The 227,176-nt window shown below is 71.1% G+C and carries 196 protein-coding genes and 2 pseudogenes (2 of these 198 running past the window's edge); 97 read left to right on the forward strand and 101 right to left on the reverse strand.

What is annotated here, in order from left to right; genetic code table 11:
• From ADL29_RS39035 to ADL29_RS39055, 5 genes are all read right to left on the reverse strand, one after another.
• A protein-coding gene (locus ADL29_RS39035; RefSeq protein ID WP_053928215.1) for a proline racemase family protein crosses the window boundary here: on the reverse strand, nucleotides 1-175 show its start. 830 nt of this gene lie to the left of the window's left edge; only the first 175 of its 1,005 coding nucleotides appear in the window; its start codon is at nucleotides 173-175; its stop codon lies beyond the left edge, outside the window.
• A gap of 42 nt (nucleotides 176-217) precedes the next feature.
• Nucleotides 218-1,126, reverse strand: a complete 909-nt coding sequence (locus tag ADL29_RS39040; RefSeq protein WP_053928216.1) for a dihydrodipicolinate synthase family protein — start codon at nucleotides 1,124-1,126, stop codon at nucleotides 218-220.
• A 72-nt stretch (nucleotides 1,127-1,198) separates the two neighbouring features.
• A complete protein-coding gene (locus tag ADL29_RS39045) occupies nucleotides 1,199-2,728 on the reverse strand; it encodes an FAD/NAD(P)-dependent oxidoreductase (RefSeq protein WP_053928217.1) in 1,530 nt (509 codons plus the stop codon).
• The gene (locus ADL29_RS39050) at nucleotides 2,709-3,023 is read right to left on the reverse strand and encodes a (2Fe-2S)-binding protein (protein WP_053928218.1); all 315 of its coding nucleotides are present in this window, start codon (nucleotides 3,021-3,023) and stop codon (nucleotides 2,709-2,711) included. The genes ADL29_RS39045 and ADL29_RS39050 overlap by 20 nt, the downstream gene beginning before the upstream one ends.
• A 48-nt stretch (nucleotides 3,024-3,071) precedes the next feature.
• Nucleotides 3,072-4,226, reverse strand: a complete 1,155-nt coding sequence (locus ADL29_RS39055) for an NAD(P)/FAD-dependent oxidoreductase (RefSeq protein WP_053928219.1) — start codon at nucleotides 4,224-4,226, stop codon at nucleotides 3,072-3,074.
• A 199-nt stretch (nucleotides 4,227-4,425) separates the two neighbouring features.
• Here ADL29_RS39055 and ADL29_RS39060 point away from each other — a divergent pair, with 199 nt between their 5' ends.
• From ADL29_RS39060 to ADL29_RS39080, 5 genes are read left to right on the forward strand one after another with little or no spacing between them, the layout of a single operon-like run.
• Nucleotides 4,426-6,165 carry an ABC transporter substrate-binding protein gene (locus tag ADL29_RS39060; RefSeq protein WP_053928220.1) on the forward strand — a complete coding sequence of 580 codons (1,740 nt, stop codon included), beginning with the start codon at nucleotides 4,426-4,428 and terminating at the stop codon, nucleotides 6,163-6,165.
• Between the two features lie 28 nt (nucleotides 6,166-6,193).
• Nucleotides 6,194-7,129, forward strand: a complete 936-nt coding sequence (locus ADL29_RS39065; RefSeq protein ID WP_053928221.1) for an ABC transporter permease — start codon at nucleotides 6,194-6,196, stop codon at nucleotides 7,127-7,129.
• Nucleotides 7,126-8,115, forward strand: coding sequence for an ABC transporter permease (locus ADL29_RS39070; RefSeq protein WP_053928222.1), 990 nt, complete (start codon nucleotides 7,126-7,128; stop codon nucleotides 8,113-8,115). Before ADL29_RS39065 ends, ADL29_RS39070 begins: the two co-directional genes overlap by 4 nt.
• A gap of 17 nt (nucleotides 8,116-8,132) precedes the next feature.
• The gene (locus ADL29_RS39075) at nucleotides 8,133-9,185 is read left to right on the forward strand and encodes an ABC transporter ATP-binding protein (RefSeq protein WP_053928223.1); all 1,053 of its coding nucleotides are present in this window, start codon (nucleotides 8,133-8,135) and stop codon (nucleotides 9,183-9,185) included.
• On the forward strand, nucleotides 9,182-10,201 hold the full coding sequence (locus ADL29_RS39080) for an ABC transporter ATP-binding protein (protein WP_053928224.1): 1,020 nt from the start codon (nucleotides 9,182-9,184) through the stop codon (nucleotides 10,199-10,201). Before ADL29_RS39075 ends, ADL29_RS39080 begins: the two co-directional genes overlap by 4 nt.
• 60 nt (nucleotides 10,202-10,261) lie before the next feature.
• Here ADL29_RS39080 and ADL29_RS39085 read toward each other — a convergent pair whose 3' ends face one another.
• A complete protein-coding gene (locus tag ADL29_RS39085; RefSeq protein WP_245689816.1) occupies nucleotides 10,262-11,473 on the reverse strand; it encodes a M6 family metalloprotease domain-containing protein in 1,212 nt (403 codons plus the stop codon).
• A gap of 125 nt (nucleotides 11,474-11,598) precedes the next feature.
• Between ADL29_RS39085 and ADL29_RS39090 the strand changes: the two genes are divergently transcribed.
• Complete coding sequence (locus ADL29_RS39090) at nucleotides 11,599-12,609, forward strand: LysR family transcriptional regulator (RefSeq protein WP_053928226.1); 1,011 nt, start codon at nucleotides 11,599-11,601, stop codon at nucleotides 12,607-12,609.
• Here the strand turns inward: ADL29_RS39090 and trpS are convergent.
• The 9 genes from trpS to ADL29_RS39130 form a co-directional block, all read right to left on the reverse strand.
• On the reverse strand, nucleotides 12,603-13,715 hold the full coding sequence (gene trpS / locus ADL29_RS39095) for a tryptophan--tRNA ligase (protein WP_053928227.1): 1,113 nt from the start codon (nucleotides 13,713-13,715) through the stop codon (nucleotides 12,603-12,605). The two genes, ADL29_RS39090 and trpS, sit on opposite strands and share 7 nt — an antisense overlap.
• A gap of 171 nt (nucleotides 13,716-13,886) precedes the next feature.
• The gene (locus ADL29_RS39100; protein WP_053928383.1) at nucleotides 13,887-14,744 is read right to left on the reverse strand and encodes a dienelactone hydrolase family protein; all 858 of its coding nucleotides are present in this window, start codon (nucleotides 14,742-14,744) and stop codon (nucleotides 13,887-13,889) included.
• A gap of 66 nt (nucleotides 14,745-14,810) precedes the next feature.
• Nucleotides 14,811-15,266, reverse strand: a complete 456-nt coding sequence (locus ADL29_RS39105; RefSeq protein ID WP_053928384.1) for a GNAT family N-acetyltransferase — start codon at nucleotides 15,264-15,266, stop codon at nucleotides 14,811-14,813.
• A 144-nt stretch (nucleotides 15,267-15,410) separates the two neighbouring features.
• The gene (locus ADL29_RS39110) at nucleotides 15,411-16,814 is read right to left on the reverse strand and encodes an MATE family efflux transporter (RefSeq protein ID WP_053928228.1); all 1,404 of its coding nucleotides are present in this window, start codon (nucleotides 16,812-16,814) and stop codon (nucleotides 15,411-15,413) included.
• On the reverse strand, nucleotides 16,811-17,845 hold the full coding sequence (locus ADL29_RS39115) for a cysteine synthase family protein (protein ID WP_053928229.1): 1,035 nt from the start codon (nucleotides 17,843-17,845) through the stop codon (nucleotides 16,811-16,813). The genes ADL29_RS39110 and ADL29_RS39115 overlap by 4 nt, the downstream gene beginning before the upstream one ends.
• A gap of 64 nt (nucleotides 17,846-17,909) precedes the next feature.
• Nucleotides 17,910-19,283 carry a type III PLP-dependent enzyme domain-containing protein gene (locus ADL29_RS39120; protein ID WP_053928230.1) on the reverse strand — a complete coding sequence of 458 codons (1,374 nt, stop codon included), beginning with the start codon at nucleotides 19,281-19,283 and terminating at the stop codon, nucleotides 17,910-17,912.
• On the reverse strand, nucleotides 19,274-20,302 hold the full coding sequence (locus ADL29_RS39125) for an ornithine cyclodeaminase (RefSeq protein ID WP_053928231.1): 1,029 nt from the start codon (nucleotides 20,300-20,302) through the stop codon (nucleotides 19,274-19,276). Before ADL29_RS39125 ends, ADL29_RS39120 begins: the two co-directional genes overlap by 10 nt.
• Nucleotides 20,303-20,333: 31 nt before the next feature.
• A complete protein-coding gene (locus ADL29_RS45875) occupies nucleotides 20,334-20,645 on the reverse strand; it encodes a TauD/TfdA family dioxygenase (RefSeq protein ID WP_342671195.1) in 312 nt (103 codons plus the stop codon).
• The gene (locus tag ADL29_RS39130; protein WP_245689817.1) at nucleotides 20,642-21,328 is read right to left on the reverse strand and encodes a Fe(II)-2OG oxygenase family protein; all 687 of its coding nucleotides are present in this window, start codon (nucleotides 21,326-21,328) and stop codon (nucleotides 20,642-20,644) included. Before ADL29_RS39130 ends, ADL29_RS45875 begins: the two co-directional genes overlap by 4 nt.
• A gap of 288 nt (nucleotides 21,329-21,616) precedes the next feature.
• Between ADL29_RS39130 and ADL29_RS39135 the strand changes: the two are divergent.
• From ADL29_RS39135 to ADL29_RS39155, 5 genes and pseudogenes are all read left to right on the forward strand, one after another.
• A pseudogene (locus ADL29_RS39135) lies at nucleotides 21,617-21,689 on the forward strand.
• Nucleotides 21,690-21,799: 110 nt separating this feature from the next.
• On the forward strand, nucleotides 21,800-22,933 hold the full coding sequence (locus ADL29_RS39140; RefSeq protein WP_053928232.1) for a leucine-rich repeat domain-containing protein: 1,134 nt from the start codon (nucleotides 21,800-21,802) through the stop codon (nucleotides 22,931-22,933).
• 83 nt (nucleotides 22,934-23,016) lie between these two features.
• Nucleotides 23,017-24,717: an ankyrin repeat domain-containing protein gene (locus ADL29_RS39145; protein ID WP_245689818.1), complete on the forward strand. Its 1,701-nt coding sequence runs from the start codon at nucleotides 23,017-23,019 to the stop codon at nucleotides 24,715-24,717.
• On the forward strand, nucleotides 24,714-25,925 hold the full coding sequence (locus ADL29_RS39150; RefSeq protein WP_053928234.1) for an AAA family ATPase: 1,212 nt from the start codon (nucleotides 24,714-24,716) through the stop codon (nucleotides 25,923-25,925). The genes ADL29_RS39145 and ADL29_RS39150 overlap by 4 nt, the downstream gene beginning before the upstream one ends.
• A 34-nt stretch (nucleotides 25,926-25,959) precedes the next feature.
• Entirely contained in the window at nucleotides 25,960-27,132 is a 1,173-nt protein-coding gene (locus tag ADL29_RS39155; protein ID WP_053928385.1) for a vWA domain-containing protein, read from the forward strand.
• Between the two features lie 50 nt (nucleotides 27,133-27,182).
• On the opposite strand, the gene ADL29_RS44365 is transcribed toward ADL29_RS39155, so the two are convergent.
• Nucleotides 27,183-27,353, reverse strand: a complete 171-nt coding sequence (locus ADL29_RS44365; RefSeq protein ID WP_169795297.1) for a hypothetical protein — start codon at nucleotides 27,351-27,353, stop codon at nucleotides 27,183-27,185.
• Between the two features lie 517 nt (nucleotides 27,354-27,870).
• Here ADL29_RS44365 and ADL29_RS39160 point away from each other — a divergent pair.
• Together ADL29_RS39160 and ADL29_RS39165 are read left to right on the forward strand one after the other, a co-directional pair.
• Nucleotides 27,871-29,796 carry a M20/M25/M40 family metallo-hydrolase gene (locus ADL29_RS39160; RefSeq protein ID WP_053928235.1) on the forward strand — a complete coding sequence of 642 codons (1,926 nt, stop codon included), beginning with the start codon at nucleotides 27,871-27,873 and terminating at the stop codon, nucleotides 29,794-29,796.
• 45 nt (nucleotides 29,797-29,841) lie between these two features.
• Complete coding sequence (locus ADL29_RS39165) at nucleotides 29,842-31,899, forward strand: M36 family metallopeptidase (protein WP_053928236.1); 2,058 nt, start codon at nucleotides 29,842-29,844, stop codon at nucleotides 31,897-31,899.
• Nucleotides 31,900-32,709: 810 nt separating this feature from the next.
• Here ADL29_RS39165 and ADL29_RS39170 read toward each other — a convergent pair.
• A complete protein-coding gene (locus tag ADL29_RS39170; protein WP_053928237.1) occupies nucleotides 32,710-35,196 on the reverse strand; it encodes a SpoIIE family protein phosphatase in 2,487 nt (828 codons plus the stop codon).
• A gap of 201 nt (nucleotides 35,197-35,397) precedes the next feature.
• Between ADL29_RS39170 and ADL29_RS39175 the strand changes: the two genes are divergently transcribed.
• The 3 genes from ADL29_RS39175 to ADL29_RS39185 all read left to right on the forward strand — a co-directional run bounded on the left by ADL29_RS39175 (nucleotide 35,398) and on the right by ADL29_RS39185 (nucleotide 37,522).
• Nucleotides 35,398-35,700 carry a hypothetical protein gene (locus ADL29_RS39175; protein WP_063788621.1) on the forward strand — a complete coding sequence of 101 codons (303 nt, stop codon included), beginning with the start codon at nucleotides 35,398-35,400 and terminating at the stop codon, nucleotides 35,698-35,700.
• Nucleotides 35,701-35,768: 68 nt separating this feature from the next.
• On the forward strand, nucleotides 35,769-36,359 hold the full coding sequence (locus tag ADL29_RS39180; RefSeq protein ID WP_053928238.1) for a GNAT family N-acetyltransferase: 591 nt from the start codon (nucleotides 35,769-35,771) through the stop codon (nucleotides 36,357-36,359).
• The gene (locus tag ADL29_RS39185; RefSeq protein ID WP_053928239.1) at nucleotides 36,356-37,522 is read left to right on the forward strand and encodes a GDSL-type esterase/lipase family protein; all 1,167 of its coding nucleotides are present in this window, start codon (nucleotides 36,356-36,358) and stop codon (nucleotides 37,520-37,522) included. Before ADL29_RS39180 ends, ADL29_RS39185 begins: the two co-directional genes overlap by 4 nt.
• 11 nt (nucleotides 37,523-37,533) lie before the next feature.
• Here ADL29_RS39185 and ADL29_RS39190 read toward each other — a convergent pair whose 3' ends face one another.
• Entirely contained in the window at nucleotides 37,534-38,001 is a 468-nt protein-coding gene (locus ADL29_RS39190; protein ID WP_053928240.1) for a MarR family winged helix-turn-helix transcriptional regulator, read from the reverse strand.
• Nucleotides 38,002-38,268: 267 nt separating this feature from the next.
• On the opposite strand from ADL29_RS39190, the gene ADL29_RS39195 reads away from it, so the two are divergent.
• Nucleotides 38,269-39,873, forward strand: a complete 1,605-nt coding sequence (locus ADL29_RS39195; RefSeq protein WP_053928241.1) for an amino acid adenylation domain-containing protein — start codon at nucleotides 38,269-38,271, stop codon at nucleotides 39,871-39,873.
• 43 nt (nucleotides 39,874-39,916) lie between these two features.
• Nucleotides 39,917-40,759 carry a nucleotidyltransferase domain-containing protein gene (locus ADL29_RS39200; protein WP_053928242.1) on the forward strand — a complete coding sequence of 281 codons (843 nt, stop codon included), beginning with the start codon at nucleotides 39,917-39,919 and terminating at the stop codon, nucleotides 40,757-40,759.
• 47 nt (nucleotides 40,760-40,806) lie between these two features.
• Here the strand turns inward: ADL29_RS39200 and ADL29_RS39205 are convergent, their stop codons facing one another.
• Nucleotides 40,807-41,262 (reverse strand): hypothetical protein, encoded by a 456-nt coding sequence (locus ADL29_RS39205; protein WP_245689819.1) that lies wholly within the window; start codon nucleotides 41,260-41,262, stop codon nucleotides 40,807-40,809.
• Nucleotides 41,263-41,409: 147 nt separating this feature from the next.
• Here ADL29_RS39205 and ADL29_RS39210 point away from each other — a divergent pair, with 147 nt between their 5' ends.
• The 3 genes from ADL29_RS39210 to ADL29_RS39220 are packed head-to-tail and all read left to right on the forward strand — an operon-like array spanning nucleotide 41,410 to nucleotide 45,304.
• The gene (locus tag ADL29_RS39210; protein WP_053928243.1) at nucleotides 41,410-43,428 is read left to right on the forward strand and encodes a LodA/GoxA family CTQ-dependent oxidase; all 2,019 of its coding nucleotides are present in this window, start codon (nucleotides 41,410-41,412) and stop codon (nucleotides 43,426-43,428) included.
• Complete coding sequence (locus ADL29_RS39215; protein WP_053928244.1) at nucleotides 43,425-44,585, forward strand: NAD(P)/FAD-dependent oxidoreductase; 1,161 nt, start codon at nucleotides 43,425-43,427, stop codon at nucleotides 44,583-44,585. Before ADL29_RS39210 ends, ADL29_RS39215 begins: the two co-directional genes overlap by 4 nt.
• Entirely contained in the window at nucleotides 44,582-45,304 is a 723-nt protein-coding gene (locus tag ADL29_RS39220; protein WP_053928245.1) for a hypothetical protein, read from the forward strand. Before ADL29_RS39215 ends, ADL29_RS39220 begins: the two co-directional genes overlap by 4 nt.
• Before the next feature lie 59 nt (nucleotides 45,305-45,363).
• Here the strand turns inward: ADL29_RS39220 and xylB are convergent, their stop codons facing one another.
• The 3 genes from xylB to ADL29_RS39235 all read right to left on the reverse strand — a co-directional run bounded on the left by xylB (nucleotide 45,364) and on the right by ADL29_RS39235 (nucleotide 48,723).
• A complete protein-coding gene (xylB, locus tag ADL29_RS39225) occupies nucleotides 45,364-46,767 on the reverse strand; it encodes a xylulokinase (protein WP_053928246.1) in 1,404 nt (467 codons plus the stop codon).
• A gap of 97 nt (nucleotides 46,768-46,864) precedes the next feature.
• Nucleotides 46,865-47,863: a zinc-dependent alcohol dehydrogenase family protein gene (locus ADL29_RS39230; protein ID WP_053928247.1), complete on the reverse strand. Its 999-nt coding sequence runs from the start codon at nucleotides 47,861-47,863 to the stop codon at nucleotides 46,865-46,867.
• 68 nt (nucleotides 47,864-47,931) lie between these two features.
• Nucleotides 47,932-48,723, reverse strand: coding sequence for a DeoR/GlpR family DNA-binding transcription regulator (locus tag ADL29_RS39235; RefSeq protein ID WP_053928387.1), 792 nt, complete (start codon nucleotides 48,721-48,723; stop codon nucleotides 47,932-47,934).
• 157 nt (nucleotides 48,724-48,880) lie between these two features.
• Between ADL29_RS39235 and ADL29_RS39240 the strand changes: the two genes are divergently transcribed.
• From ADL29_RS39240 to ADL29_RS39270, 7 genes are all read left to right on the forward strand, one after another.
• Nucleotides 48,881-50,251: an MFS transporter gene (locus ADL29_RS39240; RefSeq protein WP_053928248.1), complete on the forward strand. Its 1,371-nt coding sequence runs from the start codon at nucleotides 48,881-48,883 to the stop codon at nucleotides 50,249-50,251.
• A 76-nt stretch (nucleotides 50,252-50,327) separates the two neighbouring features.
• Nucleotides 50,328-51,278, forward strand: a complete 951-nt coding sequence (locus ADL29_RS39245; RefSeq protein ID WP_046929594.1) for a sugar-binding transcriptional regulator — start codon at nucleotides 50,328-50,330, stop codon at nucleotides 51,276-51,278.
• 76 nt (nucleotides 51,279-51,354) lie between these two features.
• The gene (locus ADL29_RS39250; RefSeq protein ID WP_425424316.1) at nucleotides 51,355-52,743 is read left to right on the forward strand and encodes an ABC transporter substrate-binding protein; all 1,389 of its coding nucleotides are present in this window, start codon (nucleotides 51,355-51,357) and stop codon (nucleotides 52,741-52,743) included.
• Nucleotides 52,724-53,695 (forward strand): carbohydrate ABC transporter permease, encoded by a 972-nt coding sequence (locus ADL29_RS39255; protein WP_425424317.1) that lies wholly within the window; start codon nucleotides 52,724-52,726, stop codon nucleotides 53,693-53,695. Before ADL29_RS39250 ends, ADL29_RS39255 begins: the two co-directional genes overlap by 20 nt.
• A complete protein-coding gene (locus ADL29_RS39260; protein ID WP_245689821.1) occupies nucleotides 53,692-54,297 on the forward strand; it encodes a carbohydrate ABC transporter permease in 606 nt (201 codons plus the stop codon). The genes ADL29_RS39255 and ADL29_RS39260 overlap by 4 nt, the downstream gene beginning before the upstream one ends.
• A gap of 210 nt (nucleotides 54,298-54,507) precedes the next feature.
• On the forward strand, nucleotides 54,508-54,993 hold the full coding sequence (locus ADL29_RS39265) for an ATP-binding protein (protein WP_078971620.1): 486 nt from the start codon (nucleotides 54,508-54,510) through the stop codon (nucleotides 54,991-54,993).
• 132 nt (nucleotides 54,994-55,125) lie between these two features.
• Nucleotides 55,126-56,127: a DUF1259 domain-containing protein gene (locus ADL29_RS39270; RefSeq protein ID WP_053928251.1), complete on the forward strand. Its 1,002-nt coding sequence runs from the start codon at nucleotides 55,126-55,128 to the stop codon at nucleotides 56,125-56,127.
• A 29-nt stretch (nucleotides 56,128-56,156) separates the two neighbouring features.
• Here the strand turns inward: ADL29_RS39270 and ADL29_RS39275 are convergent, their stop codons facing one another.
• Together ADL29_RS39275 and ADL29_RS39280 are read right to left on the reverse strand one after the other, a co-directional pair.
• The gene (locus ADL29_RS39275) at nucleotides 56,157-57,329 is read right to left on the reverse strand and encodes a macrolide family glycosyltransferase (protein WP_053928252.1); all 1,173 of its coding nucleotides are present in this window, start codon (nucleotides 57,327-57,329) and stop codon (nucleotides 56,157-56,159) included.
• Nucleotides 57,330-57,423: 94 nt separating this feature from the next.
• Entirely contained in the window at nucleotides 57,424-58,500 is a 1,077-nt protein-coding gene (locus tag ADL29_RS39280) for a mechanosensitive ion channel family protein (RefSeq protein ID WP_053928253.1), read from the reverse strand.
• Nucleotides 58,501-58,768: 268 nt separating this feature from the next.
• On the opposite strand from ADL29_RS39280, the gene ADL29_RS39285 reads away from it, so the two are divergent.
• Complete coding sequence (locus ADL29_RS39285) at nucleotides 58,769-58,999, forward strand: hypothetical protein (RefSeq protein WP_053928254.1); 231 nt, start codon at nucleotides 58,769-58,771, stop codon at nucleotides 58,997-58,999.
• A gap of 19 nt (nucleotides 59,000-59,018) precedes the next feature.
• Here the strand turns inward: ADL29_RS39285 and ADL29_RS39290 are convergent, their stop codons facing one another.
• Complete coding sequence (locus ADL29_RS39290; protein ID WP_053928255.1) at nucleotides 59,019-60,422, reverse strand: short-chain fatty acyl-CoA regulator family protein; 1,404 nt, start codon at nucleotides 60,420-60,422, stop codon at nucleotides 59,019-59,021.
• Between the two features lie 339 nt (nucleotides 60,423-60,761).
• Between ADL29_RS39290 and aceA the strand changes: the two genes are divergently transcribed.
• Nucleotides 60,762-62,066 (forward strand): isocitrate lyase, encoded by a 1,305-nt coding sequence (gene aceA / locus ADL29_RS39295; protein WP_053928256.1) that lies wholly within the window; start codon nucleotides 60,762-60,764, stop codon nucleotides 62,064-62,066.
• 135 nt (nucleotides 62,067-62,201) lie between these two features.
• Here the strand turns inward: aceA and ADL29_RS39300 are convergent, their stop codons facing one another.
• The 10 genes from ADL29_RS39300 to ADL29_RS39345 all read right to left on the reverse strand — a co-directional run bounded on the left by ADL29_RS39300 (nucleotide 62,202) and on the right by ADL29_RS39345 (nucleotide 73,619).
• Nucleotides 62,202-63,755: an ABC transporter ATP-binding protein gene (locus tag ADL29_RS39300; protein ID WP_053928257.1), complete on the reverse strand. Its 1,554-nt coding sequence runs from the start codon at nucleotides 63,753-63,755 to the stop codon at nucleotides 62,202-62,204.
• Nucleotides 63,752-64,621 (reverse strand): ABC transporter permease, encoded by an 870-nt coding sequence (locus tag ADL29_RS39305; protein ID WP_053928258.1) that lies wholly within the window; start codon nucleotides 64,619-64,621, stop codon nucleotides 63,752-63,754. The genes ADL29_RS39300 and ADL29_RS39305 overlap by 4 nt, the downstream gene beginning before the upstream one ends.
• The gene (locus ADL29_RS39310; RefSeq protein WP_053928259.1) at nucleotides 64,618-65,571 is read right to left on the reverse strand and encodes an ABC transporter permease; all 954 of its coding nucleotides are present in this window, start codon (nucleotides 65,569-65,571) and stop codon (nucleotides 64,618-64,620) included. Before ADL29_RS39310 ends, ADL29_RS39305 begins: the two co-directional genes overlap by 4 nt.
• On the reverse strand, nucleotides 65,568-67,169 hold the full coding sequence (locus ADL29_RS39315) for an ABC transporter substrate-binding protein (protein WP_053928260.1): 1,602 nt from the start codon (nucleotides 67,167-67,169) through the stop codon (nucleotides 65,568-65,570). Before ADL29_RS39315 ends, ADL29_RS39310 begins: the two co-directional genes overlap by 4 nt.
• Before the next feature lie 62 nt (nucleotides 67,170-67,231).
• Nucleotides 67,232-68,017: a class I SAM-dependent DNA methyltransferase gene (locus ADL29_RS39320; RefSeq protein ID WP_053928261.1), complete on the reverse strand. Its 786-nt coding sequence runs from the start codon at nucleotides 68,015-68,017 to the stop codon at nucleotides 67,232-67,234.
• A complete protein-coding gene (locus tag ADL29_RS39325; protein ID WP_053928262.1) occupies nucleotides 68,014-69,291 on the reverse strand; it encodes an MFS transporter in 1,278 nt (425 codons plus the stop codon). Before ADL29_RS39325 ends, ADL29_RS39320 begins: the two co-directional genes overlap by 4 nt.
• Complete coding sequence (locus tag ADL29_RS39330) at nucleotides 69,288-70,376, reverse strand: mandelate racemase/muconate lactonizing enzyme family protein (RefSeq protein ID WP_053928263.1); 1,089 nt, start codon at nucleotides 70,374-70,376, stop codon at nucleotides 69,288-69,290. The genes ADL29_RS39325 and ADL29_RS39330 overlap by 4 nt, the downstream gene beginning before the upstream one ends.
• Complete coding sequence (locus tag ADL29_RS39335) at nucleotides 70,373-71,497, reverse strand: PLP-dependent cysteine synthase family protein (RefSeq protein WP_053928264.1); 1,125 nt, start codon at nucleotides 71,495-71,497, stop codon at nucleotides 70,373-70,375. Before ADL29_RS39335 ends, ADL29_RS39330 begins: the two co-directional genes overlap by 4 nt.
• The gene (locus ADL29_RS39340; RefSeq protein ID WP_053928265.1) at nucleotides 71,494-72,366 is read right to left on the reverse strand and encodes a Rossmann-like domain-containing protein; all 873 of its coding nucleotides are present in this window, start codon (nucleotides 72,364-72,366) and stop codon (nucleotides 71,494-71,496) included. Before ADL29_RS39340 ends, ADL29_RS39335 begins: the two co-directional genes overlap by 4 nt.
• Nucleotides 72,363-73,619: an ATP-grasp domain-containing protein gene (locus tag ADL29_RS39345; protein WP_053928266.1), complete on the reverse strand. Its 1,257-nt coding sequence runs from the start codon at nucleotides 73,617-73,619 to the stop codon at nucleotides 72,363-72,365. The genes ADL29_RS39340 and ADL29_RS39345 overlap by 4 nt, the downstream gene beginning before the upstream one ends.
• 97 nt (nucleotides 73,620-73,716) lie before the next feature.
• Here ADL29_RS39345 and ADL29_RS39350 point away from each other — a divergent pair, with 97 nt between their 5' ends.
• Nucleotides 73,717-75,249: an alpha/beta hydrolase gene (locus tag ADL29_RS39350; protein WP_245689822.1), complete on the forward strand. Its 1,533-nt coding sequence runs from the start codon at nucleotides 73,717-73,719 to the stop codon at nucleotides 75,247-75,249.
• Nucleotides 75,250-75,347: 98 nt separating this feature from the next.
• Complete coding sequence (locus ADL29_RS39355) at nucleotides 75,348-75,926, forward strand: GNAT family N-acetyltransferase (RefSeq protein WP_053928267.1); 579 nt, start codon at nucleotides 75,348-75,350, stop codon at nucleotides 75,924-75,926.
• Between the two features lie 27 nt (nucleotides 75,927-75,953).
• Here ADL29_RS39355 and ADL29_RS39360 read toward each other — a convergent pair whose 3' ends face one another.
• The 3 genes from ADL29_RS39360 to ADL29_RS39370 all read right to left on the reverse strand — a co-directional run bounded on the left by ADL29_RS39360 (nucleotide 75,954) and on the right by ADL29_RS39370 (nucleotide 81,032).
• Nucleotides 75,954-76,730, reverse strand: a complete 777-nt coding sequence (locus ADL29_RS39360; protein WP_053928268.1) for an SMP-30/gluconolactonase/LRE family protein — start codon at nucleotides 76,728-76,730, stop codon at nucleotides 75,954-75,956.
• 662 nt (nucleotides 76,731-77,392) lie between these two features.
• Nucleotides 77,393-79,033 carry an APC family permease gene (locus ADL29_RS39365; protein ID WP_053928269.1) on the reverse strand — a complete coding sequence of 547 codons (1,641 nt, stop codon included), beginning with the start codon at nucleotides 79,031-79,033 and terminating at the stop codon, nucleotides 77,393-77,395.
• A gap of 553 nt (nucleotides 79,034-79,586) precedes the next feature.
• The gene (locus ADL29_RS39370) at nucleotides 79,587-81,032 is read right to left on the reverse strand and encodes a glyceraldehyde-3-phosphate dehydrogenase (RefSeq protein ID WP_053928270.1); all 1,446 of its coding nucleotides are present in this window, start codon (nucleotides 81,030-81,032) and stop codon (nucleotides 79,587-79,589) included.
• 433 nt (nucleotides 81,033-81,465) lie between these two features.
• On the opposite strand from ADL29_RS39370, the gene ADL29_RS39375 reads away from it, so the two are divergent.
• Both ADL29_RS39375 and ADL29_RS39380 read left to right on the forward strand, forming a co-directional pair.
• Entirely contained in the window at nucleotides 81,466-82,368 is a 903-nt protein-coding gene (locus ADL29_RS39375) for a leucine-rich repeat domain-containing protein (RefSeq protein WP_157878689.1), read from the forward strand.
• Complete coding sequence (locus tag ADL29_RS39380) at nucleotides 82,365-84,368, forward strand: hypothetical protein (RefSeq protein WP_053928272.1); 2,004 nt, start codon at nucleotides 82,365-82,367, stop codon at nucleotides 84,366-84,368. Before ADL29_RS39375 ends, ADL29_RS39380 begins: the two co-directional genes overlap by 4 nt.
• Before the next feature lie 118 nt (nucleotides 84,369-84,486).
• Here the strand turns inward: ADL29_RS39380 and ADL29_RS39385 are convergent, their stop codons facing one another.
• Nucleotides 84,487-85,188 carry a formylglycine-generating enzyme family protein gene (locus tag ADL29_RS39385; protein WP_053928273.1) on the reverse strand — a complete coding sequence of 234 codons (702 nt, stop codon included), beginning with the start codon at nucleotides 85,186-85,188 and terminating at the stop codon, nucleotides 84,487-84,489.
• Between the two features lie 380 nt (nucleotides 85,189-85,568).
• Here ADL29_RS39385 and ADL29_RS39390 point away from each other — a divergent pair, with 380 nt between their 5' ends.
• The 4 genes from ADL29_RS39390 to ADL29_RS39405 all read left to right on the forward strand — a co-directional run bounded on the left by ADL29_RS39390 (nucleotide 85,569) and on the right by ADL29_RS39405 (nucleotide 91,693).
• The gene (locus ADL29_RS39390; RefSeq protein ID WP_046929570.1) at nucleotides 85,569-86,549 is read left to right on the forward strand and encodes an ABC transporter permease; all 981 of its coding nucleotides are present in this window, start codon (nucleotides 85,569-85,571) and stop codon (nucleotides 86,547-86,549) included.
• 51 nt (nucleotides 86,550-86,600) lie between these two features.
• On the forward strand, nucleotides 86,601-87,647 hold the full coding sequence (locus tag ADL29_RS39395; RefSeq protein WP_053928274.1) for an ABC transporter permease: 1,047 nt from the start codon (nucleotides 86,601-86,603) through the stop codon (nucleotides 87,645-87,647).
• Nucleotides 87,648-87,735: 88 nt separating this feature from the next.
• On the forward strand, nucleotides 87,736-89,913 hold the full coding sequence (locus tag ADL29_RS39400; protein ID WP_169795295.1) for a dipeptide ABC transporter ATP-binding protein: 2,178 nt from the start codon (nucleotides 87,736-87,738) through the stop codon (nucleotides 89,911-89,913).
• Nucleotides 89,914-89,998: 85 nt separating this feature from the next.
• Nucleotides 89,999-91,693 carry an ABC transporter family substrate-binding protein gene (locus ADL29_RS39405; protein ID WP_053928275.1) on the forward strand — a complete coding sequence of 565 codons (1,695 nt, stop codon included), beginning with the start codon at nucleotides 89,999-90,001 and terminating at the stop codon, nucleotides 91,691-91,693.
• Nucleotides 91,694-91,766: 73 nt separating this feature from the next.
• On the opposite strand, the gene ADL29_RS39410 is transcribed toward ADL29_RS39405, so the two are convergent.
• Nucleotides 91,767-92,387: an L-threonylcarbamoyladenylate synthase gene (locus tag ADL29_RS39410; protein ID WP_053928276.1), complete on the reverse strand. Its 621-nt coding sequence runs from the start codon at nucleotides 92,385-92,387 to the stop codon at nucleotides 91,767-91,769.
• Between the two features lie 111 nt (nucleotides 92,388-92,498).
• A complete protein-coding gene (locus tag ADL29_RS39415) occupies nucleotides 92,499-92,876 on the reverse strand; it encodes a hypothetical protein (RefSeq protein WP_053928277.1) in 378 nt (125 codons plus the stop codon).
• 297 nt (nucleotides 92,877-93,173) lie between these two features.
• Here ADL29_RS39415 and ADL29_RS39420 point away from each other — a divergent pair, with 297 nt between their 5' ends.
• The 6 genes from ADL29_RS39420 (at nucleotide 93,174) to ADL29_RS39445 (ending at nucleotide 102,157) form a co-directional block, all read left to right on the forward strand.
• The gene (locus tag ADL29_RS39420) at nucleotides 93,174-94,112 is read left to right on the forward strand and encodes an AraC-like ligand-binding domain-containing protein (protein WP_245689823.1); all 939 of its coding nucleotides are present in this window, start codon (nucleotides 93,174-93,176) and stop codon (nucleotides 94,110-94,112) included.
• 28 nt (nucleotides 94,113-94,140) lie between these two features.
• Nucleotides 94,141-95,109, forward strand: coding sequence for a cyclase family protein (locus ADL29_RS39425; RefSeq protein WP_053928279.1), 969 nt, complete (start codon nucleotides 94,141-94,143; stop codon nucleotides 95,107-95,109).
• A gap of 268 nt (nucleotides 95,110-95,377) precedes the next feature.
• Nucleotides 95,378-98,275: a SpoIIE family protein phosphatase gene (locus ADL29_RS39430; protein ID WP_053928280.1), complete on the forward strand. Its 2,898-nt coding sequence runs from the start codon at nucleotides 95,378-95,380 to the stop codon at nucleotides 98,273-98,275.
• Nucleotides 98,276-98,370: 95 nt separating this feature from the next.
• Nucleotides 98,371-99,906, forward strand: coding sequence for a sugar ABC transporter ATP-binding protein (locus ADL29_RS39435; RefSeq protein WP_053928281.1), 1,536 nt, complete (start codon nucleotides 98,371-98,373; stop codon nucleotides 99,904-99,906).
• Nucleotides 99,903-100,946, forward strand: coding sequence for an ABC transporter permease (locus tag ADL29_RS39440; protein ID WP_053928282.1), 1,044 nt, complete (start codon nucleotides 99,903-99,905; stop codon nucleotides 100,944-100,946). The genes ADL29_RS39435 and ADL29_RS39440 overlap by 4 nt, the downstream gene beginning before the upstream one ends.
• Complete coding sequence (locus ADL29_RS39445; protein ID WP_053928283.1) at nucleotides 100,943-102,157, forward strand: substrate-binding domain-containing protein; 1,215 nt, start codon at nucleotides 100,943-100,945, stop codon at nucleotides 102,155-102,157. Before ADL29_RS39440 ends, ADL29_RS39445 begins: the two co-directional genes overlap by 4 nt.
• Here ADL29_RS39445 and ADL29_RS39450 read toward each other — a convergent pair.
• Nucleotides 102,102-103,658, reverse strand: a complete 1,557-nt coding sequence (locus ADL29_RS39450; RefSeq protein ID WP_053928284.1) for a GMC family oxidoreductase — start codon at nucleotides 103,656-103,658, stop codon at nucleotides 102,102-102,104. The genes ADL29_RS39445 and ADL29_RS39450 overlap by 56 nt on opposite strands.
• 96 nt (nucleotides 103,659-103,754) lie before the next feature.
• A complete protein-coding gene (locus ADL29_RS39455; protein ID WP_053928285.1) occupies nucleotides 103,755-105,257 on the reverse strand; it encodes an alpha/beta hydrolase in 1,503 nt (500 codons plus the stop codon).
• A 99-nt stretch (nucleotides 105,258-105,356) separates the two neighbouring features.
• Between ADL29_RS39455 and ADL29_RS39460 the strand changes: the two genes are divergently transcribed.
• Entirely contained in the window at nucleotides 105,357-106,274 is a 918-nt protein-coding gene (locus tag ADL29_RS39460; RefSeq protein ID WP_425424318.1) for a helix-turn-helix domain-containing protein, read from the forward strand.
• 33 nt (nucleotides 106,275-106,307) lie between these two features.
• On the opposite strand, the gene ADL29_RS39465 is transcribed toward ADL29_RS39460, so the two are convergent.
• A complete protein-coding gene (locus ADL29_RS39465) occupies nucleotides 106,308-107,510 on the reverse strand; it encodes a DUF1266 domain-containing protein (RefSeq protein ID WP_078971621.1) in 1,203 nt (400 codons plus the stop codon).
• 125 nt (nucleotides 107,511-107,635) lie between these two features.
• Here ADL29_RS39465 and ADL29_RS39470 point away from each other — a divergent pair, with 125 nt between their 5' ends.
• A complete protein-coding gene (locus ADL29_RS39470; protein WP_053928288.1) occupies nucleotides 107,636-108,283 on the forward strand; it encodes a hypothetical protein in 648 nt (215 codons plus the stop codon).
• Here ADL29_RS39470 and ADL29_RS39475 read toward each other — a convergent pair.
• The 8 genes from ADL29_RS39475 to ADL29_RS39510 form a co-directional block, all read right to left on the reverse strand.
• Complete coding sequence (locus ADL29_RS39475) at nucleotides 108,267-109,061, reverse strand: hypothetical protein (protein ID WP_157878690.1); 795 nt, start codon at nucleotides 109,059-109,061, stop codon at nucleotides 108,267-108,269. The two genes, ADL29_RS39470 and ADL29_RS39475, sit on opposite strands and share 17 nt — an antisense overlap.
• Before the next feature lie 9 nt (nucleotides 109,062-109,070).
• Nucleotides 109,071-109,340 (reverse strand): hypothetical protein, encoded by a 270-nt coding sequence (locus ADL29_RS39480; RefSeq protein WP_053928290.1) that lies wholly within the window; start codon nucleotides 109,338-109,340, stop codon nucleotides 109,071-109,073.
• Nucleotides 109,341-109,450: 110 nt separating this feature from the next.
• Complete coding sequence (locus ADL29_RS39485; RefSeq protein WP_053928291.1) at nucleotides 109,451-110,212, reverse strand: DUF72 domain-containing protein; 762 nt, start codon at nucleotides 110,210-110,212, stop codon at nucleotides 109,451-109,453.
• Nucleotides 110,213-110,311: 99 nt separating this feature from the next.
• Nucleotides 110,312-110,917 (reverse strand): GTP-binding protein, encoded by a 606-nt coding sequence (locus tag ADL29_RS39490; RefSeq protein ID WP_053928292.1) that lies wholly within the window; start codon nucleotides 110,915-110,917, stop codon nucleotides 110,312-110,314.
• Complete coding sequence (locus tag ADL29_RS39495) at nucleotides 110,904-111,269, reverse strand: DUF742 domain-containing protein (RefSeq protein ID WP_046929552.1); 366 nt, start codon at nucleotides 111,267-111,269, stop codon at nucleotides 110,904-110,906. Before ADL29_RS39495 ends, ADL29_RS39490 begins: the two co-directional genes overlap by 14 nt.
• Nucleotides 111,266-111,667: a roadblock/LC7 domain-containing protein gene (locus tag ADL29_RS39500; RefSeq protein WP_046929551.1), complete on the reverse strand. Its 402-nt coding sequence runs from the start codon at nucleotides 111,665-111,667 to the stop codon at nucleotides 111,266-111,268. Before ADL29_RS39500 ends, ADL29_RS39495 begins: the two co-directional genes overlap by 4 nt.
• A complete protein-coding gene (locus ADL29_RS39505) occupies nucleotides 111,664-113,961 on the reverse strand; it encodes a sensor histidine kinase (RefSeq protein ID WP_245689824.1) in 2,298 nt (765 codons plus the stop codon). The genes ADL29_RS39500 and ADL29_RS39505 overlap by 4 nt, the downstream gene beginning before the upstream one ends.
• A gap of 348 nt (nucleotides 113,962-114,309) precedes the next feature.
• Entirely contained in the window at nucleotides 114,310-115,416 is a 1,107-nt protein-coding gene (locus ADL29_RS39510; RefSeq protein ID WP_053928294.1) for a PP2C family protein-serine/threonine phosphatase, read from the reverse strand.
• A gap of 129 nt (nucleotides 115,417-115,545) precedes the next feature.
• Between ADL29_RS39510 and ADL29_RS39515 the strand changes: the two genes are divergently transcribed.
• Entirely contained in the window at nucleotides 115,546-117,636 is a 2,091-nt protein-coding gene (locus ADL29_RS39515) for a SpoIIE family protein phosphatase (RefSeq protein ID WP_053928295.1), read from the forward strand.
• A 92-nt stretch (nucleotides 117,637-117,728) separates the two neighbouring features.
• Nucleotides 117,729-117,899: a 50S ribosomal protein L32 gene (gene rpmF / locus ADL29_RS39520; protein WP_053928296.1), complete on the forward strand. Its 171-nt coding sequence runs from the start codon at nucleotides 117,729-117,731 to the stop codon at nucleotides 117,897-117,899.
• 21 nt (nucleotides 117,900-117,920) lie between these two features.
• Here rpmF and ADL29_RS39525 read toward each other — a convergent pair whose 3' ends face one another.
• Entirely contained in the window at nucleotides 117,921-119,642 is a 1,722-nt protein-coding gene (locus tag ADL29_RS39525) for a purine-cytosine permease family protein (protein WP_053928297.1), read from the reverse strand.
• A gap of 560 nt (nucleotides 119,643-120,202) precedes the next feature.
• The gene (locus tag ADL29_RS39530; protein ID WP_046929545.1) at nucleotides 120,203-120,934 is read right to left on the reverse strand and encodes a DUF7873 family protein; all 732 of its coding nucleotides are present in this window, start codon (nucleotides 120,932-120,934) and stop codon (nucleotides 120,203-120,205) included.
• Between the two features lie 138 nt (nucleotides 120,935-121,072).
• Between ADL29_RS39530 and ADL29_RS39535 the strand changes: the two genes are divergently transcribed.
• The 4 genes from ADL29_RS39535 to ADL29_RS39550 all read left to right on the forward strand — a co-directional run bounded on the left by ADL29_RS39535 (nucleotide 121,073) and on the right by ADL29_RS39550 (nucleotide 124,729).
• Nucleotides 121,073-121,699 (forward strand): Type-2Aa cytolytic delta-endotoxin, encoded by a 627-nt coding sequence (locus ADL29_RS39535; protein ID WP_053928298.1) that lies wholly within the window; start codon nucleotides 121,073-121,075, stop codon nucleotides 121,697-121,699.
• A gap of 118 nt (nucleotides 121,700-121,817) precedes the next feature.
• Nucleotides 121,818-123,092: an APC family permease gene (locus ADL29_RS39540; RefSeq protein ID WP_053928299.1), complete on the forward strand. Its 1,275-nt coding sequence runs from the start codon at nucleotides 121,818-121,820 to the stop codon at nucleotides 123,090-123,092.
• A gap of 95 nt (nucleotides 123,093-123,187) precedes the next feature.
• Complete coding sequence (ppk2, locus tag ADL29_RS39545) at nucleotides 123,188-124,009, forward strand: polyphosphate kinase 2 (protein ID WP_053928300.1); 822 nt, start codon at nucleotides 123,188-123,190, stop codon at nucleotides 124,007-124,009.
• A 48-nt stretch (nucleotides 124,010-124,057) separates the two neighbouring features.
• Nucleotides 124,058-124,729, forward strand: a complete 672-nt coding sequence (locus ADL29_RS39550) for a GNAT family N-acetyltransferase (RefSeq protein ID WP_211274476.1) — start codon at nucleotides 124,058-124,060, stop codon at nucleotides 124,727-124,729.
• Between the two features lie 16 nt (nucleotides 124,730-124,745).
• On the opposite strand, the gene ADL29_RS39555 is transcribed toward ADL29_RS39550, so the two are convergent.
• The gene (locus ADL29_RS39555) at nucleotides 124,746-125,915 is read right to left on the reverse strand and encodes a PP2C family protein-serine/threonine phosphatase (protein ID WP_053928301.1); all 1,170 of its coding nucleotides are present in this window, start codon (nucleotides 125,913-125,915) and stop codon (nucleotides 124,746-124,748) included.
• Between the two features lie 369 nt (nucleotides 125,916-126,284).
• On the opposite strand from ADL29_RS39555, the gene kdpB reads away from it, so the two are divergent.
• Nucleotides 126,285-128,471, forward strand: a complete 2,187-nt coding sequence (kdpB, locus tag ADL29_RS39560) for a potassium-transporting ATPase subunit KdpB (protein WP_053928302.1) — start codon at nucleotides 126,285-126,287, stop codon at nucleotides 128,469-128,471.
• A 42-nt stretch (nucleotides 128,472-128,513) separates the two neighbouring features.
• Here kdpB and ADL29_RS39565 read toward each other — a convergent pair whose 3' ends face one another.
• Nucleotides 128,514-129,563, reverse strand: a complete 1,050-nt coding sequence (locus ADL29_RS39565; RefSeq protein ID WP_078971623.1) for a TauD/TfdA dioxygenase family protein — start codon at nucleotides 129,561-129,563, stop codon at nucleotides 128,514-128,516.
• 328 nt (nucleotides 129,564-129,891) lie between these two features.
• Here ADL29_RS39565 and ADL29_RS39570 point away from each other — a divergent pair, with 328 nt between their 5' ends.
• On the forward strand, nucleotides 129,892-131,106 hold the full coding sequence (locus ADL29_RS39570; RefSeq protein WP_053928303.1) for an ROK family protein: 1,215 nt from the start codon (nucleotides 129,892-129,894) through the stop codon (nucleotides 131,104-131,106).
• Between the two features lie 89 nt (nucleotides 131,107-131,195).
• Here the strand turns inward: ADL29_RS39570 and ADL29_RS39575 are convergent, their stop codons facing one another.
• Nucleotides 131,196-132,176, reverse strand: a complete 981-nt coding sequence (locus ADL29_RS39575; protein ID WP_053928392.1) for an SDR family NAD(P)-dependent oxidoreductase — start codon at nucleotides 132,174-132,176, stop codon at nucleotides 131,196-131,198.
• Between the two features lie 55 nt (nucleotides 132,177-132,231).
• Here ADL29_RS39575 and ADL29_RS39580 point away from each other — a divergent pair, with 55 nt between their 5' ends.
• Both ADL29_RS39580 and ADL29_RS39585 read left to right on the forward strand, forming a co-directional pair.
• A complete protein-coding gene (locus ADL29_RS39580; RefSeq protein ID WP_053928304.1) occupies nucleotides 132,232-132,684 on the forward strand; it encodes a MerR family transcriptional regulator in 453 nt (150 codons plus the stop codon).
• 5 nt (nucleotides 132,685-132,689) lie between these two features.
• The gene (locus ADL29_RS39585) at nucleotides 132,690-133,202 is read left to right on the forward strand and encodes a DinB family protein (protein ID WP_245689825.1); all 513 of its coding nucleotides are present in this window, start codon (nucleotides 132,690-132,692) and stop codon (nucleotides 133,200-133,202) included.
• Here ADL29_RS39585 and ADL29_RS39590 read toward each other — a convergent pair.
• The 3 genes from ADL29_RS39590 to ADL29_RS39600 form a co-directional block, all read right to left on the reverse strand.
• On the reverse strand, nucleotides 133,199-134,140 hold the full coding sequence (locus ADL29_RS39590; protein WP_053928305.1) for a trypsin-like serine peptidase: 942 nt from the start codon (nucleotides 134,138-134,140) through the stop codon (nucleotides 133,199-133,201). The genes ADL29_RS39585 and ADL29_RS39590 overlap by 4 nt on opposite strands.
• A 184-nt stretch (nucleotides 134,141-134,324) precedes the next feature.
• Nucleotides 134,325-135,611 (reverse strand): ATP-binding protein, encoded by a 1,287-nt coding sequence (locus tag ADL29_RS39595; protein WP_053928306.1) that lies wholly within the window; start codon nucleotides 135,609-135,611, stop codon nucleotides 134,325-134,327.
• Nucleotides 135,612-135,635: 24 nt separating this feature from the next.
• Nucleotides 135,636-135,932 (reverse strand): SHOCT domain-containing protein, encoded by a 297-nt coding sequence (locus ADL29_RS39600; RefSeq protein WP_211274477.1) that lies wholly within the window; start codon nucleotides 135,930-135,932, stop codon nucleotides 135,636-135,638.
• A gap of 177 nt (nucleotides 135,933-136,109) precedes the next feature.
• On the opposite strand from ADL29_RS39600, the gene ADL29_RS39605 reads away from it, so the two are divergent.
• From ADL29_RS39605 to ADL29_RS39630, 6 genes are all read left to right on the forward strand, one after another.
• Entirely contained in the window at nucleotides 136,110-136,640 is a 531-nt protein-coding gene (locus ADL29_RS39605) for a (2Fe-2S)-binding protein (protein WP_053928307.1), read from the forward strand.
• Nucleotides 136,641-136,685: 45 nt separating this feature from the next.
• Complete coding sequence (locus ADL29_RS39610) at nucleotides 136,686-137,711, forward strand: FAD binding domain-containing protein (RefSeq protein WP_053928308.1); 1,026 nt, start codon at nucleotides 136,686-136,688, stop codon at nucleotides 137,709-137,711.
• Nucleotides 137,708-139,948 (forward strand): xanthine dehydrogenase family protein molybdopterin-binding subunit, encoded by a 2,241-nt coding sequence (locus ADL29_RS39615; RefSeq protein ID WP_053928309.1) that lies wholly within the window; start codon nucleotides 137,708-137,710, stop codon nucleotides 139,946-139,948. Before ADL29_RS39610 ends, ADL29_RS39615 begins: the two co-directional genes overlap by 4 nt.
• 245 nt (nucleotides 139,949-140,193) lie before the next feature.
• On the forward strand, nucleotides 140,194-140,961 hold the full coding sequence (locus ADL29_RS39620) for a GNAT family N-acetyltransferase (protein ID WP_053928310.1): 768 nt from the start codon (nucleotides 140,194-140,196) through the stop codon (nucleotides 140,959-140,961).
• Between the two features lie 114 nt (nucleotides 140,962-141,075).
• The gene (locus ADL29_RS39625) at nucleotides 141,076-142,620 is read left to right on the forward strand and encodes a GMC family oxidoreductase (protein ID WP_053928311.1); all 1,545 of its coding nucleotides are present in this window, start codon (nucleotides 141,076-141,078) and stop codon (nucleotides 142,618-142,620) included.
• A gap of 168 nt (nucleotides 142,621-142,788) precedes the next feature.
• A complete protein-coding gene (locus ADL29_RS39630) occupies nucleotides 142,789-143,784 on the forward strand; it encodes an alpha/beta fold hydrolase (protein WP_053928312.1) in 996 nt (331 codons plus the stop codon).
• A gap of 55 nt (nucleotides 143,785-143,839) precedes the next feature.
• On the opposite strand, the gene ADL29_RS39635 is transcribed toward ADL29_RS39630, so the two are convergent.
• A complete protein-coding gene (locus tag ADL29_RS39635) occupies nucleotides 143,840-144,175 on the reverse strand; it encodes a putative quinol monooxygenase (RefSeq protein ID WP_046929529.1) in 336 nt (111 codons plus the stop codon).
• Nucleotides 144,176-144,397: 222 nt separating this feature from the next.
• Here ADL29_RS39635 and ADL29_RS39640 point away from each other — a divergent pair, with 222 nt between their 5' ends.
• Both ADL29_RS39640 and ADL29_RS43900 read left to right on the forward strand, forming a co-directional pair.
• On the forward strand, nucleotides 144,398-145,177 hold the full coding sequence (locus ADL29_RS39640) for an aminotransferase class IV family protein (protein ID WP_053928313.1): 780 nt from the start codon (nucleotides 144,398-144,400) through the stop codon (nucleotides 145,175-145,177).
• A 90-nt stretch (nucleotides 145,178-145,267) separates the two neighbouring features.
• A complete protein-coding gene (locus tag ADL29_RS43900; RefSeq protein ID WP_245689837.1) occupies nucleotides 145,268-145,423 on the forward strand; it encodes a DUF6131 family protein in 156 nt (51 codons plus the stop codon).
• A gap of 100 nt (nucleotides 145,424-145,523) precedes the next feature.
• On the opposite strand, the gene ADL29_RS39645 is transcribed toward ADL29_RS43900, so the two are convergent.
• Nucleotides 145,524-146,372, reverse strand: coding sequence for an alpha/beta fold hydrolase (locus tag ADL29_RS39645; RefSeq protein WP_053928314.1), 849 nt, complete (start codon nucleotides 146,370-146,372; stop codon nucleotides 145,524-145,526).
• 73 nt (nucleotides 146,373-146,445) lie between these two features.
• On the opposite strand from ADL29_RS39645, the gene ADL29_RS39650 reads away from it, so the two are divergent.
• A complete protein-coding gene (locus ADL29_RS39650) occupies nucleotides 146,446-146,904 on the forward strand; it encodes a MarR family transcriptional regulator (RefSeq protein WP_053928315.1) in 459 nt (152 codons plus the stop codon).
• Nucleotides 146,905-147,060: 156 nt separating this feature from the next.
• On the opposite strand, the gene ADL29_RS42250 is transcribed toward ADL29_RS39650, so the two are convergent.
• The 4 genes from ADL29_RS42250 to ADL29_RS39665 form a co-directional block, all read right to left on the reverse strand.
• Nucleotides 147,061-147,237, reverse strand: coding sequence for a CsbD family protein (locus ADL29_RS42250; protein WP_078971626.1), 177 nt, complete (start codon nucleotides 147,235-147,237; stop codon nucleotides 147,061-147,063).
• A 128-nt stretch (nucleotides 147,238-147,365) separates the two neighbouring features.
• Nucleotides 147,366-148,397: a cytochrome P450 gene (locus tag ADL29_RS42255; RefSeq protein ID WP_245689826.1), complete on the reverse strand. Its 1,032-nt coding sequence runs from the start codon at nucleotides 148,395-148,397 to the stop codon at nucleotides 147,366-147,368.
• Between the two features lie 8 nt (nucleotides 148,398-148,405).
• Entirely contained in the window at nucleotides 148,406-150,067 is a 1,662-nt protein-coding gene (locus ADL29_RS39660) for a class I adenylate-forming enzyme family protein (protein ID WP_078971628.1), read from the reverse strand.
• A 38-nt stretch (nucleotides 150,068-150,105) separates the two neighbouring features.
• Complete coding sequence (locus ADL29_RS39665) at nucleotides 150,106-150,597, reverse strand: acyl-CoA thioesterase (RefSeq protein WP_053928317.1); 492 nt, start codon at nucleotides 150,595-150,597, stop codon at nucleotides 150,106-150,108.
• 373 nt (nucleotides 150,598-150,970) lie between these two features.
• Between ADL29_RS39665 and ADL29_RS39670 the strand changes: the two genes are divergently transcribed.
• On the forward strand, nucleotides 150,971-152,155 hold the full coding sequence (locus tag ADL29_RS39670) for an FAD-dependent monooxygenase (protein WP_053928318.1): 1,185 nt from the start codon (nucleotides 150,971-150,973) through the stop codon (nucleotides 152,153-152,155).
• Between the two features lie 95 nt (nucleotides 152,156-152,250).
• Here ADL29_RS39670 and ADL29_RS39675 read toward each other — a convergent pair whose 3' ends face one another.
• Together ADL29_RS39675 and ADL29_RS39680 are read right to left on the reverse strand one after the other, a co-directional pair.
• The gene (locus tag ADL29_RS39675) at nucleotides 152,251-153,297 is read right to left on the reverse strand and encodes a methyltransferase (RefSeq protein WP_053928319.1); all 1,047 of its coding nucleotides are present in this window, start codon (nucleotides 153,295-153,297) and stop codon (nucleotides 152,251-152,253) included.
• A gap of 256 nt (nucleotides 153,298-153,553) precedes the next feature.
• Entirely contained in the window at nucleotides 153,554-154,444 is an 891-nt protein-coding gene (locus ADL29_RS39680) for a glutathione S-transferase C-terminal domain-containing protein (protein WP_053928320.1), read from the reverse strand.
• A gap of 503 nt (nucleotides 154,445-154,947) precedes the next feature.
• On the opposite strand from ADL29_RS39680, the gene ADL29_RS39685 reads away from it, so the two are divergent.
• Together ADL29_RS39685 and ADL29_RS39690 are read left to right on the forward strand one after the other, a co-directional pair.
• Nucleotides 154,948-155,406 carry an RrF2 family transcriptional regulator gene (locus ADL29_RS39685; RefSeq protein WP_053928321.1) on the forward strand — a complete coding sequence of 153 codons (459 nt, stop codon included), beginning with the start codon at nucleotides 154,948-154,950 and terminating at the stop codon, nucleotides 155,404-155,406.
• Nucleotides 155,407-155,917: 511 nt separating this feature from the next.
• The gene (locus ADL29_RS39690) at nucleotides 155,918-157,261 is read left to right on the forward strand and encodes an acyl-CoA dehydrogenase family protein (RefSeq protein ID WP_053928395.1); all 1,344 of its coding nucleotides are present in this window, start codon (nucleotides 155,918-155,920) and stop codon (nucleotides 157,259-157,261) included.
• Between the two features lie 13 nt (nucleotides 157,262-157,274).
• Here ADL29_RS39690 and ADL29_RS39695 read toward each other — a convergent pair whose 3' ends face one another.
• Genes ADL29_RS39695 through ADL29_RS39705 form a run of 3 tightly spaced genes read right to left on the reverse strand, consistent with a single transcriptional unit; the run spans nucleotide 157,275 to nucleotide 160,006 of the window.
• Nucleotides 157,275-158,306 (reverse strand): ABC transporter substrate-binding protein, encoded by a 1,032-nt coding sequence (locus ADL29_RS39695; RefSeq protein ID WP_053928322.1) that lies wholly within the window; start codon nucleotides 158,304-158,306, stop codon nucleotides 157,275-157,277.
• A gap of 31 nt (nucleotides 158,307-158,337) precedes the next feature.
• Nucleotides 158,338-159,201, reverse strand: coding sequence for an ABC transporter permease (locus tag ADL29_RS39700; RefSeq protein ID WP_053928323.1), 864 nt, complete (start codon nucleotides 159,199-159,201; stop codon nucleotides 158,338-158,340).
• On the reverse strand, nucleotides 159,191-160,006 hold the full coding sequence (locus ADL29_RS39705) for an ABC transporter ATP-binding protein (protein WP_046929522.1): 816 nt from the start codon (nucleotides 160,004-160,006) through the stop codon (nucleotides 159,191-159,193). The genes ADL29_RS39700 and ADL29_RS39705 overlap by 11 nt, the downstream gene beginning before the upstream one ends.
• Before the next feature lie 254 nt (nucleotides 160,007-160,260).
• Between ADL29_RS39705 and ADL29_RS39710 the strand changes: the two genes are divergently transcribed.
• The 4 genes from ADL29_RS39710 to grpE all read left to right on the forward strand — a co-directional run bounded on the left by ADL29_RS39710 (nucleotide 160,261) and on the right by grpE (nucleotide 165,313).
• Complete coding sequence (locus tag ADL29_RS39710) at nucleotides 160,261-161,955, forward strand: sensor histidine kinase (RefSeq protein WP_078971630.1); 1,695 nt, start codon at nucleotides 160,261-160,263, stop codon at nucleotides 161,953-161,955.
• On the forward strand, nucleotides 161,952-162,644 hold the full coding sequence (locus ADL29_RS39715; RefSeq protein ID WP_046929520.1) for a response regulator: 693 nt from the start codon (nucleotides 161,952-161,954) through the stop codon (nucleotides 162,642-162,644). Before ADL29_RS39710 ends, ADL29_RS39715 begins: the two co-directional genes overlap by 4 nt.
• A gap of 159 nt (nucleotides 162,645-162,803) precedes the next feature.
• Nucleotides 162,804-164,672 carry a molecular chaperone DnaK gene (gene dnaK, locus ADL29_RS39720; protein ID WP_053928324.1) on the forward strand — a complete coding sequence of 623 codons (1,869 nt, stop codon included), beginning with the start codon at nucleotides 162,804-162,806 and terminating at the stop codon, nucleotides 164,670-164,672.
• Complete coding sequence (gene grpE, locus ADL29_RS39725; protein ID WP_053928325.1) at nucleotides 164,669-165,313, forward strand: nucleotide exchange factor GrpE; 645 nt, start codon at nucleotides 164,669-164,671, stop codon at nucleotides 165,311-165,313. Before dnaK ends, grpE begins: the two co-directional genes overlap by 4 nt.
• 27 nt (nucleotides 165,314-165,340) lie before the next feature.
• Here the strand turns inward: grpE and ADL29_RS39730 are convergent, their stop codons facing one another.
• A complete protein-coding gene (locus ADL29_RS39730) occupies nucleotides 165,341-165,769 on the reverse strand; it encodes an SRPBCC family protein (protein WP_053928326.1) in 429 nt (142 codons plus the stop codon).
• Nucleotides 165,770-165,802: 33 nt separating this feature from the next.
• Nucleotides 165,803-166,789 (reverse strand): SMI1/KNR4 family protein, encoded by a 987-nt coding sequence (locus tag ADL29_RS39735; protein ID WP_053928327.1) that lies wholly within the window; start codon nucleotides 166,787-166,789, stop codon nucleotides 165,803-165,805.
• A 97-nt stretch (nucleotides 166,790-166,886) separates the two neighbouring features.
• Here ADL29_RS39735 and ADL29_RS43905 point away from each other — a divergent pair, with 97 nt between their 5' ends.
• Entirely contained in the window at nucleotides 166,887-167,117 is a 231-nt protein-coding gene (locus ADL29_RS43905; protein WP_169795298.1) for a DivIVA domain-containing protein, read from the forward strand.
• A 22-nt stretch (nucleotides 167,118-167,139) separates the two neighbouring features.
• Here the strand turns inward: ADL29_RS43905 and ADL29_RS39745 are convergent.
• Nucleotides 167,140-168,998, reverse strand: a pseudogene (locus tag ADL29_RS39745) (APC family permease).
• Between the two features lie 155 nt (nucleotides 168,999-169,153).
• Here ADL29_RS39745 and ADL29_RS39750 point away from each other — a divergent pair.
• From ADL29_RS39750 to ADL29_RS39780, 7 genes are all read left to right on the forward strand, one after another.
• Nucleotides 169,154-170,191: a zinc-dependent alcohol dehydrogenase family protein gene (locus tag ADL29_RS39750; protein ID WP_053928329.1), complete on the forward strand. Its 1,038-nt coding sequence runs from the start codon at nucleotides 169,154-169,156 to the stop codon at nucleotides 170,189-170,191.
• A 354-nt stretch (nucleotides 170,192-170,545) separates the two neighbouring features.
• Nucleotides 170,546-172,999: a SpoIIE family protein phosphatase gene (locus ADL29_RS39755; RefSeq protein ID WP_211274478.1), complete on the forward strand. Its 2,454-nt coding sequence runs from the start codon at nucleotides 170,546-170,548 to the stop codon at nucleotides 172,997-172,999.
• Between the two features lie 14 nt (nucleotides 173,000-173,013).
• Complete coding sequence (locus ADL29_RS39760) at nucleotides 173,014-174,114, forward strand: sugar ABC transporter substrate-binding protein (protein ID WP_053928331.1); 1,101 nt, start codon at nucleotides 173,014-173,016, stop codon at nucleotides 174,112-174,114.
• Nucleotides 174,115-174,126: 12 nt separating this feature from the next.
• Nucleotides 174,127-174,906: an ATP-binding cassette domain-containing protein gene (locus tag ADL29_RS39765; RefSeq protein ID WP_053928332.1), complete on the forward strand. Its 780-nt coding sequence runs from the start codon at nucleotides 174,127-174,129 to the stop codon at nucleotides 174,904-174,906.
• The gene (locus tag ADL29_RS39770) at nucleotides 174,903-176,165 is read left to right on the forward strand and encodes a sugar ABC transporter permease (RefSeq protein ID WP_053928333.1); all 1,263 of its coding nucleotides are present in this window, start codon (nucleotides 174,903-174,905) and stop codon (nucleotides 176,163-176,165) included. The genes ADL29_RS39765 and ADL29_RS39770 overlap by 4 nt, the downstream gene beginning before the upstream one ends.
• Nucleotides 176,166-176,493: 328 nt before the next feature.
• The gene (locus ADL29_RS39775) at nucleotides 176,494-176,985 is read left to right on the forward strand and encodes a HEAT repeat domain-containing protein (protein WP_157878693.1); all 492 of its coding nucleotides are present in this window, start codon (nucleotides 176,494-176,496) and stop codon (nucleotides 176,983-176,985) included.
• A gap of 60 nt (nucleotides 176,986-177,045) precedes the next feature.
• Nucleotides 177,046-177,447 carry an Asp23/Gls24 family envelope stress response protein gene (locus ADL29_RS39780; RefSeq protein ID WP_053928334.1) on the forward strand — a complete coding sequence of 134 codons (402 nt, stop codon included), beginning with the start codon at nucleotides 177,046-177,048 and terminating at the stop codon, nucleotides 177,445-177,447.
• Between the two features lie 20 nt (nucleotides 177,448-177,467).
• Here ADL29_RS39780 and ADL29_RS39785 read toward each other — a convergent pair whose 3' ends face one another.
• From ADL29_RS39785 to ADL29_RS39795, 3 genes are read right to left on the reverse strand one after another with little or no spacing between them, the layout of a single operon-like run.
• Nucleotides 177,468-179,498, reverse strand: coding sequence for a M3 family metallopeptidase (locus ADL29_RS39785; RefSeq protein ID WP_078971631.1), 2,031 nt, complete (start codon nucleotides 179,496-179,498; stop codon nucleotides 177,468-177,470).
• Between the two features lie 48 nt (nucleotides 179,499-179,546).
• A complete protein-coding gene (locus ADL29_RS39790; protein WP_053928336.1) occupies nucleotides 179,547-180,335 on the reverse strand; it encodes a group II truncated hemoglobin in 789 nt (262 codons plus the stop codon).
• Entirely contained in the window at nucleotides 180,332-181,234 is a 903-nt protein-coding gene (locus ADL29_RS39795; protein ID WP_053928337.1) for an SDR family oxidoreductase, read from the reverse strand. Before ADL29_RS39795 ends, ADL29_RS39790 begins: the two co-directional genes overlap by 4 nt.
• Nucleotides 181,235-181,432: 198 nt before the next feature.
• On the opposite strand from ADL29_RS39795, the gene ADL29_RS39800 reads away from it, so the two are divergent.
• Nucleotides 181,433-182,341 (forward strand): LysR family transcriptional regulator, encoded by a 909-nt coding sequence (locus ADL29_RS39800; protein WP_053928338.1) that lies wholly within the window; start codon nucleotides 181,433-181,435, stop codon nucleotides 182,339-182,341.
• 98 nt (nucleotides 182,342-182,439) lie between these two features.
• Entirely contained in the window at nucleotides 182,440-182,631 is a 192-nt protein-coding gene (locus ADL29_RS39805; protein WP_053928339.1) for a DUF6381 family protein, read from the forward strand.
• A gap of 142 nt (nucleotides 182,632-182,773) precedes the next feature.
• Here the strand turns inward: ADL29_RS39805 and ADL29_RS39810 are convergent, their stop codons facing one another.
• Nucleotides 182,774-183,391, reverse strand: coding sequence for a DNA polymerase ligase N-terminal domain-containing protein (locus ADL29_RS39810; protein ID WP_053928340.1), 618 nt, complete (start codon nucleotides 183,389-183,391; stop codon nucleotides 182,774-182,776).
• 75 nt (nucleotides 183,392-183,466) lie between these two features.
• Complete coding sequence (locus ADL29_RS39815; RefSeq protein WP_078971632.1) at nucleotides 183,467-184,471, reverse strand: MBL fold metallo-hydrolase; 1,005 nt, start codon at nucleotides 184,469-184,471, stop codon at nucleotides 183,467-183,469.
• Nucleotides 184,472-184,726: 255 nt separating this feature from the next.
• On the opposite strand from ADL29_RS39815, the gene ADL29_RS39820 reads away from it, so the two are divergent.
• Genes ADL29_RS39820 through ADL29_RS39830 form a run of 3 tightly spaced genes read left to right on the forward strand, consistent with a single transcriptional unit; the run spans nucleotide 184,727 to nucleotide 188,484 of the window.
• The gene (locus tag ADL29_RS39820; protein ID WP_053928341.1) at nucleotides 184,727-185,488 is read left to right on the forward strand and encodes an HAD family hydrolase; all 762 of its coding nucleotides are present in this window, start codon (nucleotides 184,727-184,729) and stop codon (nucleotides 185,486-185,488) included.
• The gene (locus ADL29_RS39825) at nucleotides 185,488-187,917 is read left to right on the forward strand and encodes a glycoside hydrolase family 65 protein (protein ID WP_053928342.1); all 2,430 of its coding nucleotides are present in this window, start codon (nucleotides 185,488-185,490) and stop codon (nucleotides 187,915-187,917) included. The genes ADL29_RS39820 and ADL29_RS39825 overlap by 1 nt, the downstream gene beginning before the upstream one ends.
• A 54-nt stretch (nucleotides 187,918-187,971) precedes the next feature.
• On the forward strand, nucleotides 187,972-188,484 hold the full coding sequence (locus ADL29_RS39830) for a mycothiol transferase (protein ID WP_053928343.1): 513 nt from the start codon (nucleotides 187,972-187,974) through the stop codon (nucleotides 188,482-188,484).
• Between the two features lie 276 nt (nucleotides 188,485-188,760).
• On the opposite strand, the gene pyrF is transcribed toward ADL29_RS39830, so the two are convergent.
• Nucleotides 188,761-189,456: an orotidine-5'-phosphate decarboxylase gene (gene pyrF / locus ADL29_RS39835; RefSeq protein WP_053928344.1), complete on the reverse strand. Its 696-nt coding sequence runs from the start codon at nucleotides 189,454-189,456 to the stop codon at nucleotides 188,761-188,763.
• Between the two features lie 166 nt (nucleotides 189,457-189,622).
• Here pyrF and ADL29_RS39840 point away from each other — a divergent pair, with 166 nt between their 5' ends.
• Complete coding sequence (locus tag ADL29_RS39840) at nucleotides 189,623-189,964, forward strand: hypothetical protein (protein ID WP_053928345.1); 342 nt, start codon at nucleotides 189,623-189,625, stop codon at nucleotides 189,962-189,964.
• 147 nt (nucleotides 189,965-190,111) lie between these two features.
• Here the strand turns inward: ADL29_RS39840 and ADL29_RS39845 are convergent, their stop codons facing one another.
• Complete coding sequence (locus ADL29_RS39845; protein ID WP_053928346.1) at nucleotides 190,112-191,131, reverse strand: LacI family DNA-binding transcriptional regulator; 1,020 nt, start codon at nucleotides 191,129-191,131, stop codon at nucleotides 190,112-190,114.
• Between the two features lie 304 nt (nucleotides 191,132-191,435).
• On the opposite strand from ADL29_RS39845, the gene uriH reads away from it, so the two are divergent.
• The gene (uriH, locus tag ADL29_RS39850; RefSeq protein ID WP_053928347.1) at nucleotides 191,436-192,383 is read left to right on the forward strand and encodes a uridine-preferring nucleoside hydrolase UriH; all 948 of its coding nucleotides are present in this window, start codon (nucleotides 191,436-191,438) and stop codon (nucleotides 192,381-192,383) included.
• Nucleotides 192,380-193,819: a uridine transporter UriT gene (uriT, locus tag ADL29_RS39855; RefSeq protein ID WP_053928348.1), complete on the forward strand. Its 1,440-nt coding sequence runs from the start codon at nucleotides 192,380-192,382 to the stop codon at nucleotides 193,817-193,819. Before uriH ends, uriT begins: the two co-directional genes overlap by 4 nt.
• Nucleotides 193,820-193,856: 37 nt before the next feature.
• Here uriT and ADL29_RS39860 read toward each other — a convergent pair whose 3' ends face one another.
• From ADL29_RS39860 to ADL29_RS39875, 4 genes are all read right to left on the reverse strand, one after another.
• Nucleotides 193,857-194,984 (reverse strand): aromatic ring-hydroxylating oxygenase subunit alpha, encoded by a 1,128-nt coding sequence (locus ADL29_RS39860; RefSeq protein WP_053928349.1) that lies wholly within the window; start codon nucleotides 194,982-194,984, stop codon nucleotides 193,857-193,859.
• A gap of 49 nt (nucleotides 194,985-195,033) precedes the next feature.
• Nucleotides 195,034-196,188, reverse strand: a complete 1,155-nt coding sequence (solA, locus tag ADL29_RS39865) for an N-methyl-L-tryptophan oxidase (RefSeq protein WP_053928350.1) — start codon at nucleotides 196,186-196,188, stop codon at nucleotides 195,034-195,036.
• A gap of 75 nt (nucleotides 196,189-196,263) precedes the next feature.
• Nucleotides 196,264-198,708, reverse strand: a complete 2,445-nt coding sequence (locus tag ADL29_RS39870; protein ID WP_053928351.1) for a GcvT family protein — start codon at nucleotides 198,706-198,708, stop codon at nucleotides 196,264-196,266.
• A 233-nt stretch (nucleotides 198,709-198,941) separates the two neighbouring features.
• Nucleotides 198,942-199,748 (reverse strand): IclR family transcriptional regulator, encoded by an 807-nt coding sequence (locus ADL29_RS39875; protein ID WP_211274479.1) that lies wholly within the window; start codon nucleotides 199,746-199,748, stop codon nucleotides 198,942-198,944.
• An 87-nt stretch (nucleotides 199,749-199,835) separates the two neighbouring features.
• Here ADL29_RS39875 and ADL29_RS39880 point away from each other — a divergent pair, with 87 nt between their 5' ends.
• Both ADL29_RS39880 and ADL29_RS39885 read left to right on the forward strand, forming a co-directional pair.
• Complete coding sequence (locus ADL29_RS39880) at nucleotides 199,836-200,093, forward strand: Rieske (2Fe-2S) protein (RefSeq protein ID WP_053928352.1); 258 nt, start codon at nucleotides 199,836-199,838, stop codon at nucleotides 200,091-200,093.
• Complete coding sequence (locus ADL29_RS39885) at nucleotides 200,090-201,277, forward strand: NAD(P)/FAD-dependent oxidoreductase (RefSeq protein ID WP_053928353.1); 1,188 nt, start codon at nucleotides 200,090-200,092, stop codon at nucleotides 201,275-201,277. Before ADL29_RS39880 ends, ADL29_RS39885 begins: the two co-directional genes overlap by 4 nt.
• Nucleotides 201,278-201,305: 28 nt before the next feature.
• On the opposite strand, the gene ADL29_RS39890 is transcribed toward ADL29_RS39885, so the two are convergent.
• The gene (locus ADL29_RS39890) at nucleotides 201,306-202,022 is read right to left on the reverse strand and encodes a hypothetical protein (RefSeq protein WP_053928354.1); all 717 of its coding nucleotides are present in this window, start codon (nucleotides 202,020-202,022) and stop codon (nucleotides 201,306-201,308) included.
• 318 nt (nucleotides 202,023-202,340) lie between these two features.
• Between ADL29_RS39890 and ADL29_RS39895 the strand changes: the two genes are divergently transcribed.
• Nucleotides 202,341-203,225: a serine hydrolase gene (locus tag ADL29_RS39895; protein ID WP_053928355.1), complete on the forward strand. Its 885-nt coding sequence runs from the start codon at nucleotides 202,341-202,343 to the stop codon at nucleotides 203,223-203,225.
• On the opposite strand, the gene ADL29_RS39900 is transcribed toward ADL29_RS39895, so the two are convergent.
• The gene (locus ADL29_RS39900) at nucleotides 203,191-205,218 is read right to left on the reverse strand and encodes a heavy metal translocating P-type ATPase (protein WP_053928356.1); all 2,028 of its coding nucleotides are present in this window, start codon (nucleotides 205,216-205,218) and stop codon (nucleotides 203,191-203,193) included. The two genes, ADL29_RS39895 and ADL29_RS39900, sit on opposite strands and share 35 nt — an antisense overlap.
• Nucleotides 205,219-205,286: 68 nt before the next feature.
• Between ADL29_RS39900 and ADL29_RS39905 the strand changes: the two genes are divergently transcribed.
• Nucleotides 205,287-205,688 carry an ArsR/SmtB family transcription factor gene (locus ADL29_RS39905; RefSeq protein ID WP_053928398.1) on the forward strand — a complete coding sequence of 134 codons (402 nt, stop codon included), beginning with the start codon at nucleotides 205,287-205,289 and terminating at the stop codon, nucleotides 205,686-205,688.
• 63 nt (nucleotides 205,689-205,751) lie between these two features.
• Here ADL29_RS39905 and ADL29_RS39910 read toward each other — a convergent pair whose 3' ends face one another.
• The gene (locus tag ADL29_RS39910) at nucleotides 205,752-206,501 is read right to left on the reverse strand and encodes a Clp protease N-terminal domain-containing protein (RefSeq protein ID WP_053928357.1); all 750 of its coding nucleotides are present in this window, start codon (nucleotides 206,499-206,501) and stop codon (nucleotides 205,752-205,754) included.
• A 176-nt stretch (nucleotides 206,502-206,677) separates the two neighbouring features.
• On the opposite strand from ADL29_RS39910, the gene ADL29_RS39915 reads away from it, so the two are divergent.
• Entirely contained in the window at nucleotides 206,678-207,442 is a 765-nt protein-coding gene (locus tag ADL29_RS39915) for a hypothetical protein (protein WP_053928358.1), read from the forward strand.
• A 127-nt stretch (nucleotides 207,443-207,569) separates the two neighbouring features.
• On the opposite strand, the gene ADL29_RS39920 is transcribed toward ADL29_RS39915, so the two are convergent.
• A complete protein-coding gene (locus tag ADL29_RS39920; RefSeq protein WP_046929493.1) occupies nucleotides 207,570-207,812 on the reverse strand; it encodes a zf-HC2 domain-containing protein in 243 nt (80 codons plus the stop codon).
• Nucleotides 207,813-207,861: 49 nt separating this feature from the next.
• Here ADL29_RS39920 and ADL29_RS39925 point away from each other — a divergent pair, with 49 nt between their 5' ends.
• Nucleotides 207,862-208,464 (forward strand): sigma-70 family RNA polymerase sigma factor, encoded by a 603-nt coding sequence (locus ADL29_RS39925; protein WP_053928359.1) that lies wholly within the window; start codon nucleotides 207,862-207,864, stop codon nucleotides 208,462-208,464.
• 134 nt (nucleotides 208,465-208,598) lie between these two features.
• Here ADL29_RS39925 and ADL29_RS39930 read toward each other — a convergent pair whose 3' ends face one another.
• From ADL29_RS39930 to ADL29_RS45885, 3 genes are read right to left on the reverse strand one after another with little or no spacing between them, the layout of a single operon-like run.
• Entirely contained in the window at nucleotides 208,599-209,108 is a 510-nt protein-coding gene (locus tag ADL29_RS39930; protein ID WP_245689827.1) for a copper chaperone PCu(A)C, read from the reverse strand.
• A complete protein-coding gene (locus ADL29_RS39935; protein ID WP_053928361.1) occupies nucleotides 209,105-211,483 on the reverse strand; it encodes a heavy metal translocating P-type ATPase in 2,379 nt (792 codons plus the stop codon). The genes ADL29_RS39930 and ADL29_RS39935 overlap by 4 nt, the downstream gene beginning before the upstream one ends.
• Nucleotides 211,480-211,803, reverse strand: a complete 324-nt coding sequence (locus ADL29_RS45885; protein ID WP_245689828.1) for a hypothetical protein — start codon at nucleotides 211,801-211,803, stop codon at nucleotides 211,480-211,482. The genes ADL29_RS39935 and ADL29_RS45885 overlap by 4 nt, the downstream gene beginning before the upstream one ends.
• A gap of 282 nt (nucleotides 211,804-212,085) precedes the next feature.
• On the opposite strand from ADL29_RS45885, the gene ADL29_RS39945 reads away from it, so the two are divergent.
• Complete coding sequence (locus ADL29_RS39945; RefSeq protein ID WP_053928362.1) at nucleotides 212,086-213,387, forward strand: cytochrome P450 family protein; 1,302 nt, start codon at nucleotides 212,086-212,088, stop codon at nucleotides 213,385-213,387.
• Nucleotides 213,381-214,328: an L-tyrosine/L-tryptophan isonitrile synthase family protein gene (locus tag ADL29_RS39950; RefSeq protein ID WP_053928363.1), complete on the forward strand. Its 948-nt coding sequence runs from the start codon at nucleotides 213,381-213,383 to the stop codon at nucleotides 214,326-214,328. The genes ADL29_RS39945 and ADL29_RS39950 overlap by 7 nt, the downstream gene beginning before the upstream one ends.
• 91 nt (nucleotides 214,329-214,419) lie before the next feature.
• Here ADL29_RS39950 and ADL29_RS39955 read toward each other — a convergent pair whose 3' ends face one another.
• The 8 genes from ADL29_RS39955 to ADL29_RS39990 form a co-directional block, all read right to left on the reverse strand.
• Complete coding sequence (locus tag ADL29_RS39955) at nucleotides 214,420-215,223, reverse strand: ABC transporter ATP-binding protein (protein ID WP_053928400.1); 804 nt, start codon at nucleotides 215,221-215,223, stop codon at nucleotides 214,420-214,422.
• A gap of 41 nt (nucleotides 215,224-215,264) precedes the next feature.
• The gene (locus ADL29_RS39960) at nucleotides 215,265-216,317 is read right to left on the reverse strand and encodes a FecCD family ABC transporter permease (protein WP_053928364.1); all 1,053 of its coding nucleotides are present in this window, start codon (nucleotides 216,315-216,317) and stop codon (nucleotides 215,265-215,267) included.
• Nucleotides 216,317-217,384, reverse strand: coding sequence for an ABC transporter substrate-binding protein (locus tag ADL29_RS39965; protein ID WP_245689829.1), 1,068 nt, complete (start codon nucleotides 217,382-217,384; stop codon nucleotides 216,317-216,319). The genes ADL29_RS39960 and ADL29_RS39965 overlap by 1 nt, the downstream gene beginning before the upstream one ends.
• Before the next feature lie 114 nt (nucleotides 217,385-217,498).
• On the reverse strand, nucleotides 217,499-217,957 hold the full coding sequence (locus ADL29_RS39970) for a cyclic nucleotide-binding domain-containing protein (RefSeq protein ID WP_053928366.1): 459 nt from the start codon (nucleotides 217,955-217,957) through the stop codon (nucleotides 217,499-217,501).
• A 167-nt stretch (nucleotides 217,958-218,124) separates the two neighbouring features.
• A complete protein-coding gene (locus tag ADL29_RS39975) occupies nucleotides 218,125-220,995 on the reverse strand; it encodes an NHLP bacteriocin export ABC transporter permease/ATPase subunit (protein WP_053928401.1) in 2,871 nt (956 codons plus the stop codon).
• Nucleotides 220,996-221,005: 10 nt separating this feature from the next.
• Nucleotides 221,006-223,312 (reverse strand): NHLP family bacteriocin export ABC transporter peptidase/permease/ATPase subunit, encoded by a 2,307-nt coding sequence (locus tag ADL29_RS39980; RefSeq protein WP_053928367.1) that lies wholly within the window; start codon nucleotides 223,310-223,312, stop codon nucleotides 221,006-221,008.
• Nucleotides 223,309-224,115 carry an HlyD family efflux transporter periplasmic adaptor subunit gene (locus ADL29_RS39985; protein ID WP_046929483.1) on the reverse strand — a complete coding sequence of 269 codons (807 nt, stop codon included), beginning with the start codon at nucleotides 224,113-224,115 and terminating at the stop codon, nucleotides 223,309-223,311. The genes ADL29_RS39980 and ADL29_RS39985 overlap by 4 nt, the downstream gene beginning before the upstream one ends.
• Nucleotides 224,116-224,337: 222 nt before the next feature.
• Nucleotides 224,338-224,559, reverse strand: a complete 222-nt coding sequence (locus ADL29_RS39990; RefSeq protein ID WP_053928368.1) for a hypothetical protein — start codon at nucleotides 224,557-224,559, stop codon at nucleotides 224,338-224,340.
• Nucleotides 224,560-225,324: 765 nt separating this feature from the next.
• Here ADL29_RS39990 and ADL29_RS39995 point away from each other — a divergent pair.
• Nucleotides 225,325-226,398 carry a PHP domain-containing protein gene (locus tag ADL29_RS39995; RefSeq protein WP_053928369.1) on the forward strand — a complete coding sequence of 358 codons (1,074 nt, stop codon included), beginning with the start codon at nucleotides 225,325-225,327 and terminating at the stop codon, nucleotides 226,396-226,398.
• Here the strand turns inward: ADL29_RS39995 and ADL29_RS40000 are convergent.
• A protein-coding gene (locus ADL29_RS40000) for a LysR family transcriptional regulator (RefSeq protein ID WP_046929480.1) crosses the window boundary here: on the reverse strand, nucleotides 226,389-227,176 show its 3' portion. It continues 121 nt past the right edge of the window; 788 of the gene's 909 nt are visible here — the last part of the coding sequence; its start codon lies beyond the right edge, outside the window; it ends in the stop codon at nucleotides 226,389-226,391. The genes ADL29_RS39995 and ADL29_RS40000 overlap by 10 nt on opposite strands.

The raw sequence follows: 227,176 nt of genomic DNA on the forward strand, positions 1-227,176 counted from the left end.
GTCCGCGCGGCTCGTACATCAGGAGTGTGCGGATGTGGTCGAGATGCTCGATGAAGTGCAGCCTGCGCTCGGCCATGGTGGCGCCGGGGATCACCCCGACGCCACCCGTGATCACGCGCGTGGGCATGCCCTCGGTGTGCGAATCGACGGCGTGGAAGACATGACGCGTACGCACGGTGTGTCCTTTCGAAGCGGTGGGGACGCGACGGAGGCCGGGTCAGCGGTGACCGTCGGCGACGGCCTTCTCGGTGGCGGCCCGGACCGCGGCCTCGGTCTCCCGCGTGAGCGGGAAGCGCGGCGGGCGGGTGGGGCCACCGCGGAGGCCGGCGATGTCCATGGACAGCTTGATGGACTGGACGAACTCGGTCTTCGAATCCCAGCGCAGCAGCGAGTGCAGGGACTTGTAGAGCGGCACGGCGGTGTCGAGGTCACCGGCGACGGCGGCGTGGTACAGCTCGGCGCACGTGGCGGGGAAGGCGTTGGGGTATCCGGCGATCCAGCCGACCGCACCGGCCACGGCGAGCTCGAGCAGGACGTCGTCCGCGCCGATCAACAGGTCGAGTTCCGGGGCGAGTTCGGCGATCTCGTACGCGCGCCGTACGTCGCCGCTGAATTCCTTGACCGCGACGATGCTGCCGTCCTTGTGCAGCCGGGCCAGCAGCTTGGGCGTCAGATCCACCCTGGTGTCGAGCGGGTTGTTGTACGCGACGACCGGCACCCCGGCCTTGGCCACCTCGGCGTAGTGGGCGCAGACGGCCCGTTCGTCGGCCCGGTAGGCGTTCGGGGGCAGCAGGAGGACCGAGCCGCAGCCCGCTTCGCCGGCCTGCTCCGCCCAGCGGCGGGCCTCGGCGCTGCCGTAGGCGGCGACTCCGGGCATGACCCGTGCGCCGTCGCCCGCCGCCTCGACCGCGGTGCGCACCACGCGGGCCCGCTCCTCGTCGGTGAGGGTCTGGTACTCGCCCAGCGAGCCGTTCGGTACGACACCGTCGCATCCCTGGTCGATCAGCCGGCGGACGTGCTCGGCGTAGGCGTCGTAGTCGACGGAGAGATCGTCGCGCAGGGGCAGCGTGGTGGCGACCATGATCCCGCGCCAGGGGCGGGTGGTGTTCCAGGCGGTGGCGGTCATGCCAGTCAACCCTTCTATATTGTGTGACATTTTACTGGGTGGTATGCGGCGCCCACAAGGGCGAACCGCAGGTCAGTGATCGGTACCCGGGGCGGTATCGGGCCGGGTACCGGTGGGTTCGTCGAGCGAGGCGAGCGCCGAGAGCGGAACGGGCACGGCGAACGGGCGGCGTTCGGCGGGCGGTTCCACGGCCCGCCGCAGCTGCCCTTCGCCGGCCGCGAGGCAGACAGCGGCCGTCCCGCACATCCGCCCCTGGCACCAGCCCATGCCGGCCCTGGTGAGGAGTTTGACGGTGTGCGCATCGCTGGCCCCGAGGTCGGTGACGGCTTCGCGGATCCTTCCGGCGGTCACTTCCTCACAACGGCATACGTCCGTGGCGTCGGTCAGCCAGTCCGTCCAGCCCGCTGCCGGTGCATGACGGGCGGCCATCGCCTCGGCGAAGCCGCGCATCCGGTCCCGGCGGCGTTGCAGCGCACGGATGCGTCCCTCGCGGTAGGGGCGCCCGTACAGTCCGGCCGCCACCGCGGTTCCCGCCAACTCCCCTTCTGCACGGGCCAGTTGGGCGCCGCCGATGCCACCGGTCTCCCCCGCCGCCCAGACTCCGGGCACCGAGGTTTCCTGGAGGCCGCCCAGCGCCAGGGCGGTGGTCCCGTCGGCCGTGGGGCGGGTGGCGCAGCCGAGTGCGGTGGCCAGCTCGATCTGCGGGGCGAGGCCGTGCCCGACAGCGAGCGCGTCGCAGGCGATCCGCCGGCCCGTCCCCCGTACGGGCCGCCAGTCGCGGTCGAGCCGGGTGACGGTGACGGCCTCCACGCGGTCGGTGCCGTGCACCTCGGTGACCGCGCTGCGGGTGCGGAGGCGTACCCGGTGCCGCAGCAGAGCGGCGCCGTGGACCGCCGCCTCCACCAGCTTCTGCGGGTTGGCCGCGAGCGCGCGGGGATGGCGCGCGTATCCCAGATAGCCGGACGCCTCGATCACGGCCGGGACCTGCGCGCCGGCGGCGGCGAGCGAGGAGGCGACCGCGAGCAGCAGCGGGCCGCTGCCGGCCACGACGATGCGCTTGCCGGGCAGCACCAGGCCCGACTTGAGCATGGCCTGCGCTCCCCCGGCACCCACGACGCCGGGCAGGGTCCAGCCGGGGAAGGGCAGTTGGCGTTCGTACGCGCCGGTCGCGAGCAGGACCGCACGGGCCCGGACCCGCACCGGCTGCCCCTCGGCGCCGTCGGCCCCGGTGACGGCGTGTACCGCCCACACGTCACCTCGCTCTTTCCGCTCGCCGTCCCCCTTCCGCTCGCCGTTCCCCTTCCCGTCGCCGTTCTCCTTCGTGACGGCCCAGACATGGTGGCCGGAGAGGTGGCGGACCTCGCTCCGCTCCAGTCGCCGACGCAGCTCCGCGAAGGCCGGCCAGTCGTGGTGCAGGGCCTCGGGACGCACCGCGCCGATGGCCTGTGCCGGGTGCCGGTAGAACTGCCCACCGGTCTGGGGCGAGGAGTCCAACAGGGCTACGGACAGGCCGAGTTCGGCTGCCGTGACGGCGCCCGCGAGACCGGCGGAGCCCGCTCCGATCACCGCCAGGTCGTACGGGTCAGACGCCGATGCGGGCATGGCCGTGTCCCTCCTGGGTGATGATCACGTCGCCGGGACGGGCAGGCACCAGACAGGCCCTGCGGTTGGGTTCCCCGTTGATGGTGGCCAGGCAGTCGTAGCACTGCCCGATGCCGCAGAAGGCGCCCCGCGGGCGGCCGGTGGTGCGGGTGGTGCGCCAGGCGAGGATGCCGGCGGACCACAGGGCCGCGGCGACGGACTGGCCGGGCAGGGCGGTGACCGGACGGCCGTCCATCGTGATCTCGAACGCCGGGCCGGGGTTCGCCCCGACCAGTTCGGCGGGAGTTCGGGCCACTGCGGGCCTCCTCTCGTAGTCGCAGGTCTCAGACGGATCGACGGCGGGTCAGCCGTCCGCTGCGAAACGGACGGGACTGAAGGCGCCGATATCCAGGGGGAGTTCGCCACCCCCCAAGGACCGCGCGATCAGCAGTCCGGTGGCCGGGGCGAGGCCGACCCCCGCGCCTTCGTGGCCGCAGGCGTGCAGCAGGCCGGGCACCCGCGGATCGGGGCCGATGGCCGGCAGATGGTCGGGCAGGTAGGGACGGAAGCCCGCATAGGTGCGGATCGCCCGCACCCCGGCCAGGAACGGGAACAGGGCGGTCGCCTGGACCGCCAGGCGGCGCAGCACCTCGGTCGACAGCGTCCGGTCGAAGCCGACCCGTTCGCGGCTGGCGCCGATCAGGACGGGTCCCGCCGCGGTGCCCTCGACCACCGCGGAGGTCCCCAGCGCCGCCGAATCACTGGCGACGTCGGCGACATAGTCGGCCGCGTACACCTTGTGCCGCACCACACGGGGCAGCGGTTCCGTGACGAGAACGAAGCCGCGGCGCGGCAGCACAGGAAGTTCCACGCCCGCGAGCCGGGCGAACTCGCCGCCCCAGGCACCGGCCGCATTGACCACATGCCCGGCATGCATCTCGCCGGCCGCCGTACGCACCCCGCGTACCGCTCCGTCCGCCGTGGTCAGCAGGCCGATGACCTCCTCGCCGAGCCTGAGGCACACCCGGTCCCCCGCTGCGCGCAGCAGATGCGCGGCGGCCAGGGCCGGCATCACCTGCGCATCCTGGGGGTAGTGGAAGCCGCCCGCCAGGCCGGGGGCCAGATGCGGCTCCAGGTCCTCGAGGCGTTCCGCCGGAACTTCCTCCGCGCGCACACCGGCCTTCTCCTGCCCGGCCGCGAAGTCGCGCAGGACACGCAGGCCGGCTTCACCGGAGGCGACGACGAGGCCGCCCTTGGGTTCGTACTCGATCCCCGGCGGGAGCATGTCCGCCAGTTCTCGCCACAACTCGGTGGACAACAGGGCGAGTTCGAGTTCGGGTCCGGGTTCCTTGTCGGAAACCAGGAGGTTACCCTCACCGGCGCCCGTGGTGCCGCCCGCGACGGGGCCGCGGTCGACCACGGTGACGGAGAGGCCGGCTCGGGCCGCGAAGTAGGCGCAGGCCGCGCCGACCACGCCCGCTCCGACGACGATGACGTCCGAGGTTCTTCTCGTGGGCACGTCAGTAATATTTCACATTGCACTGTCGCTGCCAAGGGTTGCGCGCAATCCGCCCGCGGCGCACCAGGATCCGGCACCGGCATCCTGGACACAGGTGGGTAAAGGACTTGCCGACGTCTTGTCAGTGCAATTTCACATTACTATGTTACCGGTCACATTCCAGCCACTGGCTGGCCGACTGTTCCCGGAGTGACCACTCATGAACAAGCGCCCCCTCAGGCCCGTCGCCACCGCCCTGGCAGCGACCCTCGCACTCTGCGCATCCGGCTGTTCCGGCACCGAACGCCCGGGCAGCAGCCGAAAGAACCCGGCGACCGCCAACCTGGGCGCCGTGATCGGCGGCACTCCGCAGAAGGGCGGCACCCTCACGGTCCTGTCCAACCAGGACTTCACCCACCTGGACCCGGCCCGCAACTGGGTCATGAACGACATGGATTTCGGGACCCGGCTGCTCTACCGCACCCTCGTGACCTACAAGGCGGCCCCCGGCACGGCGGGCGGCGATCTGGTCCCGGACCTGGCGACCGGCCTCGGCACCCCGTCCCACGGCGCCCGGACCTGGACCTTCCGCCTCAAGCGCGGCGTCACGTACGAGGACGGGACCCCGATCACCGCGCAGGACATCAAGTACAACGTCGAGCGGTCCTTCTCTCCCGACCTGCCGGGCGGCTCCGACTACGCGGCCCGCTACCTCGCGGGCGCCGAGGGCTACCAGGGGCCTGCCCAGGGCAAGCACCTCGACTCCATAAAAACCCCCGACGCCCACACCATCGTCTTCGAACTCCGCAAGCCCTTCGCCGAGTTCCCCAACGCCACGGTGATGCCGACCTTCGCCCCGGTGCCCAAGAAGCGGGACAAGGGGCCGCAGTTCGACAACCGGCCCTTCTCCTCCGGCCCGTACAAGATCGAGTCGTACCAGCGCGGCAAGAAGCTGGTACTGGTGCGCAACACCCACTGGAGCGCCTCGACCGACGCGGTGCGCAAGGCCTATCCGGACCGGCTCGTGGTGGTGATGGGGCTCAAGGCCAACCAGATCGACGACCGCATGATCGCCAGCGAGGGCGCGGACGCCTCCGCCGTCCCGTGGTACGCGCTGCGGCCGGAGAGCGCGGCCAAGGTGCTGCCCAACGCCGAGGTGCGCCAGCGGCTGCTCGCCGAGTCCACCAACTGCACGGACATGGTCCAGATGCACACCGGGCGGGCCCCGTTCAGCGATCTGAAGGTCCGCCAGGCGGTGCAGTACGCGCTCGACAGGGACTCGGTGCTCACCGCCTCCGGCGGGCCCGCGTTCAACGACCTGTCCACCGCCTACATGCCCGCCACCCTCTTCGACGGCAAGCAGCCCGACACTCTCAAGATCCCCAAGACCGGTGACGTCGAGAAGGCGAAGCGGCTGCTGAAGGAGGCGGGCAAGCCGGGCGGGTTCGAGACGAAGATGACCGTCTCGACCGGGGACAAGGGGCGGGCCGAGGCGGTCCAGCAGTCGCTGGGCAAGGCCGGGATCAAGGTCACCATCGAGACCGTCGACCCGTCGGCGTTCTACGCGACGATCGGCGACACCAAGAACCGGACCGACATGGTGTATACGGGCTGGTGTCCCGACTACCCGTCCGGATCCACCTTCCTCCCCTTCGTCTTCGACGGCCGCTACATCAAGGAGAAGGGCAACCAGGGCAACCACTCGCTCTTCCGCGACAAGCCGACCATGCGGCGGATGGACGAGATCGCCGCCATGACCGACGCCAAGAAGGCCAACGCCGCCTGGCGGCAGCTGGACGGCGAGATCCTCGCCAAGTCCCCGACCGTCCCGGTCCTGGTGCGCCGCTGGCCGCTGGTCCTGGGCACCAACATCGCGGGCGCCTACGGCCAGACCTCCTTCGGCGGCCAGCTCGACTACGCCACGGTCGGTCTCAAGGACCCCTCCAAGAGCCAGGGTTGAGGGCCGTCGGACCATGGAAACGACACAGATGACCACCACCGCCCCCGCACCGGTGGCGGTCCCGGCGGGCAGCGGACCCTGGCAGCTGGCCCGCGCCGAACTGCGCGGCCGCGCCTCCGTCAAGGTCTCCCTCGCCATCATCGCGCTCTTCGCCCTCATGGCCGCGGGCGCCCCGCTGCTCAGCGGGCTCGGCGGCTGGGCGCCCGACGCGTTCGACAAATCCGCCGTCGACCCCTACCTGGGCGGGCAGCCGATCGGCCCGCTCGGCGGGATCTCCGCCGACCACTGGCTGGGCGTCGAACCGGTCACCGGCCGCGATCTGTTCGCCCGGGTCGTGCACGGCGCCCAGGTCTCGCTCCTGATCGCGATCACCGCGACCGCCATCGTCGTGGTCGCGGGCACGGCGGCCGGGATCGCGGCCGGCTACTTCGGCGGCCGCACCGACGCGGTCCTCAGCCGGCTCATGGACCTGACCATGTCCTTCCCCTCCCTGATCTTCATGATCGCGATGATGTCGGTGGCCAAGGACGTCAACCGGATCGTCCTGATGACCGCCGTCATCGGCCTGTTCGGCTGGCCCGGCATCGCCCGCGTGGTCCGCGGCCAGACGCTCTCGCTCACACACCGCGAGTACGTCGACGCCGCGCGGGTGGGCGGATCGGGTCCCTGGCGGATCCTCACGCGCGACATCCTCCCGGGGGTCGCCGGCCCCGTCATCGCGTACACCACCTTGATCATCCCGGGCATGATCGCCACCGAGGCGGCCCTGAGCTACCTGGGCGTCGGCGTCCGCCCGCCCACCCCCTCCTGGGGCCAGATGATCGCCGAGAGCGCCAACTTCTACGACACGGACCCCATGTACTTCGTCATCCCGAGCGTCTGCCTCTTTCTGACCGTGCTCGCCTTCACGCTCCTCGGCGACGCACTGCGGGACATCCTCGACCCGAGGGGAAGCCGCAGATGATCCGCTACCTCAGCCGACGGCTGATCGGCGTGATCGGGGTACTGATCGCGATCGCCGCCGTCACCTTCACCATCTTCTACGTCCTGCCCTCCGACCCCGCCGCCGCGGCCTGCGGCAAGTCGTGCAGCGTCGAACGCCTGGCGGCGATCCGCGCGCACATGGGCCTCGACCAGCCGATCTGGCAGCAGTTCTGGGACTTCCTCAGCGGCATCTTCACCGGCCGCACCATGGGCAGCGGCCAGTACACACTGCACTGCGGCTTCCCCTGCCTGGGCTACTCCTACGAGAACAGCGAAGCCGTCTGGGGCCTGCTGATGGACCGGCTCCCGGTCTCCGCCTCGCTCGCATCCGGCGCCGCGGTGCTGTGGCTGCTGTTCGGCCTGTCCGCCGGGGTCACCGCGGCGCTGCGCAAGGACACCCTCCTCGACCGGGTCCTGATGGTCGGCGCGGTCGGCGCCGCCTCGCTGCCGGTGTACTTCACCTCGATGATGCTGATCTACGGACTGATCCGGGTCGCGGGGCTGCTCCCCTATCCGCAGTACGTGGCCCTCGGCACCGACCCCCTGCACTGGGCGAGCAATCTGCTGCTGCCGTGGCTGGCGCTCGCCATCCTGTACGCGGCCATGTACGCGCGCCAGAGCCGAAGTTCGATGATCGAGACGATGGCGGAACCCTTCATCCGCACCGCCCGCGCCAAGGGCCTGCCGCGCCGCACGGTCGTCGTCAAACACGGGATGCGGGCCGGTATGACCCCGATCCTGACCCTCTTCGGCATGGACCTGGGCGGGCTGCTCGCGGGTGCCGTGATCACCGAGTCCCTCTTCGGGCTGCCGGGCATCGGGCGGCTCTTCTACGGCGCGCTGTCGACCGGCGACCAGCCGGTCGTCCTCGGCGTGACGCTGCTCGCCGCCACCTTCATCGTCGTCGCCAACCTGGCCGTCGACCTGCTGTACGCCGTCGTCGACCCGAGGGTGAGGCTGCGATGACTGCCCCTCAGCTTTCCATGACCGAGACTCATGCCCTTTTGTCTGTAAGGGACTTGAGCGTGACCTTCGCGACGAAGCGCGGGCCGGTGCGGGCGGTGGACTCGCTCAGCTTTGACATGCACCGGGGCCGTACCCTGGGCATCGTCGGCGAGTCGGGCTCCGGCAAGTCGGTGACCTCGATGGCCGTGCTCGGACTGCACACCGGCGCCGAGATCACCGGCTCGATCAGCCTCGACGGGCAGGAGCTGGTGGGGCTCCCGGAACGGGAGCTGAACCGTCTGCGCGGCCGCCGAATGGCGATGATCTTCCAGGACCCGCTCTCCAGCCTCCACCCGTACTACACCGTCGGCGAGCAGATCGCCGAACACCACCGGGTCCACTTCGGCTCCCGCCGCTCCGTGGCCCGCAGACGGGCCGTGGAGATGCTCGCCGAGGTCGGCATCCCCGAGCCCGAACGCCGCGCCGGGGAGTATCCGCACCAGTTCTCCGGTGGTATGCGGCAGCGGGTGATGATCGCGATGGCGCTCGTCTGCGAGCCCGAACTGCTCATCGCGGACGAGCCGACCACCGCCCTCGATGTCACCGTCCAGGCCCAGATATTGGAGCTGATCGCCCGGCTGCAGGAGGAGCGCGGGCTCGCCGTCGTTCTGATCACTCACGATCTGGGCGTGGTGGCCCGGGTCGCCCACGACGTACTGGTGATGTACGGCGGGCGCGCGGTCGAACAGGCCCCGGTGGACGCCCTGTTCGCCCATCCAGCCCACCCGTACACCAGGGGCCTGCTCGACTCTCTCCCCCGTCTCGACGACGCCGACGACGCGCCGCTGCGGGCGATCCCCGGCAGCCCGCCGTCCCTGCTGGCCCCCGCCCCCGGCTGCGCGTTCGCGCCCCGCTGCGCCCGTGCGGCCGCCGCCTCCCCGAGCGAGCGGCTGCGCTGCGAGACCGAACGGCCGCTGCTCTCCGGCCCGGCCGGCCTCCCCCAAGTTCTCGACTCCGCTCGAACAGGGGGGACCCCCTTGGCCGCCTGCCATTTTCCCGGCTTTCCCGCATCCGAAGGCGTCGCCTCATGACCGATACAGGTCGTATGACCAGCACAGCTCGGCCCCCGCTGAGTACGGCCCGGCCGCTCCTCAGAGTGCGGGACGTGGCGATGGCCTTCCCCGGAAGGCGTCGCGGCACGGCTCCCGTACGCGCCGTCGACGGCATCAGCTTCGATGTGGCGCCCGGGGAGACTCTGGGCCTGGTCGGGGAGTCCGGCTGCGGCAAGTCCACCACCGGCCGCATGATCGTACGGCTTCTCGAACCGACCAGCGGCTCGATCACCTACGACGGCCGCGACATCAGCCACCTCTCCCAGCGCGAGCTCAAACCCCTGCGCCGCGAGCTCCAGATGGTCTTCCAGGACCCGCACTCCTCCCTCAACCCCCGCCAGACCGTCGCCAGGATCATCTCCGATCCCCTTCTGACACAGGGGAGTTCGGCGGCAGACGCCCGCAAGCGCGCGGCCGAACTGATGGATCTGGTCGGCCTCATCCCCGAGCACATGGACCGCTATCCGCACGAATTCTCCGGCGGCCAGGCCCAGCGCATCGGCATCGCCCGCTCGCTCGCCACCAGCCCCCGGCTGGTCGTCGCCGACGAACCCGTCTCCGCCCTCGACGTCTCCGTACAGGCCCAGATCGTCAACCTCATGGAGCGTCTCCAGCAGGAACTGGGGCTCGCCTACCTCTTCATCGCCCACGATCTCTCGGTGGTGAAGCGGGTCTGCGACCGCGTGGCCGTCATGTACCTCGGCCGGATCGTGGAAATCGGCGACAAGCACCAGGTGTACGCCGCCCCCGCCCACCCCTACACCCGGGCGCTGCTCTCCGCCGTGCCGCTGCCCGACCCCGCGGCCGAACGGGCCCGTGAGCGCATCACGCTCCTCGGTGACCCGCCCAGCCCGGCGGCGCCCCCGCCCGGCTGCACCTTCCACCCGCGCTGCCCCAAAGCCCGCGCGCTCTGCCGGACCGAGGCGCCGCTGCTGAGGATCGCGGCACCGGGCGAGGGACGGGAAGTCGCCTGTCACTTCCCCGAGGCGGCCTGAACACAGTGGTGCCCCGGACCTGTCCCTCGACAGGTCCGGGGCACCACTGCCGTTGCTGCGCTACGACTTGGTGATCCGCACCGTATCTCCGCGGGCATCGGCGCTCAGCACATCGATCCGGACACCGGCCGCGGAGTCCGTGAAGGACTCACCGGCCCGGTACGGGGCGTCGTCCAGCGGACGGCACCCGCTCGCCGGGGCGTCACCGGGCCTCGCATCCATGACGTGCACCGGGCCGTAGCCTGTCTGTGCGGAGGTGTCGACCTTGTAGACCAGCGCACCGGTCGCACAGGCCGCCGCGTCCGCCCGGACCGCCCGGCGGGATTCGACGACATACGCGGTCGTCGGTCCCGTACGCACCACGGCCATCTTGGTGCCGCTGCCGTACTCGACCGCGGTGAGACGGACCGTGCCGCTGCCCGCCGAGGCCCGGCAGTGGACCTGGCGGTCGGCGGTCCAGCCGAGTTTCCACGACTCCCAGCCGAAGTACTGCGGCGCCTTGCCCGCGATCAGGCCCATGACGTCCCAGCCTCCGACGAACCGGTGGGCATCGGGATCGGCAGCCGTGTCAAAGGCGTACAGGTCCGGCAGCCCGAAGGTGTGGGCGGTCTCGTGGCCGACCAGCTTCGGGCCCCAGTGCCACATGTCCTGGCCGAAGGTCACCGACCATTTGATCCTGTTGCCGTCGGCGACGACGCCCGCCGTGCCCGGCTCGTACACATACGTGGGGGTGAAGGAGATCGCCGGTGCGTTCCGCGTCGCGACGACGTACACCATGTCGTACCGCGAGAAGTCCACGGCCGGGTCGGCGGCGGTCACGGCGTCCCGGAGGTAGGCCTCGTGCTCCTCGTGGCTGAGGCCGCGGGCGAAGTGGTAGTCGGTGGAGGCGTGCGGCATCCGGACCCAGCGCCGGTGCTGGGTGATGGCGAGCCGCACCTTGCCGTACGAGGCGTTGCGTATCCAGTCCGCGCCGGGCGTGAGCCGCGCGGCGTCGTCGGCCGGGGACTCGGTGGCCGGCGCGTCCGGGAAGTCCACGAAGATCATGCCGACCTTGATGGTGCCGGCGGGGCGCCGGAAGACGGAGTAGTCGGTCCGGTGACCCTCGTCCGTCCAGCCGGTGGTGCCGGGCAGGGCACAGGCCGAGGGGTCGGCGGTGTTCGCATGGGCAGCCGGGCCGGCCGGGGCCGCATCGGCGGACGGTGCGCCGAGGAGCAGCAGGAGTACGGGGGCGAGCAGCGCCCGCAGGAGCTTCGTGCTGCGCGCCGGGGCCAAGGGGCGGGACCGTCTCAAAGGATCACGACCTCTCGATACAGGGTGTATGGCATGTGACATTTCACATAAGCCTGCGGAGGCACACCCCTGTCCGAAAGCTGTCATTGCTCCATAACATCCACGCCATGGACCTGGAGCTACGGCATCTGCGGGTGGTGTGCGCGATCGCCGAGGCGGGCAGCCTCACTCGCGCCGCCGCCTCCCTGAGCATGACCCAGCCCGGACTGAGCGCCCAACTACGCCGTATTGAAGCCATGTTGGGCGGGTCACTGTTCGACCGCAGGCAGGCCGGAACCGTCCCCACACCCTTCGGCGAGCTGGTGCTGAGCCGGGCCCGCGCCATCCTGCCGGGCATCGACGGCCTGCTCGCCGACACCGCCCGGGCCGCCCCCCGGACCACGGCCCCCGACCGGGTCCGCATCGGCTCGGTCGGCGCCCCGCTGATCGGCCATCTCCTCCTGGCCGTACGGGAGTTGATGCCCCACTCCGAAGTGACCTCACGCTGCCGGTACGCCCCCGCCGCGCTGCTCGACGACCTGGTGGCGGGCCGCTTGGAGGCGGCGGTGCTCGGCGACCATCCCGGCCAGGAGCTGCCGTCGCCCGAGGGCGTGATGCTCCAGCCGGTGGTCACCGAGCCCGTCTTCGCCCTCCTGCCGACGGCCCATCCGCTGACCGCGCAGGAGGAGGTCTCCCTGGACCAGCTCCTCGACGAGGACTGGGCGGTGCCCCGTCCCGACGGCGACCGCACCCGCGAATACTGGTCATCCGTCTGCGCCCACACAGACCGCCGTCCCTGCGCCCCGTACGAAGCCGAGGGGCGGCAGTTGATCGAGATCGTGCGGGCGGGCCTGGCCGTCAGCCTCTGCCAGGCCACGTTCATCGAGGTACCGGGCGTCGCCGTCCGCCCCCTCTCCGGAAACCCCCTGTGGTACCGGCACATCCTGGCCTGGCGCCGCGACGGCCCGCTGGCCGCACACGGTGCCGCCATCCGCCGCAGGGTCACCGACGGCTATCTGGACACCTGCGCCGTCGGCCCGGTGTACGCACGCTGGCGGGAACGGCATCCGCACGAGGCCAAGTTGGCGGGGACCGGGGACCGGCCTACGGAACCGGTCGCACTGCCCGGGTGTCAGTAGTGGTTGTTCATGGCGACACGCACCTCGGCGAGGGTGGTCTCCGCCACCGCTCCGGCCCGGTCGTTGCCCTCGCGCAGGATGTGGCGGAGAGAGGCGCGGTCCTGCGCGTACTGGGCGCGGCGGGCCCGGATCGGCGCCAGGTACTCGTTGACCGCTTCGGTCACGGTCCGCTTCAGTGCGGCGGCTCCCGCGGAGCCGATCCCGTCGGCAACCTCCTGTGGTGTCTGGTTGCGGCACAGGGCTGCCAGCAGGAGAAGAGACGACACCTCGGGACGACCGGCCGGGTCGTAGGTGATGTGGCGCTCGGAGTCGGTCTTGGCGCCCTTGATCAGCCGAGCGGTCTCGTCCGCGTCGGCGGCCAGGGTGATGGCGTTGCCCCGGCTCTTGCTCATCTTGGTGCCATCCGTACCCAGCAGCAGCGGTGCCTGCGACAGCAGGGCGCCAGGCTCAGGGAAGACGGCGGTGCCGGCGCCGTAGCGGTCGTTGAAACGGCGGGCGATGGTCCGGGTGAGTTCCAGGTGAGGGAGCTGGTCCTGACCGACCGGGACCAGGTTGGCCTTGCAGAAGAGGATGTCGGCGGCCTGGTGGGCGGGGTAGGTGAACATCAGCCCGCTGACGGAGGACTGTCGCGCATGGGCGATCTCGTCCTTGACCGTGGGATTGCGGCTGAGCTCCGCGGTCGAGACGAGGCTGAGGAAGGGCAGCAGCAGCTGGTTGAGGGCCGGAACGGCGCTGTGCGTGAAGATCGTGCTGCGTGCCGGGTCCACGCCGATGGCGAGGTAGTCCAGGACCAGTTCCTCGACGTACCCGGTCAGGTTGTCCGCCACATCGCGGTCGGTCAGCACCTGGTAATCCGCGATGATCACGAACATCTCCACGCCGAGGTTCTGGAGACGTACGCGGTTGTGGAGCGTGCCGAAGTAATGGCCCAGGTGTAGTCGCCCGGTGGGGCGGTCGCCGGTCAGCACCCGGAATCGGCCGGGGTCCTTGATGACCTGCTCTTCCAGCTCCGCACTGCGGGCCCGGGCGGCAGACATCCCGAGCGCGTCGGCGGCGGGAGCGGGGACGAGGATGTCGGGGCCCGCAGTCTGGAGGGTGTGGTTCATGAATGTCTCCTGGTGAGTCGGTATCGCCGTCAGGACGACACGACCCCTGAGCCAGGGGACACAAAAGGGCCGTCCGTCCGAACGGCCCGGTGCATGCATGAGAGGTGGCCGCTCCTACAAGGAGCGCCACCAGCTCAGACATGACGAAAGATGCATGGTCACAGCATAACGTCAGCCCGCCGCGCCCCGCTCTGAGGCCGCGCCACGGTCCTGTTCCAGCAAGCGCGTACGGAAGAGATCGAGCACCTCGTCCAGGGCCGCGCGGGTCGGCTGGCCGGGCTCGTCGATGAGGTGCTCGGTCACTACGGAGTGCGGCGGCAGCGCGGCGTGCGGATTCGCGGCGGAGTCGTCGAGTTCGACGGCGGTGAACGCCTCGCCGAGTTCGCGGCGCAGAAAGGCGAACCGGTCGCCCGGTACCATCCGGTCGCCGCGGAACCGCAGCCCCATGACCTGAAGACCGTCGCGTTGGCAGCGGCCCCGGACGGTGGCGAGCTCTTCGGCGGAAATATCGATGCCGCCCGCCCGGCTCTTGGTGAGGGCCAGCGGCAGGGACGGCTGGGACAGGACGGGCGCGAGGAGGCGCTCATCGGTGGCCATGGCCAGGGCGAAGCCGCCGGTGAGGCACATGCCGATGGCTCCGACGCCGGGGCCGCCGCAGCGCTGGTGCTCATGTGCGGCCAGGGCCCTCAGCCAGGTCACCACGGGCGAGGACTTCCCGGTGGCCAGCACGGTGAATTCCCGGCTCACGCACACTTTCCCTATCGACGAGGCCGTATAGGCCCCGGCATTCAGCCAGCCGCGGTCCGCGGGATCGGCACTGCGGCCGGGGGTGCCGAAGAGCACCGGGAGGACGGCGGTGCAGCCGATCTCCGCCACGCGTTCGGCGAACTGCAGCACCTTCGGGGTGATCCCCGGAATTTCCGCCATCACGATCACCGCGGGTCCCGTGCCACGGCGCAGGATCCGGCGGGTGACGCCGCCGTGCGCGAAGGTGCCACGGTCGAAACCGGTCAGGTCGTGATCTGCCATGGGATACCACCGTCCGTGTCGGTCGCTGCAGCCGCCCTCGGCGAAGGGCGGCCGGGTCACACTCTCTCAGAGCGTCCTCGTCATGAACGTACTGTTCGGGTCGGGCCGGTAGTCCGCGAAGGGCTCGCAGTACCAGAACCCGAACTTCTCGTACAACCGCCGTGCGGGCAGAAAGAATTCGGCGGCGCCGGTCTCCAGGCTCAGCCGTGTGAAGCCCATGCGGTGCGCCTCGGCGATGATGTGCTCCAGCAGCCGGGAGGCGATGCCGCTCCTTCGCCGCAGCGGCCTGGTACGCATCGACTTCAGCTCCGCGTGGCCCGCATCCAGTGTCTTGAGGGCGCCGCAGCCCACCAGGTCGTCACCGTCCGAGACCGACCAGAAGGTGATGCCGGGCTTCCGGAGGCTGTCGAGATCAAGGGCGTGCTTGCTCTCCAGCGGGGTGAGCGACCGCATCTGCCGGACGTGTTCGTCGAGGAACCTGGCGATCTCCGGGCCGGACAGGTCGTCGACCACGATCTTCACCTTGCTCACGTGCTCACCCTTCTTCGGCTCCCGTTGCTGCGGCGTACGGAGGCTACGTCGGTCTCGGTGGGTGAAGCGAGATCTTTTCGGATGTCCGGCCAACACCCGCATGGCTGTGACGCCTTGGCCGAAGCGTCCCGGAGCTCACGCCGGCACGGCCTCGTTCGTACGGCCGGCCAGGCGGTGGTGGTACCGGCGCAGCAGGAGTACGGCGGTGGTGGCCAGGCCGGTGAGGAGGCCCAGCCAGATGCCGAGGACTTCCAGGTGCAGGGGGTGGGCGAGGAGCCAGGCGGCGGGGAGGCCGATGGCCCAGTAGCCGATGAGGGTGATGCGGAAGCCGCTCTTGGTGTCGTCGAGGCCGCGCAGGAGACCGACGCCGATGTTCTGCGCGCAGTCGAAGAACTGGAGGAAGGCGGTGACCATGAGGAGGTGGGTGGCGAGGGTGAGTGCCTGGCCGGAGCGGGGGCCGGAGTCGAGGAAGGGGGCCAGGACGAGTCGGGGGGCGGCGAAGTAGGCGAGGCCGACGAGGGTCATGACGGCTGCCGCACAGGCGAGTGCGGTGTTCTTGAGGCGGCGGGCGTCGTCGGGGCGGCCGAGGGCGAGTTCACGGCTGACGTTGAGGGATGCGGCGTGCGAGAGGCCGACGGCCACCTGGAAGACGATGTAGACCAGTTGGTTGACGGCGGTGTGGGCGGCCAGGGCCGCGGGGCCGAAGGCTCCGGCCAGCAGCGCGGTGACGGAGAAGAAGCCGGCTTCCGAGCCGTAGGTGGCCGCGATGGGTACGCCGAGGGCGACGAGCCGCTTCGTGGTGGCCGCGTCGGCCTGGGCCGCGTTGAGGGTGAGCAGGGGTGCCAGGCGGCGGTCCTTCTTCGCCGAGAGGTACAGGGCGAGGAAGGAGAGGAGGTGGACGGTGGAGGTGGCGACGCCGATACCGGTCAGGCCGAGCCGCGGCAGCCACCAAGTGCCATGTATCAGGCCCCAGTTCAGGCCGGCGTTGACGACGATGGAGGCGAGGGTGATGCGGAGGAGGGCCTGGGGGCGGCGCATGCCGACGGTGAACTGGCGGATGGTCTGGAACCACAGACAGGGCAGCAGTCCGGGGGCCAGGGCGAGCAGCATGGGCCGGGTCAGCCGGACGACGGCGGCGTCCTGGCCGAGCCAGGTCAGTGCCTGGCCGATGAGGAGCATGAGGGCGGCCCCGGCGAGGCCGGCGAGGGTGGCGACGGCCAGGCTCGCGCGGACGATCGCACGGATCTCCCCGTGCTCCTCTGCCGTCTGCGCCCGCTCGGCGCGGGCGGCGGCCGCGGCTATCCGGTTCCCGACGGAGGTGACCAGGCCGACGCCCATGGTGCGCAGCTGGTTGAAGAGGACGATGGCCAGGCCGCCGGCCGCGAGCTCCTCGGTGCCGAGCAGGCCCATCATGACGCTGTCTGTGGTGGTCAGTGCGACCTGGGCGAGCTGGGTGAGGATGAGCGGTACGGCGAGGGTGGCCAGTGCCCGGCTGTCGCGCAGGAGGGTGGTGGGCAGGATGGCGGGCAATGCGGTCATCGTCGGCGGCTCCTGCGGAGTTTGGTGAGGAGCTCCTCGATCTCCCGTTCCGCTGCGGGATCGAGGAGGTTGCGGGCCCGCATCCAGTCATCGCTGAAGACGGTGTCCAGGTACTTCTCTCCGCCGTCGTTGATGAGCGCGACCATGGTGCTGCCGGGGGGAAGGGAGGAGAGCCTGGCCAGGGCCTCGTGGACGACGCCGCCGGCGGAGCCGCCGATGAGCAGGCCGGTGCGGGCGACGGCGCGGCAGGTCGCGAACGCCTCGATGTCGCCGACCTTGACGCCTTCGTCGATGAGGGCGAAGTCGACGAGGGCGCCGACCGGCGCTCCCTCGGGGGTGCCGGTGCCGGACTGGTAGTAGTCGTGGGCGGGACCGCCGAAGGCGATCGACCCCTTGGGCTCGACCCCGATGGCCGTGAACGGCGGGATGAACGTGCGCAGTTCGCGGGTCGTACCGCACAGGGCTCCCCCGGTGCCGACCGCGCCGATCAGGACGTCGAGGCGGCCGTCGAGGGCTTCGGCCAGTTCGTGGGCGACGGGGAAGTAGCCGATGCCGTTGCTGGGATTGTTGTGCTGCTCGGTGAAGACGGTGTTGTCCTGGCCGCGGGCCAGGTCCTCGGCGAGTTCTTCGCGGGCGGCGGTGGCGAGGTCTGCGGTGCCGTCGTCGACGACGTAGACCAGCTCGGTGCCCAGGGCCTTCATGGCCCGCAGTTTGTCGGTGCAGGCGTGGTGATCGACCACGGCGGTGAAGGTGTAACCGCGCTCGGCGGCGATGACGGCGAGCCCGAGGCCGGTGTTGCCGGAGGTGGACTCGACGATCCGGCCGCCGGGCCGCAGCTCGCCGCGCGCCTCGGCGTCGGTGACCATCTGCCGCGCCATACGGACCTTCGCCGTACCGGTGGGGTTGAACATCTCCAGCTTCAGCAGGAGGCGGCTGCCGGTTCCGGTCGTGGCGAGTTCGAGGAGAGGGGTGTGGCCGATGAGATCGGACACGCGGGAGACCACGGCGGGGCGCTGAAGTGCTCCAGGCATCGCATACTCCTGTGAAGGGACTCCTAGGAGGGAACTCCTGTGAGGGGACGGGGAACGGCCCTGGTCAGACGAGGTGGCGGTCCAGCCGCCAGCGCGGGCGCGGGGCTTGGGTGCGGTCGATGACGACCTTGGGCGGCAGGGCCAGGTCGTGGAAGCGCGATTCGTTGGAATCCATCTGGTAGCCCGCCGTGTTGGGGTAGACCAGCAGGTCACCGATGCGGGGGCGGCGGGGGAAGGCGATCTTCCGCCAGGTGAGCATGTCCGACTCCAGACAGGTCGCCGCTCCGACACTGGCGGGCCAGGTGCCTGCGGCGGCGGCCGTATCGCGGGAGAGCAGCCGGGGGTCGGGCAGGTACTCGCTGTGGAACCACTGCTCGGACAGGCTCAGACTGGTGCCGTCGACGGTCAGGAGCCGGTGGTCCCCGCGGTCCTTGACCCCCTGGATGCGGAATACGGTCGCACCGGCCCGGTCGAGCAGCGCACGGCCGGGCTCCAGCAGCAGGGCGACACCGGAGGCCGTCAGCAGTTCGGCGAGACTGCGGCCGTGCCCCTCGGGGTGGGCGGCGAGCACGGCCCGTAGCGCCTCGGCTCCGGCGACCGGGGAGTGGTACGGGTAGAAGTCGGCGGCCTCGAACGACCGGCCCGCGTGGTAGTGGCCGCGGTGCTGCCCGGCGAGGAAGCCGCGCCAGCTGCCGGCGTCGGTGTAGCTGACCGGCAGACCGCCGCCGATGCTGATACGGCCGGCCTCCAGGCCCCGGGCGCGGGCCTTGAGGCAGAGGTCGACGAGGTGGCCGGCGAGGTCGGCGCGGGGCTGGAGGGCATATCCGGCCAGATGGAAGCTGAAGCCTTCCATGCGTACCGCGTCGCCCGCCTGTACGCAGCGGTCGATGGCGGTGCCCAACTCGGCGCCGGTCATGCCGAAGCGGCTGTGCGGCTGTGCCGGCGGCAGACAGCGCAGGAGCAGCCGGGCGGGCCGTGCCGCGCCGGTCAGTGCCGTGGTGATGAGGGCATCGAGATCGTCAGGCGCATCGACGGCGATCAGTGCGCCGTGCTGCACGGCGAGGCGCAGCAGGTCCTGGCCCTTGGCCGGGCCGGTGACGACGATGTGCTCGCCGCGTACGCCGTGCCCGAGCGCCGCGCGCAGTTCGCCGACGGATGCGGCGTCGACGCCGGCACCGTTCGCTGCGCAGCGTTCGATCCACACCGCGGCCTTGTTGGCCTTCTTCGCGTAGTACACGAACCCCGCCACGCCCGCCTCGTCCAGTGCGGCCCGCATGGCCTGGAGGTTGGTGTCGAAGGCCTCGGGCAGCAGGAAGTGGAAGGGGCCGCCGAAGGCGTAGGAGAGCTCTTCGAGCAGCCCGCTGACCAGAACGGCGTCGGTGGCGGGGTCGGGCAGGGCGGGCAGCGTCGGCCAGGCGGATGCGCTGCTCACTGCCACAGCGGCACCTCGGTGCCCAGGCCCTGTGCGAGGGCGAGTTGGGCGAAGCGGTGGCCGAGGGCGATGTCGGTGACGACCAGGCCGCTGTTGTAGGCGAAGATCCGCTCCTGGGCCGAGCGGCGGCCTGCGCTTGCGCCCGCGAGTACGGACGGGAACTCGGCGTCCACGGCCGGGAGTTGGCCGTCGGCATCGGCCATGTCGGTGCCGGTGATGTGCATCTGCGCCTCGCTGGTGGCGATGACGCGGTCGGCCCGGTGCAGGGTCGAGGGGGCGAGTCCGTGGCCGACCAGGACGGACAGTGCGCCGGGCCGCAGCCAGTCCGCCTCGACGGCGGCGGGGGTATGGGCGCCGGCGGTGGCGACGACGACATCGGCGTCGGCTGCGGCGGCCCGCAGATCGGTGACGATCTCCACGTCCCGGTCGGGGAAGTGGGCGTGCAGCCGCTCGCGTACGGCGGCGATGCCCTCGGGGTGGGTGCCGGACAGCATCAGCCGGTCGAGCTCCGGGAGGGTGGTGAGCAGGAACGGCAGGGCGAGGCGGCCCTGGGTTCCGGTGCCGATGACCAGGGCGCTGCGGGCACCGGGCGCCGCGCAGGCGCGGGCCAGCAGCGCGGAGACGGCCGGGGTGCGCAGCGAGCCGATGCGTGCGCAGTCCATCATCGCGACCGGAAGGCCGGTGACGTCGTCGTAGAGGGTGAGCGCCGTGTAGTAGTGCTGGTCCGCGCGGCCCTTGTCCAGGCCGTGCTTGTACGAGGTCTTGATCGCGACGACGTCGCGGGAGCCGTCCCGCCCCAGCATGGCGTAGGAGACCGAGTGCCCGTCCGGCGGTTTGACGGTCAGTTTGCGGGGGTTGTCCGACCGGCCGGCGTGGAGGGTGCGGTAGGCGCCTTCCACGGTGGCGACCACGTCGGACAGGGAAATGTCGATCCCGGCCAGATCGGTGGTGGTCAGGATGCGCAGGTGCTGGTCGTCGCCGGATATCAGGGGGTCGGCGGGGGCGGTGATCGAGGTGCCGGTCATCGTCTGGTGCCTCCGGTCCGTGGGCGTGCGGTCAGCGTGCGTGGGCTTCGAGGGCGGCCTGACCGTATCCGTGCTCACCGGCTTCGGCCAGGGGGCGGCTGCGGCGCCCGGGGACACGTACGGAGGCCCGTTTGAGCCATCGGTCGCTGCCGTCGTAGCGGGCCCGGAAGGGCACCCGTCCGTGCACGGCCAGGTCGTTGTCGACGACCAGGACCTCGCCGGGGGCGAGGCTCACGGCGACGGACACCCGGGCGAGTTCGGCTTCGAGCCGCTGGTAGGCCGCCCGGTAGGGCGCGTGCGCCTCGTCGAGCGGGGTGTAGGCGGGGTCGAAGCGCAGTGTCAGGCCGTCCTCGGCGCGAACAGGGTGGGTACGGGCGGGGGCGCTTCGGCGGTGTAGCCCTGGGCCTCGGCGTAGGCGTCGTCGGGAAGGATCGGCACCACCGGCCGGGTCAGGAGCGCGATGTCCTCGTCCGCGAGGCGCGTCCTGCGGATGCTGGCGGCGGTGGTGGCGATGTCGTCGTGGTTACGCAGACAGCCGAGCATCAGGAGGTGGGCGCGGCCGGGGTGGAAGGCGTCCTCGGTGTGCGGGCTGAGGAGCACGGCGCTGCTGGCGCCGGTCTGCTCGCTCTCGTGTCCGGGCGAGGGAACGATGTTGTGGACGAAGCGGCCGTCCTGCTGCCCTTCCCATGCGAGGGGGTTGCCCATCACGGTGGCGAGCAGCAGCAGTTGGATGTCGTGGTGGACCCCGCTGCCGCCTGCGGTGGCCCAGCCGGCGGGCGTCGGTCCGATGGCTTCGTCGTCGACATCGAGGCCGCGCAGGACGAACAGGCCGTCGGCGGTGTCGACGGGGCGGCAGTGGTGACGGAGGGTGTCGCCGAACCCGGCGGCCGTCTGCGCAACCTTCCCCAGGAGTCGGGGAGTTGTGGCGGACGTGCCGCATTCGGCGAGTATCCGCTCCGCGGCCTGGCGGAGTTCGCTCACGGTGCGGTCATCGAGCTGGCGGACAGGTGCGGCTGCCGTGCTCATGGCAAGAGTCCGTTTCCGTCGTGCGGCAGGGTGGAATCGCGTCTGCTGGGCGCCGGGATCAGGGGCTGCGGATCCGTAACGGGCAGGAGGGAAGCGGGCCATCAACGGGAACAAGGGCCGTTTCCTGCTCGTCGCCGAACTCGCCCGCCGCGACGGCCTCACCCTGCGCGAACACCACGCTCTGCCCCGCCCCGCCAACCGCCCGGCCGCACAGAAACCCTGACGCCCGGACAAGCCCCCGCCCCATGATCGAACGCGAAAGCGAATGCGGCTATGATCTGCCGCGGCAAGGCTGTAGCGCAGAGGTCGTCGCGCCCACGCATCAAGCTGGAGGACGTCGGTTCGAATCCGACCAGCCTTGCCGCCTCAGTCGTGGAGAAAAGTCGATGGGCGTCGGTTCGTCCTGGGCGGGCGGAGGGCGATGCCGCCCTTCGGCGGGCCGGGCACCGGCGATGGACCGGTGGAGTGGTGATGACGCAGCCGACACCCGTGCGCTGCCCCGCGATCGAACACCCCGACATTCCGATCAGTGATCCCGCCGGGCTGGACCCGCTGCTGGCTCGGCTGGGGTCGGCGCGCGCGGTCGAGGACGACGAGACCTTCCCGCTCGGCACCGTACGCGCGGACGGGCGGATCGACCTGTGCAAGCAGGGGCTCGGGGCGGCGGGCGCCGAACGCCTGATGCCGGTCGCCGCCTCCTCACCCCACGCCGTGCATGTCCTGCTCGGCACCAACGCCATCGGTGACGAGGGTGCCCGTACGGTCGCCGGTGCGCTCGTCGACGGCCACGGCCTGCACACGCTGTACCTCGGCTGCAACCGCATCGGCCCGGAGGGCGCCACCGCGCTCGCTGACGGGCTGTCGGCCGACGACACCGTCCGCGCCCTGTGGCTCAAGCGCAACCCGGCGGGCGACGACGGCGCCCGCGCACTCGCCGCGATGCTCCGCCGGAACACCACGCTGCGCACGCTCGACCTGGTCAACACCGGCCTCACCACCGACGGGCTGCGCGCTCTGCTCGACGCCCTCACCACGCGGCCGTACCCGGTGGAACGCCTCTTCCTCGGCGGCAACGGCCTGACCGCCGACGCCGCCCCGCTGCTCGCCGCCCTGATCCGCGACGCGGGCGTGCGCGAGCTGTACCTGCCCGCCAACCATCTCGGCGACGAAGGCGCCGCCCTCCTCGCCGCCGCGGCCGACCCCGCGCGGCCGGTGCGTCTGGGACTGGGCGGCAACGGAATCGGTCCCGCCGGGGCGCGGGCCCTCGCCGACGCCCTGGCCGGGATCGAGACGCTCGACCTGGGCCGGCCGATGTCGGAGCGAAGCCTCGGCGCCCCCGCCAACACCCCCGGCGACGAAGGCGCCCGCGCGCTGGCCGCCGCACTGCCGGGCAGCCCGCTGCGCCGGCTGGAGCTGTGCCACACCGGGCTCACCGGACGGGGCGCGAAGTCGCTGCTGGCGGCCGTCCCGGACGACTCGCACCTGGAGTACGTCGGTCTGGGCCCCGGCCTGCCCCGGAAGGTGAAGCGGTCCTTCACCCGGCGCCTGCGGCCCGTGGGCGGGGCCCACCCCGACCTGCGTGCGATAGGAAGTGTCTACCGTTGAGCCCCCGTCCCGAACTCCGTTGCTTCCCACCGGACGAGGCGGCGGCCTGGCGACGGATCCGTCGCTATGCGGTGCCCCGGTGGATGATCGAGCGCGCGACCGAACGCCGCCTGGCGGGTGACTGGCAGGGGGCATGCGCGGCGGCCAACGTGGATGTGCTGTTCGACCTGTCCGAGGTCGCCGACCACTGCGGCCACGACGTCGCCACGGAACTGGCGGACGACCTCCGCCATTTCGCCCCGGATCTGCTGCGCTGGCATCTGCCGCGGATGCTGGGCGGCCGGACCACGCTCGAAACCGGGCAGACCGTGGTGCTGGCGGGCTACCACCCGAAGCGCACCGGCAAAGGGCAGGGCTCCACGCCGTATCTGCACGTCACCACGCCCGTGATGCTCGAGGGACCGCAGCGGATCGCCCTGCGGTTCGAAACGGTCGCGGAGGAGCAAGCCCCCGGCGTCTTCGGACGGATCACCGGGGACTGGCGTTCCGCGCGGCACCTGTGGGACGCACGCCATGCCGGGGAGCTGCGGGAACGGTGCGGTGGCAGCATGCATCGGCCGCCGTTCTTCCACCCCGACGGGAGCCCGCTCGGCAGGGACGAACTGCCCGCCGCCGACCCCGGCCCCGATGATCCGGCGGCGCTGTCCGAGTGGGTCACCTTGCTGCATCAGGAGGGCAAGGTCGCGGCGGCCTGCGCAGCGGCCGGAATCGAGCTGGACCTGGCCCTCCCCACCGGCAGGAGGTGGCAAGGGGTCGATCCGGAGCGGATGCTGGGGCGGATCGCGCTCCAGCTCACCTGCCTGGAACCGGAAATCCGCCGGCTGGTGACGGAGGGCGTCGGGTACCGCTTCCTGATCGGCGGCGACTGGCGCGGCTACGTCCTGCTGGAGCCGGCGGCCCTCGGTTCCCGCGGCGATCTGCAGGTGCGGATCGTCGACCGGCAGGAGGTCAGGGAAGTGCCCTTCCTGACCGAAGCCCTCTGGCGCAGACTCCCGGACCTCGATCTGCTGCGCATCGGCGGGGTCCGGCCGGAACATCTGCATCCGCTGGTCGGCGAGGCGCTGTTCCCCGAGCTCCCGGTCACCGACGGGCCCGTCGGCCCGCCCGGACCCGACACCCCCGCGCCCGTACGGGTCAGATGCCGTGGCGAGTGGCACGAGGTGGGCTTCCGCCCCGGCGGGCTGCTGCAGATGCCGCACAGCGACGAGGAGCAGCAGCGCGAGCGGGCCCTGCGCGCGTTCGGTGGCGATGTCGCCGGGTGCTTCGCCGTGGAGCAGACGTGGGCGTCGGGAAGCGGGCGGCTGCCGAAGGGGCTGCGTGCCCAGATGCGGGACGTGTTCCTGCGCGCCCAGCACGGCGACACCCCGGGCGTACTGGAACTCCTGGACGCGGGCGTCGATCCCCGGGTGCGCGACGCCGCCGGACGGTCGCTGCTCCATGTGCTGAACCTGCTCGACCACGAGCCGCTGCTGCCCCGGCTGCTGGCCGCGGGACTCGACCTCGAGGCACGCGACAACCAGGACCGCACGCCGCTGTGCGTGGCGGTCAGCGACCGCGGCTCGAGGGCCCTCGTGGAGGCGCTCCTCGCCGCCGGTGCCCGGATCGATGTGGTCGACGAGACGGAGAAGTCGCTGGCCCAGCTCATTCGCTGGTACAAGCGCGCCGACCTGGACTTCCTGCGGAAGCGCGTGCAGGAGGACCATCCGGGCGCCGGCCAGGCCTGGTGGGACGAAATGATGGACGAGGACGAGGACGACGACGAGAACGAGGACGAGGGCTCTTGAGCACCGGCACCTCCCCCACCGCCCGCACCACACCCGGCCCGCTGGCCGCCGCGGACGACCTCAACAGCAGGCTGCGCACACTGCGGACCGAGCCCGCCGCCCATCCCCAACTGGAGGCCCTCGCCCTGACGGTGACGGCCAATCAGCCCGTACTGCTGTGGGGCGAGCCGGGCATCGGCAAGTCGGCCGGTCTGCAGCAGCTCGCCGCCGGGCTCGCCCTTCCGCTGGAGACGGTCATCGCCAGCGTGCACGAACCGTCCGACTTCGCCGGGCTGCCGATCGTCGGGGACGACCCGGCCGTGACCGGCGTGCCGATGGCCCCGCCCGACTGGGCGGTCCGGCTCGCCCGCGCCGGAGCGGGCCTGCTCTTCTTCGACGAACTGTCCTCCGCCCCACCGGCCGTGCAGGCGGCTCTGCTGCGCGTCGTCCTCGAACGCCGGGTGGGCAGCCTCGTCCTGCCCGAGGCGGTACGTATCGTCGCCGCGGCCAACCCGCCGTCGAGCGCCGCGGACGGCTGGCACCTCAGCCCGCCGCTCGCCAACCGCTTCGTCCATCTCGACTGGACCCACGATCCCCGGACGGTGGCGCGCGGTATGGCCGGCACCTGGCCGGAGGTGACCGTTCCGGTGGTCGATCCCGCCAGGGTGCCCGGCGCGGTCGCGCGGGCCCGCGGCGCGGTCTCCGGCTTCCTGACGGCCAGGCCCGGCCTGGTGCACCACATACCCGCCGATGCGGAGAGCCGGGGCCGGTCGTGGCCGTCCCCGCGGACCTGGGAGATGGCGCTGCGGCTGCTGGCGACCGGATACGCGACGGGCGCCGGCCGCGAGGCGCTGGCCGCGGCGCTGACGGGCGCGGTCGGCGACGGCGCGGGCATCGAACTGCTCTCGTACCTGGAACACCTCGATCTGCCGGACCCCGACCGTGTCCTCGCCGACCCCGCCGCGTTCGCCCTCCCCGACCGCGGCGACCGCCAACTCGCCTTCCTCATCGCGGTGGTCGCCGCCATTCAGAGCGAGCTCACCCGGCCCCGCTGGGAGGCCGGCTGGGCGGTGCTCGCGAAGGCCGTCGATGCGGGCGTACCGGACGTGGCCGCCCGCGCGGCCACCGACCTCGCGGCGATGCGCAAGCTCGACTGGCCCGTCCCGCCCGGCATCGACGCCTTCCTGGACCTGCTGCAGATGTCCGGGGCGCTGCCCGGCGGCCGTTGAGGCAGACCGGGATGACGGAATGCGGCGCCTGGACATGACGACACTGGACATGACCAAACTGCTCGCCGCCCGCTACCGGGCGGCGAGCGACCGGCCCTATCTCGCCTCGGCGCTGTACGCCCTGACGATCGTGGCGCGCGCCGAGGTGCGGACGATGGGGGTGGACCGGCACTGGCGCTGCTATGTGTCGCCCGCCTTCGTCGACGCCACACCCGTGGCCGAACTCGCGGGCGTCTGGGTGCACGAGGTGGCGCACCTGCTACGCGACCACCACGGGCGCGCCGACCGGCTCCCTGCCGCCGACCAGCGCGACTGGCACCGCGTCAATGTCGCCCAGGACTGCGAGATCAACGACGATCTCCTCGCCGACGGTCTGCGCCTGCCCGCCGGGCGGATGGAACCCCGGCTGTTCGGCCTGCCCGAGGGGCAGTTGTTCGAGGCGTACGTCGGCCGGCTGCCACCGGACGTACAGGCGCCGGACTGCGGGTCGGGCGCCCACGGGCGGCCGGTGCCCTGGGAGCTGCCCGGATCCGCCGGCCCCGCCCGGCTCGGCGAGGTGGAGGCGCAGGCGCTGCGGCGGCACACCGCCGAGGCCATGCGCGCCCACCAGCGCGCCCGCGGCACCCTGCCCGCGGGCTGGCAGCGCTGGGCCGAGGAGGTCCTGGAACCCACGGTGGACTGGCGGCAGGCGCTCTCCGGTGCGGTCCGGGAAGCGGCCGCGTGGGCGGGCGGCGCCGTCGACTACACCTACCGCCGCCCGTCGCGCCGCACCCCGGCGCTGCGCGGTGTCGTCCTGCCCAGCCTGCGCCGCCCGCTGCCCCGGGTGGCCGTCGTCATCGACACCTCCGGCTCCATGGGCGATGACGAACTCGGCGCCGCTCTCGCCGAGGTCACGGGCGTGCTGCGCGAGGTCGGCGTACGGGGCAATCGCGTGACCGTGCTCGCGTGTGACGCCGATGTGCACGCCGTGTCCCGGGTGACGGCCACCGAGCAGATCACCCTCGGCGGCGGTGGCGGCACCGATATGCGCGTCGGCATCGACTCCGCACTCGCGGCCCGGGACCGCCCGAACATCGTCATCGTCCTCACCGACGGCTACACCCCCTGGCCCGACGAGGTCCCGTCCTGCCGCCTCATCGCGGCGCTGATCGGCCCCGGCGCACCGGAGCCCCCGCGCTGGGTGGAGACGGTACGGGTCACCACCTGACGACCACGCAGGCAGGCATTGCCGTGGCTTCGAAGGTCAGCCCTCGAAGGTCAGTTGTGGCCGAATTTCCGCTGCTGCCGGTGGGCGACGTGTTTCGAGATCGGGTTCTCGGTGTCGTGGGGGGCCGATGCCTTCGTCTGCCCCTTCGCCTCCGCGGTGGCGCTGCGTTCATGGCCGCCGGTGCGGGCGCCGCGGTTCTGCCGGGTCTGTTTCTTGCCCACGATCGTGCCTCCTGGCGGATGTCGAACGATGGACCGTTACCAGACTTGCACGCAAGCTCGCGGGGCGCATTTCGGTATTGCGCATCACGGAAAGCAGCATCACGCAAAGCGGAAGCACGGAAAGCGGAAGCACGGAAAGCGGAAGCGAATTACTGGCGCCACATAGAGAGTGAATACGGGTGAATTCCCTGGCACAAAGCTGGCACACAAAGCTGACACAAAGGCCTTCACCGCGACGTTCGGGCGATCACCTCCCGATGGTGCCGACGGCACGCTCCGTCAGCACCACCGGCGCCGTCACGCCCTGCCGGTATCCGCCGTCGGCATCCCCTGTCGGCGTCACTCCCAGCGGTCACGGAGATGTGCTCGGTAGCTCCCCAACCGCCATGACGGCGCGGAGCGTTACCGCATCGGCGCCGACATGCGAGAGGGCATCATCGCGCGGACAATGCAGAGGGCGGGGCCTGCACAGCGGCGCACGCACGGCCATACCCCGCACGTTTTCGGAGGCGCCGAGATGCCGGTACTTTTCTTCGACATCGGCGAGACGCTCGCGGACGCGAGTTTCGGAGCTGATGGTTCATTGACTCTCCGCCCGCGGCCCCGCGTCTTCGCGGTTCTCGACGCCTTTGCGGGAACCCGGAAAGGCATTGTTTCGAACCCGGGCACCGGGGAGGCCGCGCGCGCCGCCCTGGCGGCAGCGTTGCACGCGGCCTTTCCGGACCGTTTCACCGAGGCCGGCCTCCTTCACTGGGGTCCGAAGACCGCGCGCGGGATTTTCGACGGCGCGGTGGCGAGCGCGGGCGTCGCGGCCGACGACTGCGTATTCGTGGGTGAGGATCCCGATGAGCGTGCGTTCGCACGCGAGGCCGGAATGCGTGCTGCCGCCCACCCGGTCTTCACTCTCGCCGCCGTCGAGGGCCGCCCGGTGTTCTGGGCACGGATCAGCCTGCCTGCGGACCGGAGTCTGGCCGATCTCGAGGCGATCGCGAACGCCGGCGAAATCGTTCCGGTGCATGTGGCCTCCGGCGAACTCGTCCTCGTCATGGCGACCGCGCAGGGGGTGGACGCACTCCAGCAGGGCGGATTCACGGCCGACCTCAGGGGCCAGGTCGAAGAGACAGCCGCCTTCCTGATGCGCGACGACCGCCCGGTTTCCGTCCCGCCGTCCTTCGCGGAAGGCCCGGCGGAAACCAGGGCAACGGCGGAAGCGGACATGCGCGCCACGGCCGCGTTCGCCTTCATCTCGGGCGAGCTCAACGGGCCGGGACCGCAGGTCGCTTCTCTCGGGCCGGCTCCGGGCGGCGTCTATATCGCTGCCGCGGCCGGCACCCCCGTCGAGGACCTGCACATCACGGGGGCCAAACCCGGCCACACCGAGCGCTTGCTTCCCGACCCGGCCCTCCTTTCCCGGCCGGGCGAGGTCCAGGCCGAGGGGTTCATCGAGGAGTTCACCGACGGTGCGCCCTCCCCGGAGACGGTCGCCGCGGTGCGCGCGGCCGTCACCCCTGCCGCCATGCGCGGCCATGTCGCCCGCGTTTCCGGCGTCGATCCGCTCGTCGAGGGCGAGCCGCTGAAGGTACGCAGCCGCGATGCGTCGAACGTCGACAACGCTCTGGTGGTCGGCGCCCTCGCCCGCCGGCTCCAGGACCTCGGTCTGACGGTCAGACGCCATGAGTTCTCGTGGCGGGGACGCCGGCTCTCCAACCTCGAAGCGGAGTTCCCCGTCGCGTCGGCGGACTCCGCCGTGCTCGTCACGGCCCATCTCGATTCGACCGCGGCCAGGGGCGAGTTCTTCGACAGCAGCGGCCTGCCACGCCCGTACAACCCCGCCGTCGACCCGGCACCCGGTGCCGACGACGACGCGAGCGGGATGGCGGCGGTCATGTCCGCGGCCGAGTGCCTGAGCGCGATGGTCGCCGACGGCAGGACACCGGCCCGGACGGTGCGTTTCGTCCTCTTCAACGCCGAGGAGCAGGGCCTCGTCGGCAGCAAGGCCTACGCGCGCGCCGCCGCATCGGCCGGTGACCGGATCTCCGGCGTGTTCCAGATGGACATGATCGCGGGATTCCAGGGCGGCACCCGCACGATGGAAATCCACACGGGCTCGTCGGTCCCCGGCCCGGTCGTGGGCGCCTCGGACGCGCTGGGGAACCGCGTCGTCCAGGCCGCCCCGGCGCTCGCCGCCGACTTCTCGCTCCAAGTGCTCGCGGGTGCCGGCGATCCGGCCGCAGGGCGGAGCGATCACGCAAGCTTCCATGAACGCGGTTGGGCAGCCACCGCCGTCTGCGAGAACTTCTTCGACGACACCGCGCCCGCGACCGGCACCCGGCAGTACCACAAGCCGGGCGACACCCTCCTCGACGAGGACCACGACACGGACTACGCCGCCGCGATCGCCCGCACGGTCGCGGCCGCGGCCTTCACCCTCGCAGGTCTGTGACCCCCACAACGAGCATGCACCAGGAGCACGCGCAAGGAGCACGCCATGAGCGTTCTGATCGACAAGCGGAACACCGAATTCGACCGTCTGGCCAGCGTCGACCGGGCAGACGCCTTCCTGGATGACACCGACCGGGTGGCGGCATCGGTCGACCACACCCTGGTGGCCGACCGCAGCAAGGTGAACCGCTTCACCGGGCATCTGACGGAGCTGCGGGTGGCCGGTGCTCCGGGCTTCACCACCGACCGGGCAGCGCCCGCCTCCGGGGCCACCAGTCCCCCCGACACCGGCTACATCGCCCAGGCCAAGGACTATGTCGCTTCGGTCGCGGAGGCGATCGGCTTCTCAGCCGGCGAGCCGGTGGAGTTCGAGGCCGACCCGAACGTCACGACGACGAGCGAGGGCATGCGCGTCGTGAGCCTGCAGCAGGTGCTCAACGGCATCGAGGTGTGGGCCATGGCGCCGAAGGTGTGGCTGCACCCGGACGGCACGGTCGACCGGATCGTCGGTGACACGGTGAGCACGCCGGAGAACCTGCCGGTCAAGCCGACGGTCCCGGCCGAGGTGGCGCTGCGTGTGGCGGCCGCGAAGGCCGCCGAGCCCAGAACGCTCAAGGGAGCCTTCGGCGACGACGAACTCCCGCGTCTCGACATCTCGCAGGGCTTTGAGCGCCTGTCGGCCCAGACACGCAACGATGAGCCGATGACGTTCAGCCAGGGACCGTTCGAGGAGGCCGTCCCGGCCCGGCTGGTGTATCTGTACATGGGCGACGATGCCCGCCTCACCTGGAAGTTCACCTTCTCGAGAGAGAATCTGGCCGCTCAGTACATCGCCTTCGTCGAGGCCGATGACCGGACCGAGAATCTGGAGGAGCCCGAGATCCTCTACTTCTTCGACGCGGTCAGCCACGCGGTCGCCGGGAGTGTCTTCCAGCGTGACCCCGCCGAGAGCACCCTCCACAAGGTCCCGTTCCCGCTGCCGACGAGCGACTACCCGACCCTGGTGCCGCCCGGGATGCCCGCCGGGTTCCCGCTGCCCTGGGCGGAGAAGCACGACGGAAAGGTGTCGACCGAGGGCAGCAACGTCCGCGCTCTCAACGGGGCGACCCGCCGGCCCTTCGAGGTCAACGTCGATGCGTCGGGCAACGGCGTTTTCGACGCCGCGCAGGACACCCCCGAGCAGCTCGTCACCAACATCTTCTACTTCTGTAACCTCGCGCACGACCTCTTCATGATGCTCGGGTTCACGGAGGACCAGGGGAACTTCCAGGCCGTGAACGTGACGGGCACGGGAAAGGGCGCGGACCCGGTCCGAGCCCTTGCACACCCGGGACCGGTACAGGGCACGGCCAACATGGCCACGCGGGCCGACGGCCTGGAAGCCGTGATGAACATGGGGCTGGTCACCAGCACCGGCCGCCACACGGCCAACTCGTACCACGTCGTCGTTCACGAGTTCTGCCACGGGGTGTCCAACCGCCTCGTCGGGGGTCTGTTCGACGCGAACGGTCTCCGCGAGGAGCAGTCGGTCGCGATGGGTGAAGGCTGGGGAGACTTCTTCGCGCTCACGACCAGCAACTTCTCGAAATCCGAGGAGCGTGTCGTCATCGGGGACTGGGTGGTCAACCGGGCGAAAGGCATCCGGCAACGGCCCTACGACTCGGAGTACCCGGGCAAGTTCGGCGACATCGGCAAGGGGACGGGCGAGGTCTCGGGCCCCGGCAACGGCGATCTGAGCTACCAGGAAGTCCATGACGTCGGTGAGATCTGGTGCGCGGCGCTCATGGAGATGACCCGCAAGGTCTCCGCCGCGCTCAACAACAAGGAGCAGGGCTACCGGGTGACGTGGCAGGCGGTCGTCGACGGCATGAAGCTCACGCCGAAGAACCCCTCGTTCCTCGTGGCGCGCGACGCCATCCTGCGCGCCCTGAAGGCGATGAAGGGCGGGCCGCTGTTGACCACGACCCAATACACCACGGCCCGGAAGGCCGCCTGGGAGGCCTTCGCGAAGTTCGGGATGGGCTTTGACGCCTTCTGCCCGAACGCCACCTTCACAGGGTGTCGCGGTGGCACGGCAATGCCCCCGGCCGACCATGAGGACTGACGGGTCCGGGTGAGGTGAGCGGGTGAGCCCGGCCGCCATGCGGCGGCCGGGCTCACCCCTGCCGTCCTGCTCCCGCCGCTGCCCGCTGCGCCGTGTCAGTGACACAGGAGGGCGCGCGGAATAGATCGTTCAGCCAGATACGCGCCCGGAGCGCGACCGTGCAGCGGAAAACCCGGCGCGCGCCGAATTTCCAGGAAATAAGCGGTTAGGCGTAGAGGTGTCCGAACAAAATGCACCGCTGAGTGGGCGCACTTGGAGACTTCACGGGTGAGCTTTCCACCTGCGTCCCCTCTCCACAAAGACTCACGGGAGACAGGCGAGCATGAGCAGCGGTACCACCAGCAGGCTCTTCGGATCACCTTCACCGCTGCGGGAGCGCAACGGAGCGCACCGCGAGGACATCGGGAGCACACATGACAATGCGCAGGTCCGGAACCGTACAGGCGGCCAGCGATACACGGATGGAGGCCATCATCCGGGCGGACGAAGACGGAGCCGACATTCATGCTCCGTACGCGGAATTGCGGGAACCGGGCGAGGGTCCGGCAACTCTGAGGGCAGGTGAACGAGTGACGTACACGCGCGAAGAGCAGTCGCGGGGGCCCATCGCGCGTGATATCCGTCGCTAGCGGCCAAAAAGGAGGCTCCTCCGCTGGAATTCCCACAGCGACGAGATACGCCGACCAGGCACCGAGCAGTCAGGCCGGGCTGCACACCACCGTACGGAAGACCGGGCGGACGGCGTGCAGCCTGGCCACCTCTGTGTCTTCCGCAGTTCACGATGTGCGGCCGGAACCCGGGCGGGTCTGCTCAGAGCGCGGCGCCCAGGGCTTGTTCGGCCCAGATGGTCTTTCCGGTACCGGTGTAGCGGGTGCCCCAGCGCTGGGTGAGCTGGGCGACGAGGAGCAGGCCGCGTCCGCCTTCGTCATAGACGCGGGCGCGGCGCATATGCGGCGCGGTGCTGCTGGCGTCGGAGACCTCGCAGATGAGGCCGGCGTCGTGGATCAGGCGCAGCTGGAGGGGAGGGCGGCCGTAGCGGATGGCGTTGGTGACCAGTTCGCTGACGACGAGTTCGGTGACGAAGGGCTCCTCGTCGAGGTGCCAGGCAGTCAACTGATGACTCGTCAGTTCCCGGGCGCGCGCGACCATGGCCGGGTCGGGCTCCAGGTCCCAGGTGGCGACCTGGGAGGCGTCGAGGGCGTGGGTGCGGGCGAGCAGGAGGGCGACGTCGTCGGTGGGGCTCTCGGGAAGCAAGGTCCGGAGCAGGCTGTCGCAGGTCTGTTCCAGCGGGGAGGCGGCGGTCCCGGCCAGGCCCTGGCGCAGCTGTTGGAGGCCGAGGTCGATATCGCGTCCGGCGGACCGGACCAGACCGTCGGTGAACAGGGCGATCAGGCTGCCTTCGGGCAACCGGAGTTCCGCGGATTCGAAGGGCAGTCCGCCGAGGCCCAGCGGCGGGCCGGGGGGAAGCTCGGGAAAGTCGACCCTGCCGTCCGGATAGACGATCGCGGGAGCGAGATGTCCGGCGCGGGCCAGTGTGCAGCCGCGCGAGACCGGATCGTAGACCGCATAGAGGCAGGTGGCGCCGGCGACCTCGGCCTCCGGCGCGGCCGGCCGGCCCGTTTGCGGCGCCTCCTCACGGTCGAGGCGCAGGACGACGTCGTCGAGGTGGGTGAGCAGTTCGTCGGGCGGCATGTCGATATCGGCGAGCGTCAGTGCTGCCGTACGCAGGCGTCCCATGGTCGCCGAGGCCTGGATGCCCTGGCCGACGACGTCGCCGACCATCAGGGCGACCCGCGCGCCGGACAGGGGGATGACATCGAACCAGTCACCGCCCACACCGGCGGTGGAGCCGGCCGGCAGATAACGCGAGGCGACCTCCACCGCGGCCTGCCGGGGTGCGTGCCTGGGCAGCAGGTTGCGCTGCAGGGCCAGGGAGGTGTCGCGCTCGAGGGCATAGCGGCGGGCGTTGTCGATGGCCAGGGCGGCCCGGGCGGTGATCTCCTCGGCGAGGAGGAGATCGTCCGCGTCGAAGGCGTCGGGGGCGCGGTGCCTCAGGTACTGGGCGAGGCCCAGAAGGGTGCCGCGGGCCATGAGCGGCGTCATGATGAGCGAATGGGTTCCGCACTGGCGTATGGCACGCGCGTACCGGGGGTCCTGTTCCAGCCACCGCTGAATGTCCTGGTCGTCGACCCAGTGCCGGGACGGGCTCCCGACGGCCAGAGCGTGGGCCATGGGCGAATCGCGCAGGTAGCGGATCGTCTGCCCGGGGCCGACGACGGACTCCGGGCAGCCCTCCAGGACGGACCCCTGCGCGGCCCGGCACAGGACGGGCTCACTCACCGGTTCCGGCGGCAGCGCACTGCCGCGCAGGACGTCCTCGATCAGGTCGACGGCGACGAAGTCGGCGAAGTGCTCGGTGGCGACGTCCACGAGCTCCTGGGCCGTCTGCGTGACGTCCAGGGCGGAGCCGATGCGCACGCTGGCGGCGTTCACCACGGCCAGGCGCTGCCGGGTCCGGTACTGGCCGGTGATGTCGAGTGCCGCCGTGGACACGCCCCGCACCCGCGGTGCCACCGGCGGGGCCCGGTTCTCCAGCCGGGCCAGTGCCAGCGGCAGCCCGGTCAGTGAGGTGATCACCGCATCGGCCTGGGCCAGCTGGCTGAGGACGGGCGCCGGCGGGGCCTCGCCGCGCAGCAGCCATACGGTGCGCAGTCCGACGCGTCCGGCTCCCCGGACGTCGGCGTCGAGGCGGTTGCCGACGTAGACGGCGTGTGCGGGCGTGACGTCCATCCGGTCCAGCACGTCGCGGAAGGCGCGCGCGTCGGGTTTTTCGGCGGTGTCGATGCCGCCGAGCAGGATCGTCTCGAACAGGAGGTCCAGGCCGTCACGGTGCAGCGCGTCACGGACCTGCGGTGGCGAGTTGGACAGGACCCCGAGCCGGTACTGCCGCGCCAGCGCGGCGAACACCGGCTGGACGTCGGGATAGAGCGCCTCGACGGGATACGCCCAGTGCTTCACGATCTGCCGGTGGAGCAGGGCGACATCGCCGCCGGGCACGTACCGGTCGGCGAACGCGGGGCGGATCGGGAGTCCCCCGGCGCGGACGGCGTCGTAGAAATCCCAGAATTCGGTCTCGTCGATCTCGCCCGCCAGGTCGCATGTCGCCCGGTACAGCGCCTGCACGAAACGCTCGTCGTCGTAGACGGTGCCGCCGATGTCGAACAGCACCGCGTCGATGCGTTCGACCGGTTCCCGGCCGTTCCGCCCGGGGCGGCCGGCGTCCGTCGCGTCGTGCACCTCCGCCTCCTTGGCCGGGGAAGGACCGCGCTCACCCTCATCGTGGCAGATGCCGACGGGAACGCAGCTCGGCGATGCGGCCGAGTGGCGGCGGGGCCGGCTCGGGACCGGGTCACCTTTTCGGGTGGTATGGCGCCGACCTGCGCTGGGGAGTGTGACCGTGCCCAGATCGACCGCCGCCATTCCGGGGGACCCACCCGCATGCGTCAACTCGTCGCGGCCTCGGCCGCGTTTGTCCCCCCGCTCCTGGCCGGCTGCCTTCTGGCCGGCTGCGCCGCCCCGGAACGCCGCCCCGCCCCGGACATGGGCGACATGTCCAACGAAGACTCCTCGTGGGCCAACCACGGCATCTCCGGGCCCGACGTCCCCGACCACGTCAAGGTGTACGACGGCCGCGAGCTGCAGGGAGACGTCACCCTCTGCCTGGCTCCCGGGCAGGAGGTCGGCTACGACTCGGGCGCGAACGACCGGGGCAGCTCCCACACCTGGTCCGTCAGCTGCTGAGAGCGGAACTTACGCGGCGCGCCGTTCGTCTGGCCGGGTGACCGATCAGCCGAGAACACGGAGTACGTGTGAGCCCTGAACGACACATCGTCTACCGGCAGGCGGGACCGCAGGACGAAGAGCAGATCGGCGCGATCGACGACTCCTTCACCACGGACACCGTCTACGAAGTCGTCGCAGGCGACGAGGGGTTCGCGCTGCGTGCGACCGTTGTCGATCCGCCGCTGCTCAAAACGTTTCCCGTCGACGAGAGCGATGGCGACGCGAGCAAGGACGACGAGTCCGACGCATCGGATGACCTGCACGTCGAGGTCGCCGTCGACGAAGGGAACGAGGGGAAGGTGTGCGGCTTCGTCGTCGCCGGGGTGCAGGAGTGGCATCACCGGCTGGTGGTGCACGAGATAGCCGTGGCGCCCACGCACCGTGGATACGGGGTCGGCTCGGCGTTGATGCAGCGGGCCTGCGCATACGGGCGCCGGCTCGGAGCACGCACGGCTTGGCTGGAGACGACGAACGTGAACGTCCCCGCCATCCGCGCCTACCGCCGGATGGGCTTCGCCCTCTGCGGCCTGGACACCACCTTCTACCGGGGCACGGCGAGCGAGGGGGAGACCGCCCTGTTCATGAGCATGGCGCTGGACACCGGGAGGCCGGCGTGACCGACTGGATCACCACGCCCCTCGATCCGCGCATCGTGCGCGGCGCCCTCGATCTGGAGCGCACCGCGCACGGCGTCCTGCCGCACCGGCTGCCCGCCTGGGCGCGGAAGCAGTTCCCCGACGCATACCTGCGCATGGTCGAGGCCCAACCCTCCGGTGTGCGGCTGGCCTTCCGCACCCGGGCCACCGCCGTCGAGCTGGATGTGCTCCCCACCAAGACGGTCTACCAGGGCGCCCCGGCCCAGCCGGACGGCGTGTACGAGCTGCTCGTCGACGGGCGTCCGAGCGGCCGGGCGAGCGTGTCCGGCGGTAACGTCCACACCGTCGACATGGCCACCGGGGCGACGGTCACCCGTCCCGGACCGACGGACACCGTGCGGTTCACCGATCTGGCCGACGGCGCGAAGGACGTCGAGATCTGGCTGCCGCAGACGGAGATCACCGAGCTGATCGCGCTGCGCACCGACGCCCCGGTGGAGCCCGCGCCGGACCGCGGCCGCAGGGTGTGGCTGCACCACGGCAGTTCGATCAGCCACGGCTCCACCGCCGGCAGCCCGACCACGACCTGGCCCGCGCTGGCCGCCGCCCGGGGCGGCGTGGAGCTGATCAACCTGGGTCTGGGCGGCAACGCCCTGCTCGACCCGTTCACCGCGCGCGCCATGCGGGACACCCCCGCGGACCTGATCAGCCTGAAGATCGGCATCAATCTGGTCAACGCCGATCTGATGCGCCTGCGCGGCTTCTCCCCCGCGGTCCACGGCTTCCTCGACACCCTCCGGGAGGGCCACCCCACCACGCCGTTGCTGGTCGTCTCCCCCATCCTCTGTCCCCTTCACGAGGACACGCCGGGCCCCACCGCACCGGACTTCGACGCCCCGGAACTGCGTTTCCGGGCCCTGGGCGACCCGTCGGACCGCTCCGGCGGGCGGCTGACGCTGCGCGTCATCCGGGACGAGCTCTCCCGCATCACCGGGCAGCGGGCGGCCGACGACCCGAACCTGCACTATCTCGACGGTCGCTCGCTCTACGGCGAAGCGGACTTCCGTCAGCTGCCGCTGCCCGACCGGCTTCACCCGGATGCCGCCGGTCACCGCCGCATCGGCGAGCGCTTCGCCGAGCGGGCCTTCGGTGCGGGCGGGCCGTTCGCCGTCGGCGGCGGATGAGCCGGTCCGGCTTACGCCTCGGTGCCGCCGGTGTTCCGGATCATCTGCTGGAGCACCTTCAGGGCGGTGACGTAGTCGGCGTCGTCGATGCCGTGGTGGATGCGGTCGCGGATCGCCGGGGCGTGCTGCTTGAGACCCGCGCGGGCCTCGTCCCCCGCCTCGGTGATCCACAGCCGTCCGTCGCCGTCACGGGTGAGCAGGCCGCGCTCCAGCAGGGTCTCCGACTCGGCCGTCAGATCGTCCTCGGGCCTGAGGTAGGAGCGCATGGCTTCCTGGAGTTCGGGGATGGTCATGCCGTGGCCGTCGGGTGAGATGTCGTTCTTCGACAGGTTGCGCAGCAGCCAGTACTGGGGCTGGGTGAAACCGAGCTCGGCCTGCCGGGCCCGGGTGAACGCGATGAGGGCCTCGTAGGCCACTCCGGTCCAGTAGGCGGCCGGCTGGGCGGCGAGGTCGGCGTCGGAGAGGTGCTGGGTCGTCATGTGCGGTGCTCCCTGGGAATGACCGCTCTTCGCGGCTCGATCGCTGATGCAAGCACCGTAGGACCTGAAGTTAAGTTGAGATCAAGGTGGTGGGGCGGTCGGCCGTGGCGGGGCGGGGCGGGCAGCCCATGGCGCGGCCCGCTGCGTCCCCTGTCCGCAGCCCGCCAACAGGCGCCGAGCGCCGGCGGTCGGCAGGGTGGAGGCATGCGCGACTCAAGCGACTCCTCCCCACCGGGTCCAGGGCCGGCTCGCTTCGACGGTACGCAGATGGCTGCGGCGCCGGGCCGACGCCTGGGCGCCGGACTCCTGCACCACGCGACCGCCCGTCCCGACGGCATTGCCCTGACCATCGGCCCACGCGAGTACAGCTACGAGGAGGTTGCGCACACCGCCCGGCGGTGGGCGTCCCTGCTCGTCGAGGCAGCGGGACCCCGGCCGCGGCGGGTCGGCGTCCTGGCCTCGCGCAGTGAGGCTGCGTACCTGGGCGTGGCCGCCGCGCTGTTCGCCGGAGCGGCCTTCGTCCCGCTGAACCGGAATCTCCCCGTACGGCGGACCCGGACCATGCTGGAGCAGTCCGACGTCGATGCGCTGATCGTCGACGAGGCGTCGTTGCCCCAACTGCCGGCCCTGCTCCGAGGCCTGCCGCGGCGGCCGGCTGTGCTGCTGCCCGACAGCCTGCGTGTCGACATCCCCGGTCTCGTCGACGGCCCGGACCTCGGCGACGGTCCCGTCCTGGACGCGGCCGATCTCGCGGCCGCCGCGCCGCTGGAGCAGCTGCCCGGGGCCGGACCCGACGACCCGGCGTATGTGCTGTTCACCTCGGGCAGCACCGGTGAGCCCAAGGGAGTCCCCGTCACCCACGCCAACGTCCGGTCCTTTCTCGATACCAACCAGGACCGCTACCGGCTGACGCCCGACGACCGGCTCACCCAGATCGGCGACCAGACCTTCGACCTGTCGGTCTTCGACCTCTTCATGGCCTGGGACAACGGGGCGCGGGTCTGTGCCGTGGACCCCTCCGAGGTGCTGGCTCCCTTCTCCTACCTGGAGCGCAACGGGATCACCGTCTGGTTCTCGGTGCCATCGGTGGCCGCGGCGCTGCGCAAGCGGGGCGTGCTCACGCCCGGATCGATGCCCACCCTGCGGTGGAGTCTGTTCTGCGGCGAGGCGTTGCCCAGGGCCACCGCCGAGGCCTGGCAGGCCGCCGCGCCCGCATCGACCGTGGAAAACCTCTACGGCCCGACCGAGCTGACCATCGCCTGCACGGTCTACCGCTGGGACCCGCGGACGAGCCCGGCGCAGTGCGTGCACGACAACCTGCCGATCGGGCAGCCGTACCCCGGCCTGCAGACGCTGATCGTGGACGAGGACCTGATGCCGGTCGCGGACGGGGCCACCGGTGAACTGTGCGTGGCCGGCCCGCAGACCACGCCCGGCTACTGGCGGGCACCCGAGCTGACCGCCGAGCGTTTCTTCGCACGCGAGGGCAGGACGTACTACCGCACGGGCGATCTGGTCCGCAGGCAGCACGGCCAGTTGGTCTGCATCGGCCGCAACGACCAGCAGGTCAAGGTCGAGGGCTACCGGATCGAACTGGGGGAGATCGAGGCGGCGCTGCGCCGGTCCGGGGCGGTGGAGGCGGTGTGCCTGATGTGGCCGGACCCGGCGACGATCACCGCCGTGATGTCGGGAGTGACGGATCCGGCCGCGGTGGCCGATGCGTCCGCGGACAGTCTGCCGCCCTACATGGTGCCCGCGTCGGTGCACGCCCTGGAGACCCTGCCGGTGAACGCGAACGGCAAGGTCGACCGCACCGCGCTGCGCCGCTGGTTGGACGACCGGGCCGCCCGTCCGCAACGTGTGGAGCGGTGAAAACCGTTCGGCAGCCGGTGAACGCACGGGGCACAGTGGCCCCATGAGCGGGAGCATCAGCAGGCGCAGGAGCGGAAGCCCGGGCGGCAGGGGGCTGGAGCAGGACGGGACGATCGCGCGGGAAGGTGCGCTGAGCCGCGTGGCGCAGGCATTCGTCCCCGTCGTCCAGGACGCCCGCGCCCGGATCACGGAGACGTTCGACGACGCCCGGCTGCACAGCGCCTATCTCTACGGCAGCATCCCCCGCGGCGCCGCCCTTCCCGGTGTCTCCGACCTCGACCTGCTGCTCGCCCTCCGCCGCGAGCCCACGGAGGCCGACCGGGCGGACGCCAAGGCGATCGAGGCCGCTGTCGACCGTTCCTACGGCCAGATCGACGGCGTCGGGATCCTGCTGTCCAGCACGCATACCCTGCTCAGCGAACTCGAGCGCCACGACGGCGGATTCTTCGTCGCCTGCCTGTGCACCCCGCTGCTGGGCGGCGACCTCGCCGCACGGCTTCCCCGTTACCGCCCCACGGCCCTGCTCGCCCGCGAGACGAACGGTGACCTCCCGCTCGCACTCCCCCGCTGGCGTCACCGAGCGGCCGAAGCCGCCACGGACGCCGACCGCAAGACCCTGAGCCGCCACGCCGCCCGCAAGCTCGTACGCACCGGCTTCACCCTGGTCATGCCGCGCTGGGGCGGCTGGACCAGCGACCTCGGCGAGTCCGCCGAACTCTTCGGCCGCTACTACCCCGAGCGCCTCGACCAGATACGCACGGCCGCCGTCACGGGCCGCACGCCCTCCGCGGATCCGGCCGTACTCGGCATGCTCATCGAGGACCTGGGTCCCTGGCTCGCCGCCGAATACAGGGCCGTGCACGGCGAGAAGGCCCCCCGTCCCTGAACAGAGTTGGCTGACGCCGCATCAGAACGCGGGCCCCTCCCCGTACATCAGAGCGCGATGGGCCGGTACCGCAGGGCCGCGTCGACGATGTCCTCCCCCGATGCGTTCCGGAGGCCGTTCGATGGGTGGAAGACCAGGTCGCTCGCCCGGGGATGTGGCACGTTCGCGTCGAGGAGCCGCACGTAGTAGTCGCTCTCCGGGTCGGCGGCGAGGAGTCTGCGGACGATTTCGACGAGCTCGTCCCTCGTGATGTCCGGAACCCGGGGGCGCGCCGGCCGGGCCGCCTCCCTGGCGACCTCGCCCAGGCTCCGGCCGGCGTCGTACGCGGCGAAGTCGAGGGCCGCATAGGCATGGCCGGTCATCGCGTTGAAGGCCCGGACCGCCTCGTCGGCGCCGTCGGAGCCTTCGGCCACCAGACCGGCGATCCGCTCGATCTCGCGGCTCAACTCGTCCAGCCGTTGCCGGCTCACCGGCGGGGGCAGCAGTTCCGGTCTCAGATCCACAGCCCGGATCCTCCCGCCACGGACGGTTCGAACGAGTGAATCATGCGGCCATTGTGACGCTGATTGAGACAGCAGCGCGGATTCAGATGATCTTACGGTTACTGCTCGCAGGGGGATGTGTGCATCCACCTGATGAAAGGTTCCCCCATGGACAATGAGATCGTACAAGTAAAGATCCATCCAGCCATCGGTATCGCCCGGGTCGGCAACAGCGCCGAGCAGCCCTTCGTAGGCCCGGAGTCGCCGGACCAGCCGCCGCTGCCGCCCGGCTCGTACAAGGACGGTTCGGGGAAGATCATCCGGCAGGCCGCCCGTTTCCGGGTCTACGGCTACAACCGGGCGGGGCAGGTCGTCCGGGAGCTCAAGCTCGGCGAAGAGGGCGTGACCGAGATCAAGTGGTCGGTGCAGCTGGCCAACAAGAAGGCCGCCTGGTACCAGTTCCACATCCCGCTCGACATCCCCGAGGCCGAGCAGCTGACGGCCGATCAGCGGCGTTGGCGGAACGCCAAGGTCCAGGGGGCGGGCCGCAAGAAGCTCGTCGCCGACCCCGGCCGCAAGGCCATTCGCGCGTCCACGCACGAGACCGCCGCCTTCGACGGCAAGATCATGGACAAGCCGGTCTCCCTGGGGTCGATCTCCACCCAGAACGACGGCCGTCTGCTCGTCGTCGGCGGCGTCGGCAAGTCGGCTTCCTGGCAGACACCCGAGAAGCCGATCTTCGGTGTCGCCAACAACGACACCTGGTACGACGACGTCTCCGACGGTCCGGTCACGGCGGAGGTCACCATCGGCGGCGCCACGAAGACCGCGGCCCCGGCCTGGGTCGTGGTGGCCCCGCCGCACTACGCACCCGGTGTGAAGACCGCCCGTACCCTTTACGACGTCCTCCACGACACGTTCGTCACCGAACAGACGCTGCCCGTCGAGGACCGGCCCTCCTACCCGGAGCACATCGAACCGCTGCTGGGCCGGTTCTGTGACCTGCAGTGGGTCAACCGCGGATTTGCCACCCAGTTCGGCTGGAAGGGCCCGCACGACTTCCGCGACCCGGAGATGCGCAAGCGGCTCGCCGACCCCGGCGAGTCCAGCCGTGAGCTGCGCCGCCAGATCTACGTGCAGATGCGCGACTACGCCCGGGACGGGATCTCCCCGGTGCCCTGGCCGTGGCTCTACGGCGACGCCATGTCCAGCAGGCCCAACTCCGTCCGGCAGCACATCACCCTCACCGCCGAGCAGGACCGGCTGCTGGCCCTGTGGGCCGACGGCCACTTCACCACCGGTCCGCCCCGCAAGGGCCACCCCGACGTGGACAAGGCACCCGTCGCGGAGCAGCCGGGCCTGCTCGACCGGGCCGCGCTGGACAACTGCGCCGCCGAGGCGTTCCACCCGGGCTGCGAGGTCACCTGGCCGATGCGGCACAAGACCATGTACTCCGAGCCGTTCCGCATCCTGCACCGCACGCCGGACAACCCGGAACGCGACTACGGCCCGGTGCTCAGCCTCCAGGACGCCCTGGGCAAGAACGGTCCGCTGTATGCGCAGGGGCCGGGCGATCTGACCCGCTGGATGGCCGCCCCCTGGCAGTGCGACACGGCGAGCTGCCGCTCCGGCTACGAGGTGCGCGCCAACCTCGGGCCCCGCTACAGCCCGTACCTGCCGACGTTCTGGCCCGCCCAGATGCCCAACCATGTGCTCAAGAAGGCGGACTTCACCACCGTCAACACCACGCCGACCGGCGGCGACGACAGTGCCAGGGAGAAGGCCTTCGAGAACCGGGCGGTGTGGCTGCGCGGCCTGACCGGCCCCGACTTCGACAAGCAGCGCCGGCAGATGATCGACGACTGGTACCTGTTCGGCATCGTCGAGACGCACAAATACACCGTGGGTGACGGGAAGTTCCCCGACGACATCCAGGTGGAGTCCGAGCCCGGATACGCCCCGGTCCACGATCTGGCCAACCTCGTCAACATCCAGGTGCCCGAGGCGGGCGTGGTCGAACTGGCCGGTGCGGCCGATGCCTGGACCGGGGAGGTCTCCGCCGAGTCCGTCGCGTCCATGCTCGTGCAACAGGCGGTCCAGGAGGTCAAGGAGGCGACCGGCCGGGACGAGGAGACGATCGCCGCCGGGTACCTGGAGAAGCTCGACCCCTTCCACGGCAGCCAGTGAGTCCCGCACCGGCGCCCGGCTACGACGTCGTGGTCGCGGGCGGTGGCCCGGCCGGCTGCGCCGCCGCGCTCGCCCTCGTACGGGCCGGGCGTACGGTGCTGCTGGCCGACGCGGGCACCGGGCCGCCCAAGGCCGGTGAGGCACTGGTGTCCGTGGCGCGGCTGCTGCTCGCCGACCTCGGCGTGCAGCGGCCGGTCCTGGACACCGGCCATCTGCCCTGCCACGGCAATCTGTCCGCCTGGGGCTCGGCCGAACTGCACGCCGTGGACTTCATCAACGACCCTTACGGCCACGGCTGGCACCTGGACCGTCCGCTCTTCGACCGGCGGCTGCGCGCGGCCGCCCGGGAGGCGGGTGCCACGGTCGCCGAGCACACCGCCGTACGGCGCCCCTCCCGGCAGCCGGACGGCACCTGGCACCTCGCCCTGCGCGGCCGCACGGAAAGAAGCGGCGCGGTCGGCGGGAGCGGAGAGCGCATGGTCCGCTGCCGCTGGGTGGTGGACGCCACCGGGCGGGGCGCCGCCCTCGCCGTCCGCTCCGGCGCCCGGCGGCGGACGGGCGACCGGCTGACCGCCCTCCACCTCACCCTCGACCCGGCTTCGGAGGCGGGGGCGGCGGAAGACACCCGTTCGCTGGTCGAGTCCGACCCGGACGGCTGGTGGTACACCGCCCTGCTGCCCTCCCGGCACCGCCTGGTCGCCTACTTCACCGACCCCGATCTGCCCGGAGCCGCCCGCGGCACCGAGTGGTTCCGCAACCGGCTGCTGGCCACCCGGCACGTCTCCCGCCGGGCCCGCCCGCACGGGCTCGGCCTCCGGCCACCCCGCCGCGCCCCCGCGCACAGCGCCCATCTGGACCGGGTGTACGGCGACGGCTGGACGGCGGCCGGAGACGCCGCGGCCGCCTTCGACCCGCTCAGCTCCCAGGGCATCCTCACCGCCCTGTACACCGGGCTGAGCGCGGGCGAGGCGGTCGACGCCACGTTGGGCGGCGACCGGGCGGCGCTGGCCGATTACGCGGCGAAGGTCACCACGGCCCGCACCGCCTACCAGCACGGCCACCGAGCCGTACACGCCCAGGAAACCCGCTGGTCCGACCGCCCCTTCTGGGCCCGGCGGCAGCGGAACACCGTCACGCAAGGCGAGACCGCACCATGACCACCACACCCGGATCCGCCCCCGCCGACAGACCCGAGCACTTCCACCGCTTCCTGCTGCTGGGCAGGAAAAGGCTCTTCTTCTACCACCTGGCGCAGTACGACCCGAAGTCCGGCCACGACTACCAGGCCGTCTTCAGCTTCACCGTCAAGGACGACGGCGAGCTGAAGACGAGGTACCTGGAGGATCTGGCGAAGAACGAGCACAAGCGGGTGTTCCACTCACTGCGCTGCCCGCACCGCTTCGAGCTCCCGGAGCTGCGGAACGGCAAGGAGTTCACGGCCCACCTGGAGCGCGTCGTCGTCGAGGAGAACGGCAGCCGCACGTTCCAGACGCTGACGACGGCCGAGACCCCGGTGGAGTGCAAGAAGGAGGACGTGCTCTCCTTCCGCAAGCTCGGCGGCCGTCCCTACCCCGGCTCCCTCACCTACCTGGTATGCGGCGAAGGCGACGAGATCCACCTGGCGCATCACCTCGCGGCGCGCCCGAACTGGGACGAGGCCGTCACCGTCACCACCGCGGAGGCCATCGACCCGGCGGCCTTGCAGAAGTTCCCGACCCTGGTCATCGGGTCGATCCGGGATGCCCACGGCACGCTGGTCGAGAGCCCGCTGAAAAAAGGTCAGCAGTTCCAGGGCAGGCTCAGGGGGACCGGCCTGACCGTCGACTTCACCGTCGGCCGTCAGGGCTGGTGGAACCACACCAGCCTCAACGACTGACCGGCACGGCCCGTCCCGGGCGGCAGGTGCGCCACGGGCCGGCCGTGGTCATCCGTACCTCATCCGTACATCAGCGAGCGGGCCTGCGCGTAGGCCTCGCGGATGCGGCGGCCGGTGGAGCCGTCGGCCGGTACGGGGATCCGGCGGGCCGCGGCGAGGGGCCAGTGCGGTGGCTCGGGGGTGCCTGCCAGGGCCCAGGCGGCCTGGCGGGCCGCGCCGAGGGCGACGTACTCCTCGGGTTCGGGCACGGTGACCGGGGTGCCGAAGATCTCGGCGGCTATCTCACCGACCACGGGGGCCTTGGCCGCCCCTCCGATGATGAGTACGCGGCGGGCGCTGACGTCCTGGGCCCGCAGTCTGTCGAGGGCGTCGGCCATGTTGCACAGCATGCCTTCGACGGCTGCGCGCGCGACGTTCGGCGGGTGCATGTTCGCCTTGCGCATGCCCATCAGACTGCCTGCGGCCTCGGGGAGGTTGGGGGTGCGCTCGCCTCCCAGGTACGGGAGCAGGACCAGGCCGCCGGCGCCGGGCTCGGCCCCGCGGGCGAGGGGGTCGAGGTCGTCGAGTGCGATGCCGAGCATGCGGGCGCTGGAGCTGAGGACCCGGGCGGCGTTGAGGGTGCACACCAGCGGCAGGAAGCGGCCGGTGGCGTCGGCGAAGCCGGCGACGGCGCCGGTGGGGTCGCCCGTGGGGTGTTCGGAGAGTGCGAAGGCGGTGCCGCTGGTGCCCAGCGAGATCACCACGTCGCCGGGCTGGATGCCCAGTCCGAGGGCCGCGCCCATGTTGTCGCCGGTGCCGGGTGCCACGAGGGCGCCGTGCGGTGCCCGGCCGGCCGCTTCGTACGAGCCGAGTACGCGGGGCAGTTCGGGGGTGCGGCCGCCGAAGGCGAGGGCGAGGAGGTCGTGGCGGTAGGCGCCGTCGGCCGGTGACCAGTAGCCGGTGCCGGAGGCGTCTCCCCGGTCGGTGACCGGTGCGGCGGACGTACCGGGGCCGCCGCACAACCGCCAGGTCAGCCAGTCGTGCGGCAGCATCACCCGCTCCGTGCGGTCCGCGAGCCGTGGCTCGTGCTCGGCCAGCCACCGCAGCTTGGCGGCGGTGATGGCGGCGACCGGTACGGTGCCGACCGCCTCGGCCCATTTCTCCGGCCCGCCGAGGTCGTCGACGAGATCCGCCGCGGCCTGCGCGGAGCGGGTGTCGTTCCACAGCAGCGCATCGCGCACCGGCTGCCCGGCCGCGTCAAGGGCGACCAGGCCGTGCTGCTGCCCCGCGACCGCGATGGCGTCGACCCGTTCCAGGAGGCCGCTGCCCGCTTCGCGGAGCGCCTGCCACCAGGCCTCGGGGGCGACCTCGGTGCCATCGGGATGGGCGGCGCGGCCCCGATGGAGGACCTCCCCGGTGTCTGCGTCGCAGACGACGACCTTGCAGGACTGGGTAGAGGAGTCCACACCGGCAACTATGGGCATGACGATGTCGCTTCCGTGCAACGAGACGGGACAGTAAGGGAGTTGGGGGGTGGGGCGTGGGGGGGGTGAAATGAGGGGGGTTGGGGAACGCGGGAGTTCAGGCCTGCGGGCGGAGCTGGATCTTGCGGCCGGAGCCGTCGCGGAAGGTCTGCAGGGCGGCGGAGAAGTCGTCCAGCCCGTAGCTGTGGGTGATCATCGTGTCGGCGTCGATGACCCCCTTCGCCATCAGGTCCACGGCCCGGCCGAAGCTGTGCAGGACGGCCATCGATCCGACGATGGTGATCTCGTCGTTGTAGACGCTGAACGGCGAGAAGGACGCCTTGGCGGCGGACGGTGCGACGCCGAACTGCTGGAAGGTGCCACCGCGCCGGACCCGGGTGAGGCCGTCCTCGATGACGGGGATGACGCCGGTGCAGTCGATGACGGTCTCCCAGCCCTGGGGCCGGTCCAGTGCGGCGGCGCTCGTCGCGGTGGCGTCCGCGCCGAGCTGTTCGGCGATCGCCAGCCGGTCCGTGTTGAGGTCGACGACCGAGAGGGAGGCCGCGCCGGCGGCCTTGGCGAGCTGGAGCATCATCAGGCCCATGGTGCCCGCGCCGTAGATGAGGTAGTGGTCGCCGAGGCGCCGCGGCAGGACGTCGAAGCCGCGTACCGCGCAGGACAGCGGCTCGATCAGCGTGCCCTGTGCGACGTCGATGCTCTCCGGCAGCCGGTAGCAGTTGGCGGCCGGTACCTTCACGTACTCGGCCATCGCGCCGTCCACGGTGTCGCCGATCGCGCCCCAGTTCTCGCACAGGTTGCCGTGCCCGATCGAGCAGTAGTGGCAGGCGCCGCAGAAGAGCGAGGGGTCGACGGCGACCTGCTCGCCGGTGCGCAGCCCGGTCACGCCCTCGCCGAGCGCGACGATCTCGCCGGTGAACTCATGGCCGGGAATGATCGGGTACGGGGTGGGCGCGAACTCTCCCTGGACGATGTGCACATCGGTGCCGCAGATGCCCACCGCGGCGGGGGCGACGATGACCTCGCCGGGGCCCGGGGTGGGGTCGTCGACCGTGGTGACCTCGTAGTTCCCGGGGGTGTGGATGACGACAGCACGCATGGATCGGGGCCTTTCTCGGGGGTGCGCCGGGGGATGCGCTCGGGGAAATCAGGGAGCCTCGGTCCGGCTCAGCTGTGGGGATCGACGGTGCGGACCTCGACGCCGAGGTCCCGCACGGGCTTCAGTTCGCTCTCTGGGGTTTCGGCGTCGGTGACCAGCAGGTCGTAGCCGCTGACGTCGCCGTACGGATAGGTGGCGGTGCGGCCGAACTTGCTGTGGTCGACCGCGAGTACGGCGCGGTCGGCGGCCTGCAGATAGGCCTGCTTGTTGTCCGCGTACTCGCGCACCGGGTGGAAGAGCCGGCCGCCGCTTATCGAGGTGGCGGTGACGAAGGCGACGGTGGCGCGGATGTCCTGCAGCTGCCGCCGGGTCCCCGGGCCGGCGCAGGACTCGAAGTCCTCGTAGAAACGGTCACCGAGCAGCGTCACCTCGGCCGGCGAGGCGGCCAGGAGGTAGGTGATGCGCAGCGAGTTGGTGATCACCCGGATCCCGTCGACGGTGGAGAGCCGGCGGGCGAGCGGGAAGAGCGTCGAGCCGCAGTCGATCAGCACCGTGTCGCCGGGGGAGACCTCTTTCACGAGGGCGTCCGCGATGGCGGTCTTGACCGCGACATTGGCGTTCTCCCGGAAGCGCAGCGCGCTCTCCATGGCGACGTTGGAGAAGGCCGTCGCCACTCCGCGGCCCTTGCGCAGCAACTGGCGCTCATGGAGGTTGTCCAGATCCCGGTGCATGGTCATCACGCTGACGCGCATGCGCTCGGCGAGGTCGGCGATCCGGATCTCGCCTTCCTGGGCGACATGGCGCAGCACCGCCTGGCGGCGCTCCTCGACCTCGGCCTCGGAGCCGCGACTCGCTCGCATCGTGGGCATCCCCGTTCGTTTTCGTGGCGGTCCTCCGCCGTGCTCTCACCCTAGAACATCACACACTTTATGTGAAGCTCTTGAAATTCTCTGTGAGGTTGTTCAGTCTGATGCGCAGCCGTCGGGCGAACGCCCGGCCCCTCAGGAGGTCTCCCCCGTGCTGCGCACACCCCAAGAGCGCGATCCGTCGCTGCCCCGCCCCGCCGTCCTCGGGATCCCCCGGGCCCTCATATGGGGCTATATCGGCGTCCTGCTCTTCATGATCGGCGACGGCGTGGAGACCAGCTATCTGCCCACGTACTTCAAGACGGACCTGGGCTTCGCCGAGGCGAGCGTCGGCATCATCTTCACGGTGTACGGGGTGACCGCCGCGGTGGGCGCCTTCCTGGCGGGCGGGCTCTCCGACCTGTGGGGGCCACGCCGGGTGATGATGGCCGGCGCCGCGTGCTGGGCGGTGTGCCACGCCCTGATGCTCGCGGTCGCCGTCCCCGCCCACTCCTACTGGCTGATCCTTTTCACCTATGGCCTGCGCGGCTTCGGGTATCCGCTGTTCGCCTACGGATTCATGGTCTGGATCATGGCGGGCGCCCCGGAGCGGCAGCTCGGCAAGGCGCTCGGCTGGTTCTGGTTCTGCTTCACCATGGGCTACCCCGTCATCGGCTCCGCCATGGTCTCGTTCCTCAAGCCCATGATCGGCTTCTACCACACCCTGTGGGTGTCCCTGGCGATGATCGTCGCGGGCGCCCTGGTCGTGCTCCTCCTGCTGCGTGAACGCACCGGATTCCAGGGCCTGTCCAGGGAGCCGGAACAGGTCGGCCTGACGCGTACCTTCCTGGGCTGTTTCACCGTCATGTTCACCAAGCCGCGCGTCGGCATGGGCGCGGTGGTCCGGCTCATCAACACCACCTCGCAGTTCGGCGTGTGGGTCTTCGTCCCGCTCTTCCTGATCGATCAGGTCGGCTTCAGCGCCCAGGAGTGGGCCTCACTGCTGATCGTCATGATGGTCAGCAATCTCGCCTGCGTCGTCACCTTCGGCGCGCTCGGCGACAGGTGGAGCCGGCGCAAGACCGTCGCCTGGCTCGGCGGCGTGGTCTCGGCGATCGCCTGCCTGGCGCTGTACTACGTCCCGTCGACCGCCGGCCACGACTATCTGCTGGTCGCGATCGCGGCCGGCGCGCTGGGTGTCGGCATGGCCGGCTACGTCCCCCTGCCGCCGCTCATGACCTCGCAGGATCCGGAGCGCAAGGGCCAGATCATGTCGGCCTACACGCTGGGCGCCGGCGCCAGCATGGCCTTCGGCCCGCTCATCGGCACGGTCTTCATCGGCTCGATCGGCATCGGCGGGGTCATGTGGATCTATGCCGCCCTGCACCTGCTCAGCACCGTCCTCGTGCTGTTCATGAAGACGCCCGAGACGCGGACGGCGCACCACGCCCCCGCCGCCGAGCGGCCCGCCGGGCCCGAGGCCGAGCGGACGACCGAGCGGGAGACCGTAGGAGCGTTGACAGCCCCCGGCCGGGAGCTTTAATGAAGGAAGAGTACATATGAGCCATATGCGCTCATTCGGGCGCTAAGGCTCGGCGCCGAGAAAGGCCAGGCCCGCCATGCGCACCCACCACACCGGCCCCGAGTACCTGGTGCAGACGGCTGCCATGGCCCGGCGGTTCTATCTCGAAGGCAAATCCAAGATGGAGATCGCCGAGGAATTCGGCATCAGCCGGTTCAAGGTGGCCCGGACGCTGGAGTCCGCCCTTCGCGAGGGCCTGATACGGCTGGAGATACGCCTGCCCGCCGAACTCGACGCCGGTCTCTCCGACGCCCTGCGCACGCGGTACGGCCTGCGCCACTGCATCGTCATCGACTCACGGCAAGAGGTCCCGGACGATACGGCGCAGGCCACCCGCCGCCTCGGCGCCGTCGCCGCCGACCTGCTCGCCGAGATCGTCACCGAGAACGATGTCCTGGGGATGGTCTGGGGCCCCGAGATCGAGGCCCTCGGCCTCGAACTGACCACCCTCGCACGATGCACGGTGGTCCAACTGTGCGGAGTGACCCCCCTGCGCCCCGTCAACACCCACGCCGTGGAGGCGGTCCGCCGGGCCGCCACCATTTCCCGGGGCGCCGTCTACCCCATCTACGCCCCCCTCCTTCTGCCCGATGCCACGGCGGCCCGGATGCTGCGCGAGCAACCCGGCATCGTCGACGCGGTCGGCCACTTCAGCCAGGTGACCAAGGCCGTCGTCACCGTCGGCGGCTGGGGTCCCGGGCTCTCCACCATCTATGACGCGCTCAGTGAAGCCGAGCGAGAGGACTACCGGCGCCGGGGAGTGTGCGCCGAGGTCGTCGGCCAACTGCTCGACGCGGAGGGGAACGTCATCGCCCCCGAACTCACCGAACGGGTCATCGCCGTCAGCTTCGAGGAACTGCGCAAGATGCCCGAGGTGATTCTTCTGGCCGACGGCACCCAACGGGCGACGGCGGCCTCCGCGGCGATGAAAACCGGCCTCTTCAACGGCGTTGTCACCGACGCCGGGGTGGCCGCGAGCCTACTCTGACGAGTTCTGTGCTCCATTGGGGGGAGCGCGGAGGGAATAGGGCATTCTTGCCGCGGGCCGGTGAAAGGTGCCAGCCGTGAGAGCACCACGCCGTGGAAAGACCGGACGGGTCCGCCCCGGCCGCGCGGTCCGGCGCACTGCCGTGGCCCTGGCTGTCGTCGTGGCGGCCACCGGCTGCTACCGGGGTGCCGGCGACGTCGGCAACACCGGCAGGAACACCATCAATGTGCTGATGGTGAACAATCCGCAGATGGTGGATCTGCAGCGGCTGACCGCCGAGCACTTCACCAAGCAGACCGGCGTCAAGGTGAATTTCACCGTGCTGCCGGAGGACGATCTGCGCGACAAGATGAGCCAGGACTTCTCCAGCCAGGCCGGGCAGTACGACGTGGCGAGCCTGAGCAACTACGAGACGCCGATCTATGCCCGTAACGGCTGGCTGACCGAGCTGGGCACCCGTGCCGCCAAGGACCGCGCATTCGACCAGGGCGACATCCTTGCCCCGGTCCGCTCCTCCCTCACGGCCGCCGACGGCAAGATCTACGCGGAACCGTTCTACGGCGAGTCGTCATTCCTGATGTACCGCAAGGACCTGTTCAAGGCGGCGGGGCTGACCATGCCGGCCCGCCCCACCTGGCACCAGGTCGCCGCGATGGCGGCGGAGCTGGACGGCTTCCGCAAGGGCATGAAGGGGATCTGCCTGCGCGGCCAGCCCGGCTGGGGCCAGCTGATCGCCCCCCTGACGACCGTGGTGAACACCTTCGGCGGGACGTGGTTCACCAAGGACTGGCGGGCGCGGGTCGACGGTCCCGGGTTCACCCGGGCCACCCGGTTCTACGTCGGCCTGGTCCGCAAGCACGGTGAGGCGGGCGCCCCCCAGGCGGGTTACACGGAGTGCCTCAACGACATGGAACAGGGCAGGGTCGCGATGTGGTACGACGCGACGGCCGGCGCCGGTTCGCTGGAGAGCGGCGATTCCAAGGTCAAGGGAAAGGTCGGCTACGCACCGGCGCCCGTCGTGCGCACCCCCGGTTCGGGCTGGCTGTACACCTGGGCGTGGGGCCTGCAGAAGGCGAGTACCCACCAGGACGCGGCCTGGAAGTTCATCCGCTGGGCGTCGAGTGCGTCGTACGAGCGGCTGGCGGGCCGCGAACTGGGCTGGTCGAGGGTGCCCGGCGGCAAACGGGCCTCGCTCTACCGCAACCCGCAGTACACCGCGGCGGCCAGGGCCTTCGCCGGACCGACCGAGCGGGCGATCAACTCGGCCCGGCCCGACGACCCGGGGATCCAGCCCCGCCCCGTGCCCGGCATCCAGTTCGTGGACATCCCCGAGTTCGCCGACCTGGGCACCAAGGTCTCCCACGAGATCAGCTCGGCCATCGCCGGGCAGCAGAGCGTGACCACCGCACTGCGTCACAGCCAGCGACTGGCCGAGGAGGTGGCCCGTGTCTACGCGAGCCGCTGACGCCTCGTCACCCGGCCCGGACCGCGCCGCTCCCGCCCGCGGCCGCACCACCGCGGACCGGGCCAGAGCGCATGCCCGCCGGGCACCCCTCCTTCCCGCCCTCGCCTTCCTCATCATCGTCACCCAACTCCCGTTCGTGGCAACGGTGGTGATCTCGTTCCTCCGCTGGAACGCCCTCGCACCCCAGAACCGCGGAGTCGCCGGCTTCGCCAACTACCGGGCCGTCTTCACCGACCCCGCACTGCGCAGCTCGGTGTGGACCACGATCGTGCTGACCGTGACCGTGGTGCTGGTCAGCCTGCTGCTCGGGCTGGGGCTCGCCCTGCTGCTCGACCGGAGCTTCCGCGGCCGCGGCATCGTACGGACCCTCCTCATCACGCCGTTCCTCGTCGTACCGGTCGCCGCCGCACTGCTGTGGAAACACGCCTTCTTCAATGCGTCCTACGGCTTCCTCAACGGCGTGCTGACGTGGCTGTGGAGCCTGTTCGGCAGCGCCGGTCCGCCGCAGCCCGACTGGCTGACCAGCACCCCGCTCGCCGCCGTCGAGGTGGCACTGATCTGGCAGTGGACGCCGTTCATGATGCTGATCCTGCTCGCAGGACTGCAGAGCCGGCCGGCCGATGTCGTCGAGGCCGCCCTGGTGGACGGCGCCTCGCCCTTCCACATCTTCCGCTATCTGACCCTGCCGCATCTGCGCCGCTACCTGGAGCTGGCCGCGCTGCTCGGGACGGTCTACGTCGTCCAGAACTTCGACGCGGTGTTCACCATCACCTCCGGCGGCCTGGGCACCGCCAACCTCCCGCCTGGATGGTGCTCACGTCCTTCCACAGCGAGACGGACGCGGCAACCAACCCGCCCAGCCTCGGCGCTCCCCTCACCCTGCACGGCTACCGGGAATTCTTCGGCGCGGAGTCCGGCGCCAGTCCCTGGCCGCCGCTCATCAATTCGGTGACCGCATCGGTGGTCTCCACGCTTCTGGTCCTGCTCGTCTCCGTCCCCGCCGCCTATGCCCTGTCCATCAAGCCGGTACGGAAATGGCGCGACGTCCTCTTTTTCTTTCTCTCCACCAAGATGCTGCCGCTGGTGGCCGGGCTGCTCCCGGTCTATCTCGTCGCTCAGCACACTCATTTGCTCGACAACATCTGGCTGCTGGTCATCCTCTACACCTCGATGAATCTCCCGATCGCGGTATGGATGATGCGCTCCTTTCTCGCCGAGATCCCGGTGGAGATCCTCGAGGCCGCCGAGATCGACGGCGCGGGCCTGACCACGACCCTGACCCGGATCGTCGCGCCGGTCGCCCTGCCCGGCATCGCCGCCACCGCCCTGATCGCCTTCATCTTCAGCTGGAACGAGCTGCTGTTCGCCCGGGTCCTGACCGGCGTCGTCGCCGGCACCGCGCCGGTGTTCCTGACCGGCTTCGTCACCAGCCAGGGCCTGTTCCTGGCCAAGGTGTGCGCCGCCGCCACCGTCATCTCCCTCCCCGTGATCGCTGCCGGATTCGCCGCCCAGGACAAACTCGTCCAGGGCCTGTCGCTCGGCGCCGTCAAATAACCCCGCACCGTCACACCCGGCCCGCCTAAATGCTCACCTGAGCGCTATTCGCTCAGGTTTCAAAAGGCCGCCGTCAACCTCTTGACACCACTTCTGACGGATCTTTAATGGAGGAGCAATTGCATATATGAGCTGTTAGTGCTCATACGAGCAAAAGGCAATTGCGGCCGTGCCGATCGGACGGCTCGGCTTGCTTGAAGGGTTGATCACATGACTGCTGTGGCTGAATTCGCCATCCCCTGTGATGCCGAACTGACGTCTGTCTCGCTCGCGTTGCCGGCAGTCCTGCCCTCCGCCCGGCGGGCGCGGGCCTTCACCGCACGGGCACTGCGGCTGTGGGGGGAGCGCGAAGAACTCGTCGACGCCGCCGTACTGATCGTCTGCGAGCTGGCCACGAACGCCATTCGCCACGGAGCCCGGTCGTCGGACGGATACGGGCGCGAGCGGGCATCCGATTCCACGATCACCCTCAAGCTGGCGTGGGAAGCCGAGGCGCTGCACATCGAGGTGCACGACGGGTCCGCAACACTGCCCGTCCAGCGCACCGCCGGCCAGGACGAGGACTGCGGACGCGGGATGCTGATCATCACCACGCTCGCCGAGTCCTGGACATGCGGCCCGGCCCCCGAAGGCGGCAAGTGGGTCCGCGCGACACTCTCGCGCGTCACCGGCCCCGCCGGCCTCCGAGCGGCGTGACGGTCCATCCGTCCGCCATCTCACCCGTCGCGATGACTACTTAGCCCACCTGGCCCCAGGTGAGGACGACGATGACGGTGTCTGCGGTCCGCGTCCGCCATGCTTCCCTCTCATGATGGAGGTGCTCACGTGATGGCTGGAGACCGACAGCACAACGCCCACTCCCGAGCAGGTGCACCACGGCGGCGGGTGCTTGCCGCCGCCCTGGCTCCCATGCTGGCCGGGGCGCCGACCCCCGCGCACGCCCTTGCCACCGGAACGGTCCGTACTAGAAGCAGCGGACTGGCGACACCGGTGCCGACCACTCTGTCGGACTGGACCGGCGTGGCCAACACGCTCGGCCGGACCGGCGACATGAAGCGGAACGTGATGTACCACACCGGCTTCCCCCGCCGGGACCTGCAGGTGATCTCCCACGGCGTCATCGTCAAACCGGCGCTCGCTCTCGGCTCGCATGTGTCCTTCGTCCGTTACTCCGACGGCAGCACGCTGGCGATGGGCGATGTGGTGGTCACCGAGCAGGAGCTGCAGTCCTTCAGCGATGCCCTGCACGAGCACGACATCCAGCAGACCGCGATCCACAAACACCTCCTCTCCCAGACTCCCGACATCTGGTGGATCCACGTCCACGCGCACGGATACGACACGGCGGCCCTGGCCCGCGGGGTGCGCGCGGCGCTCGACCGCACCAGCACCCCGCCCGAGATGCCGGTCTCGCCGGCCCCTTCACAGTCCGTCGACCTGGACACCGGCGGCATCGACACCGCGATGGGCGTCAGGGGCTCCGTCGACGACGGGATCTACAAGTCCGTCTTCGTCCGCCGCGAGACCATCACCGACGGCCAGGTGGTGCTTCCCCCGGGCCTGGGATCGACCAGTGCATTCAACTTCCAGCCGCTGGGCGGCGGCCGGGCCGCGATCAACGGCGACTGCGCCATGATCGCTTCGGAAGTCCAGGACGTCCTGAAGGCCCTACGGCGCGCCGGGGCCGAGCTCGTCGAGCTGCACAACCACGGCCTGACGGACGAACCCCGCCTGTTCTTCACCCACTTCTGGGTGGTCGGCGACGGCGCGAGACTCGCCCGCGCCCTGCGTCCCGCGGTGGCCGCCACCAACGTCGTGCCGGCCGGCTGACCGGCCGGCACGACGTCAGGAGCCGTTCGTCAGCGGAGGTACTCCTCGATCACCTCCGCGCCGCGAGCGGCTCCGCCGCTTCCCCTGACGACCTTGCGCATCCGGTCGAGGTTGGCGCGCACCATGCCGTCGGAGGCGACCCGGGCGACGGCGGCACGCAACGACTCGGCGGTCACCGTGGCGGCGTCCAACTGCTCACCGAGCCCCAGTTCCCGCACCCGCCCGGCGTTGGCGGCCTGCTCCGGCATCTGCGGCACGGCAATCAGCCCGACCCCGTAATACAGGGCCTCCATCGTGGAGTTCATGCCGGTGTGGGAGACGAAAGCAGTGGCCTTCTGCAGTACGGCCGGCTGCGGAAAGCTCGGTCGGACGTCGAAGTTGCACGGGATTTCCCCGAGCAACGACGGGTCCAGACCTCCTACGGTCATGGCCACCTGATATGGCCCGTCACGGAAGGCCTCGATGCAGGTGCGGTAGAACTCGGGCCGGTTGTTGAAGACCGTCCCCAGCGAAATGAACAGCACGGGGGCATCAGGGTCGGCCGGCGACCATGTTTCGGCATGCTCCCGGCTGCCCAACGAGGGGCCTATGAAGTGGAAGGTCTCGTCGAAGGTGTCCACCGCGGGCTGGAACTCCCTGGGTATGAACACGAGGTTCAGCTTCTCGGGCACGTCCAGGATGTTCGCGGGGTCGAGCGCGACACCCTGTTCGGCGGAGAATTCCGCGCAGCTTTCGGCCAGTAGGGCCATCAGGGGATTTTCGTCGCCCAGTCCGTCCATGAACTGGGTGAACAGCGAATACGACTCGTTGGAGGCGATGTTCGGAATGCACCGGACGGCGGGCAGGTCCAGCTGCCGGGCGAGGACCGGGACCAGCCAGCTCATCGCGTCGTAACAGATCGCGTCCGGCTCTTCGGTGACGCAGTGCTCGCGCAGGACCGGGTAGGCCATGCGCAGTGCCCCGAACATGAAGCGGACGAAGATTCCGAAGTGTTCGGGACGGAACTCACTTGGCATCTCGATCGGTTCCGGCGACGGCAGCTCCACCCAGTGCGCACCGGCCCTGGTGACCGCCTCGGAGAATTCCGCGGTGGTGGCATAGTCCACCCGGTGCCCTCGCCGTACGAGTTCCTCGACCAGCGGCAGCGTGGGATTGATGTGCCCGTGCCCCGCTATGGCTACGAATAACAGGTGTTTCCGCATACCAGGGATCCTACCGAGCCGGGATTTCCGCCCCGCGCTCCCCCCTGTGCGTTGCGGGCCGCACGGGGCGTGCCCCGTACGGCCCGCAACTCCCCTACGGCATAAGGCCCGACGTACCGCGCTGGTGCGGAATCGCGATCCCGTCCGACTGCTGCAGTGCCACGGTCCGCGTCGGCGCGGGAATCCTGATGCCCTCGTCCCGGTACCGCTTGTGCAGGCGCTTGATGAACTCGTGCTTGATCCGGTACTGGTCGCTGAATTCGCCGACCCCCAGGATCACCGTGAAGCCGATCCTGGAGTCTCCGAACGTATGGAAACGGACGGCCGGTTCATGGTCGGGGAGGGCACCGCTGACGTCGGTCATCACCTCCTTGACGACCTCGAGGGTGACCCGCTCGACGTGCTCGAGATCGCTGTCGTAGCCGACCCCCACCTGCACCAGGATCGACAGCTGCTGTTCCGGCCGGGTGAAGTTGGTCATGTTGGTGCCGGACAGCTGGATGTTGGGGATGATCACCAGGTTGTTGGAGAGCTGCCGCACCACGGTGTTGCGCCAGTTGATGTCGACGACATAGCCCTCCTCTCCGCTGCTGAGCCGGATGTAGTCGCCCGGCTGCACGGTCTTCGAGGCGAGGACGTGGACGCCCGCGAAGAGGTTGGCGAGGGTGTCCTGCAGCGCCAGGGCCACCGCCAGGCCGCCCACACCCAGCGCGGTGAGCAGCGGCGTGATGGAAATGCCCATGGTCTGCAGCACGACGAGAACGCCCATCGCCAGCACCACGATGCGCGTGATGTTGGCGAATATGGTGGCCGATCCCGCCACTCCGGATCTGGACTGGGCCAGGGACCTCACCAGGCCGGTGATCACTCGCGCTGCGGTGAACGTGACGACCAGGATGAGCAGCACGGTCAGCGTCAGATTGACGTGGTGTCCGACGGTCTCCGTCAGCGGCAGCGCCGCGGCGGCCGCCGCCAGGCCGCCGCATATCGCCGCCCAGGGCACCACCGACCGCAAGGCGTCCACGATGACGTCGTCCCCGCTCCACCGTGTCCGGCGCGCATGCTTGGCCAGCCACCGCAAGGCCCCTCGCAACAGCAGGCCGCCCACGACGCCGGCGGCCAGCGCGGCCCCGGCGACGATCAGGTCATGCACCGTAAGCACACGGTTCACCGGCCGGCTCCCACTCCCCGGAGAAACGGCTCCGCTGAGCACCGGTTGTGATGTTTCGTCACCTTGCCACCTGCTTGTCTCTAGGACTGTGAAGGCGCCGGGACGTCCGCGGACGCCCGGCGCGAGCTGCCATCCTGCCGCACAGGGGTGCGACGCCCAGCAGGCGCCCCGGCCACCCGGCACGGCCAGGCCACCCGGCCCGGCCCGGGGACAATGCGCGGCTCTACGATGTCCGTTCCCCGCACCGAGGCGAAGGAGAGGACCGCGCATGATGCCCCCGAAGTGCGACGCCTGCGGACCGTCGGCAACGAGGAAGGGGAACGGCTCCGACGAGTTCACCCTGGTGTACTTCCGCCCGACGGTCGATCACCCCGACGACTGGGCCGGCCACCCCGAGAACGCCGTATGGTTCTGCTCCGCACATCTGCCCCTGGCCGAGGGCCTGACCGGCCTCACGGCCCTTGAGGCAATGGGCCGGATCTCCGCCAGGCTTCCGTGAGAGGGACCGGGCCGGCGGCTCACGGCCGGTCCGCCACCGGGTAGGGCACGAAGGTGCTGCGGTTCTCGTCGATGGCCAGTGGCTGCCCCAGGGGCGGTACGGCGCGCTGCGGACAGTCGAGGCGTTCGCAGATGCGGCAGCCCATGCCGATGGGGGTGGCGGCCGCCGTGTTGTCGAGGTCGAGGCCGTCGGCGTAGACCAGCCGGGAGGCGTGCCGGATCTCGCAGCCGAGGCCGAGGGAGAACGTCTTGCCGGGCTCGCCCCAGCCACCTCGGTGGCGGGTGACGGCGCGGGCGGTCCACAGATAGCGCTGCCCGTCCGGCATGGCCGCGATCTGGACGTGGATGCGGCCGGGCGCGGCGAACGCCTCGTACACGTTCCACAGCGGGCAGGTGCCGCCGGCGCGCGAGAAGTGGAATCCGGTGGCGGACTGCCGCTTGGACATGTTGCCGGCGCGGTCGACGCGTACGAAGGAGAACGGCACTCCGCGCAGACGGGGGCGCTGGAGCGTGCTGAGGCGGTGGCATACGGTTTCGTAGCCGAGGCCGAAGCGGTCGGTGAGCCGCTCGATGTCGTAGCGGACCTCTTCCGCGGCGGCGTGGAAGGCGCGGTACGGCAGGATCAGTGCGGCGGCGACGTAGTTCGCCACCCCGATCCGGGCGAGCGACCAGGTGTCGGAGCCCTCGGCGAAGTCCTCCGCCGCGAGCGCGGACAGTTCGTCGCCGCATTCCAGCAGGGCGAGCTGGGTGGCCATCCGGAAGGCCTGCTGGCCGGGCCGCAGCCGACTGGACAGATGCAGTACGCGCGCCGCGGGATCGTAGTGGTGCAGCTGCGCCGAATCCGGTGTGATGCGCACCCCGTGACGGGTGACGAGCCGTGCGGACAGGGCACGGCGGACCTCGCCGGGGCGGATGCCGATGTCGCGGGCGAGGTCCTCTGCCGCCAGGTCGGCGTCGTGGAGGTAGTTCTGCCGCCGGTAGAAGAACTCCCGGATTTCCTCGTGCGGTGAGCGCGGCAGGGCCGGCTCCTCGGCGTCCCGGCCTTCCGCGGCGACGGCCAGTCGCTGGGTCAGAGCGTGGTTGCGCCGGCCGAGTTCCAGCAGAGCCGCCGCCACGGCCGGCATCCGGCTCGCCAGCTCCGCCAGGTCGGACGGGGACACCTGGGCGGTGGAGACCTCGTTCGCGAGGGTTTCGCGCAGATCGGCGACGAGCCTGCTGGTGTCCCGTTCCGAGAAGAAGCTCGCATCCAGACCGAACGTCTCGGTCAGCCGCAGCAGCACCGGCACGGTGAGCGGCCGGGAGTCGTGCTCCATCTGGTTGAGGTAGCTGGGCGAGATCTCCAGTCTGCGCGCAAGCTCCGCCTGACTGAGGCGGCGCTCCTCCCGCAACCGCCGCAACCGTGCACCCGCATAGGTCTTGCCCATCGGAACACCCCTTCAAAGTTGGCCATGTTGGCAATCTTGGCAAACGGCCGCGGAAAGACTCGCAGAAGTTGGCATCCTCCCACGCTTGATGACACTCAGTGCCACTGCCAGAGTCTTCGTACGGCCCGCCGACCCGCGCCGGCTCCCGGCTCTCCGGGCGCATTGCTCACCGTTCCATCCGCCGGACGGGGCGGCGGGCCGTGTTCCAGAAGATGCGGCACCGAGTGACATGACGTTCGCACACTTCACAAGCGCGGTGCACTTCACCGGCACCGTGCACGTCACCAGCACATGCACCACAGGCGCCACACAGCACTTCACGCGATCCGGGAGACGGTCATGACGCAGACAGGGACGACGACGGCGACGGCCGAGCAGCTGGCGCAGCGGTGGGCGACCGACCCGCGCTGGAAGGGGATCGAGCGCACCTACCGCGCCGAGGACGTCGTGCGGCTGTCCGGCAGTGTCCGGGAGGAGCACACCCTGGCCCTGCGCGGCGCCGAGCGGCTGTGGCGGCAGCTGCACGAGCAGGACTACCTTCACGCCCTGGGCGCGATGACGGGCGGTCAGGCGGTGCAGCAGGTCAGGGCCGGTCTCCAGGCCATCTACCTCTCCGGCTGGCAGGTGGCCGCCGACGCCAACCAGGCCGGCCACACCTACCCGGACCAGAGCCTGTATCCCGCCAACTCCGTTCCGCAGATGGTGCGCCGGATCAACAACGCGCTGCTGCGCGCCGACCAGATCGCCACCGCGGAGGGCAACGGGGCTGGTTCACCGGACGAGGGCACCGACTGGCTGGCGCCGATCGTCGCCGACGCCGAGGCCGGTTTCGGCGGCCCGCTCAACGCCTTCGAGCTGACCAGGGCAATGATCGAGGCCGGCGCCGCCGGTATCCACTACGAGGACCAGCTGGCGTCGGAGAAGAAGTGCGGCCATCTGGGCGGCAAGGTCCTGGTCCCCACGGCACAGCACATCCGCACCCTCAACGCCGCCCGCCTCGCGGCCGATATCGCCGATGTCCCGACCGTGATCGTGGCCCGTACGGACGCACTCGCCGCCAGCCTTCTCACCAGCGACGTCGACGAGCGTGACGCCCGCTTCTGCACGGGTGAGCGGACCGCCGAGGGCTTCTACCGGGTCCACAACGGCATGGCGCCGGTCATTGCCCGTGGTCTTGCCTACGCGCCGTACGCCGACCTGATCTGGATGGAGACCGGCACCCCCGATCTCGCCCAGGCCCGCGCGTTCGCCGAGGCGATCCACGCCGAGCACCCGGACCAGATGCTGGCCTACAACTGCTCGCCGTCCTTCAACTGGAAGGCCGCGCTGGACGACGACCAGATCGCCAAGTTCCAGCGCGAACTGGCCGCGATGGGCTACCGCTTCCAGTTCATCACCCTGGCCGGTTTCCACTCCCTCAACCACGCGATGTTCGATCTGGCCCGCGGCTACGCCGAGTCCGGTATGACGGCGTATGTCGACCTCCAGGAGCGGGAGTTCGCCGCCCAGCGGCACGGCTTCACCGCCGTCAAGCACCAGCGGGAGGTCGGCACCGGCTACTTCGACCAGGTCTCCACCGCCCTCAATCCGGCCTCGTCGACGACCGCACTCACCGGCTCCACGGAGGAGGAGCAGTTCCACTAGGAACGAGCGGGGGTGCCGCATACGACCGGGGCTGAGGGGCCCCGGTGCGCCGCCGGGGTGAGGGTCCCGGTTGCCGTTGGACGGGCGCGGGGCAGAGCTGAGGCTGCTCCGCGCCCGCCGCGCGTCGTCACCGGGCTACGTTCTGGGACGGGAGCACGGGAGCCGGGACGAGAGCCGAGGCGACGGCTGCAGCAATGCGGCGGTGAGCGGGTGTTGGGGCGCGGTGCGGAGCCGGCCGGTGGGGCCCTGTTCGACGAGGTGTCCGGCGTCCAGCACGGCGATGCGGTCGGCGAGGGCTGCGGTGTCGTGGTCGTGGGTGATGAGGACGAGGGACAGGCCAGGGTGGGTCTGCGGCAGGCCGGAGAGGAGGGTGAGGAGGCTCCGGCGGGTGACGGTGTCGAGGCCGGAGGTGATTTCGTCGCAGATCAGGACCCTGGGGTGGGCCAGCAGGGCGCGGGCCAGGGCGGCGCGCTGGAGCTCGCCGCCGGAGAGCTGTCCGGGTGTGCGGCGTACGAGGTCGCCGGGGAGGCCGAGGTCGCGCAGCGTGCGTTCGGCTTCGGCCATGGCGTCGGGCGGGGGGACGCGTCGCAGCCGTACGGCGCTGCGCGCCACCTGGTCCACGACCGGGCGGTAGTCGTCGAAGGCGGCGCGGGCGTCCTGAAAGACGTACTGCACGGCGGCCAATTGGTCGCGGGTGCGGTGACGGAGGCTCGGGGGCAGGGCGGTGCCGTCGAGCAGGATCTCTCCGTCGTACGCCCGGTGGAGCCCGGCCAGGCATCGGGCCAGGGTGGTCTTGCCGCTGCCTGAGCGGCCCATGACGGCCAGGGCGGCGCCGGGGTGCAGGCGCAGATCGGTGGGGTGGAGGACGGTGGTGGTGCGGTGGCGGGCGGTGAGGCCGCGCACCTGGAGTACGGCGTTCTGCCTGGCGGGCTCGGAGATGTCCGACGGCTGCGCGGAAGGGGAGTGCGCCAGGAGGTCGCGGGTCCAGGGGTGCCGCGGGGCGAGCCACAGTCGTTCCGGTGGGCCCGACTCCACGATGCGGCCGTCGCGCATGACGTGGACGTCGTCGGCCAGCGCCCGTACGACCTCCAGGTCATGGCTCAGCAGCAGTACGGCGATGCCCTGCCGGGTCAGTGCGGCCAGTTGGCCGACGATCTGCTGCTTGGTCAGTGCGTCCTGGCCGGTGGTCGGTTCGTCCGCGACGATGGTCCTGGCACCGGTCAGAAGGGCCTGGGCGAGCACGATGCGTTGCTGCTGACCGCCGGAGAGCTGATGGGGAAAGCGGCGCAACAGGGCTTCCCCGTCGGGGAGTTGGGCCTGAGCGAGGGCGTGCAGTACGCGTTGGCGGATGGCGGGGCGGCGGGCGCGGCGGGGCAGATGGCGTACCTGGGTGCGGGCGATGTCCCGGAGCAGTGCGGCCACCGGCCGGGCGGGGTTGAGGACGGTGGCGGGGTGCTGCGGTACATAGCCGACGGTGGTGGCGGGGACGCGCACCTCGCCGGTGACCCGGGCGCCGCGGGGGCAGGCGCCGAGGAGGGCGAGCCCCGTGGTGGTCTTGCCGCTGCCGGAGGCCCCGATCAGGGCGGTGATCCTGCCGGGTGGCAGCCGCAGGCTCACCCCGTCGACGAGGGCCCGGCCGTCGACCTCGACGCGCAGGTCCTGGAGGTGCGCGACGTCGTTCGCGTTCACGGGCTGCTCTTCTCGTTTCGCTTCGGCGTGCGGGAGTCACGGGCTTTACGGGTGTGACGGATGTGTTCGGGTTGCCGGCTCAGCGCCGCATCGACGAGCAGGTTGGTGCCCGTGGTCAGGGCGACGATCAGCAGGGCGGGCAGCGCGACGGCCCAGGGCTGGACGAACATGCCCGGCCGGTTGCGGTCGACCATCACCGCCCAGTCGGCGGCGTCCGGTTCGGCGCCGACGCCGAGGAAGGAAGCCGTGGCCACCAGATACAGCACGCCGGTCAGCCGCACCCCGGCGTCGGCGGCGAGCGGGCGCAACGACGAACGGCCGACATAGCCGACGGCCATCCGCCACCACGTCTCCCCCTGCATCCGCAGCGCCTCGACCGCCGGGCGGGAGGCCGCCTCGGCCGCGGCGGCCCGGACGGTGCGGGCCGCGTCGGGGATGTTGACCAGCGCCACCAGGAGGGCGAGGCCCCCGGCGCCTGGCGTCAGGACTGCCGCCACCAGGAGGACGGTCAGCAGCGACGGCACGGCGAGCAGGATGTCCAGCGGCCGCATCAGCAGCTCTTCGAGCCAGGTGCGTCGGGTCAGCGCGCTGATCAGGCCCAGGGGCAGGGCGACCGCATAGGCCAGTGCCGTTGCCGCGAGGGCGGTGCTCACGACCGGCTGTCCGCCGAGCAGCACCTGCCGCCAGACATCCCGGCCGACGAAGTCGGTGCCCGCCCAGTGACCGCCGCCCACCGTGAAGGAAGCGGCCCGCGGTCCGGGCTCCCCGGCGAACAGCGGCCCGAGCAGGGCGAGGAGGAGCGGTACGGCGATGATCAGCAGGGCGAGCGCACAGCGTCCCGGACCACCCCTGGCGCGGAAGGTCATGCGGCCACCGCCGCACGCGGTGCGAAGCGGTGAGTGACCAGGTCCGCACCGAGGTTGAGGAGGACGGCGGTGACGCCGAAGACGAGCGCCAGGCCCTGGATGACGGGGACATCGCGTTCCGCCACCGCGTTCATCAGTACCGTTCCGAGTCCGGGGATCACAAAGAGGGCCTCTACGACGATGACGCCGCAGAGCAGCCAGTCGACCGTCCGGGCGAGCTGCTGGGCGGCGGGGGCCAGGGCGTTGGGGAGGGCGTGCGCATAGCGGATGCGGCTGCCCGGGATGGCGCAGCGGCGGGCGTGGGCGACGTACGGCGAGGCCAGCGCGTCGGTCATTCCGGCCCGGATCAGGCGCGCCAGGGAGCACACCGGGCGGGAGAGGAGGACCAGCACGGGCAGGACGAGTGCCGCGGGGTGGGCGAGGAGATCGTCGCCATAGCCGACGGCGGTCGGCGGCAGCCAGCCCAGGCGCAGCGCGAAGAGCGCGACCAGCAGCACCCCGAGGGCGAACTCCGGTACGGCGTAGACGCCCAGGGTCAGCGCGCTGATGACCCGGTCGGCGAGCCGCCCCTCGTGGCGGGCGGCCAGTACGCCGAGGCCGACGGCGGCCGGGATCAGCAGGGCCAGCGTCAGTGCGGCGAGCAGCAGGGTCGGGGCGAAACCGTCGGCGAGAAGGGAGCTGACCGGCCGGCCCGAGGTCAGTGAACGCCCGAGGTCGCCGTGGAGCAGACCGGCCGCCCACGCGGCGAGCCGCTCGTGGGCGGGCCGGTCCAGGTGCAGGGCCTCCCGGAGGGCCGCGATCCGCCCGGGGTCGGGCTGGTCACCGGCGAGGGCCACCGCGGCGTCGCCCGGCAGCGCCTCGGTGAGGGCGAACACGAGCAGCACGACCGCGGCGGTCTGCCCGGCACCGAGCAGCAGCCGCCGGGCCGGCCATGACCACAGTGCGGTCACGCGAGCCACACCTTGTCGAAACGGGCCCAGTCGAGCGTGTTGGCGGGCGCCTTGTGCGCCACGCCGCGGACGGTGCGGGCGGTGCCCAGGATCCAGTCGGCGAAGCCCCAGACCAGGAAGCCGCCCTCGGTGTACAGGCGGCGCTGCATGCGCCCGAACACGGCGGCCCGGTCCGCCTTGTTCCTGGTGGACTGGGCCTGCCGGTAGAGCGCGTCGAAGTCCTTGTGCCGCCACTTGGTGGCGTTGGTGGTGGAGGCGCTCAGCAGCCGCTGGGAGAAGTGTGACTCGATGGGCATGGCGCCGGAGCGGTAGCAGCACAGCGTTCCGGAGTCCAGGGTGTCCTGCCAGTAGCTGTCCTTGCTGCCCGTCCTGACCTTGAGGTGCACCCCGGCCTTGGCGGCCTGGTCGCGGAAGATCGAGGCGGCCTCGGTGAATCCGGCGGCGACGGCGGAGGTGTCCAGGGTGACCCGGAGCCCGTCGGCACCGGCCTTCTTCAGCAGGTGGCGGGCCCGGTCCAGGTCCGGCTCGCGCTGGCGCAGGCCGTCCGCGTAGTACTCGTACCCCTTGCCGAACAGGTCGTTGCCGATCTCGCCGGCGCCGGAGAGCGCGCCGTCGACGAGCTCCTTGCGGTCGGCGATCAGGAAGAACGCCTCGCGTACCCGCTTGTCGTCGAAGGGCGCGCGGTCGGTCTTCATGGCGAAGGCCTGCATGGCGCTGTGGGGCAGCCGTACGATCTCGATCTGTCCCCTGCCCTCGTGTGCGCGGGCGGTGGTCGGCGTCAGTTCGTGGGCGTACTCGACCTGGCCGCCCAGCAGGGAGTTGACGCGCGCGGACTCCTCGTTGGCGACCAGGATCTCCAGCCGGTCCAGATGGGGCGGGCCGTCCCAGTAGTCGTCGTTGCGGCGAAAGACGGCGGACCGTCCGGGCGTGAAGGAGACGAAGCGGAACGGGCCGCTGCCGACCGGGTTCCGGTCGAAGTCCTGCGCTCCTTCGGGGACGATGTACGCGCCGAACGCGGCGAGGATGTTGGGGAATTCGGCAGTCGGCCGCTTGAGGACGAACTCGACCGTCCGCGCGTCCCGGGCCCGGCTGGCCTTGAGGTCGATGGGCTCCAGGGATGCCTTGGCCCGGAACGCCTGCTTCGGGTCGGCGATGCGGCGGTAGCTGTGGAGGACGTCGCGGGCGGTGACCGGCTTGCCGTTGTGGAAGGCGGCCTTGCGCAGCGTCACCGTCCAGCGGTCCAGTCCGGCGTTGGGTTCCCAGGACGCGGCGAGGCGCGGTGCGGCGGCGAGGTCTGCTCCGTAGTCGGCGAGCTTGTCGAAGAGGGCCTTGGCGCGGGCCGCGTCGGCGAAGAGGTTGGTGAGATGCGGGTCGAGGGTCTCGCTCGCGCCGCCGCCCGCGAAGGCGGCACGCAGGGTGCCGCCGCGCCGGGGCCTGCCGCCGCCGTCGGCGCTGCCGTCGGAGGCGCCGGGGCCGGCGCATCCGGCGAGCGCGAGCGCGCCGGATGCGGCCACGCCGCCGGCGGCGGCCAGGAAGCCGCGGCGGTGCAGTCCGGGAAAGCGGGTGTCGTCGACGGGGCCGTGCCGTTGTTCGGTCATGGCGATTTCCTTGCCGAGTAGGTGAGCTGACTGAGTTGACTGGGCGTCAGATTGGCGGAACTTCAGGCGGTGAGCCGGGCGATCAGATGCAGCCGGTCCCCGTCGGCCGTCTCGCCCGCCGGGCCGCTCTCCCGCCAGACGGGTTCGGTACGCGGTCCGGGCCCGTCGTACAGGGCGATCACCTCGAAACCGTGCGCGGCCAGCACGTACCGCAGCTCCTGGGGAAAGAGCAGCCGCCACGCGGAGCGCTGCTCGACCGGCGGTGAGCCGTCGTCCGCGGTCCATACGCGGATCCGGCGCAGCAGCTGCGCGGTCCGGTCCACGGACAGGGTGGTGGTGGCGGTGTAGGCGGTGCCCTGCCAGGTGAACCCGCTGACGGACGGGGTGTCGAGCAGCTTTGTACGGCCGAGGAAGAAGGCGCCGTTGCGCAGCTCGGCGATGAGCAGGCCGCCGGGTACGAGACTGCGACGACAGGAGGCGAGGAAACCGTCCAGGTCGTCGTTGGTGTGGCAGTACAGCAGGGCGCTGTCCAGGCACACCACGGCGTCGAACTCCCGCTGGGGGAAGGCGAATGCGCGCAGATCGGCGCTGACGTATTCCGGGCCCGGGTGGTGGGCACGGGCGTACGCCAGCATCGCCTCGGAGAGGTCGGCGCCGACGACCGTACGGCCCGTCCCGTGCAGATGGGCGGCGTCGCGTCCGGTGCCGCAGCCGATGTCCAGGACGCGCGGTCCCGCGCCGTACCGTCGCAGACAGTCCTCGGCCCAGCGGCCGGCCAGCCGGTCGGGGTCGGGGAAGCGGGCCTCGTAGAGCACGGGGTTGTCGGTGAGCAGGTTTCCGCTGGTCATGTCCTGATTCCTGGTGGTGCGGCGGCCGGCGCCGCCGTTTCGCGTACGGGCAGTCCGCGCAGCCGGTGCAGCCAGGCGACGCCGGCCGCGGAGACAAGTCCGAAGGCCAGGCAGCAGGCCCACGGCAGCCACTGGTGGTGCGCATGCCGGCCGGTGTCCATGGCCCAGCCGATGGCGGTGTTGCCGACCGCCGCGGCGATGCCGGAGACGACGTAGAACAGCCCGAAGTACGTGCCGGTGAGCTCGGCGCGGCCGAAGTCGGGAATCAGCTCCATCACGAACGGCTGGGCGACCATGACTCCCAGGTAGAGCAGCAGCGCCCCGGCCAGTACGGGCAGCGCGCGCAGTGCGGCGCCGCCGAGGCCTCCGGGTGCGGGTCCCAGGCCCGCGACCGCCATCGGCGGTACGAAGGCCAGGCCCATCAGGCCGAGTCCCACGCCGATCCACCGCGCCCGGCTGCCGCGCTTCTTGAGGATGCGGGTGATGCGCATCTGGAGGGCGAGGTTGGCGACGGTGCCGACGAGGAAGACGATGCCGGCCGCGCCGTCCCAGCCGGTGGCCCGCCGTGCGCCGTCGGGCAGCAGCAGGTACAGCTGGTTCTGCAGCGTGAACATGCCGACCATGGCCAGGGCGAAGGCCAGGAAGACACGGTTGCCCAGCACTTCGCGCCAGTCGGCGAGGACGCTGCCGGTGGCCGGGGGGACCTCGCGTGCGGGCAGAACGACGGCCTGGGCGAGGGTGAGCAGCGCAAAGATCGCGGCGGCGGTGAGGGCGGCGGCCCGGAAGTCGACGAGCAGCAGGGCGCTGCCGAGCAGCGGTCCGATCAGCGCGCCGGTGGTCGCGAAGACATTGAAGAGGGCGAACGCCTCGGCCTTGCGCCCGCCCGCCTCCTGTGCGAGGTAGGCCCGTACGGCCGGGTTGAACAGCGCCCCGGCCAGCCCGCTGAGGACGGACGCGGCGAGCAGCACGGCCGGTCCGTCGCCGAGCGCGAAGAGCCCGAAGCCGACGGTCCGCAGCGCGCAGCCGGCGATGATGACACCGCGGGCGCCCAGCCGGTCGGATGCCGAACCGCCGATGAGGAACAGGCCCTGCTGGCTGAGGTTGCGGACGCCGAGCACGATGCCGACGGCCGCGGCGGACATCCCCAGGTCCTTGTCCAGATGCACCGCGAGGTAGGGAACCAGCAGGTAGAAGCCGGTGTTGACGCCGAGCTGGTTGATCAGCAGCAGGCGGATGGCGAGCGGGAAACGGCGCATTTCGTGCCAGGTCCTCACTGCCCGGCCTCCTTGCCACGGGCTGCCGGCCGGTTGGGGCCGGGCCGGGGCTGCGGCGTCACACCCAGCCCGGGCCGGCCGCTCGCCCGTACGGTGCCGTCCGTGCCGCCGATCCCGGTCCAGGGGTCGTGGGCGAGCAGCAGATGGCCGTCGAGGTCGGTCCAGCGGGCGCGGTCGGCGAGGTGGACCGCGGGGGCCAGGCCCAGCGTGCTGGCGGTCAGGCAGCCGAGCATCAGCTCGGTTCCGCTGCCGGCGATCAGTGCGGCGATGCGCAGCGCCGCACTGACGCCGCCGCACTTGGCGAGCTTGATGTTGATGCCCTGCACCCGGCCGGCCAGCCGCCGGGCGTCCTCGAGGCCGACCGCGTCCTCGTCGGCGATGACCGGCAGCGGGGAGCGTGCGGCGAGCCCGGCCAGCGCCTCGGGGTCGCCGGGGGCGATGGGCTGTTCGACGGCCTCGACGCCGAGGTCCGCGTAGCGGGGCAGCAGGGTTGCGGCCAGGGCGGGTGTCCAGGCGCCGTTGGGGTCGAGCAGCAGCCGGGCGTGCGGTGCGGCGTCGCGTACCGCCCGGACGCGGTCGAGGTCGTCCTCGGGGTCCGGGGCTCCGGCCTTGATCTTGAGGACGGTGAAGCCGTGCCGGGCCAGCCGGCCTGCCTGTTCCGCGGCCTCGCGGCGCGAGGTGATGCCGAGGGTGCGGGCGGTGGCGGCGCGCGGCGCTTCGGGGGTGCCGAGCAGCCGGTGCACGGGCGTGCCGGCGCGCTTGCCGACGAGGTCGAGCAGCGCGGACTCGACGGCCGCGGTCACCGCCGGGGGCGCGTCCCGGCCGGGCAGTGCGCCGTCCCGCAGCGCGTCCAGGGCGCTTTCGGGGTCGGCGAACCGGACGATTTCCAGGGACAGTTCGCCCAGCATCCGCTCGATCGTCCGCGCATCGAGCCGGTAGTACGTGCTGCTCACCACCTCCCCGTAGCCGCGCTGTCCTTGGTGCTCGAGGGACAGCCAGACGGCGTCACGGGCCGCCATCGTGGCGCGGGATATGCGCAGTGGCTCGGCGAGTTCGAGCCGTACGGTGCGCTGACCGACCTTCACAGGGCCTCTTTCTCGTTCATGTTCCGGCAGTGGTTCTGAGGGTTCTGCTGCTTCTGATGACCCGTCAGGGGATCGCGGACGGTGCGACATCGCGCCCAGCCGGTCGCCTCCGCGGCCTGCGGGTGCGGGATCTCGACGGGGCGGGTGGCGGCGCGGGTCGGGTCCAGGCCGTGGGCGGTGGCGAAGTCGTCGTCGTAGACGCTGCCGAGGTAGCGCTGCGGCCCGTCGGGGAAAACGGTGGCGACCACGGCTCCGGGGTGGACGCGGGCGGCCCAGGCGGCGACGAGGGCGACCGCGCCGGTGCTCCAGCCGCCGCTGACGAAGTTCCCGGCGGCGAGCCGGCGGCAGGCGTCGGCGGACTCCGCGGGGCCGACCCAGTGCACCTCGTCGAAGGCGTCATAGGCGACATTGCGCGGGTGGATGCTGCTGCCCAGGCCCCGCATCAGCCGGGGCCTGGCGGGCTGCCCGAAGATCGTCGAGCCGGTGGCGTCCACGCCGATCAGCCGCAGCCGCGGCCAGTGCCTGCGCAGCGGGCCGATGACGCCCGCGCTGTGGCCTCCGGTGCCGACGCTGCACACCAGGACGTCGAGATGGTCCAGTGCGGCGGCCATCTCGGCGGCGAGGGAGGCGTAACCGGCGACGTTGTCGGGGTTGTTGTACTGGTCGGGCCAGTACGCGCCGGGCAGTTCGGCGAGGAGCGCACGCAGCCGGGCCAGCCGCGCGGCCTGCCAGCCGCCCTCGGCCGCGGGCCGGTCGGCCAGTTCGAGCCGGACGCCGTAGGTGCGCAGCAACTGGCGCATGGACGGCTCCAGTTCGCTGTCGCCGACCAGCACGACGGGGTGGCCGAGCGCCTGGCCCGCGAAGGCCAGGCCGATGCCGAGCGTGCCGGAGGTGGATTCCACCACCGGGGCGCCGGGCCGCAGTTCGCCGCGCTCTCGGGCGCCGAGCAGCATGGACACGGCGGCGCGCGCCTTCATGCCGCCCGCGCCGAGCCCTTCGAGCTTGGCCCAGAATCCGGGGTGCGGGCAGGGCAGGTCGGTGGTGACACGGGCGAGCGGGGTGCGGCCGAGCAGGCCGAGCAGTTCCCGGTTGCCGGTGGAGTGCAGGACGGCCGTGGTCACCGGGCGGCTCCGGGCTCCGTGTCGGAGGCCGGGCGGTCCGAGGCCCGGTAGCGGTGCACCGTCCCGGTCCCGCCGTCCAGCCAGAAGAACGGATACGGCTCCGCGCACACCGCACTCACCCCGGAGCCGAGGAACCGCGGCAGCACCGCACTCCCGGTCTGGGCGAACATGACCAGCGGTGTGCCGTGCCGCAGCGCATGCTCCCGCAGCGGCTCGAAGGTGCCGTTTCCCAGGGTCATCCCGGAGGCGAGCACCGCATCGCAGCGCTCCAGTTCGGCGAGCGCATCGGTGCGTACGGGCTCGCCCCACTCCGTCGTACCGCCCTTGAGGTCGCACGGCACATAGGCCAGGCCGCGCTCGCGCAGCGCCTCGAGCAGCGAGTTGACCACGCCGACCACGAGCACCCGGGCGCCGGGCGCGACATCGGGCAGTCCGGCGACGGCGCGTGCCCTGGCGCGTGATTTCCGCAGGGACGACCCGGCCGGCAGCGACCAGGGCCGGGCACCGTTCGCGGGCGTATGCGGGAGGACGTGCATCAGATACGCGTCCAGGGCGGCCACCCGTACCGGGCGCAGCTCGTGCTCCAGGAGGCCGGCGACGTCCGCGCCGACGCAGTCCTCGATCGCGGCGTCCGGCAGCGCGCCGGGCTCCACCGCGCAGCTGCCGACCGCCGCGGCCAGCCGCAGGCTGAGCACTTCGTTGCGGTAGCCGCCGCTGCGGCCCTCGTGGCGTACGGCCTGCCGGGTGCTGAAGGCCACCGCGATCCGCCGGGTCCGCGGGTCGGGCCCGAACTCACCGCGCAGGACGCGGGTGACGAGGTCGTCGTAGGAGGTGGCCGCGGCGGGGGCGGTGGTGACGGCCGTGTTCATCGGTTCACCACCCGCGGGTGCAGCTCGGCCAGCAGCGCCTCGACGCGACGGCGCGCGCCCGGTCCCTCCGCGTCGCCGGCCATGACATGTCCCAGGTACGCGTTGTTGCTGCCGGCCTCCTTGACCGCCCTGCCCGGCTCGGCGAGCTGAAGCTCGAGCACGCCGGGTGCCTTGCGCACGAGGTCGCCGCCGTCGACCGCCTCCAGCACGCCTGCGGTCCCCGGCACGAGGAACCCGATCGCGGCGCTGCGCAGCCCGGTGTCCCGTACGCGCAGATCGGGCCGCTGCCCCAGCGCCACGTCCACACAGGCAGCGGCCATGTCAACGCCCGTGACATGCCGTATGAGTTCGGTGATGCGGTTGCCCGCCGGCCGCGGATTGACCTCGACGAGGCGGGGTCCGTCGGGCGTGAGCTTGATCTCGGTGTGCGCCACGACGTCGTCAAGTCCCAGCGCCTTGATCGCCTGTACGGCCGTGTCCTCGGCCGCCGCGGTATCGGCCGCCGGGAGCGCCGCGGGGAACATATGGCCGGTCTCGATGAAGGCCGGTGCGCCACCGATGCTCTTGTCGGTCACGCCGATCACCTGGGTGCTGTCGTCGAACGTCACGGTCTCGACGCTGACTTCCGGGCCGTGCAGCAGCTCTTCGAGGAGGACCACGGGCGCCCGGCGCTGGCCGCGCGCGTTGACGGGAAAGCCGTCGAGCGCACGGTAGGCGCGGGTCAACTCCCCTTCGTCGTCGACGCGTCGTACGTACATGCCCGCACACAGGTCGACGGGCTTCAGCACCAGCGGATAGCCGATCGCCGCCGCCGCGGCGGCGGCTTCGGCCCGGTCCGCGCAGACCGCGAAGCGCGGGCCGGGCACTCCGGCGTCGGCGAGGACCCGGCGGGTCGTGTCCTTGCGGCAGGCGTTCTCCACCGCTTCGGGCGCCGGGCCGGGCAGCCCGAGGCGGCCGGCGATCCGCGCGACCGTCGGGAGGTAGTAGTCGCAGGAGGTGAGCACGCCGTCGAAGCCGAGCGCGGCGTGCAGCCGCTCGGCGTACGGCAGCAGCGTTTCGAGGTCGTTGGTGTCGGCGGTCAGGACGTTGCGCGCCCCGAGCAGCGGATGCGCGGTGCCCTCGGGCGCGGAGCGCAGGTAGTGGTGCAGGTCGCGGGTGAGAAAGGTGAAGGTGTGTCCGCCCTCGCGGATCGCGCGCGGCAGCAGCCTGCTCATCGCTCCGACCCAGCTCTCGACCATCAGCAGATGAGCCACGGTTTCCCTTCTTCGCAGGGGTGGTGGGGGTCCGGCTTGACCGGCACACACTGTAAACGATAATCATTTTCAACACCAACGCCACTGCCGCGCCCCCTTGCGCCGCCCTCCCGAATGCGAGCTCACGATCTCCACCGCCCCCGCCGCCCCCACCGTCCGCCGCACCGGCCTGCTGTGCGCCCTTACGGCCACCGCCGCCCTGCTCCCGGCCGCGCCCGTGCACTCCGCTCCCCGGGCACCCGCGCTCCACTTCGGCGCCTGCCCGCCCTCCGTACCGGCCCCGCCCGCCCCCGAACGCGTCGAATGCGGGTGGCTGAGCGTCCCCCTGGACCACGCCCACCCCTACGGGAAGCACCTCCGCATCGCCGTCTCCCGCGTCCGCGCCTCCGGACCGGCGACCGAGCGCCGCGGCGTGCTGCTGGTGAACCCGGGCGGGCCCGGTGGATCGGGCCTCCCCTACGCGGTGACCAAGCGCGCCAAACTGCCCGAGCGCGTGCGGCGTTCGTACGACGTGATCGGCTTCGACCCGCGCGGCACCGGCGCGAGCGCCCCCGCGGACTGCGGGCCGATGGGCGGCCTCTTCGACAGCCCCGGGCCGGACCCGGTACCCCTCGGACGGACGGCCGAGCGCGCCTACCTCAACGGTCTGCGCCACACCGCGGCCGACTGCGCCCACGGCGTCGCCGACGCCCTCCCCCACCTCTCCACCGCCGAGACCGCCCGCGACATGGACGCCCTGCGCACGGCACTCGGCGCATCCCGGATCAGCTACCTGGGGGTGTCCTACGGGACGTACCTGGGCGCGGCCTACGCGGCTCAATTCCCTCACCGCGTCGGGAGGTTGGTACTGGACAGCGTCGTCGGTCCCGAGGAGTGGTACGACTTCGACCTGCGGCAGAGCCGGGCCCTGCTGCGCCAGCGCGCGGTGTTCTTCGCCTGGGCCGCGCGGCACCGGGAGCGCTTCGGGCTCGGTGCCGACGCAGCTGCGGTGCGTGCCGCCTACCAGCGGGTGCGCGACGGACTCGCCCGGCACCCCGTGGACGGCTTCGGGGCGGCGGAATTCGACCGCACCGTGTACCGGGCGCTGGGGCGTACCGAGCGCTGGGCGGGTCTCGCCGACGGGCTGCGGACCTTTCTGCGCGACGGCACCACCGGGCCGCTGCGCCCGGCCGAGCCCTTCGACGGCGCCGCGTCCCGTACGTACGAAGCCGCCAACCGCACCGTCAAGTGCGCGGACGGCCAGGCGCCCACCCCGGCCCGCATCGTGGCCGACATCCGGCGGATGCGGCGGCTCGACCCGCAACCCGTGCTGACCGGGATGGAAGCCTCGGTGTGCGCATACTGGCACCACCGGCCCGCACACCGCACACGGCTCGGCAGCCCCCAGGCACCGCCGGCCCTGCTGATCGCCGCCGAGCACGACCCCGTCACCCCGATCGAGGGCGCCCGCGCGCTGCGGCACCGGCTGCCCGGCTCACGACTGGTCACCCTGCACGACGACTACTCCCACGGCGTGTTCGCCAGCCGGGGCAACGGCTGTGTGGACGATGCAGCCGCGGCGTACCTGGTCGACGGGACCGTGCCGGGCGCCGACGTGCACTGCCAGGGGCCCGGCCTGCCCACGCCGTGAGCCCGTCCGGCGATGCCTGGCCTGCGCCTGCTCCCCGTCCCAGACACCTGCCGGAATCCCCCACCAACCCCCCTGCCGACACCTTCCGGAGAAACGCCATGCCCCCACTCCCCCACCCGCCGCCCCCGCACCGCCCCGACTCCGTGTACACGGTCCGCCCCGCCACTCCGGCCGATGTGCCGGGTGCGCGCCGCATCATGCTCGACACCCTCTACCGCGAGTTCGGTTACGGCTACGTCCCCGCCTGGCACCACGACGTCATCGACATCGACGGCACCTACCTCGACGACCCCCGGCACCTGCTCCTCGTGGCCGTACGCGACGACGAGGTGGTCGGCACCACCGGCATCCGGTCGGCCGGCCCGGCGCATCCCCCGCATCCGCGCCGGCTCGCCGAGCGCTATCCGTCCGGCAGCACCGCCCAGCTCGTACGGGTCTATGTGAGCCCGGACCACCGGCGGCACGGCCTGGCCCGCACGATGGTGCGCCAGGCCTGCGACTTCGCCGCCGCCACTCCGGGCTATGAGCGGATCTACCTGCACACCAACGTCAACGTGGCAGGCAGCGGCGCCTTCTGGCGCAGCCTCGCCGAGGAGGTCTTCGACGCCCGCGGCACCGGCGAACACGGGCCCGGCGTGGCCACGGTGCACTTCGAGATCCCCATGCCGCCGGTCTGACGGAAAACGCCCCTCCATCGGCCCGCATCAGCCGACCGTGACCTTCACGATGCGGCCCGAGGCTTCGACGACGAACAGCTCGCGCCGCGGATCGTGGTCACCGAAACCGCGGGGCACGCGGACGCTGGTGGGCATGCGCAGACCGGTTGCCAGGACGCAGGACCGGCCGGACTTCGGGTCCACCCGGATGAGTTCACCGTCGCGGAAACCGGCCACCACCAGGCCGCCACGGAAGGAGGTGAGGTCGTCAAGGACTTTGGCGTCCAGAGGATGTGGGCTCAGCTCGGTGACCGTGGTGTGGCGCGCCGGGTCGTTCAGAGGGATGCGTACGACCGGTGACGAGGTGCTGGTGATGACGCTCGCATACAGCTGGTCGCCGACGATCTCCAGACCGTTGGTGCCGAAGACGGACGCCGCACGCGTCCACTGTTCGTCCTTGGTGCCGTCCGGCCGGAACTTGAGGACGCCGGTGGCCAGCTCGCGGCTGACGTAGAAGTTGCCCGCGGAGTCGATGGCGAGGCCGTTGATGCCGGGTATCCCGTCCACGACCTTCTCGGGCTTCGGGTGGGCGGCGGTCGGGTCGAACCGCAGGATGCCGCTACCCAGGCCCGAAGTCAGCGGATTCACACCGGAGTTGACGTACATGAGGCCGTCCGGTCCGCGTCGGATGCCGCCGGGGCCGTTCACCGGGAAGGTGGTCTTGAGCGTGCCGTCCGGGGCGTAGCCCTCGACCCGGTGCTTGGTGACATGCGAGACCCAGAGGGTGCCACGCCCGTCGAATTCCAGGTTCTCGCGCCAGTCCACAAGCGGTACGCCTCCTTCCCGGAACACCTCCACACGCCCACGCTGGGTGCACGGCTTCAGATCCGAGGACGCCGAGAGCGCCGGGCCGTGCGCCTCGGCCGCCGCCACCGGTGACTGCGTACCGGCGACCAACAGCGCCGATAGCAGACCGGCCGTCGCAACCCTCGCACGCCCTCGATCACGCCCCCGCCCACGTCCCTGCCCTTGTCCGTGTCCCTGTCCGCGTCCGCATACCGTCATTCCGCTACCCCCGTCCCGCGCGGCCGCGCGGGGCGACCGGGCGCGCAGTGCTGTGTCAGGCATGGCCCACAGGGTGCCGCAGACGCCGGGCGCGCCCCTGGGCGTTCCGCGGATCAGGCCGAATACCGCCGCGCCAGGTGCGCCCCTGTCTGCCTTGCGGTCGCGTCTCCGGCGGTCCCCCCCTCTACTCAACTCGCCCCGTAAATAAGAGGGATTCGCTCCCAGCACCTCCCACCGCCAAAGCGCCAACCGCCACAACACCAATCAAGCGACTACTGCCAACACCCCGAAAATGCGGGCGAGTTCCTCGTATTCAACAGGTGCGAAGGTCATTACGGGCACGCAAAGGCCGATGAGTTCGGCCGGATGGAATATCCGGCCGAACTCATCGGCTTGTGCGGCGGTCAGGTGTCAGTGCGCTGTCAGTGGCCCCCCTCGTCCACGACCGCGACCTCCTCGATGTTCTGCTCGATCTCCTCGGCCGGGACGGCGGAGGCGCGGGCCCAGTAGTAGATCCCCACGGCGAACGCCGCGACGACGGCCATGTCCCACCAGAGCGGGATGTGGTTCTGGCCGCCGAAGCCGCCCTGCCAGGAGATGAGACCCATGCCGATCAGGTACACCGGGAGCCACCGCGCGGCCTTCCAGTCCAGTCGCGGAGCGTTCGGCAGCTGCTTCTTCGTCGCGTACCAGGCGTAGCTGCCGAGCAGCACGTAGCCGATCACGATCGCCCAGCCGAGCCGCTGGAGGGTCTCCCAGCCGGCCCAGTAGATGATCAGGCTCGCGACGACGAAGGCCAGCGGCGCGATCGCGTTGCCGCCGGGCAGGCGGTACGGCCGCTGGTGGTTCGGCAGACGGTCACGGAACACACCGAACGCCAGCGGTGCACCGGCGTACATCAGGACGCTCGCCGAGGTGATGAAGGAGACCAGCTCCTGCCAGCTCGGGAAGGGCAGGAAGCAGATGACACCGGTCACGAAGGAGATGATCAGGCCGAACCACGGCACGGAGCGGCGGTCGGTCTTCTCGAACAGCCGGGGTGCATAGCCGTTCTTGCTCAGACCGTAGGAGATGCGCGAGGTCGAGGTGGTGTAGATCAGGCCGGTGCCACCGGGAGAGATGATCGCGTCCACGTACAGCACCCAGGCCAGCCAGCCCAGACCGACCGTGGTGGCGAGACCGGCCCACGGGCCGCTGATGCCGACGTAGTCCAGGTGGGCCCAGCCCTTGGCGAAGGAGGCCAGCGGCAGTGCGCCGATGTAGACCACCTGGAGCAGGATGTAGATCGTCGCACCGATCGCGACCGACCCGAGCGTGGCGCGCGGCAGGTCGCGCTTGGGGTTGCGGCTCTCCCCCGCGAGCTGGATGGCCTGCTCGAAGCCGAGCAGCGCGAAGATGATGCCGCTGCTGCTGATGGCGCTGAGGACGCCCTTGGCACCGAAGGGCGCGAAGCCCTGCGCGGTGAAGTTGTGCGGGTGGAAGTTGGTCACCGCGATGATGAAGATCGCCCCGAGGGGTACGGCGATCTTCAACCAGGTCGCGACGCTGTTGGTGCGCGCCAGCACCCGCACACCCAGGAAGTTCACCGAGACGAAGACCGCCATCAGGATGACGGCGACGATGAAACCGCTGGTCGTGAGGGTCCCGTTCGCATTCAGGAAACCCTGGGCCCACTTCCAGTGACCGGCGTAGCCGATCATGGCCTCGACCTCGATCGGGGCCACCGTCGCCGCCTGGAGCCAGGAGAACCAGCCGAAGGACATACCGGCCAGGCCGCCGAAGGCGTAGTGCGGGTACCGCGCCGTACCACCGGCCACCGGGAAGAGGCCCCCGAGCTCGGCGTGCACCAGTGCCAGGAGGACGATCGCGACCGCGCCGATGATCCAGGAGATCAGCGCGGCCGGGCCCGCCACCACTACGGCCTTCTGGGCGCCGTACAACCAACCGGACCCGATGATGGAGCCGACTGAGGCCCACATCAGGCCGATCAGTCCTACGTCCCTGCGGAGTGAACCTGATGAGCGTGGTGCCTTCAGGGGCGTGAGCTCGTCAACGCTTGCCATGGGGGGCCTTTCAAGACAGAACTGGCCGAAAAGTTGCCTCAGAGTAGGGAGTATTCAGAACCCTGCAAAGAGCCGTTGACTGAATAGTTATATTCGACACAGATCATTACGGGCCGCGGGACTCACCACCGTGGGCGTGGGAGGGAAATGTTCGGCCGGATTGCCCGGCAGGCCGGGACGAGCGGCCGGGCGGCGGTGAGCACCGTCACCCATTCGGGCGGCCTACGGCCCCAAATTCAATTTGGCGAAAGCTTTAAACTTTCGCGCCGCTGGCATTGCAATTCAGCGCGTATGGTCTTGCGCTTTTTCAGCGAATGCGGTGCGGTGCCGGATCATCGTCCGGCTTCGGCCGTCGCCCGTCGGCAGGTGAGGGACGGGGCGGGGCAGCCCGGGGCGATTGCTGTCGGGCAAGGGGATTGCCGCCGCTGCGGCGGGCAGTGGACGGCCAGGACGGCCACCAGACGACAGTGGGCGGCAACCGGATACCTGTCGGACCGGTTGCCGCCCACGTCCGCCCGTCCGGCCAGGACGCCGGATCGGGCAGATGTCGAAATCAGGCCACGGGGGCCGGGTAGGTCGGGTACTCCACGCCCGAGACGTGCTGGACGACGCGGATGACCTGGCAGGAGTAGCCGAACTCGTTGTCGTACCAGAGGTAGAGGATCGCGTTGTCGCCGTCGACCTTGGTGGCGCCGGCGTCGACGATCGAGGAGTGGCGCGAGCCCACGAAGTCCATGGAGACCGCGTCGGGGGCGGTGGTGAAGTCGATCTGGCGCTTGAGCGGCGAGTTCAGCGAGACGTCGCGGAGGTGGTCGAGGACCTCCTCGCGGGTGGTCTCGCGGCCCAGGCGCAGGCTGAGGATGGCGATCGAGACGTCCGGCACGGGGACGCGGATCGAGCTTCCGGTGATCGGCGCCTTGAGGTCGGGCAGCGCCTTGGCGACGGCGGAGGCGGCACCGGTCTCGGTGATGACCATGTTGAGCGGCGCCGAGCGGCCGCGGCGGTCGGCCTTGTGGTAGTTGTCCAGCAGGTTCTGGTCGTTGGTGAACGAGTGGACGGTCTCCACGTGGCCCCGCACGACGCCGTACTCGTCCGCCATCGCCTTCAGCGGCGGCACGATCGCGTTCGTGGTGCAGGAGGCGCAGGACAGGATCTGCTCTTCCGGCTTGATCGTGTCGTGGTTGACGCCGTGCACGATGTTCGGGACGTCGCCCTTGCCCGGGGCGGTCAGGACGACCTTGTCGATGCCGGGGCGCAGGTGCTTCGAGAGGCCCTCGCGGTCGCGCCACTTGCCGGTGTTGTCGATGAGGATGGCGTCCTCGATGCCGTACGCCGTGTAGTCGACCTCCGACGGGTCGTTGGCGTAGATCACCTTGATCTCGTTGCCGTTGGCGACGATCATGCTGTTCGCCTCGTCAACGGTGATCGTGCCCTGGAACTGGCCGTGGATGGAGTCGCGGCGCAGCAGCGAGGCGCGCTTGACCAGGTCCGCCTCACCGCCACCGCGGACGACGATGGCGCGCAGCCGCAGGCCGTTGCCGGAGCCGGACTTCTCGATGAGCAGACGGGCGACGAGGCGGCCGATGCGGCCGAAGCCGTAGAGGACGACGTCGCGCCCCTTGCGGCACTCGATCTTGTTGGCCCCCGTGGCACCGGCGACGGCCTCGGCGGTGAACTCCGCCACCGAGAGTCCGCGGTCGTCGGTCTTGTGCGTCGCGGCCAGCATGCCGATGTCGATCTGGGACGGACCGAGATCGAGCATGGTGAGGGCCTGCAGGAATGGCAGCGTCTCGGTGACCGAGAGCTCCTCACCAGCGATCTGCCGGGCGAATCGGTGGGTCTTGAGGATGCTGACCACCGACTTGTTCACCAAGGAGCGGCTGTGCAGCAGGACGGTGACGTCCCGCTCGCGGTGCAGCTTCCCGATGATCGGGATCATCGACTCCGCGATCTCCTCGCGGTTCTTCCAGTTGGTGAACGAGTCGTCGTTGACAGTCACAGGATTATCTTTCGAGCTAGGCGGTGCTCATATGCTAGCTCCCCGCCATTTTGATCATTCAAGCGGTGCCGGGTGAGCGGGACGCCGTGGTCGGGCCGCATGGCCGCGCCGGGGCGGGGAATAGCCACGACGCGGGGCGAGGACGTCAGGCTTTGTTGGCATTCTGCCCGGTTTGCCGTCTGCGCGATCCTCGCGGCCTCGGCGCGGATGTGATCTGCGTCAACCGGCTCGACGGCGATCCGGTGAGTGGGCGCGCAGGCGAGCGGGGGTGCGGGGATCATGGCACCCACGGCCTGGCGGGGTATCGGAGGATGCCTCCGACTGGCGCGCCGCGCCGTGTGCGCCCACCGCCCGTCCAGCCGCTCCTCAGCCGCCCAAGAGCCGTAGCCCGGCGCCGAATTGGATTGTCAGTGGTCGGCTCTAGGGTTCTCGTATGGAAGCCACGGCTTTGGAAGAGCTACTGCGAGAACATCCCGACGACGTCGACGCCTGGTGGGCCTACGGCGACTCGCTGCGGGAACGGGGCGACGCCCGGGGCAAGTTGATCGAGCTGGAACGGCGCCGGGCGTACGCCGTGGACGCTGCCGAGGGCAAGGAGCTGGCGGACGAGATCGCGCTGCTGGTGGCGGAGCACCAGGAGAGCTGGGACGCGGAGTTGCCGCCCGAGGTGACCGTCGAGGCGCGCCGGCACGGATTTGCCACCAAGGTCGCCGTCGAATGGTCCGACGAGGCACCCGCGCTGATAGAGGAGGCCCTGCGGGGCCGCTTTGTGACCGCGTTGCGGATCAGGCCGGGCGATGACCCGGAAGGCGAGGAGTGGGGCCACGAGGAGGAGCATTACGACGAGAACGGGCCGCTCACCCCGCCGCCCATCGAGGCCGACGCCCTCGCCACCCTCCGCCTCGGCCGGATCGTCGCACTCGACCTCTCGTACTTCCGCATCGGCGACCCCGGTGCCGAGGCCCTCTCGGCCGCGGCCTCGGGCGGGCGGATAGCGACGCTCGACCTGCGGTACTGCGCGATAGGCGACGCCGGCCTGGCGGCCCTCGCCGCGTCCCCGAACTTCGCCGCGGTCCGGCGCCTGCGCCTTCAGTGCAACGCGGTGACCGGCGAGGGCGCGCGCTCACTGGGCGGTTTCCGCCACCTCACCGAGCTTGACCTCCGGTACAACCCCATCGGCGAGGACGGGGCGGACGCCCTGCTGGCGGCGCCGTTCGTCGGCTCGCTCACCCGCCTTCTGCTGTACCGCGACGACGTCTCCGCAGCAGGCGTGAAGAAACTGGCGTCTGCCCCTCAGCTTCCGACCGCCCTGCGCAGCTACTGGAGGAGCGTGTGAGCATCGAACTCCGCGACCGATTCTTTGCCTTGTCCGGCGGTCAGGGCACTGATGACGAGGTCGCCCGCTACCGCGCCGAGGTCGATGCGACCGACACCGAGCCCGCGGCGACGCTCGACGGGCTGGGGATCTCCTGGCACCCCACCGCGCGCCACAAGGCGGTGCGCTTCCTCGAGGCCGGGCGCATCGACGCGGACGTGCGCAAGCTGTTCGCCCGGCCCAGCGAGGGCGCGCCGCATCTGGCCGCCGTCTTCGTCGATCCCCGCGAGCTGTCGTTCCGTACGTTCGAGAACATCGTGCCGCTGGACCGTCTGTTCGCGGACGTCCCTCTGGAGCTCGGGCTCACCGAGCCCGTGGAGCTCGCGAAGGATGCGTACGCGTCGTCGCTGCGCCTGCCGGATGCCGCCCGCGCGGGGCTGGCACGCCTCGACTCGCTGAACCTCTATGTCCCGCCGCTCAACGCCTCCTCGCGCGGCGGCGAGCGTTTCATCTTCCACTCGGCGCTGCTCGCCGAGGCGCTCACCAAGGCGGTGGCGGCGGCGATGCCGGAGGCGATGCTCGACGGCTTCTCGCATGTGAACCCGGTGTTCCGCTGCAATCGCTTCGAACCCGGCGACGGCAATTTCCACCACCACCGCGACACCCCGTACTACGACGCGGCCCGCGGCCACGTCTCCCGCTACACGGTCCTGCTCTACCTCACCGGCGGCTCGGCCGAGCCCGCTGCCCTGGACCTCACCGGAGGGCCGTCGGTCGCCGAGATCGAGCCCTTCACCTGCGTGGTCTTCGATCAGCGGTACGAGCACGAGGGCGCGCCCTACCGTGACGGCCGCAAGGTCTTCCTGCGCACCGAACTCGTCTTCAGCGAGCCCGAGGTCACCCATGATCCCGGGATCGGCGCGCTGTTCAGCAAGGCCTGTTACTGGACCGGTGAGAGCGTCTTCGCTCCCGAACTGGCCCGCCACGCCGACGCGTACTACAACCAGGTCGCCGCGGCACATTGGAGCGGCCTGCCTTCCGGTACCGACCGCACTCCCGGTACCGGCCGTGAGCCCTTCATCCACAAGCAGTTCCGCGGGGTGCATTTCGTCGCGAACGGCTACGACTTCTGGTTTCCCAAGAGCGACACGCTCTCCCTCACCGAGTGCGCCGCGATCACCCTGCTCGACTACTTCAACTGCAAGCTCGGCGACACCGCGTTCCGCGATCTGTGCGACACGCAGACCCTCGAGGCCGAGGGCGCGGACGGTGCATGGATTCCTGCCTTCCTCGACGACGCCAAGCGCGGCGGGTCGGCGGTCTCGCCGTTCGACAAGTCCGCTCTCTTCCCCGATCCGGAGGAGGCGGATGATGTGTGCTGTCCGTTCCACGGCATAGGCAGATTCGACCCCAGGCGCCACGACGAGATCATCGATCTCTACGAGCGCGCGCAGACCTTCGCGAAGGCGCACCTCATGCCTGCGCCGATCCTGCTGCTCGGGGAGGATGTGGTCCTCGACCCGGAGAAGTTCGTGATCCGGGGCAACCAGATCCACGTACTCGGCGATCAGCCGCTCACACCCGTGAACTTCGCCGCCTGCTGGAACTACGGCGGGATGCCGGAGAACTACCTCGACGTCGCGGCCACCGTCGGCGCGGCGCACTTCCTCGTCCCGCCGATCGTCTTCACCGAGACGGACGACTGCTACCACCTGCAGTTCGACTTCTTCCGCAACACCTGGATGGTGAAGCACCAGCAGTCGGCCATGCCCGTCCCCATGATCCGCGACATCGCCGAGGCCGACCCCGACGAACTCGACGCGGACGAGGCCTTCCCGTGGATGGACGCCGTCGATCCCTCGCTGGTCATCGACGGCGACGGCGAGCGCGCGGCAGCCCCCTGGTGGGCCGAAGGCGCTCCGCCGGTCGACGAGCTTTACGACCACCACGCCGAGCGCTACTACAACGAGGAAGAGGAAGAGGAAGAGGAAGAGGAGAACGACGGGGAAGAGGACGACTAGGACGAGAAGTAGCAGGGCGAGGCGTCGGGATCACCCGGCCGGTTCCTGCGGTGGCGGGTTGTCACCTGCGCCGCAGGAGCGCGGCCGGAGCGCCAAGGACCGGCCGCTCGGCGAAGCATCAGCATCCGACGGAACGCGCGATACGGAACCCCACATCGTCGATCCGGAAGGTCGGATGGCTGCGTCGCCGCACCGAGGCCCGGCAGCTCCAGGGCTCGTCGAACCAGCCACCGCCACGGAGCACCCGATACGTGCCGTAGACCTCGGCGTCGTAGACGTCCCAGCACCACTCCCAGGCATTGCCCAACATGTCGTACAGCCCCCATGCGTTGGGCTCCTTGCCGCCCACGTCGTGGATCCGCTCGTCCGAGTTGGCGCGATGCCAGGCGATCTCGTCGAGCCGCCCGTAGCGCGCACCGGGCGTACCGGCACGGCATGCGTGCTCCCATTCGGCCTCGGTCGGAAGCCGGTAGCCATCGGCCGAGGCGTCCCACTCGATACCCTCCACGCCCTCCACGCCCTCGCTCTCAGCCGGGAGACGATAGACGGGCGCCAACCCTTCGCGTTCGGACAGGGAGTTGCAGAACCGGACCGCGTCCCACCACGAGACGCCCTCGACAGGCAGCCGGTCGCCGTGCGCGGTGCTCGGCCGCCGGCCGGTGACCTGTGCGTACCGCGCCTGGGTGAGCGGGAACGCCGCGAGCCGGTAGGGCGCGAGCTCCACCGACCAGCTGCGCTGCGTCCGCCGGTCGGACAGCGTCACCCGTCCCGGAGGAATAGTGATCATCTCGTGCGTCTCGCGGCCTGCGGTGGCGTCCATAAACACACAATCCTACCAATCGGTAGCTCCGGCGGAGGCAGCGGCTCCGGCGCCGCCGCATCGGCACCTCCGCCTACGTAAAGTCTTTGCCAATTAGCTCTACCTGCCGTTATGTTCGAGGCGCTGTCCGCATATCGGGCATCGACCGTCGAGAATCAGCCACACCTGCGAATGACAGGTAAATACGCGCCTCAACTATCGAGTTCGACGGGGCGCACCCGCAAGGCCCTTAGTCGGTGCCGAAGTTGGCGTTACCAGTCCGTAAACATCCCGTGATCGACAATCGCGCCTTATCGCTTGAAGATGTCGTTCGACCCGTACCGTCCCCACCCCAGCCGCAACGGCTGGCGCGGTGCGATCTAGAGGAGAGACATCGAGACATGGGCCGGTATCTGCTGCGCCGATTGGCGAATTATCTGGTCCTGGTGGTCGTCGCGGCGGCACTGACCTACTTTCTCGCGGGGCTCAGCCTCAACCCCCGCGCCAAGTTCGAGGGGCGCAACCCACCGCTGCCCGCGTCGTCCATCACCAAGACGCTCGACGAGTACAACATGAACCCGGACACCCCGATCCTGTCCCGGTTCGGGCACTGGGCCGAGGACGTCGTCCACGGTGACCTCGGCAAGACCATCGAAGGCGACGACGTCAACGACGACTTCGGCCGGCGGGTGGGCGTCTCCACCCGGCTGTTGCTGCTCGCCACCATCGTCGGCTCCCTCGGCGGTATCGCCGTCGGCGCGTACGGCGCCATCCGCCAGTACCGGCTCTTCGACCGGTTCAGCACCCTGGCCTCGTTCTTCGTGCTGGCCATGCCGGTGTTCGTGATCGGCGTCGCGCTGAAGATCGGCGCCACCGCACTGAACGACGGCTCGCAGACCATCAAGGTGCTCGGCGAATACGACCCGCAGTACGCGGGGCAGTGGAACTTCGACGCCCTCGTCAACCGCGCCCAGCACATGCTGCTCCCGGCGCTCACCCTGATCATCATGCAGGTCGCGCTCTACAGCCGTTACCAGCGCTCCACCATGCTCGACGTCCTCGGGAGCGACTTCCTGCGCACCGCCCGCGCCAAAGGGCTACGCCGACGCAAGGCACTGGTCAAACACGGTCTGCGGACCGCGATCCTGCCCGTCGTGCCGCTGCTGGTCTACAACATCGTGCTGCTCTTCACCGGCGCGACCTTCACCGAGAAGACCTTCGGCTGGCACGGCATGGGCGAGCTGCTGGTCGACTCGATCCAGAAACAGGACGTCAACTCCGTAGCCACGGTCGGGCTGTTCACCGCCGTACTGGTGCTGATCGCCGGCCTGCTGTCCGACCTGCTGTACGCGGCGCTCGATCCGCGCGTACGGGTCCGCTGACCCGACCCCGCAGACCGAACCCCACCCCACCGCCCCTCAGGAGAGCGCGCGATGAGCGTCCAGCTTCCCCCTGCCACCGAACCTGCCCCCGGCCCCATTCCGCCCGGGGAGGCCGATGGCCGCACCGCCAAGGCCCGTACGTCACGACTGCGGCTGACCGTCCGCCGCTTCGCCCGGAACCGACTGGCCCTGTTCGGCCTGTTCCTCCTGGTGCTGCTGTTCCTCGGCGCGTACGGCGGCCCCTTCCTCACCAAGTGGGACTACCAGCAGCACGACTTCCTGAACTTCCTCTCCAGCCCCTCCGGCGACCACTGGTGGGGCACCACCCAGGGCGGCGTCGACCTCTTCGCGCTCACCATGCGCGGTCTGCAGAAGTCGCTGATCATCGGCCTGCTGGTCGGCGTCCTGTCCACCTTCCTGTCCGCCACCGTCGGCGCCTTCGCCGCATACTTCGGCGGCTGGACCGACCGGGTGCTGATGTGGATCGTGGACCTGCTGCTGGTGATGCCCTCGTTCCTGATCGTCGCCGTGCTGTCGCCCTCGTTCCGCGGCTCCACCTGGCTGGTCTTCGTGGTCCTGCTGGGCGCCTTCAGCTGGATGATCACCGGCCGCGTCGTACGGTCCATGACCTTCACGCTCAAGGACCGCGAGTTCGTCAAGGCCGCCAAGTACATGGGCGTCCCCGCGCCGGTCATCATCTTCCGGCACATCCTGCCCAGCATGGCCTCGATGCTGATCATCGACACCGTCATCCAGGTCGGAGCGGCGGTCATCGGCGAAAGCAGCCTCTCGTACTTCGGGTTCGGTGTGCAGGCACCCGATGTCTCCCTCGGTACGGTCATCGCCGACAACACCACCAACGCCTCCACCTACCCGTGGCTGTTCTTCTTCCCGGCCGGCTGTCTGGTGCTCATCGGCCTGTCCATCTCCTTCGTCGGCGACGGGCTGCGGGATGCCCTCGACCCCAACGCAGCGGGTGCGAAGGCGCGTTCACACCGTAAGAAGAGCGGCAAGAAGCAGCAGCCGAAGCGGGCGCCGTCGGCCACCGCCGCGGCCGTTCCGGCGCAGACCCCGGACGCTCAGGAAACCGCCTCATGAACCGCGGCCCCGTCCCTCGCGCTGCCCACCCCCAGCACCACCACCCCGCGCACCCCACGTACTGCGCGCCCCAGGAAGGACCCCGACGGTGACCGAGACCAGGCCGACCCAGCCCACCGAGGCTGCTGACACGGCGCAGCCCGTCCTCGCCGTCAGCGATCTGACGGTCTCCTTCCCCAGCGAAGCGGGCGAGGTGCAGGCCGTACGCGGCGTCTCCTACGCCGTGCGCCCCGGCGAGGTCCTCGGCATCGTCGGCGAGTCGGGCTCCGGCAAGTCCGTCTCCTCCATGGCCGTGCTCGGGCTGCTCCCCGAGAGCGCCGAGGTCACCGGGTCCGTCAAGCTCGCCGGGCGCGAACTGCTCGGCCTCGGCGACGCCGCCATGTCGAAGATCCGCGGCAAGGACATCGGCATGGTCTTCCAGGACCCGCTGTCCGCGCTGACCCCCGTCTACACCGTCGGCAACCAGATCATCGAGGCCCTCCAGGTCCACCAGTCGCTGGACAAGGCGGCCGCCCGCAAACGAGCCGTCGAACTCCTCGACGTGGTCGGCATCCCGGACCCGAAGCGCCGGGTGGACGCCTTCCCGCACGAGTTCTCCGGCGGTATGCGCCAGCGCGCGATGATCGCCATGGCCATCGCCAACGACCCCAAGGTCATCATCGCCGACGAGCCCACCACCGCCCTCGATGTGACCATCCAGGCGCAGGTCCTGGAGGTGCTCAAGACCGCCCAGGAGGTCACCGGCGCCGCCATCGTCATGATCACCCACGACCTGGGGGTCATCGCCGGCTTCGCGGACCGGGTACAGGTCATGTACGCGGGCCGACCGGTCGAGGCGGGTCCGGTGGACGAGGTCTACTACCGGCCGCGGATGCCGTACACCATCGGGCTGCTCGGCTCGATCCCACGGCTGGACGAGGCCCGGGCGGAAGGCACCGCACGCCGCGCCCTCACCCCCATCGACGGCAACCCGCCCAAGATGGTCGACCCGGCGCCGGGCTGTCCCTTCGCCCCGCGCTGCCCCATCGCCGTCGACCAGTGCCACACGGACGAACCGGAGTTGACGGTCGCCGAGGGCGCCGAGCCTCCCCAAGCTCTCGACTCCGTTCGAGCAGGGGAGACCCCACTCACCGCCTGCCACCGCGCGCACGAGATCGGCGCCGGGCTCGACCGCGACGCCGTCTACCCGGTGCCGGTGCTGCCGGAAGCCGGTGCGATCGAGCGGCTGCCGCGCGCGGAGCGCGCGACCGTGCTCGAACTCGACGGGCTGGTCAAGCACTTCCCGCTCACCAAGGGCGCGATCGTCAAGCGCACGGTCGGCACCGTACGGGCCGTGGACGGCATCAGCTTCGACATCCGCGAGGGCGAGACGCTGGGCCTGGTCGGCGAGTCCGGCTGCGGCAAGACCACCACCCTGCTGGAGATCCTCGACCTGCCCAGCGGCCAGGCCGGCACCGTCACCGTCTTCGGCAAGGACATCCGCGGCCTGAACCGGGCGGACCGCAAGGGGCTCCGCCGCGATATGCAGATCGTCTTCCAGGATCCGATGGCGGCGCTCGACGCCCGGATGCCGATCGGCGACATCCTCGCCGAACCGCTCAAGACGCACGGCTGGGACAAGGCACGGATCGCCGCCCGGATCCCCGAACTCCTCGACATGGTGGGCCTGGAGCCCGAGCACGCCGACCGCTACCCGCAGGAGTTCTCCGGCGGTCAGCGCCAGCGCATCTCCATCGCCCGCGCCCTCGCGCTGGAACCCAAGCTGGTCATCCTCGACGAGCCGGTCTCCGCCCTGGACGTCTCCATCCAGGCGGGCATCCTCAACCTCCTCGACGAGCTGAAGACCCGCCTCGGGCTCAGCTATCTCTTCGTCGCCCACGATCTGTCCGTCGTACGGCATATCGCCGACCGCATCGCGGTCATGTACCTCGGCCGGATCGTGGAACTCGGCGCGGCCGACGACGTCTTCGCCGCGCCCTCCCATCCGTACACCCAGGCACTGCTGTCCGCGGTCCCGCTGCCCGACCCGCGCAAGGAGCGGGAGCGCAGCCGGATCCTGCTCAGCGGCGATCTGCCCAGTCCGGCGGATGTGCCGTCCGGCTGCCGCTTTGCGGGCCGCTGCCCGAAGTACAGCGAGCTCGGCGACAGCGACCAGGCGCGCTGCCGGGAGGAGGACCCCGCCGCGGCGGTCCTCGGCCCGGACCACACGGCGGCCTGTCATTTCGCGGCGGCGGTCGATGTCGTCGAGTCGGCAGTGGCGCACTGATCCACCGCGCTGACAGGCGCCGCACGGACACACCGTACGACGCACCCCTAGCCGTTATTTCCCAACAGCTCAGGAAGAGGCACCCATGAAGGTCTCCCGATACCCGCTCTCCCTCGTCGCGACGCTCGCCGTGTCGTCGCTGGCGCTGTCCGCCTGCAGCAGCTCGGACAGCGACGACGCGCAGGAGAAGGCCCCGCAGAAGTCGACCTCCGTCAACATCAAGGCGACAGATCCCGCGAAGCTCAAGCAGGGCGGGACGATGAACTGGGCCATCCAGATGTTCGCCACGCAGTGGAACATCACCGAGGTCGACGGCCTGCAGTCCGGTCCCACGGAGGTGATGAAGTCCCTCGTGCCGAGCCTGTGGCACACGGATGCGAGCGGTGGGCAGCACGTCAACAAGGCGTTCCTGCTGGACGCCAAGTCCGCGACCGTCAAGGGCAAGCAGGTCGTCACCTGGCATCTGAACCCCAAGGCCAAGTGGTCCGACGGCACACCGATCACCTGGAAGGACCTCGCGGCCAACTCCGAGGCTCTCAGCGGTCACGACAAGGCGTACAAGGTGGCCTCCTCCGTCGGTTTCGACCAGGTGGAGAGCGTCAAGAAGGGCAAGGACGAGTACGAGGCCGTCATGACCTTCGCCAAGCCGTTCGCGGACTGGCAGGGCATGTTCAACGCGTCGGCCAACCAGCCGCTGTACCCGGCGAAGTACGTCTCCGACCCGAAGACCTTCAACACCGCCTACGTCAACAAGATCCCGGTCACCGGCAACGCGTTCAAGCTGGGCAGCATCGACAAGTCCGCCAAGACGGTCACGGTGGTGGCCGATCCGAAGTGGTGGGGCGACAAGCCGAAGCTGGACAAGATCGTCTTCCATGCGATGGACACGGCTTCGATGCCCGGTGCCTTCGCCAACGGTGAGATCGACTACTTCGACGTCGGCGGCGACGCCTCCGCCTACAAGCAGGCGTCCAAGGTGTCGGCCGGTGAGATCCGGGAAGCGGGCGGCCCCAACTACCGTCACCTCACCTTCAACGGTGAGAGCGCCAAGCTGAAGGACCCCAAGGTCCGCCAAGCTCTGTTCATGGCCACCGACCGCGAGACGATCGCCAAGTCGGACCTCAAGGGCCTGGGCTGGAAGCCGTCCGTCAAGAACAACAACTTCCTGAACGCCAACCAGAAGGGTTACCAGGACAACTCCGGCAAGCTGGGTAAGTACGACCCGAAGGCGGCCGGAAAGCTGCTGGACGAGGCCGGCTGGAAGCTCAGCGGCAAGGTCCGTAAGAAGGGCGGCCAGGAGCTGTCGCTGCGGTTCATCATTCCGTCGGGCAACCCCTCGGCCACCAACGAGGGGTCGATGCTGACCCAGATGTACCAGCAGGTCGGCGTCAAGCTGCAGATCCAGACCGTGCCGACCAACGACTTCTTCGACAAGTACGTCACCCCGGGCGACTTCGACGTCACGCCCTACACCCTGCTCGGCACCCCGTTCCCGGCGAGCGGCGCTACCAACGTCTACACCCGCAAGGGCGGCAACAACGACGCCAACGTCGGCAGCAAGAAGCTGGACGACCTGCTGTACGCGGCCAGCACCAACGCCGCCGACCCGGCCGGGGCACTGAAGCAGACCAACCAGGCCGACGTCGAGGCCTGGCAGCTCGCCGGCGTCCTGCCCCTCTACCAGCGCCCCGACATCGCCGCCATCAACAAGAAGCTCGCCAACATGGGCGCCCTCGGCATGACCGACGTGGTCTACGAGCACATCGGCTTCACCAAGTAACCCACTGAGCAGTACTCACACCGTACCGAGGCCGGGCCCGTACACCACGGGCCCGGCCTCGTTGCAGATGTGGCTACTCGAACCGCGCCGTATCGCCCGCCCCCCGGCGTACGATCTCCAGCTCGCCCCCGGAGAAGTCGAGGACCGTGGTCGGCTCCGTGCCGCAGTCGCCCGAGTCGATCACGGCGTCCACCACGTGGTCGAGCCGCTCCTTGATCTCCCAGCCCTGTGTCAGCGGCTCGTCCTCGTCGGGCAGGAGCAGGGTGCTGGAGAGCAGCGGCTCACCGAGTTCGGCGAGCAGGGCCTGGGCGACGGTGTGGTCGGGGATGCGGACACCGACCGTCTTCTTCTTCGGGTGCAGCAGCTGGCGCGGTACCTCCTTCGTCGCGGGGAGGATGAAGGTGTATTTGCCGGGCGTCGCCGCCTTGACCGCGCGGAACACGTCGTTGTCGATGTGGACGAACTGCCCCAGCTGGGCGAAGTTCTGGCAGACAAGGGTGAAGTGGTGACGGTCGTCGAGGTTGCGGATCGACCGGATCCGGTCGATGCCGTCACGGCTGCCCAGCTGGCACCCCAGCGCGAAACAGGAGTCCGTCGGGTACGCGACGAGCGCGCCGGCGCGGATGCTGTCGGCCACATTGCTGATGGTGCGCCGCTGAGGGTTCTCGGGGTGCACGTCGAAGTACTTCGCCATCCGTCGAGCCTACGGGAACAGGACCGACGGAGCCCGTCCCGCGGGCTGTGGCGGCCCGCCACAAGCAGTGACGAGCCGCCGCACACGAACACAGCAGGTTTTGGGCCCAGGTCACCCCCCGACCCGGTTGTAGACGTACAGGAACCACTTCATCTTGCCGTCGTTGCCCCGGTCATAGTTGCAGCTGTAGTCGGACCACCAGCCCTTGGACTTGCCCCGCTTCCCCTCCGACTTGCACGCGGACCCGGTCCAGTAGGCGCGGTAGAACGTCCACCCCGACGCCGTGGTGGAGACATCGCTGCCAGCGGCGTGGACGGCCGGGACCCGGGCCTGAGCCTGCGCTTGAGCCGACGGCTGCGGCGCGGCTGCGGCCGTTCCCGCGAAACCCGCCAGGCCGGCGCCGAACAGCGCCGTCGTGGCCACCGCGGTCACCACCCCCCTGCGCAGCAACGGGCCCCTGCCGCCATGACGGCTGTTCTCGTGCTTCATGAAACTTCCCCCTTCGGTCATGTGGTGCGCCACTCGGTCATGTGGTGCGCCACCGTGACGGCCGTGGTGCCTCGACCCGCCGTCACGCAGCACCGCCATGCTGGCGTCTCCTGCCGGGCACGTCGTTAGCGGTCCCCGCACTGTTGTTGGCGTGGAGCGCACTACCGCTTCGCCGGGCGCTGCGGGAGGCTGGCCCGGCGATCTGCTCGGTGAACGGGCGGTCTTGCACCGGGGGGCCTTGTGGAAACGGTTTTCGACAGCGCGGAGTTACCCGCCCACGACCGCATCGAGGCGTGGGTGGCGACCACAGCTCTGGCGCTGGTCACCACGGAGATCAGGCCGCTGGACCCCGCCGCCTTCACGGCGCGTCTGCGGTCCCTGTCCCTGGGGGCGGTCCAGCTGACCGAGATGTCCTACGCGCCGTTGGTGTCCCAGCGCACGCCCGCCCTGATCCGGCAGTCCGATCCCGAGCATTACCAGGTGGCGCTGGTGCGCAGTGGTCATCAGGGCATTGAACAGGCCAGGACGAGGTCCCTCCTCGGGCCCGGCGACATTGTCCTGTACGACAGTTCCCGCCCCTTCGACGCCATGGTGGACGGCAGTCGGGCAGAGAAGGCGGCCGAGTCGGTACTGCTGCAGTTCCCCAAACGGCTGCTGCCGCTGCCGGAGTCCAAAATCGCCGGGCTGCTGGGTGTGCGGCTACCGGGGACGGAGGGCATCGGCCGGCTCTGCGCCCAGTTCATGACCTCCTTGGTCGAGGAACACACCAGCTGCACTCCGCGGGATACGGCGCGGCTGGGGCACACCGCACTCGATCTGGTCACCGCCGTGCTGGCCCACCATCTCGACGACGAGACCACCGCACCGGCGCAGTCACAGCCGCAGGTCCTGTTCCTGCGCATCACGTCCTTCATCGACCGGCATCTGGACGCCCCGGGCCTGGGGCCCGCCACGGTCGCGTCGGCTCACCGGATATCGCTGCGCTACCTGCACCGGATCTTCCAGCAGCACGGCACGTCGGTGCGGGCGTACATCAAGCACCAGCGCCTGGGGCGGTGCCGGCGCGACCTGGCCGATCCCCACCTGCGTCACCTCACGGTCCACGCCATCGCCGCCCGGTGGGGATTCTCCCGGCCGGCCGACTTCAGCCGCGCCTTCCGCACCGCGGTGGGGATGCCGCCCAGCGACTACCGGGCCCTCGCCCAGCCGGCTCCCGCTCCGCCAACTTGCCGCTGAGTGGCGGCGGCGGCAGCCTTTCCCTGAGATGACCAGCAATCCCAGCGATGCACCGACGCCGCCGCCGGCCGGTGCCGGCAACGGGCCCGCCGTCTCCCACGAGGAGTTCGACGCGCTCTTCGAGACGGTCCGTACGTGGGGCCGCTGGACTCCCGCCGACCGCGGTGCCTGGCACCGCGTGACGGCGGACCGCGTACGGCAGGCCACCGCCCTGGTCCGGTCCGGAACGGTCGTCCCCATGGCGCGCCCCTGGAACACGGCGTCCGGGCCGGACAACCGCAGGCCGGCCTTGCACTACATGTCCGACCTCGGCGACGTCGAGGCTCCCGAGCCCGCCACGCACAAGGACTTCATCGCCGTCGACTACCACGGCAAGGCCGTCAGTCATCTGGACGCACTGTCCCATGTCGCCTACCGCGGGCAGCTCTACGACGGTCGCCCGGCGCGCGAGCTCATCGACTCCGCAGGGGCCCGCTTCGGCGCCGTATCGGCGCTTGGCCCGCTGGTGACCAGGGGCGTGCTCCTCGACCTGCCGGCCGTTGCGGGGAGTGCCTGGCTGGAGCCCGGCCGGGCCGTGCACGCCGAGGACATCGTGGCCGCGGAGCGGGCGCTCGAGGTGACGATCGGCGAGGGGGACGCGGTGCTGCTGCGGTCCGGCGGCCTCCGCCGCCGTCAGGAACTGGGCGCCTGGGATCCGGACGCGGCGAGCGCGGGCCTCCATGTGGACGCCCTGCCCCTGCTGGCCGAGCGCGGTATCGCCCTGCTCGGCGGCGACGGCGACAGCGACGTACGGCCCTCGCCGGTCGACGGCGTGCATTCTCCGGTGCACGCCCTGGCCATCGCCGCGATGGGGGTGCCGCTCCTGGACAACCTCGATCTCGAAGCGCTCTCCGCCGCCTGCGCCGGGACGGGCCGTTACACGTTCCTCCTCGTCGTAGCGCCCCTGAACATCCCGGGCGGTACGGGCTCGCCCGTCACTCCGGTCGCGGTGCTGTGAGTGCCGGGGCGCCCCCGCGGGAAGGAAGAAGGCCAGGTCAGCGCCGTGATCACCACGACGGGCGGGGCGCCTCCGAGCCCCGTCCGAGACCCGCCCGGGCCCCGTCCGAGCCCTGTCCGCCGGCCGCCCGCCGCCGCCCGCCACCGCGCACTCACCGCTCGCCACCAGGCCCGTCATATGTACAAAGCTCTACAATTGGATCAAACGGTACAGCCGCTTCGACGTCCGGCGGCCATAGCAGCACGTACCGAAGAGGGAAGTGATCGGGATGGGGCTCATGGGAGGAGTGGGCATCAGCCCCGTACGCGCCCGTGAGCAGTTTCTTCGCGGTGGGTCGGTCGAGGGGACGGTGCGCAGCCCGATCCTGAGTTCGTGGCAGCGTTCCCAGGAGCTGGGACTCTCGCCGGAAGGCTGCGAGCTTCCCTTCCTCCAGGATCTCGATCTGGACGGCCGGCTCGTCCGCGCCGCCATGCCCGTACTGGACCGGCTCCAGTCCATGTTCGCGGGCAGGAACATGAACGTGTCCCTCGCCGATGGCCGCGGGGCGGTGCTGCAACGGCGCTTCGGCGAAGCCTCGCTGGTCAGGCATCTGGCCGCGATCCAGAGCGTCCCCGGTTTCGTGTTCGCCGAGCAGTTCGGCGGGACCAACGGAATCGGTCTGGCCCTCGCGGAACGGCAGCTGATCAATGTGTACGGCGCCGAGCACTTCGCCGAGCGCTCGCAGTCAAGTGCCTGTTCGGCAATTCCCGTCCGGGACCTGCTCAATGGGCGTATCGAAGGCGTGCTGTGCTTCGGCTATCCGCTCTCCGATACGGATGCGGCGCTCAACACCGTGATCCGCAGGGCAGCCGGTGCCATCGAACGGCGGCTGCTGGAGCAGAGTTCGACGCGGGAGCGCGCCTTGCTGCAGGCGTATCTCGACGCCCGGCACCACGCGCCGGCCGACGACGCCACGGGCGACGGGCAGCTGGGGGAGCTTTCCCGGAGCGGACTGGACTGGCGCGATCAGATGATCCTGAAGGAGCGGGCCGCCGATCTGATCTCCGCGGCCCAGCGAGCCGCCGTCGAGGTGGCGCTGCCCGGCGGCCGGCGGGTCACCCTGCTGAGCCGGCCGGTCACCAGCCCCTCCGGGGTGGAGGGCGTCGTCATCGAGGCGGTCCTGCCCACCGCGCATCTCCGGCTCACCGTTCCCGCCGAGGCCGCCGCGCCGCCCGCCCCCCTGGCGCTGCAGGCCCTCGCCCCGGCCGTCCCGCCGTCCGGGCAGGCTCCCGGCAGCGCACCCGGCCGACCGGCGATGACGGCTCGCAAGCCCGGCACGCCCGCCGGGCCCCGTACGCCCGGCGGCACCACAGGCACCGAACCGGCCGAACGAGCCGAGCCTGGCGAGAGCACGACCAGTGGGCTGGTGATGGTGGGCGAGCCGGGAGTCGGCAAGTACGCCGTGGCGGCCCGCCGCCGCCTGGAGCTGCTGTCCGAGGCCAGCGCCCGTATCGGCACCACCCTGGACGTGAGCCGCACCGCCCGCGAACTCGCCGAGATGGCCGTTCCGCGCCTGGCCGACTTCGTCACCATCGACCTCCCCGAGGCAGTGCTGCGCGGCGAGGAGCCGGCCGATCCCCGGATCGGCCTCTTCCGCACGGTGGTCCACGGATACCGCGACGACTGCCCCTTCTACCCCGCCGGTGAACCGGTCGACCTGCGCGCCACCACACCGCAGCTCCGCTGTCTGGCCGGCGGCCAGCCCGTACTCGAGCCCGATCTGAGGAGCGCCACGGGCTGGATCGCCCAGGATCCCGCGCACGCCCAGCGCCTCCTCGACCACAACGTCCACTCGCTGATCGCCGTTCCCCTCCTCGCCCGTGGCATCGCCGTGGGCATCGCGAGCTTCTACCGCTCCCGGGACCCCGCCCCCTTCGGGGACGACGACCTCTCCCTGGCACAGGAGCTCGCCACCCGCGCCGCCATCTGCATCGACAACGCCCGCCGCTACACACGCGAACACGCCATGGTGCTAGCCCTGCAGCGCAGCCTGCTGCCGCACAGCTTCCCCGAGCAGAACGCCGTCGAGGTCGCCTACCGCTATATGCCGGCCGAGTCCGGGGTCGGCGGAGACTGGTTCGACGTCATTCCCCTCTCCAGCAGCCGCGTCGCCCTCGTCGTCGGGGATGTCGTCGGCCACGGGCTGCACGCCGCCGCCACCATGGGCCGACTGCGCACCGCCGCCCGTAACTTCGCCGAGCTCGACCTCGCCCCCGACGAAGTCCTCACCTTCCTCGACAACCTCGTCGGGCGCCTCGACCGGGACGAGGGCGCCGAGGAGCTCTCCGCGAGCAGCACCGGCATCATCGGCGCCACCTGCCTGTACGCCATCTACGACCCGACCTCGCAGCAGTGCGTCATGGCCCGGGCCGGCCACCCGCCGCCCGCGCTGGTCGGGCCCGACGGCACCGTCACCTTCCCCGACCTCCCCGCCGGACCGCCGCTGGGCCTGGGCGGCCTCCCCTTCGAGACCGCCGAATTCCACCTTCCCGAAGGCAGCCAGCTGGTCCTCTACACCGACGGGCTCCTGGCAAACCGCCACCACGACTTCGACACGGCCCTCGACCGGCTGCGCCGGGCCCTTGCGCACCCGAGCCGCCCGCCCGAGGACACCTGCGAGGCGGTTCTGCGCACCGTGGTGCCCCACCACCCCGACGATGACATCGCCCTGCTCGTCGCCCGCACCCACGCCCTGGACTCCCACCGGATCGCCACCTGGGACCTGCCCGCCGACCCGGCTCTCGTCTCCGGCATCCGCGCCGCCGTGACGCGCCAGCTGACCGCATGGGGGCTGGACGAAGTCGTCTTCGCCACCGAACTCCTGCTCAGCGAGCTGGTCACCAATGCCATCCGCTACGGCACCGGCCCCATCCAGGTGCGCCTGCTCTACGACCGCACGCTGACCTGCGAGGTCTCCGACCACAGCAGCACCGCCCCGCATCTGCGCCATGCCACCACCACCGACGAGGGCGGCCGCGGCCTGTTCCTCGTCGCCCAGCTCACCCAGGCCTGGGGCACCCGCTACACCGGCGACGGCAAGGTCATCTGGGCCGAATGCGCTCTGGAGGTACCCGCAGGCAAGCCCGGCGTCCTCGAGAGCTGTTTCGACGACATTCCCGCCATCTGACGGTCCGTCCGGTAAAGCGGTCAAAGAGGGCCGTACCATGCGGAAACGCGATAGCAGATGCTGGAAGTGGCAGAGGCCGAACCCCGGAGAAGTCTGTGCACGACGCTCCCGACCACGCTCCTCCCCCGCGCCATGGCCCGGGGCCTCTCGTGCGCATCCGCGGTCTCGGCAAGCGGTTCGGCGGCACGCTCGCGCTGGACGCGGTCGACCTCGACATCCGTTCCGGCAGCATCCTCGCCCTGCTCGGTCCCAACGGTGCCGGAAAGTCCACCCTCATCAAGGTGCTCGCGGGCGTCCACTCCGCGGACGCGGGCGAGGTGACGGTCGCCGGGCATCCGCTCGGCTCCGAAGCCGCCTCCCGCACCATGTCCTTCATCCACCAGGACCTGGGGCTGGTGGAGTGGATGACGGTCGCGGAGAACATCGCCCTGGGCGCCGGCTATCCACGCCGTGCGGGACTGCTGTCCTGGCGGATGGCCCGGGAACAATGCGCCGAGGCCCTGAAGATCATCGCCGCGCACCTCGATCCGCGTGCCGTCCTCGCCGACCTCCCCCGGGCCGAACGGTCCCTGGTGGCCATCGCCCGCGCCCTGTCCACCCGAGCCGAACTCATCGTCCTCGACGAGCCGACCGCCAGCCTCCCGGCAGCGGACTGCGCCCGGCTCTTCGACGTCCTGCACACCCTGCGCGACCAGGGCCACGCCATCGTCTACGTCACCCACCGGCTCGACGAGGTGTACCGGGTCGCCGACGCCTTCGCCATCCTGCGCGACGGCCGCCTCATCAGCCGGGGCCGGCTCGCCGACCACAGCCCCGCCCGGCTGGTGCGCGACATCGTGGGCCACGAACCGGGCGGCTACGGGCCCGCGCCCGCCGCCGGCCCGCCCGTCCTGCGCCTGGACGGCGTGGAGACCGACGCCACCGGACCGGTCAGCCTGGAACTGCGCGCCGGTGAAATCCTCGGCATGGTGGGGCTCACCGGCGCCGGACACATGGAGCTGGGCCGCGCCCTCGCCGGTGCCCGGCCGGTCCTCGGCGGACGGGCCCTGCTCGACGGGCGGCCGTACCGGCCGGGCACGGTCGCCGACGCCGTCGGATCCGGCGTCGGTTTCGTCACCAGCAACCGTCAGGAGGAGGGCTGCGCCGCCGAACTGACCGTACGGGAGAACTTCCTGGCCAACCCGCGGGCGGGCGGCCGGCCGGCGTTCCACTGGACCGGCCCCCGGCGCGAGCGGGCCGAGGCCACTGCGCTGATCGAGCGGTTCGCGGTGCACCCCCAGGACAGCGAGGCGCCGATCGCCACCCTGTCCGGGGGAAACCAGCAGAAGATCATGATCGGCCGGTGGCTCAGGATGAGCCGGCGCCTGCTGATCCTCGAAGAGCCGACGGCCGGGGTGGACATCGGCGCCAAGACGGCCGTCTACCGCCTGCTCCGGGAGGCCCTGGCCGAAGGCACCGCCGTGCTGCTCATCTCCACCGACTTCGAGGAGGTCGCCCACGTGTGCCACCGGGCCCTGGTATTCGTCCGCGGAGCGGTGACGGTGGAGCTGACCGGCGAGTCCCTCACCGTCAGCGAACTCGCCCGTGCCTCCTCGGCCATGGCCCCGCTCACCGGGACGACGGGACCATGAGGCCCGGTCCCCGCCCCCGTTCGCCGGGCCGCCGGCTCGGACACCTCATCGGCGCCTACGGCCTCCTGGCCCTGGCCGCCCTGCTGTTCCTGGTGTTCTCCCTCGCTCTGCCGGACACCTTCCCCACCCTGGACAACATCTCCGCGGTCCTGTCCAACCAGGCGATCCCCGCGCTCCTCGCGCTCGGCGCGATGATCCCCATCGTCACCGCCAAGTTCGACCTGTCCATCGGCTACGGACTCGGCCTCGCGCACGTCATGACGATGCAGCTCATCGCGGTCGACGCGTGGCCCTGGCCGCTCGCCTGCCTCGTGGTGGTCGTCGGCGGGGCGGTCGTGGGCGTCTTCAACGGCGTCGTCGTCGAATTCGCGAAGATCGACTCGTTCATCGCCACGCTGGGCACCGGCAGCATCCTGTACGCCCTCACCGGCTGGATCACCAACGGCGCCCGGATCGTCCCCGGCCCGCAGGGCCTGCCGCCCGCGTTCACCGACCTGTACGACTCCAGGTTCCTCGGCCTGCCGGTGCCCGCCTTCTACGTCCTCGCGCTCACCGCCGTGCTGTGGCTGTTCCTGGAACGGCTGCCCCTCGGCCGGTACCTGTACGTCATCGGCTCCAACCCCCGCGCCGCCGCCCTGGTGGGCATCCCGACCCGGCGCTATGTCATCTACGCCTTCGCCGGATCGGGTCTGATCGTCGGCATCGCAGGTGTGCTGCTCGCCGCGCAGCAGCGGATCGGCAACCCCAGCGTCGGCCTGGACTACCTGCTGCCCGCGTTCGTCGGGGCGCTGCTCGGCTCCACCGCGATCAAGCCCGGCCGCGCCAACGCCCTGGGCACCCTGATCGCCGTCGTCATCCTCGCCATCGGCCTCGCCGGCATCGGTCAGCTCGGCGCCCAGTTCTGGGTCACCCCGCTGTTCAACGGCGCCACCCTGCTCATCGCCGTCGGCATGGCCGGCTATGCCGCCCGCCGTCAGCTGCGCCGCCGACGGACGGAACCTCCCGGAACCCGCCGTGACATGACCGAGGTCACCTCATGACCGCCGGCCACCACCGACGTGTCCCCCTCGCCGTGACGATCGCCGTCCTCACCGCCCTCACCGTCCTCACCGGCTGCGAGCGGGGCGCATCGAGCGGCGGCGGGCCCTCCTCGACCGGGCCGGCGAAGTCCGGCTGCCCCGCCGCCCTGGGCCGGGCCGAGACGGCCGTCCGGCAGGCCGAACAGAACCGTCCCGCGGTCAACGGCCCCACCAGCGGCCCCCGGGCAGCCTCCGGCAAGAGCATCGTCTACGTGGCGCAGACCATGACCAACCCCGGCGTCGCGGGCGCCGCCAAGGGGGTGGCGGAAGCCGCGAAAGCCATCGGCTGGAAGGTCCGGGTGATCGACGGCCAGGGCACGCCCGCCGGGATCCAGGCGGCATTCAGCCAGGCCATCGCGCTGCGGCCGTCGGGCATCGTCATCGGCGGCTTCGACCCCAAGCTGACGTCGCAACAGGTCGCGAAGGCCAACGCGGAACACCTCCCGCTCATCGGCTGGCATGCGGTCGACTCCCCCGGCCCGAGCAAGGACCCCGAACTCTTCAGCAACATCACCACCAGGGTCCAGGACGTCGCGAGGATCAGCGCGGACTGGATCATCACGCACTCCCACGGCAACGCCGGAGTCGTCATCTTCACCGACGCCTCGATCCCGTTCGCCAGAACCAAGTCCGAACTCATCAAGAAACAGCTCGCCACCTGCCCCGGCCTGCGGCTCCTGGCGGAGGAGAACATTCCGATCTCGGACACCAGCAGCCGGACTCCGCAGGAGGTCTCGTCGCTGCTCTCCCGCTTCGGCGACACCTGGACCCATTCCGTCGCCATCAACGACGTGTATTTCGCGGACGCCGCCCCGGCCCTGCGCGCAGCGCGCAAGAAAGGAGCCGGGGCGCCCTACAACATCGGCGCGGGCGACGGCGACCCCTCCGCCTTCCAGCGCATCAACAGCAAACAGTTCCAGGCAGCCACCGTCCCCGAGCCCTTCGCCCAGCAGGGCTGGCAGATCCTCGACGAATTCAACCGCGCCTTCCACGGCAGGCCCGCCAGCGGATACGTCGCCCCCGTACACATCGCCACCGCCGTCAACAGCCGCGGGGCGACGACATGGGATCCGCCCGGCTACCGCGCCGCGTATCTGAAGATCTGGGGCAGGTGGTTCAGGCCGGTGCCGGGAGGCCGCGCAGCAGGTCCGCCGCCTTCTCGGCGATCATGATGGTGGGGGCGTTCGTATTGCCCCGTACCACGGTGGGCATCACCGAGGCGTCCACCACCCGCAGACCGCTCACCCCGTGCACGCGGAGCCGGGAGTCGACGACCGGGCCGATGGCGCAGGTGCCCGCCGGGTGGTAGAGGGTGTGCAGCTCGCGCCGGGCGAAGTCCAGCAGGCCGGCGTCGGTGAGGGAGCCGGGGACGCGGAAGTCGGCCCTGCGGTGCTTGCGCAGACCGGGCCGGTCGGCGATGTCCAGCAGCATCCGGAGCGCCCGCACCATCGTGGCGCGGTCGTCCTCGGTGGTCAGGTAGTTGTGCAGGATGTGCGGTGCGGCGCTGGGGACCGGGGACCGCAGGGAGACCTTGCCGCGGCTGGTGGGCGTGAGCAGGGCCGCGCCGAACATGAAGGCGTGGTCGGTGACCGGGCTGATGCCCTCGTCGTGGAACATCACCGGGGCGGCGTGCACCTGGATGTCGGGGGCGTCGAGTCCGTCGCGGGTGCGGTGGAAGCCGCCGGCCTCGCCGATGTTGGAGGTGAGCGGGCCGCGGCCCTCGGACTCCAGCAGGCGCATGTTCTCCGGTGTCCCGGCGGTCAGCAGGGATTCGGTGTCGGTCAGATACGACAGGCCGACGTGCGGGTGGTCCTGGAGGTTCTCCCCCACCGGGAGGTCCACCCGGGCGGCGATGCCGTGGGCCGCCAGTTCACCGGCCGGGCCGATGCCGGAAAGCATCAGCAGATGCGGGGAGTTGTACGCACCCGCCGACAGCACCACCTCCCGTTCGGCGTGCCGTTGCAGCAGTTCGCCGCCCCGGTCCAGCTCGACGCCCCTCGCGCGGTCGCCGTCGAAGAGTATGCGGGTGCACTGGGCGCCGGTGAGCACGTCGAGGTTCGGCCGGGCCAGCGCCGGCCGCAGATAGGCGACGGCCGTACTGCACCGCATCCCGTCGCGCTGGGTGAGGTGGTAGTGGCCGACACCGTCCTGTTCGGGACCGTTGAAGTCGGCCGTGAAGGGGTGTCCGGCCTCCTGGGCAGCCGTCACATAGGCATCCGCCAGCGGATGCCGGGAGCGGCCCTCGCTGACCGTCAGCGGCCCGCCGGTGCCGTGCCAGGGCGATTTACGGCCCCGGAAGTCCTCGGCGCGCAGAAAGTACGGGAGGACGTCGTCCCAGCTCCATCCCTCGGCACCGGCGGCGGCCCAGGCGTCGTAGTCCCGCCGGTTGCCGCGGATGTAGATCATCGCGTTCATCGACGACGATCCGCCGAGCATGCGGCCCCGCGGCAGGTACCGGCGCCGGCCGTCCAGGCCCGGTTCGCAGGCGCCGAGGTAGCTCCAGTCGTACTTCGTCTGGAACAGCTTGGCGAAGGCGGCCGGTACGTGGATCTCCGGCGCGTCGTCCACCGGCCCCGCCTCGACGAGCAGCACCCGGCGGTCCGCGTCCTCGCTGAGCCGGGCCGCCAGAACGCACCCGGCCGACCCCGCACCCACGATGATGTAGTCGTACATCCCGGCCCCCTCACCCAGCACCCCTTGCGGACCCGTCCACCCAAGCCGCATGGGCGAGTCCGCTCCCACCGGGAAATCGGCCAATGTCGAAACGCCTCAGCTCCGCAGGTGCCCCAGTACGGACCGCACGGCGCGGCGCACGGCCCGGCGTGCCTCCTCGGAGTGGTCGGTCGTCTCGAAGCCGTGGTGGCCCTGCGGCACGTCGATCACCTCGACATCGGCCCGGGAATCCTCGGCGGCGGTCAGGAACTCCTCGACCGTCGCCGCGATCTCCGGGCGCTCCAGCCCCATCCGGGTCAGCACGATCGGCAACCGCCCGGCGGTACGCACCGCGGCCGCGGGGCGGAAGGCGGAAGCGGCGGGCCCCCAGTTCGGCATCGGCGCGAGAACCGGATAGGTCGCCGCCAGGCACCGCAACCACGGCGGGGGCGCCGCGAGCCAGTCCGCCGCCAACAGCCCGCCGGCGGAGAAGAACCACAGCGCGATGCGGTCCCCGTCGACGCGCGGATCGGCGCGTACGAGCTCGACCGCGGCGGCGATGTCCTCGGCGGCACGCCCGTAGTCGGCGAGATCGTGCAGCCGGTGGTCCACCGTCACGCCGACCGCTCCGAGACTCGCCACGTACTGGCCGTAGCCCACGAAGCCCGGCCAGTCCCGCGGTGTGGGCCGTACGCCGGCGGGAACCGGGCCGCCGTGGACGAAGACCACCGCCGGACAAGGGTGTTCGGCATCGGGCAGATGGAGATCGACGCGTCCCGTCCGCTCGCGGGGCCGCTCCGGTACGTCCAGGAGGAAGGGCCGCAGATGCCCGGGCCGCTCCCGCACCGCCAGTCGGTGCCCTTCTCCCGCAGCCGCCCGCAGCAGTACCTCGGCCAGCTCCTCGGGAGCGGACAGCATCGGCCAGTGTCCGGTGGCGAGTTCGAAGAACGTCACCTGGGGATCGAGGAGCGCCTGGAAGCGGGGGTCGCCCAGGCCCACCAGGCCCTCGACCATGGCGATGCTCGACCCGTTGGCCACGCACAGGACACCGGTCGTCGGCAGCTTCGCCACCGCATCGGACAGCCGGAGCGGCTGGGTGAGGGTGCCCACCGGCTGGGGTTCGGCAAGGCGGTCCAGCCGCTCCAGCGCGTCCGTGGGGACACCGGCCGTGCTGCCCCATCGGTGCCATTCGCCGAGCGGCGGTGGCGGGATCCGCCAGTCGTCGTCGGCCTGCCCGGACGGGTGCAGCAGCCTCTCCCCTACGGCCGGACCGGGCACCAGGTTGAGGGCCGGGTCGCCGTCCTGGGGCATGCCCGCGTCCAGGTAGACGATCCGGGCGACCCGCTCCGGGCGCCGGCCGGCGGCGCCGAGCACCGGGTGGATGCCGTAGCAGTGACCGACCAGCACCACCTCCGGCGCGTCCAGCCCGTCGATCAGCCGCACCACGTCCTGGATGTGCGTCTCCAGGTCCGTGTCCGGACCGGCCAGATGACGGCGGTCCCCCATGCCGGTGAGGGTGACCGGATGCACTCCGGCTCCCGACTCGCCCAGCCGGGCGGCCACTTCCCGCCAGATCCAGCCCCCGGTGTGGGCGCCGGACACCAGAACGAACACCGTCATGGATGCCTCCTCGTAGGCCTGGGTCCGCGGTGGGCCTGCCACTCAGGCCGTCCGCGCTCGCCGGTACGGTAAGAACTCCTGCTGGGGGAGGTTCAAGTCGTGTCGACTGACAGCATGTGGAGCATCGGGGAGCTCGCCGAACATGCGGGCGTCACCGTGAAGACCGTCCGCTTCTACTCGGACCGCGGTCTGCTGCCCGAAGCCGCCCGCAGTTCCGGCGGCCACCGCCGGTACGGCCCCGAGGCGCTCGACCGGCTCCGGATGATCCGCTCGCTGCGCACCCTCGACCTGCCGGTCCCGGACGTGAGCCGGGTCCTCGACGAGGAGGACACGCTGGAGGACGTCATCGCGGGGCAGCTGCAGGAACTCGGGTCGCAGCTGTCCGCCCTGCGCTGGCGGGAGGCCGCGCTCCAGCTGCTGCAGGACTGCACCCCCGAGGAACGCGCCGGCCGGCTGCGCCTGATCGGCGCCGTGTCCGCCCCGCCCAGCACGGCCTCGCTGGTGCGCTTCTGGCGCTGCTGGCTGCCCCCGCGGCTCCCGGCCCGGGTGGTCTCCGTATTCCTCGAACAGGCGGTCCCGCAGCCTCCCGCGGCACCGTCCCCGGCACAGGTTCTGGCCTTCGCCCGGCTGCACGCCTTCGTCTCCGGCCCCTGCTTCAGCAACGACCCCTGCCAGCCCGCGGCACACCGGCGCGACGACGGCTACCGCCCGGCGGTGCTCTACGACGGCCTCACCGAGGCGTTCGCCCTGGCCGCGCCGGAACTGCGCGCCCAGCGGCCGCCCCGCGAGGGCGAGGCGCTCGACTGCTTCGTCTCCGCGTACGCCCGCTCCTGCGGCACCCGCGACACCACCGCCTTCCGCCGCCTGCTCAGCCGCCAGCTCGCCGCGGACCCCCGTATCGACCGCTACTGGCAGCTCACCGCAGAACTCACCGGCCCGTCGGCACCGACCCCCGGCGCCGCCCACGACTGGTTCCGCGCCGCCCTGGACACCCAGATCGCTGCTTCGGCCGCCTGACCGGCGCGTCCCGCGCCCGCCCTCTGTCCCGGCTCAGCCGAACGGAATGTTCCGCCAGGGACTGTCCGGGTCGAGGGTGAGCAGCTGGTGCCAGCGCACGGTGGTGCGGTAGACCTCGCCGAACTCGTCGTCGTCGCCCCACAGCACCCGGGCGAGGCTGTAAGCCGCCGAGTAGTCCTCCCAGGAGCCATAGGCCTCACGGCACAGCGCACCGAACTCCGGCACGGTCTCGGTCAGGAAGTCCGTATCGCAGAAGCGCGCGCCGACGCACACCCGGATGACCGTGATACCGCGGCAGAAGTCCCAGGCGGCGAGGGTGTGCACCATGCCGTCCGGCGGCAGCACACCGTCGGCGCGGAAGCGTTCCTCGTAACGCCGGATCCGCGCGATGGCCTCCTGGGCCTGCCGGACGTCCACGCCCGCGTCCTGCGCCAGCTTGGCCGTGGCTTGATACCACTGGTAGATGTGGCCCGGTTCGAAGGCCTCCCCAGGCTCGAGGCCGAAATCGACGATCGCCTTGCGCGCGAGGAGGGCGGCTTCCACCTCGTGCGGGACGTAGCGGGTGCGGTAGAGGCTCTCGATCGCCTCGTCCGCTTCGGCGGGTGAGGTCACCCCCCAGTCCCTGCGAAGGATGTTGAGGTCGCCGAGATAGTCGGTGTACGCGTCCCGGACGCCGTTCCACGGGGTTCGGTTGCGCAGGGCGAGGGGCGCGCTGCAGGCGAGCGCGTGCGCGACCGGGCCGTCGAGCGGGCCGGCGGCATCGGTCAGCAGCAGCTCGCCGCGTTCCGGCGGCGGTACGGCCTCCTTGCCGATGCGCGCCCATGCGACGCGGTCCGGGTGCGGGAAGCGCATACCGCTGGGCGACCCCGGGTTGACCTCGATCACGACCTTCTCGGAGTCGCCGAACCACTCCGCGAGGGTCTTCAGCACGACGCGGTCCACGACCACGTCGGAGCGGCGGGGCACCATGTCCCCCCGGGTGCGGACCTCCAGCGTCCTGATGCCCGGCGGGTCACCCGGCCGCTCGGCGTACACGTGGTGCACCGTGTCCGGGTCCTCGTCCGTGAGCTCTTGGTCCATGTCGAGGAGGAGCTCGTTCTCCGCGAGGATCCGCAGATAGCCCTGGGTGTCCCCGCGCTCCTTGGCTTCGTACAACTGACGCTCGATCACCGTCGGCAGCCACCGATCCTGTGCCCCGGTCCGAGCGGCCCCCGCGCCCCACCCGTATATCCCCATGGGCCTCGACCCTACCCTGCGCCGCGCGGCTCCTACGGGCGCCTCCGTCTCCGTGAACGACCCTGGTCACGCACCCTTTAGGCTGCGGGGACCGCTGGCCCCGGGCGGGCGTAGGGAGGGTGCGGGTGCTGATCGTTGATGCCGTACTGGAGACTTTCGATGCCGCTGAGTTCGTGCAGTGGCCTGTTGCCGACGTGCCCGCCCACCGGCTCCTCGCCCTTTCCGGCCGGCTCTCGCCGCTGGAGGTCGGTGTGGCGATGGCGACGCTGGCCGATTACAACTCCGATTCTTCGGACCGTGACGGCGCGGTGGTGGACGGCAGCGCGCTCGTTCGCCGCCTGGTCGAGGCCGAATGCGTCATCGCGCCGGGCGGCTTGCGTGTTCGGGACACCGGTAGCGGCGTTACCGTCGCTCCGGGGTGCTGTTGTGGTCTGGAGGACTGGCGCGAATGGCTCGGCCTCGTGGACGGCGACGTTCCCTGGCTCGGCCACGATCCGTCACCGCGTATGGAGTGTGTCGGCCGAGTCGTCAGGTTGTGGCCCGATGGCGGGGATTCGACGGATTCGACGGAGACGCCCCAAGGGCCGCCCATCGAAATCCCGGCGGATTGCCTGACGGGAATTCTCCGGACCGTGCAGGATGAACTGAGCGGTTTCCTTGCGCTCGTCGAGCGGTGGGCCGACCGGCATGTTCCCGGCCTTGCCCCTGCCCTTGCCACCAAGCTCGACGAGGATCTGGATATCGGCGCTCCGCTGCTCAAGGGTGGGTCTTGAACCACCCTTGCCGAATGAGGCGGTCCACCGCCCGGTCGAGCATGGCCCGGCCCTCACCGGGATGCCACCAGAAGGACCAGTTGACGGAAATCGTCATTTTGATGATCTCGTCGCACTCGAGCCCATCGGGACAAACGGTGCCGGTGGATTTGTCCACGCGCAGCAGGAACGGATACCACACCATGTGCTCCGGCACTGTCACCCATATGTGGCCGTGTGCACGTTCAAGGGGGACCAGAACGCGACGCACCTTGTTGTCGTGGTCATCGATGCGCAATTCCTTGTTCGTGAGGTGCCGGTCGGGCTCGGGCAGCCGGGCCCAGGTGTGGTCCACACGCATCTCCTCCCACGCCAGGCGCGCGCCTTCGGGCGCCTCGCACGGGTCGTCGAGTACGCGGTCGACGAGGGTGAGCATCGACTGCTCGTCCAGCGTCACGGCCTCCATGACCTGGGGGTCCACGTAAGTTGAGCGGGCGTCGGGCGGCGACTGAGGCATCTTCAGAAACCAGTTCCACCGCGGCGGACAGCCACCGGCCGGCCAGTCGAATTCGTCCAACCAGTTTCTGGTCACTCCGAACGACATCGGCCTGATGAGCCCCGCACAGAGCTCTGTCAGCGCCCGGACCGCGTGGTGAGCGGTCATGCGCTCCCGCTCGATCGGATTCAGGTCGGGCAGGGAACCCCACTGGAATCCGTGCTCCAGGACAACCGTCAGGCTGTCATTGAAGATGTAGTGCTCGGTCGACTCTGGCCGCTCCGACGGCCTCGTGTCCCTCATGGCCGTCAATTATGCGGCAGGGAGCGGAATCGCCCCCTCGGCCTCCGCACGGACATCACGAATCGGGAATGCGGTGGGCGAAGACCGCACGGCACAGTATTCCGGGAGGGTTTCCCAGGGGCACAGGGCCCAGGCGACGGCCTCGCCCCGACCGATGTACGAGGGGTCCAGGTCGAAGGTGACCCGGGTTCCGTGCTGTTCGGGTGCCGTGAACTCTTCCCAGGTGTCGATCGGCGTCGCATCCTGCACCGTGCATCCGAGGTCGGGTGCGATCTCCACGCTGATCCGTCCATGGGTGCCGTCGTCATGGGTGCAGCGCGTTCCACACCACCGATTGCAGCACCTCGGTCGGAAGCCCGGGGCTGTCGCGCCCGACCCGATGTCCTCGATCAGCATCCCGACGGCACCCGACTCACGGAACGCCCCAAAGCCCCCACCGCGCGGGCGAATGCCGTGGCATCGAGGACGGCCGCCCCGCCCGGGTCGTTGTTGAAGTAGGTGAAGACGTCGGACCGGTCCGGCCAGGTGTCGGCGATCCGGTGCACCCAGGTGGTGAGGGCCTGCCGTCCGTAGCGTGGCCAGGGTTCCGCGCGGCCTTCGTGGAAGCGCAGATAGCCCCAGTCGGTGGTCCGCCAGAGGGGCGTCACCGGCCGGGAGGCGCGGTCGGCCCAGCACAGTGCGGCGCCTCGCTGCTCCAGCACCGTACGGATGTCCGCGGTCCACCACGAGTCGTGGCGGGGCTCGACGGCCACGCGCGTACCGGCGGGAAAGCAGCCGAGGCAGGCGTCCAGCAGCCCGGCGTCGGCGTGGAGTGTGGGTGGCAGTTGGAGCAGGACGGGGCCGAGGCGGGGGCCCAGGCCGGCGGCGTGGGACATCAGACGTCCGACCGGCTCCTGCGGGTCGCGCAGCCGCTTGATGTGGGTCAGATAGCGGCTGGCCTTGACGGCCATCACGAAGCCCGCCGGGGTCCGGTCCCGCCAGTCGGCGAAGGTCTTCTCCTCGGGCAGCCGGTAGAACGCGGCGTTGCTCTCGACGGTGGCGAACCGCTCCGCGTACTCCTCGAGCCACAGCCGCTGCGGCCGGTCCTGCGGGTAGAGGACGCCGCGCCAGTCCTTGTACTGCCAGCCGGAGGTTCCCACGAGGATGGTCATGCCGGATCCGTCCCCGTCACCGGGAACGTTCTACCGGCCACCGCCGGGGATCCCCTCGCCCCGCCGTACGTCCGCGTCGGCGCGAGGGGCCCGTGGGCGTCAGACCGAAGCGGTGGTTTTCTCCGCTCCGGCGATGAGCAGGTCGAGCAGCGAGAGCAGGGCGCCGCGGACGTCCTCGCGGGAACGGGCGTCCAGCATGAGGAGGGGCGTGCCCGGGTCCTTCAGGTGCAGGGCCGCCCTGATCTGCTCGGCGGTGTACTGCTGTTCGCCGTCGAAGCAGTTCGCGCCGACGACGAACGGCAGCCCGCGGTTCTCGAAGAAGTCGACGGCGGGGAAGCTGCGGTCCAGCCGGCGCGTATCGACGAGGACGATCGCGCCGAGCGCCCCGGCCAGCAGGTCGTCCCACATGAACCAGAAGCGCTCCTGGCCCGGTGTGCCGAAGAGGTAGAGGACCACTCCGGCGTCGGTGAGGGTGATACGGCCGAAGTCCATCGCGACGGTGGTCGCCGTCTTGGACTCGATGCCGTCGAGATCGTCGACGCCGACACCGGCGGCGGTCAGCCGCTCCTCGGTGCGCAGCGGCTCGATTTCGGAGACCGCTTCGACCAGGGTCGTCTTGCCGACGCCGAATCCACCGGCGATCAGGATCTTGACGGGGGATTCGGCCTGCGCGTCTGCGTCGTATCCGGGGTCATATCCGGGCAAGGTTGTCCCTGATTTTCATGAGCAGGTGGACGTTGGATGTTTCGGCCGCTTCCAGGGGCGGCCGGTGATGGATCAGACCACGGTCCGCCAGCTCGCTGAGCAGGACCGTCATCGGGGTGAGGCGCATCCGCATACGGGCGGCGATCTCGGCGACGGCCCGCCCGTTGGGCGGCTGGCACATGGCGAGAATGGCCTGCCATTCGGTGGAGAGGCTGCCGTCGGCATCCGCCGCCACCGTCGCTGTGATCAAGGTGTCCATGGTCAGGGCGGTGCGGGGCGCGGTTGTCCGCCCGTCGGTGAGGGCGTACAACCGCGTTCGGCGCCGGCGTCCGGGCTGCGGATCGGCCGTCATGACGACTGCGGCGCCCGCGTGCGCTCCGGGGTGCCGAGCCACTCACCGAGCGCCTGCGACGCCCGCACCACCTCGCCGCCCAGCTCTCCGAGCCGTGCCTTGCGCGAGGTCGCGACGATGAGCGTGCTGCCCTCCCCGCAGCCGACGATGCAGAGATAGCGGTCGTCCATCTCCACCAGCTGGCGGATCACCCGGCCGCCGCCGACCTCCCTGGATATCGCCTTCATGGTGGCCGCGATGCCGGAGGACGCCGCGGCTATCCGCTCCGCCTGGTCCCGTTCCAGCTGGTAGGCGCTGAGCTTGATCCCGTCGTTGGACAGCAGCACGGCCCCTTCGATGCCGGCGATCCTGCTCAGGTGGTTGTCCAGAATGCTGTAGATCATGTCGTTCGTCGTCATGGCTGGTCCTGTCGGAGCTCAATTTCCACGGTCTCGGTGCCCTGCTCGTAATCCGACCAGGCGTCGGCCACCTCTTCGGGCGTCTCCGTGTCCGCGCGGACCGGTTCCGGGGCGCGCTGTTCGCGGAGCTGCTCGGCGATATGTGTCTGCGGTACGCGTTCCGGCAGCGGCGGCGGGGCGGAGCCGTCCCGGGGCACGGTGCGGACCGCCGCCCGCGGCTCGGCCGGCTGACGGCGCGGCAGCCCGGCCGCGGTGGGGACGGGGTCGGCGGGCGGGTGGGAGCGGGCATGGAGGACGAGGCCGGGCTTGCGCTCGTCCGGGCGCTGCGGCGCGGGGGTGCGCGGCGCCGGTCCGGCCGCGGGCGTCTCGGCGCGTACCGGGTGCTTCTCGGTCGTCACCGGGTGCTTCTCGGCCGGTACGAGATGCTCCTCGGGGATGATCACGATCGCGGCCGTGCCGCCGAAGGTCGAGCGGCGCAGGGTGACCCTGGCCTGGAGCTGGTCGGCGAGGTGGCCGACCACGAAGAGGCCGAGCCGGTGGGCGTTCTCGGCCAGGACGGCGTACGGCGGGGCGGCGTGCAGCCGGGCGTTCATCTCCTCGTAGCGCTCGGGCGCCACGCGCGGGCCGCGGTCCTCGATCTCCACCGACAGTCCGTCCGTGACGAGTTCGGCCCGGATGGCGACCTTCGACGCCGGCGGGGAGAACCGCGTCGCATTGTCCAGCAGCTCCGCGAGGAGGTGGCTGATCGCGCTGATCACCCGGGGCTCCACGCTGACCTCGTCCAGGGCGACCCGTTCGATCCGCCGGAAGTCCTCGACCTCCGCGGCGGCCTCCCGCAGCAGGTCCGCGACGCGCATGGGTTCGCTGTGCGGGTCGGGGATCTCGCCGCCGGAGAGGATCAGCAGGTTCTCGATCTGACGCCGCATACCCACCGTCAGCTGATCGGACTTCATCAGCTGGGCGAGCAGCGCCTCGTCGTGGCCGAAGGTGTCCTCGAGGTCCTCGGTCAGGCTGAGCTGGCGGCTGACCAGGTTTCCGGTACGGGAGGCAATACCAGCGGTGAACATCCCGAAGCCGCGCCGCTCGTCGGACAGCTGCCGGTGCCCGTCGACGGAGACGGCGACGACGCGGGCGAACGCGTCGCTGATGCGTCCGACTTCGTCCTTTTCGTGCCGGGGCTGGGGCAGCATGTCGGCGTCGACGGACTGTCCGCGCTGGAGCCGGTCCACGATGCCGGGCAGCGTCTCCTCGGCGACCGTCACCGTGCGTTCGTGCAGCAGCGCCAGGCGGCGCAGCACGGTACGGGTGGTGAACACGACGACGCCCCCGACGAGCACCAGGCCGGCGGCGCTTCCCGCGACCAGCCAGAAGACCTCGGTATCGAGGTCGTCGGCCGTGACGTCGGCGTGCTCGAGCACCGCGCGCAGCCGGTCGCCGTTGAGCGCGGCCAGCTCCGGGACGAGCTTTTCGTACGCGGCCGGCCAGCCGCGCACCGCGTGCGGCAGGGCGACGCCGCCCGGGATGTCCCGGTGGTCGGACAGGGCCGCGTTCTCGATGCCGGTCTTGGTCTTCCACGCGTCCGAGGAGGCGATGCGTGCGTAGGCCTTCCGGCCGTCCGCGGGCAGATACGGAACGACCGATGTGCCGTACAGGAAGCGGTGGGCGCCCACGGCGTTGGTGAGCTCGCCGAACTTCCCGCTGCTCAGCTTTCCGGCCGGGCCGGCGGACGCGAGGATCGTGTCCTCGTGCGCGAGGACCTCCGATGCGGCGAGCAGGGCGACCACCGGCCGGCTCTCCTGCGTGAGCGTCGCATCGTCCATGTTGCTGAACTGCTGGTAGGTGCGGATGATCCGGCCGATGACGCCCGTGTAGTAGCCGGTGGTGCCGTCCGCGGTGCCGCTGCGGGCGTCCGTGCGCTCGCGGTAGGCGTCCAGGTCGTCGAGCTGTTTCCGCACCTCGCGGGTGTAGCGGTCCACCTGGTCGGTCGACCGGTCGTCGTCGGCGTCGGCCGCCCGCCGGAACGCCGCCACGGCGCGGTCGGTGGCCGCGCGCCGACGGCTCAGATCGGCCCGCGACACCGGCGCTCCGGCCCACCGCGCGGCGGCCATGGTGCGCTCGGCCTGCAGCTCGGCCATGAGGTCGTACAGGGGTCTGCCGATCCGCTGACCGTCCGCCACATCGGCACGCAGGTGCGAGGACTGCTCCAGCAGCCGGTCGGCGGTGACGAAGACTTGGGCGCCCATCGCCACGGTGGGCACGGCCGCCAGCCAGATGAGCAGGGTCCGCAGGCGCACGGCACGCCGTCGGCGGGTTCTTGTGGGGGCTGTTCGGCCTTCGGGCGGTGGGCCTTCAGGGTCTGTGGAAGTCATCAGTCCTCGTGGGCGGAGACAAGGGAGATAAAGGGGACAAGGGGGAAGAAGACCGACCGCCGGTTCGGCCCTTTCTCCCGGGCAGGCAGAGGGGACCGGTCCGGCATCGGCATGCCGTGGGGGGTGCCGATCATAACCAGCCATGCCGAGAAAAGCAGAGGTTGCCGCTGTGATTACTGCGTGGTAAAGGCCCCTGGGAGAAGGGCTGTCGGCAGTCCCCGGTGTGGTCGACGCGCCGTCCTTCTCCGGCGCCGGGGGGCGGGTGACATCCGGTCAGGGAGCGCTCGCGATCGCGATCATGGCCACATCGTCGCCCAGGTTTCCGCCGGCATACCGCAGCAGGTCCTCGTGAAGATGCCGTACGAGGGACGGCGGGTCGGTCTCGTTCCAGGCGGCCACGCGATCGATCAGCGGGTAGAAGGCACCCTCGCGGTCGCGTGCCTCGATCACCCCGTCGGTATACAGCAGGAGGAGATCGCCGGGCTCGAAGCCGAACGTCGCGACCTCGTACTCACTCTCCGAAGGAGCGCTCAGCCCCAGGGGAAGCGCCGGCTCGGGGACCTCGAGGGTGTGCACCTCGTCGTCCCGCAGCAGCAGCGGCGGCGGGTGCCCGCAGTTCACCATCGTGATGCGGGGGCCGTCGTGATGGACGTCCATGACCAGCGCGGTGACGAACGACTCCGCGGATGCGAAGTCGCCGTCGGAGAGGTGGACCGTGTTCCAGTACACGGAGTTACCGAGGTGCGCCGCGATGCCGGGCAGGGTCAGGTTCCGGTAGGCGGAGCCCCGGAAAGCGCCGATCAGCACCGCGGCCTCGCCGATGGCGGACAGGCCCTTGCCGCGGACGTCGCCGACGACGAACCGGGTCGCGCCGGGCGTGGGCACCGCCGCGTACAGATCGCCGCCGATCTGGGCCTCGGCCTCGGCCGCGATGTACGAGAACGCGATCCGCAACGGTCCTATGCGCTCGGGCAGCGGCCGCAGCAGGACCTTCTGCGCCGCGACGGCCACCGACTGGACCTGCGTCAACCGCCGCTGATGCCGGTCCCGCACATAGCGGTAGACCGTCACCAGGACGGAAATGACGAGGAGTGCGGCGATCTGCGCCTGGTGGTTCGGTGTCATCAGACCGCCGTGCAGATGGCCGATGACGATCTGGGCCACCACGGCCAGGGCGCCGACGGCCCCGGTGAGACCGGGGCCCGCGAAGGAAGCCGTGATCGCCGGCGCGGCCACCAGGAACGGTCCCAGATGGATGGTCGTCGGGGAGTTGATGTCGATCAGCGTGACCGCCACGATGATCGCCAGCGGCAGCGCCAGCAACCCATGGCTCAACCGCCAGGACCTGCGGAGACGGGTGACCCCACGCCGGACGCTCATACCTCTTCTCTACACCTGCGCCGCCCTCCGCGCCCCACGCGGGAAGCGGTCGCAGGAGGCGATCGGTGTGCGGTCCGCGGTTCCCGGGGGACCATGGAAGCCGAAGCACTCGGTGGAAGGAGTGCCCGGGTGAGCGCAGCCGATGGGCGGCCGGACGGCACCGGGCGGCCGGAGGAGAGGCCGTCGCAGCCGAGCGCGCTGCTGGACCTCCTCGGTGTCGCCGCGGTGCTGCTGGACGACGAGGGCCGGATCGTGCTGTGGAGCCCGCAGGCCGAGGACCTGTACGGCTACACCGCCGAAGAGGCGCTCGGGCAGTACGCTGCGCCACTGCTCATCCACGAAGAGCACTGGAACCTGGTGATCGGCAAGTTCGCCGAGGTCATGGAGACGGGCCAGAGCTGGGGCGGCACCTTCCCCGTCCGGCACAAGGACGGCACCACGCGGCTGGTGGAGCTGCGGAACATGCGGCTGCTGGACGACCGCGGTGATTTCTACGCCCTCGGGCTGGCCACCGACTCGTCGACGCTGCGCGAGGTGGAGCGGGATGTCGCCCTGTCCGCGAGGCTGGTTTCCCAGTCCCCCATCGGGCTGGCGATGCTCGACACCGATCTGCGGTACGTGGCCGTCAACCCCGCCCTGGAGCGGATGCACGGCATACCGGCGGAAGAGCACCTCGGCCGGCATTACCGGGAGATCATGAAGTCGGCGAAGTTCGAGGTGCCGGAGGCCGCGATGCGGCAGGTCCTGGAGACCGGGATTCCCATGGTCGACCAGTCGACCATCGTCGGCCGCACCCCCGCCGACCCGGACCACAAGCACGCCTGGTCGATCTCGCTGTACCGGCTGGAGGACCCGCAGGGGCGGGTGCTCGGGGTGGCCGACCTGGTCGTGGACGTCACCGACCGTTATCAGGCCGCCATCGAGGCCGCCGAGGCCCGGCGGCGCCTGGCGCTGATCGCCGACGGCTCGGCCCGTATCGGCACCACCCTGGAGGTGGGACAGACCGCCCGCGAGCTGGCCGAGGTCACCGTTCCCGAAATCGCCGACCTGGTCACCGTCGACGTGCTCGACTCCGCCCTGGACGAGCACCGCCCTCCCGCCACCCGGGACGGCCCCGCGCTCTTTCGCGCGCTCGCGGTGAAGGCCGCCTACCCCACCGAAGCCATCCTGGCCACCGATCCCCCCGGCGACATCGCCACCTACGACGCCGACCGCCTGGCCACCCAGTGCGTACGCACCGGCCGCCCGATCCTGATCTCCCGCGCACAGGACAGCGACCTGGCGCGCATCGCCCGTGACGCGGCCGCCGCCGCTGTACTGGCCCGCTCCGGGGTGCACTCGTACATGCTGGCCCCGCTCACCGCCCGCGGCCGCATCCTCGGCTTCCTGGGCCTCAGCCGCGCCCGCAACCCCCTGCCCTTCGACGAGGACGACCTCGCCCTCGCCGCCGAGCTGGCCTCCCGCGCCGGGGTGTGCATCGACAACGCCCGCTCGCACCAGAGCGTCCGCAACGCCGCCGAGACCTTGCAGCGCAGCCTGCTCCCCGACCACCCGCCCCGCCTCCCCGGTCTGCGGATCGCCTCCCGCTACCGGCCCGCGCTGGCGACGTACGAGATCGGCGGGGACTGGTACGACGTGCTGCCGCTCGAGGGCGACAAGACCGCGCTCGTCGTGGGCGACGTCATGGGCAGCGGCATCGACGCCGCCGCCACCATGGGCCGCCTCCGCACCGCCACCAGTGCCTTCGCCGACCTCGACCTCGAGCCCGCCCAGGTCCTCCAGCACCTGGACAAGATCACCGCAGGCCTGGAGCACTACATCGCCACCTGTGTCTACGCGGTCTACGACCCCCACCGCGCCGAATGCCGGATCGCCACCGCCGGCCATCTGCCCCCCGCCCTCGTCCGCAGCGGCAAACCCGCCGAACTCCTCGACCTGCCCACCGGCACGCCGCTCGGAGTCGGCGGCGTCCCCTTCGTCACCACCGCCTTCGACCTCGGCCCGGGCGACCAACTGGTCCTGTACACCGACGGGTTGGTGGAAACCCGCCACCACGCCATCGACGAACGCCTGGCAACCCTCCTCCGCCTGCTCGACGCGCCCGACCGCTCCCTGGAAGGGACCTGCGACCGGCTCCTGAGCGAACTCCGACGCCCCGACGACCCGGATGACGTCGCCCTGCTCATCGCCCGCACCCAGGCGTTCACCCCTGACGCATAGCGCCGGCGCGATGCAATCCCTCAGTTTGGAAATGGGATCCATTTTCAAATATGCTGGGACACCAACCATCCAGCCAGCCAGGAGGTCCCCATATGGCCGTGCCCAAGCGCAAGATGTCCCGCAGCAACACCCGCCACCGCCGCGCCCAGTGGAAGGCCACGACTCCCCGGCTCGTACCCGTCACCGTCGACGGCACCCCCTACCTCGTCCCGCAGCGACTGGCCAAGGCCTACGCACGCGGGCTGCTGAGCCCGGGGAGCTGAGCCGGAACGGCAGCGGCGGCCTCAGGCAGCGGCAGGCGCCGGAGGAAGCACATGGTCGCCGGTCTTGTCGGTGGTCAGGCACAGGGAGCACACCATCGCGTCATGGGTGTGACAGGCGGCCAGGTCCGGCCGCTCGAAGTCCTGGTGGCACACATGGCACGCGTACGTGGTGGCGCTGGGGTTGCCGTCCGCGTCGAGGAGCGCTTCCGCTATGCCGTCGTCGGTGCGGCGCAGGTAGTAGCGGCCCTTGGTCACCACCGCCATCAGCGGGGTGAGGACACACGCGATCAGGGCCGCGGCAACCGGCGAGTACGGCTGGAGGGTGTCGCCGAGGGCGTGGAAGTACATGGCGATGGACAGGCCGGAGGCGGCGACGAACGCCACCACGCCGACGGGGTTGACGGCGTAGAGCATGCCCCGGCGGAACTCGGGCGCCTGCGGGGAGAGTTTGAGGAGGTACTTGTTGACGATGATGTCGGTGGCGACGGTGACGACCCAGGCGATGGCGCAGTTGGAGTAGAAGCCGAGGATGGTGTTCAGGACGCTGAACATGTCGGTCTCCATCAGCATCAGCGCGAACGCCAGGTTGAGCAGGACGAAGACCATGCGGCCGGGGTAGTGCTTGGTGATCCGGGAGACGGAGTTGGTCCAGGCGAGCGACCCGGAGTAGGCGTTGGTCACATTGATCTTGATCTGGCTGATCACGACCAGGACCACGGCCAGCGGGATGACCAGCCAGGACGGCAGCATCGCGGCGAAGGCTCCCCGGAACTGCTGGATGGGCTCGGTGGCCGCGGCCGGGCCCACCTCGGCGAGGATGTACACCGCCAGAAACACCCCGATGGCCTGCTTCAGCGCGCCGAGCACCACCCAGCCGGGGCCGGCCATGACCACGGCCGTCCACCAACTGCGGCGGTTCTCCCGGGTCTTGGGCGGCATGAACCGCAGATAGTCGATCTGTTCGCCGATCTGCGCGATCAGCGACAGGCACACGCCCGCACCCAGCAGCACCGAGGCGGTGGTGATGCCGCCGTCGCCGTCGCTCCCGGTGTAGGACAGGAAGCGGTGGACCGTGCCGGGGTCGGTGGTGACCAGGTACAGCAGCGGGCCCACCATCAGCAGCAGCCAGAGGGGCGTGGTCCACACCTGGAGCTTGCTGAGGGCTTTCATCCCGTAGATCACCAGGGGGATCACCATCAGAGTGGAGACCAGATAGCCCAGCCACAGCGGCAGTCCGAGCCCCAGTTTCAGGCCCTGCGCCATGATCGAGCCTTCCAGCGCGAAGAAGATGAAGGTGAAGCTGGCGAAGATGACGCTGGTCAGGACCGAGCCGTAGTAGCCGAAGCCGGAGCCGCGGGTGATCAGGTCCAGGTCGATGTTGTAGCGGGCGCCGTAGTAGGCGAGGGGGAAGCCGGTGACGAAGATGACCACGGCCGCTACGGCGATCGCCGCTAGGGCGTTCCCGGTGCCGTGGGTGAGGCCGATGCCGGCCCCGATGGAGAAGTCGGCCATGTAGGCGATGCCGCCGAGCGCGGTGGTCGCCACCACCATCGGGGTCCAACGCCGGTAGCTGCGGGGGGCGAAGCGGAGGGTGTAGTCCTCCAGGGTCTCGCCGGCCGCCGTCTTGCCGGTCGCCGTCCTGTCGTTCGCCGTCTCATGGGCACCGGCCCGCTCGTCGGCCGCCGGGCCGGGCCGGGCATCCTCCGCTGCCGCTTGGGCCGCCGGTGGTGGTTGCACGCTCATGCCGCGCCTCCTGGAGTGATCGTGCCGTACGGGTCCCCGCTTGGCACCGTTGGCAGGAGGGGAGTGACTGGTCACGAACGCTAGGCACGGCGTATTTCACGGCCCGTTTCGCCAGGTGAACGGGAGATTTCCGGGAGCTCACCAGGCATCCGGAAAAGGGAGCGGGCCCGGGGGCGTAGCCTGCCCCCGAGCCCTGTGATGCCGCCCAACTGCGCACGCCGGCACGGTAAAGAGCGCGGGTCAGTCATCATGTCGTCGTGTTCTGCCTTTGAACTACCGTGCATCGGAAAGAGAGCTGCACGGGCCGGACTTGAACCGGCATCCAACGACCCAGGCCCGGCCCGGTCGATCCGGCGATCGGCGGCGAATACTGAGACTGGAGCAAGAGTCTGAGATTGATTGCGGTCTGCCTCTGCCGAGTTGGGCTACCGCGACCCGTAAGTGCCGCGGGGAGGACTTGAACCTCCACTGGGAACCGCATTCGTCACGACAAGCTTCAGTTTCAGCTTGCGCTCCTCGCGCACCCCGGGCGCAATGAGTCGCCCGGGGAGTTGTAGACGCTACCCGAACAGGTAGCCGAAGACGACGTCACCCACCCGCTCGTCGGTGACCTCGATACCGTTCGCCTCCTCACGGGCGAACTTCACCGCCTGCTGCAGCTTCTCCACCCGGTCCAGCAGCTCGTTCACCCGTCGCGCGGGCAGTGCGCCCGAGAACTTCACGGTCGTCCAGTAGCCGACCGGAACGTCCTCGTAATACACATCGACCTGGGCCGGGTGCTTGTCGGTGGCCTCCGCCTTGACGTGGTTGCGGGGCACCTTCTTCGTCCGCACGGTCCTGACCGGCTCGGTCTTCCAGGCATCCGTCGACGGGTCCTGCACCCAGGACTCGGACGCGTCCAGCACCGGAAGCTTCCGTATGAAGGTGTTCACGTCGGTGAGCTGCTTCTCGAGGAACAGCAGATACGACACCGGCACCTGGCTGAGCAGGGTCCGCCCCTCCACCTTCACGTCGGCCCGTGCCCCGCAGTTGGCCCAGTCCTTGGTGGCGGTCACATCGAACAGCCGCGTCAGCGTCTGGGCCGTCTCCCGGAGCACGTCCTCGGCCTTGACCTGCACCCGCGTCGCCTCGGGCGGCAGCTGCTCGCCCTCTTCGTCCTTGGGCTGGTACGTACGGGAAATACCGGCCAGCAGCGCCGGCTTCTGCAGTCCGTGGTGAGCGGCCGTCAGGTCCTGATGGGTCTTGGACTTGATGCCCTTCTCCACGGCAATGATCTGGTTGAGTTTCGCCACTCCGGCAAAGTATCAGCGATCACCACCCTTCACCGAATGAGTTTTCGAGATGCCGGGAGGGGGCTCCCGGCGCGGTGAGCGCGGGCGGCATACTTGCGCCTCGGCGCGACGCGATCATTCCGCATATGAGGAGCAGGCATGGCTGACCAGCCCGCCGCCGAGCAGACGGCCTTCGGGACAAGCGAGACGACCAAGGCAACCTTCAAGACCGTCTTCGAGGTGGGGCCCGGCGCCCTGGAGCAGGCGCAGGGCATGGCCGACACGTTCCAGCACGCGATCGCTCCGGCGACCGTGGACTTCGACTTCGGTGAGCTCAGCCGGGCGGCGAGCGGCATCCCCGACGGCTCGACGGTCAAGATCATCCGTGGCTGGGGGCTCCAGGAGACGGCCCCCGCAGGCGTCATGGCGCTCTCGCTGCGGGAGGCCGTACGCCAGGCGCTGACCCAGCCCTTCGGCAACCCTGCGTTCTGGAAGAAGGCCGAGGCGGCACTCGCCGACGCATTCGTCGGCCTCGGCGAACAGGAGGGCAAGCACCTCTCGTTCTACGGAGACGCCGAAGACACCACGAGCTACTACTACAACCTCCTGTTCGCGCTCCAGGACGAGGAGACCGAGGGCTTCGTCTACGCCGTCGCCCTCTGCGTCGACGTGACCATCGCGCTGGGGGCGGAGAAGGCCCGCGCGCTGACCCTCGAGGACGTCGCGCAGTACGCGATCCGGCTCAACGCGATATCCGTACGCCAGGGGCTGCGTCCCACGGCCTGACCGCCGGCCGGGGCGTGGCCCGGCGCTGCGCCACGCCCCGGTTCGTTCCCGGCCCGGTTCCGTTTCCGGCCCGGTTCCGTTTCCGGTCCGGCCCGAGGTCCCCGTCGAGGAGTCAGCGATGAGTGCGAGGAATACGTCAAGGGGGCCCGACGGCTCCGGGGAGCTGCGGCGGCACCTCGGCCTGGCCGACGCGGTCGTGATCGGGCTCGGCTCGATGATCGGGGCGGGGATCTTCGCCGCCTTGGCCCCGGCCGCGTCGGCGGCGGGCTCCGGGCTGCTGCTCGGGCTGGCCGTGGCGGCGGCGGTGGCGTACTGCAACGCGACCTCCTCGGCCCGGCTGGCCGCCCGCCATCCACGATCCGGCGGTACGTATGTCTACGGCCGCGAGCGGCTGGGCGACTTCTGGGGGTACCTGGCCGGTTGGGGGTTCGTGGTCGGCAAGACCGCCTCGTGCGCGGCGATGGCCCTGACCGTCGGCGCGTATGTGTGGGCCGGCCAGGCGCACGCCGTGGCGGTCGCCGCCGTGGCGGCGCTCACCGCCGTGAACTGCGCGGGAGTGCAGAAGTCCGCCCGGGCGACGCGGGCGATCGTCACCGTCGTCCTGGTGGTGCTCGCCGCGGTGGTCGCCGTGTGTCTGACCGGCGGTACCGGCGAGGGCGGCCGTCTGGGCATCGGCACGGACGCCACCGCCGGCGGCGTACTGCAGGCCGCCGGGCTGCTGTTCTTCGCCTTCGCCGGGTACGCGCGCATCGCCACGCTGGGCGAGGAGGTCCGCAACCCCGGCCGGACCATCCCGCGGGCGATCCCGCTCGCGCTGGGCATCACCCTGGTGGTGTACGCGGCCGTGGCGCTGTCGGCCCTCGCCGTGCTCGGCCCCGGCCGCCTCGCGCACACCACGGCGCCGCTGGCCGAGGCGGTACGCGCCGCAGGCGCTCCGGGCCTCGCTCCGGTGGTACGGGCCGGCGCGGCGGTTGCCGCGACCGGCTCGCTGCTCGCGCTGATCCTCGGGGTCTCGCGCACCACGCTGGCCATGGCCCGGGACCGTCATCTGCCGTCCGCGCTCGCCGCCGTCCACCCGCGCTTCGGAGTCCCGTACCGGGCCGAGCTCGCGGTCGGGGCGGTCGTCGCCGTCCTGGCCGCCACCACGGACGTACGCGGAGCGATCGGCTTCTCCTCGTTCGGCGTGCTGGCGTACTACGCGGTCGCGAATGCCGCGGCCTGGACCCTCACCACCGAAGAGAACCGTCCGGCGAGGATCGTGCCGATCGTCGGCATGGCCGGCTGTCTGGTGCTGGCCTTCACCCTGCCGCCGGCGTCGGTGCTGGCCGGGGCGGCGGTGCTCGCGCTCGGCGCCGTCGCCTACGGGCTGCGCAAGGCGGCCACCCGGGGCTGACGGCCCGCCATGCATCCCGTTGCCTCTTTACCCCATTTGCCCCATCCGGATGCTCCGCCCGAGCCGGGCCCGGCGTTTCTTCGTACGGTCGTCGCATGGCGGAGAACCAGGGCAGCGGCGGCCACCGGAAACTGCCACGGCCCCTGTACGAACGGGAGCTCTATCGGCTGCAGACGGAGCTGGTGAAGCTCCAGGAATGGGTGCGCGCCGAGGGGGCACGGCTCGTCGTGGTCTTCGAGGGGCGCGATGCGGCCGGCAAGGGAAGCACCATCAAACGCGTCACCGAGTACCTCAATCCCCGGGTGGCGCGGATCGTGGCGCTGCCGCGGCCCACCGAGCGTGAGCGGACCCAGTGGTACTTCCAGCGCTATACGGAGCACCTTCCCGCGGCCGGCGAGATCGTGCTCTTCGACCGCAGCTGGTACAACCGGGCCGGCGTCGAGCGGGTCATGGGGTTCTGCACGCCGGCCGAGTACCAGCGGTTCCTGCGTCAGTGCCCGGTCTTCGAGCGGATGCTGGTGGAGGACGGGATCCTGCTGCGCAAGTACTGGTTCTCGGTGAGCGACGAGGTGCAGGAGCGCCGTTTCCGGCGCCGGCTGAGCGACCCGACGCGGCGCTGGAAGCTCTCCCCCGTGGACCTCGAGTCGCTGACCCGCTGGGAGGAGTACTCACGGGCCAAGGACGAGATGTTCGTGCACACGGACATCGCGGAGTCCCCGTGGTACGTCGTCGAAAGCGACGACAAACGCCGGGCCCGGCTGAACATGATGGCCCATCTGCTCTCCACGGTGCCGTATCACTCCATCGCCCCGCCCACGCTCGAACTCCCTGCCCGGCCGCCAGCCACCGGCTACCGGCGGCCGCCCAGGGACCTGCAGACATACGTTCCCGATCACGCCGCCGGCCTGGGCCGCTGACGCCCTATTCGCTCGACATGACGGGAAGCCGTTCGGCAGTCTCCCGCCATGAACACTCATGTCGGGGATGCTCATGTCGGGGATGCTCATGTCTGGCCTCTGTACGGACTTCGTGTGACGACCCCGCGCCTCGAGCTGCGGCTCCCGGATCTGGAGTGCCTGGCGGAGCTGGCGGCGGTGGCCGCGGGCGGGGTGCACGACGCAGCGGAGATGCCGTTCATCGTGCCGTGGACCGACGCGAGCCCGGCGGAGCGGGAGCGGGCGACCTTCCAGCATGTTCTGGGCACGGTGGCGGGCTGGCGTGCCCAGGAGTGGACGCTGAGCCTGGCGGTGCTGTGCGAGGGGAAGGTGATCGGGCGGCAGGACCTGTCCGCGGCCGGTTTCTCCGTCACCCGGGAAGCGGAAACGGGCTCGTGGCTGGGCCTGCGCCACCAGGGCCGGGGGCTCGGTACGGAGATGCGCGCGGCAGTCCTGCATCTCGCGTTCGAAGGGCTCGGCGCGCGCTCCGTGACGTCCGCCGCGATGACGGACAACCCACGGTCGCTCCGGGTGTCACAGAAGCTCGGTTACCGACCGGACGGCTTGACGGTGGCGTCCGTCCGGGGGACGGCGCGGACCCTGCAGCGGCTGCGTCTGGACCGCGCGGGGTGGGAAGAGCACCGTACGGTCGCGGTGGGGATCGAGGGGCTGGAACCGTGCCGGATGCTGTTCGGGACGTAGCGGGCCACCCTACGCTTCACCGGTCACCCGGCGGGCTGTCGTCGGGAGCGATGGCGAGGACGGCCACGTCGTCGTGGAAGACACGGGTGTGGCGCGGCAGGTCGGTGTTGAGGAAGTCGATGACGTCGGCCGGGCCGGGGGCGGAGTCGAAGGTGAAGCGGAGGCGGAGCCGGTCGAGGAGGGGGTAGAAGGCACCGGTGTCGTCGCGGGCCTCGATCAGGCCGTCGGTGCAGAGCAGGAGGACGTCGCCGGGAGTGAAGGGGTGGGTGTAGGCGACGGGGCGTTCTTCGACGAGGGTGCCCAGGCCGAGGGGCAGGGCGGGCGGTCCGATGAGGGCGGTCACCTCTCCGCAGGAGATCAGCACCGGTTCGATATGGCCGTGGTTGACGATCGTCACCCGCCCGGCCGGGGCGTCGTACTCGACCAGGGCGGCGGTCACGAACAGTTCGTCGTCACGGATCTCCGCGGCCTCCCGGGCCATGCTCCGCTCCATCCGCTGCGCGACGGACGGCAGGTCTGCGTCGTTGTAGACGGCCTCGCGGAAAGTGCCGAGGATGCCGGCGACGGTGCGTACCGCATTGAGGCCCTTGCCGCGGACATCTCCGATGATGACGCGCTCGCCGGCATCGGTGGCGCGGATGTCGTAGAGGTCGCCGCCGACCATGGTGCCGACCTCGCCGGAGCGGTAGAGACCGGCCGCGAGCAGCCGCCCCACCTGGTGCGGCACGGGTCTCAGCAGCGTACGCATCAGGGCCTCGGCCACCGAGTTGGCCCGCACCAGGTGCCGTTCCTGGCGTTGGCGGTGGGCGGCCAGGGCCACGCCGAGAATGCCGACCAGGGCCGTGGCGATATACGCGCCGACATAGTGCCTGCCCCACAGCTGGTGGATGTTGCGGCCGGAGCAGCACGGGGTGCCCGCCAAGGTGCCCTCGATCGCGACGGCGACGACGGTGACGGCGGCGACGCTCACCGGGCCGAGGGTGTAGGCGGCGGTCACCGGCAGGGCGATGAGCAGAAAGCTCACCGGCCACTGCATCGGCAGCGCCGGTTCGAGCAGCAGGACGAAGGCGACATAGGCCGGCGGCAGCCAGCGCAGCCATGTGGGCGGGCGGATCACCTCGAACCCGTTGGTGTCCACCAGCGCCGTGCCCCGGCCGGCGAGGTGACCGCGGGCCGGGCGGCTCATGGCCTGCCCCGTGTCGCCGCAACAGGACACCCCAACGCCTTCACCACCGTTATCCGCGACACCTTGTCCCACCGGCGGCCGGGATCAAGGGCCACAGCTTGACCGAGCCGGGCGGTGCCGCCCGGTGATTACGCCGTCGGTGGCATGTCACGGCATGTGCTCCGGGCTCGCCGTCAAGGTTGCGTATGGGTCGGGCGGTGCGCGCCGCCCTCGCCGTAAGAGAGCCGCAAATTCCCTGCCGGGCAAGGCGAGTGGCGGCCGGCCGGCCCGTACATTCCGTCGCGGCCGTCGGTTGCGCAGACGATGCGCAGACCACCGGCGGCCCGCCCTCCCGACACGCCGCAGGCCGCTCTCCCAGAAAGTCTCCGTATGGCTCCCGCCCCCCACGCCCCGACGGCGCCGACGACTTCGGCACACGGGACGGACTCCCCCACCGCGCAACGCTCCCCGGCACCCGGAGGCGGCCGACGGCGGCGACGGCGGCGGGAGACGGGCGGGCTCCTCGAACCCAGGGTGCTGCTGACCTCGCTCCCCGAGGCGTTGCGCAAGCTGCATCCGCGGGCCCTGTCCACCAACCCCGTGCTGTTCGTGGTGGCCTGCGGATCGCTGCTCACCACCCTTTCCGCGCTGCTGAATCCGTCCGTCTTCACCTGGGTCATCAGCTGCTGGCTCTGGCTGACGGTGATCTTCGCCAATCTCGCCGAGGCGGTCGCCGAAGGCCGCGGCAAGGCCCAGGCCGCATCGCTGCGCAAGGCCCGTACGGACATCACCGCCCGGCGGCTGCGCAACAACTGGCGGGTCGGTCTCGACGTGGGCAGCGCCGAGACCGAGACGGTGCCCGCCGCCGACCTCCAGCCCTTCGACTTCGTGCTGGTCGGGACGGGTGAAACCGTTCCGGCGGACGGCGAGGTCGTCGACGGCGTCGCCTCGGTCGACGAATCGGCGGTCACCGGCGAATCGGCGCCCGTCATCCGCGAATCGGGCGGCGACCGCTCCGGGGTCACCGGCGGCACCACGGTGCTGTCCGACCGCGTCGTCGTCCGCGTCACCTCGCGCCCCGGCCAGTCCTTCCTGGACCGGATGATCTCCCTGGTCGAGGGCGCGACCCGGCAGCGGACCCCGAACGAGATCGCGCTGCACATCCTGCTCGCCGCGCTCACCATCGTCTTCATCCTGGTCGTCGTCACCGTGCAGCCGATGGCCGAGTACGCCGGCGCGGCCCAGCAGACCGCCGTCCTGGTCGCCCTGCTCGTCACGCTCATCCCGACGACGATCGGCGCACTGCTGTCCGCGATCGGCATCGCCGGTATGGACCGGCTCGTCCAGCGCAACGTCCTGGCCATGTCGGGGCGTGCCGTGGAGGCAGCGGGCGACATCAACACCCTGCTGCTCGACAAGACCGGCACCATCACCCTCGGCAACCGTGCGGCGGTCGCCTTCGTCCCGATGCCGGGCCTCGACGAACTGCAGCTCGCGGACGCCGCCCAGCTCTCCTCGCTGGCCGACGAGACGCCCGAAGGCCGTTCCGTCGTCGTGCTCGCCAAGAACACGTACGGGCTGCGGGCGCCCGCCGAAGGAGAGCTCCGGCACGCCGAATACGTCGCCTTCAGCGCGCAGACCCGGATGAGCGGGGTCACGCTGCGCTGGACGGACGGGTCGGGGTGCGCCATCCGCAAGGGCGCGGCCACACAGGTCATCGAGTGGGTGATGGAGCGCGGCGGCGAGGTGCCCGCCGAGGCCCGGATGTTCTCCGACGCGATCGCCGCGTCGGGCGGCACCCCGCTGCTGGTCGCGGTCCACGATGCGTACGGACCGCGGGTGCTCGGCGTCATCCACCTCAAGGACGTCGTCAAGGACGGCATCCGCGAACGCTTCGCCGAACTGCGCCGGATGGGCATCCGTACGGTGATGATCACCGGCGACAACCCGCTCACCGCCAAGGCCATCGCCCAGGAGGCGGGCGTCGACGACTGCCTGGCCGAGGCCACGCCCGAGGACAAACTCGCCCTGATCACCCAGGAGCAGGAGGGCGGCAAGCTGGTCGCGATGACCGGCGACGGCACGAACGACGCGCCCGCGCTGGCCCAGGCGGACGTCGGCGTGGCGATGAACACGGGTACGTCGGCCGCCAAGGAGGCCGGCAACATGGTCGACCTCGACTCCAACCCGACCAAGCTCATCGAGATCGTCGAGATCGGCAAGCAACTCCTGATCACCCGGGGCGCGTTGACGACCTTTTCCATCACCAACGACGTAGCCAAGTACTTCGCGATCATCCCGGCGATGTTCGCCGGCGCATATCCGGGCCTGGCCGCTCTGAACATCATGGGCCTGCACAGCCCGACCTCCGCCATCACCTCCGCGATCATCTTCAACGCCCTCGTCATCATCGCCCTGATCCCCCTCGCCCTGCGCGGCGTGCGCTACACCCCCTCCTCCGCCCACGATCTGCTGCGCCGCAACCTGACCCGCTACGGACTGGGCGGGCTGATCGTCCCCTTCCTCGGCATCAAGCTCATCGACCTGGTGGTCTCCCGGATTCCCGGCCTCGGCTGACCGCCCGGCGGCCGGGGGGCCGGCCGCCGGGCGGTCAGCGGCTCACGACTGCGCGAGCGCGCCGTCGGTGGAGGCTCCGGAGGCGATGCCGTACGCGGGCTCCGGTACCGCCTCGGGTGCGATCAGCACCGAGCGCCGGCCGTCCACGCCCACCGGTACGTCGCCGTCGACGGTGACCCGGCGCAGGGTGCGCTCGTGGTCGTCGGAGTCGTCCACGCCGTAGTGCTGGGTGGCACGGTTGTCCCAGATGGCCACGTCGCCGGCGCGCCACTGCCAGCGGACGGTGTTCTCCGGGAGTTCGACATGCGACTGGAGGATGTCGATCAGGGCACGGGAGTCACGGCTGCGGAAGCCGAGGAGCTTCTGGAGGAAGTTGCCGAGGATCAGGGTGCGTTCGCCGGTCTCCGGGTGGACACGGACCACCGGGTGCTCGGTCCGGAAGGTGACCGCGGTGAAGACCTTCCGGTGCTGTTCGAGGGCGGCGGTCGGGGCGTTGGGGCGTACGGCCGCGTAGTCGTAGTCGTTGGTGTGGATGCCGCGGAGGCCGTCGGCCAGCACGCGCAGCGGTTCGGGGAGCCCGGCGTAGGCGGCGGCGGTGCTGGACCAGAGGGTGTTGCCGCCGTACGGCGGGATGACCTCGGCGCGGAGGAGGGAGAACGCCGGGTAGGCGGGGACGAAGGTGACGTCGGTGTGCCACTGGTTGGCGCGGCCGCCGTGGTCGTTGTCGATACCGAGGGCGTAGCGGCCGTCGACGGAGGGCACGGTGGGATGGGCGACGGGGGTGCCCAGGAGACGTCCGAACGCCTCGTGGCTCTCCGCGTCGAGGTGCTGCTGATCGCGGAAGAAGACGACCTTGTGCTCGAGGACCGCGGCGCGCACGGCGGCCACGGTGGCTGCGTCGAGGTCGCCGCCGAGGCGGACGCCGGCTATCACGGCGCCGATCCGGCCGCCGACCTTCTGGACGGTGAGGGTGGAGGGCTCCTCGGCGGCGGTTTCCCCGGTGGGGGTTTCCCCGGTGGGGGTTTCCCCGGTGGGGTTCTCTTCGGCGGTGTTCTCTTCGGTGGGGGTCTCCACGAGGGGTGCGGACGTCATGGACGGTTCCCTTCGGCGGGGCGGCTGTTGGATGTTCTCGGAGCGGAAAGAAATCCGTGCAGGTGAGCGCACAGGCAGGAGCGCAGGTGCGCGTACGGGTGTGGTTGCGGTTGCCGTGCCGTGTCCGCTGCGGGCTGCGCGTACGGGGCGGCGTATCCAGAACAGCGAAGAGGCGCTCTCGGGGTCAAGGTTCCCCGGCCCCGCTTCACGACCTTGCAATGCGCCCGACACCGTGACCGTCGCCGGCCCGCTTCCCGCTCGCCAAACCCCCTGTACGCACGGCATGTTGGAGCGGCCCCCGCCAGGCAGGAAGCCAGGAAGGACGACCATGCCCCCCACCACCCCGACCGCTGCGCACACCTCCGGTGACGGCCGCCGCGCGGCGAATGCGGCCGCGGTGCTGCGGGCCGTGCTCGACCACGGTCCGGTGGCCCGCAGCGGCATCGCCCGGCTGGCCGGGCTGAGTCCGGCGGCGGTCTCCCGGCAGTGCACCGACCTCGCGCGGCTCGGGCTGATCCGGGAGATGCCGGAGCTGGGGGCGGCCGGCGCCGTGGGCAGACCGCAGATCCCGGTGGATCTGTACCCGGGGCACGGCGGCGGCCCGGTGGCGGCCGGGGTGCACATCGGCGTTCCGCAGTCCACCTTCTGTCTGGCGGACCTGAGGGGACGGGTGCTGGCCCGGCAGGCGTTCCGGCACGACGGGATCGCCGCGAGCGCACTGCCGGACGAAGTGGGGCGCGCGCTGGCCGCGTTCCTCGCCCGGCGCACGGCGGGCGGCCGACTGCTGGGCGTGGGGGCGGCCATCGGCGGCTGGGTGGACCCCGGCAACGGCACCGTCGTACGGCACGACGCCCTCGGCTGGCACCACCATCCCCTCGGCGCCGAGCTGCGGCGGTACACCGGGCTGCCGGTGCGGATCGACAATCACGCGCGTGCGGTGGCACAGTCCGAGCTGCTCTTCGGGCGGCCCGCCGCACGCCGCTCCATGCTCCATCTCTTCGTGGGCAATGTGGTGGACGCGGCGCTGGCCATCGCCGGGGTGGTGCACCGCGGCCCGGGGTCCGGGGCGGGCGAGGTGGCGCATCTGCCGGTGCCGGAGAGCACGGTGGAGTGCCCCTGCGGACGGACCGGCTGCCTGGAGGCGACGGCTTCCGACACGGCGCTCGCCCGGCACGCCGCCGCGCGCGGCATCGTGCCGGAGCCCAGTGCCGCCCTGCTGGTGGACGCGGCGGCGGCCGGGGACCGGCGCGCGGACGCCCTGTTGCGGAAGCGGGCGCGGGCGGTGGGCCGTGCGACGGGACTGCTGCTCGATGTGCTCAACCCCGAACTGGTGGTGGTCACCGAGCAGTCGAGTCTGCTCGATCCGGAGTATCTGGACGAGATCCGGTCGGCCGCGACGGACCATTCACATGTCTGCGACGATCCGGAGCGGATCGTGGTCCCTCACGCCGGCCCCGCGGTCCTTCCGGTGGCGGCCGTCACCGTCCTGCTGAATCCGCTGTTCAGAAGCCCGCTGCAGGCGCTTGACCACACCCGTCCCTGACGGCATGGGCGGGCACGGGCGGGTTCACGGGCGCCCGTGCCCAGCCGGTCACGGGCCGCCTCGGCAAGCCCCACAGGGGACTCCGGCCCTCAGAACCCGCTCGTCCCGGTGAGTTCGCACGACAGCTCCCAGAGCCGGGATGCCGCACCGGGATCGGTGACCCAGGGCTTGACCCCGCCGATGAGCATGTCGTCGGTGCCGGCCGGCCCGGCGATGTCGCAGTCCTGGCAGTAGGCCCCGCCGTGGCCGTCGAGCAGGGGCGATGTCGCCGCCCAGACAGCCGTCGCCGCCCCCTGTTCCGGAGTCTTGAACCCCTCGGCCGGTTCACCGTCCGGCGTCACCCAGCCCTGCGCGAGCCACTCCTCACGCGGAATATGGCGCTGCAACGGCGTGAGGATGCTGCCGGGGTGCACGGCGAAGGCGTGCAGGCCGCTTTCGGCGCCGAGGCGGTCGAGGTGCAGGGCGAAGAGGGCGTTGGCGGTCTTGGACTGGGCGTAGGCGAGCCAGCGGTCATAGCCCGTACGGAAGTGGATGTCGTCCCAGCGGATGCCCGACAGAAAGTGGCCGGACGATGCCACGGCCACCACCCGGGCGCCGGGGGCAAGCGCCGGACGGAGCCGGTTGACGAGGGCGAAGTGTCCGAGGTGGTTGATGGCGAAGTGCGCTTCCCAGCCGGGGCCGACACGGGTCTCCGGGCAGGCCATCACGCCCGCGCCGTTGATGACGAGGTCGAGAGTGCGTCCGGTCTCCAGAAAGCGGTCGGCGAAGATCCGGATGCTCTCCAGGTCCGCCAGGTCGAGAGGCTGGACTTCCGTCCCGGGGGCGGCGGTTCGGCGGGTCGTTTCCCCCGCAATGCCGTGCAGGGCTTCCGCTGCGCGCGCGGGCCTGCGCGCCGGAACGATGACCTGCGCGCCGGCCCGGACCAGGGCGCGTGTGGTTTCCAGGCCGAGTCCGGAGTACCCGCCGGTGACCAGGGCGGTGGTGCCGGTCAGGTCGATACCGGTGAGGACGTCCTGGGCGGTGCTGTGCGCGCCGAATCCCGAACCGAGCTTCTGCTGTCGTGTGGTGATCATGCGGACGACGCTAAAACCTAGAGTGCGCGCTAGGTCAAGGTACGGTTCCGTCATGAGCGAGGACACCGAGAACCTGCCCATCGGGCGGGTCTCCGAGGCGACCGGCATGAGCGTGCATGCGCTGAGGTTCTTCGAGCGCGAGGGACTCTTCCTGCGCGAGATCCCCCGGTCCGGCGGCGGGCAGCGGATCTACCAACAAGCCGACGTGGACTGGCTCGTGCTGTGCAACCGCCTCCGCGCCTCCGGAATGCCGATCGCCACGATCCGGAAGTTCGCCGAGCTCATCCGCTCCGGTCCGGGCAATGAGCCCGACCGTCTGGCGCTGCTGCAGGAGCACGAGCAGAACGTGCAGGCGAAAATCGACGAACTCCAGGCCTGCCTCGGGGTCATTCACACCAAGGTCGTCATCTACGAGCAGCACGTGCAGGACGGAACGGCGGCGGGACTGTGGGCCCCGGCCCCGCAGCAGACATCCCCGCAGTGTCAGACCCCCGTGCCACGATGACGGTCATGAACACTCCCGAACGCACCATGCCCCCTTGGGACTCCGATGAGCGGGCCTCCCTGGAGAGCTGGCTCGACTTCTACCGGACCACCCTCGCCCAGAAATGCGACGGCCTGGCAGAGGACCGGCTCCGCAAGGCATCTGTGGCACCGTCACCGCTCACCCTGCTCGGCCTCGTCCAGCACATGGCGGAGGTCGAACGGAACTGGTTCCGCCGGGTCCTCGCCCAGGAGGACGCCCCGCCGATCTTCACCCCGGATGCCGACCCCGAGGACACCGACGGCGGTTTCGACCTCGCCGAGGACACCGGCTACGAAAAGGCGCTGCGGATATGGCAGGCCGAGACGGCCCTCGCCCGGGAGAACTGCGCGGCCCGCGCACTGGACGAGACCAGCCCGTTCATGGGCGGGCAGGTCACCCTGCGCTGGATCTACACCCACATGATCGCCGAGTACGCCCGCCACTGCGGCCATGCCGACCTCATCCGCGAGCGTATCGACGGTCGTACGGGCTTCTAGCGCGGCGCGGCGGGGGTGTCGCCGAGGACGGCGTGCAGGTACAGGGACAGTGTGTCGAGGGTGAAGTAGGAGCTGTAGGAGACGTCGGGGAAGTCGCCGCCCGTGTGATAGCCGCCGATCACGCCGATGAGGGCGTAGCCGGTCATGTCCCGTACCAGGAAGGGCCCACCGGAGGTGCCGCCGATATACCCCGCGCAGGCGATCTCCAGGAAGTCGCCCGGAGCGGCCGGGTCGGTGCTGGTGTACCGGTGTGTGGAGGAGGTGCAGTCGAGCGGCTTGGGGTGGGTGGTGTCACTGTGGCCGGGGTAGCCGATGAGCCGTACCTCGCGATGGCGGTAGCCCGGGTACGGCAGAAGGTCGTAGGCGCCGGTCACCTCCTCCGCCTCGGCACCGTCCTCGCGCGCCCCGAGGCGTACGACGGCGTAGTCCCAGCGGGCGCCCGCGTCCGTGCCGAGGTCGTAGTACCGCTGGTCGATGTAGATGCGGTCGACGGGGAAGATGCCGTACGGCCGGAGCCCGTCGTGGTACTGGGGCACGAACGACAGATACCGCTTCGGGTCGGGGGAACGAAGGCAGTGTGCGGCGGTGACCACGAGGTCGCGGTGCGGGCTGCGGACGACCGTTCCGCCGCAGAACCGGCCGGTGTTGGTGCCGTCCGTCCAGAAGAACGTCCCCACCTGGGGGAGCCCGTCGAAGGGGCGGCTCGGCGGAACGGGGTCGGCCGCCGGGCGCGGCGCCGCCGAACTCCCTTTGTCCACGACGGGTTTGGCGTCCCGCATCCGCTGCGGTGTCCAGTACGTGCGGGCGGCGGCCGCCGAGCGCCCCGGGGGCTCGGCGGCGTGCGCACGCGGGGCGAGGGGGGCTGCAAGCGGCAGCCCGAGAAGCGGGGTGGCGAACAGCAGGGCGGCGAGGGCGCGTACGCCAAACGGTCTGCGCATGGACGGAGTCCTTTCCCGGGCACGGCGTTCGGAAGGAACGGGACGGGTGCGAGGCGCGTGGACATGGTCGTACGGCGGGGGGCGTGTGGCGAGAGGGCGGTGCCGGAGAACCGGCGAACGGGCGGGGACGCCCGGACGGTTCAGCCGTGGGCTGCGGACGCTTCAGCCGTGGGCTGAGGACACGTCAGACGCGCGCAGCGGACCGGAGGTCCTGGTCGAAGGCGCGGATGTCGTCTTCGCTGAGCGAGGTGCGGGTACCGGCGATGGCCTGGAGGTAGTCGCCGGTCAGCTGTGCCGGGTCGGCCGTTACCTGCGGGTCCGCCGCCAGGTGGCGTTCGAAGGCGGTCTGCGCGGCGGTGCGTGCCGCGTACTCGATGTCCGCGGGGGTGAAGCGGTCGCTGGCCTCGACCAGCGCCTCCAGCTCGATGCCGGCCACCCGGTCCGGCCCGATGTAACGGGTCCAAATGGCCCGTCGGGCCTCGGCGTCCGGCGGGCCGACCGGGATCAGATAGTCGAACCGTCCCGGCCGCAGAAAGGCCGGGTCAAGGGAGCGCACCGCATTGGTCGCGCAGATCAGCAGCCTGCGCTCCCCGCGCCGGAACTGCGGGATGAGCTTGAGGAGTTCATTGGTCACCCGATGGGCCAGTGTGGTCGGGTCCTGCCGTTCGGAGGCGATCTCCTCCGCCTCGTCGAAGAACAGCACGGCCTGATCCAGATGCTCGACGCGTGCGAACAGCCGCCGCAGGGCGGCCGCCACCCCGTGAGCGTCGTCGCCCAGCTGGTACGGGAACACCTCGATGAACGGCCAGCGCAGCCGCGAGGCCACCGCCCGCGCAAAGGTGGTCTTGCCGGTGCCCGGCGGCCCGAAGAGCACCACGGCACGCGGCGGCACCAGCTGATAGCGCTCCGCGACCCCGGGATTCTCCAGCGGCAGCACCAGCCGGCGCTCGATCAGCGTCTTCTCCGCGGTCATCCCGGCGATGCGCTCCCACAGCCCGTCCTCCGGCACCACGCCGCCGAGCTGGTCGAGCATGGTGGCCTCGGCCGAATCCGAGGTCAGCAGCTTCTCGAAATAACTCAGCCCCGGCCGCTCGGTGTAACCGGAGTTCTTGAAGGCCTGCTCGCCGACCTCCCCCTGCGGCAGCAGCGCCCCGATACGGCGGGCGCCCGCGTCCGCCAGGCGCTCCTCCAGGGCAGCCAGCAGAGCCGATCCGATGCCGTGCCGGCGCCACTGACGGGCGATGGCCAGCCGCAGCACCCAGGCCCGTTCCTGTGCCACCGAGGACACCGCCGCACCGATGACCTGCTCCCCCACCGCGGCCACGACGGCGGGCGCGTGCCCGCTCAGGGCGCTCACCACCTCCGCCAGGCTCACCGCCGGATCCGCGGCGGTGTCACGCGACTCCTCCCAGATGCGCACCACCTGGTCCAGGTCGCCCTCCTCGAGGTTGCGGACCCGCCACGGAGTCATCGGCGCCACCTCCCCGGGCCGTGGTCACTTCGCGGGTCTTTCGCGGGCCGACCGGAGGGTGGCCAGCCGCCGCTGGTACTCCTCGTCCTCGATCTCGCCCCGGGCATACCGCTCGGCGAGGATCTGTTCCGCGGTGGGCTGTCTGTCGGGCGCGGGGCCGAGGCCCCAACCGGTGCGCTCGCCGTTGCGCGGCGCCGGACGGGCGAGGGCACGGAAGAGCAGCACACCGGCCGTGATGACCAGCCCCCAGAACAGGACGATGCCGATCGACATCGCCATCCAGCCCCACCCTCCTGCGCCGTGGTGGTACCAGAACATCATCGCGCTTCACTTCCTAAACTTCCCAGGTCAGGCGGGGTATGGACGTGTCGCTCGCGGGTGGTCCCGGTTCAATTCTCACTCCCCCGCCGCCTGTGGCGCACGCTGCGCCCGCGCCACAGGTCGCGGTCCCCTACCCGATGAAACAGGATGAAATATCCGGCCAGAGGAGGTCAGCCAGTGTCTGCTCCCCACGTCCCGTCCCGGGCGCCCGCAGCCGCCGTTCTGCCGGAACGCGGTCCCGACCCGGTGACGGTCACCCTGTCGGTCAACGGAGCCGACCACACGTTCGACATCGAGCCGCGGGTGAGCCTCCTGGACGCCCTGCGGGAACGCCTGGCCATGACGGGCGCGAAGAAGGGTTGTGACCAGGGCACCTGCGGCGCCTGCACGGTGTGGGTCGACGGGCGGCGGGTGCTCGCCTGTCTCACGCTGGCGATCGCCTGCGAGGGGCGCGAGGTGACCACCGTCGAAGGGCTGGCCGAGGGCGACGAGCTGCACGCCATGCAAAGCGCCTTCATCGAGCAGGACGCCTTCCAGTGCGGCTACTGCACCCCGGGCCAGATCATGTCCGCGGTGGCGCTGCTCAACGAGGGACATGCCGCCGACGACGCCGAGATCCGCGAGTGGATGAGCGGCAACATCTGCCGCTGCGCCGCCTACCCCCACATCCGGGCCGCCATCCGTACGGTCCGCGACCGGACCACCTGACCAGGCCACCAGACCAGGCCACCAGACCAGCTGAGGAGACCTGTTGTGCGGCCCATCAGTTACTCCCGCGCCAGTGCCGTCGCCGACGCCGTCGCCGCCGTAGCCGCGGATCCCACCAGCGACTTCCTGGCCGGGGGAACCACCGAGGTGGACCTGCTGCGGCAGAACGTCCTGCTGCCGCGCCGGCTCGTGGACATCAACGACCTGCCCCTCACCCAGATCGAGGACCGGCCCGACGGCGGCCTGTACATCGGCGCCCTGGCGCGGATGAGCGAGGTGGCCGAGGCTCCCGCCGTACGCGAACGCTTCCCCATGGTCGCGCAGGCCCTGGTGCTCGGTGCGTCCGCGCAGCTGCGCAACATGGCCAGCATGGGCGGCAACATGATGCAGCGGGTGCGCTGCGGCTATTTCCGCGATGCGACCTCACTGTGCAACAAGCGCGATCCTGGCAGCGGATGCAGCGCCCTGGACGGCTTCAACCGCGGCCACGCCGTCCTCGGTGTCAGCGAGCACTGCATCGCCACCCACCCGTCGGACGTCGCCGTACCGCTGATGGCACTGGACGCCCGTATCCACACCGAGGGCCCGCACGGCCGGCAGGTCTACGCGATCGACGACTTCTTCCTGCTGCCCGGCGACACCCCGCACCTGGAGCACCCGCTGGCACACGGCGAACTGGTGGTGGGCATCGAGGTTCCGGGCCTGCGCATGGCCCGTGACTCCCGGTATCTGAAGGTCCGCGACCGTGAGTCGTACGAGTTCGCGCTGGCCTCCGTCGCCGCCGCGGTGACCATGGAGGACGGTGTCATCCGGGACGTACGGCTGGCGCTGGGCGGAGTGGCCACCAAGCCCTGGCGGGCCCGCCGTGCGGAGGAGATCCTGCGCGGAGCCCCCGCCGGCACCGAGACCTTCCGGCGGGCCGCCCGCGAGGAACTCTCCGCCGCCCGCAGCACGCCGCTCAACGCCTTCAAGACCGAGCTGGCCCAGCGGACCATGATCCGCGTCCTGGAGACGCTCACCAGCCCGGAATCCCGCCCGGACCCGGAGACCCCTACGGAGAGCCCGTCATGACCACGACCCTCGCGATCGGACAGCCCACCAACCGGGTCGACGGCCGCCACAAGGTCACCGGCGGTGCGCACTACTCCGCGGACATGCTCCTCGGGAGCATGGCGTATGCCGTCCTGGTGGGGGCGCGGGTGCCGAGCGGCCGGATCACCGGCATCGACACCGACGAGGCGCGGCAGGCCGGCGGGGTGCTCGCCATCCTCACCCACGAGAACCTGCCCAGGATCGCCGCGCAGCCCCCGCTGATCCCGTCCCTCGCGGGCATGCCCGCCCCGGGCCAGACCTTCTTCCCCCTCCAGGACGAGGTCGTGCACTACGCAGGACAGCCCGTCGCCGTCGTCGTCGCCGACACCCTGGAACGCGCCCAGCACGCGGGCGCGCTGCTCCGCGTCTCGTACGAGGAGACGCCCTCGGTCACGACGATCGACCAGGGGCGGGAGGAGGCCTACGAGCCCGAGGCGATCTTCGCCGGCTTCGTCCCCGGCCGGAACACGCGCGGCGACGTCGACGCCGGGCTGGCCCAGGCCGACGTCCGCATCGACGCCACCTACACCTTCGCCGCGAACAACCACAACCCCATCGAGCCCTCGGCCACCACCGCCGCCTGGGACGGCGACCAGCTCACCCTGCACGACGCCACGCAGGGTGTGGCGGCCACCCAGCTGACCGTGGCGGCGCTGCTCGGTCTGACCCCCTCGAAGGTGCGCGTCCTGTCCCACTACGTCGGCGGCAGCTTCGGCTGCAAGGCCATGATCTGGGCGCACCCCGCGCTGGCCGCGCTCGCCGCCCGCCGGGTCGGACGCCCCGTCAGACTCGCCCTGACCCGTGAGCAGATGTTCACGTCCGTCGGCCACCGCGAGGAGCAGGAGCAGCGGATCACCCTGGGCGCGGACAAGGAGGGCCGGCTGACCGCGCTGCGGCACCACAAGCTCTCCCCCACCTCGCACTTCGACGACTGGGCCGAGCCGTCGCTCGGCGTCGCCTCCCAGATCTACGCCTGCAAGAACTACGAGGGCATCTACCGCCTCATCCGCGCCAACACCATGACCCCCACCTTCATGCGGGCCCCCGGCGAGGCGTCCGGCATGTTCGCGCTCGAGAGCACGATGGACGACCTCGCCCACCAGCTGGGCATCGATCCCGTCGAACTCCGTCTGCGCAACTACTCCGACACCGACCCCAACACCGGCAACCCCTGGTCCAGCTCGGGGCTCAGGGAGTGCTACCAGCGCGGCGCCGAGCGCTTCGGCTGGCAGCGCCGCAACCCCGAACCCCGCTCCCACCGCGACGGCAACCGGCTGATCGGCTACGGCATGGCCACCGCCGGCTATCCCGTCTACGGCCCGAACAACCCGCAGCGCGCACGAGCCCGTCTCTACGCCGACGGGACCGCCGTGGTCCAGGCCGCGACACCCGACTTCGGCACCGGCGTCGCCACCGTCATGACCCAGGTGACCGCCGACGCCCTCGGCCTTCCCGTCGAGCGCTGCCGTTTCGAGGGCGGCGACACCACGCTGCCCACCATTGCCGCGGCGGTCGGTTCCTCAGGGGCCGGAATGATCAGCGCGGCCGTCCACACCGCGGCGTCCAACCTGCGCGACCAGCTGATCGCACAGGCCGTCACGGACACCCAGTCACCCCTGCACGGCGCGGATCCCGGAGCCGTCACCGTGCGGGACGGCCGGATGATGCTGCGCGACGCCCCGGAGACCGGCGAGAGCTACGGCGATCTGCTCCACCGCAACTTCCTCCCCGACGTCGAAGCGGCCGGCTCCTGGTCCCCGTCGCCGCAGAGCACCCGCTACGGGATGATGACGTTCGGCGCGCAGTTCGCCGAGGTGGCCGTCGATCCCGATCTCGGCGTGGCCCGGGTCCGCCGCATGGTCGGCGCGTTCGCCCCCGGCCGGGTCCTCAACGCCAAGACGGCCCGCAGCCAGCTGATGGGCGGGATGCTGTGGGGGCTGGGCCAGGCCCTCCTGGAGGCCAACTTCATGGATCCGCGCCGCGGCCGCTGGGTCGCCTCCAGCCTCGGCGACTACCTCGTACCGGTCAACGCCGACGCACCCGAGGTGGAGATCGACCTCATCGAAGTGGCCGACGACGTCGTCAATCCGCTCGGTGTGAAGGGCGTCGGAGAAGTCGGCCAGGTGGGCGCCGCAGCGGCCATCGCCAATGCCATCCATCACGCCACCGGCCGCCGCATCCGTAAGCTGCCCATCACCATCGAGGACCTGCTCTGAACGGGCGCCTGCCCGGGAGCGGAGCCTGCTCCCGGGCAGGCGCGGGCGCACCGCTGCGCGGTGATCGTCCGGTACGCGGCCCGCGATTTGCCCCGGGCCAGGGGCGGTGTGCGACAGTGGGCCGACCCGGTCGGCCGGGCGCGCGCGTGCGCAGCCGCTGCCGGGACCCCCATACCCAGAACAGACGGTGACAGCCCTGCCCTGCGCATGCCCGGCGTCGCCCTTACTCCCTTCCTCAGAGAGCGATGCAGGCAACGACTCTTCTCCCCCGGACCGGGGACCTGTTCCACCAGGGCCTGGAGCGCCAGGCCGGTGCCGCCCTACTGCGTTTCGGCGCCGCACGGCCGCGCCCGGCCGGCCGGATCAGCTGGTCCGGCCGGGGCGCCGCCGCCTGGCTGGACGACGCCCGCGGGCACGTGTGGAGCGTCGGCGAGCCCGCGGGCGCCGCCGGACTCGTCGTACGCGCCGCGCATGGCCTGCCCGACCGCGTACGGGAGTTCACCGGGCCCCGCGGCACCGATGCCCTGGTGGGCCGCCATCTGCCGGTGACCGACGTCGTGGAGTGGGTGTTCCGCTGGACGCTGGCGGAGCCGCCCGTCCACCGGGCGGAGGAGCGGGTGGCCGAGCTGGACGCCTCCCACCACGAGGAGCTGCTCGCCTTCCTCGAGGAGCACAGCCCGGCCCACTCGACCGGGCCCGGTTCGTCCGACGTCAGCCTGTGGGTGGGAATCCGCGACGGGGAAGGGGACGGGCGGCTGGTGGCCTGCGGCGCCCTGAGCAGTCTGCGGGACAGCGGCGCTCCCCTGATGGCGTCCGTCGCGACCGACGCCGCCCTGCGCGGCCAGGGTCTCGGCGCCGCCCTGACCTCATGGCTGACCCGGTACGCGGTACGCCGCCACGGGTTCTGCACCCTGTGGCAGCTCGCCGACAACACCCCCGCGGAGCGGCTCTACACCCGCCTCGGCTACCGCAATGAGGACCCCTGCGTGGCCGCGCGGATCGTCACGCCCTGACCGGCAGTACGCGCGGCCGACGCCGCATGCGACGTTCTGCCCGCCTCCCCACGGCGCCCCGCCACAATGATCACAGCCGGATGCCGGGGCACATTGCCAAGGGAGGGCCACACAGTGCCGAAGGAATTACCGCAGGATTCGCAGGAATTCGACTACATCGTCGTGGGTGCCGGGTCGGCCGGCTGCGTACTGGCCGCGCGGCTGTCCGAGGACACGGACCGTACGGTGCTGCTGCTGGAGGCCGGGCCCGCGGACACGAAGCCGGAGCTCGCCGTGCCGACCGCATGGCCCGTACTGCGGGGCACCGAGGTCGACCACGCCTACACCACGGTGCCGCAGGCCGGCACCGGCGGGACGGCGATTCCGTACCCGCGCGGCAGGACGCTCGGCGGAAGCAGCGCGATCAACGCCCTGGTGTTCCTGCGCGGACACCGCAACGACTACGACCGCTGGGCCGCGGCCGGATGTACGGGGTGGGGGTACGAGGCGCTCCTCCCCTACTTCCGGCGGATGGAGACCACGGCCGGCAAAGACCCGAAGTTCCGTGGTGACAGCGGCCCGATGCGCCCGGCGCCGGCATCGCCCCGGGACGCCAACCCGCTGTCCCAGGTCTTCGTCGACGCCGCGGTGGCGGCGGGTCACCCGAGGACCGAGGACTTCAACGGTGCCGGCCAGGAGGGCGCCGGCCGGCACGACCTGAGCATCGCCGACGGCCGGCGGCAGAGCACGGCGACCGCGTATCTGCATCCGGTCCGCGCCACGCGGCCGAATCTGACCGTGCTGACCGGCTCCCGCGCACGCCGCCTCCTCTTCGACGGCAACCGCTGTACCGGGGTGGAGTTCCAGCGCGCCGGTGAGACCCGCACCGTCCGGGCCGCCGCCGAGGTGATCGTCAGCTCCGGCGCCGTCGACTCACCACGGCTGCTCCTGCTCTCGGGCATCGGCCCCGCCGACGAGCTGCGGCGGGCCGGTGTCGAGGTCCATCACGACCTGCCCGGTGTCGGACGCAATCTGCACGACCATCCGCTCTGCCCGGTCGTCTACGAGGCCGGCCGGCCGATTCCCCCGGGGCTCACCAACCACGCGGAAGCCTCGCTCTCCTGGCGCAGCGATGCCTCCCTGCCGGGTCCCGACATGCAGCTGATGTTCATTCATGTGCCGTACTGCCCGCCCACGATGCAGGCCCCGGAGCACAGCTTCACCTTCGGCGTGGCCACCGTCCCGGAGAGCCGGGGTTCGGTACGCCTCGCCGACGCCGACCCGGACACTCCGCCGCTGATCGACCCCCACTTCCTGGGCGAGGAGTCGGACGTCCGCCGCATGCTCCATGGCATCCGGACGGCGCGGGACATCGCGGCGGCGGCCCCCTTCGCACCGTGGCGGTCACGCGAGGTGCTCCCCGGGGACGGCGTCACCGACGAGACGGCACTGCGCCGCTTCCTCGCGACCGCCACCGGGAGTTACTTCCACCCGGTGGGCAGTTGCGCGATGGGGACGGGCGCCGACGCGGTGGTCGCCCCGGACCTGACCGTGCACGGCCTGGAGGGCCTGCGGGTGGCGGATGCGTCGGTCATGCCCACGATCGTCTCCGTCAATACGAACCCCGCGGCGATGGTGATCGCGGAGAAGGCGGCCGACCTGATCGGCGGGGCGTCGTAGCGGCACCGGGCCCCAGGCTCCGGCCGGCCTCGAAGAAAAACCCGCGCCCCGGAATGCGACACCCACGGCCGTTGTTGATCACCGAGAACGAATCCAGCACCAAACCCGGTAACGAACCGAGTAGCAAGCCCCGTAACGAACCGACAGAACTCAAGCGCGGGAGGCCGTATGACCGGCACGGTCCGGCACAGCTTCATCGAGGTCAATGGCGTCAGGCTGCACATCGCCGAGCAGGGAGAGGGCCCGCTGGTCCTGTTGCTGCACGGCTTCCCGGAGAGCTGGTACTCCTGGCGGCACCAGCTCGGCCCGCTGGCCGCGGCCGGCTACCGGGTCGTGGCGCCCGACCAGCGCGGCTATGCCCGCAGCGAACAGCCCTCGGCCATCGACTCGTACAGCCTGCTGCATCTGACCGGTGATGTGATCGGGCTGATCCACGCACTGGGCGAGGAACGGGCCGTGGTCATCGGCCACGACTGGGGCGCGCCGGTCGCCTGGGTGACGGCCATGCTGCGGCCGGACGTCGTGCGCGGCGTCGGCGGACTGAGCGTCCCGCCCGTGCTGCCGGCCGGCCTGATGCCGCTGTCGGTCTCGCGGGAGCGGTACGGCGACCGCTTCTACCAGGTCCACTTCCAGCAACCGGGGCTCGCGGACGCCGAGTTGGCGCGGGACGTCCCTTCGACCTTCCGCCGCATACTGTTCGGCGGTTCCGGCGACAGCCCGTCCGCGCAGACGGGTCCGCCCGGCCCGTGGACCGTCCCCGACAACGGCAGCCTCCTGGACACCATGCCGGAGCCCGAGGCGCTGCCCGCCTGGCTCACCGAGGCCGATATCAAGGCCTTCGCCACCGACTACGCCGGCCACGGCGACCGCGCCTTCACCGGCGGTCTGAACTGGTACCGCAACATCGACCGCAACTGGGAGCTGCTCGCGCCCTTCCACGGCCGCCGGATCGACATGCCCGCGCTGTACGCCGCCGGGGACCGCGATATGGTCATCGGCCTCCGCGGAGCGGACGACACCCTGCGCCATGTCGAGCAGATGGCCCCCCGGCTGCACAGCAGCACCATCCTGCCCGGCTGCGGCCACTGGACCCAGCAGGAACGCCCCGACGATGTCAACGCGCTCCTCCTGGACTTCCTCGCCCAGCTACCCGCGTCGCGATAGGCGCGAACCCGTACCGGTGCCCCGGCGCTTGCCGCGCCGGGGCAGGCCGGTCGTCCTACGCCGGGTTGCGGGGCGTGATCTCGCCCATCTCGCCCCAGCCCTGCATGTCGGGGATCTCGGTGCTGACGATCTGCGGCCGGCCGGCAACCGCGTACGACATGGCGTCCATCGCGGCCTTGAAGTGCTCGGACTCCACGTGCTCCTTGCCCGCTTCACCGTCACGGAACGCTTCGACCAGCACGAACTGGTGCGGGTCGTCGACACTGCGGGACCACTCGAAGAACAGGTTGCCCGGCTCGCGGCGGGTGGCCTGGGTGAAGCCGTCGACGAGGTCGAGCCAGTTGTCGCTGTGTTCGGGGCGGACGGTGAACTTGACGGTGATGAAGATCATGAGGGGTCTTTCCTGGGTGTTTCCGGAGTGTCTCTTGCTGTGTGAACGTGCGGAGAAACGGCGTTGTGCCTGGTGAGCGCGGTGACATACGTAACATGTCACAGGGGCGGCCGACCGTGACGAGGTCACCCGCGCCACGCCTGCCTGACGGTGTATCAGGTAGCCCGCGGTCGCGATGCCCCTGAACCGCTGTTTCCGGCCATCCGATGCCAGACTGAGCCGATGGACCACCTCAACGGCGCCCCGGTCGACATCGCCGCCCTCAAGGCACTCGCCCTGACCAACTTCGGTCATTTCACCTCGCTGCGCGTCGACGCTGGGCGGGTCAAAGGGCTGCCGTGGCATCTCGACCGCCTGGTGCGCGACTGCCGCACCGTTTTCGACGCGGAACTGGATCGTGACCGGATCCGCTCCTACATCCGTCGCGCGGTCGGCGAACAGACCGGATCGCTGATCGTCCGGGTGACGGTCTTCGACCCTCAGCTGGGGGTGGCACAGCCGGGTGGCGATGCCCGGCCGCAGATCCTGGTCACGTGCCGGCCGGTTCCGGCCTCCTGTCCGCCGCTGCGGGTCGGCACGGTGGCGTATCAGCGGGACATGCCCGAGGTGAAACACGTCGGGCTGTTCGGGCAGCTGGCCGTCCGGCGTGCCGCACAGCGGGCGGGCTTTGACGACGCGCTGTTCACGGAGCCGGGGACCGGCGTGCTGTCCGAAGGCGGGACGTGGAACGTCGGATTCGTCGACTACCGGGACCGTGTGGTCTGGCCGGAGGCGCGGGTGCTGCCGGGGGTGACCATGCGCCTGCTTCAGCAGGTGCATACGTCGAAGACGCAGGTCCTCACCCTCGGCGACCTGCCGGACATGCGTGCCGCGTTCGCCACCAACACGGCGATCGGAGTCCGCCCGCTCTCCGCGATCGACGACATCCGGCTGGACGCGGACCACCCGGTGCTCGCCGAGCTGCGACAGCAGTACGGGGACATCCCCGGCGAACGGGTCTGAGCCCACGCCCGCGGGCCCGGCAGCGCTTGCCGTCGGGGCGGCCGGGCCGCAGAGTGAAAAGGGGACAATTATGCGGGATCGGAGCGCATGATGATAGTTCTCGGAATCATTCTCCTGGTCATTGGTTTCCTGACGGGCATAGCCATCCTGTGGACCATCGGAATCGTGCTCCTCGTCATCGGAGCGATCCTGTGGATCCTCGGCGCGATGGGACACGCGGTCGCCGGACGCAGGCATTACTGGTAGTGCAGAAGAAGGCCTCTTCGTGCAGGTGAAGGCCTCTCGGTGCCGGTGAGTGCCGCTCACTGCAGGCGAGGGCCGCTCAGTGCAGGTGAGGGCCTCTCCGTCACGGCTTCTCCAGGAATTCCAGGATCATGCGAGGGAGCGTGGCCGCCTGGGTGAACGGGATCCCATGGTGGGAAAGACCGGGGAGTACGGCGGTTGCGGCGTGCGGCAGGTGGCGGCGCGCCCCCGCCTCGACGCGCCGGATGTCGTGCGCCCGGCTGTCCCCGGCCAGCAGCACCAGCGTCGGCACGGTCGAGTCGCGCAGCTGCCGGGGCCGCGGGCGCCTGCCCACGACGGGCTTCGCGTCCGGGAACTCGGCAGCGAGGCCGTACAGTTCGAGCCATCCGGGGTCGGCTTCCGCGCCGCCGGTCTCCCAGGCGAGAAACCTGCGGGCCCGCTCCACGGTGGGCCTGACGAGCAGGGGCAGCGCGCGCAGCAGATAGGCGACCCGGTACCCGGCGAAGCACTGGGTGGGGTCGAGGAGGACGAGCCTGCGGACCCGCTCCGCCGCGCGCAGCGCATACGTGAGGGCGATCCAGCCGCCGTACGAGTGCCCGCACAGATCCACGCGCGCCAGGCCCAGGCCGTCGAAGACACCGTCCAGCCAGCCGTGAAGATCAGCGACGGAGCGGATCGGCCGGTCGCCGCGCACGCTGCGGCCCGGCTCGCCGATCCGGTCGATGGCGTAAAGGCGCCGGGTACGGCCCAGCTCGGCCACGTCGGCGCCCCACATCGGTGACGCGGCACCGCCACCGTGCACCAGCACCAGCGGCTCTCCGTCCTCGGGGCCGCATGCGGTGACCCTGGTCGTGCCGTACGCCGACACGAGATCCAGCCGCTCGACGGGCAGCGGCCAGCGGTCGAGGAGGGCGTCGTACGCGGCGAGGAAGCGGGGCAGCTTTTCGGTCATCGGAGTCCCCCCGGGCAGATGTGTTGCCGAGCAAGTATCTCGTTGAGCGAGATACTATGTCACTGTGGTCACTATGAGCGAAGGAGAGCCCGGTCTGCAGGTGGTGCACCAGCTGCGCTCGGTCACCGTCGAACTCGACCTGCTCGGAGCGGAGTTCGCACAGCGGAACGGGCTCCATCCGACCGATCTGCGCGCCCTGATCTGCCTGCTGGACGCGGCGCGGTCGGACACCCCCGTCACACCGGGCCGGCTCGGCGCGCAGCTCGGTGTGAACTCCGCAGGCACCACGGCCCTCGTCGACCGGCTGGAGCGGCTCGGGCATGTGCGGCGCGTCCGGGACACCCGCGACCGGCGGCGGGTGCTGCTCGAGGTCGATGAACGGGCGGTCGCCCTTGGGGAGTTGTTCTTCGGGCCGCTGATCACGGAGATCGTCGCGGCGATGGGGACGTTCACCGCATCGGAGGCGGAGACGGTCCAGCGGTTTCTGCTCATGGTGCAGAAGATCATTGCCGGACAGCGAGATCGCCCGTGATCACCCGTGATCCCTCGTGAGCGCGGCCCGGAGCCGTAGGGCGGGGAAATAGGACGGGCAAGGGTGACGAGGGCCGGGCGCGACACCGGCCGTGGAAGCGCCCGAGTGCGGACACCCGGGCGCTTCCACGCCGGGCCGTCACACAGCGGCGGGGCCTCATCCGTGCTTGAGCGTATCCCTGGCCTTCTCCGCCGCGTGCTTCACCTTGCCCTTGATCTTTTCGGCCTTGCCCTTCAGATGCAGGCTTTCGTTGCCCACGGCCTGCCCTGTCGTTTCCTTGGTCTTTCCCTCGGCGATTTCGCCGACATGCTTGGACTTCTTTCCGATGCCCATGCTGTGCTCCTTCAGAGGCTTCGGTAGGGCCGGACGGACCCGGTCTCACCAGCCGTTCCGCCGTTCTCCGGTTGAATTGTCCCCCACTGCGGGCGCATCCGCCCGGCCGGGCAGCTGTGGTGAAGCGTTTAACAACCTGGCGTACTCGCCCCGAACCGGACCGGCAGCCGCAGCGGTCCGCGGACGAGCAGCCCGCCGTGCCACGGCAGCGCCTCGGGATCGGTGTCCAGCGCCAGGGACGGGACCCGCTCCAGCAGGGAGCGCAGGGCGATACGGGCCTCGAGGCGGGCGAGCGGGGCGCCCAGGCAGTAGTGCATCCCGTGGCCGAAGGCGAGGTGGCCGAGGGCAGTGGCGGAGCGGCCGTCCGAGAAGGAGCCGCGGCGGATGTCGAAGCGGTCCGGCTCGGGGAACCTCGCCGGATCGCGTCCGGCGTCGGCCAGCACCGGCAGCACCAGCTGTCCGCCGCCGGGGACGACGGTGCCCGCGATGTCGACGGACTCCCGGGTGAACCGGTACGTCGGGGTCTCCACCGGACCGTCGTAGCGCAGCATCTCCTCGACCGCGCCCTCGCCCAGCGAGAGGTCGGCGCGCAGGGCGGCCAGCTGGTCGGGGTGGCGCAGCAGCGCGAGGACGCCGTTGGAGATGAGGTTGGCGGTGGTCTCGTAGCCGCCGATGAGGAGCACCCAGGTCATGCCGAGCAGTTCGTCCGCGGTGAGCCGGTCGCCGTCCTCGTCGATGGTGTGCAGGAGTCCGCTGAGCAGGTCCTCCCCCGGTTCTCTGGGGCCCAGGTCCATGGGCAATGGGGCGGAGATGAGACCTGCCTGCACACAGGCCAGGTTGAGCGCGCCCGACTGCCAGCAGTTGGGCAGCTCGTAGGCCACCACCTCCCCCGGCTCCAGCCCCGCCCCGCGCAGTGCCCCGGCCCAGCGGTCCACGGTGTCGGCCAGCTGGGTGTAGGTGAGGAGGGTGCGTCCTCCGGCGGCCTCGTGTGCGTCGATGGCGATGCGCTGCGGCCAGGTCCGGGCGGCCTTCCGCAGGTCGTCGATGATGGTGAGGGGACGCCACAGTCCGGACGTGCGGTAAGTGCTGGCCGTGGCGGGGTCCGCTCGGATGTCCGCAAGGTGCAGACCGTCACCGCCGGGTTGTTCTTCAGGACGCATCGGACTTCTCATTCCTCGTGCCCTCCATGCGCCGGCGTCGGTGCGCCCGGCTGCGGTTCCGCGGGCTGGTAGGCGTCCCGCATCGCTCGTTTGAGGGCCTTGCCGGTGATGCCCACGTAGGCGTCCGTCTCCTTGATCACGAGCCGGTCGATGTGGGGCAACCGGGCCTGGGAGAGGGCGGAGTTGATCCGCCGGCGGAGGGTTTCCGGGTGGGTTTCCGGGTGGGTTTTCCCGTCCTCGGGAGAGAGATCGACGGTGAGAACCAGCTGCCGGGATTCCGCCCCCGCTTGCACGGCATCTCGCCCTTCCTCGGCGCCGGTGCAGGCATCTGTGTGGATCAGCGAACAGTCGAATATCTCCGGGACATGGCGGAGGATCAGCTCCTCCATCTGGCAGCTGTATACGGTTCCTTGACGGGTGGCGATGCTGTCGGACGCACGGTCGACGTGGTAGAAGCGACCGCTCTCGTCGCGATAGGCGAGGTCACCGGTGAGCCAATAGCCACGCACCCGGTTCTTCTCACTCCGCAGCGAGTCATTCCAGTAACCCGCCGTAACGGTCGGGGATTTCAGCGCGAGCCGTCCCACCGTGCCGCAGGCCGCCGGCTCGTCGGTGTCGTCGAAGACCTGGGCGTCGATCCAGTCGAAGGGGCGGCCTATGCACCGGCCGTAACGGTCGCTGGTCGCGGAATGCACCTGCCGGAACATCGCGAAACCGAACTCCGACGAACCGAAATTGTCGATGAAGAGGGAACCCGGCGCCATGGCCCCGGTGCGGTCACGGTGGTTCCCCAGACGGACGAGCCTTCTGATGTGCCGTTCGTGACTGGCGTCGCCGGTGGAAAGCCAGCGCGACACCGACCCGAAGTCGTATGCGTCCAGGTCGAGCCGGCTCAGGTCGACAAAGACCTTGGGGAAGGCGGCGACCAGTGCGGGCCGGAACTCCTCGATGCGTGCCGCCAGTTGCTGCGGCTCGCGCTCGGTGGCCAACAGGATCCGGGCGCCTCGTGCCACACAGGACATCAGCACGGAAAGGGCCGAGGCATGGCTTTGCGGGAGCGCGGAGAGAACACGGTGTCCGAGATCCGCCCCGATCTCCTGCCTGATGCCGTAGAAGAAGCCCCGGTGGTTGAACTGAACCGCCTTCGGCACACCGGTGGCCCCGGAGGTGTGCGCGATGAGGACGGGGTCATCGTCCGTATGGGTGAAGGCCCGGAAGGGCTCGGTGGCGTACGGGTCCTCGTCGTAATAAGGGATCTCCAGCGCGGCCCCGGGAAGCCTGCCGTCGCTGACCACTGCCACCGCGCCGACGTGCGAGAGGAACCGGGCCGCGATATCCGGTGTCAGCCGACCGTTGAGGAAGACGGGAATCGCACCGATCTTTGTGAGGGCGATGTAGTGGAGCAGATAGCGCACGCTCTCGTCCAGATACAGCGCTACCGGATCCTTGGGCCGGATGCCGTCCCGGTAAAATCCCGCGGCCACCCGGTCGGACAGCGCATCGAGTTCGCCGAGGGAAAGCTGCCGGGCGAGTCCGCCTTTCGGGTGGCGGTAGGCCTTGTCCAGCTCGATGACACTGTTCTCGGCATCCGAGCCGACGGCTGCCGCCAGGCGGAAGAAATTGCCCGCGCCCAGGCCCGGTATGCGCAGCACCTCGTCTGTCCTTGTCATTCCGCTGTCCTTGTCATTCCGCTTCCTCCTCCCGCCCGTCAGACATCGAGCGCCGGGGAACGGCGGCTCTGCATGGCGCCACGGATGTCGTCGGGGATCGGGATCGGCCGGCGCGAGTCGAGCGACACACACACCAGAACGGCCTTGATCCGCACGCGTACGTCGGCCGGGTCGGAGCCCGTGCAGGAGAAGCGGAGATGGATCGAGCTTGTCCCGATCCGGTCCACCGACAGGGTGAACTGCACGGTGTCGCCCACTCTGCTCGGCGACAGAAAGTCGCATTCGAGCCGGATGGCGGGGATGCCGATATCTCGCTCCGCGAAGAGACCCGCGTAATCGATGGCCAACCCGGTTTCGAACCACTCCTGCAGAACTTCGTTCATCAGCAGCAGATACTGCGGGTAGAACACGATTCCGGCGGGATCGCAGTGATGGAACCAGATCTTCTTCTCGCGGATGAATTTATCGCGGATGAACGTATCGCGGATGGATGCACGCGTCGCACCGGCGTTCGTGGCGGCGTCGTCCATGATCCCTGACCCACTCCTCCGGCTCCTCGACGAGGCCGGTCCGGTTCCGGGGCTTCTTCCGGTACCAGCTCCGAGAATTCGCGCGAGAATTCGCGGTGCACCGTGCGGAAATATCCCTGGACTTGAGAGATCCGCCGCCCAGCGGCAGGAAATCACAGGCCAGCCTCAGGACCAGTGAGCAGGACCACTAAGCAGGACCAGTAACAGGCCGGCCATAAGCCGGGAATGAGGCAGCGGCTGCTGACAATTGCTCTCGCCCTTAAACGTTCGGCTGCCGCCCGCGCGCTGTCAAACGGTGGCCGTTACCGGAATGCCGCTCCTTATCGGTTCTGCTTCGCTGAAGGGTGAACCCCGACGTGCAGGGAGCGCACCAGTGGCCAGAACCGCCGTCCACGCTGCCGACATCCTGGTCGCGGGCGCGGGGATCGGCGGGCTGACAACGGCCCTGGCACTGCACGCCCGCGGCATCACCGCGACCGTGCTGGAGGCCGCCGACGAGATCCGTCCGCTGGGGGTCGGGATCAACATCCAGCCCGCCGCCATCGCCGCATTGACGGCCCTCGGGCTCGGCGGTGCGCTGGCGGCGACCGGCATTCCCACGCGCGAGCACCGGCGCCTCGACCACACCGGCACCACACTGTGGACGGAACCGCGCGGCCTCGCCGCCGGACACCCGTATCCGCAGTACTCCATCCACCGCGGGGAACTGCAGCTCTTGCTGCTGGCAGCGGTCCGCGACCGGCTCGGCCCGGATGCGGTCCGTACGGGCGCCCGCGTGCAGGCCTTCGCGCACACCCGCGCCGGCGTCCGCGCGCACACCCACCACCAGGCCACCGGCACCACCGCCTCGTTCGACGGCCGAGCGCTGATCGGCGCCGACGGACTGCACTCCGCCGTGCGCGCCCAGCTCCACCCCGGTCAGGCCCGGCCGTCCGCGGCCGGTGTGCGCATGTGGCGTGGCATGACGGAGGTCGAGGGCTTCCTCGACGGCCGCACCATGATCTTCGCCACGGACGACCGGGCCGCCCGGCTGATCGCCTACCCGGTCTCGACCCGCCACGCCGAACGCGGCCGGGCCCTGCTCAACAGGGTGTGCCTGGTTCCGACGACCGCACCGGACGACCCGGACGCGCCGGGTGAGCCGGATGACTCGAGCGGGCCGGACGACAGCGCCTTCCACCGCCCCGCTCGGCTCGACGACGTACTGCCGCACTACGCGCACTGGGATTTCGGCTGGCTCGACATCCCGGACCTGCTCGCCCGCAGCCCCCGCATCCTGCACTACCCGATGGTCGACCGCGATCCGCTGCCCAGTTGGTGGCACGGCCGCGTCACCCTGCTGGGCGACGCCGCCCATCCGATGTACCCGATCGGCGCCGACGGCGCCTCCCAGGCCATCCTCGACGCCGCCGCCCTCGCCTCCCACGTCGCCCGGCACAGCGATATCGTCACGGCGCTCCACCAGTACGAAACCGCCCGGCGTCCCGCCACCACGGCCGTCGTCCACACCAACCGGGACATGGACCACGCCGAACGCGTCACTGCCGATCCGGCCTGACGGCACCCACCTCGACTGCCACAACCAGGCCGCGCCGCAGGGACATCAGTCAGGTTGTGCCTCAGGGATATCAGTCGGGCTGGGCCTCAGGGGTATCAGTCAGGCTGTGCCTCAATCAGGCAGATATGGCTGCCCTCCGCCAGCGGAGTGACGGAGACAACTGCCAGTCCCGACCGCCCACACAGCTTCTCGAACTCGGCGCGGGAACGCTCCCGCCCGCCGAAGTTCACCAGCATGTTGAGGTCGCTCAGATACGCCAGCCCCTCCTGCCTCCCGTCCGCACACTCTGGCAGCACCGGTTCGACAATCAGCACCCGTCCGTTCCCCGGCAGTGCCCCACGGCAGTGGCCGAGAATGATGGCGCACTGCTCGTCGGTCCAGTCATGCAGCACGCTCTTGAGAACATGGGCGTCGGCGCCCCGAGGCGCGGCGACGAGGAAGTCTCCGGTCACCAGGTCGCACCGTCCGGCCAGCCCCTTGCGCTCGAGTACGGACGGCGCCTGGGCGAGGCCCTCGGCGGTGTCGTAGACGATGCCGCGCAGCTCCGGATGGGCGCTGAGCAAGACGGAGATCAGTGTCCCGTCGCCGCCGCCCACATCGGCCACCGCCGTGAAGCGGCCGAAGTCGTAGGCGTACGGCAGGAGTTCGGCCAAGTCCCGGGTGGCCTGGCTCATCGCGGTGTTGAACTGCTCGGACAGCAACGGGTGCCGCTTGAGGTGGCCGAAGAAGTCCCTGCCGAAGACCGTGTCGAAGGCCCTTTCGCCGGTACGGACGCTGTCCTCCAGGTGCTCCCAGGCACGCAGCATGGTGGGTTCGGCGAACATCGTCACCAAGGCGGCCATCGATTCGGGATGGTCGCGGCGCAGCAGGACGCCGGTCGTGGTGGTGGCGAACGTATCGGGCGCGGTCTCGCTGAGCAGACCGAGCCCGGCCAGGGCACGCAGCAGCCGGGCGGTGGCCCCGGGATCCGTGGCGCACCGGGCCGCCAGCTCTTCGGCGTGCCACGCCTGGTCCCCGATGCGGTCGAAGACCGCCATACGGACGGCAGTGCCGATCAGCTGGGTCGCCATGGCCCCGAACGCCAGCCGGCTCACGCGCCGGCGATCCTGGGCTCCGGGCAGCGGCCGCGCGGTGCCGGCCATGCGGGTCCTCCTGACGGTCCGGTGTCTTCCGGCCTTTGGTCGAAGGTGCCGTAAGGGGGCCCCTCACCTGCACTGCGCTCGCTCGCGGCGCCGCAGTGTCCACCTGGTTGGGCTATCCCGTCCTTGCTCCTCTTCGTTGTGCACCGTTGCTGCCCTCCGCGCAGCGCTCAGCGGCCGGATCACCAGGCAGGCGACGCGAAGGGCGCCACGCTCGGGCAACCGGGCTGCCCGGCCGTTCCCGGCATTCCGTCAGTGATCAGTGACGGCTCGGCGTGACGGTCCCCGGCCGACGCGCCGCCGTCCAGTCCACGATCTGCACCGCTGCCCCGGCCGCTTCCTGCCCCTGGCAGCGGGCGTGGTGCCGGCGCGCGATCCCGGCCAGATCGAGGTGGGAGCCGAACTCCGGCAGCGCCGCCAGGCGGCGGGCGTACGACCACAGCCGCCGGTGACCGGCGATGCGGTGTACCGCCGCGGCATCCAGATGCCAGCGGTGCACGGTGTCGAGCTGGACCAGGGTCACCCACAACTGGACGTCGGCCGAGGTGAGTTGAGCGCCGAGAACATACTCCCGGCCGTCCAGCCGCCGCTCGAACCAGTCCAGCGCGCCGAGCAGGGTGCCCAGCGCGGCCTCGTACTCCGGGCTTTCGGCGCCGAGCCGGCCGGCGCTCTGCGCGGCCTCGTTGATGCCGTGCTCGCACAGCCGGCCGACCTCCTCGATGCCGCCCCGGGCATGCCGCGGATACAGCACGGGACCGTGGTCGCCGAACCGCTCGGCCAGATCGCGCAGGATGTCAGGGGCGTGCGTGCTGACGATCCGCCCCGTCCAACCATCACTGAGCACCGGCGCCGCGGCCGGCCCGGGGTGCTGGTGCGAGCTGGCCTCGTACAGCGGGCGCAGCGCGGAGTGCTCGCCGCCCGGACCGTCGGGGACCGCGGGCAGCAGCGTCACCGGGAGGGTGTCGCCGAGCTCCAGCAGGCTATGGGTGATGGCGATCCCCAGACACTGCGGACAGGACAGTGACAGGTGCAGTCGGTACCGGTGGGCAACGGCATAGTGACCGCTGCGCGCATCACAGCCGATCCTGCCCCGGAGCGACGGCACGGCGGCAGTCCGGGAAGCGATGGACGAGTCAGACGTGGCAGTCATGCCGGACGTGGCAGGCGTGGCAGGCGTAGCGGTCATGCTGTGACTCCCTGGGTCTGGGGCCGCGGTTCGCGGACGTACGGCGGAGAGCGCAGACGGATGTGCGACGGGCGGGCGCATACAGAAGGGCGCGGGTGCGGACCGGGCGCGGACGGCGAGACGAAGGGACACGTGGTGTACGCGCAGTGGCCCCACGCGGACGAACGGCACGGGCAACGGAACGGGGCCGGGCCGGAGCCGCCCCGTCATCGCCTCAGCCGAGAGGGCGACTTGCCGCGCTGCAGACGCGCAGGAGGTCGATGTGCCGGCGCGAGGTCAGAAGGGGAAGCCGCTGGGCCGCGCAGACCGCGCGGTCGGTGTCCAGCGCCGTACGCCCCATGAATTCCCACCCGTTCGCCAGGGTTCCCGCCCCCGAGTGTCGAGCCACAGTCGAGCGGCGTCAAGAGTGCCGTACGCCCCGGAGAGCCCGGGCACCCCCGCCCCTCCCCTACGGGGATAATGCCCCCATGCGGATTTCAGCCAGGGCGGACTATGCGGTGCGTGCCGCACTGCAACTCGCTGATGCCCGGGATGCGGGGCCGCTCAAGGCGGAGGCCATCGCCGAGGCTCAGGACATTCCGCATAAATTCCTCGAAGGCATCCTCAACGACATGCGCCGGGGCGGACTCGTCCGCAGCCAGCGCGGCGGCAACGGCGGCTACCGGCTGGCCAAGCCCGCGCAGGACATCAGCATCGCGGACGTCATCCGCGTCGTGGACGGCCCGCTGGTGTCGGTACGCGGCGTCCGCCCGCCCGAGTTGTCCTACTCCGGCCCCGCCGCATCACTGCTGCCCCTGTGGATCGCCCTGCGGGCCAACGTCCGCCAGATCCTCGACGGTGTGTCACTGGCGGATGTCGCAACCGCCGACCTGCCCGCCCCGGTGTCCGCACTGACCGAGGACCCCGCCTCCTGGACGAACCCTTAGGCGACTTCCTCCGGATCGCCGACCGCCAAACCGGCGCGGAACAGGCGGAACAGGCGGAACAGGAACAGGTGGAACAGGCGGATCAGGTGGGTTTCCCCGGGGCGGCACCCTCTACGATCTTTGGCCTGCGGATCCCCTAGGGGACGTTCGAACAGATCCCCTAGGGGATGCGGGCGCCCCTTGCAGGCCACAACGTGGCTGGGGCGCGCAGTATTCCCGGAGGCCGGGCCGTATCCCTGTGTGGCCGGGCCGGACGGTATTCCCGGGAGGCGTTCAGGGCCTGAGCCGATCGGCCGGGGGCCTCGCCCGGCGTCCGGATGGCAATCCTCGGCTGTCCATCCCTCGAACACCCCTTGCTCCGCCCGGAGTCCGGAAGCATTCTTATTCCCTACCAATCCAGTGGGAAAACTAGGGAAGTCGGAGGTGGCGGCGGCCGTGAGGGCGCTGGTCCGGGCCGCTCCCGGCCGACACTCACCGGCCCACCCCACCCGACAGGACGGTGAACGACGCCATGCCGAAGAAGTCCGCCACCCGCATCGCCTCCGCGTCCCCGCAGCCCAACGGCGCGGCCGATACGGGGATGTGGCTGCGCGTCACCCGCGAACTCGCGGACGACCTCGCCGTCGATGCGCTCGTCCGTGACCGGGGCGGCAAGCCTCCCTTCGACGAGATCTCGCGGCTGCGCGAGGCCGGGCTGCCGGCGCTGCTTTTGCCGCCCGGCCCGCTGGGCAGGGGCGCTGACTGGCGTACCGCCTGTGCGGTCATCCGGGACATCTCGGCGGCCGACAGCTCCATCGGCGAACTGCTCGCCCGGCACTACGTCCTGTCGTGGGCCCCGCGGTTCTTTGGAACCCCGGAGAGCGCGGACCGCCTCGAACTCCGAGCGGCCGAGGAGCAGTGGCTGTGGGGCGGCGGCACGGACGTTCCGGCGGCAGGGCTGGGGACGGCGTCAGGGGAAGGAATCGGGACCGGAATCGGGACCGGAATCGGGACAGGGGCGGAGACGGGAGCGGCGCGAGGGCCCGAGCTCACGCTCACGCCGGCGCCGGGCGGGTACGTCCTCAAGGGACGCAAGGGCTTCTCCACGGGCGTGGGCGTCGCCGACCGCCTGGCGCTCGGCGCGGTCTGTTCCGAAACCGGCGAGTCGCTGATCGTGGTGGTGGACCCGGCGCACCCTGCCGTGACGACCGACCCGGCGCACGACCGCCTCGGACAGCGGCTCACCGCGGCGGGCAGCATCGGCTTCGACAGCGTCCCGGTGGCCCCGGACCACGTACTCGGCGCCGTCCCGCGCGACGAGCACGATCTCTCCCCCTTCGCCGCGCTCGCCCCCTTGGCGCTCCGGCTGGCGCTCGTCCATGTCGCCCTGGGCATCGCCGAAGGAGCGCTGGCCGAGGCGCGGGACTTCAGCCGTACCGCGCCCCGTACCTGGGCGGTCACGGTCCCGGACGACGCCGCATACGCGGCCGGCCCGGGCCGGGACCCCTATCTCCTTCTCGCCTACGGGGAGCTGGTGGCCGCCGCCCACACCGCCGCGGCGGTCGTCGAACCGGCCACGGAAGCCCTGGCAAGAGGCCTGCTCCTGGGGCAGGAACTCGGCGTCGACGAGCGCGCCGACATCGCCGTCCTGGTCGCCGCGGCCGAGGCCGTCACCGGCAAGGCCGCCATGCAGATCACCACCCGCATCATGGAACTCACCGACGGCGCCGGCTCCCCCGCCGACGACCCGGGTTTCGACAGGTTCTGGCGCAACGCCCGCGTCCTGACCGCACAGGGCTCCCTCACCCACAGCCTCCGCGATATCGGCGACCATTATCTGAACGGGACACATCCGGCCCTGACGCTGCGCGTGTGAGTGCGAGGTCCGATCAGCCCGACTTCTTGACGAATTCCGTGGTGTAGGTCTTGTTCAGGTCCACCGTGGCGTTCTTCAGGTTCGGGTTGAAGGACTTGAGGACCCGCTCGACGGTGGCCGGCCCGTCGGTCGGCATGACTCCGTCCTTGGTGAACATCGGCAGGGTGTCCTTGATGGACTGGGCGTACAGCTCCTTGCCGCCCTCCGCGTAGTCGGACGGCATCTTGGCGGCGATCTGCTCGGGGGTGTGGGTGGACATCCACTTGAGAGTCTTCACAAAGGCGTTGGCCAGCTTCTGCACAGTGCCCTTGTGGCTGTTCACCCAGTCGGTGTTCATGTAGAGGCTGGAGGAGGGGTACGGGCCGCCCAGTGCCTGCTTCGAGCCTTCCGGGGTGCGCATATCGACGAGCACCTTGCCGAGGTTCTTCTTCACGACCTGTGCGACCGTGGGGTCGGTCGTCATTCCGCCCTGGATCGAACCCTGTTGGAGGGCGGAGATAAAGGTCTGGCCGGCGCCGACCGCCACCGGGGTGAATTCCTGTGGCTGTACACCGTGCTTGACCCCGAGGTATTTGGTCAGGAAGTCGGTGGACGAGCCGAGGCCCGTGACGCCGAGCTTCTTGCCCTTGAAGTCCTTGGGAGAGGTGAGGTCGTCGGCTGCCTTGTTCGCGACGACCTCGACCTCGCCGGGGGCGTGCGCCAGCTGCACCACCGACTCCACGTGCTTGCCCTTGACCTGGAGATCGAGGGTGTGGTCGTAGAACCCGACGACACCCTGCACATCGCCGGAGACGAGCGAGGTGGTGGCCTGTACGCCGGCCGGTTCGGTGAGCAGGGTGACGTCGACGCCCTCGGCCTCGAAATAGCCCAGTTGCTGGGTGAGTCTCGCGGGGAGGTAGATGACCTTGTCGAGGCCGCCCACCATGATCTTGACACTGCCGTCGTCCTCGGGGACGGCGCTCGTGGAGCCGCCGCCGCAGGCGGTGAGGGTGGCGGTGAGGGCGAGGGTGACGGCGGCGGCCGACAGCTTGAGCGGAGTACGCATGATCACGTCCTGAGGAGAGATGGGGTGGGGTTCAGCGGCCGGTGGAGGTGTCGGCCGGCTTCCAGCGGAAGAGCCTCTTTTCGAGGAAGGCCAGCAGCCCTTCGGCGAGCAGGGCGACGACGGCGAGGATCACCATGGCCGCGTAGACACCGGCCGCGTTGAAGGTGCCCTGCGAGGCGGAGACCAGCAGGCCGAGGCCCTTGGTCGCGCCGATGTACTCGCCGACGATCGCGCCGATCAGGGCGAAGCCGAAGCTGACGTGCAGGCTGGTGAAGATCCAGGAGGTGGCGGAGGGGATCACCACCTGGAGGGTGACCTGGCGGTTGCTCGCGCCGAGGATCCGGGAGTTGGCGACCAGATTGCGGTCGACCTCCCGGGCACCCTGGAAGGCGTTGAAGAAGACCGGGAAGAAGACGAGGACGACGGCGGAGGCGACCTTGGAGGCCGGGCCGAGGCCGAACCAGATGAGGAAGATGGGGGCCAGGACGATTCTCGGCAGGGCGTTGAGGACCTTGATGTACGGGCCGAGCACATCGGCGAGGAAGCGGATCCGGCCGAGTGCGATGCCCAGCACCACGCCGCCGATGACGCCGATGACCCAGCCCAGGAGCGCCTCGTAGAGCGTGTACCAGATCTGCTCCCACAACGGGCCCTGCGGCGTGCCGTGCAGCGCCCACTGGCTGATCTGGTCCCAGATCTTCGAGGGCATCGAGAAGTTGAAGGGGTCAATGACGGCGGCTCGGGCCAGCCCTTCCCAGGCGGCGAGCAAGCCGAGGAGGAGCAGCACCCTGGTGCCGTGGACCAGGAGTCTGCGGTTGCGGGCGGTGCGGGCCCGTTCCCGGGAGCGGTCGGATGCCGTGGCGGCCTTGCGCAGGGTCGAAGACTCAGGCGGCATGTGCGGCGCCCCTCTCGCGGGTGATCCGCACCTCTTCGCCGAGCGAGGACCAGATCTCCCGGTAGATCTCGACGAAGCGCGGCTCCAGCCGCACCGACTCGACCCGGCGGGGGCGCGGCAGGTCGATGGCGAAGACCTCCTTGACGGTCGCGGGGCCCGCCGTCATCACCACCACCTTGTCGGCGAGGGCGATCGACTCCTCGAGGTCGTGGGTGACGAAGACGACGGAGGCGCCGGTTCCCGACCAGAGTTCGAGGAGCTCGTCCGACATCAGGGCCCGGGTCTGTACGTCGAGGGCGGAGAACGGCTCGTCCATGAGCAGCAGCTCGGGGTCGTTGACGAAGGTCGCGGCGAGGGCAACGCGTTTGCGCTGGCCGCCGGAGAGCTGATGGGGATAGCGGTCCTCGAAGGACGCCAGGCCGACCCGGGCGAGCCAGTCACGCGCCCGCCGCTTCGCCTCCTTCTTGGGTACGCCGCGGAACCGGGGTCCGGCCATCACATTCGATAGCACGGTGCGCCAGGGGAAGACGGCGTCCTGCTGGAAGACGAACCCGGTGGTGTCGCCGATGCCGGTGACCGGCCGGCCGGCGACCAGGACGTCACCGGTCGTGGGCTCCTCCAGTCCGCTGATCAGCGTCAGGGTCGTGGACTTGCCGCATCCGGTGGGGCCGACGACGGCGACGAATTCGCCTCGCTCGACGACCAGATCAAGATCCCTGACGGCGGTGTGCGACGCTCCGGACGGGGTCCGGAACACCTTGCTCGCTCCCCGCAGTTCGATCGCGGGGCTGGAGTGGCTGTTCATGGCCCGGGAGGCTAGGAGCCACCCGGGCCGCCGCGGGCCTTGTGGGCGCAAGCCGCCTTTCTGCTCACAATCCCTGTTGTGCTCGTTTTGCTCACGCTAGAACAACGGAAGTCTCACGGAGGGGTGGGCAGTTGCTCACGGACGGCTTACGGTGCGGTCATCGCCGCATCATGCGGAAGATTCGATTCCGCGGCAGGCTCAGGCACGGCATGCCAGGACATCGGGACGATACGGGACGCAAGGGGGTGTGCCGGATGCGGATCCCCCGGCCCCGCCGGATCTTTGCCCATGTCCTGACGGCGCAGGTGACCATCACCACGGGCGTCATGGTGCTCGCCACCGGTCTGTTTCTCGCGCCGCTCGGCTCGGAGCTCGACGAGCAGGCGATGCGGCGGGCGCTGTCGATCGCCCAGACCACCGCGGCCGATCCGGACCTCGCCCGGGAACTGGTCGCCACGCGGCCCGATCCGCGCGGACCGGTGCAGGCGGATGCGGAGCGGATTCGCAAGGCGACCGGGGCGCTGTACATCGTGGTGATGGACACGCGCGGGGTGCGCTGGTCCCACACCCGCACCGCCGAGATCGGACGGCATGTCTCCACCGACCCGAGCCGGCCGCTCGCCGGGCGGGAGGTGCGGGGGATCGACACCGGGACACTGGGGCGGTCGGCCCGCGCCAAGGTGCCGCTGCGGGACGGCCGCGGGCGGATCGTCGGCGCGGTGTCGGTCGGTATCGCCTACGACAGCGTCCGGGGTCGGCTGCTCGGCACCATCCCCGGTGTGCTGCGGTACGCGGGTGCCGCGCTCGCCGTCGGCGTACTGGCCACGCTCGCCGTCTCCCGCAGCCTCCGGCGCCGTACGCACGGCGTCGCGTTCGCCGATATCTCGGCGCTGCTGGACGAACGGGAGGCGATGCTGCACGGCATCCGTGAGGGTGTGGTGGCCTGCGACCGGAACGGCAGGATCCGGCTGGTCAACGACGAGGCCGGGCGGCTGCTCGGGCTGGATGCGTCGGCCGCGGGCCGGGCGCCGGACGAGGTGCTGCCGCCGAGCCGGACGACGGATGTGCTGACCGGGCGGGTGGCCGGACCGGATCTGCTGGCCGTCAGCGGTGGGCGGGTGCTGATCGCCAACCGGGTGCCGACACGGGACGGCGGGGCGGTGGTGACCCTTCGCGACCGCACCGAACTGGAGCTGCTCGGCCGGGAACTGGACAGCACCCAGGGCCTGCTGGATGCGATGCGCGCGCAGGACCATGAGCACGCCAATCAGCTGCACACGCTGCGCGGACTGCTGGAGCTGGGCCGGTACGAGAGGGCCGTCGCTTTCGTCGCCGAAGTGGCCAGCGCCCACCGGGCGTCCGCGGAACAGATCGCCGAGCGGGTGCCCGATCCGCTGCTGTCCGCCCTGCTCGTCGGCAAGGCGGCCATCGCGGCCGAACGCGGGGTGGCGCTGCGGGTGTCGGCCGCCACCCAGCTGCCCGATACGGTGGTCGACCCGCGCGACCTGGTGACCGTACTGGGCAATCTGCTGGACAACGCGCTGGACGCCGTCGCCGGACATCGCCGTGCCGAGCCGTTCGTCGAGGTGGAGCTGCGGGCCGAGGGCACCACGGCCGTGCTGCGGGTCTCGGACACCGGGCCCGGAGTGCCGCCCGCGATGCGCGAGCAGATCTTCGCCGAGGGCTGGTCCACCAAGGCCGCCCCGCCCGCGGCCGCCCATCGCGGCCGGGGGATCGGCCTGGCGCTGGTGCGGCGGCTCGCCGAGCGGTACGGCGGGATGGCCCGGGTGACCGCCCGCGCGGGCGGCGGCGCGGTCTTCACCGTCGTCCTGCCCGAGGCGCTCGCCCGCAAGGACGGCGGCCCCGGTCCGTCGGGGGCCCGCTCACGGCCGCCGGAGAGCCACGATGACCGAGCGAGCGGCGCGATGACCGTCGGAGGTTCAGCATGATCGACGTCCTTGTCGTGGACGACGACTTCCATGTCGCCGAGATCAACGCCGCCTATGTGTCCCAGGTCCCCGGCTTCCGTGTCACCGGCCACGCCCACACCGCCGCCCAGGCGCTGGCCGCCCTGGAGCGCACCCCCGTGGACCTGGTGCTGCTCGACCACTACCTGCCGGACGAGACCGGCCTGACGCTGGTACGACGGCTGCGCCAGCTCGGCCACCACGCCGACGTGATCATGGTGACGGCGGCCCGGGATGTGGCCACCGTCCAGGACGCGATGCGCTGCGGTGCGTTGCAGTACCTGGTCAAGCCGTTCGGCTTCTCCGGGATGCGGGCCAAGCTCGAGGGCTATGCCGCGCTGCGCCGCACCGTCGCGGGCGTCGGCGGACGCGGTGAGGCCGGCCAGGAACAGGTGGACCGGATCTTCGGCGCCTTCCGCACCGCCGGCTCCCCGCACACCGAACTGCCCAAGGGCCACTCGGCGGCCACCGTCGACCTCATCCGCCACGTCCTGGGCGAGGCCGGCCACCCCCTCTCCGCCCACGAGGTGGCCGGACGCGCCGGCGTCAGCCGCTCCACCGCCCAGCGCTATCTCAAGCACCTCGAACGCGCCGGCCATATCACCCTGACCCTGAAATACGGGGACACGGGGCGTCCGGAGCACCGCTACCGATGGGCTCCGGGACGGTGACGCGGATCACCGACGACCGGACGGCCATACGGCCCATTTGCCACGAATTCGGAGCATCTTGACAGGCACGGGGGCACGATTTATGCAGAGGGTGTAGGTGGCTTGCTCTCGTACCACCAGGTGAGAGGGCGTGTTCGGCGGACCGGTGAGGAGCGGACCATGGCGCGCGCAGTGGGTATTGACCTCGGTACGACGAACTCGGTGGTCAGTGTCATGGAGGGCGGTGAGCCCACCGTGATCACCAATGCCGAGGGCGCCCGGACCACGCCGTCGGTGGTCGGGTTCGCCAAGGGTGGTGAGGTGCTCGTCGGCGAGATCGCCAAGCGGCAGGCCGTGACGAATGTCGAGCGCACCGCGCGGTCGGTCAAGCGGCACATGGGCGACCCGCAGTGGCGTTTCCCGGACAAGGGCGATATCGACGGCAAGCACTACACCGCGCAGGAGATCTCCGCGCGGGTGCTGCAGAAGCTCAAGCGCGACGCCGAGCAGTACCTCGGCGAGGACGTGACGGATGCCGTCGTCACCGTCCCGGCCTATTTCAACGACTCGCAGCGCACCGCCACCAAGGAAGCCGGCGAGATCGCGGGCCTGAAGGTGCTGCGGATCGTCAACGAACCGACCGCCGCGGCGCTGGCGTACGGCCTGGACAAGGAGCACGACCAGACGATTCTGGTCTTCGACCTCGGGGGCGGCACCTTCGATGTCTCACTGCTGGAGATCGGCGACGGCGTGGTCGAGGTGAAGGCCACCAACGGCGACACCCATCTCGGCGGCGACGACTGGGACCAGCGGATCGTCGACCATCTGGCCACTCAGTTCAAGAACGCGTACGGGATTGATCTGACCCAGGACAAAATGGCCACCCAGCGGCTGCGCGAGGCCGCCGAGAAGGCGAAGATCGAGCTGTCGGCGGCGACCGAGACCACGATCAACCTGCCGTATCTGAGCGCTTCACCGGACGGGCCGCTGCACATGGACGAGAAGCTGACGCGGGCCCAGTTCGAGCAGATGACCAGCGACCTTCTGGACCGGTGCAAGTCGCCGTTCCACAACGCGGTGGAGGACGCCGGGATCAAGGTCTCGGACATCAACAACGTGATTCTGGTCGGCGGCTCGACCCGGATGCCCGCGGTGACCGAGCTGGTCAAGGAACTGACCGGCAAGGACCCGCACAAGGGCGTCAACCCGGACGAGGTCGTCGCGATCGGCGCCACGCTCCAGGCGGGTGTCCTCAAGGGCGAGGTCAAGGACGTCCTCCTGCTGGACGTCACGCCGCTGTCCCTCGGTATCGAGACCAAGGGCGGCATCATGACCAAGCTCATCGAGCGGAACACCACCATTCCGACGAAGCGGTCGGAGATCTTCACGACGGCGGAGGACAACCAGCCGTCGGTCCAGATCCAGGTGTTCCAGGGCGAGCGGGAGATCGCGGCGTACAACAAGAAGCTCGGGATGTTCGAGCTGACCGGTCTGCCGCCGGCCCCCCGTGGCCTTCCGCAGATCGAGGTGTCCTTCGACATCGACGCCAACGGCATCATGCACGTCACGGCCAAGGACCTGGGCACGGGCAAGGAGCAGAAGATGACCGTCACCGGCGGCTCCTCGCTGCCGAAGGACGACATCGACCGGATGGTGCGCGAGGCCGAGAAACATGCCGAGGAGGACCGCCGACGGCGCGAGTCCGCGGAGACCCGTAACCAGGGCGAGCAGCTGGTCTACCAGACCGAGAAGTTCCTCAAGGACAACGAGGAGAAGGTTCCGGCCGAGACGAAATCCGAGGTCGAGACGGCCGTCGGCGAGCTGAAGGAGAAGCTCAAGGGAGAGGACACCGCTGAGATCCGTGGTGCCTCCGAGAAGCTCGCGGCCGTCAGCCAGAAGCTGGGCCAGGCCATGTACGCCGACGCCCAGGGCGCGCAGGCCGCCGCCGGTGCCGAGGGCGCTGCCGCAGGCGAGCAGGCCAAGCCCGAGGACGATGTCGTGGACGCCGAGATCGTCGACGACGACCGGCAGGAGGGAAGTGGACGATGAACCGCCGGACGCACCGCCCGACCGGCGTGCGTGGCCTCGCCCGCCCCCCGCTGTCGATCATCCGGGACCGGCCGGACGACAACCCCGCCGTGCTCCCGCCCCACGACTCCCGGGCGAAGGAGACCGCCGACCCGCCCAGCGCCGCGCCCTCGGGCCATGGGCCCGCCGCCGCGCAGCCGGCGTCACCGGACGCGGCGCTCCGCGCCGAGCTGCGGGAGCGCACGGCCGACCTGCAACGGCTGAAAGCCGAGTACGACAACTACCGCAAGCGGGTCCACCGCGACCGTCTGGCGGTCGGCGAGATCGCCGTGGCCAATGTGCTGCAGCGCTTGCTGCCCGTACTCGACGCCCTCGCCGAGGCCACCGAGCAGGGTGCGGTGACCGGCGGATTCCGGCGCGTCGCCGATGCCCTGGAAGCCGAACTGGCGGCGCTGGGGCTGGAATCCTTCGGCACACCCGGCAGCCCCTTCGACCCGACCGTTCACGAGGCGGTCACCTACACCCCTGCCGAGCCGCCCGCCGACGCGGGCGAGCGCGCCGTGTGCGCCGCCGTCGTCCGCCCGGGCTACCGGGTCGGCGGCCAACTGCTGCGTCCCGCCCAGGTGGCCGTCCGGGGCGAACCGCCACCTCCCGCTCCGTAACACCGCGGACGCTGTGCCCACGGTGACTCAGCGTTCGTGTTCCACCATTCCCTTGAATTTCTGGAGATCGCTGCGGACTCCGTTCTCGATCGCGTGCACCTGGGCCAGACCCTTCGGGCCGCCGAACGAGTCCGTGATGGTGCTCGGCTCGTACTGGAAACGGGCCTGGACGCGGGTGTGCTGCTGGTCGATCGGCAGCAGCGAGACGCTGCCGGACAGCTCGGGACCGGTCGTCGTCTTCCACGACATGACCTTTTCCGTGGTGCGGTCGGTGATCTCAAGCTCGAGTTCCCGCGACGTGCCGCCGGCATCAAGGCCGAGATGCGTCCGTTTGCCCTCCAGATGGGCCTCACGGACGCCGTCCACATACTGCGGAATGCTGTCCACGCGGTGCAGACAGTCCCATGTCTTGTCGAGGGGCGCGCCAATGTCTATGTGCTCTTCGAGAGTGCTCATCAGGCACCTCACAGCTCGGTTCACGGCTACGGGTTACGTCTCCAGGGTGCTCCGGGCGGGCAGCGGGGGCGACCCGAGTCGGACGCGGGCCGGTGATCGATCACTTCCGGCCGTCTGTTGCAGGGCGCTGCCTCGGCCGGCGAGGGCCTGCAGTGCGGCCTCGCGGACGTCGGCGGACGCATCCGTCAGGGCGCGGACGAGCACGTCGTCGTCGGACGGTGTCGGGCGGCGGCCCAGCATGATCACGGCTGTCCGGCGCACCTCGGGGGCGGGATCTCCGACGGCGGCGGCGCCGAGCAGCGACCGGACGGCGGGTGTGAGGATCGGGGCGCGGCCCAGCCCCCGTGCGGCAACTTCCCGTAGAGCGGGGTCGGATGCATCACGGAGTATGGCGGCCATCGGGGGCTCGTCGTCCCGAAGAGCGACGTCGGGTGGGGCGCTGTGCATGCCGTTGCCGGTCTGGTCCAGCCATCTCTCGTACCAGTCCAGGAAGTCGGTGTCGTGGGTGAAGGAGGGCGCATCCACGTCGAATTCGAGGTTGACGTCGACGACGCGGCCGCGGGCGGGGCCGGTGACGACGAGCAGGGTGTAGAGGGAGCAGCCTCGGGTGGTGAGCGCGATGGTGCCGGGATAGGGCTCGGCGTCATCGTCGTCGAGCCAGGCGGGACCGAACGCGTGGTACCAGTCGGGGCCCGGTGCGGGGTCGGTGGGCGAGAGGGGGAAAGGCGTGCTGAGGTGGTCGGGCCGGATGGGGGCGCCGAGGACGACGTAGTCCCAGTCGTCCAAGTGCAGAAGGCCGGCGCCCGGGCCGATGCCGCCGTTGCCGATCGTGGTGAGGAAACTGCGGTAACACGGCGGCAGGCGGATACCGTACTGCTCCTCGAATGCCACCACGCGGGACTCCGGCATCGGCGGGCCGAGGAGGACGCGGTGCGACTCCTCACGGATGGAGTGGGTTCGGCCGAGCAGATCGCGGACGGGGGCGAGCTTGGCGGCGATTCTGCGCAGACGTGCATCCATGCCGTATGAACTCCTGACGGCCCGCCCGGAGTTCCCCCTGCGGCCCGCGAAGGTGGGCGGGAGTAGCCTCACCGCTGACAGAAAGGGGTACGTGCCGATGTTTTCGTCGCGTAGGGGAAAGGAACCGGGCCAAGGGTTCGCGCTCGGGTTCTCCATAGTGCGGCGTGGTTACGACCGCGCCCAGGTCGACGCCTATATCGAGCGCCTGGGCGGGGCCGAACCGCCAACGGTCCCGCCCGCCTTCGAGTTGGCGCGGCGGGGCTACGACCGTGGGCAGGTCGACGCCTACCTCGCCGGGCGGACGGCGCGCGGGGGCCTTGAGAAGTAGGAGGGGTGCGGGCGGAATCCGGTCAGCCGACGTGGACGCGGGGGCGGCGGGCCCGGTCGGGTTCGGCCTCGCGCAGGACCTCGCGGGTGACGGGGGCGACTTCGCCCTGGCCGAAGAGGAAGAAGCGCAGGAACTGCGCGAAGGGGCTGCCCTCGGTCCATTCGAAGTAGATGTGCGGGCGTTGTCCGGTGGTGTCCCGTACGTGCAGGAGCAGCGCGGCGAGGGCGTTGGAGATGGTGGAGCTGTCCAGGCACAGGATGCGGTAGCGGCCGTGCAGGACCTCGCCGCGGACCCGTAGCTCGCTCTCGAATTCGGAGGGGTCGCCGACGGTGACCTCGACGAAGACGAGGTCGTCCTCGGACGGGAGGTCGTTGTCGGTGCGGATCTGCTGGAGCTTGTCGCGGTATTCGGCCACGTCTCGCTGGTCGGGCTCGTTGGCGATGAAGCGGATGCCGCGCCCGTCGACGTCGCGCCGGGCGATGTCGCGGATGAACTGTTCTGCGGTGTCGTCGAGGACCACGCTGGTCACCCGCAGTTCGAAGGCGCGGGCGACGCGGGAGAGGAACGAGAGCAGGATGATGCCGGCGATGAAGCAGGCGCCGATCTTCACACCGTCCGGCCGCTCGATGACGTTCGCGACGGTGGTGTAGAGGAAGACGAGAGAGATCGCGGCGAAGCCGAGGGTCCAGCCGCGCTGGCGGGCGCGGCGGGCGGCGATGGTCACGGCGATGGCGGCGGAGCTGATCAGGACGAGGACGCCGGTGGCGTAGGCACCGCCCTGGGCGTCGACGTCGGCGTCGAAGATCCAGGTCACCAGGAACGCGACGAGGGTGAAGACCAGCACCATCGGACGTACCGCGCGCGCCCAGTGCGGCGCCATGCCGTAGCGGGGGAGATAGCGCGGCATGAGGTTGAGGAGTCCGGCCATCGCGGAGGCGCCGGCGAACCAGAGGATGGCGATGGTGGAGATGTCGTAGACGGTGCCGAAGGCGGAGCCCAGGTATGCGTGGGCGAGGTAGGCCAGGGCGCGCCCGTTGGCCTCGCCGCCCGGCTTGAAGGCGTCCGCCGGGATGAGCAGGGTGGTGATGAAGCTGGTGATGATCAAGAAGACGCTCATGATCACGGCGGCGGTGGTGAGCAGCTTCTTCGTGCCCCGGATCCGGCCCGCGGGGCGGTCGTCGGTGTCGTCGGGGTCTCCCTCGACATGCGGCATGACCGCGACCCCGGTCTCGAAGCCGGACAGGCCCAGCGCAAGCTTCGGGAAGACCAGCAGGGCCACGCCGACCATCGCGACAACGTTGCCGTGCTGGGCGGTGAGGGCGTGGGACCAGTCGGTGACGACGTGCGGGGCGCTGGCGACGTGCCACAGTCCGACGACGACCACGACGGCGTTCAGCGCGAGATAGAGGCCCACCAGGGCGACCGCCACGCCGACGGCTTCCAGGAAGCCCTTGAGGAAGACCGCGCCGAGCAGGGCGACCAGGACGAGGGTGATGAGCACCTGCTGGTGGTGCAGGGTGCTGGTCAGGTGCGGGTTCTCCACCAGGTGGGTGGAGGCGTCGGCCGCCGACAGGGTGATGGTGATGAGGAAGTCGGTGGCGGCGAAGCCCAGCAGCGTCAGGACGAACAGCTTGCCCTTCCAGACAGCAGACCGGCGGCGAGGGCGGCGATGCCCGGCTGATAGCCGAGGGTGGAGAAGTAGTCCACACCCGTCAGGCACATCACCCGCCACCATCGCTGCCCCTTGTGGGCGGGCTCGGGCCGGGGCTGTGCGCCCTGCTGATGCTTGGCGATGTCCGCCAGGCCTTCCAGCATCCACGCCCGCAGGCGATGTCGCATCGAGGTGCCGGCCGGGGAGGCGGGCGGGGCGGGGGTGGCCATGCGGGTGCTCCTGACGTACCGCTACAGCTTTCGGCCATCGGGGAGACGGCCAGGTCAGCGTACGCAACAGGGGTGGGTGCGGCCGGCGGCGGCAGGCCGCTGCCGCGGCGGGGCAGCGTTTGCCCGCCGTACCCCGCCGGCGCCACGCTGGAGGCATGGCAGCCGCCTCCGCTCCGGACGTTCCCGATGCGCTGTCCGGCTGGGCCGTCGAGCGGCCCGGTCCGGTGGCGTCCGGGCCGCTGGCGGCGGTGCGGCGTGCCCTTCCCGCACCGGGGCACGGCGAGCTGCTGCTGAGGGTGGAGGCGTGCGGGGTGTGCCGTACGGATCTGCATCTGGCGGAGGGGGATCTGCCGCCGCACCGGCCGTCGACGGTGCCGGGGCACGAGATCGTCGGGCGGGTGGTCGCGGCCGGGCCGGGTGTGACGCGGTTCCGCATCGGCGACCGGGCCGGCGGGGCCTGGCTGCGGGGGACCTGCGGCAGCTGCCGGTACTGCCGGGCGGGCCGGGAGAACCTCTGCCCGGCGTCCCGCTACACGGGGTGGGACACGGACGGCGGGTTCGCCGATGCGGCCCTGCTGCCCGCGGATTACGCCTATCCGCTCCCCGACGACCGGAGCGCCACGGAGCTGGCGCCGCTGCTGTGCGCGGGGATCATCGGCTACCGGGCGCTGCGGCGCAGTGCGCTGCCGCCCGGCGGGCGGCTGGGGATCTACGGATTCGGTGCCTCGGCGCATCTGGCCGCGCAGGTCGCGCTGGCCGAGGGGGCCACCGTCCATGTGCTGACCCGGTCCGCGCAGGCGCGTCAACTCGCCCTGGAGCTGGGCGCGTCCTCGGCCGGTGACGCCTACGGCCGGCCGCCCGAACCGCTGGACTCGGCCATCCTCTTCGCACCGGTCGGCGACCTGGTGCCGGTGGCTCTGGAAGCCCTGGACCGGTCGGGCACCCTGGCCGTCGCCGGTATTCACCTCAGCGACATCCCCCCGCTCACCTACCGGAGCCATCTCTTCTACGAGCGGAATCTGCGCAGCGTCACCTCCAATACGCGCGAGGACGGCCGGGAGTTCCTGGCGACGGCGGCGCGGATCGGCATCCGGGTCACGGTCAGTCCGTATCCGCTCGACCGGGCTCCGGAGGCGCTGGCCGATCTGGCGGGCGACCGGGTGCAGGGGGCCGCCGTCCTGGTGCCCGGCTGATCCCGTTCCATTGCCTTGATCGCCGGCCGTCGGCCCAAGGGGCGGTACCTCATCGTGCGGAGCCCGGCCTCGCTGACGGGACGTCAATCCGCCTGGAGTCGGCCCCTGCGGCGGACGAGGTCCCGCGACATCGGCACCCCCGGCCGCGGACCGCGTCGTACGGGGCGTTCCCCGGCCTCGCCGCGCTGCCGGCCGGGCATTTCGCCGCACATGCCGTGGACCGCTTGCGCGGGCTCCCGACTAGCTCCCCGCTCCCCCGATGCCGCACCATGGGAGTGAGGCGATAAATGGCGAAATGTCCGATTAGGTGGGGCCGGGGTGGACACCCCGGCCCCGAGGGCGGATACGGCGACCGTGGCTTACGACGACGGCTTCCCGCGTACGGAGGCGGTGCGATCAGTGACCGCGCGGGTCCTTGGGTCTTCCGGGACTGAGCTGACCGCCGTCTATGTGCCGGCCGAAGGGGACGGCGATCTCCAGCTGGCCGAGACGGTCGGAGGCGCCGGTGTCCCCTCCGGACTGCCGGCGCGCTGTGCGCTGTCCGGCGACTCCCCGATCGCCACGGCCTTCCGCACCGGGCGAACGCTGTGGCTGGGGCCGGCGGAAGGCGCAGCGAACGCCCCGATGGGCGTGCTGCCGCTGGGCGGCGATGCCCAGCGGCTGGGCTGCCTGGTCGTCGTGGACAAGGCCACGGACGCCTTCGGCCCCGACCGGCGCAGCCTGCTGGAGCTGCATGCCGAGCAGGTGGCGGCGGGGCTGGAGGCGCTGGCGGTCCGGGTGGTCGGGCGGCCGCAGGCGCCGAGGGCGGGACGGCTGGGGCCGGGGCTGGACACGCTGCGGGGCGGCGCGTTCACGCTCGGGCTGAGCACCGGGCGGATCGACGCGGATGCGCAGGTGCTGGAGCTGTTCGGCATCGCGCCGGAGGAGTTCGACGGGCGGGTGGAGACGCTGCTGGCGCGCACCGCCCCGGACGATGTGCCGGCGCTGATGGCCATCGTGGAGCCGGGCCGGCTGCCCTCGCCGGGCCAGCAGCTGTCCTTCCGTATCCGCCGGCACAATGGCGAGCTGCGCTGGCTGAGCCTGCGCTGCCGGGTGCCGGCCGCCGCCGACGGCACGCCCGAGCGGGTGCTGGGCGTGGTCGCCGATGCCGCGTATCTGCGGCCCAGCGCCGACGAGGTCGCCATTGTGCGGCGGCTGTCGGCGGCGCTGGCCGGGGCGACCACCATCCGGGAGGTGAGCCGGGTGGTGGTCGAGGCCCTGCGGGCGCCGCTGGCGGCCGGCCGGGTGGCGGTCGCCGAGCTGGAGGCCGACCGGTTCGTGGTCACCGTCCTCGATCCCCCGGAGCCCGGTGCCTGGCCCGAGGAGTGGCGCTCGGAGTGGCGGTCCGAATGGCCCGACGCGGCCCGCCACCGGCTGCCCACGCTGGAGGCCGCGCTACGGGCCGGGCATGTGGCGCTGTGGCCCCCGGGCGCCGCCCTCGAACCCGGTCTCGCCGGCATCGGCCCCGGCGGCCTCGCCGTACTGCCGCTGCCGGCCGACGGCCGGATGGTCGGGGTGTGCCTGGTCGGCTGGGAGCAGGAGCACCGGTTCGGGCCCGAGGAACGCTCGCTGCTGACCGCGACCGCGGGTCTTGCCGGGCAGGCGCTGGTCCGTGCGCATGCGCTGGACGCCGGGCACGAGCTGACCACGATGCTCCAGCGCAGCCTGCTGCCCCGCAAACTGCCGAAGCTGCCGGGCGGGGTGGCCGCCGCCCGCTATCTGCCCGCCACCGTGGGGCTCGAGGTCGGCGGCGACTGGTACGACGTCATTCCGCTCTCGGACGGCCATGTCGCGCTGGTCATCGGTGATGTGGAGGGGCACAGCGCGGGCGCCGCCACGATCATGGGCCAGATGCGCACCGCGATCAGGGCGTACGCGGTCGAGGGCCACCCGCCCGATGTGGTGGTCGCCCACACCAACCGGCTGCTCGTCGGCATGGAGACGGACCTCTTCGCCACCTGCTGCTATGTCGATCTGGACATGGAGGAGGGCATCGCCTGGTTCGTCCGGGCCGGGCATCTGCCGCCGTTGCTGCGGCACCCCGACGGCAGCACCGAGGAGATGGCGATCGCCGGCGGGCCCCCGCTCGGGGTGGTCGCGGACGGCGAATTCCCGCTGACCGAGGTGGGGCTGGCCCCCGGCACCGTACTGGCCCTGTTCACCGACGGGCTGGCGGAGTCGGCGCACCTCCCGCTCGAGCACGGGCTGCGCAGGGTGCGCGAGGTGTTCGGCGCGGCCGATCCGGGCGATGCCGGGCGGGTCGCGGACGATCTGCTCGGCAGCGCGAAGCACCGCCACGACGATGTGGCGGTGCTGGTCCTGCGCTACGACGGGATGCGGGTCCGCCCCACCCGGGCCCGCTGGGCGGTGTGGCGACTCCCGGACGCGGTGATGCACGCCCGCCGGTTCACCGCGCGCACGCTGCGCTCGTGGCAGGTGACGGAGGAGATGGACGTCGCCCTGCTGGTGGTGTCCGAGCTGGTCACCAATGCCATCGCGCACACCCAGGGCGAGGTGCTGCTGGATCTGACGCTGGCCGCGGACCGGCTGCGGATCGCCGTGAACGACGCCTCGCCGCGGGCCCCGGTCAAACCCGTGAGCGTGGACTGGGAGTCGACCGGCGGCCGCGGGCTGCTGCTCGTCGAGGCGATGTCGGTGGCCTGGGGCTCGGTACCGCTGAGCGGCGGCAAGCAGGTGTGGAGCGAGATCGGCCTGCAGCCCGGCGAACGGATCGCCCGGGGCGGCGCCGGCGGCCCGGCGGAAGGGTGAGGAGGTTGCCCGAGGTGAACGCTCGTCTGCGCGGTACGGCCGCCGTCCTCGCCGGGCTGTGTCTGCTCGCCGGCCCGGTGGCCTGCGGGGAGGCCGGCGGCGGGCATGTGCCGGGCGGACCCGCCTCCGGCGGCGCCCCGCGGATCGGGGTGCTGTTCCCGGACGACAACTGGCGCTTCCGTCACTTCGACAAGCCGCTGATCAAGAAGCAGATCCATGAGCTGTGCCCCGAGTGCAAGGTGGAGGCCGTGAATTCGCAGCACGATGTGGCCACCCAGCAGGCGCAGATGGACGCGATGATCACCAAGCGGGTGGACGCACTGATCCTCGACGCCAACGACCCCAAAGCGATGCGCACCCCGGTCGAGAACGCGCACCGCGCGGGCATCCCGGTCGTCGCGTACGACCGCCTCGCGGAAGGGCCCATCTCGGGCTATGTCTCCTTCGACGGCGCGAAGGTCGGACGGCTGCAGGGCGAGGCGCTGCTCAAGGCGCTCGGCAAGAAGGCGCACGGCGGCCAGATCGTCATGATGAACGGCGCCGCGACGGACCCCAACTCGGCCTGGTTCAGGCAGGGCGCGCTGTCCGTCCTCCAGGGCAAGGTGCGGATCGGCAAGGCGTACAACACCGCAGGCTGGCGCCCCGAGTTCGCCAACGCCAATATGTCCGCCGCCATCGCGGCGCTGGGTGCCGACCGGATCGACGGCGTCCTCTCGGCCAACGACGGCCTGGCCGCCGGCATCATCTCCGCCCTGAAGGCCGCCAAGATCGATCCGCTGCCCCCGGTCACCGGCCAGGACGCCGAGATCGCCGCCATTCAGCGCATCCTCGTCGGCGAGCAGTACATGACCGTCCTCAAACCCTTCAAGCCCGAGGCCGACGGCGCCGCCACCATGGCCGTCGCGCTGGCCCGCGGCAAGACGCTCGGCGGCATCGCCACGCACAAGGTCGACAGCCCCACCACACGCGGCATCCCGGCGGTGCTGCTCACCCCCGTCCCGGTGACCGTGCACACCATCAAGGACACCGTCATCAAGAACGGGATGTACACGATCGATCAGATCTGCACGCCGAAATTCGCGGCAGCCTGCGCGAAGGCGGGGCTCACCAGGTAAGGCAGGTACCCCATGTCAGCACCGCCCTTGCTGGCGCTGCGCGGAATCTTCAAGCGGTTCGGCGCCGTCCATGCCCTCGCGGACGTCGAGCTGGAGATCCGCGGCGGTCAGGTCGTCGCGCTCGTGGGGGACAACGGCGCGGGCAAGTCCACGCTGGTCAAGGTGATCGCCGGGGTCGACCCCGCCGATGCGGGGGTCATCGAGTGGGAGGGCCGGCCGGTGCACATCGGCCGGCCGCACGAGGCCCAGGACCTGGGGATCGCCACCGTCTACCAGGACCTCGCGCTGTGCGACAACCTCGATGTGGTCGGCAATGTCTTCCTCGGCCGCGAGATTCAGCGGCGCGGTCTCCTGGACGAGGTGGAGATGGAGCGCCGCACCCTGCAGCTGCTGGAGAGCCTCGCCATCCGGTTGCCGAGCGTGCGCCTCCCGGTCGCCTCGCTGTCCGGCGGCCAGCGGCAGACCGTTGCGATCTCCCGCTCGCTTCTCGGCGAACCCAAACTCGTCCTGCTCGACGAGCCCACCGCGTCCCTGGGCATCGAGCAGACCGCCCAGGTCCTCGACCTCGTCGAGCAGCTGCGGGAACGCGGCCACGGCGTGCTGCTGATCAGCCACAACATGGGGGACATCAAGGCCGTCGCGGACTGGATCGCCGTACTGCGGCTGGGCCGCAACAACGGCTTCTTCGATGTGACGACCACGTCCCACGAGCAGATCATCGCCTCCATCACCGGTGCGTCCGACAACGCCGTGACGCGCCGTGCGACACCGGGCTGGGAGGTGGAGACATGAGCAGACCATGGACACTGCCGCTGCCGCTGCGCAGGAACCGGCCGGCCGGCGCGGACGGCCGGCCCCCGCGCGGGCACGGCGGGCAGAACCCGTGGCAGGTCCTCAAACGCAGATTCCACAGCGGCGAGCTCGGCTCGGTCCCCGTCGTTCTCGGCCTGCTCGTGGTGTGGATCATCTTCGAGAGCCTCAACAGCAACTTCCTCTCACCGCGCAATCTGTCCAGTCTGAGCGTGGACATCGTCGGCATCGGCATGATCTCGACGGGCGTCGTCTTCGTGCTGCTGCTCGGCGAGATCGATCTGTCGGTCGGCTCGGTGAGCGGCCTGGCGGCGGCCGCCTTCGCGGTGCTGAACATCAACCAGGGCATGCCGGAAGGCTTCGCGCTGCTGCTGGCGGTGCTCGGCGGCACGCTGATCGGGGCCGTCCAGGGATTCTTCTTCGCCAAGGTCGGGGTGCCCGCGTTCGTGGTCACCCTCGCCGGTCTGCTGGGCTGGTACGGCCTGATGCTCTACATCCTGGGCGCCAGCGGCACCATCAACATCGACGACAAGGGCCTGGTCGCGCAGCTGACCGGCTTCTACTTCACCCATGTCGCCGCGGCCTACGGCCTGGCCGTGCTCGGCACCGCCGGCTACTTCCTCGCCTCCTACCTGGACGTGCGGCGCCGCCGGGCCGCGGGAGTGCCGGCCAGGCCGATGGGCGAGATCGCGCTGCGCACCGGTGTGCTGGCGGCGGTCTCCCTGGCCGCGGCCGCGGTGCTCAACCAGTTCCAGGGCCTGCCGCTGGCCCTGCTGATCTTCCTCGTCTTCCTGGTAGGACTCGATCACGTGCTGCGCCGTACCCGCTACGGACGGATGATCTTCGCCCTCGGCGGCAGCGTCGAGGCCGCCCGCCGGACCGGGCTCAATGTCGCGCTGGTGCAGATCTCGGTGTTCATGATCTCCGGCACGATGGCCGCGATCGGCGGCCTGTTCCTCGCCTCCCGCGTCACCTCGGCCACCCAGACCTCGGGCTCGGGCAACCTCCTGATGGACGCCATCGCCGCGGCGGTCATCGGCGGCACCAGCATGTTCGGCGGGCGCGGCAGAACCTGGTCCGCGCTGCTCGGCGTGCTGGTCATCCAGTCGATCGCCTCCGGAGTGGCCCTGATGGGCATCCAGACCGCCGTCCAGTTCATGATCACCGGTGGTGTGCTGCTCCTCGCCGTCGTCATCGACTCGCTGTCCCGGCGCGCGCAGCGCTCCCACGGCCGTGTCTGAGGGGCGCGGCCGAGCCCGGCACCCGATCGGAGCATCCCGGCCGGAGGCGGCTGCGGTTGCGGATGCGGGCCGGGGCGCGAAGCATGGATGGGTATGCGCTGACGGGCCATGTCCGCGGAACCCGCGGAAAGGCACCCCGTCCCGGCATTACCGGCCCGATTACCGGCCGCTGACCGCACCAGGTCCCCCACCCCCCCCTCTCGAACACTCCCCTGCTCGAAGGGACGGCAACTGCATGGCCATGGAATACGGACAGCAATGGAGTTTCGCCGCCGAATGCGGCGGCCTTGGCGCGGCGGTCCGCGACGCCATGCGTGCCGTGGGTGCCGTGAGTGACACAGCCGAGTACGCCGCGGAGGGATATCAGCGGGCACTCGACACCTTGCACGGCTATCCCGACGAGGCCGTCACCGCGGTCCTGCGGCGCGGCTGGGAAACCCTGCCGGAATGCGCCTATCCCGACCGCTGGGGCGTCGTCCAAGTCCTCACCGACCTGCGCCTGTCGACCGCCACGGATGTCTTCGAGGCCGTTCTGACCACTCCCATACCGCCGGAGCGCACCGTCGAATTCGCGCACCCCTATTCCACGGTCGGGGAGGAAATCACCATCAGAACCACCGCCGTCGAAGGGCTGACGCGGCTGGCCGCGGAGGATGACCCGGGCGCCGTCGAATTGCTCATACGTCATGTGACGGATGCCGACCGCAGTATTCAGGTCGCGTGCGTGATGGCGCTGCGGGATCTCGGCGAGGACGCCGGTGTCGACGTCTCCCCGCTGGTGCCCGAAGAGGACCAGGATCTGCTGCGTTTCCGCCGCTAGCCGTTGGCCGGGCAAAGCGCTGGCCGTCGGCCGGGCGAAGAAGGAGGAGAGTGATACGCCATGACGGACCCCACAACGCGCGGCAGGACGACCATCGCGGACACCGTGGTCGCGAAGATCGCCTACCTCGCCGCCGAGGAGGTACCCGGCGTGCATGCGCTGGGCAGCGGACTCGCCAGATCCGTCGGGGCGCTGCGCAAACGCGTCCCGGGCGGGCCGGCCACGACCGTTCACGGGGTGAAGGTCGAGGTCGGTGAGAAGCAGGCGGCGGTCGATCTGGATCTCATCGTCGAGTACGGCGAGATCATTCCCGATGTGGCCGGTGCCGTACGGGAGAGCGTGATCGCCGCCGTCGAGCGGATGACCGGGTTCGAGGTCGTGGAAGTCAACACCGTGGTGAGCGATGTGAAGCTGCCCGAAGAAGCGGAGGAGGAAGGGCCGTCCCCGGAGCGCGTGGTGTAACGCGCTCCGGACGGGCCGGCTCAGCCGGTCGCCAGCCCGTGCCGGGCCAGCAGCGGCCCGATGTCCGGGTCGCGGCCGACCACGGCACGGAATGCCGCCATGGGGTCGACGCTGCCGCCCCTGCCGAGCAGTTCGCGGCGGAAGATCTCACCGCTCTCCCGTACCGTCTTGCCGTTCTCGCGGAACCACCGCACGGTGTCGGCGTCCAGCACCTCGGCCCACCGGTAGCCGTAGTACCCGGCCGCATAGCCGCCGCCGAAGATATGGGCGAAGTAGCCGGTGCGGTAGCGCGGCGGGATCGCGGGCAGGGCGATCCCGTAGCGCTCCAGGGCGGCGGCCTCGAAGGCCTCGGCACCGTCCGCGTCCGGCAGTTCACCGTCGGCGGGCAGCGTGTGCCAGGCCCAGTCGAGCAGCGCGGCGGCCAGGTGCTCCACATTCCGGAAGCCGATGCCGAAGTTCTCCGCCTCGCGCAGCCGGGCCGGCAGCTCGGGCGGCATGGGCTCGCCGGTTTCGTGGTGCCGGGCGTAACGGGGCAGCACCTCGGGCCGGTCCGCCCACATCTCGTTGACCTGGGAGGGGAACTCCACGAAGTCCCGGGGGACCTGGGTGCCCGACAGCAGCGGGTAGCGGACGTCGGAGAACAGCCCGTGCAGCGCATGGCCGAACTCGTGGAAGAGAGTGGTGACCTCGTCCCACGTCAGCAGGACGGGCCCGCCCTCCGGCGGCTTGGCGATGTTCAGGTTGTTGATGACCACCGGCTTGTGGCCGAGGAGCCGGGACTGCGGTACGAGGGCATCCATCCAGGCGCCGCCGCGCTTGGACGGACGGGCGTGGAAGTCGCCGACGTAGAGGCCGAGCGGGCTGCCGTCGGCCTCGTACACCTCGAAGACCCGGGCGTCCGGGTGGTGCGCGACCAGGTCGGGGCGCTCGGTGAAGGTGATCCCGTAGACCAGTCCGGCGGCGTGGAACACCCCGTCCCACAGCACCTTCTCCAGCTCCAGATACGGGCGCAGCGCGGCCCCATCGACGTCGAACCGCTCCTTGCGGATCCGCTCGGAGTAGTACTGCCAGTCGGCCGCCCGGATCTCGTCGGCTCCGGCCGCCTCGGCCAGCGCCGCGCCCTCGCGTTCGGCGTTCGCGACCGCGGGGGCGACCAGCCCGAGGAGCATCTCCTCGACCGCCTCGGTCGTCCCGGCGGTCCCGTCGGCGACCACCCAGGCGGCATGGCTGGGGTGCCCGAGCAGGGCGGCCCGCTCGGCGCGCAGGGCGGCCACGGCGACGGCGATCGGACCGTTGTCGGCCACGCCGCGCCCGAGCGAGGCGGCGAGCAGCCGCTCGCGCAGTGCCGGGTCGTGCAGCGCGGCGAGCTCGCTCTGGCTGGAGAAGTTCTTCAGGCTGAGCACGAACTTGCCGTCGTGGCCGCGGGCGTGGGCGTTCTCGGCGGCGGCCGCGATCTCGTCCTCGGGCAGCCCGGCCAGCTCCTCGGCACGGTCCAGCACCAGCGCGGCCCCGGCGGTGGCCGCGCGCAGGTTCTGCTGGAACTCGATGCAGCGGGAGGCGATGTCGGCGTTCAGCTCGCGCAGCCGCTGCTGGTCCTCGGGGGTGAGCCGCGCTCCGGCCCGTACACGAAGGGCGTGGTGACGTTCGAGTACCCGCAACTGCTCGTCGTCCAGGCCGAGTTGACCGCGCCGCACGAAGAGGTCGTCGAGGCGGGCGAACAGGGCGGGGTCGAGCAGCAGGGCGTCGTCGTGGGCCGCCAGCCGGGGCGCGATCTCGGCCTCCAGCTCCTGGAACGCGGCGTCGGTGTCCGAGCTCGCCTTGTTGTCGAAGACGCGGCGGACCCGGCGCAGCACCGCGCCGCTGCGCTCCAGGGCCTCGACGGTGTTCTCGAAGGTGGCGGGCTCGGGACCGGCACCGATCGCCGCCACCTCGGCCTGCTGCTCGGCCATACCGCGCTCGAAGGCCGGCCGGAAGTGCTCGTGCCGGATGCGGGCGAACGGCGGCAGCTCGTAGGGAAGTTCACTCGGCTCGAAGAAGGGGTTCGACGTCACAGAGTCCGACCCTATGCCCGGGAACGGCCCCCGGCCGGGTGGTGTGTGTCACTGCGGCGGCCGTGACTCCCCCTCGCCCCCCTTCGCGTCGCCCTCGCCCCACCCCCACCGCGGCGTCGGACCGGGGTCGCCCAGGTCCGTGCCGGGAGACTGCCGGGAGACGTCCTGGGCGATACGGGTGCCCCAGTCGAAGTACTCCATGACCCGGCGCCGGAGCGCCGGATCGGGCGGCAGCTCCTTGTCCACGGCCCGGGACATCAGCTCCAGCCAGCGGGAGCGCTGCCGGTCGGTGATGGCAAGACCCAGGTGGCTGCGCAACAGCCCCTGGTGGCCGCCGAGTCCGGCGGTGAAGCCGGCCGGGCCGCCGAAGACCTCGGCGAGCCAGACGGCGACGTGTTCGCGGTGCTCGGGGGTGAAGTGTGCGAAGACGGGTGCCAGCACGGGGTCGGCGAGGACCGCCTCGTAGAAGGTGTCGCTGAGGCGGCGGAGGGCGGGAGTGCCGCCGACGGCCTCGTACAGGGTCGCGGCCCGCCGTTCCGACGACACCGCGGTGCCCGCGTAGTGCCTCATCTCCTCGATGTCCTCGATGTACGGCCGTACACGGTCGAGGAACGGCCCGAAGTGCGGACCGCCGCGGAAGCCCTGGAGATGGTCCTCCACCGAGGTCCATACGATGCGCAGGATGTAGCGGTCGGGCTCCTCGACGCCGTGTGCCAGGTCGTAGCCCAGACACTGCGGCGCCGCGTCGAGCTGTTCGGCGGCGGCCGCGTACACCTTCTCGAAGGCGGCGCGCCGCTCCGGGTCGCTGATGCGGTAGCGGATGTACTCGACGGTCATGCGGGGCGCTCCTGGGAAGTCGGCGGCTGGGACGTCGGCGGTGTGGCGCGCAGTGCCGGGGCGTGTTCGGTGAGGAATGCGGTCAGGGAACGGGCCGGGCGGCCGAGCAGGCGGGGGATCTCCTCGGTGACCGTGGCCGCCTCGCCCGCCGCGTACATGCCGTACAGCTCGACGAGTCCGCTCGCCCGCCACTCGTCCAGCCCGGCGTCGAGCAGGGCGGCGCGGGCCCGGCCGGGTGTCGTGGCGCGGTAGATGATTTCGCGGCCGAGCACCGCGCCGATCAGCCCGGCGATCTCTTCGTGGGTCAGGGCTTCGGGGCCGGTGAGTTCGTAGATCCTGCCGTCGTGGCCGCCGGTGGTGAGCACCTCGGCGGCGGCCTCGCCGACATCGCGGGCGTCCACGTACGAGACCGCGGCCTTCCCCGTGGGAAGCGCCAGGGTCCCGGAGCGCAGGGACGGTGCCAGGGCGAGGAAGTTCTGCAGGAAGCCGTTCGGGGCGAGCACCGTCCAGGGCAGCCCACTGGCCCGGACGTGGTCGAGACCGGCGGCGTGCGCCTCGAAGAAGCGGACGTGGGACGTCCGGCGTCCCACGCCGGTCGCCGCCTGCAGGACGACCCGGGGGCGGCCGGCCTTCGCCGCCGCGTCGATGACCGTGCGCGCCTGCTGCGCGGCTTCCGGGTCGACCGGGGTGAGGAGGTAGACGGCGTCGATGCCGTCCAGGGCCGGGGCCAGCGACCCGGCGTCGTTCAGATCCGCGATCACCGGGTGCACCCGGTCGTCCCACTCGGCGGGCAGCCCGCCCGTGTCACGTACCAGCGCGCGGACCGCCGCACCGCGGTCGCGCAGTGCGCGCACCAGCGGCCGCCCGACGGTGCCGGTCGCGCCCGTCACCAGAATCATCAGTCCCCCAAGGCCGGTTGACGTGTGTGTGAGGGGTGGTTCGACATGCGCCACGGTGTTCTCCGCAGGTGTTCCCGCATGCGTTCCCCGCCGCTTCCACGCTACGAGCGGCACCGCTGATCAACAAGCGCAGCTTGTTGTCGACCCACAAGCGGGGGTTGTCGACGGCGGGACCCGCCGCCCGTACGATGCGGTCGTATGGAACCCGAGCTGCGGCAGATGCGGTACTTCGTGGCGGTGGCCGAGCGGCGCAGCTTCACCCGCGCCGCGGACGATGTCTATGTCGCCCAGCAGGCGCTCAGCCAGCAGATCAAGGCGCTCGAAGACATCCTGGGCGTGCGGCTGCTGGAGCGGACCTCGCGCCGGGTCGAGCTCACCGCGGCCGGTGCCGCGTATCTGGCCGACTGCCGGCGAATCCTCGCCGCGTCGGGGCGGGCGGCGCAGCATGCGCGGGCCGTGGCGGCCGGGGAGGTGGGGCGGCTGCGGGTGGCCTATACGGTCAGCGCGGTGTACGAGACCCTTCCGGCGCTCGGCGCGCTGCTCGCGGAGGAGTTTCCGAAGCTGAAGATGGAGACCCGGGAGATCTTTGCCGCGGATGTGTGCCGGACGCTGCGGGAGGAGCGCTGCGATGTCGCCCTCGCGCCGATGACCTCTTATCCGAAGGGGATCCTGCGGCGAACTGTCCGGCGGGAGGAGCTGATGGCCGCGGTCCCCGACGGCCATCCGCTCGCCGGGCTGCCGGCCGTGGATCTCGTACGGCTCAGGGACGAGACCTTCCAGCTGTGGCCGCGGGAGATGGCGCCGGGCTATTTCGACGCCGTGGTGGGGGCCTGCCGGGGCGCGGGGTTCGAGCCTGCGCTGGACGACACCGCCTCGGGCTCCAATGCCTGGGCCGGTATCGCCGCCGGGCGCGGCGTCAACCTCGTCGTGGCGTCGCTCGCCCACCAGCTCCCGCGCGGCATCACGCTGGTGCCGCTGTCGGAGCCGCGGCCCGGCCTGTGCCTCGATGCCGTCTGGCGGGCGGATCACCCGCATCCGGCCGTGCCCCGGTTCCTCGACGTCTGCGCGGAACTGGCCCGTCGGCAGGGGTGGCCGGCCGGCGGGTGACGGCCCGGTCACCAAGGGCCACGCTTCGACATGCCGTGCGCCACGGAGCCTGGTTGGCTGGGATACGGGGACTTTCCGCCACCCACCAAGGAGTGATCATGGGCCCCAAGGATGAAGCGCGTGAGCGTCTTCAGCAGATGCGTGAGAAGGCCCAGCAGCTGACCGAGGCCGCCGAGAAGGCCACGGATCCCAAGGAACGGCAGCGCCTGCAGGAGAAGGCACGCAAGCTGCAGAGCCAGACCGAGCAGGAAAGCCTCCTGCGCAGCGGAGACATCTACCCCACCGATTAACGGCCCGTGGGACGTCCCACGTCCCACAAACCCGCGTCCCGTCTCGTGACGGCCGGCCGGTGGCCCTCCGTCCTCGATGTCCTCGGCGTCCTCGACGGAGACCGCCGGCCGTTCCCTCTCCGGGGTCCGGCTCCCCCGGGTCTCACTCCCCGGGCCCGTCCTCGGCCGCCACCTGCTTGAGGGTTCGGCCGCTGAGCACCGACCGGGCGCGGACCGGATCGGGCGTCCCGTGCCCGGACGCGCGGGTGTCGTTCTCCTTCACCAGCAGCCAGGACTCCCGCTCGCCCGGTTCCTCACCGGTACGGAAGCGGGTGAGCGCATAGCCGCCGTGCAGCTTGCCGCCGTCGAGCCAGAAGGCGGCGTGGCCGTGCTCCAGGGCCTCCCCGAACGTGGCGGGCCGGCGCTTGCCCTTGGGCGGGAGGGGGCGGTAGGTGCCCCGGTCCCAGACGATCACGGTGCCCGCGCCGTACTCCCCCGCCGCGATGACGCCTTCGAACTCCCGGTATTCCAGCGGATGGTCCTCGGTGGGCAGGGCGAGCCGTTTGTCGTGCGGGTCGGCGGACGGGCCCTTGGGAACGGACCAGGACTTCAGTACGCCGTCGACCTCCAGCCGGAAGTCGAAGTGCAGCGTCGACGCGTCATGGATCTGCACGACGAAGCACGGCTCCTCACCGGCCGGCGCGCCCTCGCCGCGCGGCTCTTGCGTACGGTCGAAGCGCCGCTTGCGGCGGTATGCGGCCAGGCCCTGCTTGCCGCCCATGGCCGTCCCCTTTCGCCGTTGCGCCACCTTTCACTCTCTCCGGTGCCGGCCCCCGCCGCACCCGCACGGCAGGGATCAAGCGCCCGGCCGGCGGAGGAACTGCGCGGCGGCATCGCGGTCGTGGGCGGGAACCACGGTCACGCTGCCGGGGAGGGCGTGCAGACGGTGGAGGGTGGCGAAGGCGGCATCACGGTCGGCGTCGACGAGCCGGCCGGGGAGGGGGGCCTTCTCCCTCAGGTGGGTGATCTGGGCGGTGTGCCAGGCGGCGTCGCCGGCGAGCAGCACCGAGCGGCCGCCGTCGAGGGCCAGGAGCACGCCGACGCTGCCGGGAGTGTGGCCGGGAAGCGCCACCAGGACGACGGAGCCGTCGCCGAAGAGGTCGTGGCTCCGGGCGAAGGTGAGTACCGGGCGGTCGTCGAGTTCCCGGAAGGCGAAGGGGCGGCCGCCGAGGGGGCCGGTGACCACGCCGAGCGGAGTGACGTCCGCGAGGGCGAAGTCCCGTTCGGCCCGGCTGGTGGTGACGGGGAGGGAGGAGGGGAGGTCGAGCAGCCCCGAGACATGGTCCCAATGGAGGTGGGTGGGCAGCACCATGTCGATATCGGCCGGTGTCAGACCCACGGCTTCCAGCGCGTCGGGCATACCGGAGACCGGCCGGTCGGGGGTGACCAGCAGGCGCAGTGCGGTGGGCATGTCCCGCAGTACGCGGTCGTGGACGTTCGCGCACATCGCCGGGTCGACCAGGATCCTGGCCCGGGGGTGCTCCACGAGAAAGGTCGTCATGCCGAGATCGACCGTGACGGGCCGCCACACTCCTTCGGCCACCACGGCGCGTGGCGCCCGCTGGGTGCCCTGGATCAGGGCCGTGAGTCCGACCGTCCGGCTCGCCCGCGGCGCCCCCGCATCGACCAGCCGCGACAGCAGCCGGCGGTCCGGCCGCCGGGGCCTCAGCAGCCGCCCCGGCGTGGCCGCCAGCGCCCGGCAGCACGCGCCCGCAGCGGCCAGCTCTCCGATGTGCCGGGCACCGACCGGTTCCGAATCCGCGGCGTTCCCGCCCTCTGAGCTCCTGCCCTCACAGTGCATCTGCCCGGCCTTTCCTTGCCCCTGGCGTCCCCTGACGTTCCGTCACCTACCGGCGTTTCGCCATATGGAATCACCTTCTCATGATGCGGGCCGGGGAACGGCGCGGGGAGGTCGCGCCCGGACCGGCCCGGCGCCCCGGCCGCCCGCCCGTGCCTCCCCGCGCTGGCGCGCCCCCTGCCGGAAGTCGTGGTGCCATGGAGGGAAAGCCCGGCGAGGAGACCCGGCAAGGAGGCTCTGACGAGGGGGTTCGTCATCATGAGCGGCGCGCCGTCCCCGGCCGCGTGCCTGCGTTCGCTGCGGGCCGTGGTCTTCGACACCGACGGGGTGATCACCGACTCCGCCCGGGAGCACGCGGCGGCCTGGAAGGGCGCCTTCGACGCCGCTCTGGCGGCCGTCGGCGGTCAGCGGCCGTTCGACCCGCAGGCGGAGTACCTCCGGTACGTCGACGGACGCTCCCGGCAGGACGGGGCGGCCGCGTTCCTCGCCTCCCGGGGTGTGCGGCTGCCGCTCGGGGAGCCGGACGACGCACCGGGTACGGGCACCGTTCGGGCGGTCGCGGCCCGCAAGGACGAGCTGTTCACGGCCGGTCTGCGCCGGGGCGGGGTGACCGCCTGGCCGGGCACGGTGCGGCTGCTGGAAGTGCTGCGGCGCGAGCGGGTGCCGTGTGCCGCCGTATCCGCCTCCCGGCATGCCACCGAGCTCCTCTCGGCGACGGGGGTGTGCGCGCTCCTCGAGACCGTGGTGGACGGTAACGAGGCGCATCGGCTGGGGCTTCCGGGCAAGCCGGATCCCGCGCTCTTCCTGGAGGCGGCCCGGCGGCTGGGGGTGCCGGCCGGGGACAGCGCCGTGGTGGAGGACGCGCTGGCCGGCGTCGAGGCCGGACGGCGGGGCGGGTTCGCACTGGTGGTGGGTGTGGACCGCACGAACAGCCCGGCTCGCGCGGCCGAGATGCGCCGCAGCGGCGCGGATCTGGTCGTCGCCGACCCGGGCGAACTGCTGACCTGCGGGGAGGGCTGATGGACTCGGGCTGGACCTGGTCGTACGAGGGCTACGACCCGAAGACGGAGCGGCTGCGGGAGACGCTGTGCACGCTCGGCAACGGGTACTTCGCCACGCGGGGCGCCGCGACCGAGACGCTCACCGGCCCGTCGCACTACCCGGGCACCTACGCGGCGGGCTGCTACAACCGGCTGACCTCCACCGTGGCGGGCCGGCAGGTCGAGAACGAGGACATGGTCAATCTGCCGAACTGGCTGCCGCTGCGCTACCGCATGCGTCCCTCGGGCGCGCCTCCGGGTCCGTGGCTGTCCCCGGACCACGAACAGCTCGCGGAGTACCGGCAGACGCTGGATCTGCGGCACGGCACGCTGACGCGCTGGTCGACGTACGAGGACGGGGACGGGCGCCGGCTGAAGGTGAAGCAGACCCGGTTCGTCCATATGGAAGATCCTCATCTGGCCGCGCTGCGCACGCTGTTCACCGCCGACGGATGGGCCGGTGAGGTCGAGGTGTCGACGGGGATCGACGGCGATGTCCACAACCACGGGGTGGCGCGATACCGGGCGCTGGCCAGCCGGCACCTCGGCGACTGGGAATGCGGGCGCGAGGGCGGCGACACGGTGTGGCTGAGCTGCCGCACCCTCGACTCGGACGTCCGGATCGCGCTGGCCGCCCGGGTCCAGGTGGGCTCGGGGCGCGGCGTGCCCCCTCGTACGACGGCGCACACGGCGCACGCGATCGGCCAGCGGCTGCGGCTGCCCGTCCTGGGGACCGGGGGAACCGCCGTCGTCGACAAGACGGTCACCTTGTACACCTCACGCGACCCGGCGATCGGCAGTCCGCTGGAGGCGGCCGTGGACGGCGCGCTCGCGGCCCCGGAGTTCCCCCGGCTGCTGGCCACGCACCGCGCCGCCTGGGAGCACCTGTGGCAGCGGGCGGATCTGGAGGTGCCCGGGGAGGCGGGCGGCATCCTGCGGCTGCATCTCTTCCATGTGCTGCAGACGCTCTCGCCGCACACCGCCGAGCTGGACGTGGGCGTACCGGCGCGCGGGCTGCACGGCGAGGCGTACCGCGGACATGTCTTCTGGGACGAGCTGTTCGTGCTGCCGTTCCTGAATCTGCACCTCCCGGAGGTCTCCCGGGCGCTGCTCGACTACCGGCACCGGCGGCTGCCCGCGGCCTGCCGGGCGGCGCGCGAGGCGGGCCGGACGGGGGCGATGTACCCGTGGCAGAGCGGCAGCGACGGCCGCGAGGAGACGCAGCAGATGCATCTCAACCCGCGTTCGGGGCGCTGGCTGCCGGACCATTCGCATCTGCAGCACCATGTCGGCTCGGCGGTCGCGTACAACATCTGGCAGTACTGCCAGGCCAGCGGCGACACGGAATTCCTCTACGGCCACGGCGCGGAGATGCTGCTGCAGATCGCCCGGTTCTGGGCGGACTGTGCGGCCTGGGACCCGGCCATCGGCCGGTATCGCATCCGTGGGGTCGTCGGGCCGGACGAGTACCACGACGGCTATCCGGACGCGGCGGAACCGGGGCTGGACGACAACGCGTACACCAACGTCACCGCCGCCTGGGTGCTGATGCGGGCACTCGACCTCGGCCGGACGCTGCCCGAGGCGTGCCGCCGGGAGCTGTGCGAGCGCAAGCACCTGGGCGAGGAGGACCTGGCGCGCTGGGAGGACATCGCGCACCGGCTGTACGTGCCGTACGACAGGGGCGTCATCAGCCAGTTCGCGGGCTACCAGGAGCTGCGGGAACTCGACTGGGCGGGGTATCGCGGACGGTACGGCGACATCCGGCGGCTGGACCGGATCCTGGAGGCGGAGGGCGACACCGTCAACCGCTACCAGGCCTCCAAACAGGCCGATGTGCTGATGCTCGGCTATCTCTTCTCGCCGGGCGAACTCACCAAGGTCTTCCGGCAGCTGGGCTATGCGCTCGACGACGACATCTGGCGCCACACCGTCGAGTACTACCTGTGCCGTACGAGCCACGGCTCGACGCTGAGCGCCCTGGTGCACGCCTGGGTGCTGTCTCGGGTACGGCACAACGCCGCCTGGTCGTACTGCGAGGAGGCGCTGACCGGCGATGTGGCGGACCTCCAGGGCGGCACCACCACGGAGGGCATCCACCTGGGCGCGATGGCGGGCACCCTCGATCTCGTCCAGCGCGGTATGACGGGCCTGGAGACCCGCGACGGTGCGCTGTGGCTGGCACCGGCGCCGCTCCCGCAGCTCTCGAAGTTCGCGGTACGGATCCGCTACCGGCGGCACTGGGACATCGGCCTGCAGCTGCGGGCGGAGCGCGTACGGGTAGCCGTCCCGGACGGCGGCAACGGGCCGGTCCATGTGCGGCTCGGCGGGCGGCTGTTCACGGTCGCGCCCGGTACGACCCGGTGGCTCGACCTCCCGACGTGCGTCGCCGGATACCCGACCCAATGAGGTCGCCCGATGATCCGGACCCGATGAGCCCGGCCCAGGAGAAAGGAACCTGTCATGACCGCCAGCACGGACCTCCTCGTCGATGCCTTCGGGCGTATCCGGGAGACCGTCGACGATGTGCTCTCCGGACTCGGCACCGACGAACTCGCCGCCCGTCTCGACGACGACGCCAATTCGATCGGCTGGCTCGTCTGGCATCTCACCCGCATCCAGGACGACCACATCGCCGACGCGGCCGGCGCCGAGCAGATATGGACCTCACAGGGCTGGTACGAACGGTTCGGCCTGCCCTTCGCGGACTTCGACACCGGTTTCGGCCACTCCTCCGATGACGTGGCGGCCGTCCAGGGCATCACCCGGCAGCTGCTGAACGGCTACCACGAGGCGGTGCACGACAACACGGTCCACTACCTGAAGGGGCTGCACGTCAAGGACCTGGAAGAGATCGTCGACCAGGGCTGGGCGCCGCCGGTCACCCTGGGGGTGCGGCTGATCAGCGTGATCTCGGACGATCTGCAGCATGCGGGGCAGGCCGCGTTCATCCGGGGGGTGCTGCGGCGCGGCTAGTGCTGTGACCGGAAACGATCAGCGGGCGGGTTCTGGTCGGCCCTGTGCCGGTTGGATGTGACGACACGTCCGATCGGTGCGGGGAGGCGGGATGGCGCAACCGGTCAGGGCCCGGAGGCTGTCAGAGCAGGAGGGGCAGAAGCTGCAGCGGATCGTGCGCCGGGGCAGCTGCCCAGCGGCGCGAACGCGCCCGCGCCCGCAGCGAGAAAGGCGTCCGATGGGGCGGCCGACCACTGGCCATCCCGGCCTGACCCCGCACATTGCGGCTTGTGCCCGTTACCGACCGAGGTCGGCGCGGACGAGACGGAATGCGGCGGCCGGGTCCGTGGCGCGCGTGACCGTTCGGCCCACGACGACATGGGAGGCCCCGGCAGCGATGGCAGCACGCGGCGTCCCGGAGCGGGCATGCTCGCCCGATGATTCACCGGGCAGTGCGACTCCCGGCGTGACGATCAGGCCATCGGCACCCAGCACGCTCCGCAAGGCCGCCACGTCCTGCGGTGAGGCGATCAGACCGTGGCAGCCGACCCTGGCCGCCAACTGAGCCAACCGGAGCACCTGCTCCTGCGCCGAATCACCGACGCCGATGTCGGCAAGATCCCCGTCGGTCATGCTGGTGACCACGGTCAAGGCAAGCACGCGCAGGTCAGGGAAGTCGCGGGCGGCATTGACGGCGGCAGTCATGATGCCCACACCGCCCATGCTGTGCACGGTCACCATGGAGACACCGAGAGCTCCTGCGGCTCGGACCGCACCAGCAACCGAGTGGGGGATCTCGAAGAGCTTGAGGTCCAGGAAGACCTCCTTGCCCTGCGCAACGAGATGCTTGATGAAGTCGGGGCCAACCGCGGTGAGCAGTTCCAGGCCGACCTTGTAGAAACGGCACTCGTCGCCCAGCCCCTCGACGATGTCGTCAGCGGTTGCCCGGTTGTCACAGTCCAAGGCGACGATGATCTGGCCGGTCGGCTCCACGACGTCATTGTGCCGCCACCTCAACCGCTGCACATCACCAGGGCCCCCATCAGACCGGCCATCCACAGCCGGCACGCCTGCGCACCCCGGTGATCGTTTCCGGTCACAGCACCAGGCGGTTTCGTTCGGACCACTGCTGAGCGAGGTTGTTGTTGATGATGCTCCTGTGGCTCATCGCATCAGCACCCTGATCTCGGCTTTCGGGCTCCTCGCCGGCCTGGGGCTTCTCATGTGTGCCGCCTGCGCACTCGTGCGAGAGCGGCACAAGGAACGGGACGGGACGCCGGACGACAAGCCCGACAGGTGGTACGTCTGGGGTGAAGGGACCGTATTCCGACGGCCTGCCGACAAGGGCATGCTGGTCAACGGCCTTGCCGGCCCGGCCATGAAGCGGTTGTTCGCGCGCATTGCCGCGTGGGATCCCGACTGGGCACCACCGCCGCCCGCCGATCCCGGTGTCGAGATGTCGTGGGGGGGGACCCTGTGGTGGTGGACGGCCCATGGGTGATCTTCACCTTCGGCACCGAACGGGAGATCCGAGCCTTCGTGGACCGCTACGAGGACGTGCACGGAATGCTGCGTGCATCCCGCGTGCGCGGACCGCTCGGCGGTGATCCGAATGAGACGGCCCAGGGCCGGTCCGGCGGATCAGGGCCTAGCGCGGCCGGGGAATCAGCGGCCCGCCGGGCGTGCTGGAGGCGCGTATCACCAGTTGCGGGGCGAGCCGTACGGCGCGGCGGGAGCCGGGGGCGCCGGGGCGGTGGGTGAGCAACCGGGTGGCCTCGGCGGCCAGTTCGGCGACGGGCTGGCGGACGGTGGTCAGGGCCGGGTCGGCGAGGCCCGCCAGGGGGATGTCGTCGAAGCCGGTGACGGCGATCTCGCCGGGGACGTCCGCGCCCAGCTGGCGCAGCCGCTGGAGCGCGCCGACGGCGATGAGGTCGTTGGCACAGACGAGGGCGTCCGGCCGGGCGGGCCAGATGCGGTCGACGGCGGCGCGGCCCCACTCCACGGAGAAGTCGCCGAGCTCGATGCGGGCGGCCGCCTCCGGGCCGAAGGCGGCGGCCCCCGCTTCGTACGCCGTCCGCCGCTCGACGGCCGCGGACGCGGTCCCGGCGGCGCCCACGAAGCAGGGGCGGCGGCGGCCCGTGGCGGCCAGATGCTCCAGTACGAGGGCCATTCCGGCGGCGTTGTCGACGGCGACCGAGTCGGCGACGCCGGGGCCGCAGCCGCGGTCGAGCAGCACCAGCGGCACCCGGGCGGCCGCGTCCGCCACCGCGTCCCGGCTGCGGTGCTCGTCGACGGGTATGAGGAACAGCGCATCGACCTGGCGGTCCAGGAGGGCGCCGATCCGGGCGGCCTCGGTCAGCGGGTCGTCGTCGCAGTCGGCGAGCAGTACGGCGCGGCCCCCGGCGTGCAGGGCGTGCTCCAACTCCCGTACGAGGGAAGGGAAGAAGGGGTTGGTGATCTGCGGCAGGACGAGGCCGACGGTGCCGGTGGAGCGGCTGCGCAGGGCGCGGGCGACCTGGTTGGGGCGGTAGCCGAGGCGTTCGGCGGCCTCCCGCACCGTACGGGCGGTCTCGGCGCCGACCGGGCGGGTGCCGGCCAGGACCCGGGAGACGGTGGCGATGGAGCAGCCGGACGCCCGGGCGACGTCCTTCAAGGTCACTTCGGCCACGCTCGGCGCCCCTTTTGCACTCGGGCGCGAGGGCGCTCGGTCACGGTGGCGGCAAACGTTATCACCGCCCACGCACCGTGTCGTTACCGACGAGTATGGAGCATGCAATCGGTACGTATGCGGCACATGTGCGGCACGTATGCGGTCGTATGGCTCACACTCCGTTGACATCGGGCAGACCGATGAGCGACATTCCCGGAGAACGTTTTCCCGAGGTACCCGAGGTAGCAGCCTCCTGAGGCGCCCGGAAGAGACTTCACCCGCACCACCCTTCCGAGAGCAGCAGAGCAAAGGGGCTCGTCCGTTGGCCAGAAAGATCATCCTCGACTGCGACCCGGGCCATGACGACGCGGTCGCCATGCTCCTGGCGCATGGCAACCCCGAAGTCGAGCTGGTCGCGGTGACGACCGTGGTCGGGAACGCGACGGTCGAGAAGGTGACCCGCAACGCCCTGTCCGTGGCCCGCATCGCCGGGATCACCGGCGTCCCGTTCGCGGCCGGCTGCGCGCGTCCGCTGGTACGGGACATCGAGACCGCGCCGGAGGTCCACGGCGACTCCGGTCTGGACGGCCCCGAGCTGCCCGATCCCGCCATCGAGCTGGACCGCCGGCACGCCGTCGACCTGATCATCGACACCGTGATGGCGCACGAGCCCGGCGAGATCACCATCGTGCCGACCGCGGGCCTGACCAACATCGCGATGGCCGTGCGCAAGGAGCCGCGGATCGCGGAGCGGGTGCGCGAGGTCGTCCTGATGGGCGGCGGCTACCACGAGGGCAACTGGAGCGCGGTCGCCGAGTTCAACATCAAGATCGACCCCGAGGCCGCGCACATCGTCTTCAACGAGAAGTGGCCGGTCACCATGGTCGGCCTGGACCTCACCCACCAGGCGCTGGCCACTCCCGAGGTCGAGGCGAAGATCGCCGCCGTCGGCACCAAGCCCGCCCGGTTCGTCCTGGAGCTGCTGGACTTCTTCCGCGAGGCCTACCGCGAGAACCAGGGCTTCGAGCACCCGCCGGTGCACGACCCGTGCGCGGTGGCGTATGTCATCGACCCGCAGGTGATGACCGTCCGCAGGGCCCCGGTGAACATCGAGCTGCGCGGTGAGCTGACGCTCGGCATGACCGTGGCGGACTTCCGCGCGCCGGCCCCCGCCGACTGCACCACGCAGGTCGCGGTCAAGCTCGACCACGAGCGGTTCTGGAACCTCGTGGTGGACGCCCTCGAGCGGATCGGGGACGTGGCCGCATGAACACCCTGACCACCGAGCGCCGCCCGTCCGAGGCGGCGCAGGGATCCGGCGTCCGGATATCCGTCCTGGTCACCGCGCTGCTGGTGGCCTGCTTCGCCTTCCAGCTCAATGCGAGCATGCTCAGCCCCGCGCTGAAGAGCATCGAGGACACCCTCGGCGCCAGTTCCGCGGAGATCGGGCTGACCCAGACCGCGTTCTTCACCTCGGCGGCGCTGTTCTCCCTCTTCCTGCCCCGGCTGGGCGATGTCCTCGGCCGCCGCAAGGTGCTGGCCGGCATGCTCGCCCTGATGGTCGTCGGCTGTGTGGTCGCCGCGCTGGCGACCAGCGTTCCGATGCTCTTCGTCGGCCGGGTCGTCCAGGGAGTGTCCGGTCCGGTCGTCCCGCTGTGTCTGATCATGCTGCGGGTCGAGGTCCAGGAGCCCAAGCGGTACGGCACCCTGCTCGGCGTGATCACCGCTGTCAACGGCGGCATCGCCGGTGTCGACTCGCTCGCCGGCGGCTACCTCGCCGACCGGCACGGCTTCCCGTCGGTGTTCTGGGCGATGGCGGTGGTCGCGGCCGTGGCCACGGCGGCGATCGCGATCTTCACCCCCGAGTCCAAGGCTCCGGCCGCCTCCCGTATGGACTGGCCCGGCGTCGCCTTCCTCGTCGTCTCCATCGGCGCCCTGCTGATCGCGCTGAACGAGGCCGGCAAGCTCGCCGCGGCCGACTGGTCGCTGGTCGCCGTCCTCGTGGTCGTCGCCGCGGCCGCCTTCGTCGCCTTCTGGCGGACCGAGAACCGCAGCGGCCACCCGCTGGTCGCCACGCACCACCTCAAGCAGCGCGCCACCTGGGCGACCCTGCTGACCACCGTGCTCACCATGACCGGCGTGTTCGCCGTGATGAACGGCCTGATCCCGGCGTTCGCCCAGGACACCCAGGCGGGTCTCGGGATGAGCGCCGAACAGTCCGCCTGGTGGACGCTGACCCCGTACGCCCTCGCCGGCCTCGCCATGGGCCCGGTCGCCGGCCGCCTCGCCGCCACCTTCGGCTACGGCCGCGTCCTGCGCGTCGGCCTCATCGGCTCGGTGGCCACCGTCGTCCTGATGTTCCTCACCCTCGGCAGCCACTCGCGCATCCTGCTGCTGGCGGCCTCCCTCCTCGTGGGCATCACCTACGCGGGCGTGGCGAACATCGTCCTCAACGGCCTCGGCATCGTCCTGTCCCCCGGCGAGAACCCGGGCTTCCTGCCCGGTCTGAACGCCGGCGCCTTCAACCTCGGCGCGGGCCTCAGCTTCGCGCTCCTGTACGCGGTCAAGACCGCCTGCGACCCCGTGGACCCCACGTCCCACGGCGGGTACACGGCGGGCATGATCGCGGGCGTCGTCATCATGGCCCTCGCCATCGGGACCTCGTTCCTGATCCCGAAGCCGGTCACGGCGGAGGCGCAGGGCTGACGTCCGCCGCTACCCGTTCACCGCTTCGACGACCGGGTCATCGCTTGCCCTCCAGGCAGGCGGTGACCCAGTCGTGGAAGCGCCCGAGGTGGTGCTCGCTCGGCACGAGCACCCCGCCGTCCCGGTAGGCGCGCGAGTCCATGGCGGGCTGGGTGCGCTCACAGGCGGCGAAGTCCTGGGTGTTGACCCGGTGGAAGAGTTCGACGGAACGGGAGACATCCGCCCCGGAGTCGACGACCTCCGGCAGATACAGCCAGTCGCATTCCACGACGGTGCGGTCGGCGGCCATCGGGAACATCCGGTGAACGATGACGTGATCGGGGACGAGGTTGACAAAGACCTGCGGCCGGACGGTGATCGCGTAGTAGCGGCGGTCCTGGCCGTCCTCGATCCCCGGCAGCCGGCCGAAGCCCGCGCTGCCGTCCACCGTGAATCCGGCGGCCTCCGGCGCGAACTCGGCACCGTGGCCGACGTAGTACTGCGCGGCGAAGCCGTCCGCGAACTCCGGCAGGACATCGGTGAGTTCGGGGTGAATGGTCGCGCAGTGATAGCACTCCATGAAGTTCTCGACGATGAGCTTCCAGTTGGCCCGCACGTCGTAGGTGATGCGCCTGCCCAGGGCGAGGCCCTCGGTGCGGTAGCGGTCGAGGGCGGCCGGGTCGCCCAGCCGCTCGACGGCGGCGCCGGTCACCGTCTCCTCGAAGGACGGCGGCTCGTCGGCCAGGCACACCCAGGCATAGCCGAGCCATTCGCGCAGCGGGACGGCGACCAGACCGCGCTCGGTGCGGTCGATGTCGGGCATCCTCTGGAGGTTGGGGGCGGCGATCAGCCGGCCGTCCAGGTCGTAGGTCCAGGCATGGTAGGGGCATTGGAGGGTACGGCGGACCTCGCCGGACTCCTCGGTGCACAGCCGCGCGCCGCGATGCCGGCAGACGTTGAGAAAGGCGCGCAGGGCGCCGGCCCGGTTGCGGGTGATCAGTACGCTCTCGCGGCCGACCCGGACCGTACGGAAGGCACCGGGCCTCGCCAGATCGGCGGCGCGCACCGCGCAGCACCACAGCCGCTCGAAGATGTTCTCCTGCTCCTGCCGGAAGATCCCGGGGTCGGTGTAGTAGCGGCCGGCGAGGGTGGCGGTCAGGCTCGGGGAGATCGGGGTCGTCGTCACGTGCGTACTCCTGGTTCGATCGAGTTCGCCTCCGGCGGGCCCCTGCGCCTCAGGCGGGCGCGGCGGCGAGGCGGTGGGGGTCGAAGAGACCGATGGGGTGCCCGGTGGTGCCGGTCAGGGCCAGATCGGCGACGATCTCACCGACCACCGGGACGAACTTGAAGCCGTGCCCGGAGAACCCGCAGGCCACGGTGACGCAGTCCGGGTGCGCCGGGTGGCGGGCGAGGACGAAGTGCTCGTCGGGCGTGTTGGAATACATGCAGGTCGCGGCCTTGAGGAAGGTGCCGGGCAGGGCGGGGATGCAGCGGGACATATGGTCCGCCATGGCCCGTACCTCGTGCTCGTGCACGGTACGGTCGATGGTCTCCGGGGTGCAGACGACACCCTTGCGGAAGAAGGCGACCTTGGCCCCCAGCTCCGGCCCGTCGATGGCCGGGAAGCCGTAGACCTGGACTCCGGCCGCGTCCTCCCAGATGTAGACGGGGTGGTTCCCGGGAAGGAAGGGCCGGACTCCGCCCGTCGGCCGGAACCAGTACATGATCTGCCGCTCGATGGTGAACGGCACCCCGAGGTCCGTGAGCAGTTCCGGCGCCCACGCCCCCGGGCAGATCACCAACTGCCCCGCGGTGTAGGTGTTGTCGGCCGTATGGACGCGTACGCCGTCCCGGTACGGCTCCCAGCGGGTCATCGGCTCGTCGTAGTGCAGGTCGGCGCCCCGCCGGGTGGCCAGCTGGAGATGCGCGGCGACGGTGTTCTCGGGGCGGACCAGACCGGCCCGGTCCTCGTACAGCGCGACCTCGTCGTCGTCCGGCGTCAGGGTCGGGAAGCGGCGCCGGATGTCGGCCGCGTCGAGCATCTCGTGCGGCAGGTCCCACTCGGTGGCGGAGCGCAACGAGCCCGCGACGGTACGGGAATCGGGGCGGCCCACCATCACACCGCCGCACAGGGTGGCGATCTCCCGGCCGGTCGCCCGTTCCAGCTCGTCGTACAGCTCGTAGGCGCGCAGCAGCAGCGGTACGTACGCCGGGTCCTCGAAGTAGGACTGCCGGGTGATCCGCGAACCGCCGTGGCTGGAACCCCGGTTGTGCACGGGGCCGAACCTCTCCAGGCCGAGCACGCGGGCGCCGCGGGCGGAGAGATGGTGGGCGGCGGCGCTGCCCATACCGCCGAGACCGATCACGATCACGTCGTACGTGGGGGACACAGGGGCCTCCTAGCGGCGGCTGTCGCACGTCAGAATGCGGGTCATCTCAGGATGTGGGTCATCTCAGGATGTGGGTCATCTCAGGATGTGGGTCATCTTCGGGTCGAAGAGCGGCTCGTCGGCGACGGTCGCCGGGACCTTCTCGCCGAAGTACTCGATGTCCACGCCGGTGCCGGTGGCGAGTGGGGGCAGCCAGGCGTAGGCGATGCACCGGCCCAGCGTGTAACCGTACGCGGCGCTGGTCACGTAACCGGCCGGTGTTCCCGCGACATGGACGGGCTCCTTGCCGAGGACCACCGCGGCGGGGTCGTCGAGGAGGAGGGGGGTGAGCCTGCGGGAGGGGGACGGCAGTGCCTCGAGGGCTTCGCGTCCCACGAAGTCCTTGTCCTTGCGGACGGCGAAGCCGACTCCCGCCTCGTACGGGGTGTGCTCGTCGGTCATGTCGGCGCCCCAGGCGCGGTAACCCTTCTCCAGGCGCAGGGAGTTGAAGGCCGAGCGCCCGGCCGCGATCACGCCGTGTTCCCGGCCCGCCGCCCAGAGGGTGTCCCAGAGCCGGAGCCCCAGGTCGGCGGTGGTGTACAGCTCCCAGCCCAGCTCGCCGACGTACGACAGGCGCATGGCCGTGACGGGGACATGCCCGAGGTAGGTCTCCTTCGCGCGGAAGTAGCCGAAGCCCTGGTGCGAGAAGTCGTCGCGGGTCAGCGGCTGGACGAGGTCGCGGGCGAGCGGGCCCCAGACGCCGATGCAGCAGGTGCCGGGGGTGATGTCGCGGAGGTGTACTCCGGCGGGCGCGTGCCGCAGCAGCCAGTCTAGATCTGCCGGGGAGTTGGCGCCGATCTGGAAGCGGTCGGGGGCCAGGCGGGCGACGGTCAGATCGGAGCGGATACCGCCCGTCCCGTCCAGGAGCAGGGTGTAGGTGACCGCGCCCGGTTTCTTGCGGAGGTTGTTGGTGGTCATGTGCTGGAGGAAGTCGAGGGCGCCCGGACCGGTGACTTCGAGCCGGCGCAGCGGGGTCATGTCGTAAAGGGCGACCCCTTCGCGGGTGGCCCTGGCCTCGGCGGCGGCGATCGGCGACCAGTACCGCGCCGACCAGGCGTCGCGCTCGGGGAGTTCGACGGCCGCGGCGAGCGGGGCGTTGGCCTCGTACCAGTGCGGGCGTTCCCAGCCGCCGCCCTCCAGGAAGTACGCGCCGAGCTCCTGCTGGCGGGGGTAGAAGGGGCTGGTCCGCAGCGGCCGGGGCTGGTCCATGGGCTGCAGCGGATGGATGACGTCGTACACCTCGATGAAGTTCCGGGCACCGCGGTCGGCGATGTACGCGGGCGAGCGCTGGGCGTCCTCGAAGCGGCTGAGATCGCATTCGTGGATGTCGACGGCGGGCCGGCCGTCCGTCATCCACTCGGCGACGGCCTTGGCGGCGCCCGCGGAGTGGGTGACCCAGACCGCCTCGGCCAGCCAGAACCCGCGCAGTCGGCGGGATTCGCCGAGGAGCGGCATCCCGTCGGGGGTGAAGGAGAAGACGCCGTTGAAACCCTCCTCGATCCGGGAGCCGGCCAGTGCGGGAAGCAGTCCGACGCTGTCCTGCCAGCTCGGCGCGAAGTCCTGCGGGGTGAACGGCAGGGAGGACGGCATGACGGGAACGGCGTCGAAGGCGGGGACGGTGAACGGGTCGACGGGCATCGGCCGGTGGGCGTAGGAGCCGATGCCGATCCGGCCCCCGGCGGGGTCGGCGTGTTCGCGGAAGTAGAGGTCGCGGTCCTGGAAGCGCAGGATCGGCCGGCTCGCCTCCCCGCGGGAGCCGTCGAGGCCGGGCAGCGGCGCGGTCCTGGCGTACTGGTGGGCCAGCGGGAGCAGCGGTACGTCCACCCCGGCCATCGCACCGATCACCGGGCCCCAGAAGCCGGCGGCCGAGACGACGTGGTCGGCGGGGAAGGTGCCCCGGTCCGTCACGACTGCGGTGACCTGCCCGCCCTCCCGCTCGATCCCGGTGACGGTGTGCCGTTCCAGGAAGCGGGCGCCCCGGCGTTCGGCCCGCGCGATCTGGGCGCGGCAGGCGGGTACGGCGCGGGCCAGGCCGTCGTCGGGGGTGTGGAAGCCGCCGTGGAGCCTGGTCTCGTCCAGCATCGGCCAGAGCTGCCGGCACCGGTGCGGGGTGAGCAGCTCCCCGCGTACGCCCCAGGAGGCGGCGAGCCCGGCCTTACGGTGCAGATCGGCCCAGCGGGCCTCGGTGGTGGCGATCTCGAGGCCGCCGACGGGAAGGAAGCAGGGCAGGCCGTCGGTCTCGAGGGAGCGGAACTTCCGGACGGTGTAGGCCGCGAACCCGGTCATGGTCTTGGACGGGCCGGTCTGGAAGACCAGGCCGGGTGCGTGTGAGGTGGAGCCGCCGGGGGCCGGCAGCGGGCCCTGTTCGAGGACGGTGACCTCGGCCCAGCCACGGGCGGTCAGCTCGTCGGCGAGGGAGCAGCCGACGATTCCGGCACCGATGACCACCACACGGGAACTCTGTGCGCGCGTACGGGACATGGCCCTCCTCCTGCCGCCCGGTGTTGCGTCATGCACGACTGGTTGCGCAGTGAGAGACATCGTGGGAGCGGTGCCTCGGCAGCGTCAAGAGGTCCGGGCCGGCTCTTCGCAAAGGGCTGGTCACGGGCGCACGGCCCGCTTCAACGGGCGTACCCGAACAGCAGATGCGGGGCCGGATCATCCGCTCCGGCCCCGCATGTCCCTGCGCGCCACCGCCCCGGCGCGTCACCCGCTCAACAGGCGTACCCCATCCGCCGCGAGAGCTCCTCGGCCGCGGCGACGGTGCGCTTGACCACCTCCGCCAGCCGCTGCTCGGCGAGCCGGTACGCGGGCACCGACACGCTGATCGCCCCGATGACCGCCCCGTCGTGCGCCCGCACCGGCGCGGCCACCGCCCGCAGCCCCAGCTCCAGCTCCTCGATCGCCACCGCGAAGCCCCGCTCGGCCACCTCCGCCAGCTCCCGGCGCAGCGCGGCCGCCGAGGTGATCGTCCGCTCGGTCAGCCGGGCCAGTTTCCGTTGCAGTACGGCCTGTTGGACCGGTTCCGGCTGGTACGCGAGCAGCGCCTTGCCGCTGGACGTGGCATGCAGCGGAGTGCGCCGGCCGAGCCAGTTCTGGGCGGTGACCGAGGCCGGGCCGCGCGCCTGCATGATGTTGACGGCGGCGGTGCCGTCGAGCACCGCGATATTGACCGTCTCGCCCAGCTCGTCGGCCAGGGCCCGGCAGACCGGCGCGCCCTCCTGCGAGATGTCCAGCCGTACGGCCGCCGCGCCGGCCAGCCGCAACACCCCCGCACCCAGGTAGTACTTGCCGCGTTCCTGCTCCTGCGCGACCAGCCCCCGGTTCTCCAGCACGCCGAGCAGCCGGAACGCGGTCGACTTGTGGACGCCCAGCTCATCGGCGACCTCGGTCACCCCGGCCTCGCCGTGCCGGGCGAGGATCTCCAGCACGGTGACCGCCCGGTCCACCGACTGCACCGCACTGGCCGGGCTCTTCGGCGACCGCTCCGCCGCCCGCTCCTCCGCTGCCGTGTCCGTCATCCGGCCGACCTCACCGCAGGCACGGGGACCGCTTGACGCACCGGCTCCCCCTCGGGATTCTGTTGCACATAACGCTCCACTGTGCGCATGACGAAACGCGTTGGTGCCGAAAAGGCCGGACCGTACCTGGGGGCCCTGGTGAGGGACGTCTGCTGCCACTGCCACATCGATACCGCTCCTCCGATCTCCGTCGTCCCCGCCGACGGAGAGCTGTGCGCCATCGACGACACCCGCCCCCGCCGAAGCGCCGCGCTCCGCTGCGGCCGGCCGAAGGGGTGTCCGGTCGGCTGCCCGCTGTACGCCGCTTCATTCGATCTCGCCGCCGAGGAGGCCGACGCCCCATGAAGTCCGTCGCCGTCATCGGGGCCTCGCTGGCGGGGCTGTACGCCGCGCGGGCCCTGCGTTCCCAGGGGTTCGACGGCCGCCTGGTCATCGTCGGGGAGGAGCCGCACCGCCCCTACGACCGTCCGCCCCTGTCCAAGGACTTCCTCACCGGTGCCACCGATGACCAGGACGGGGCAGACGAGGACCGGCTGGCCCTGGCCGACGCCGAAGAGCTCGCCGGACTCGACGCCGCATGGCTGCTCGGCACCCGCGCCACCGGCCTCGACACCGGCGGGCGTGCGGTGCTCCTCGACGGCGGGCGGTCCCTCGTCACCGACGGCGTGGTCATCGCCACCGGAGCCGCCCCGCGCCGTCTCCCCGGCCCGTCACCCACCGGAACGCACACGCTGCGCACCCTGGACGACGCCCGGGCCCTGCGCGCCGATCTGGCCCGGGGTCCGGCCGAGGTCGTCGTGATCGGCGCCGGCTTCATCGGCGCCGAGGTCGCGTCCTCCTGTGCGGCCCTCGGCCACCGCGTCACCGTGGTCGAGGCCGCCCCGCTCCCCCTCGCCCCCCAGCTCGGCGACGAGATGGCGGGCGTGTGCGCCGCGCTCCACGGCGACCACGGCGTCCGGCTCCTCACCGGTACCGGCGTCGCGCGGCTGCACGGCACGGGCCCTGACGGCCGGGTCACCGGGGTCGAGCTGACCGACGGCCGGCTGCTCCCCGCCTCCGTGGTCGTCGTGGGCATCGGCGTGCGCCCGCGCACCGACTGGCTGGCGGACTCCGGGCTCCCGCTCGCCGACGGCGTCCTGTGCGACGCAGGCTGTGTCACCGCCCTCCCCCGCATCGTGGCCGTCGGCGATGCGGCCCGGGTGGCCGGCATCCGCGCGGAACACTGGACCAGCGCCACCGAGCAGCCCGCCGTCGCCGTCCGGAACCTGCTGGCCGGCCGCACCGTGGCAACCCAGCAGGCGGTGCCCTACTTCTGGTCCGACCAATACGGCGTCCGCATCCAGTTCGCCGGCCGCCGCCTGCCGGACGACACCCCCGAAATCCTCGAAGGCTCCCCCGACGACCGCAGCTTCCTCGCCCGCTACACCCGCGGCGAACGCACCACGGCCGTCCTCGCCCTCAACCGCCCCCGCCCCTTCCTGCGCCTGCGCCGCGCCCTCGGCCGCGCGGCGCAGCCGGCGAGCTCCTAGGGCCTGTCCGATGGGTCATGGCCGGGCCCTAGACCAGCCGCTTCCCGTTGTCGACATGCCGGGCCTTCGGCACCCCGCTGAACCGCCCGGACTGACCGGCCGGCGCCGTCCGCATCGCCCGTTCCGCGCCGGCCCGTTGCTCGTCGGCCGTGTCCACCGACGCCACATCGGTCCAGTAGATGTCCAGCATGGTCCGCAGCGACGTCGGCTCGCTGCTCGGCCCCATCGGCACCGTGATCTGGTCCAGCACCCGCCACAATTCGTAGTCCGGCTGTTCGGCGACGCCCCCGGACCGGGCGTGTGCGGCCTGATGGCGCTGCACCGCGAGCGCCAGTCTCCGCAGGCATTCGCGGTGTTCCTGCGCCACGGTGTGATTCGCGGAGCGGTTGTGGTCGCGCTTGGCACGGTTGACGTCGGCGAGGGCGTTCTGGACGGTACGGGCGAAATTCGCGGCGCGGTGCCGCCATTCCTCGTACTCATTTCTGGTATCGAACCAGTCCTTCTTGCCGGCCGGCCCTCGGGCGAAGCATTCGGTCTGGAATGCCTCGCGTTCCGCCTTCCGCTTCCGCAGGGCGGAGACATTGCGCTGCACCAGTGCCGAGAGTGTGTCGCGGGTGCGGTCGATCAGGGGCCGGCTGAGAAGTAATTCCCAGGTTTCCCGGTCGCGGGCCGGCGGGTGCGCGTTGTCGAGAACAAGGCGTTCATAGGCGTCGTTGTCCAGCCGGTCGAGAGCGTGGACGTCCATCAGGCGGCCTCCGAGCCGGTTGTGGGCGTTGCTGCCCCCATGGTGACGGCCGGGTCCGACATCCGGACAGGGCGCACGACGATCACAAAGCGCGCCCCCACCACCCCTGCCGGGCGCCGGGGTCACCCGGCGGTCAGGCGACGGGCGGCCCGCAGCCGACACCCGATTTGGCGAACGTCACATTTCGTTTACACCGGCAAATTTGGACATTTCCCCCTACTCGTTCGAGGTGATCGTCACTGGGCCCCGTATTGTCGCCCTGGCCCATGAACGGAAGTGAGCCGCGACCCGCACCGGGCGGCCGGAATGGAATTCTCTATGCACACATCGCGCATTTCCCGCTGGGCACGGCGCGGGCTGGTTGCGGCGGTGGCCGGCGGATCGCTGCTGACGGCCCTCGAGACGGCCGGTCCGGCCATGGCGAGCACCGCCAGCAGTCCGACGGGCGGCTCGACCGTTGTGTGCACCTCGAAGAAGCCCGGTCTGGCGCTCCAGCTGTCCCACGACATCGCCGCCGCCCTCGAAGGGCGGAAGGGCCGGTCGGCGCTGGCCGTCTACGACCGGACGACGGAGACCACCTGCCGTTTCCAGGGCGGCACGCACTTCGACTCGGCGAGCGTGGTGAAGGTCACCGTGCTCGGGGCGCTGCTCCGCCAGGCCGGCGAGGCGCACCGTCACCTCACGCCGCAGGAGGCCCGCTGGGCCACCGCGATGATCACCAAGTCGGACAACGCCTCGACCGACGCCCTCTGGCGCCGGGTCGGGCTCCCCGGGATCAAGCGGTTCCTGGACCTGGCTCAGATGCGCCACACCGTGCCGGGCAAGGGCGGGGCGTGGGGGCTCACCCAGATCACCGCGGACGACGAGCTGGCGCTGATGCGGCTGCTCACCTCGCCGAACACCGTGCTCACCCCCTCCGACCGCGCCTACGCGCTCGACCTGATGCACCGCGTCGAGCCCGACCAGCAGTGGGGAGTCCCCGCCGGCGCGCCCGCCTCCGCCACCGTCCACGTCAAGAACGGCTGGCTGCCCCGTAAGACCAACGGCTGGCGGGTGCACAGCGTCGGCGCCTTCACCGGGAACGGTCACGACTACGGCATGGTCGTCCTCTCCCACGGAAACCGGACCATGGACTACGGCGTGGCCACCATCGAGGCGGCCGCCCGGGTCATCCAGCGCGATCTGACCGCGGCCGAGGTCTAGGAGCGCACGCGCGGCGCCAGGCGGACTCGCGGAGCAGACGCAGCCCGTTGAGGCCCACGATGACGGTGGAGCCTTCGTGCCCGAGGACGCCCAGCGGGAGCGGGAGGGTGCCGGCCAGGTCCCAGAGCACCAGGCCGGAGAGGAACACGCCCGCGATGGCGAGGTTCTGTACGACGAGGCGGCGGGCGGCGCGGGAGAGAGCCACCACGGCGGGGACGGTGGCGAGTTCGTCGCGGACGATGACCGCGTCGGCGGTTTCCAGGGCCAGGTCGGAGCCCGCCTGCCCCATGGCGATGCCGGTGTGGGCGGCGGCCAGTGCCGGGGCGTCGTTGACGCCGTCGCCGACGACCAGCACCTTGCGGCCCGTGTGCGCCAACTCCCGTACGGCGGCGGCTTTGTCCTGAGGCAGGAGTCCGGCCCGTACCCCGGCGAGGGCGACCTCGTCGGCGAGGCGGGCGGCGGCGCGCGGGTTGTCGCCGGTCAGGAGGAGGGGCGCGCTGCCGGTGAGCGTGCGGAGGGCGGCGAGCGCGGCGGCGGCGCCGGGCCGGATCCGGTCGGCGAGCGCCAGGACGCCGACCGTGACGCCATCGCGGCGGACATGGACGACGGTGTGGCCGCCCTCCTCCAACTCCCTTGTATGCAAAGCGAGTTGACTCGGTGCAGAGCCCTGTGCGCCGGGTGACGGCCGGGGTGGCGCGGCGACGGTCACGGTGTGCCCCTGGACGGTGGCCGTCACCCCGGTGCCGGGCGTGGAGGTGAAGTCCTCCGCCACCGGGAGGTCCAGGCCGCGCTCGCGGGCGGCGCGCACGATGGCCCGGGCGAGGGGATGTTCGCTGCGGTGCTCGGCCGCGGCGGCGGCCGTGAGCAGGGCGTCTTCGGTCAGGGGAGCGCCGTCGGCCGGTCCGCCGTCCGGCAGCGGGTGGACGGCGGCAAGATACGGGGTCCCCTCGGTGAGGGTGCCGGTCTTGTCGAGGGCGACGGTGTCGATCCCGCCGAGGCGTTCCATGACGACGGCGGATTTCACCAGGACGCCGTGGCGGCCGGCGTTGGCGACGGCGGAGAGCAGCGGCGGCATGGTGGCCAGCACCACCGCGCACGGGGAGGCGACGATCATGAAGGTCATGGCCCGTAGCAGGCTGCCGGTCACCCCGGCGCCGAAGCCCAGCGGTACGGCGAAGACGGCGAGCGTGGCCGCCACCATGCCGACGGAATAGCGCTGTTCGACCTTCTCGATGAAGAGCTGGGTCGGCGCCTTGGTCTCCGAGGCCTCCTCGACCATGGCGACGATCCGGGCGATCACCGAGTCGGCGGCGTCGCGCTCGACCCTGACGCGCAGCGCGCCGGTGCCGTTCAGGGTGCCGGCGAAGACCCCGTCGCCGGGTCCCTTGGCCACCGGCAGGGGTTCGCCGGTGATGGTGGCCTGGTCGGCCTCGCTGTCGCCGTCCAGTACGCGGCCGTCGGCGCCGATGCGTTCGCCGGGGCGGACGAGGAGGGTGTCGCCGACCGCGAGGGCGCCGGTCGGCACGGTCTCCTCGCCGCCGTCGTCGAGGAGGCGGGTGGCCGTGGCGGGCGCGAGGTCGAGCAGGCCGCGTACCGAGTCGGCGGTCCGGGCGGTGGCCAGCGCTTCCAGGGCCCCGGAGGTCGCGAAGATGACGATGAGCAGCGCGCCGTCCGTCAGCTGCCCGACGGCGGCCGCGCCGAGCGCGGCGACGACCATCAACAGGTCGACGTCCAGGGTCCGTCGGCGCAGCGCCCGGAGTCCGGACCAGGCAGGTTCCCAGCCGCCGGCGACATACGCGGCCGCGTACAGCGGACCGTGGAGCGCGGCGGGGGCGCCGGTCAGCTGCAGCGGCAGGGCGATCAGGAACAGGGCCAGGGACGCGGCCGCCCAGCGGGCCTCGGGCAGCGCGGACACTCGGGTGCGCCACCGGGGAGCGACGGCCTCATGACGCGTCGGCGCCGGGGCGGGCCGCCGGGTGACGGTGGAAGACATGGCGTCACCATACAGGAACGAATGAACAACTCTTCATGTATTGACATATCGCTTGTAGGATGGGCTCCATGGGTCATGGAGTCGAGCGCAGCAGCACCGCCGCCACCACTCGCGAACGCCTCGACGCCGTGGGCACCGCCGATGTCGCCGCCACGCTCCAGGCGCTGGCCACACCCTCCCGGCTACGGATCCTGGCCCGCCTCCAGGAGGGCCCGTGCGCGGTCGGCGACCTCGCGGAAGCGGTGGACATGGAACAGTCCGCCTGTTCGCACCAGCTCCGCCTGCTGCGCAACCTCGGCCTGGTCGCCGGCGAACGCCGTGGCCGCTCGATCATCTACGCCCTGTACGACAACCACGTCGCCGAACTCCTCGACCAGGCACTGTTCCACGTGGAACATCTGCGGCTGGGCGTACGCGACGCCGCCCCGGCCGAACGGGCCGCCAATCCCCCGCGAAGCGCGCGGAGTTAGGGCAGCACGGACGCAGGCGGCGCCCCCGGGCGGCGCCGCCTGCGTCAACGGTGCACCTCCGGCTCAGGACTCGTCGCCGTCGCCGTCGCCGATGGCGGCGGCCATCACGGCCCGGACGGCGTTCTCCGCGGACTTCTTGTCGACCCCGAGGCCCGCGAGCACGCCCGTACCGGCCTCGAACTCCAGCAGGGCCAGCAGGATGTGCTCGGTGCCGATGTAGTTGTGCCCCAGCCGCAGGGCCTCACGGAAGGTGAGCTCCAGCGCCTTCTTCGCCTGCGCGTCGAACGGAATGAGCGCCGGCACCTCGTCGGACGCGGGCGGCAGCGCCGCGGTGGCGGCCTCGCGGACGGCGTCCAGCGAGACCCCCAGCTCCACGAGCGCCAGCGCGGCGAGCCCGGCCGGGTCGGTCAGCAGCCCCAGCACCAGGTGCTCGGGGCGGATCTCGTTCCCGGAGGCCGCGCGGGCGGCTTCCTGCGCGGCCACCACGACCTTGCGCGCCCGGGGGGTGTACCGGCTGAAGCCCTGCTGGGCATCGAGATCCGACAGTTCGCCGCCGGAGCCCTTCACCACGAAGCGCTTCTGTGCCGCCTGCTTGGTGACGCCCATGCTCTTGCCGATGTCCGTCCAGGACGCACCGGAGCGCCGCGCCTGGTCCACGAAGTGGCCGATGAGGTGGTCGGCCACATCACCGAGGTGCTCGGCGGCGATCACCGCGTCGGAGAGCTGGTCGAGCGCGTCGGAGTGCACCTTCTTGATGGCCTCGATCAGGTCGTCGAGGCGGATCGTATGCGTTGTGCGGTCTGAATTCGCCATGCGTCAACCATAGGTTGACGACACCTCGACGTCAACCCCGAGTTGACGATCGCCGGAGTGCTCGTCGGAGCAGCAGCTGCCCCGTCCCAACTGGCCCCCTTACACCTGATGTCCCATACGCCACCATGGGCCCCTCCCGTTCGGCCCCGCGGGCGGGGTGCGACGATGGGCCCGTCATGGTTGCGGGGCACATTCTCAGGGGGCTGCGCGCCGCGGTGTTCGCGGCGGTCTGTGTGCTGCTCGCTGCCCTCGGCCATGTGGCGATGTCGGATGCCGCGGTGCCCGGGTGGATGCTGCTCGCGGCCGGCGCGGGAACCGCGGCCGGTGCCTGGTGTCTGGCGGGGCGCGAACGCGGGCCCCTGACGGTGGGCTTGCTGACCGTGGGCACCCAGGCCGCCCTGCACAGCGCGTTCTCCCTCGGCCAGGCGTTCGCCGCCGCCGGCGGCGAACGGGCGTCACTGGCACGGCAATGGGCGAGCACCTGGCTGTGCGGCGCGCAGGGGATGTCGCTCGCGGACATCGATGCGGCGCAGCGGATGCATGCGCAGATGCCCGGGATGCACGGGCAGATGGCAGACATGGCCGGGATGCACGGGCAGCTGCCGAGCATGCCTGGCATGGCGGCCACGCATGCCATGGACGGCATGACTGGCATGACTGGCATGAGCGGCGGCGCGGGCGGCATGCTAGCCGCCCACCTGCTCGTCGCCCTGCTCAGCGCCTGGTGGCTGTGGGGCGGCGAGCGGGCGGCGTTCCGGCTCGTGCGCACCGTGTCGGCGTGGCTGTTCGCGCCGCTGGTGCTCGTCCTGCGGATCGTGCTGCCCGATGCGCCGCCCGCCGTACGCGCAGCCCGGCAGGAGCCGCGCCGGGCGAAGCGCCGGCTGTTGCTGGCCCATGCGATGTCGTTGCGGGGTCCGCCGTGTGAACCGGCTGTCGGCTGACAGCACGGTTGAATTCCCATTTCACCGGTCCCCGCCGAGCGCGGCGACCGGATCACGCGAAGGATTCCCAAGGACTCCGATGATGGTTCCGATGATTCCTGCCCGCAGGGGGCGCCGCGGCGTCCCGTCAGTCGAGGGCAGCCCGCGACCGCAGGCCCGCCAGCAGCGCGTCGACGGACGCCGTATCGCGCTCGGTGTGCGCGGCGGCCCGGCCGATGTCCGCCGTCAGCGCTCGTGCCCGTGCCTGCCAATGGCGGCAGTCCGCACAGCCCGAAAGATGGCAGTCGAGCCGGCGGTCGGTGAGGCCGGGCGGCAGTTCCTCGCCGTCGAGGCGGGCGGAGAGTGCCGTACGGATGCGGGCGCAGTGCATGGGCCCATCCTCCCCGACGCCTGCGCGCCCGGCGAGGGGCGGTCGCGGAATGCGCGATGACGAGGCGGTGACGGGGTGGGCGCTGGCCGCCCGCGGTGGCGACGAGCGGGCCGTCGAACAGTTCGTCCGGGCCACCCAGCTCGATGTACGGCGCTATGTGACCCATCTCAGCGGCGATCCGCAGGCGACCGACGACCTGGTGCAGGACACCTATGTCCGGGCACTGCGCAGTCTGCCCGGGTTCGAGGGCCGGTCATCGGCACGGACCTGGCTGCTGACGATCGCCCGGCGGGTGGTGGCGGACCGGATCCGTTCCCAGGCCGTACGGCCCCGGCTGGCGGCGACCGAGGACTGGCAGTCGGCGGCGGAACGGGTCCAGCCGCGCGGGGTGCCGGGGTTCGACGAAGGTGTCGCCCTGGCGGAACTGCTGACGGCGCTGGGGCCGGGGCGGCGTGAGGCGTTCGTGCTGACGCAGCTGCTCGGGCTGCCCTATGCGGCGGCCGCCGGGGTGATGGGCTGTCCCGTGGGGACGGTCCGGTCCCGGGTGGCACGCGCACGGGAGACTCTGATCGCCCGGCTGGCGGAGGCGGAGGGGGCCTGGGATCCCGTCCCGGGCGGCCCGCCGCGCGAGCTCGCGGGCGCCGCTGCCTGACCTGGCACTGACGCGGTGGCGGCCCCACTCGTGCCGGCAGACAGGCCGGCAGGCCCACTCGTGCCGGCGAACAGGCCGTCAGCCCCCCTCGTACCGACACCGGTCCGGTACGAGGGGGGCTTCGCCGTCCCGGCTCACGGTCCGGCGAGCGTCGCCACCGCCCGCGCCCGGACGGTGAGCGGTGGGCTGTCACGGAAGTGCAGGGTGAAGGTGAGCCGTTCCCCCGGTGAGAGCCGGGGCGGCGGGCTGACCATGATGTCCAGTCCGGTCGCCGTCATCCGCAGCGAGCCGCCCGCCGGGACGGTGGCGGCGCGCACCATCTCCATCCGCCGGGCGTTGCGCCCGATGTCGGCGGTGCGGCTGAGCATGGCGCGGTACCCGGGCGGGCCGGTGACGCCCGTCAGTTCGTCGTCCGCGGTGCCGGTGTTGCGGATCGTGAAGAACGCCGCGGTGGACTCCTTCCCGTACGGGATCAGCACCCGGCCCTCGGCGGCGCCGAGGCGTGCGGGGGTGCCGGCGTTGCCGGTGGCGGTCCAGGCGGTGAGGGTGCCCAGCGTCGCCAGGCACGAGAGCAGGGGTACGGCCACGGCCGCGCGCAGCCGCCTCGGCCCGTCCGTCCCGCTCAGCTCCTTCATCCGGTTCATCGGGCCTCCCAAGTGGCGTGCGTGCGCGGGCGGTTGATGCTCCGGGCGGGCTTCGCCGCCCGGGCCGGCTGCCAGGCCCGCAGCCGCAGACTGTTGCCCACCACGAGCAGTGAGCTGGCGGACATCGCGGCGGCCGCGAGCATCGGGTTGAGCAGGCCGACGGCGGCGAGCGGCACGGTGACGAGGTTGTAGCCGAAGGCCCAGACCAGGTTGGCCCGGATGGTGCCCAGGGTGCGGCGGGCCAGGCGTACCGCGTCTGCGATGGCCTGGAGGTCCTCGCGGACGAGGGTGACATCCGCGGCGCCGATCGCGGCGTCGGTGCCGCCGCCCATGGCGATGCCGAGGTCGGCGAGCGCGAGGGCCGCGGCGTCGTTGACGCCGTCGCCCACGACGGCGACCCGGCCGCCCTGTTCCTTCAGGGTGGTGACCAGCGCGGCCTTGTCCTGCGGGGTGGCCTGGGCGTGGATCTCGGTGATGGCGAGCTGCCCGGCCACCGCGCGGGCGGTGGCCTCGCGGTCCCCGGTGGCCAGTACGGGCCGCAGGCCCAGGCGGCGCAGATGGTCGACGGCCCGGTAGCCGTCGGGGCGGAGCGCGTCGCCGACGGCGAGAACGGCCTCGGGAGTGCCGTCGACGGTGACCAGGACCGCGGTGTGCCCTGCGGTCTCCGCGGCGCGCACGGCGTCGGGGAGGGGAGCCGGGAGGTCTGCGGGGTCGGCGGGCGGCCGGGCGACGGTCACCCGGCGGCCGTCCACCGTGCCCCGTACGCCGTGGCCGGGGGTGGCGGTGAAGTTCCTTACGGGGAAGTCCCTTACCGGGACCGGGAGTTGATCCTGTTCCTCCGCATGGGCGAGGACGGCTCGGGCCAGCGGATGCTCGGAACCCTGCTCCACGGCAGCGGCCAGGCCGAGCGCCTTGGCCGGATCCAGCCCGCCGGCCCGCGGCGTCAGGGCCGTCACGCTCATCCTGCCGGTGGTGAGGGTGCCGGTCTTGTCCAGGACGATGGTGTCGATACGGCGCAGCCGCTCCAGTGCCCGCGGCCCGCTGACGAGGATCCCCAGCTGGGCGCCGCGTCCGGTGGCGGCCAGCAGCGCGGTCGGGGTGGCGAGCCCGAGGGCGCAGGGGCAGGCGACGACCAGGACCGCGACCGCGGCGGTGAGGGCGGCCTGGGGGGCGGCTCCGGCACCGAGCCAGAAGCCCAGGACGGTGACCGAGACGGTCAGTACGGCGGGGACGAAGACGGCCGCCACCGCGTCGGCGAGCCGTTGCGCCGAGGTCTTGCCGGTCTGCGCGTCCTCCACCAGCCGGGTGATCCGGGCGAGTTGGGTGTCCGCGCCCACCGCACCGGCCCGTACCACCAGCAGACCGCCGGAGTTGACCGCGCCCCCGACGACCTCCGAGCCCGGCCCGGCCTCGACCGGCCGGCTCTCCCCGCTGATCAGCGACAGGTCCAGGGCGGAACTGCCCTCGGTGACCGTGCCGTCGGTGGCGACCCGCTCCCCCGGCCGTACGAGGAAGAGATCGCCGACCCGCAGCCGGTTCACCGGGATACGGACTTCGGTGCCGTCCCGGCGCACGGCGACGTCCTTGGCGGCGAGCTCGGCCAGGGAACGCAGCGCGGAGCCGGTGCCGCGCCGGGCCCTGGCCTCCATCCGGCGCCCGGCCAGCACGAACAGCGGTACGCCGACGGCCGCATCCAGGTAGAGATGCGCGGTGCCGTCGCCGGCCGTGGGCAGCAGTGTGAAGGGCATCGTCATACCGGGCAGCCCGGCGCCGCCGAGGAACAGCGCGTACGCCGACCAGCCGAACGACGCGGCCACGCCGAGGGAGACCAGGGTGTCCATGGTCGCGGCACCGTGCCGCAGGCCGCGCAGCGCACGGGTGTGGAAGGGGGCCGCACCCCATACGGCGACCGGCGCGGCGAGGACGAAGCACAGCCACTGCCAGTGGAGGAACTGCCAGGCGGGGACCATGGAGAGGGCCAGGACGGGGAGGGAGAGGACGGCGGTCAGCAGCAGCCGGCGGCGTTCGGCGGGGGCGTTGCCGTCCTCGGGTGCGGTGCTGTCCTGGGAGGCGCCGTCGTCCTCGGTGCCGGGATGTGCGCCGTGGTCCGGCTCCGGGGCGGACTCGGGGAGCCGCGCCGTGAAACCGGCCGCCTCGACGGTGGCGATGAGGTCGTCGACCGGGAGCGCCTCGGGGTGGCTGATCCGGGCCCGGCCGGTGGCCAGGTTCACCGAGGCCGATACGCCGTCCAGCCGCCCGAGTTTCTTCTCGACCCGGCCCACGCAGGCGGCGCAGGTCATGCCGCCGACGGTCAGCGTGGTGGTGCGGGACGCGCCGGCCGGGGCGGTGGCGTCGTCCGGGGGCGTGGCCGTCATCGCATGCCGTCCATCCCGGGCATCCGGCCCATGTCTCCGTTGTGGGCGGGCGCGGGGCCTCCGGTACGGGCACCGCCCGCCGGGTGCAGGCCCGGCGCAACCGGTCCGGCGGCGGCGCCGGCCCCGTACGACAGCGCGAAGAGCACCGCGAGGAGTGCGACGAAGCCGATGACCGGCCGGGCGGGCAGCAGCCGTTGGACGGCCGGGGGGAGAACGGACCGGCTGCGGTCGGCCGAAGAGACCGCAGTGTCCGGGGTGTCCGGGGTGTCCGGGGTGTTCGAGGTGACCGGTGGGATCGAGGGGGCCGGAGAGGGAGGCATCGCCGCTCCTGGGTGGGGTTGGGGAATGCGCATCGTCGCAGGCCGCAACGGGTTCGAGGGAGCAGAAGCCCCCCGTCCGGCGCGTGAGGTTTATCCCTCGCACCGGGCGGAACCGGGCGGCCGGCCCGGCCGACTAACTGGGTTTCCGCATCCGGCACAAGGGCGGTCAGACCCTGGGCCTTTGTGGGCGAAATCCCCTTGCCCCGCGGGAACTCCACGCGCCCGCCGCCCGACCTCTCCAACGCCGTGCTGTCCGGGCACGGAGTTGAGGAGACCACCACGATGTCCGCAGCGTACGCAGCACCGGAACCCGTCGAGCTCTACGGAACGGAGTACAAACGCGACCCCTACCCCCTCTACGCCGAACTGCGTGCGCGCGGGCCGGTCCACCGGGTCCGCTTCCCCAGCGGCGTGTGCGCCTGGCTCGTCACCGGCTACGAGGCCGCTCATCAGGCGCTGACCGACCCCCGGCTGGGCAAGCACCACTCCCGGGGCAACGCCGCCTGGCGGGCCCGCGCCTCGATCATGCCGGAGCCGCAGCACTCCCAGCTGCAGGTCCATCTGCTGCATCAGGATCCGCCGAAGCACACCGCGATGCGCCGGCTGATCACCGAGGCGTTCACGCCGCAGCGCGTCGAGCGGCTCCGCCCGCGCTTCCAGGAGATGGCCGACGCCCTGCTCGACGCGCTGCCGCACCCCGGCCGCACCGGGCACGCCGACCTTGTCGACGCCTTCGCGGCCCGCTTCCCGTTCCAGGTGCTGGCCGAAGTCATCGGCCTGCCGGAGGAGTTCGGTGACCGCTTCGACCGTGACTGGGGGAAGGTCGTCCAGCCCGTCGGCCCCGAGGATCCCGGACGCCCGGCATACGAGGCGCGGCTGCGCGGACTCCAGGGCTATATCGCCGATCTGGTCGCCCACAAGCGGCGCGAGCGGGGAGAGGATCTGCTGTCCCGTCTGGTGACCGCCCGCGACGAGGGACACCTGCGGCCGGAAGAGCTCGACTCCATGATCTTCCAGCTGCTGGTCGCCGGCCAGGAGCCGGTCACCAACCAGATCACCACGGCGCTGGTCACCCTGCTGCGCCGCCCCGAGCAGCTGGCGCGGCTGGCCGACCGGCCCGAGCTGCTCCCCCGGGCCGTCGAGGAACTGCTCCGTCATGACAGCGCCTTCGAGCTGACGACCTGGCGCTTCTTCGCCGAGGACGCCGATCTGCACGGGACCCGCATCCCGGCCGGCGACTCGGTGATCGTCTCCCTCTGCGCCGCCAACCGGGACCCGCGCCAGTTCCCCGACGCCGACACCCTCGACCTCGACCGCTCCCCCAATCCGCACCTCGCCTTCGGCCACGGCATCCACTTCTGCCCCGGCGCGGCGCTCGCCCGCGTGGAACTCCAGGTCGCCCTGGGCACGCTGCTGCGCCGGCTGCCGGGCCTCCGGATGGCCGTACCGGAATCCGAACTGCACTGGATTCCGGCGGTACTTGCCCGTGGGATCGACCGGCTTCCGGTGGCGTACGGTCCTGCCGGAGACGAACCGGCAGCCTCCCGCTGTCCCGTGGCGCACGTCCCGGATGCCGCATGCTGACCCACGCTCCGCACCCCGACAGAACCGCCGGCCACCGCGCCACCGCCGAAGCGGTCCTCACCCTCCTCCTCCCCTACCGCCGCACCCTGGACGACCCGCAGGACGCCACCCCCGACGCCTTCCACCCCCAACTGCGCCGGCTCACACCGGCCATCGCGGCCGGTGCGCCGATCCGCTTCACCCTCCCCGGCTTCCCCTGCAAATCCCCCAACCCCGCCAAGGTCCTGGGCCACCTCCCCGACGAGGGCGAACGCCTCGCCCTGCGCTTCCTCGACGGCCTCTGCGCCCGTATCGCCGCCGTCCACCCGCCCGGCGCCCGCATCGTCATCTGCTCGGACGGACATGCCTTCAGCGATCTCATCCGGGTTCCCGATGCGCACATCGACGCCTACGGCGACGCCCTGCGCACGATGATCCGGGACGAAGGCCTGACGCATCTGGACCTCTTCGATCTGCGCGATGTCCACGGCGACCTGCCGTACGACGAGCAGCGCGCCCGGCTCCATGCGCGCTACGCGCCGTCCCTGGAGACCCTGCGGTCGGGGACCCGCGGCGGCGACGAGGAGACCCGCCGCCTCTACCAGGGCATCACCCGCTTCCTCTTCGAGGACACCGCGGCCTTCCCCGGTACGCGGTCGGCGCTGCAACGCGACTGCCGGACCCGCGCGTACGGCGTGATCCAGCGCAGCCGGGCCTGGGGCGCGCTGATCGCCGAGCACCATCCCCGTGCGGTCCGGCTGTCCATCCATCCGCAGCCCCGCGGCTCGGCCAAATTCGGCATGCGTCTGCTCGATGCGCCGGATGTGTGGATGACGCCCTGGCATTCGTCCGTTCTCCAGCACCCGGACGGCAGGCGGCAGTTGATGCGCCGGGCGGACGCCGAACGGCTCGGCCGCCTGGTGCTGCGCCAGGGGCGGCCGAGCCATTTCGAGGCGACGTAGCGGAGGGAGGGCGCGCGGTGGCGGAGTTCCGGGACCGTGCGCCCGTCCGACCGCCTGTCGGCCGGGCCCGTTCGTGCCGCAGGCCGGAGGGCTAGCCGGCGGGCTCCCGGAGCAGGTCGGCGCCTGCGGTCTGCCGGTGGTCGAAGGCGATCAACGGGTCGCCGGTGAGGGGGTGTGCGGTCACCGCGGCGCGTACCCCGAAGACCTCGGCCAGGAGTTCCGGGGTGAGCACCGCGCGCGGCGTACCGGACGCCACCACCGTCCCCTTGTGCAGCACATGCAGCCGGTCGCACAGGGACGCCGCCGCGTTCAGGTCGTGCAGCGAGATCAGCGTCGTACGGCGCTGCGCGCGCAGCAGGCCTAGCAGTTCCACCTGGTGCCGGATGTCGAGGTGGTTGGTGGGCTCGTCCAGGACCAGCACCTGCGGTTCCTGTGCGAAGGCCCGTGCCAGCAGGACCCGTTGGCGCTCACCGCCCGACAGCGCGGAGAACCGGCGCGTCGCGTGCCCGGCCATGCCGACGGCGGCCAGGGACCGGGCCACGGTCTCCCGGTCGCCGTCGTCGTCCCCCGCAAAGGCCCGCTTGTACGGTGTGCGGCCCATCACCACCACCTCCCGCACGGTCAGCTCGAAATCGCTGCCGCGTTCCTGCGGGAGCGCGGCGACCTGCCGGGCGGCCCGGCCGGGGCTCAGCTCGCGGATGTCGGCCCCGGCCAGCAGCACCCGCCCGGCGGTGGGCCGCAGATGGCGGTAGACGGTGCGCAGCACGGTGGATTTCCCGCTGCCGTTGGGGCCGACCAGCCCGGCGATCTCGCCCTCCGCCGCGACGAGGTGCACCCCCGCGACCACATCGCGGCCCGCATAGCCGACGTGCAGATCCTCGATCTCGACCCTCATCGGCCCGCCTTCGCCCTTCGCCACCGTCCCGTCCCCGGCCTTCATCGGCCCGCCTCCATCCGCCGGTCCAGGATGAACAGCAGGGCGGGTGCCCCGATCATCGCCGTCACCACACCCACCGGAAGCTCCTGGGTGTCCATCGCCGTACGGCACACCACATCGACGACCACCAGCAACAGCGCCCCGGTGAGCGCGGAGAGCGGCAGGAGGCGCCGGTGGTCGCCGCCGACGATCAGGCGGCAGAGGTGGGGCACCATCAGCCCCACGAAGGCGATGGCACCGGAGACCGATACCAGGACGCCGGTCAGCAGGCTGGTCACCACGAACAGCTCGCGGCGCAGCCGGGTGACGTCCACGCCGACGCCGGCCGCGGTCTCGTCGCCCATGATCAGGGCGTTCATGGGACGGGCGCGGGCCTGGAGGACGAGCAGCCCGGCGGTGACGGCGAGCGCCGGCAGCCACAGCACCTCCCATGTCGCCCCGCTCAGGCTCCCCATCAGCCAGAACAGCACGCTGCGGGTCTGCTGCTCGTCCTCGGCCTGCAGCACCAGATAGCTGGTGAACCCGGCCAGGAACTGCCCGATCCCCACGCCCGCCAGCACCAGCCGCAGCGGCGAGAATCCCCCACCGCGCCGGGCCATGCACCACACCAGTGCGAACGCACCGAGCGCCCCCGCGAAGGCGGCCGCCGACAGCCCGAGCCCCAGCAGACCGCCGGTGCTCGCGCCCAGCACGATCGCGGCGACCGCGCCGAGGGAGGCGCCGTTGGAGATGCCCAGCAGATACGGGTCCGCCAGCGGGTTGCGTACCAGTGCCTGGGTCGCGGTGCCCACCAGCCCGAGGCCCGCGCCGACCAGCGCCGCCAACAGGGCCCTGGGCACGCGCAGTTGCCACACGATGAGGTCGTCGGTGCCGGGCCGGGGCGCCCCGCCGCCCAGCCGCCGGAACACCACGGACCACACCTCGCCGGGCGCGATATCGGTGGAGCCGAGCGCCACGGCGGCGGTCAGCGCCACCGTCAGCGCGACGCCCAGCCCCAGGGCGAGCGGCGCCGGACGCACCGTACGCCGTCCGGTCCCGGTGACCGCCGCCACTACCGCCCCGCCCTGAACTCCGCGGGGTGGATCGTGTGCGCGATCTGCTCCACCGCCTCCGCGTTGCCGACCCCGGCGATCGTCGTACGCTCCGATCCGATCCGCAGGAACTTCCCGTCCTTGACCGCCCGCAGCCCCTTCGTGGCCGGGAAGCTCTTCAGGAACGCCTCCGCCTGGTCGTACGCCTTCGCCGTGGCCGCCGCATCGCCCCGGTTCCGTACCCCCAGCTGGATCCAGTCCGGATCCTTGGCGACCACGTCCTCCCAGGAGACGGGCTTGAAGTCACCGTCGCATCCGGCGAAGACATTGCGCGCGCCGGCCTGGTGGATCACGGCATTGGCGACCTGCTTGCCGCACACCGCCATCGGCTGCTTGGTTCCCGCGTCGAAGTCGAAGAAGAAGTAGCCCGGCCGTTTCGCCTCCGGTATGTCGCCGACGGCCTTGTGCACCGCGGCGACCTTCGCCCGCATCCCCGCCACGAGTTCCCGCGCCCGCCCGGCGGTCCCGGTGACCGCGCCCAGCCGGGTGATGTCCCCCTCCACCCCGGACAGGTCCCGCTGCGGCTCCTTCGCCATCGACGCGCATGCGGTGGACGCGAGATAGACGTGCTTGATGCCGGCCGCCCTGAATTCGTCCTCGGTCGGCGCACTGCCCGAGCCGCCCATGTTCTGCATGGAGGAGAAGGTGTCGACATAGAGGTCGGCCCCCGACCCGAGCAGCTTCTCCTTCGCGATGACCGCCTTCCCCAGCACCGGCACCTTCCGGGCCTGTGCGTCCAGCTTCCCGGGCAAGGTGCCCTTGCCGGGCGGGAATCCGGTCCCGATGACCCGGTCGCCCGCCCCGAGGCGCAGCAGCATCTCCAGCGCGGACGCATTGCTGGTCACGATCTTGCGGGGGGCGGCGGTGAAGGTGGTCTCGGCGCCCTTGCAGTCGGCCGCCTTCACCGGGAAGCCGCCGGCCCCGCGCCCCGCGGCATCCGTCCCCGTCCCCCCGTCGGCCGCTCCGCCGCACGCGGTCGCGGCCAGCGCGACGACCACCGCCATCCCGCACATCTTTCCAGGACGCATGGACCTTCTCCCCTATGGCTACGACCGATTCGGCGCGGGCCGCGGTCACGGCCCGGCACAGGTAGTCGGCGGGGTGGGGGTTACGGTTCCCGGCAGTCGACCGGCGGATCGGGGTCAGGGTTCGAGGCCGCTGCCCTGGGGGCCGTAGAGGTCGAGGAGCCGGACGCGGGTGCGCTGGAGCCGGTCGGCGACCGTCTCGGCGACATAGCGGTAGACCGCACGGCCGAGGACCGGGTCGTCCTCGCAGAGTGCCCGGACGACGGTGGCGTCGAATTCCACGGCCTCCACCGTGCCGACGGTTTCGGCGCCCAGGTGCCACAGATACGGCGGGAAGAGCCAGGACCAGCCGAGGAGGTCGTCGCGGCCGAGGGTTTCGACGACCGCGGCGCGCCGCCCGGGGACGTGCTGGTCGAGGGTGACCTGGCCGCTGCGGATGATCCAGAAGCGGTCGGCGCGCCGTCCCTCCTCGAAGATCCGGGTGTCGCGCGGCAGCGACACCTCGTGCGCGATCGCGGTCAGCCGTTCGCGTCCGCCGGCCGGCAGCGCGTCGAGCAGATTCGTGGTCGTGGTCATCGCATCCTCCGTCCGCCGCGCAGCACCGCTGTGCAGGACAGTCGCCGTGCCTCACCGTCACCGTGCATGCCGGTCGGTGCACATGTCAGTCGGTGTGCATGTCAGTCGGTGTGCACGATATGCGACGTTTGCGGTGGCTGCGGGGAAGGCCGGTGCGCCGCGGTGGCTCAGGTCAGCTGACGGCGGACCAGTTCGTGGAGGTGGCCCCCGGTGTCGGCCAGCAGGTCGGCGGGGGCGCCCTGCTCGACGACGCGGCCCTCGGACATGACGATGACACGGTCGGCGTCCATGACGGTGGACAGGCGGTGGGCGATCACCAGGCGGCTGGCGCTGAGTCTGCGGGTGCTTTCGATGACGATGCGCTGGGTCTCGTTGTCCAGGGCGCTGGTGGCCTCGTCGAAGAAGAGGATCCGGGGGCGGCGGATCAGCGCCTGGGCGATCATCAGGCGCTGCCGCTGGCCGCCGGAGATCGCGCCGCCGCCGGAGATCATGGTGTGCAGCCCCATCGGCATGCGCTTGATGTCCTCGGCCAGACCCGCCATCTCGGCCGCCTCCATGGCCTCCTCCGGGGTGAAGGCCTCGGCGCCGCAGATGCAGTCCAGGATGGAACCGGTCAGCGGCTGGGCGTTCTGCAGCACCACCCCGCACTGTCGGCGTACCGCCGCCTGGTCGAGGGCGGCCAGGTCCTGGCCGTCGTAGAGGACGCTGCCGGAGGTGGGCCGGTCGAAGCCGATGAGGAGGCGGAGCAGCGTGGACTTGCCGCAGCCGCTGGGGCCGACGATGGCCACGAACTCGCCCGGACCGACCCGGAGCGAGACGTCGTCGAGGACGAGCGGGCCGTCGTCGGTGTAGCGGAAGGAGAGCTTCTTGGCCTCGATGCCGCCGGAGAGCGTGCCGGGCTGCGCGCTGGCGCCGCGGACCTCCGGGGCCTCGTCCAGGACCGGCTTGATCTGTTCGAACATCGGCAGCGCGGCGGCCGCCGCGACAAAGGCGCCGGTGATCTGGGTGACCGAGGTCAGCAGCATGGTCAGGGATGTGCTGAAGGTCAGGAACGATCCGGCCGACATGCTGCCGCGGGCCGGTCCGGCCAGCAGCATGAACATGGTCAGGGTGCACAGCGGCAGATAGAGGGTGTTGAGGACGGTGGTCAGATTCTTGATCCGGCCGGCCTTCTGCTGGAGTTCCCGCGAGCGGGCGAACTCGCGGGCCCAGGCGGCGTACGCGAAGCTCTCGGCCGCGGCCACCCGCAGCTTGGGCAGGCCGCGCAGGGTCTGGAAGGCCTGGTTGTTGAGCTTGTTGGTGAGCGTGATCAGCCGCCGCTGCCAGCGCAGTTCCCACATGCCCATGGCGAGGAACACCGCGCCGATGACGACCAGCATGCCGATCGCCGCCAGCGCCAGCGGCACGCTGTACAGGAGCAGCAGGACGAGGTTCATCGCCCCGACCGTGACCGACTGCACGGCCACCGGGCCGACTCCGGACAGCACCCGCCGGATGGCGCTGATGCCCATGGCGGCACTGGCCAGCTCGCCGGTGGAGCGTTCGGTGAAGAAGCGCGTCGGGAGCCGCAGCAGACGGTCCCAGATCGCGGGTTGGAGGGCGGCCTCGATACGGCCCTCCATCCGCAGCACGGTGAGGTTCTGCAGCAGCATGAAGGCGGCGGTGACGATGCTGCTGATGATGACAGCGAGCGCGACCTGGACGATCAGGCTGCGCTCGGCGGCCGGTACGTAGACGCCGAGGACCCTGCCGGTCGCGATCGGGACCAGCGCGCCGAGCCCGACCGTCACCAGGCCGCTGACGGCCAGGTTCCGGACGTCCGTACGGGTGTCGCGCAGGCTGAAGCGCATCAGCCGCCACATGGTCATCGGCCGCTCGGGCAGCGGGCGGTAGAACATCACGGCGCGCGGCTCGAGCTCGTCGGCGTTGTCCTTGCCGATGCGCAGGCGCAGCCCGGACACCGGGTTGACCGCCTCGTACCGGCCGCGGCGCCACAGCAGCGCGACCGGCGCGCCGGACTTGGCGCGATGGCCCACCAGGGGGCCGGTGTTCGTGCGCCACCAGCGGCCGGTGAGCCGGACCGCGCGGGTGCGGATCCGGGAGCTGACCGCGATGCGCTCGACGGGGGTGATGCGATCGTTGACGGCGCCGCCCCTCGGGGGCTCGGTCAGGGTGATCCCGGCGGCCTCGGCGACCGTACGGCAGACCGCGAAGGTGGTGTCGTCGGCGGCGCGGTCCGCCTGGGTGCCCCGGCCGCCGCGGTCCTGGCGGCCGATGGAGGCCAGCAGCGCCTGGTCCGCCCGTTCGCGGACCGCTTCGCCCGCCTTGATACCGGCGGCCGTACGGTCCTCGTGCGCCCGCTCCAGCTGCTCGATCCAGCGGTCCACCGCGGCCAGCAGCCGGTACTGCTGATTGACCATCTGCTGCCACAGCTCGGGGTCGACGAGCAGGTCGGCGGCGGCCTCCGCGCTGTAGGAGGCGCCGTACTGCACGCTGCCGGGCGGGACCGGCATCCACAGGACGTCGTCGTCGGCCACCGCCTCGTCGCCGGGCCGGCCGTCCAGCGGGGCCTCGAACAGCACGCCCAGGCTGCGGCCGGTGCCGAGCGCGAAGGCGTGCTCCAGCGGGGAGGGCTGCTCGGCCTGGGTGCCGTACTGCGGGTAGGAGCCGGTGTCGTACTGCGGGTAGGACCCGGTGTCGCCGTACTCGCCGTAGTCGTGGCGGGGCAGCTCGCGCAGCGGGATGCGGCGCAGCCGGCAGTCCTGCGAGGGCCGGCCGAGGAGGGAGTGCTGCGGGCCCTGAACCGGTCCGAGCAGCAGGCTTCCGGGCTCGAGCCGGCCGAGGAAGTGCCAGTGGCCCTCCTGGGCGGCATCGACCGCGAAGAGGTCGAGGGCTCCGCCGGTGACCAGCCACAGGACGTGCGGGCCCTCGAGGGGGACGCTGCGCAGGCCGGTGCAGTCGACGGTGGTGCCGAGGCCGCCCATCGCCTGCGTCACCACGTCGAGCTCGCCCTGTCCCACCGCGGCGGGCGGGTGCATCGATGACACGTCAGTGCTCCTTGACCAGCTCGGCGTAGGCGCCTCCGGCGGCGACGAGGTCCTCGTGCCGGCCGCGTTCCACGACGACCCCGTGGTCGAGGACCACGATCTCGTCGCTGTCGCGGACGGTGCTCAGCCGGTGGGCGATGACCACGCAGGCGCAGCCGCGCCGCCGCAGGTTGTCGATGATGATCTGCTCGGTCCGGGCGTCGAGCGCGCTGGTGACCTCGTCGAGGACGAGGATGCTGGGGCGCCGGACCAGCGCGCGGGCGATCTCCAGCCGCTGCCGCTGGCCGCCGGAGAAGTTGCGGCCGTCCTGTTCGACGCGGCTGTAGATGCCGTCGGGGCGCCGGGCGATGACATCGTCGTAGAGGGCGGCGTCCCGGAGCGCGGCGATGACGGCGTCGTCCGGGATCGACGGGTCCCACAGGGCGACGTTGTCGCGCACCGTCCCCTCGAAGAGAAAGATGTCCTGGTCGACGAAGGAGACGGAGGCGGCCAGCGCGCTGCGGGAGATGTCCTCCAGGCGCTGCCCGTCGATGCGGATGGTGCCTTCCCAGGGGCTGTAGAGGCCGGAGATCAGCCTCGAGACGGTGGACTTGCCGCTGCCCGAGCCGCCGACGAGGGCCACCTGGCGGCCGGGGCCGACGGCGAGGGAGAAGCCGGTGAGCAGGGGCTTGTCCAGCGGGCTGTAGCCGAAGGTGATGTTCTCCAGCGTCACATGGCCTTTGAGGCGGCGGGTGTCGGCGTCCGACCCGGGGCGGGAGTAGAGCGTGTCGGCGGGGAAGGACTCGACGTCCTTGAGACGGGCGACGTCGGCCGCGAAGTCCTGGATCCGGCCGGCCACGCCGTTGAGCCGGGTGATGGGCGCGGTGAAGCGGGTCACCAGCGCCTGGAAGGCGACGAGCAGGCCGATCGAGATATGGCCTTCGACCGCCCGCAGTCCGCCGATCCACAGAATCAGCGCGCTGTTGAGCGTGGCGAGGGTGGGGGCGACGACGGCCAGCCAGGCGCTGGGGACGCCGAGCCGCTGCTGCTCCTCCAGGGTCGTCGCGTGCTGGCCCGCCCAGCGGCGGAAGTAGCCGTTCTCGCCGCCGGTGGCCTTCATCGTCTCGATGAGCTGCAGGCCGGTGTACGAGGTGTTGGTCAGCCGGGCGCTGTCGGCGCGCAGTTTGGCGGTGTGGGTGGCACGTATCCGTACCACGATGCGCATCGCGACGACATTGAGCAGGGCGATTCCGACGCCGATGACGGTCAGCTGGGGGTCGTAGGTCCACAGCAGGACGGCGTAGAGGATGACGACGATGCCGTCCACCCCGGCCGCGGCCAGGTCGCGGGCCAGGGTCTCGGCGACCGCGTCGTTGGACTGGAGGCGCTGGACGAGGTCGGCGGGGCTGCGCTGGGCGAAGAAGGTGACCGGGAGTCTGAGCAGATGCCGCAGGAAGCGGGCGCTGCTGAGGGTGGAGGAGATGATCCGGCCGCGGAGGAGGTTCGCCTGCTGGAGGCCGGTCAGTACGGCGGTGAGGGCGACCATCGCGGCCATCGATGCGAAGAGCGGCCCCAGCAGCGAGGTCTGGTTGCCGATCAGGAACATGTCGATGTACGTACGGCTGAGCGCGGGCACCGCGGCGCCGACCGCGACCAGGAGCAGGCTGGCGAGCAGGGCGGCCAGCAGGGTGCCCTTGGTGCCGCGCAGCCGTGCGGGCACGGCGCCCAGGACGCCCGGCTTGCGGCCGCCCTTCTCGAAGGACTCCGACGGTTCGAAGACCAGGGCGACGCCGGTGAAGCTGGTGTCGAAGTCCTCCGCCGGCACGAAGCGGCGGCCCTTGTCGGGGTCGTTGATGTAGACGCCCTTGCGGCCGAGCTTGCGGCCCATGCCGTCGTAGACGACGTAGTGGTTGAACTCCCAGAAGAGGATGGCGGGCGCCTGGACCTCGGCGAGCGCGGCCGGTTCCATCTGCATGCCCTTGGCCGTCAGGCCGTAGCTGCGGGCGGCCTTGAGCAGATTGCTGGCGCGGGAGCCGTCGCGGGAGACGCCGCAGGCGATCCGCAGCTCCTCCAGCGGTACGTGCTTGCCGTAGTGGGCGAGGACCATGGCCAGCGAGGCGGCGCCGCATTCCACGGCCTCCATCTGGAGGACGGTGGGGGTGCGCACCGACCGGACCTTCCCGGCCTTCTGGGTCTTCGTGTACCTGGGTGTCTTTGACGGCGCGTCGCGGCGGGCCCGGCGGCGGGTGGGCGCGGGCTCGGGGCGGTGCCGGCGGCGGCCCGGCGGCGGCAGCTGCTGCTGGGCGGCAGGGGTGTTCGGTGCGGTCACGGAAGCAGCCAATCGATCGGATGCTGCTCGGCCAGGTGGACGGCGCCGCCGGCCATGGTCATGGAGTCGACCGCGAAGGGCGGGCCGTCGGAGGTGGACCAGGCGTAACCGGACCTGGTGCGGGGTGCGCGGTCCAGCTTCACCTGGACGGCGACGGGCTGGCCGTGCTGCGAGAACTGCTCGCCGAGCTGGCTGCTGCCCAGGAAGGCGCCGATCCGCTGGCGGGTCTGGGTGGTCCGGCCGACCGCCTGGACCCGGCCGCGCAGTACGCCGTACTGCTGGCTGGGCACGGACTGGACGGTGAGGTCGACGGAGGCGCCGACCGGAACCGTCGCGGCGCTCTCGGCCGGGACGTAGAGCGTCGCGGTCAGGGGGTCGCCGGGGCGGGCGACCCGCTCGACGGAGGCCACGTCCGCGCCGGTGGTGACGACGGAGCCGATGGTGGCGACCATCGTCGTCAGCCGGCCGGCGGCGATGGTCCGCACGACGGTGTTGCCCTGGGGGGTGCGGACCTTGAGGACCGGCGTGTTGGCGGCGACCCGGCTGCCCTCTTCGGCGAGTACGGCGGTGACCTGGCCCGCGACGGGGCTCTGCAGGATGTAGCTGCCCTGGCCGTGGGTGAGGATGCCCGGGGCGTTGAGCGTGGAGGAGACGGTGCCGGTCACCGCCCATACGGCGGCGCCGATCACCACGGCGACCGTGATGATCAGTACGAGCCAGCCCTGGGGCCGGGCGAAGCGCACGGGGAGGTCGATCTCCTCCGGCGACTGCAGCTTGGAAAGGGCCTGTTGGCGGAACTGCACGACACTCTTCCCTCAACTGCAACAACGGCACCGGTCTTTCGGGTGCACAGGTCTGTCAGGACGACGCGGCCCGGCCCGGCCGGTACGGCGCTGGGGACGAGCGTACGGCGGTGTGTCCGGGGCGCGGCAGCCGGGTGCCCCGGAACCCGGCGACAGCCTGGCGGTTCCGGGGCATCCGGTCCGGCAGTTCGGCAAGGAGGGGACGCCGACCTGCCGTGCGGCTCAGAGACCGGCGGCGAGGCCCGTGACCTGACCGGTGTTGACGCCCAGACCGTCGATGGCGCCGGTGGCGGTGCCGGTGACGGAGCCCAGGGTGCTGCCGACGTTGAGGCCCGTGGCGCCGTCAACGGTGCCGGTAACGGTGCCGAGGGCGTTGCCGACGAGGCCACCGGCCACGTTGTCGAGCTCGCTGTCGGCGATCTCCTGGGTCTGAATCTCGCGCATGATGATTCCTTTCGGATACATATCTCAAATAGTCACGGCCGAGCCGTCCGGCAGGGCGGCCAGGCCGCGGCAGCGGTTGTCCGGCGCCTCGAGAACGAGAACCCCCGTGCGACTTCCGCGGTGCGAAGGATCAAAGCATGCAGGCGCGTTGCTCTGCTAATCCGACAACCGCTGACCCGGACTCCAAGCCTCCACCGAATTACCTGCCGTGGATGGATGTCCATGACTTCGTGGCAGCTTCTTCACATGTCCCGCCGCTTCGACCGCGGCGATTTGGTGCGCCGTTTACCCCGAACTGGACAATCCCGCACCAACCCGCTTCGCCGCAGGTCAGAGCGTGAATGACCGGCGCCGGGGAGCGCGCCGTCCGCGCTGGGGATGTGCAGATTTTCTGAAGGCCGGCAATTTTTCGCACGACCCCCGCCAATGCGCACCCGGACAACCAAAACGGTTGCCCCCGGCATCTACCGCAGCATCTACCGCGATTTGTTGCCCGTTCATTACCGGCACATGTACCGCCCGGCCCGGCCCGGGCGATATTGCCGAAAATGCACGGCGTAATCCCAACGGCATTATGACAGAAACCGATCGGCTATCCGGAGAACGGACATAACCGCATAACGGCGCCAGACCCGGAACGGGCCGGAAAGGGGCGTTTTACGGCGGGGCCGGACCGGCCGGGCCGCCGATGGCAGCCAGTGACGGAGTGCGGCACCTTGGGAGGAGTGGGAGGAGACTGCGCGGCACACTGGGAAGGAGCCGTGGGTGGAGCCGGTCGAGGCGCTGGAGCGGATCGCCTTTCTGCTGGAGCGGCAGGGGGCGGTGACCTACCGCGTACAGGCCTTCCGTACCGCGTCGGAGGTGATCCGCGGGCTGTCCGGCGACGAGGTGCGGCGGCGCGCGGCGAACGGGACGCTCGCCCGGGTCAGGGGGCTGGGGCCCAAGACGACCCGGGTGGTCGAGGAAGCGCTGTCGGGCGAGGTGCCCGGCTATCTGGCGCGGCTGACGGAGGAAGCGGGCGGACCGCTGGTCGACGGGGAGCGGGGAGTGCGGCTGCGGCGGGCGCTGCGCGGCGACTGCCATCTGCACTCGGACTGGTCGGACGGCGGCAGCCCCGTCGAGGCGATGGCCAGGACGGCCCGCGGCCTCGGACACGACTGGTGTGTCCTGACCGACCACTCCCCCCGGCTCACGGTCGCCCGCGGACTGAGCCCGGACCGGCTGCGGGCGCAGCTGTCCCTGGTGGCGGAGGTGAACGCCCAACTGGCACCGTTCCGGCTGCTCACCGGGATCGAATGCGACATTCTCGACGACGGCGAACTGGACCAGGAACCGGAGCTGCTGGCGGAGCTCGATGTGGTGGTGGCCTCGGTGCACTCCAAACTGCGGATGGACGCCCGGCCGATGACCCGCCGGCTGCTGGCCGCGGTCCGCAATCCGCTCGTCGACGTACTGGGCCACTGCACCGGACGGCAGATCACCGGCAGGCCGCGGCCCGAGTCACGGTTCGACGCCGACGAGGTCTTCGCGGCCTGCGCCGACCACCACACGGCCGTGGAGATCAACTGCCGCCCCGACCGCCTCGACCCGCCGCGCCGCCTGCTCCGCCAGGCCCTGGAGGCCGGGGCGCTCTTCTCCATCGACAGCGATGCGCACGCACCGGGCCAGCTGGACTGGCAGATCTACGGCTGCGCCCGCGCGGAGGAGTGCGACGTGCCGCCGGAACGGGTCATCAACACCTGGACGGCACGGCAACTGACCAGCTGGACGGGGACGGGGAGAATGCCGCGGAAAGAGCGCCCGGGGCCCGCCGCGTCGCGGCCCCGTCCTCACCCCTGAGGCGCCGCCGCCTCCTGGAGGGCCGTCAGCACCGGCCGCAGCAACGGATGTTCCTCGGCCCCGCGGCGTACGGCGGCGAAGACCCGCCGGGTGGGAGCCACGCCGTCCACGGGCCGGACCACCACGCCCGCCAGGTCCATGTCGGCCAGCGCCGACCGCGGAACGAGGGCCACGCCCGCCGCGGCCGACGCCAGCGAGACCACCGCCCGGAAGTCGTCGGAGGAATGCTCCAGCCGCGGCTCGAACCCGGCATATTCGCAGGCCAGGACGACCACGTCATGACAGGGATTGCCGGAGTACGGGCCGATCCAGGGATCGCCCGCGAGGTCGGCGACCGCCACCCGTGGCGCGTCCGCGAGCCGGTGGCCGACCGGGAGGACGGCGTCGAACGGTTCGGCGTACAGCGGGACACGGGTCAGCCGGGGGTCGTCCGCGCGCGGCGCGCCCCGGTACTCGACGGCGACCGCCACATCGACCTGCCGGTCGAGAACCATCAGCAGACTGGCGTCGCCCTCGGCGTCCCGGACCCGGACCCGGATCCCGGGCGCGGCGGCCGCGAGCCCGGTGATCGCGGGCGCGACGACCAGCGAGATGCCGGTGGCGAAGGCCGCGACGGTCACCACACCCGCCTCGCCGGAGCCGTATGCGGCCAGCTCCGACTCAGCGCGCTCCAGCTGTGCCAGGACGGCATTGGCATGGCTCAGCAGAATCTCGCCCGCGGCCGTCAGCGTGACACCGCGGGCGCTGCGCTCCACCAGGCGGTGGCCGGTCTCCGCCT

The sequence above is a fragment of the Streptomyces chattanoogensis genome (genome assembly GCF_001294335.1).
Classification (GTDB): Bacteria; Actinomycetota; Actinomycetes; order Streptomycetales; family Streptomycetaceae; genus Streptomyces; species Streptomyces chattanoogensis.

What these genes read in the sequence shown, in the direction of transcription:
- ADL29_RS39385 (WP_053928273.1), bottom strand. Translation starts at nt 85,188, where the DNA reads ATGGACGCCACCGCAGGCCGCGAGACGCACGAGATGATCACTATTCCT.
- ADL29_RS39200 (WP_053928242.1), top strand. Translation starts at nt 39,917, where the DNA reads ATGAGCGGGAGCATCAGCAGGCGCAGGAGCGGAAGCCCGGGCGGCAGG.
- ADL29_RS39990 (WP_053928368.1), bottom strand. Translation starts at nt 224,559, where the DNA reads ATGCGCGAGATTCAGACCCAGGAGATCGCCGACAGCGAGCTCGACAAC.
- ADL29_RS39955 (WP_053928400.1), bottom strand. Translation starts at nt 215,223, where the DNA reads ATGAGGGTCGAGATCGAGGATCTGCACGTCGGCTATGCGGGCCGCGAT.
- ADL29_RS39390 (WP_046929570.1), top strand. Translation starts at nt 85,569, where the DNA reads ATGGGCCGGTATCTGCTGCGCCGATTGGCGAATTATCTGGTCCTGGTG.
- ADL29_RS39930 (WP_245689827.1), bottom strand. Translation starts at nt 209,108, where the DNA reads ATGAACCGGATGAAGGAGCTGAGCGGGACGGACGGGCCGAGGCGGCTG.
- ADL29_RS39375 (WP_157878689.1), top strand. Translation starts at nt 81,466, where the DNA reads ATGGAAGCCACGGCTTTGGAAGAGCTACTGCGAGAACATCCCGACGAC.
- ADL29_RS39780 (WP_053928334.1), top strand. Translation starts at nt 177,046, where the DNA reads ATGACGGACCCCACAACGCGCGGCAGGACGACCATCGCGGACACCGTG.
- ADL29_RS45885 (WP_245689828.1), bottom strand. Translation starts at nt 211,803, where the DNA reads ATGCCTCCCTCTCCGGCCCCCTCGATCCCACCGGTCACCTCGAACACC.
- ADL29_RS39540 (WP_053928299.1), top strand. Translation starts at nt 121,818, where the DNA reads ATGAGTGCGAGGAATACGTCAAGGGGGCCCGACGGCTCCGGGGAGCTG.
- ADL29_RS39825 (WP_053928342.1), top strand. Translation starts at nt 185,488, where the DNA reads ATGGACTCGGGCTGGACCTGGTCGTACGAGGGCTACGACCCGAAGACG.
- ADL29_RS39795 (WP_053928337.1), bottom strand. Translation starts at nt 181,234, where the DNA reads ATGATTCTGGTGACGGGCGCGACCGGCACCGTCGGGCGGCCGCTGGTG.
- ADL29_RS39620 (WP_053928310.1), top strand. Translation starts at nt 140,194, where the DNA reads ATGCAGGCAACGACTCTTCTCCCCCGGACCGGGGACCTGTTCCACCAG.
- ADL29_RS39430 (WP_053928280.1), top strand. Translation starts at nt 95,378, where the DNA reads ATGGGGCTCATGGGAGGAGTGGGCATCAGCCCCGTACGCGCCCGTGAG.
- ADL29_RS39290 (WP_053928255.1), bottom strand. Translation starts at nt 60,422, where the DNA reads ATGGGCAAGACCTATGCGGGTGCACGGTTGCGGCGGTTGCGGGAGGAG.
- ADL29_RS43905 (WP_169795298.1), top strand. Translation starts at nt 166,887, where the DNA reads ATGTTTTCGTCGCGTAGGGGAAAGGAACCGGGCCAAGGGTTCGCGCTC.
- ADL29_RS39935 (WP_053928361.1), bottom strand. Translation starts at nt 211,483, where the DNA reads ATGACGGCCACGCCCCCGGACGACGCCACCGCCCCGGCCGGCGCGTCC.
- ADL29_RS39405 (WP_053928275.1), top strand. Translation starts at nt 89,999, where the DNA reads ATGAAGGTCTCCCGATACCCGCTCTCCCTCGTCGCGACGCTCGCCGTG.
- ADL29_RS39500 (WP_046929551.1), bottom strand. Translation starts at nt 111,667, where the DNA reads ATGACGACGAACGACATGATCTACAGCATTCTGGACAACCACCTGAGC.
- ADL29_RS39100 (WP_053928383.1), bottom strand. Translation starts at nt 14,744, where the DNA reads ATGGCAGATCACGACCTGACCGGTTTCGACCGTGGCACCTTCGCGCAC.
- ADL29_RS39950 (WP_053928363.1), top strand. Translation starts at nt 213,381, where the DNA reads ATGCTGACCCACGCTCCGCACCCCGACAGAACCGCCGGCCACCGCGCC.
- ADL29_RS39475 (WP_157878690.1), bottom strand. Translation starts at nt 109,061, where the DNA reads ATGAGGGACACGAGGCCGTCGGAGCGGCCAGAGTCGACCGAGCACTAC.
- ADL29_RS39875 (WP_211274479.1), bottom strand. Translation starts at nt 199,748, where the DNA reads ATGACGGACACGGCAGCGGAGGAGCGGGCGGCGGAGCGGTCGCCGAAG.
- ADL29_RS39110 (WP_053928228.1), bottom strand. Translation starts at nt 16,814, where the DNA reads ATGACCGCATTGCCCGCCATCCTGCCCACCACCCTCCTGCGCGACAGC.
- ADL29_RS39975 (WP_053928401.1), bottom strand. Translation starts at nt 220,995, where the DNA reads ATGCACCCGCCCGCCGCGGTGGGACAGGGCGAGCTCGACGTGGTGACG.
- ADL29_RS39060 (WP_053928220.1), top strand. Translation starts at nt 4,426, where the DNA reads ATGAACAAGCGCCCCCTCAGGCCCGTCGCCACCGCCCTGGCAGCGACC.
- ADL29_RS39245 (WP_046929594.1), top strand. Translation starts at nt 50,328, where the DNA reads ATGCGCACCCACCACACCGGCCCCGAGTACCTGGTGCAGACGGCTGCC.
- ADL29_RS39900 (WP_053928356.1), bottom strand. Translation starts at nt 205,218, where the DNA reads ATGTCTTCCACCGTCACCCGGCGGCCCGCCCCGGCGCCGACGCGTCAT.
- ADL29_RS39090 (WP_053928226.1), top strand. Translation starts at nt 11,599, where the DNA reads ATGGACCTGGAGCTACGGCATCTGCGGGTGGTGTGCGCGATCGCCGAG.
- ADL29_RS39415 (WP_053928277.1), bottom strand. Translation starts at nt 92,876, where the DNA reads ATGAAGCACGAGAACAGCCGTCATGGCGGCAGGGGCCCGTTGCTGCGC.
- ADL29_RS39395 (WP_053928274.1), top strand. Translation starts at nt 86,601, where the DNA reads ATGAGCGTCCAGCTTCCCCCTGCCACCGAACCTGCCCCCGGCCCCATT.
- ADL29_RS39125 (WP_053928231.1), bottom strand. Translation starts at nt 20,302, where the DNA reads ATGACCGGCACCTCGATCACCGCCCCCGCCGACCCCCTGATATCCGGC.
- ADL29_RS39040 (WP_053928216.1), bottom strand. Translation starts at nt 1,126, where the DNA reads ATGACCGCCACCGCCTGGAACACCACCCGCCCCTGGCGCGGGATCATG.
- ADL29_RS39535 (WP_053928298.1), top strand. Translation starts at nt 121,073, where the DNA reads ATGGCTGACCAGCCCGCCGCCGAGCAGACGGCCTTCGGGACAAGCGAG.
- ADL29_RS39710 (WP_078971630.1), top strand. Translation starts at nt 160,261, where the DNA reads ATGCGGATCCCCCGGCCCCGCCGGATCTTTGCCCATGTCCTGACGGCG.
- ADL29_RS39365 (WP_053928269.1), bottom strand. Translation starts at nt 79,033, where the DNA reads ATGGCAAGCGTTGACGAGCTCACGCCCCTGAAGGCACCACGCTCATCA.
- ADL29_RS39970 (WP_053928366.1), bottom strand. Translation starts at nt 217,957, where the DNA reads ATGACCACGACCACGAATCTGCTCGACGCGCTGCCGGCCGGCGGACGC.
- ADL29_RS39450 (WP_053928284.1), bottom strand. Translation starts at nt 103,658, where the DNA reads ATGTACGACTACATCATCGTGGGTGCGGGGTCGGCCGGGTGCGTTCTG.
- ADL29_RS39595 (WP_053928306.1), bottom strand. Translation starts at nt 135,611, where the DNA reads ATGACTCCGTGGCGGGTCCGCAACCTCGAGGAGGGCGACCTGGACCAG.
- ADL29_RS39570 (WP_053928303.1), top strand. Translation starts at nt 129,892, where the DNA reads ATGCCCCCCACCACCCCGACCGCTGCGCACACCTCCGGTGACGGCCGC.
- ADL29_RS39510 (WP_053928294.1), bottom strand. Translation starts at nt 115,416, where the DNA reads ATGAGCGTCCGGCGTGGGGTCACCCGTCTCCGCAGGTCCTGGCGGTTG.
- ADL29_RS39600 (WP_211274477.1), bottom strand. Translation starts at nt 135,932, where the DNA reads ATGATGTTCTGGTACCACCACGGCGCAGGAGGGTGGGGCTGGATGGCG.
- xylB (WP_053928246.1), bottom strand. Translation starts at nt 46,767, where the DNA reads ATGCCCATAGTTGCCGGTGTGGACTCCTCTACCCAGTCCTGCAAGGTC.
- ADL29_RS43900 (WP_245689837.1), top strand. Translation starts at nt 145,268, where the DNA reads ATGATAGTTCTCGGAATCATTCTCCTGGTCATTGGTTTCCTGACGGGC.
- ADL29_RS39905 (WP_053928398.1), top strand. Translation starts at nt 205,287, where the DNA reads ATGGGTCATGGAGTCGAGCGCAGCAGCACCGCCGCCACCACTCGCGAA.
- ADL29_RS39305 (WP_053928258.1), bottom strand. Translation starts at nt 64,621, where the DNA reads ATGACCTTCCGCGCCAGGGGTGGTCCGGGACGCTGTGCGCTCGCCCTG.
- kdpB (WP_053928302.1), top strand. Translation starts at nt 126,285, where the DNA reads ATGGCTCCCGCCCCCCACGCCCCGACGGCGCCGACGACTTCGGCACAC.
- ADL29_RS39550 (WP_211274476.1), top strand. Translation starts at nt 124,058, where the DNA reads ATGAACACTCATGTCGGGGATGCTCATGTCGGGGATGCTCATGTCTGG.
- ADL29_RS39165 (WP_053928236.1), top strand. Translation starts at nt 29,842, where the DNA reads ATGAGCGTTCTGATCGACAAGCGGAACACCGAATTCGACCGTCTGGCC.
- rpmF (WP_053928296.1), top strand. Translation starts at nt 117,729, where the DNA reads ATGGCCGTGCCCAAGCGCAAGATGTCCCGCAGCAACACCCGCCACCGC.
- ADL29_RS39080 (WP_053928224.1), top strand. Translation starts at nt 9,182, where the DNA reads ATGACCGATACAGGTCGTATGACCAGCACAGCTCGGCCCCCGCTGAGT.
- ADL29_RS39895 (WP_053928355.1), top strand. Translation starts at nt 202,341, where the DNA reads ATGCACACATCGCGCATTTCCCGCTGGGCACGGCGCGGGCTGGTTGCG.
- ADL29_RS39045 (WP_053928217.1), bottom strand. Translation starts at nt 2,728, where the DNA reads ATGCCCGCATCGGCGTCTGACCCGTACGACCTGGCGGTGATCGGAGCG.
- ADL29_RS39230 (WP_053928247.1), bottom strand. Translation starts at nt 47,863, where the DNA reads ATGCGTGCTGTCGTCATCCACACCCCCGGGAACTACGAGGTCACCACG.
- ADL29_RS39685 (WP_053928321.1), top strand. Translation starts at nt 154,948, where the DNA reads ATGCGGATTTCAGCCAGGGCGGACTATGCGGTGCGTGCCGCACTGCAA.
- ADL29_RS39705 (WP_046929522.1), bottom strand. Translation starts at nt 160,006, where the DNA reads ATGAACAGCCACTCCAGCCCCGCGATCGAACTGCGGGGAGCGAGCAAG.
- ADL29_RS39495 (WP_046929552.1), bottom strand. Translation starts at nt 111,269, where the DNA reads ATGACGGCCGATCCGCAGCCCGGACGCCGGCGCCGAACGCGGTTGTAC.
- ADL29_RS39660 (WP_078971628.1), bottom strand. Translation starts at nt 150,067, where the DNA reads ATGACAAGGACAGACGAGGTGCTGCGCATACCGGGCCTGGGCGCGGGC.
- ADL29_RS39465 (WP_078971621.1), bottom strand. Translation starts at nt 107,510, where the DNA reads ATGGGGATATACGGGTGGGGCGCGGGGGCCGCTCGGACCGGGGCACAG.
- ADL29_RS39315 (WP_053928260.1), bottom strand. Translation starts at nt 67,169, where the DNA reads ATGACCGAACAACGGCACGGCCCCGTCGACGACACCCGCTTTCCCGGA.
- ADL29_RS39910 (WP_053928357.1), bottom strand. Translation starts at nt 206,501, where the DNA reads ATGGCGAATTCAGACCGCACAACGCATACGATCCGCCTCGACGACCTG.
- ADL29_RS39650 (WP_053928315.1), top strand. Translation starts at nt 146,446, where the DNA reads ATGAGCGAAGGAGAGCCCGGTCTGCAGGTGGTGCACCAGCTGCGCTCG.
- ADL29_RS39145 (WP_245689818.1), top strand. Translation starts at nt 23,017, where the DNA reads ATGATCGAGCGCGCGACCGAACGCCGCCTGGCGGGTGACTGGCAGGGG.
- ADL29_RS39210 (WP_053928243.1), top strand. Translation starts at nt 41,410, where the DNA reads ATGGACAATGAGATCGTACAAGTAAAGATCCATCCAGCCATCGGTATC.
- grpE (WP_053928325.1), top strand. Translation starts at nt 164,669, where the DNA reads ATGAACCGCCGGACGCACCGCCCGACCGGCGTGCGTGGCCTCGCCCGC.
- dnaK (WP_053928324.1), top strand. Translation starts at nt 162,804, where the DNA reads ATGGCGCGCGCAGTGGGTATTGACCTCGGTACGACGAACTCGGTGGTC.
- ADL29_RS39965 (WP_245689829.1), bottom strand. Translation starts at nt 217,384, where the DNA reads ATGCGTCCTGGAAAGATGTGCGGGATGGCGGTGGTCGTCGCGCTGGCC.
- ADL29_RS39195 (WP_053928241.1), top strand. Translation starts at nt 38,269, where the DNA reads ATGGCTGCGGCGCCGGGCCGACGCCTGGGCGCCGGACTCCTGCACCAC.
- ADL29_RS39690 (WP_053928395.1), top strand. Translation starts at nt 155,918, where the DNA reads ATGCCGAAGAAGTCCGCCACCCGCATCGCCTCCGCGTCCCCGCAGCCC.
- ADL29_RS39870 (WP_053928351.1), bottom strand. Translation starts at nt 198,708, where the DNA reads ATGTCCCGTACGCGCGCACAGAGTTCCCGTGTGGTGGTCATCGGTGCC.
- ADL29_RS39735 (WP_053928327.1), bottom strand. Translation starts at nt 166,789, where the DNA reads ATGGATGCACGTCTGCGCAGAATCGCCGCCAAGCTCGCCCCCGTCCGC.
- ADL29_RS39340 (WP_053928265.1), bottom strand. Translation starts at nt 72,366, where the DNA reads ATGAACACGGCCGTCACCACCGCCCCCGCCGCGGCCACCTCCTACGAC.
- ADL29_RS39805 (WP_053928339.1), top strand. Translation starts at nt 182,440, where the DNA reads ATGGGCCCCAAGGATGAAGCGCGTGAGCGTCTTCAGCAGATGCGTGAG.
- ADL29_RS39220 (WP_053928245.1), top strand. Translation starts at nt 44,582, where the DNA reads ATGACCACCACACCCGGATCCGCCCCCGCCGACAGACCCGAGCACTTC.
- ADL29_RS39485 (WP_053928291.1), bottom strand. Translation starts at nt 110,212, where the DNA reads ATGACCATCCTCGTGGGAACCTCCGGCTGGCAGTACAAGGACTGGCGC.
- ADL29_RS39790 (WP_053928336.1), bottom strand. Translation starts at nt 180,335, where the DNA reads ATGACCGTCGAGTACATCCGCTACCGCATCAGCGACCCGGAGCGGCGC.
- ADL29_RS39285 (WP_053928254.1), top strand. Translation starts at nt 58,769, where the DNA reads ATGATGCCCCCGAAGTGCGACGCCTGCGGACCGTCGGCAACGAGGAAG.
- ADL29_RS42250 (WP_078971626.1), bottom strand. Translation starts at nt 147,237, where the DNA reads ATGGGCATCGGAAAGAAGTCCAAGCATGTCGGCGAAATCGCCGAGGGA.
- ADL29_RS39885 (WP_053928353.1), top strand. Translation starts at nt 200,090, where the DNA reads ATGAAGTCCGTCGCCGTCATCGGGGCCTCGCTGGCGGGGCTGTACGCC.
- ADL29_RS39880 (WP_053928352.1), top strand. Translation starts at nt 199,836, where the DNA reads ATGACGAAACGCGTTGGTGCCGAAAAGGCCGGACCGTACCTGGGGGCC.
- ADL29_RS39140 (WP_053928232.1), top strand. Translation starts at nt 21,800, where the DNA reads ATGACGCAGCCGACACCCGTGCGCTGCCCCGCGATCGAACACCCCGAC.
- ADL29_RS39635 (WP_046929529.1), bottom strand. Translation starts at nt 144,175, where the DNA reads ATGATCTTCATCACCGTCAAGTTCACCGTCCGCCCCGAACACAGCGAC.
- ppk2 (WP_053928300.1), top strand. Translation starts at nt 123,188, where the DNA reads ATGGCGGAGAACCAGGGCAGCGGCGGCCACCGGAAACTGCCACGGCCC.
- ADL29_RS39765 (WP_053928332.1), top strand. Translation starts at nt 174,127, where the DNA reads ATGTCAGCACCGCCCTTGCTGGCGCTGCGCGGAATCTTCAAGCGGTTC.
- ADL29_RS39440 (WP_053928282.1), top strand. Translation starts at nt 99,903, where the DNA reads ATGAGGCCCGGTCCCCGCCCCCGTTCGCCGGGCCGCCGGCTCGGACAC.
- ADL29_RS42255 (WP_245689826.1), bottom strand. Translation starts at nt 148,397, where the DNA reads ATGCGTCCTGAAGAACAACCCGGCGGTGACGGTCTGCACCTTGCGGAC.
- ADL29_RS39580 (WP_053928304.1), top strand. Translation starts at nt 132,232, where the DNA reads ATGAGCGAGGACACCGAGAACCTGCCCATCGGGCGGGTCTCCGAGGCG.
- ADL29_RS39565 (WP_078971623.1), bottom strand. Translation starts at nt 129,563, where the DNA reads ATGACGTCCGCACCCCTCGTGGAGACCCCCACCGAAGAGAACACCGCC.
- ADL29_RS39270 (WP_053928251.1), top strand. Translation starts at nt 55,126, where the DNA reads ATGGCTGGAGACCGACAGCACAACGCCCACTCCCGAGCAGGTGCACCA.
- ADL29_RS39235 (WP_053928387.1), bottom strand. Translation starts at nt 48,723, where the DNA reads ATGCGAGCGAGTCGCGGCTCCGAGGCCGAGGTCGAGGAGCGCCGCCAG.
- ADL29_RS39525 (WP_053928297.1), bottom strand. Translation starts at nt 119,642, where the DNA reads ATGAGCGTGCAACCACCACCGGCGGCCCAAGCGGCAGCGGAGGATGCC.
- ADL29_RS39640 (WP_053928313.1), top strand. Translation starts at nt 144,398, where the DNA reads ATGGACCACCTCAACGGCGCCCCGGTCGACATCGCCGCCCTCAAGGCA.
- ADL29_RS39815 (WP_078971632.1), bottom strand. Translation starts at nt 184,471, where the DNA reads ATGCACTGTGAGGGCAGGAGCTCAGAGGGCGGGAACGCCGCGGATTCG.
- ADL29_RS39915 (WP_053928358.1), top strand. Translation starts at nt 206,678, where the DNA reads ATGGTTGCGGGGCACATTCTCAGGGGGCTGCGCGCCGCGGTGTTCGCG.
- ADL29_RS39075 (WP_053928223.1), top strand. Translation starts at nt 8,133, where the DNA reads ATGACCGAGACTCATGCCCTTTTGTCTGTAAGGGACTTGAGCGTGACC.
- ADL29_RS39555 (WP_053928301.1), bottom strand. Translation starts at nt 125,915, where the DNA reads ATGAGCCGCCCGGCCCGCGGTCACCTCGCCGGCCGGGGCACGGCGCTG.
- ADL29_RS39425 (WP_053928279.1), top strand. Translation starts at nt 94,141, where the DNA reads ATGACCAGCAATCCCAGCGATGCACCGACGCCGCCGCCGGCCGGTGCC.
- ADL29_RS39665 (WP_053928317.1), bottom strand. Translation starts at nt 150,597, where the DNA reads ATGGACGACGCCGCCACGAACGCCGGTGCGACGCGTGCATCCATCCGC.
- ADL29_RS39445 (WP_053928283.1), top strand. Translation starts at nt 100,943, where the DNA reads ATGACCGCCGGCCACCACCGACGTGTCCCCCTCGCCGTGACGATCGCC.
- ADL29_RS39070 (WP_053928222.1), top strand. Translation starts at nt 7,126, where the DNA reads ATGATCCGCTACCTCAGCCGACGGCTGATCGGCGTGATCGGGGTACTG.
- ADL29_RS39820 (WP_053928341.1), top strand. Translation starts at nt 184,727, where the DNA reads ATGAGCGGCGCGCCGTCCCCGGCCGCGTGCCTGCGTTCGCTGCGGGCC.
- ADL29_RS39160 (WP_053928235.1), top strand. Translation starts at nt 27,871, where the DNA reads ATGCCGGTACTTTTCTTCGACATCGGCGAGACGCTCGCGGACGCGAGT.
- ADL29_RS39065 (WP_053928221.1), top strand. Translation starts at nt 6,194, where the DNA reads ATGACCACCACCGCCCCCGCACCGGTGGCGGTCCCGGCGGGCAGCGGA.
- aceA (WP_053928256.1), top strand. Translation starts at nt 60,762, where the DNA reads ATGACGCAGACAGGGACGACGACGGCGACGGCCGAGCAGCTGGCGCAG.
- ADL29_RS39695 (WP_053928322.1), bottom strand. Translation starts at nt 158,306, where the DNA reads ATGCGTACTCCGCTCAAGCTGTCGGCCGCCGCCGTCACCCTCGCCCTC.
- ADL29_RS39190 (WP_053928240.1), bottom strand. Translation starts at nt 38,001, where the DNA reads ATGACGACCCAGCACCTCTCCGACGCCGACCTCGCCGCCCAGCCGGCC.
- ADL29_RS39715 (WP_046929520.1), top strand. Translation starts at nt 161,952, where the DNA reads ATGATCGACGTCCTTGTCGTGGACGACGACTTCCATGTCGCCGAGATC.
- ADL29_RS39585 (WP_245689825.1), top strand. Translation starts at nt 132,690, where the DNA reads ATGAACACTCCCGAACGCACCATGCCCCCTTGGGACTCCGATGAGCGG.
- ADL29_RS39680 (WP_053928320.1), bottom strand. Translation starts at nt 154,444, where the DNA reads ATGACTGCCACGTCTGACTCGTCCATCGCTTCCCGGACTGCCGCCGTG.
- ADL29_RS39925 (WP_053928359.1), top strand. Translation starts at nt 207,862, where the DNA reads ATGCGCGATGACGAGGCGGTGACGGGGTGGGCGCTGGCCGCCCGCGGT.
- ADL29_RS39890 (WP_053928354.1), bottom strand. Translation starts at nt 202,022, where the DNA reads ATGGACGTCCACGCTCTCGACCGGCTGGACAACGACGCCTATGAACGC.
- ADL29_RS39115 (WP_053928229.1), bottom strand. Translation starts at nt 17,845, where the DNA reads ATGCCTGGAGCACTTCAGCGCCCCGCCGTGGTCTCCCGCGTGTCCGAT.
- ADL29_RS39265 (WP_078971620.1), top strand. Translation starts at nt 54,508, where the DNA reads ATGACTGCTGTGGCTGAATTCGCCATCCCCTGTGATGCCGAACTGACG.
- ADL29_RS39645 (WP_053928314.1), bottom strand. Translation starts at nt 146,372, where the DNA reads ATGACCGAAAAGCTGCCCCGCTTCCTCGCCGCGTACGACGCCCTCCTC.
- ADL29_RS39920 (WP_046929493.1), bottom strand. Translation starts at nt 207,812, where the DNA reads ATGCACTGCGCCCGCATCCGTACGGCACTCTCCGCCCGCCTCGACGGC.
- ADL29_RS39700 (WP_053928323.1), bottom strand. Translation starts at nt 159,201, where the DNA reads ATGCCGCCTGAGTCTTCGACCCTGCGCAAGGCCGCCACGGCATCCGAC.
- ADL29_RS39810 (WP_053928340.1), bottom strand. Translation starts at nt 183,391, where the DNA reads ATGGGCGGCAAGCAGGGCCTGGCCGCATACCGCCGCAAGCGGCGCTTC.
- ADL29_RS39320 (WP_053928261.1), bottom strand. Translation starts at nt 68,017, where the DNA reads ATGACCAGCGGAAACCTGCTCACCGACAACCCCGTGCTCTACGAGGCC.
- ADL29_RS39410 (WP_053928276.1), bottom strand. Translation starts at nt 92,387, where the DNA reads ATGGCGAAGTACTTCGACGTGCACCCCGAGAACCCTCAGCGGCGCACC.
- uriT (WP_053928348.1), top strand. Translation starts at nt 192,380, where the DNA reads ATGAACACCCTGACCACCGAGCGCCGCCCGTCCGAGGCGGCGCAGGGA.
- ADL29_RS39615 (WP_053928309.1), top strand. Translation starts at nt 137,708, where the DNA reads ATGACCACGACCCTCGCGATCGGACAGCCCACCAACCGGGTCGACGGC.
- ADL29_RS39945 (WP_053928362.1), top strand. Translation starts at nt 212,086, where the DNA reads ATGTCCGCAGCGTACGCAGCACCGGAACCCGTCGAGCTCTACGGAACG.
- ADL29_RS39750 (WP_053928329.1), top strand. Translation starts at nt 169,154, where the DNA reads ATGGCAGCCGCCTCCGCTCCGGACGTTCCCGATGCGCTGTCCGGCTGG.
- ADL29_RS39275 (WP_053928252.1), bottom strand. Translation starts at nt 57,329, where the DNA reads ATGCGGAAACACCTGTTATTCGTAGCCATAGCGGGGCACGGGCACATC.
- ADL29_RS39590 (WP_053928305.1), bottom strand. Translation starts at nt 134,140, where the DNA reads ATGCGCAGACCGTTTGGCGTACGCGCCCTCGCCGCCCTGCTGTTCGCC.
- ADL29_RS39130 (WP_245689817.1), bottom strand. Translation starts at nt 21,328, where the DNA reads ATGAGCACGGCAGCCGCACCTGTCCGCCAGCTCGATGACCGCACCGTG.
- ADL29_RS39675 (WP_053928319.1), bottom strand. Translation starts at nt 153,297, where the DNA reads ATGGCCGGCACCGCGCGGCCGCTGCCCGGAGCCCAGGATCGCCGGCGC.
- ADL29_RS39770 (WP_053928333.1), top strand. Translation starts at nt 174,903, where the DNA reads ATGAGCAGACCATGGACACTGCCGCTGCCGCTGCGCAGGAACCGGCCG.
- ADL29_RS39830 (WP_053928343.1), top strand. Translation starts at nt 187,972, where the DNA reads ATGACCGCCAGCACGGACCTCCTCGTCGATGCCTTCGGGCGTATCCGG.
- ADL29_RS39800 (WP_053928338.1), top strand. Translation starts at nt 181,433, where the DNA reads ATGGAACCCGAGCTGCGGCAGATGCGGTACTTCGTGGCGGTGGCCGAG.
- ADL29_RS39155 (WP_053928385.1), top strand. Translation starts at nt 25,960, where the DNA reads ATGACGACACTGGACATGACCAAACTGCTCGCCGCCCGCTACCGGGCG.
- ADL29_RS39175 (WP_063788621.1), top strand. Translation starts at nt 35,398, where the DNA reads ATGCGTCAACTCGTCGCGGCCTCGGCCGCGTTTGTCCCCCCGCTCCTG.
- ADL29_RS39630 (WP_053928312.1), top strand. Translation starts at nt 142,789, where the DNA reads ATGACCGGCACGGTCCGGCACAGCTTCATCGAGGTCAATGGCGTCAGG.
- ADL29_RS39730 (WP_053928326.1), bottom strand. Translation starts at nt 165,769, where the DNA reads ATGAGCACTCTCGAAGAGCACATAGACATTGGCGCGCCCCTCGACAAG.
- ADL29_RS39355 (WP_053928267.1), top strand. Translation starts at nt 75,348, where the DNA reads ATGCCCCCACTCCCCCACCCGCCGCCCCCGCACCGCCCCGACTCCGTG.
- trpS (WP_053928227.1), bottom strand. Translation starts at nt 13,715, where the DNA reads ATGAACCACACCCTCCAGACTGCGGGCCCCGACATCCTCGTCCCCGCT.
- ADL29_RS39455 (WP_053928285.1), bottom strand. Translation starts at nt 105,257, where the DNA reads ATGACGGTGTTCGTTCTGGTGTCCGGCGCCCACACCGGGGGCTGGATC.